General features: G+C 68.7%; 142 protein-coding genes and 1 riboswitch. Of the genes, 76 read left to right on the top strand and 66 right to left on the bottom strand.

Annotation, left to right across the window (positions count from 1 at the left end; translation table 11 throughout):
- Positions 1 to 56 precede the first annotated feature (56 nt).
- Complete coding sequence (locus MAE01_RS11155; RefSeq protein ID WP_147039629.1) at positions 57 to 2717, bottom strand: excinuclease ABC subunit UvrA; 2661 nt, start codon at positions 2715 to 2717, stop codon at positions 57 to 59.
- Positions 2718 to 3120: 403 nt separating this feature from the next.
- Between MAE01_RS11155 and MAE01_RS11150 the strand changes: the two genes are divergently transcribed.
- The gene (locus MAE01_RS11150; RefSeq protein ID WP_443093772.1) at positions 3121 to 3726 is read left to right on the top strand and encodes a TnsB C-terminal domain-containing protein; all 606 of its coding nucleotides are present in this window, start codon (positions 3121 to 3123) and stop codon (positions 3724 to 3726) included.
- A gap of 75 nt (positions 3727 to 3801) precedes the next feature.
- On the opposite strand, the gene MAE01_RS11145 is transcribed toward MAE01_RS11150, so the two are convergent.
- Positions 3802 to 5670, bottom strand: coding sequence for an FAD-dependent monooxygenase (locus tag MAE01_RS11145; protein WP_147039628.1), 1869 nt, complete (start codon positions 5668 to 5670; stop codon positions 3802 to 3804).
- Between the two features lie 64 nt (positions 5671 to 5734).
- Positions 5735 to 7108, bottom strand: coding sequence for an MFS transporter (locus MAE01_RS11140; protein WP_147039627.1), 1374 nt, complete (start codon positions 7106 to 7108; stop codon positions 5735 to 5737).
- Positions 7109 to 7246: 138 nt separating this feature from the next.
- On the opposite strand from MAE01_RS11140, the gene MAE01_RS11135 reads away from it, so the two are divergent.
- From MAE01_RS11135 to MAE01_RS11110, 6 genes are read left to right on the top strand one after another with little or no spacing between them, the layout of a single operon-like run.
- Positions 7247 to 8695 (top strand): fumarylacetoacetate hydrolase family protein, encoded by a 1449-nt coding sequence (locus MAE01_RS11135; RefSeq protein ID WP_229718062.1) that lies wholly within the window; start codon positions 7247 to 7249, stop codon positions 8693 to 8695.
- Positions 8692 to 9369, top strand: a complete 678-nt coding sequence (locus tag MAE01_RS11130) for a GntR family transcriptional regulator (RefSeq protein WP_222591673.1) — start codon at positions 8692 to 8694, stop codon at positions 9367 to 9369. The genes MAE01_RS11135 and MAE01_RS11130 overlap by 4 nt, the downstream gene beginning before the upstream one ends.
- 13 nt (positions 9370 to 9382) lie before the next feature.
- The gene (gene hpaE / locus MAE01_RS11125; RefSeq protein ID WP_147039624.1) at positions 9383 to 10879 is read left to right on the top strand and encodes a 5-carboxymethyl-2-hydroxymuconate semialdehyde dehydrogenase; all 1497 of its coding nucleotides are present in this window, start codon (positions 9383 to 9385) and stop codon (positions 10877 to 10879) included.
- A 10-nt stretch (positions 10880 to 10889) separates the two neighbouring features.
- Positions 10890 to 12056 carry a 3,4-dihydroxyphenylacetate 2,3-dioxygenase gene (gene hpaD, locus MAE01_RS11120; RefSeq protein WP_147039623.1) on the top strand — a complete coding sequence of 389 codons (1167 nt, stop codon included), beginning with the start codon at positions 10890 to 10892 and terminating at the stop codon, positions 12054 to 12056.
- Between the two features lie 2 nt (positions 12057 to 12058).
- A complete protein-coding gene (locus MAE01_RS11115; protein WP_147039640.1) occupies positions 12059 to 12841 on the top strand; it encodes a 2-keto-4-pentenoate hydratase in 783 nt (260 codons plus the stop codon).
- Positions 12826 to 13635, top strand: a complete 810-nt coding sequence (locus tag MAE01_RS11110) for an HpcH/HpaI aldolase family protein (protein ID WP_147039622.1) — start codon at positions 12826 to 12828, stop codon at positions 13633 to 13635. Before MAE01_RS11115 ends, MAE01_RS11110 begins: the two co-directional genes overlap by 16 nt.
- A 19-nt stretch (positions 13636 to 13654) precedes the next feature.
- Here MAE01_RS11110 and MAE01_RS11105 read toward each other — a convergent pair whose 3' ends face one another.
- Genes MAE01_RS11105 through MAE01_RS11080 form a run of 6 tightly spaced genes read right to left on the bottom strand, consistent with a single transcriptional unit; the run spans position 13655 to position 22094 of the window.
- Positions 13655 to 14818 carry an ROK family transcriptional regulator gene (locus tag MAE01_RS11105; protein WP_147039639.1) on the bottom strand — a complete coding sequence of 388 codons (1164 nt, stop codon included), beginning with the start codon at positions 14816 to 14818 and terminating at the stop codon, positions 13655 to 13657.
- A 40-nt stretch (positions 14819 to 14858) separates the two neighbouring features.
- A complete protein-coding gene (locus tag MAE01_RS11100; RefSeq protein ID WP_147039621.1) occupies positions 14859 to 16442 on the bottom strand; it encodes a glycoside hydrolase family 43 protein in 1584 nt (527 codons plus the stop codon).
- Entirely contained in the window at positions 16439 to 18874 is a 2436-nt protein-coding gene (locus tag MAE01_RS11095) for a beta-xylosidase/alpha-l-arabinosidase (protein ID WP_222591672.1), read from the bottom strand. Before MAE01_RS11095 ends, MAE01_RS11100 begins: the two co-directional genes overlap by 4 nt.
- Positions 18875 to 18883: 9 nt before the next feature.
- Positions 18884 to 19744, bottom strand: coding sequence for a carbohydrate ABC transporter permease (locus MAE01_RS11090; RefSeq protein WP_371861773.1), 861 nt, complete (start codon positions 19742 to 19744; stop codon positions 18884 to 18886).
- Between the two features lie 26 nt (positions 19745 to 19770).
- A complete protein-coding gene (locus MAE01_RS11085; RefSeq protein WP_147039619.1) occupies positions 19771 to 20784 on the bottom strand; it encodes a carbohydrate ABC transporter permease in 1014 nt (337 codons plus the stop codon).
- Positions 20785 to 20792: 8 nt separating this feature from the next.
- Positions 20793 to 22094 carry an ABC transporter substrate-binding protein gene (locus tag MAE01_RS11080; protein WP_147039618.1) on the bottom strand — a complete coding sequence of 434 codons (1302 nt, stop codon included), beginning with the start codon at positions 22092 to 22094 and terminating at the stop codon, positions 20793 to 20795.
- A gap of 188 nt (positions 22095 to 22282) precedes the next feature.
- On the opposite strand from MAE01_RS11080, the gene MAE01_RS11075 reads away from it, so the two are divergent.
- From MAE01_RS11075 to xylB, 3 genes are all read left to right on the top strand, one after another.
- Positions 22283 to 23281 carry a LacI family DNA-binding transcriptional regulator gene (locus MAE01_RS11075; RefSeq protein WP_147039617.1) on the top strand — a complete coding sequence of 333 codons (999 nt, stop codon included), beginning with the start codon at positions 22283 to 22285 and terminating at the stop codon, positions 23279 to 23281.
- 93 nt (positions 23282 to 23374) lie between these two features.
- The gene (xylA, locus tag MAE01_RS11070; RefSeq protein ID WP_147039616.1) at positions 23375 to 24562 is read left to right on the top strand and encodes a xylose isomerase; all 1188 of its coding nucleotides are present in this window, start codon (positions 23375 to 23377) and stop codon (positions 24560 to 24562) included.
- A gap of 153 nt (positions 24563 to 24715) precedes the next feature.
- Positions 24716 to 26008, top strand: a complete 1293-nt coding sequence (gene xylB / locus MAE01_RS11065; protein ID WP_147039615.1) for a xylulokinase — start codon at positions 24716 to 24718, stop codon at positions 26006 to 26008.
- A gap of 7 nt (positions 26009 to 26015) precedes the next feature.
- Here the strand turns inward: xylB and MAE01_RS11060 are convergent, their stop codons facing one another.
- Positions 26016 to 27269: a D-arabinono-1,4-lactone oxidase gene (locus MAE01_RS11060; protein ID WP_147039614.1), complete on the bottom strand. Its 1254-nt coding sequence runs from the start codon at positions 27267 to 27269 to the stop codon at positions 26016 to 26018.
- 15 nt (positions 27270 to 27284) lie between these two features.
- Positions 27285 to 28202, bottom strand: coding sequence for an aldose 1-epimerase family protein (locus tag MAE01_RS11055; protein WP_147039613.1), 918 nt, complete (start codon positions 28200 to 28202; stop codon positions 27285 to 27287).
- An 87-nt stretch (positions 28203 to 28289) separates the two neighbouring features.
- Between MAE01_RS11055 and MAE01_RS11050 the strand changes: the two genes are divergently transcribed.
- The gene (locus tag MAE01_RS11050; protein ID WP_147039612.1) at positions 28290 to 29009 is read left to right on the top strand and encodes a DUF6882 domain-containing protein; all 720 of its coding nucleotides are present in this window, start codon (positions 28290 to 28292) and stop codon (positions 29007 to 29009) included.
- Positions 29006 to 29563 (top strand): hypothetical protein, encoded by a 558-nt coding sequence (locus MAE01_RS11045; RefSeq protein WP_147039611.1) that lies wholly within the window; start codon positions 29006 to 29008, stop codon positions 29561 to 29563. The genes MAE01_RS11050 and MAE01_RS11045 overlap by 4 nt, the downstream gene beginning before the upstream one ends.
- 132 nt (positions 29564 to 29695) lie before the next feature.
- On the opposite strand, the gene MAE01_RS11040 is transcribed toward MAE01_RS11045, so the two are convergent.
- Together MAE01_RS11040 and glyA are read right to left on the bottom strand one after the other, a co-directional pair.
- Positions 29696 to 30586, bottom strand: a complete 891-nt coding sequence (locus MAE01_RS11040) for a bifunctional methylenetetrahydrofolate dehydrogenase/methenyltetrahydrofolate cyclohydrolase (RefSeq protein WP_147039610.1) — start codon at positions 30584 to 30586, stop codon at positions 29696 to 29698.
- 122 nt (positions 30587 to 30708) lie between these two features.
- Positions 30709 to 31983, bottom strand: a complete 1275-nt coding sequence (glyA, locus tag MAE01_RS11035) for a serine hydroxymethyltransferase (protein ID WP_147039609.1) — start codon at positions 31981 to 31983, stop codon at positions 30709 to 30711.
- 41 nt (positions 31984 to 32024) lie between these two features.
- Positions 32025 to 32108: riboswitch (ZMP/ZTP riboswitch) on the bottom strand.
- A gap of 37 nt (positions 32109 to 32145) precedes the next feature.
- Here glyA and nagA point away from each other — a divergent pair.
- The 5 genes from nagA (at position 32146) to MAE01_RS11010 (ending at position 37505) form a co-directional block, all read left to right on the top strand.
- The gene (gene nagA, locus MAE01_RS11030; RefSeq protein ID WP_147039608.1) at positions 32146 to 33294 is read left to right on the top strand and encodes an N-acetylglucosamine-6-phosphate deacetylase; all 1149 of its coding nucleotides are present in this window, start codon (positions 32146 to 32148) and stop codon (positions 33292 to 33294) included.
- A gap of 152 nt (positions 33295 to 33446) precedes the next feature.
- Entirely contained in the window at positions 33447 to 35348 is a 1902-nt protein-coding gene (locus MAE01_RS11025; protein WP_186806214.1) for a sigma-70 family RNA polymerase sigma factor, read from the top strand.
- A gap of 9 nt (positions 35349 to 35357) precedes the next feature.
- On the top strand, positions 35358 to 35729 hold the full coding sequence (locus MAE01_RS11020) for a YrdB family protein (RefSeq protein WP_147039606.1): 372 nt from the start codon (positions 35358 to 35360) through the stop codon (positions 35727 to 35729).
- Positions 35726 to 37087 carry an FAD-binding oxidoreductase gene (locus tag MAE01_RS11015; RefSeq protein WP_229718063.1) on the top strand — a complete coding sequence of 454 codons (1362 nt, stop codon included), beginning with the start codon at positions 35726 to 35728 and terminating at the stop codon, positions 37085 to 37087. Before MAE01_RS11020 ends, MAE01_RS11015 begins: the two co-directional genes overlap by 4 nt.
- Positions 37080 to 37505 carry an NUDIX hydrolase gene (locus tag MAE01_RS11010; protein WP_147039604.1) on the top strand — a complete coding sequence of 142 codons (426 nt, stop codon included), beginning with the start codon at positions 37080 to 37082 and terminating at the stop codon, positions 37503 to 37505. Before MAE01_RS11015 ends, MAE01_RS11010 begins: the two co-directional genes overlap by 8 nt.
- 38 nt (positions 37506 to 37543) lie before the next feature.
- Here MAE01_RS11010 and nagB read toward each other — a convergent pair whose 3' ends face one another.
- The 5 genes from nagB to MAE01_RS10985 are packed head-to-tail and all read right to left on the bottom strand — an operon-like array spanning position 37544 to position 44933.
- Entirely contained in the window at positions 37544 to 38323 is a 780-nt protein-coding gene (nagB, locus tag MAE01_RS11005; RefSeq protein ID WP_147039603.1) for a glucosamine-6-phosphate deaminase, read from the bottom strand.
- Entirely contained in the window at positions 38316 to 39245 is a 930-nt protein-coding gene (locus tag MAE01_RS11000) for an ROK family protein (protein ID WP_147039637.1), read from the bottom strand. The genes nagB and MAE01_RS11000 overlap by 8 nt, the downstream gene beginning before the upstream one ends.
- 38 nt (positions 39246 to 39283) lie before the next feature.
- Positions 39284 to 40471: an ROK family transcriptional regulator gene (locus tag MAE01_RS10995; protein ID WP_147039602.1), complete on the bottom strand. Its 1188-nt coding sequence runs from the start codon at positions 40469 to 40471 to the stop codon at positions 39284 to 39286.
- A gap of 5 nt (positions 40472 to 40476) precedes the next feature.
- A complete protein-coding gene (locus MAE01_RS10990; RefSeq protein ID WP_147039601.1) occupies positions 40477 to 43725 on the bottom strand; it encodes a family 20 glycosylhydrolase in 3249 nt (1082 codons plus the stop codon).
- On the bottom strand, positions 43716 to 44933 hold the full coding sequence (locus MAE01_RS10985) for an alanine racemase (protein ID WP_147039600.1): 1218 nt from the start codon (positions 44931 to 44933) through the stop codon (positions 43716 to 43718). The genes MAE01_RS10990 and MAE01_RS10985 overlap by 10 nt, the downstream gene beginning before the upstream one ends.
- Before the next feature lie 25 nt (positions 44934 to 44958).
- Here MAE01_RS10985 and MAE01_RS10980 point away from each other — a divergent pair, with 25 nt between their 5' ends.
- From MAE01_RS10980 to MAE01_RS10970, 3 genes are all read left to right on the top strand, one after another.
- The gene (locus MAE01_RS10980; protein ID WP_147039599.1) at positions 44959 to 45366 is read left to right on the top strand and encodes a RidA family protein; all 408 of its coding nucleotides are present in this window, start codon (positions 44959 to 44961) and stop codon (positions 45364 to 45366) included.
- A 134-nt stretch (positions 45367 to 45500) separates the two neighbouring features.
- Positions 45501 to 45980, top strand: a complete 480-nt coding sequence (locus MAE01_RS10975) for a hypothetical protein (RefSeq protein WP_147039598.1) — start codon at positions 45501 to 45503, stop codon at positions 45978 to 45980.
- Between the two features lie 139 nt (positions 45981 to 46119).
- Positions 46120 to 47562: a L,D-transpeptidase family protein gene (locus MAE01_RS10970; RefSeq protein WP_229718064.1), complete on the top strand. Its 1443-nt coding sequence runs from the start codon at positions 46120 to 46122 to the stop codon at positions 47560 to 47562.
- Between the two features lie 371 nt (positions 47563 to 47933).
- Here the strand turns inward: MAE01_RS10970 and MAE01_RS10965 are convergent, their stop codons facing one another.
- Complete coding sequence (locus tag MAE01_RS10965; protein ID WP_147039596.1) at positions 47934 to 50153, bottom strand: NADP-dependent isocitrate dehydrogenase; 2220 nt, start codon at positions 50151 to 50153, stop codon at positions 47934 to 47936.
- 119 nt (positions 50154 to 50272) lie between these two features.
- Here MAE01_RS10965 and MAE01_RS10960 point away from each other — a divergent pair, with 119 nt between their 5' ends.
- From MAE01_RS10960 to MAE01_RS10930, 7 genes are all read left to right on the top strand, one after another.
- Entirely contained in the window at positions 50273 to 50731 is a 459-nt protein-coding gene (locus MAE01_RS10960; protein ID WP_147039595.1) for a GNAT family N-acetyltransferase, read from the top strand.
- Positions 50732 to 50917: 186 nt separating this feature from the next.
- On the top strand, positions 50918 to 51931 hold the full coding sequence (locus MAE01_RS10955) for a LacI family DNA-binding transcriptional regulator (RefSeq protein ID WP_147039594.1): 1014 nt from the start codon (positions 50918 to 50920) through the stop codon (positions 51929 to 51931).
- A gap of 132 nt (positions 51932 to 52063) precedes the next feature.
- Entirely contained in the window at positions 52064 to 53368 is a 1305-nt protein-coding gene (locus MAE01_RS10950; protein ID WP_147039593.1) for an ABC transporter substrate-binding protein, read from the top strand.
- 56 nt (positions 53369 to 53424) lie between these two features.
- Positions 53425 to 54384, top strand: a complete 960-nt coding sequence (locus tag MAE01_RS10945) for a carbohydrate ABC transporter permease (RefSeq protein WP_147039592.1) — start codon at positions 53425 to 53427, stop codon at positions 54382 to 54384.
- Positions 54384 to 55271, top strand: a complete 888-nt coding sequence (locus MAE01_RS10940; RefSeq protein WP_147039591.1) for a carbohydrate ABC transporter permease — start codon at positions 54384 to 54386, stop codon at positions 55269 to 55271. Before MAE01_RS10945 ends, MAE01_RS10940 begins: the two co-directional genes overlap by 1 nt.
- Positions 55271 to 57523, top strand: coding sequence for an alpha-xylosidase (gene yicI, locus MAE01_RS10935; protein WP_147039590.1), 2253 nt, complete (start codon positions 55271 to 55273; stop codon positions 57521 to 57523). Before MAE01_RS10940 ends, yicI begins: the two co-directional genes overlap by 1 nt.
- On the top strand, positions 57520 to 58956 hold the full coding sequence (locus tag MAE01_RS10930) for a glycoside hydrolase family 1 protein (protein ID WP_147039589.1): 1437 nt from the start codon (positions 57520 to 57522) through the stop codon (positions 58954 to 58956). Before yicI ends, MAE01_RS10930 begins: the two co-directional genes overlap by 4 nt.
- 15 nt (positions 58957 to 58971) lie before the next feature.
- Here the strand turns inward: MAE01_RS10930 and MAE01_RS10925 are convergent, their stop codons facing one another.
- The 8 genes from MAE01_RS10925 to MAE01_RS10890 all read right to left on the bottom strand — a co-directional run bounded on the left by MAE01_RS10925 (position 58972) and on the right by MAE01_RS10890 (position 70009).
- On the bottom strand, positions 58972 to 59799 hold the full coding sequence (locus tag MAE01_RS10925; RefSeq protein ID WP_147039588.1) for a hypothetical protein: 828 nt from the start codon (positions 59797 to 59799) through the stop codon (positions 58972 to 58974).
- 232 nt (positions 59800 to 60031) lie between these two features.
- A complete protein-coding gene (locus tag MAE01_RS10920; protein WP_147039587.1) occupies positions 60032 to 61846 on the bottom strand; it encodes an ABC transporter ATP-binding protein in 1815 nt (604 codons plus the stop codon).
- A complete protein-coding gene (locus MAE01_RS10915) occupies positions 61843 to 63747 on the bottom strand; it encodes an ABC transporter ATP-binding protein (protein WP_147039586.1) in 1905 nt (634 codons plus the stop codon). Before MAE01_RS10915 ends, MAE01_RS10920 begins: the two co-directional genes overlap by 4 nt.
- 396 nt (positions 63748 to 64143) lie before the next feature.
- A complete protein-coding gene (locus tag MAE01_RS10910; RefSeq protein WP_147039585.1) occupies positions 64144 to 64635 on the bottom strand; it encodes a methylated-DNA--[protein]-cysteine S-methyltransferase in 492 nt (163 codons plus the stop codon).
- A complete protein-coding gene (locus tag MAE01_RS10905) occupies positions 64632 to 66122 on the bottom strand; it encodes a DNA-3-methyladenine glycosylase 2 family protein (protein WP_147039584.1) in 1491 nt (496 codons plus the stop codon). The genes MAE01_RS10910 and MAE01_RS10905 overlap by 4 nt, the downstream gene beginning before the upstream one ends.
- A 242-nt stretch (positions 66123 to 66364) precedes the next feature.
- Positions 66365 to 67972 (bottom strand): bifunctional phosphoribosylaminoimidazolecarboxamide formyltransferase/IMP cyclohydrolase, encoded by a 1608-nt coding sequence (gene purH / locus MAE01_RS10900; protein ID WP_147039583.1) that lies wholly within the window; start codon positions 67970 to 67972, stop codon positions 66365 to 66367.
- A gap of 48 nt (positions 67973 to 68020) precedes the next feature.
- A complete protein-coding gene (gene purN, locus MAE01_RS10895; protein WP_147039582.1) occupies positions 68021 to 68602 on the bottom strand; it encodes a phosphoribosylglycinamide formyltransferase in 582 nt (193 codons plus the stop codon).
- Between the two features lie 9 nt (positions 68603 to 68611).
- Positions 68612 to 70009: a cell division protein PerM gene (locus MAE01_RS10890; RefSeq protein WP_186806213.1), complete on the bottom strand. Its 1398-nt coding sequence runs from the start codon at positions 70007 to 70009 to the stop codon at positions 68612 to 68614.
- Between the two features lie 92 nt (positions 70010 to 70101).
- Here MAE01_RS10890 and MAE01_RS10885 point away from each other — a divergent pair, with 92 nt between their 5' ends.
- Both MAE01_RS10885 and MAE01_RS10880 read left to right on the top strand, forming a co-directional pair.
- Positions 70102 to 71598 (top strand): NCS2 family permease, encoded by a 1497-nt coding sequence (locus tag MAE01_RS10885; protein WP_147039581.1) that lies wholly within the window; start codon positions 70102 to 70104, stop codon positions 71596 to 71598.
- A gap of 131 nt (positions 71599 to 71729) precedes the next feature.
- A complete protein-coding gene (locus MAE01_RS10880; RefSeq protein ID WP_147039580.1) occupies positions 71730 to 72731 on the top strand; it encodes a glycerophosphodiester phosphodiesterase in 1002 nt (333 codons plus the stop codon).
- A gap of 46 nt (positions 72732 to 72777) precedes the next feature.
- Here the strand turns inward: MAE01_RS10880 and sucD are convergent, their stop codons facing one another.
- Complete coding sequence (sucD, locus tag MAE01_RS10875; protein ID WP_147039579.1) at positions 72778 to 73680, bottom strand: succinate--CoA ligase subunit alpha; 903 nt, start codon at positions 73678 to 73680, stop codon at positions 72778 to 72780.
- 31 nt (positions 73681 to 73711) lie between these two features.
- Positions 73712 to 74878 carry an ADP-forming succinate--CoA ligase subunit beta gene (sucC, locus tag MAE01_RS10870; protein ID WP_147039578.1) on the bottom strand — a complete coding sequence of 389 codons (1167 nt, stop codon included), beginning with the start codon at positions 74876 to 74878 and terminating at the stop codon, positions 73712 to 73714.
- Positions 74879 to 75011: 133 nt separating this feature from the next.
- On the opposite strand from sucC, the gene MAE01_RS10865 reads away from it, so the two are divergent.
- Positions 75012 to 75677: a TetR family transcriptional regulator gene (locus MAE01_RS10865; RefSeq protein ID WP_147039577.1), complete on the top strand. Its 666-nt coding sequence runs from the start codon at positions 75012 to 75014 to the stop codon at positions 75675 to 75677.
- A 101-nt stretch (positions 75678 to 75778) separates the two neighbouring features.
- Here the strand turns inward: MAE01_RS10865 and MAE01_RS10860 are convergent, their stop codons facing one another.
- Positions 75779 to 76270, bottom strand: a complete 492-nt coding sequence (locus MAE01_RS10860; protein WP_147039576.1) for an SLC41A family transporter — start codon at positions 76268 to 76270, stop codon at positions 75779 to 75781.
- Positions 76271 to 76353: 83 nt separating this feature from the next.
- Between MAE01_RS10860 and MAE01_RS10855 the strand changes: the two genes are divergently transcribed.
- A complete protein-coding gene (locus tag MAE01_RS10855) occupies positions 76354 to 77397 on the top strand; it encodes an ATP-dependent DNA ligase (RefSeq protein ID WP_147039575.1) in 1044 nt (347 codons plus the stop codon).
- Positions 77398 to 77409: 12 nt separating this feature from the next.
- On the opposite strand, the gene ligD is transcribed toward MAE01_RS10855, so the two are convergent.
- Both ligD and MAE01_RS10845 read right to left on the bottom strand, forming a co-directional pair.
- Positions 77410 to 78489, bottom strand: a complete 1080-nt coding sequence (gene ligD / locus MAE01_RS10850) for a non-homologous end-joining DNA ligase (protein ID WP_147039574.1) — start codon at positions 78487 to 78489, stop codon at positions 77410 to 77412.
- Between the two features lie 56 nt (positions 78490 to 78545).
- On the bottom strand, positions 78546 to 79703 hold the full coding sequence (locus tag MAE01_RS10845) for an SseB family protein (protein WP_186806212.1): 1158 nt from the start codon (positions 79701 to 79703) through the stop codon (positions 78546 to 78548).
- 94 nt (positions 79704 to 79797) lie between these two features.
- On the opposite strand from MAE01_RS10845, the gene glsA reads away from it, so the two are divergent.
- Positions 79798 to 81180 (top strand): glutaminase A, encoded by a 1383-nt coding sequence (glsA, locus tag MAE01_RS10840; RefSeq protein ID WP_186806211.1) that lies wholly within the window; start codon positions 79798 to 79800, stop codon positions 81178 to 81180.
- Positions 81181 to 81184: 4 nt separating this feature from the next.
- Here the strand turns inward: glsA and MAE01_RS10835 are convergent, their stop codons facing one another.
- Positions 81185 to 83641, bottom strand: a complete 2457-nt coding sequence (locus MAE01_RS10835) for an ATP-dependent helicase (RefSeq protein WP_147039571.1) — start codon at positions 83639 to 83641, stop codon at positions 81185 to 81187.
- A 62-nt stretch (positions 83642 to 83703) separates the two neighbouring features.
- On the opposite strand from MAE01_RS10835, the gene MAE01_RS10830 reads away from it, so the two are divergent.
- Together MAE01_RS10830 and MAE01_RS10825 are read left to right on the top strand one after the other, a co-directional pair.
- On the top strand, positions 83704 to 84099 hold the full coding sequence (locus MAE01_RS10830; RefSeq protein WP_147039570.1) for a pyridoxamine 5'-phosphate oxidase family protein: 396 nt from the start codon (positions 83704 to 83706) through the stop codon (positions 84097 to 84099).
- Between the two features lie 14 nt (positions 84100 to 84113).
- Complete coding sequence (locus MAE01_RS10825) at positions 84114 to 84518, top strand: YccF domain-containing protein (protein WP_147039569.1); 405 nt, start codon at positions 84114 to 84116, stop codon at positions 84516 to 84518.
- Between the two features lie 98 nt (positions 84519 to 84616).
- On the opposite strand, the gene MAE01_RS10820 is transcribed toward MAE01_RS10825, so the two are convergent.
- From MAE01_RS10820 to MAE01_RS10805, 4 genes are all read right to left on the bottom strand, one after another.
- Entirely contained in the window at positions 84617 to 88186 is a 3570-nt protein-coding gene (locus MAE01_RS10820; protein WP_186806209.1) for a lamin tail domain-containing protein, read from the bottom strand.
- A 112-nt stretch (positions 88187 to 88298) separates the two neighbouring features.
- The gene (locus MAE01_RS10815) at positions 88299 to 89321 is read right to left on the bottom strand and encodes an ABC transporter permease (RefSeq protein ID WP_147039567.1); all 1023 of its coding nucleotides are present in this window, start codon (positions 89319 to 89321) and stop codon (positions 88299 to 88301) included.
- Complete coding sequence (locus MAE01_RS10810) at positions 89318 to 90250, bottom strand: ABC transporter ATP-binding protein (protein WP_147039566.1); 933 nt, start codon at positions 90248 to 90250, stop codon at positions 89318 to 89320. Before MAE01_RS10810 ends, MAE01_RS10815 begins: the two co-directional genes overlap by 4 nt.
- 20 nt (positions 90251 to 90270) lie before the next feature.
- Entirely contained in the window at positions 90271 to 91257 is a 987-nt protein-coding gene (locus tag MAE01_RS10805; protein ID WP_147039565.1) for a glycerophosphodiester phosphodiesterase family protein, read from the bottom strand.
- A 91-nt stretch (positions 91258 to 91348) separates the two neighbouring features.
- Here MAE01_RS10805 and MAE01_RS10800 point away from each other — a divergent pair, with 91 nt between their 5' ends.
- Positions 91349 to 92263 carry a Bax inhibitor-1/YccA family protein gene (locus MAE01_RS10800; protein WP_147039564.1) on the top strand — a complete coding sequence of 305 codons (915 nt, stop codon included), beginning with the start codon at positions 91349 to 91351 and terminating at the stop codon, positions 92261 to 92263.
- Positions 92264 to 92420: 157 nt separating this feature from the next.
- Positions 92421 to 92693, top strand: coding sequence for a GlsB/YeaQ/YmgE family stress response membrane protein (locus tag MAE01_RS10795; RefSeq protein WP_147039563.1), 273 nt, complete (start codon positions 92421 to 92423; stop codon positions 92691 to 92693).
- Between the two features lies 1 nt (position 92694).
- On the opposite strand, the gene MAE01_RS10790 is transcribed toward MAE01_RS10795, so the two are convergent.
- From MAE01_RS10790 to MAE01_RS10770, 5 genes are all read right to left on the bottom strand, one after another.
- Positions 92695 to 93981 (bottom strand): RNA polymerase sigma factor, encoded by a 1287-nt coding sequence (locus tag MAE01_RS10790; protein ID WP_147039562.1) that lies wholly within the window; start codon positions 93979 to 93981, stop codon positions 92695 to 92697.
- A gap of 16 nt (positions 93982 to 93997) precedes the next feature.
- Positions 93998 to 94423 carry a YciI family protein gene (locus tag MAE01_RS10785; protein ID WP_147039561.1) on the bottom strand — a complete coding sequence of 142 codons (426 nt, stop codon included), beginning with the start codon at positions 94421 to 94423 and terminating at the stop codon, positions 93998 to 94000.
- 108 nt (positions 94424 to 94531) lie between these two features.
- Positions 94532 to 95911, bottom strand: coding sequence for a glycosyltransferase (locus MAE01_RS10780; RefSeq protein ID WP_147039560.1), 1380 nt, complete (start codon positions 95909 to 95911; stop codon positions 94532 to 94534).
- Positions 95908 to 97485, bottom strand: coding sequence for a glutamine-hydrolyzing GMP synthase (guaA, locus tag MAE01_RS10775; protein ID WP_147039559.1), 1578 nt, complete (start codon positions 97483 to 97485; stop codon positions 95908 to 95910). Before guaA ends, MAE01_RS10780 begins: the two co-directional genes overlap by 4 nt.
- Positions 97482 to 98021 (bottom strand): DUF3817 domain-containing protein, encoded by a 540-nt coding sequence (locus MAE01_RS10770; protein WP_147039558.1) that lies wholly within the window; start codon positions 98019 to 98021, stop codon positions 97482 to 97484. Before MAE01_RS10770 ends, guaA begins: the two co-directional genes overlap by 4 nt.
- A 98-nt stretch (positions 98022 to 98119) precedes the next feature.
- Between MAE01_RS10770 and MAE01_RS10765 the strand changes: the two genes are divergently transcribed.
- Positions 98120 to 98728 (top strand): VOC family protein, encoded by a 609-nt coding sequence (locus tag MAE01_RS10765; RefSeq protein WP_147039557.1) that lies wholly within the window; start codon positions 98120 to 98122, stop codon positions 98726 to 98728.
- A 58-nt stretch (positions 98729 to 98786) separates the two neighbouring features.
- Here the strand turns inward: MAE01_RS10765 and MAE01_RS10760 are convergent, their stop codons facing one another.
- From MAE01_RS10760 to guaB, 5 genes are all read right to left on the bottom strand, one after another.
- Positions 98787 to 103421, bottom strand: coding sequence for an ExeM/NucH family extracellular endonuclease (locus MAE01_RS10760; RefSeq protein ID WP_233442698.1), 4635 nt, complete (start codon positions 103419 to 103421; stop codon positions 98787 to 98789).
- Positions 103422 to 103654: 233 nt separating this feature from the next.
- Positions 103655 to 104413: an SURF1 family protein gene (locus MAE01_RS10755; RefSeq protein ID WP_147039636.1), complete on the bottom strand. Its 759-nt coding sequence runs from the start codon at positions 104411 to 104413 to the stop codon at positions 103655 to 103657.
- A 58-nt stretch (positions 104414 to 104471) separates the two neighbouring features.
- Positions 104472 to 105590, bottom strand: coding sequence for a GuaB3 family IMP dehydrogenase-related protein (locus MAE01_RS10750; protein WP_147039635.1), 1119 nt, complete (start codon positions 105588 to 105590; stop codon positions 104472 to 104474).
- 210 nt (positions 105591 to 105800) lie between these two features.
- On the bottom strand, positions 105801 to 106115 hold the full coding sequence (locus tag MAE01_RS10745; protein ID WP_147039555.1) for a DUF2277 domain-containing protein: 315 nt from the start codon (positions 106113 to 106115) through the stop codon (positions 105801 to 105803).
- A gap of 319 nt (positions 106116 to 106434) precedes the next feature.
- Positions 106435 to 107937, bottom strand: a complete 1503-nt coding sequence (guaB, locus tag MAE01_RS10740) for an IMP dehydrogenase (RefSeq protein WP_147039554.1) — start codon at positions 107935 to 107937, stop codon at positions 106435 to 106437.
- A gap of 283 nt (positions 107938 to 108220) precedes the next feature.
- Here guaB and MAE01_RS10735 point away from each other — a divergent pair, with 283 nt between their 5' ends.
- The 5 genes from MAE01_RS10735 to MAE01_RS10715 are packed head-to-tail and all read left to right on the top strand — an operon-like array spanning position 108221 to position 113234.
- On the top strand, positions 108221 to 109477 hold the full coding sequence (locus tag MAE01_RS10735; RefSeq protein WP_147039634.1) for a branched-chain amino acid ABC transporter permease: 1257 nt from the start codon (positions 108221 to 108223) through the stop codon (positions 109475 to 109477).
- 2 nt (positions 109478 to 109479) lie between these two features.
- The gene (locus MAE01_RS10730; protein WP_147039553.1) at positions 109480 to 110457 is read left to right on the top strand and encodes a branched-chain amino acid ABC transporter permease; all 978 of its coding nucleotides are present in this window, start codon (positions 109480 to 109482) and stop codon (positions 110455 to 110457) included.
- Positions 110447 to 111418: an ABC transporter ATP-binding protein gene (locus tag MAE01_RS10725; protein WP_147039552.1), complete on the top strand. Its 972-nt coding sequence runs from the start codon at positions 110447 to 110449 to the stop codon at positions 111416 to 111418. The genes MAE01_RS10730 and MAE01_RS10725 overlap by 11 nt, the downstream gene beginning before the upstream one ends.
- Positions 111418 to 112194, top strand: a complete 777-nt coding sequence (locus MAE01_RS10720; RefSeq protein WP_147039551.1) for an ABC transporter ATP-binding protein — start codon at positions 111418 to 111420, stop codon at positions 112192 to 112194. The genes MAE01_RS10725 and MAE01_RS10720 overlap by 1 nt, the downstream gene beginning before the upstream one ends.
- 50 nt (positions 112195 to 112244) lie before the next feature.
- The gene (locus tag MAE01_RS10715) at positions 112245 to 113234 is read left to right on the top strand and encodes an NAD-dependent epimerase/dehydratase family protein (protein WP_147039550.1); all 990 of its coding nucleotides are present in this window, start codon (positions 112245 to 112247) and stop codon (positions 113232 to 113234) included.
- 51 nt (positions 113235 to 113285) lie between these two features.
- Here the strand turns inward: MAE01_RS10715 and MAE01_RS10710 are convergent, their stop codons facing one another.
- Positions 113286 to 114551: an ABC transporter substrate-binding protein gene (locus tag MAE01_RS10710; protein WP_147039549.1), complete on the bottom strand. Its 1266-nt coding sequence runs from the start codon at positions 114549 to 114551 to the stop codon at positions 113286 to 113288.
- 140 nt (positions 114552 to 114691) lie between these two features.
- A complete protein-coding gene (gene rarD / locus MAE01_RS10705) occupies positions 114692 to 115624 on the bottom strand; it encodes an EamA family transporter RarD (protein ID WP_147039548.1) in 933 nt (310 codons plus the stop codon).
- 105 nt (positions 115625 to 115729) lie between these two features.
- On the opposite strand from rarD, the gene MAE01_RS10700 reads away from it, so the two are divergent.
- From MAE01_RS10700 to MAE01_RS10690, 3 genes are all read left to right on the top strand, one after another.
- Positions 115730 to 117685 (top strand): Hsp70 family protein, encoded by a 1956-nt coding sequence (locus tag MAE01_RS10700; RefSeq protein WP_186806208.1) that lies wholly within the window; start codon positions 115730 to 115732, stop codon positions 117683 to 117685.
- Between the two features lie 21 nt (positions 117686 to 117706).
- On the top strand, positions 117707 to 120307 hold the full coding sequence (locus MAE01_RS10695; protein WP_147039546.1) for a helix-turn-helix domain-containing protein: 2601 nt from the start codon (positions 117707 to 117709) through the stop codon (positions 120305 to 120307).
- A gap of 131 nt (positions 120308 to 120438) precedes the next feature.
- Positions 120439 to 121155: an IniB N-terminal domain-containing protein gene (locus tag MAE01_RS10690; RefSeq protein WP_147039545.1), complete on the top strand. Its 717-nt coding sequence runs from the start codon at positions 120439 to 120441 to the stop codon at positions 121153 to 121155.
- A gap of 421 nt (positions 121156 to 121576) precedes the next feature.
- On the opposite strand, the gene MAE01_RS10685 is transcribed toward MAE01_RS10690, so the two are convergent.
- The 5 genes from MAE01_RS10685 to groES form a co-directional block, all read right to left on the bottom strand.
- Complete coding sequence (locus MAE01_RS10685) at positions 121577 to 123223, bottom strand: dynamin family protein (protein WP_147039544.1); 1647 nt, start codon at positions 123221 to 123223, stop codon at positions 121577 to 121579.
- Positions 123220 to 125112, bottom strand: coding sequence for a dynamin family protein (locus tag MAE01_RS10680; RefSeq protein WP_147039633.1), 1893 nt, complete (start codon positions 125110 to 125112; stop codon positions 123220 to 123222). Before MAE01_RS10680 ends, MAE01_RS10685 begins: the two co-directional genes overlap by 4 nt.
- Positions 125113 to 125189: 77 nt before the next feature.
- The gene (locus MAE01_RS10675) at positions 125190 to 125432 is read right to left on the bottom strand and encodes a hypothetical protein (RefSeq protein ID WP_147039543.1); all 243 of its coding nucleotides are present in this window, start codon (positions 125430 to 125432) and stop codon (positions 125190 to 125192) included.
- A gap of 88 nt (positions 125433 to 125520) precedes the next feature.
- Entirely contained in the window at positions 125521 to 126669 is a 1149-nt protein-coding gene (locus MAE01_RS16100) for a hypothetical protein (protein ID WP_147039542.1), read from the bottom strand.
- Positions 126670 to 126891: 222 nt separating this feature from the next.
- Positions 126892 to 127188, bottom strand: a complete 297-nt coding sequence (gene groES / locus MAE01_RS10665; protein ID WP_067242196.1) for a co-chaperone GroES — start codon at positions 127186 to 127188, stop codon at positions 126892 to 126894.
- A gap of 158 nt (positions 127189 to 127346) precedes the next feature.
- Between groES and MAE01_RS10660 the strand changes: the two genes are divergently transcribed.
- On the top strand, positions 127347 to 128534 hold the full coding sequence (locus MAE01_RS10660; protein ID WP_147039541.1) for a class I SAM-dependent methyltransferase: 1188 nt from the start codon (positions 127347 to 127349) through the stop codon (positions 128532 to 128534).
- A gap of 2 nt (positions 128535 to 128536) precedes the next feature.
- On the opposite strand, the gene MAE01_RS10655 is transcribed toward MAE01_RS10660, so the two are convergent.
- The 7 genes from MAE01_RS10655 to MAE01_RS10625 are packed head-to-tail and all read right to left on the bottom strand — an operon-like array spanning position 128537 to position 135193.
- Positions 128537 to 129763, bottom strand: a complete 1227-nt coding sequence (locus MAE01_RS10655) for a hypothetical protein (protein ID WP_147039540.1) — start codon at positions 129761 to 129763, stop codon at positions 128537 to 128539.
- A gap of 2 nt (positions 129764 to 129765) precedes the next feature.
- Positions 129766 to 130266, bottom strand: a complete 501-nt coding sequence (locus tag MAE01_RS10650; RefSeq protein ID WP_229718065.1) for a hypothetical protein — start codon at positions 130264 to 130266, stop codon at positions 129766 to 129768.
- The gene (gene tsaD, locus MAE01_RS10645) at positions 130263 to 131339 is read right to left on the bottom strand and encodes a tRNA (adenosine(37)-N6)-threonylcarbamoyltransferase complex transferase subunit TsaD (RefSeq protein WP_147039539.1); all 1077 of its coding nucleotides are present in this window, start codon (positions 131337 to 131339) and stop codon (positions 130263 to 130265) included. Before tsaD ends, MAE01_RS10650 begins: the two co-directional genes overlap by 4 nt.
- Positions 131336 to 131782, bottom strand: a complete 447-nt coding sequence (gene rimI, locus MAE01_RS10640; RefSeq protein ID WP_147039538.1) for a ribosomal protein S18-alanine N-acetyltransferase — start codon at positions 131780 to 131782, stop codon at positions 131336 to 131338. The genes tsaD and rimI overlap by 4 nt, the downstream gene beginning before the upstream one ends.
- On the bottom strand, positions 131782 to 132402 hold the full coding sequence (tsaB, locus tag MAE01_RS10635) for a tRNA (adenosine(37)-N6)-threonylcarbamoyltransferase complex dimerization subunit type 1 TsaB (RefSeq protein WP_147039537.1): 621 nt from the start codon (positions 132400 to 132402) through the stop codon (positions 131782 to 131784). The genes rimI and tsaB overlap by 1 nt, the downstream gene beginning before the upstream one ends.
- On the bottom strand, positions 132399 to 133550 hold the full coding sequence (locus MAE01_RS10630; RefSeq protein WP_147039536.1) for a hypothetical protein: 1152 nt from the start codon (positions 133548 to 133550) through the stop codon (positions 132399 to 132401). Before MAE01_RS10630 ends, tsaB begins: the two co-directional genes overlap by 4 nt.
- Positions 133547 to 135193: a sensor histidine kinase gene (locus tag MAE01_RS10625; protein WP_147039535.1), complete on the bottom strand. Its 1647-nt coding sequence runs from the start codon at positions 135191 to 135193 to the stop codon at positions 133547 to 133549. Before MAE01_RS10625 ends, MAE01_RS10630 begins: the two co-directional genes overlap by 4 nt.
- Positions 135194 to 135364: 171 nt before the next feature.
- Between MAE01_RS10625 and MAE01_RS10620 the strand changes: the two genes are divergently transcribed.
- Both MAE01_RS10620 and MAE01_RS15995 read left to right on the top strand, forming a co-directional pair.
- Positions 135365 to 137677, top strand: a complete 2313-nt coding sequence (locus tag MAE01_RS10620; RefSeq protein WP_147039534.1) for a glycosyltransferase family 2 protein — start codon at positions 135365 to 135367, stop codon at positions 137675 to 137677.
- A complete protein-coding gene (locus MAE01_RS15995) occupies positions 137674 to 139257 on the top strand; it encodes a carbohydrate-binding protein (RefSeq protein ID WP_186806207.1) in 1584 nt (527 codons plus the stop codon). The genes MAE01_RS10620 and MAE01_RS15995 overlap by 4 nt, the downstream gene beginning before the upstream one ends.
- Positions 139258 to 139339: 82 nt before the next feature.
- On the opposite strand, the gene MAE01_RS10610 is transcribed toward MAE01_RS15995, so the two are convergent.
- From MAE01_RS10610 to MAE01_RS10590, 5 genes are all read right to left on the bottom strand, one after another.
- The gene (locus MAE01_RS10610; protein WP_147039533.1) at positions 139340 to 140176 is read right to left on the bottom strand and encodes a response regulator transcription factor; all 837 of its coding nucleotides are present in this window, start codon (positions 140174 to 140176) and stop codon (positions 139340 to 139342) included.
- Between the two features lie 119 nt (positions 140177 to 140295).
- Entirely contained in the window at positions 140296 to 140667 is a 372-nt protein-coding gene (gene fliW, locus MAE01_RS10605) for a flagellar assembly protein FliW (RefSeq protein ID WP_147039532.1), read from the bottom strand.
- The gene (flgL, locus tag MAE01_RS10600; protein ID WP_147039531.1) at positions 140664 to 141551 is read right to left on the bottom strand and encodes a flagellar hook-associated protein FlgL; all 888 of its coding nucleotides are present in this window, start codon (positions 141549 to 141551) and stop codon (positions 140664 to 140666) included. Before flgL ends, fliW begins: the two co-directional genes overlap by 4 nt.
- Positions 141552 to 141564: 13 nt before the next feature.
- Positions 141565 to 142974: a flagellar hook-associated protein FlgK gene (flgK, locus tag MAE01_RS10595; protein ID WP_147039530.1), complete on the bottom strand. Its 1410-nt coding sequence runs from the start codon at positions 142972 to 142974 to the stop codon at positions 141565 to 141567.
- Between the two features lie 25 nt (positions 142975 to 142999).
- On the bottom strand, positions 143000 to 143482 hold the full coding sequence (locus MAE01_RS10590) for a flagellar protein FlgN (protein ID WP_147039529.1): 483 nt from the start codon (positions 143480 to 143482) through the stop codon (positions 143000 to 143002).
- Positions 143483 to 143688: 206 nt separating this feature from the next.
- Between MAE01_RS10590 and MAE01_RS10585 the strand changes: the two genes are divergently transcribed.
- The 28 genes from MAE01_RS10585 to MAE01_RS10450 all read left to right on the top strand — a co-directional run.
- Entirely contained in the window at positions 143689 to 144501 is an 813-nt protein-coding gene (locus MAE01_RS10585; protein WP_147039528.1) for a sigma-70 family RNA polymerase sigma factor, read from the top strand.
- 53 nt (positions 144502 to 144554) lie between these two features.
- Entirely contained in the window at positions 144555 to 144743 is a 189-nt protein-coding gene (locus MAE01_RS10580; protein ID WP_147039527.1) for a hypothetical protein, read from the top strand.
- A gap of 59 nt (positions 144744 to 144802) precedes the next feature.
- Complete coding sequence (locus tag MAE01_RS10575; protein WP_307723760.1) at positions 144803 to 145759, top strand: HNH endonuclease signature motif containing protein; 957 nt, start codon at positions 144803 to 144805, stop codon at positions 145757 to 145759.
- Between the two features lie 95 nt (positions 145760 to 145854).
- Positions 145855 to 146703, top strand: a complete 849-nt coding sequence (locus MAE01_RS10570; protein ID WP_147039525.1) for a flagellin N-terminal helical domain-containing protein — start codon at positions 145855 to 145857, stop codon at positions 146701 to 146703.
- A gap of 79 nt (positions 146704 to 146782) precedes the next feature.
- Entirely contained in the window at positions 146783 to 148165 is a 1383-nt protein-coding gene (gene fliD, locus MAE01_RS10565) for a flagellar filament capping protein FliD (protein WP_147039524.1), read from the top strand.
- Between the two features lies 1 nt (position 148166).
- Positions 148167 to 148562: a flagellar export chaperone FliS gene (gene fliS, locus MAE01_RS10560; protein WP_147039523.1), complete on the top strand. Its 396-nt coding sequence runs from the start codon at positions 148167 to 148169 to the stop codon at positions 148560 to 148562.
- A complete protein-coding gene (locus MAE01_RS10555) occupies positions 148559 to 148825 on the top strand; it encodes a hypothetical protein (RefSeq protein WP_147039522.1) in 267 nt (88 codons plus the stop codon). Before fliS ends, MAE01_RS10555 begins: the two co-directional genes overlap by 4 nt.
- Before the next feature lie 111 nt (positions 148826 to 148936).
- A complete protein-coding gene (locus MAE01_RS10550; protein WP_147039630.1) occupies positions 148937 to 149278 on the top strand; it encodes a flagellar basal body rod protein FlgB in 342 nt (113 codons plus the stop codon).
- Complete coding sequence (locus MAE01_RS10545; protein WP_147039521.1) at positions 149275 to 149667, top strand: flagellar basal body rod protein FlgC; 393 nt, start codon at positions 149275 to 149277, stop codon at positions 149665 to 149667. Before MAE01_RS10550 ends, MAE01_RS10545 begins: the two co-directional genes overlap by 4 nt.
- Positions 149667 to 149972: a flagellar hook-basal body complex protein FliE gene (gene fliE / locus MAE01_RS10540; protein ID WP_147039520.1), complete on the top strand. Its 306-nt coding sequence runs from the start codon at positions 149667 to 149669 to the stop codon at positions 149970 to 149972. The genes MAE01_RS10545 and fliE overlap by 1 nt, the downstream gene beginning before the upstream one ends.
- Positions 149972 to 151606 carry a flagellar basal-body MS-ring/collar protein FliF gene (fliF, locus tag MAE01_RS10535; RefSeq protein ID WP_147039519.1) on the top strand — a complete coding sequence of 545 codons (1635 nt, stop codon included), beginning with the start codon at positions 149972 to 149974 and terminating at the stop codon, positions 151604 to 151606. The genes fliE and fliF overlap by 1 nt, the downstream gene beginning before the upstream one ends.
- Complete coding sequence (gene fliG, locus MAE01_RS10530) at positions 151603 to 152607, top strand: flagellar motor switch protein FliG (protein WP_147039518.1); 1005 nt, start codon at positions 151603 to 151605, stop codon at positions 152605 to 152607. The genes fliF and fliG overlap by 4 nt, the downstream gene beginning before the upstream one ends.
- Entirely contained in the window at positions 152597 to 153217 is a 621-nt protein-coding gene (locus tag MAE01_RS10525) for a FliH/SctL family protein (protein WP_147039517.1), read from the top strand. Before fliG ends, MAE01_RS10525 begins: the two co-directional genes overlap by 11 nt.
- Positions 153214 to 154509 carry a FliI/YscN family ATPase gene (locus MAE01_RS10520; RefSeq protein WP_147039516.1) on the top strand — a complete coding sequence of 432 codons (1296 nt, stop codon included), beginning with the start codon at positions 153214 to 153216 and terminating at the stop codon, positions 154507 to 154509. Before MAE01_RS10525 ends, MAE01_RS10520 begins: the two co-directional genes overlap by 4 nt.
- Positions 154506 to 154928, top strand: coding sequence for a flagellar FliJ family protein (locus MAE01_RS10515; RefSeq protein ID WP_147039515.1), 423 nt, complete (start codon positions 154506 to 154508; stop codon positions 154926 to 154928). The genes MAE01_RS10520 and MAE01_RS10515 overlap by 4 nt, the downstream gene beginning before the upstream one ends.
- Positions 154925 to 156322, top strand: a complete 1398-nt coding sequence (locus MAE01_RS10510) for a flagellar hook-length control protein FliK (protein WP_147039514.1) — start codon at positions 154925 to 154927, stop codon at positions 156320 to 156322. The genes MAE01_RS10515 and MAE01_RS10510 overlap by 4 nt, the downstream gene beginning before the upstream one ends.
- Positions 156323 to 156336: 14 nt before the next feature.
- Positions 156337 to 156789 (top strand): flagellar hook assembly protein FlgD, encoded by a 453-nt coding sequence (locus tag MAE01_RS10505; protein WP_147039513.1) that lies wholly within the window; start codon positions 156337 to 156339, stop codon positions 156787 to 156789.
- A gap of 21 nt (positions 156790 to 156810) precedes the next feature.
- The gene (locus MAE01_RS10500) at positions 156811 to 157977 is read left to right on the top strand and encodes a flagellar hook protein FlgE (RefSeq protein ID WP_147039512.1); all 1167 of its coding nucleotides are present in this window, start codon (positions 156811 to 156813) and stop codon (positions 157975 to 157977) included.
- A gap of 184 nt (positions 157978 to 158161) precedes the next feature.
- Entirely contained in the window at positions 158162 to 158419 is a 258-nt protein-coding gene (locus tag MAE01_RS10495) for a flagellar FlbD family protein (RefSeq protein WP_147039511.1), read from the top strand.
- On the top strand, positions 158419 to 159228 hold the full coding sequence (locus tag MAE01_RS10490) for a motility protein A (RefSeq protein WP_147039510.1): 810 nt from the start codon (positions 158419 to 158421) through the stop codon (positions 159226 to 159228). Before MAE01_RS10495 ends, MAE01_RS10490 begins: the two co-directional genes overlap by 1 nt.
- Positions 159225 to 160043 (top strand): OmpA/MotB family protein, encoded by an 819-nt coding sequence (locus MAE01_RS10485; RefSeq protein WP_147039509.1) that lies wholly within the window; start codon positions 159225 to 159227, stop codon positions 160041 to 160043. The genes MAE01_RS10490 and MAE01_RS10485 overlap by 4 nt, the downstream gene beginning before the upstream one ends.
- Before the next feature lie 51 nt (positions 160044 to 160094).
- A complete protein-coding gene (locus MAE01_RS10480; RefSeq protein ID WP_229718068.1) occupies positions 160095 to 161030 on the top strand; it encodes a flagellar motor switch protein FliM in 936 nt (311 codons plus the stop codon).
- Positions 161027 to 161686: a flagellar motor switch protein FliN gene (gene fliN, locus MAE01_RS10475; protein WP_147039507.1), complete on the top strand. Its 660-nt coding sequence runs from the start codon at positions 161027 to 161029 to the stop codon at positions 161684 to 161686. The genes MAE01_RS10480 and fliN overlap by 4 nt, the downstream gene beginning before the upstream one ends.
- 50 nt (positions 161687 to 161736) lie before the next feature.
- Positions 161737 to 162180, top strand: a complete 444-nt coding sequence (locus tag MAE01_RS10470; protein ID WP_229718069.1) for a FliO/MopB family protein — start codon at positions 161737 to 161739, stop codon at positions 162178 to 162180.
- Positions 162177 to 162878, top strand: a complete 702-nt coding sequence (gene fliP, locus MAE01_RS10465) for a flagellar type III secretion system pore protein FliP (protein WP_147039505.1) — start codon at positions 162177 to 162179, stop codon at positions 162876 to 162878. Before MAE01_RS10470 ends, fliP begins: the two co-directional genes overlap by 4 nt.
- Complete coding sequence (fliQ, locus tag MAE01_RS10460; RefSeq protein ID WP_147039504.1) at positions 162875 to 163150, top strand: flagellar biosynthesis protein FliQ; 276 nt, start codon at positions 162875 to 162877, stop codon at positions 163148 to 163150. Before fliP ends, fliQ begins: the two co-directional genes overlap by 4 nt.
- Position 163151: 1 nt before the next feature.
- Positions 163152 to 163913, top strand: coding sequence for a flagellar biosynthetic protein FliR (locus MAE01_RS10455; RefSeq protein WP_147039503.1), 762 nt, complete (start codon positions 163152 to 163154; stop codon positions 163911 to 163913).
- A partial coding sequence (locus MAE01_RS10450) for an EscU/YscU/HrcU family type III secretion system export apparatus switch protein (RefSeq protein WP_186806206.1) occupies positions 163910 to 164066 on the top strand: 157 nt, incomplete at its 3' end. The genes MAE01_RS10455 and MAE01_RS10450, both read left to right, overlap by 4 nt.

Raw genomic sequence — 164066 nt, 5'->3', positions numbered from 1 at the left:
ACGACCTCGTCGAGCGTGTCGCTGTGCGATGTTCAGATCGCACAGCGACACACTCGTCACAATGGGGTCACGTTGATGGCTGCCTGCAGTGCGGCGGCAAGGTAGCCCGCGGAAGCACCGACGCCCTTGTCCGCGACGTAGGCGGGCGTACCAGCTGCAACCACGGTCCCACCGGCGTCGCCCGCGCCGGGTCCAAGATCGATCACGTGATCGGCCATCGCGACAACGCGCATGTCCAGCTCCGCTGCGACGACCGTGTTGCCCGCATCGACCAGCGTCTGCAGATGCGCGACCAGACGATCCGTGTCGGCGCAGTGGAGCCCGGACGTCGGCTCGTCCAAGACGTACAGCGTGTCCCCACGCTGCGCACGCTGCAACTCGGTCGCCAGCTTGACGCGCTGCGCCTCACCCCCCGAGAGTTCCGTTGCCGGTTGACCCAGTCGGAGATAATCGAGTCCAACGTCCGACAAAGCGGCCAGTGATCGAGTGATCTCCTCATCGCCCACGAAGAATAGGTTCGCCTCCTCGACGCTCATCGACAACACGTCAGCGATCGTGCGCCCCCGCCACGTGATCTCGAGCGTTGACGCCTTGTATCGGGTGCCGTGGCAGTCGGGGCATGCGGTGTACACGGAAGGCAGGAAGAGGAGCTCGACCATCACCGATCCCTCGCCCTCGCAGGTCGGGCAGCGCCCGCCGGCGACGTTGAAGGAGAATCGGCCGGGTTTGTACCCGCGGGAACGAGCTTCCGAGGTATCTGCGAATCGACGACGTACGTGGTCGAACAGCCCGGTGTAGGTGGCGACGTTTGACCGCGGCGTCCGGCCGATGGGCCGCTGGTCGATGACGATCAGCCGGCGTACACCGGTGACGGGCCCGGCGACGCGCCCATCGAGACGTTCCGGGGCATCCGCGAGGAGTGACTCGTCGCTGACCGGCTCGTCATCGGCCGGGACGTCCCGGCCAAGGCGATCGCCAAGCAGCGACGGAAGCGCCTGGCTGACCAGACTCGATTTGCCGGACCCGGACACGCCCGTAACGGCGGTGAAGACACCCAATGGGATATCGACCGTGAGGTCGTGCAGGTTGTTCCGCGTCACGTTCTCCAGGCGCAGCCAACTGCGTGCCTCACGGGGTGCGCGAAGAGGGAGACCGCGGCCACCGAAGAGGTATCCGCGTGTCACGGACTCCTCAATATCGGCGAGCCCGTCGGGTGGGCCGCTGTAGAGCACTCGGCCGCCGTGTTCACCGGCGCCAGGCCCGATGTCGACCAACCAGTCCGCGTGTCGCATCACGGCCACGGAGTGTTCGACGATGAACAGGCTGTTCCCTCCCCCCTTGAGTCCGTCGAGGATCCCGAGGAGCGCCGTCACGTCCTGCGGATGCAGCCCCGCCGATGGTTCGTCGAGGACGTAGACCACCCCGAAGAGATCAGAGCTGAGTTGCGTCGCGAGCCGTAGCCGCTGTAGCTCGCCGCCCGACAGCGTCGGCGTCGTCCGGCTCAACGACAGGTAGCCCAGCCCCAGATCGACCAGTGGACGAAGTCGCTGCAGCACCCCTGATGCGAGCTGGACCGCAGCAGCACGCTTCTCTGGCGCTCGGCTCGGGGTGGGTCGCACATCGGGCGCGGCGGCAGGCGAGGAACCGCCAGCAGCGACATGCTCTTCCCATGCGGCCCGCGGAGAAGCAGCGCCGGAAAAAGCGGCTCCGTGCTCCTCCAGGCGTGCAACGACTCCCGAGAGGATCGTGGCAAGTTCCCGAAGCGGCAGTCGAGAGAATTCGGCGATGTCGAATCCTTCGAACGTGACGGACAGCGCCTCGGGCTTCAGCCGCTTGCCATCACAGACCGGGCAGATGACGGCGGTGAGAAACTGCGCGACGCGCCGCTTCATCGAGGCGCTCTTCGTGTTCGCGAACGTGTCCAGAATGTACCGGCGAGCTCCGACGAATGTGCCCGAGTAGCTCGGCTCCACACCTGCTTCGATCGCAGCTTTGGACTCAGAGAGCGTGAGCCGGGAGTGGACCGGAACGAAGGGGGTCTCATCGGTATACAGGATCCAGTCCCGGTCTTTTTCCGGCAGGTCCCGCCACGGCACATCGACGTCGTAACCGAGCGCAACCAGCACGTCGCGCAGCTGATGGCCGTGCCACGCGGTCGGCCAGGAGGCGATGGCGCGTTCGCGGATGGTGAGCGAGGGGTCCGGGACCATCTGCTGCTCGTTCACCGTGTACACGCGGCCGATGCCGTGGCATTCCGAACAGGCCCCTTCGACCGTGTTCGCGGAGAAGTCCTCCGCATACAACATCGGCTGCCCATCCGGGTAGTCCCCGGTCCTCGAGTACAGCATCCGCACCAAGCTCGACAACGTGGTGATGCTGCCCACGGTCGATCGGGCATTCCCGGCACCGCGCTGCTGCTGCAGGGCGACCGCAGGCGGCATCCCCGTGATCGAGTCGACATCGGGCACTCCCGCCTGATCGATCAGGCGGCGGGCGTACGGTGCGACCGATTCCAAATAGCGTCGCTGCGACTCGGCGTACAGCGTCCCGAACGCCAGCGAGGACTTTCCCGAGCCAGACACACCGGTGAAGACGACCGTTGCATCGCGCGGCACCGTGAGGTCAACATCCTGCAGATTGTGTTCGCGGGCGCCGAGAACGCGAACGTCGGGCTGCACGGAGAGCTTCGGCGTCACGAACGCAGAGGATTCAACCATCGTCGAATGTTAGCAACGTACGGAAAGGTCGGACGGCCTGCCGCCTGCGGCCTGCGGAAAGGGTTCCACACCAATAACGGCGCGGTGTGCGGCAGCGGTGGCTCGCAGTGCGACACCGGCATCGAAGCAGAGGGGACTGCTGCACGAGTAGGTGACATCTGATCTGGCTTGCCCGCGTGGTGGGCCTGGAAGGATGTTGCTGTGCCCAAGCCCTACCCGAGTGAATTCCGTGACGACGTCGTGCGCGTCGCTCAGAACCGCGAGCCCGGAGTCACGATCGAGCAGATCGCGAAAGACTTCGGTGTTCATCCGATGACTACAACCTGTCACCTATCCGTGCAGCAGTCCCCGGTGCCCAGCTACGCGACCGTCAGACATTGTGCAGTCTCTCGACCCAGCGCTCGTGACGCTCGCGCTCGAAGGGCTCACCGCGTATCGCGATCGACACGAGCTCGTGTACCGGCGCCGAGCCGACCGACCTAACGAGATCTGGCAGGCCGACCACACAGAACTCGACATCCTCATTACCAGTGCCGCGGGCGGCAAGTCTGATCGGCCCTGGCTCACGATCGTGATCGATGACCATTCCCGAGCGATCTGCGGATACTCCGTCTTCGCCGGTGCCCCTTCCGCTATGAAAACTGCTCTCGCGCTCCGGCAGGCGATCTGGCGCAGGACCGATCCCGCGTGGGCGATGTGTGGAATTCCCGACATTCTCCACGTCGACCATGGCTCCGGCTTCACCAGCCATTACCTCGAACGCACCGCCATCGAGCTGCGCATCCGGTTCATCCACTCCACCGTGGGCCGGCCCCAAGGCCGCGGCAAGATCGAGCGCTTCTTCCGCACCATCAACACCGAACTCCTCTCCACTCTCCCCGGACATGCGCTTCTCCTGCAGCCCCATGCGCTCCTCACGGAAAGCCATCTCCGCGTTGAAGAGAATCGTCGCGACGTCGCCGAACGCCGCGCAGGTCACCTCGTCCGACACGGACGTGGCGTCCGCTGAATTCGGCGTCGGGCTGGGCGATTCCTCGGCCACGTCGGCGCTGACCGACGCATCGCCTACTGAACCACCGCGCGATCACGCCGGAAGGAATACTCCCTGCAGGAACGCGTCGAGCTCGCCTGTGGCATCCAGGGGCAGAACCGCGGCGACGTACTGATCCGGCCGCACGACCACGACCACGCCGTCGCGCGACAGCTCGCGCTCGGCGAAGATGTCGGTGTCGCTCCACGCGTTCGGCGCCGCTGAGTAGACCTTCTCCCAGTCGGTGAGCCCGAGCGGGCCGCTCTTGGGCAGGAACAGCTCCGGCGACGACAGGATGTCGAGCTCCTCGAAGGCCTCCTGGAAGATGACCTTCGCATCGATGACGGCATCCACGTCGGCATCCGACGGCGTCACGCGATCGATCATGGGCGAGACCGCCGCCGCCCACTCGCGCAGGCGTGCACCGCCGGCATCCGCGAACGCGTACACGCGCCAGCGGCCGTCCGCCTTCGCGTGATGGCCGAGATGCACGACGTTGCCGTCGCAGACCCGCACGACCTCGGCCGACTTGAAACGCCGCCCGATCGGGAAGCCTGCCGCGAGCGCCTGGTGCTCGGAACCGCCCGTGATCGCCGACGCCGTGTACTGCGTCATGAACCCCGACGGGAACTCCGCAGTGGCGAGGTAGTAGTTCGACAGCTCCTGCGGGTCGGAGATCTCCTCGGGCTTGCGGGCCATGAGCGAAGACCATTCCCGGTCGAAGTCGATGAGCTGCTGCGCCACCGGCTGCCGCTCGGCCGAGTACGTCGCCAGCAGCGACTCGGGGCTCCGCCCGGTCAGCACGGCACCCAGCTTCCAGCCGAGGTTGAACCCGTCCTGCATCGACACGTTCATGCCCTGGCCTGCCTTGGCGCTGTGCGTATGGCAGGCGTCGCCGGTGAGGAAGACGCACGGCGTGCGCTCCGAGGCACCCGACACGTCATCGAACCCGTCGGTCACGCGGTGGCCGACCTCGTAGACGCTCGACCAGGCGATCTCCTTCACATCCAGCGTGTACGGATGCAGGATCTCGTTCGCCTTGTCGATCACCTTCTCGATCGGCGTCTGCCGCACCCGGTGGTTGTCGTCCGCCGCGACCTCGCCCAGATCGACGTAGACCCGGCTGAGGTATCCGCCCTCGCGCGGGATGTGCAGGATGTTCCCCGCCTTGGCGTTGATCGCGCACTTGGTGCGCCAGTCGGGGAAGTCGGTGTTCACCATGATGTCCATGACGCCCCACGCGTGCGCCGAGAATGCCCCGACGTGCTGGCGGCCGATCGCCTCGCGCACACCGCTGCGCGCGCCATCGCACCCGACGACGTACTTCGCGCGGATCGTGCGCTCCTCGCCCGCGCGCTCCCCCGCCGTGAAGCGCACCCGCACCTCGACGGGATACTCGCTCTCGGGGTTGGTGGTGAGCCCAAGGAACTCGACGCCGTAGTCGGGCACGATACGCCCGGGGCCGTGAGCGGCGGCCTCGGCGAAGTAGTCCAGCACCCGCGCCTGGTTCACGATGAGGTGCGGGAACTCGCTGATCTTCAGCCCGTAGTCCTCGGTGCGAGTGGTGCGGATGATGTTCTCTGGGCTCTCGGGATCAGGTCCCCAGAAGTTCATGTAGGCGATGTTGTACGCCTCGGCGGTGATCCGCTCGGCGAAACCGAAGGCCTGGAAGGTCTCGACGCTGCGCGGCTGGATGCCGTCGGCCTGGCCCAGCTCGAGACGCCCGTCGCGCCGCTCGATGATCCGCGTGGTGATGCTCGGGACCTGCGACATCTGCGCCGCCAGCAGCATGCCGGCGGGCCCGGAGCCCACGATGAGCACATCCATCTCGTCAGGCAGATCGGCCGGGCGATCGATGCCGGTGCCCGCCGCCGCGACGATGCGCGGATCCTGCGAGACGTAGCCGTGGTGATGGAACTGCATCGGAACTCCTTCTACTTCGAGGTCTCCGGGGCGGATGCCGCGGCATCCGCCCCGGAGGGGTGATTCACGCCTTGGCGAGTCCGTAGATCGGGCTCACGGACTGCTCGGCCTCGTGGTCCGGGCCGAGCGGGATGCCGCTGCGGTCGTGGAGCAGGAGCGTCGCGATCAGGCCGATCACCGTCATGCCGGCGAGGTACCAGGTGACCATCTCGGTCGAGCCCGTGGCATCCACGATCGCCGCGGCGATGGTCGGGGCGAACGCGCCGCCGGCGATGGCGCCGATCGCGTACGAGATCGAGACGCCGGAGAACCGGATGGATGCCGGGAACAGCTCGGTGTACAGCGCCGCCTGGGGGCCGTACGTGAAGCCGAGCCCGACCGTCAGGATCGCGAGCCCCAGGAACAGCAGCCCGACGTTCGCTGTGTTCACGAGCGGGAACAGCAGGAAGACGCCGGCGAGCTGCAGGATCCATCCGGCGATGTAAGTGTTCCGGCGACCGATCCGGTCCGAGATCCAGCCGGCGAAGAGCGTGGTGAGCAGCCAGGTGACAGCTGAGCCGGTCACGGCCCACAGCACCGGCCCGCGCTCGAGGCCGATCGGGCCCTCCGGGTTGGTCGCGTAGCCCTGGATGTAGCCGCCGGTGGTCATGTACCCGATCGCGTTGTTGCCCGCGAATACCAGCGCCGCGATGACGACGAGCAGAGCGTGCTTGCGGAACAGCTGCACGATCGGCATCTTCGCCTTCTCCTTGCGCGCGGCGAGCTCGGCGAACACCGGACTCTCCTCGACGTTGCGACGCACGTAGTACCCGATCAGGATCAGCACGACGCTGAGCAGGAACGGGATGCGCCAGCCCCACGCGAGGAACTGGTCACCCGGTGCGATCGCGGTCATGATCGCCATGACGCCGGATGCCAGCAGCAGGCCGAGCGGAACACCGATCTGGGGAGAGGCGCCGAAGACGCCGCGGCGCTTCTTGGGCGCGTGCTCGACGGCCATCAGCACGGCGCCGCCCCACTCGCCGCCCGCCGAGATGCCCTGCAGGATGCGCAGCAGCACCAGCATGATCGGGGCACCGATGCCGATGACCTCGGCGGTGGGCAGCACACCGATCAGCGCGGTGGCGGCGCCCATCAGGATGAGGGTCCACATCAGCACCCGCTTGCGTCCGAGCTTGTCGCCGAAGTGCCCGGCCAGGAACGCACCGAGCGGGCGGAACAGGAAGCTGATGCCGACGGTCGCGAATCCGAGGATCACGGTGTTGGTGCCGAGCGCCGAGAAGAACAGCTGGCCGAACACGAGTCCGACCGCGGTGGCGTAGATGAAGAAGTCGTACCACTCGACGGTGGTACCGACGACTGTGGCGAACACCACTCGGCGCCGGTCTGCGGCGCTGGCGATGGTGCCGGTCGGTGTGAAGCCGGGCTGATCAGTCATTGAAGCTCCTTGTGTGACGTCGTTGTCCGGGTGCCGGTCATCGCGTTCAAACGATGCTTGCGACCCGTTGTCAGGATGATATACGATTTCAAATACATCGCACAAGAGCGATGCTCTCGACGCAAGGAGGCGCCCACCGTGACGAACCAGATCGCTCGCCCCGGCAAGATCATCGCGATCCACCTCAGCTACGCATCCCGTGCCGACCAGCGCGGCCGGCGCCCCGCGCACCCCTCCTACTTCTTCAAGGTCTCAAGCTCCGTCGCGGCATCCGGTGGCACCGTGGAACGCCCCGCCGGCACCGAGCTCCTCGCGTTCGAGGGCGAGATCGCGCTCGTGATCGGCGAGCCCGCTCGCAACGTCAGCCTCGAAGACGCCTGGTCGCACGTGGCATCCGTCACCGCCGCCAACGACCTCGGCCTCTACGACCTGCGCGCGAACGACAAGGGATCGAACGTCCGCTCCAAGGGCGGCGACGGCTACACGCCCATCGGCCCCGACCTGATCGACGCCCGCACGGTCGACCCGCACGACATCCGGGTGCGCACCTGGGTCAACGGCGAGCTGCGCCAGGACGACAACTCCGCTGGTCTCATCTTCCCGCTCGCGCAGTTCGTCGCCGACCTCTCGCAGCATTTCACCCTCGAGACCGGAGACGTCATCCTCACCGGGACGCCCGCCGGATCGTCCGTGATCGTGCCTGGAGACGTCGTCGAGGTCGAGGTGGATGCCCCGAACGCATCCGGTGCGCCGACCAGCGGGCGTCTGGTCACCACCGTGACGCAGGGCGACGTGCCCTTCGACAAGGCCCTCGGCTCGCTGCCGACGGTCGATGACACGCAGCGCACCGAGGCGTGGGGCTCGGCCGAAGCAGCAGGGCTCGAGCCGGCGACCACCGGCCTCTCCCCCGATCTCCGCGCCAAGCTCGAGCAGGCGCCCACCGCCGGTCTCTCCGCCCAGCTGCGCAAGCGCGGCCACCACTCCTGCTTCATCGACGGCGTCGCCGCGAACATCCCCGGCACGACGATCGTGGGCACCGCACGCACCCTGCGCTTCATCCCCGCCCGCGAGGACCTCTTCAAGAGCCACGGCGGCGGATACAACGCGCAGAAGCGGCTCTTCGACGCTGTGGGCGACGGCGAGGTCATCGTGATCGAGGCGCGCGGGGATGCCACGACCGGCACTCTCGGCGACATCCTCGCCCTGCGCGCGAAGGCGCGGGGCGCGGCGGGAGTCGTCAGCGACGGCGGCGTGCGCGACTTCGAGGAGGTCGTGCGCATCGGTCTGCCGGTGTTCTCGCAGGGCGCTCACCCCTCGGTGCTCGGGCGCAAGCACGTGCCGTGGGAGGTCGACGTCACGATCGGCTGCGGCGGCGCCGCCGTGCAGCCCGGCGACATCATCGTCGGCGACGGCGACGGCGTGATCGTGATCCCGCCCGCGCTGGTCGAGGAGGTCGTGGACGCGGCGCTCGCCCAGGAGGAGGAGGACGCCTGGATCGCCGAGCAAGTGGAGGCGGGGCATCCCGTCGACGGCCTGTTCCCGATGAACGCGGAATGGCGCGCGAAGTACGAGGCGAGCCGCGCATGACGAAGACCCTCAGCAAGTCGCAGCAGGCGTATCTCTGGATCAAGGAGCGCATCGCCGGCCAGGCCTATACGCCCGGGTACCGGCTGGTGCTCGGCGCCATCGCCGGCGAACTCGACATGAGCGTGGTGCCCGTGCGCGAGGCGATCCGCCAGCTGGAGGCCGAAGGGCTCGTGCAGTTCGAGCACAACGTCGGTGCGCGCGTGGCGATGGTGGACGACCGCCAGTACCGCCACAGCATGGAGGCGCTCAGCATCCTGGAAGGCAGCGCCACCGCGCTGTCCGCCCGTCACCTCACCGCCGACGATCTGAAGCTCGCGCGGGCGATCAACGCGAAGATGATCGAGACGCTGGATCACTTCAACCCGTCGGCGTTCACGCAGCTCAACCAGGAGTTCCACGCGGCCCTCATCGCGCCGTGCCCCAACCCGCGGCTGCAGGAACTGGTCACCGTCGAGATGCAGCGCCTGAACCGCCTGCGCGACTCGACGTTCAGCTTCGTACCCGGCCGCGCGCACGAGTCGGTCAGGGAGCACGAGCAGATCGTCGCCCTGATCGAGAGCAGCGCCCCGATCGACGAGATCGAGCGCGTCGCACGCGAGCACCACTCGGCCACGCTCGACGCCTACCTCACCACAGCTCACCCCGACGACGCCGTCGGCACGCACGTCCACTGAGACCGGAGGAATCATGACTGACAACCGCATCCCCGCAGATCTGCCCGATCACATCCAGCACTACATCGACGGCGAGTTCGTCGACTCGGTCGACGGCGACACCTTCGACGTGCTCGACCCGGTGACGAACGAGAACTACACCACGGCCGCCGCCGGCAAGAAGGCCGACATCGACCGCGCCGTCGCCGCGGCCAAGCGTGCGTTCGACGAGGGGCCGTGGCCGAAGATGCTCCCCCGCGAGAGAAGCCGCGTGCTGCACCGCATCGCCGACCTCGTCGAGTCCCGCGACGCGCGCCTCGCAGAGCTCGAGTCGTACGACTCCGGCCTCCCGATCACTCAGGCCCTCGGCCAGGCGCGGCGCGCGGCCGAGAACTTCCGGTTCTTCGCCGATCTGATCGTCGCCCAGGCCGACGACACCTTCAAGGTGCCCGGCCGCCAGATCAACTACGTCAACCGCAAGCCCATCGGCGTCGCCGGCCTCATCACGCCGTGGAACACGCCGTTCATGCTCGAGTCGTGGAAGCTCGGCCCCGCGCTCGCGACCGGCAACACGGTCGTGCTCAAGCCCGCCGAGTTCACTCCCCTGTCGGCATCCCTGTGGGCCGGCATCTTCGAGGAGGCGGGCCTGCCGAAGGGCGTCTTCAACCTCGTGAACGGTCTCGGCGAGGATGCCGGCGACGCGCTCGTTAAGCACCCCGATGTGCCGCTGATCTCGTTCACCGGCGAGAGCCGCACCGGCCAGATCATCTTCGGCAACGCCGCCCCGTACCTCAAGGGCCTGTCGATGGAGCTCGGCGGCAAATCCCCTGCCGTCGTCTTCGCCGACGCCGACCTCGAGGCCGCGATCAACGCGACCATCTTCGGGGTGTTCTCGCTCAACGGCGAGCGCTGCACGGCCGGATCCCGCATCCTCGTCGAGCGCAGCATCTACGACGAGTTCGTCGAGAAGTACGCCGCCCAGGCGAAGCGCGTGAAGGTCGGCTACCCGCACGACCCCACCACCGAGGTCGGCGCACTCGTGCACCCCGAGCACTACGAGAAGGTGATGAGCTACGTCGAGATCGGCAAGTCCGAGGCGCGTCTCGTCGCCGGCGGCGGCCGGCCCGACGGATTCGAGACCGGCAACTACGTCGCCCCGACCGTGTTCGCCGACGTCTCCCCCGACGCCCGGATCTTCCAGGAGGAGATCTTCGGCCCCGTCGTCGCGATCACCCCTTTCGACAGCGATGAAGAGGCCCTCGCGCTCGCGAACAACACCCGCTACGGGCTCGCCGCGTACATCTGGACCAACGACCTCAAGCGCGCACACAACTTCGCGGGCGACGTCGAGGCCGGCATGGTCTGGCTGAACTCGAACAACGTGCGCGACCTGCGCACCCCGTTCGGCGGAGTGAAGGCGTCCGGACTCGGACACGAAGGCGGCTACCGCTCGATCGACTTCTACACCGACCAGCAGGCGGTGCACATCAACCTCGGCGAGGTCCACAACCCCGTATTCGGAAAGCAGTAAGGACGCTGACATGACGAACCGTGCAGACATGACGCTCACCTCCTCCGGCTACTACGTGTCGCAGGAGGCCCCGATCGAGACGGACAATCCCGTCGCGACCCCCGAGGCCTCGCCGCCGGACATCCTCCGCTGCGCGTACATGGAGCTCGTGGTCACCGACCTCGCGGCATCCCGCCAGTTCTACGTCGACATCCTCGGGCTGTACGTCACCGAGGAGGACGACGAGGCGATCTACCTGCGCTCGACCGAGGAGTTCATCCACCACAACCTCGTGCTGCGCAAGGGACCGGTCGCGGCCGTCGCCGCCTTCTCCTACCGCGTGCGCACCTCCGAAGATCTCGATCGCGCCGTCGAGTTCTACACCGAGCTCGGCTGCGATGTGCGCCGCGAGGCGAACGGCTTCGTCAAGGGCATCGGCGACTCGGTGCGCGTGGTCGACCCGCTCGGATTCCCGTACGAGTTCTTCTACCAGGCCGACCACGTCGAGCGGATGTCGTGGCGCTACGACCTGCACACCCCGGGCGAGCTCGTCCGCCTCGACCACTTCAACCAGGTCACCCCCGACGTGCCGCGCGCCGTGAAGTACATGCAGGACCTGGGCTTCCGCGTCACGGAAGACATCCAGGATGAAGAGGGCACCGTGTACGCCGCGTGGATGCGCCGCAAGCCCACCGTGCACGACACGGCGATGACGGGCGGCGACGGCCCGCGGATGCACCACGTGTGCTTCGCGACGCACGAGAAGCACAACATCCTCGCCATCTGCGACAAGCTCGGGGCGCTGCGCCGCTCGGATGCGATCGAGCGCGGCCCGGGCCGCCACGGCGTCTCGAACGCGTTCTATCTCTACCTGCGCGACCCTGATGGGCACCGCGTCGAGGTGTACACGCAGGACTACTACACCGGCGACCCCGACAACCCGGTCGTCACGTGGGACGTGCACGACAACCAGCGCCGCGACTGGTGGGGCAACCCCGTCGTGCCGTCCTGGTACACCGAGGCGTCCCTCGTGCTGGACCTCGACGGCAACCCGCAGCCGGTCGCCGCACGCACCGACGACAGCGAGATGGCAGTCACGATCGGTGCCGACGGCTTCTCATACACTCGCAGGGACGAGGGCGAGGAATCCATGCCGGAGTACAAGCAGGGTGAGTACAAGCTGGGGCACCAGCTGTGACGCTGCCCGCCGAGGTGATCGAGCGGATCGCGGACGAGCTCGCGGAGGCGGATCGCACGCACGGGGTCGTCCCGCGGATCACGGCCCGGTATCCGGATGCCACGATCGAGGACTCCTATGCCATCCAGGGCATATGGCGCGACAAGAACCTCGCGGCCGGACGCACGCTGGTGGGCCGGAAGATCGGCCTGACATCCAAAGCGATGCAGCAGGCGACCGGCATCACAGAGCCCGACTACGGGGTCATGTTCGACGACACCGTGTACCCCTCGGGCTCGGAGATCCGCTTCGACGACTTCTCGAACGTGCGCATCGAGGTGGAACTCGCATTCGTGCTCAAGGAGCCGCTGGAGGGCCCGGACTGCACGCTCGAGGACGCCCTGGCCGCGATCGACTACGCCGTCCCCGCACTCGAGGTGCTCAACTCGCACATCGAGCTGGAGGGCCGCACGATCGTCGACACGATCAGCGACAACGCCGCGTACGGCGCGATGGTGCTCGGCGACGTGCACATGCGGCCGGACGAGATCGACCTGCGCTGGGTGCCCGGAGTGCTCTCCCGCAACGGGGAGATCGAGGAGACCGGCGTCGCCGCGGGCGTTCTCGGCCATCCGGCCACCGGGGTCGCGTGGCTCGCGAACAAGTTCCATCAGCATGGCGCGCGCCTGGAGGCGGGCGAGGTCATCCTCGCCGGCTCGTTCACCCGCCCCATGTGGGTGCACAAGGGCGACGAGGTGCGCTGCGACTACCGCGAGATGGGGGTCATCACATGCCGTTTCGTATAGAGCCCGCGCCGTCGTTCCGCGACCGGCTGGCGGCGGAAGATCGCCCTCTCGTCGGCGCCTGGATCTGCTCCGGCAGCCCGGTCGCCGCCGAGATCGTCGCCGGCTCCGGCCTCGACTGGACCCTGATCGACGCCGAGCACAGCCCGATCGGCCTCGAGTCCATCCTCGCTCTGCTGCAGGCGGTCGCCCCGTACCCGATCACGCCCGTCGTGCGGGTTCCGTCGGGAGACGCGACCCTGATCAAGCAGGTTCTCGACGCCGGCGCGCAGAATCTGCTGGTGCCGATGGTGAACAGCGCCGCGGATGCCGCGGCCGCCGTCGCTGCGACCCGCTACCCGCCGCGCGGCATCCGCGGGGTCGGCAGCGCGCTCGCGCGCGCCGGACAGTTCAACCGCATCGAGGACTATCTGCAACGCGCCCACGAGATCACGTCGCTGAGCGTGCAGATCGAGACGGACGCCGCGGTGCAGAACGCGCGCGCCATCGCCGAGGTCGAGGGTGTGGATGCCGTCTTCATCGGCCCGAGCGACCTCGCAGCCTCCATGGGGCTGCTCGGCCAGCAGGAGCATCCCGATGTCGTCGCAGCCGTGGAGCACACGATCGCCGAGGTGCGTGCTGCCGGCAAGCCCGTCGGCGTGAACGCCTTCAACCCGGCCACCGCACGTCGCTACCTCGGCGCCGGAGCCTCCTTCGCGCTTGTCGCGGCCGACGTGTCGATCCTCGCGCGCGCCACCGAGAAGCTCGCGGCGGACTGGATCCCGGACGCCGACACCACGCAGCGGGCCGGCTACTGAACGTGTGAGAAGCGCGCCGCTACCCCAGCGGATCGGCGAGCAGACGTGCGAACGCCGCCTCGGCGGCGCCGATCAGCAGACGATCCTGTCCCAGCGCTGCCGAAGCGATCTGCAGGTCCTCTGCCACGACCGCGAGCGAGCGCGCCCGTACGTCGGCGTCGAACTCCTCCGGGTCCCGGTCGCGCAGGATGCTGAGGAAGCCGCCCAGCACGATCATCGACGGGTTCAGCACGTTCGCCGCGTTGCCGATCGTCGCGGCGAGCACCCGCCGCTGCCGGATGACCTCCTCATCCGCGGTCGGACCGGGGTCGCCGGCGAGGGCTGCGGCGAGCGCCGCGTCGTCGCCGCTGACGAGGGTCGCCGCGGCCATGAGCCGGGCGCGGTTGACCTCGTCCTCGAGCACACCGTCGTGCGTGCGTCGGTGCGCTTCGTTGGCGATGCCCGGTCGGGTCTGTCCCCATTCGCCGGCGTAGCCGCCGGCGCCGCGGATCAGCGTGCCGTCCAGGATCACGCCGCCGCCGATGCCGCTCGCACCGCCGTTGAGGTACACGACGTCGGCGTGCTCACGCGCGGCGCCGAACAGGTGCTCGGCCCGCGCGCCGAGGGACGCGTCATTGCCCACCGTCACCGCAAGCCCCAGCGCGTCGGCGAGAGGTGTCGCGAGGTCCTCGTCCCGCCAGCCCAGGTGGGGCGCGAGGCGCACGAGACCGTCCGATGTACGCACCAGACCGGGGACCGCGACGCCTAGGCCCACGACACGGCAGCCCGAGAGCTCATCTTCCCGCCACTGCTCCACGGTCCCGGAGACGGTGTCGACGACGTCCGCGATGCTCGGCACGCCGGAGAGCTCGATCCGGGCACGCGCCCGGAGCCCTCCGCCGAGGCCGACCGCGCCGATCTCGATCGCATCCACCTCGGGGTTCACGCCGATCGCGACCACATCGGCGCTCGCGGTGACGACGGGACTGGGACGGCCGACCCGCTTGGTCTGATCCGGCTCCTGCTCTTCGACCAGTCCGCGATCGACGAGGGCGGTGACCAGATCGGCCACGGTCGAACGGTTCAGACCCGTCTCGGCCGTGATCAAGGACCGGGACCGCGGGCCCTCATGGTGCACCAATCGCAGCACTTCGCCGAGGTTCGTGCGGCGCACTCCCTCGACCGCGGTCGCGCGTTCCCTCATCGATGCACTCATTCCTCTGACGTTGCTCTGCCGGGTGCCCTCAGGGTACCGGCACCTGTGAGTCGGACGGCTCGTAGTGGAAGCGCGAGATGCGCACGTGTCCCCGTGGCTCACTCCCATGACTGGTGGCGAAGACGCCGAGCCAGATCCCGAGGAATCCTCCGGTCGCGGAAGCATCCAGCTCGCGCGCATCGATCGTCGCCAGCACCGTTCCTTCGCCCAGGAGGTGGTACTCGTATCCGCGCGATCGCACGGCCAGGCGCACGGTGTCGGCCGGAGCGAGCGTCCGCTGCGCGATCACGTGTTCCCCGCCAGCGCGCCGGTGCACGGCGCTGAGCATCAGCCCCTCCGCGCTCCTGGTCACCCGCACCGTCGCGTGGTCGTCCTCGGACTGTCGAACGACCAGACCCGCCGTCTCCCCTACGGCGAGATCCGACACGTCGAGGATGCCCGTCGCATCGAGATCCGCGTGCTGCTGCCGCACGCCGAGGAACGCCACGGTCCCGGCATCCGCCGGCGACTCGGCACGCACGGGCAGACGCCACGCCTGCACACCCTCGTCGTCGCTCTCGACCGTCGCGATCTGCGTCGGCTGCACCCGCAGCGACGTCCACCGCGGATCGTCCGGCGGCACGGCGCCCGGACGCCGGTCGTCCGGCTGCCAGGCATCCGGCGGAGACGCGGCATCCGCCCACGGCACGTCCACCGTCTCCGGCAGGCGACCGCGACCGGGGGCGAAGACGGGCCAGCCGTCCTCCCACTCCACCGGGCACAGGAACGTCTCACGTCCGAGCGGATAGTGATGGCCGTCCGATGCCCGCATGGCCAGCATGACCGCCTGCCACGAGCCGTCCGGCGCCTGGATCAGGTCCGCGTGCCCCGCGCCGATCACTCCGGCACCGCGGCCGAGGTGACGGTGCGTGAATACCGGGTTGGCGCGGTTGCCCTCATAGGGCCCGGTCACCTGATCGGCTCTCGCCACGCTGACCGCGTGATGGAACTCCGTGCCGCCCTCCGCGGCGATCAAGTACCAGCGCCCGTCGATCGGGTACAGGTGCGGCCCCTCGGCCCACACGACGCCGTTCACGGCGCCGCGCCAGATCACATGCTCCGGGCCCACCAGTGCACGCTCGTCCGGGGAGTACTCGCGCACCCACACCTCGGTCTGATGGTGCCATGCGGGGTTCCGCGCCAGTCGGGTGCCGTGCATCCACACGCGCCCAGACTCGTCGAACGCGACCGACGGGTCGATGCCGTCCGCGTCGAGCCAGATCGGATCGCTCCACGGCCCGGCGGCATCTGTCGCCGTGATGAGGAAGTTGCCGCCGCGCGCGTCGTCGGACGGATCCACGAGCGTGCAGACGATCCAGAAGCGCTCCCCGTCGTGCCGGATGGTCGGCGCGTACAGCCCGCCCGAGGAGCGGATGCCGTCGAAGTCGAGCATGCCGGCGCGATCGATCGCGTGACCGACGGTCTCCCAGCGCACCAGGTCTCGCGAGCGCAGGACGGGAAGGCCGGGCAGGTACTCGAACGTGGAGGCCACCAGGTAGTACTCGTCCCCGACCCGGCAGATCGACGGGTCGGGGTAGCAGCCGGGGAGGATCGGATTCGCGGCCGAGATCATTCCCAGGAGACCTCGACCAGCCGGGCGTCGGCCCCCGTGACGGCATGGACTGCGCCGGTGAGCGAGAGCATCCGCGCGGCCGTGGCCGATCCCGGCACCTCGCGCCGACGGCGACGGCGGGCGTTCGCGATCACGCCTCCGGTGGCATCGTCCTGTTCCTGCGCCGGGGTCGCTGCGGCGTGCGATCCCACCCAGACCGCGACCTCCCCCGGCTCCACGACGCGGATGCCGCTGCGGTCGGTGAACGCGAGCCGGGCCGCGGGAACATCGAAGCTCACCCGTCGGGACTGGCCGGCCTCGAGCGCGACGCGCGCGTAGCCCAGCAGCTGGGCTACTGGCCGCGTCACCGAGGCGACGAGGTCGCGGGCGTACAGCTGCACGACGTCGGTGCCGGCGCGGTCGCCGGTGTTGGTGACGGTGACGGATGCCGTGAAGCGTCCGTCGGTGCTGGCGTGCGTGTCGACGGCGAGATCCGCGTATTCGAACGTCGTGTACGTCAACCCGAACCCGAACGGCCGCACCGGCGTCGGGTCGGTGGAGGTGACATCCGAGGCTCCGCCGAGGGTCGGGTGCAGGTAGCTGTACGGCGCGGCCCCTGCGGACCGCGGCAGGCTTACGGGCAGCCGGCCCGAGGGCGACGCCGTACCGGTAACGAGCGCGGCGATCGCCCGCCCGCCTTCCTCACCGGGGAAGAACGACTGCACCACGGCGGCGGGGACAGCGTCCGTGCCCGCCGCTTCGCCGGCGTCCAGCGCCCAGCCGATCGCGTAGGGCCGCCCGGTGAGCATGACCATCACGACCGGGGTGCCGGTCGCGACCAGCCGTTCGACGAGGTCCCGCTGCGCGCCTGGCAGCTCGAGCGATTCGGTGTCGTTCCCCTCGCCGACCGTGCCGCGTCCGAACAGGCCCGCCTGGTCGCCGACCACGACGATCGCGACGTCGGCGCCGGCTGCCAGTTCGGCGGCCTCCTCGAACCCGGAGCGGTCATCGTCATCGACGGCGCAGCCGCGAGCGACGACGATCTCCGCCTCGGGCAGCGCCTCGGAGAGCGCCTCTCGAACGGTGGGGATCTCGAAGCCGAGCTCGTGGTCGGGGTGGTGCGCGAGCACGTGGTTCGCGAAGGAGTAGCAGCCCTGAAGGGCTTCCGCCCTGTCGGCGTTCGGGCCGATGAGCGCCACGCGCTTCACGTCCGGGCGCAGCGGCAGCACTCCGTCGTTGGACAGCAGGACGAGCGATTCCGCAGCGAGGCGGCGGGCGACCTCGCGGTGACGCGGGCTGTCCAGGTCGATGTGCGCGGGCGGCGCGTCCTCGAAGGCATCGGGGTCGAGCAGGCCCAGCTCCTCCTTCTGCTGCAGCGCCCGGATGACGGCGCGGTCCAGGTACGCCTCGTCCAGCATCCCGGATCGGACGCGCTCGACGAGCGGTGCGAGGTACGCGTCGCCGGAGGGCAGTTCGACGTCGATGCCGGCGGTCAGCGCGAGCTGCGCCGCCTCGCCGCGGTCGGCGGCCACGGCGTGCATCGTCTGCAGGAACGCGACGGCGAAGTAGTCCGCCACCACCACACCGTCGAAGCCGAGGTCCTCACGGAGAAGTTTCGTCAGCAGCTGCGGGTCCGAGGCGACCGGCACGCCGTCGATCTCGGTGTAGCTGTTCATGACGCTCTTGACCCCGCCGTCGCGGATGGCCATCTCGAACGGCGGCAGGAACACGTCCGCGACCTCGCGCGGGCCCGCCGAGACGGGCGCGTGGTTGCGGCCGGCACGCGAGCCGGAGTACCCGAGGAAGTGCTTCAGGGTGGCGTGCACGCCGGCGGACTGCAGTCCCTGCACATAGGCGGTGCCCACCGTGCCGACCAGGTACGGATCCTCGCCGATGCACTCGTCGACGCGTCCCCAGCGCGGATCGCGGATGACATCGAGCACGGGGGCGAGCCCCTGATGGATGCCGAGATCACGCATCGACTCGCCGATCAGCGTACCCATCTCGGCGACGAGCTCCGGGTCGAACGAGGCGCCCCACGCGAGAGGCGTGGGGAAGGTGGCGGCCTTCCACGCGGCGAGTCCGGTCAGGCACTCCTCGTGGACGAGCGCGGGGATGCCGAGTCGGGTCTCCTGCTTCAGCCTGCGCTGCTCCTGCCACAGCCAGGCCGCCCGCTCGGCCGGGTCGACCGGGCGGGTGCCGTACACCCGGGTGTAGTGCCCGATGCCGTCCCGCGTGATCTCGGCGAGCGCCTCGCCGGCACCCGCGCGACCCATCTCGTTCTGCATCGGGGCGACGACCTCACCGCCCTGGTCGAGCCAGTAGCCGACGAGCTGCGCGACCTTCTCCTCCAGCGTCATGCGCGAGAGCAGTTCTGCCACGCGGGGCGTGGCGCGAGGGAATGCGGGGATGGCCGCGGGCATAGATGTCTCCGGTGAAGATGTGAAGGTCATGATTCGGTCCTAGCCCTTGACGGCGCCGGTCAGGCCGCCGACGATGCGGCGTTCGAACAGGCTGAAGAACAGCAGCGCGGGCAGCATCGACAATGAGGTGTACGCCAGCACGCGGGCCGTGTCGACAGAGTACTGCGATGCGAAGTTCTGCACGCCCAGGGGCAGGGTGAACAGGCTCTGATCGCTGAGGATGAACAGTGGCAGCATGTACCCGTTCCACGACCCGACGAAGGCCAGGATGCCGACGGTGATGACCCCTGGCAGGCTCAGCGGGATCACCATCCGCCAGAAGAAGCCGAGGCGGGACGCGCCGTCGATCGACGCGGCCTCCTCCAGGTCCTTCGGGATGGCCCGCAGGAATGGCACCAGGATGATGATCGTCGTCGGCAGCGCGAACGCGATCTGCGGCAGGATGATGCCGGCCAGGCTGTTGACCAGGCCCAGGTTGCGGATGAGCAGGTACAGCGGCGTGATCGCGACGGTGATGGGGAACATCAGACCGGCCGCGAACAGCGCGTACATGGCACCGCGCCCGCCGAAGTCGTACCTGGCGATCACGTAGCTCGCCATGACGCCCAGCAGTACGGCACCGGCTGTCGTCCCGACCGCGGAGATGGTCGAGTTCATCATCGCGGTCCAGAACTCGGAACTCGCCAGCACGTCGCCGTAGTTGGCGATCTCCCACGGCGAGGGGAAGCCGGACGGGTCCACCGTGATCTGCGCGTTGGTCCGGAATCCGCCGATGACGATGTACAGCACGGGCGTGATGCAGATCGTGATCAGCACGATCGCGATGAGGTACACGCCGGGACTGCCCCAGCGCACCTTCGGCGCCTGTCGTCTGCCGCCGGGCCGTTTCGGCTGGACCAGCAGCGACGTGCTCAGGTTCTCAGTGGTCACTTGCGCTTCTTCCTTCCGCTCTCGCCCGTCACAGCGCCCTCGGTGTCGCGTCGCAGCACGAAGCGCTGATAGGTGAGTGCGATGACCAGAGAGATGAGGAAGAGCATGACCGCCACCGCGTTGCCGAAGCCGTAGCTGCCGGCGAGGTGGCCGTTCTGATACATGTAGGTCGCCATCGTCGAGGTTCCTGCGATCGACGCGATGTACTGACCCCAGATGATGTTGACCAGGTCGAACAGCTGAAGCGATCCGATGATCGACAGGAACGCCCAGATGCGGATGGTCGGTCCTAGCAGGGGAAGCGTGATGCTCCACTGGATCTTCCAGAATCCGGCGCCGTCGATCGCGGCGGCCTCGTACAGCTCCTCGGGGATGGACTGCATGCCGGCGAGCATCAGGATGACGGCGAAGCCGATGTACTTCCACGTGATGATGACCATCAGTGTGCCCATCGCGATGGACGGGTCGGCCAGCCACGACTGCTGGAACTGCTCCAGGCCCCACTTCTCCAGCAGGGAGTTCAGTGCGCCGGCATCCTGCATGATCAGGCTCCAGCCGACGCCGACGATGACCTCGGAGATCACGTACGGCATGAAGATCAGCACGCGGATCAGCGAGCGACCGCGGATCTTCTGGTTCAGCAGCAGAGCGAACAGGATCGCGATCGGCCCCTGCATGACGAGCGAGAGCACGACGATGATGAAGTTGTGGCTGACGGCTTCTCGGAAGCTGTCGTCGCGCCACATGAGGAGGTAGTTGTCGAGTCCGACGAACTCCGTGGGCCAGCCGAAGCCGTTCCATTTGAAGAATCCGTAGTACGAGGCCAGCATCACCGGGAAGATGACGAAGCCGACGAACATCAGCAGAGCAGGACCGGAGAGGATCGCGATCTCGGCGCGCTTGCGCCAGTCGGCGCGTCGCGGGCGCCGTACCGGGGCCGACGAGTCGTCGGCCCCGGTACGAACGGTCTTCTCAGGCACGGCGTCCGCCAGCACCTGGGGTTCGGCCATTGTTCGGCTCAGCCCCTCGCCGCAGCATCGTTGACCTGCGCGACGAGCTTCTCAGGGTCGCCCTTGCCTGCCAGCATGTCGACGACGCCGACGTTCAGCGCGTTGCCGACGTTCTGTCCGAGAGCGGTGTCCAGCCACAGTGCGACGTACGGCGCGTTGCTGTACGCCTCCATCAGCGGAACCAGCGACGGGTCGGTGACGGCGCCGAGTGCGTCCTGCGAGGCCGGGATGGTCTGGAATGCCACGGCGTACTTCTCCTGCCAGTCCTTCGACGAGACGAAGTTCAGGAACTCCTCGCACGCGGCCGGCGAGTCGGCCGAGCACGAGTAGCCGTCGACGCCGCCCATCATGGCACCGGCTCCGCCCTCGCCGCCGTCGACCTCGGGGAACGGGAACCAGCCGAGGTCCGGCAGGGGCTTCTCGTCCGGGGTGAGGCTCGCGATCACGCCGACGTTCCATGCGCCCATGAGCTCCATGGCAGCCTTGTGGTTGGCCACCAGACCGGCGGACGAGTTGGCGCCCTCCTGTGCGGACGTGGTCAGGAAGCCGTCGTTGAACGGTTCGACCTGGGCGAAGTCGGCCAGGTTCTCCGCCGCGGTCAGCCAGCATTCGTCGGTGAAGTCCGGGTCGGTGGTGAGGTTCGCGATCAGGTCCTGGCCGCACGCCCGCAGAGCGAAGAAGTAGTACCAGTGCGCTGCCGGCCAGGCGTCCTTGGCCCCGAGGGCGATCGGCGCGACACCGGCGTCCTTGAGCTTGTCGACGGCCGCCTCGAGCTCATCGATCGTCTGCGGCTCTTCGGTGATGCCGGCCTGCTCGAACAGGTCCTTGCTGTAGAACAGGCCTCCGGGCAGCACGGCGCTCGGCATGCCGTAGATCTTGCCGTCGACCGTGAAGGCGTTGAACGGTGCCTCACCGAACGCGCTCTTGACGTCGTCGTCGACGAGGTCCGTGAGGTCCTTCACCGCACCCGCGCTGACGATGTCGGCGAGCTTTCCGCCGCCGCGCGCCATGAAGATGTCGGGCATGTCGCCGGAGTTGACGGCGGTCTGCAGCTTGCCGTCCATGTCCTCGTTCTGGATGGAGGTGACCTTGATCGTCACCTCGGGGTTCTCCTCGTGGAACGCCGCTGCGGCGTCGTCCCAGTACTGCTTGCCGTCGCCGGTGGTGGAGTTGTGCCACATCGTGAGCGTGACGTCGCCCCCTTCGGCGTCGCCACCGGTGTTGCCTGAATCACCGGAACATGCAACCAGCCCCACTGCCATCAGGGCTGCGACGGCTGCGGCAGCAGCTCGTGCATTGCGTGTCTTCATGCCGTGTTCTCCTCTTCATCGAGTGATGCACCGCCGCGTCGAGCGGTGCCGCGGCCGTGGGCGGAAGTCCCCGGGCCGAATTTGTTGCCAGCAGCACCAATATCGTGCGAGTGCCACTCTGACACCGCTCCCATGGTGATGTCAATCGATATCGATAACGTTTTCGACAATCTGGATATAGTGAGCCCATGAACCGCCGGACCACGATCACCGATGTCGCCCGCGCTGCCGGGGTGTCGGTCGCCACGGTGTCGAAGGCCATCAACGGCCGCTACGGCGTGTCACCTGACACGCTCTCGCACGTCATGACCGTCGTCGAGGACCTCGGGTACGAGAGTTCGCTCGTCGCCACCTCGATGCGTCGGCGCAGCACGAATGTGATCGGGGTCCTCGTCGCGGAGTTCGAACCGTTCGCGCTGCAGTTGCTGCGGGGCGTTTCTGCGGCGCTCGAGGGCACCGATTACGACGTCCTGGCCTATGCCGGGAGCGTGTCGGCGGGCGAGCACCTGGGCTGGGAGCGGCGGTCGTTGTCACGGCTGGGCGGCACGCTCATCGACGGGGCCATCCTGGTGACCCCGACCACCACCCGCGCCGAGACCTCGGTGCCCATCGTCGCGGTCGACCCCCATGTCGGGGCGGACGGTCCTGCCACGATCGGCGTCGCGAACCTCGAGGGCGCCAGAGCGGCGACCGACCATCTCATCTCCCTCGGCCACCGCCGGATCGCGCATCTGCGCGGGCGCACCGACCTCGAGTCGGCCCAGGAGCGCGAGCGCGGATATCGCGAGGCGCTCACCGCCGCCGGCATCCCGTTCGATCCTGCACTCGTCGTCGACGGCGGATACCGCGCAGCCGACTCCACCGCGGGCGCACACGCGATCCTCGATCTGCCGGACACCCCCACCGCGGTGTTCGCCGCGAACGACCTCTCTGCAATCGAGATGATGCGCATCGCCACAGAACGCGGGCTGCGCGTGCCGGCCGACCTCTCGGTCGTCGGTTTCGACGACATCCTCGACGCCGCCTCGCACGCGCCGCAGCTCACAACGGTTCGCCAGCCGCTCCCCGAGATGGGGACAGCCGCCGTGCGGATGCTGCTCGATGTCCTGAAGGGAAGCGATCCGGAACCGGTGCGGATGCCGACCACGCTGATCGTGCGCGAATCCACGGCCGCACCGCGGCAGTGACGCCGGTCGGCCGGGCGGATTGCGCACACTGCTCGCCTGTTATATGTTGTGCTTCACAACTTATGTTCGTCCACCGTCTGCAGAGGAGCAGCCATGCCCACCCCCACCCGCGATGACAAGTTCTCGTTCGGCCTCTGGACCGTCGGCTACAACGGCACCGATCCGTTCGGCGGCCCGACCCGCCCCGCACTGGACGTCGTGCACGCGGTCGAGAAGCTCGCCGAGCTCGGCGCGTACGGTCTGACCTTCCACGACGACGACCTGTTCGCGTTCGGCTCCAGCGACGCCGAGCGCCAGACGCAGATCGACCGCCTCAAGGGCGCCCTGGACGACACCGGCCTCATCGTGCCGATGGTCACCACCAACCTTTTCAGCGCCCCGGTCTTCAAGGACGGCGGCTTCACCTCGAACGACCGCGACGTGCGCCGCTACGCCCTGCGCAAGGTCTTCCGCCAGCTCGACCTCGGCGCTGAGCTGGGTGCGAAGACGTTCGTCATGTGGGGCGGCCGCGAGGGCGCCGAGTACGACTCCGCCAAGGACATCCGCGCAGCCCTCGAGCGCTACCGCGAAGCCGTCAACCTGCTCGGCGACTACGTCACCGACAAGGGCTACGACATCCGCTTCGCCATCGAGCCCAAGCCCAATGAGCCGCGCGGCGACATCCTGCTGCCCACGCTCGGCCACGCGATCGCTTTCATCGATTCGCTCGAGCGCCCCGAGCTCGTCGGCCTGAACCCCGAGGTCGGCCACGAGCAGATGGCGGGACTGAACTTCGCCGCAGGCATCGCCCAGGCGCTGTACCACGGCAAGCTCTTCCACATCGACCTCAACGGTCAGCGCGGCATCAAGTACGACCAGGACCTCGTGTTCGGCCACGGCGACCTGCACAACGCCTTCGCGCTGGTCGACCTGCTCGAGAACGGCGGCCCCGGCGGCGTGCCCGCCTACGAGGGCCCGCGTCACTTCGACTACAAGCCCAGCCGCACCGAGGACGAGACCGGCGTGTGGGACTCCGCCGCGGCGAACATGCGCACCTACCTGCTGCTCAAGGAGCGTGCAGCGGCGTTCCGCGCCGACCCCGAGGTGCAGGAGGCTCTGGCCGCCGCGAAGGTCGACGAGCTGTCCACCCCGACGCTGAACCCCGGCGAGTCGTACGACGACTTCCTCGCCGACCGCAGCGCGTTTGAGGACTTCGACGCCGACGCGTACCTCGGCGGCAAGGGCTTCGGCTTCGTCCGTCTGCAGCAGCTCGCCACCGAGCACCTGCTCGGCGCGCGCTGATCTCCCCCGGCGGCGTCCGGGAAGATGCGAGTGTCGGCGCACTGCATCCGCATCTTTCCGGACATCGTCCACCCGCGTGTCCGGGAACATGCGGGTGTCGTCTCAGCTGACCAGCACTTTCTCGGACACGCTCACACCGAAAAGGATGCCATCATGCCGCTCGTCCTCGGGGTCGACAGCTCGACCCAGTCCTGCAAGGTCGTCGTCGTCGACGCCGGGACGGGCGCCGTCGTGCGTACCGGTCGCGCGTCGCACCCCGACGGCACATCGGTCGATCCCGAGGCGTGGTGGTACGCACTGAACAGCGCGATCGCGGAGGCCGGCGGGCTCGACGATATCGCCGCCTGGTCGATCGGGGGGCAGCAGCACGGTCTGGTCGCGCTCGACGCGGACGGCCGCGTCATCCGCGACGCGCTGCTGTGGAACGACACCCGGTCGGCGGATGCCGCCGCGGAGCTCGTCGCGGAGTTCGGCGCCGAGCAGTTGGCCGCGCGCACGGGGCTCGTGCCGGTGGCATCCTTCACGATCACGAAGCTGCGCTGGCTGCGCGACAACGAGCCGGAGAACGCCGGCCGCGTCGCAGCCGTCGCCCTCCCCCACGACTGGCTGACCTGGCGCCTGCGCGGCTTCGGCCCGGAGAAACCCGTGCTCGAGGAGCTCGTCACCGACCGCTCCGACGCTTCGGGAACCGGGTACTGGAATCCGGTCAGCGGCGAGTACGACCGCGACCTCCTCAGCGCGGCGCTCGGCCACGATGCGGTGCTTCCGCGCGTGCTCGGACCGGACGAGCATGTGCTCGACGGCGACGGCCGACGGGTCGGCGGTGGGGCGGGCGACAACGCCGGAGCCGCACTCGGTCTCGGAGCGGCGCCCGGCGATGTCGTGGTCTCGATCGGCACGTCCGGCACCGTGTTCGCGGTGAGCAGCCGCGCTGTGACCGATCCGTCCGGCACCGTGGCGGGCTTCGCTGATGCGAGCGGCAACTTCCTCCCACTGGTGGCGACGCTCAACGCCGCCAGGGTGCTGGCGGTCACGGCATCCCTGCTCGATGTCTCCCTCGACGAGCTGAGCGCCCTCGCCCTGCAGGCCGAGCCCGGCGCCGGCGGCCTCACGCTCCTCCCTTACTTCGAGGGCGAGCGGACCCCGAATCTTCCGGATGCCACGGCCGAGCTGACCGGCATGACCCTGTCGTCGACGACGCGTCCGAACCTTGCGCGTGCGGCCGTCGAGGGCATGCTGCGCGGACTGGGCGCCGGTCTCGACGCGCTGCGTTCGCTCGGGATCCCACTGGAGCGGGCACTGCTGATCGGCGGCGGCGCACAGTCGGAGGCCGTGCAGCGCATCGCACCCGACGTCCTGGGCATCCCCGTCGAGGTGCCGGAACCCGCGGAGTACGTGGCGCTCGGCGCAGCTCGGCAGGCGATCAGCGCCCTGGGCGCCCGCTGAACCGGCGTTACAGTCCGAGCCGCGTCAGATAGTCGTTCGCGAACTTCCGCTCCGGATCGAACCTGGCCCGAAGCGCCGCGAAGTCGTCCCAGCGCGGGTAGCGACCGATCACCTCGTCACCGGGGAGGGTGAACACCTTCCCCCAGTGCGGCCGCGCCGAGACGGGCAGTGCGGCCTCGAGATCCGGCAGCAGCGCACGCACGGCCGCCTCGTCGCGCTTCCACGTGAAGTGCAGCCCGACGGCATCCGTCCGGTATGAGGAACTCAACCAGAGATCGTCGGCCTGCACGGTGCGGATCTCGTTCACGAGCAGCAGTGGGGCGATGCGGTCGGCCATGGATCGCACGGCCGTGATCGCCGCGACGGCGTCGGCCCGCGGAACCAGGTATTCGCTCTGGAGCTCGGCACCCGCCGACGGCGTGAAGTCCAGCCGGAAGTGCGGCAGCCGCAGGAACCACGGTCCAGGCACACCGCCCTGCTCGGTGGTGGCCTCGGCGGGCTCGGACAGGATCGGATGCCGCGGGCGGGTGGCCGCAACGGCCTGTAGACGTGCGGCGACCGCGGCCCTGGAGTCCGTTGAGCCGTCGGGCTGGGCCTGCTTGATCCAGATCTGGTCGGCCGCGTCCGTGCGCTGCCAGGTGGAGAATATGCTCACGCTGGTGCCGGCGCTCGTGACGGCATCGAGGTCGTCGAGGATGGCATCCCAGCGGGGCTGCTCGAACACGTGCTGCGCGTACTGCGCACTCGGCTGCACGTCGAGCGTCACGTCGAGCACGGCGCCGAGTGCGCCGAGCGAGACCACGGCGCCGTCGAAGTCGTCGTCGCCGCGCGTGATCTGACGGATCTCGCCGTCCGCGGCGAGGACGGTGAGCGCCCGCACGGCGCTCGCCAGCGACCCAGTGCGGTCGCCCGAGCCGTGCGTCCCGGTGGCGACGGCGCCGGCGATGGAGATGTGCGGCAGCGAGGCGAGGTTCGCGAGGGCGAGCCCTTGGTCCTCCAGCACGGGGGCGAGGTCGCCGTAGCGCAGCGCGCCGGAGACGCGCACGGCATCCCGACTCTCATTGACCTCGATGACCGGCGGGAGGCCGGCGAGGCTGATCTGCGTGCCGGTGGTGTCTGCGATGTCGTTGAAGCAGTGCCGCGTGCCGAGGATGCGCACGGCGGGGCGCGCGGCGATCAGGTCGCGGAGCTCGTCGACGGATGCCGGCTCGACGTACTCCGCCGCCCGGTACGTCAGGTTGCCGGCCCAGTTCTCACGCATCGCGTCCCTCTCCGCTCAGATCGCGCTGATCCGCCACGCGGCGGTGTGCTCGTCGCCCGGCGCCAGGATCACCAGGTCGGTCCCGGAGTTGAACGCGTCCGGCGGGCAGGTCATCGGCTCGACGGCGAGCCCTGCGCGGTGTGCGGCCGGGAGCGCCGGATTGTCGGCGGTGTGGATCTGCACCCACGGGCAGCTCTCGTCCCAGCTCATCGCGACACCGGAGCCGTCCGCTCCCGTGACGCGCACCTCGGCGCGGCCGTCTTCGCGGGCCAGTGCCGTGAAGGCGTGGTCGATGAAGACATCGCCGATCTGCCGCGGCATCCGGAAATCCCACTCCGGGTGCCGGTCGACCGCTTCGAGACCGGTGGGGATCAGCCGGTCTTCCGTGACCGTCAGGACCTCGGATGCCGGCAGCGACAGGGTCCAGTCGTCCACCCGTCCTTCACCGCCGACGAGGTACGGGTGCGGTCCGGTGCCCCAGGGTGCGGCATCCGCGCCGGTGTTGCGGGCGGTGACGGTCTGGGTGAGCCCGTCCGCGTCCAGCCGGTACTCGACCTCGACCTCGATGCGGAACGGGTAGCCGGTCTGTGGTTCGATCGTCGCGACCAGCACGACGCGGTCCTGCTCGACGACCCGGTCCGCATAAGCACTCCAGGCGAGCAGGCCGTGCAGGGCGTGGCCGCGCTCGGGCTCGGTGAGCGGAAGCTGATGGCCGACGTCCGCGAAGCGGTACCGCCCGTCCACGACTCGGTTCGGCCACGGTGCGAGCGTCGCTCCGCGGTAGGCGGGTCGGACCTCGTCCGCATCGAAGGGGACCACGAGGTCACGGTGGTCGTGGCGCAGCATCCGCAGCGTGGCGCCGACGGCGGCGACCTCCGCCTCGTAACCGTGGCCGGAGAGGGAGAACGGGCGACCGGAGCGAGGCGTCATCATCGTGATCGAGTCTATGACCGGCGCCGCGCGGATCGAGCGCGCCGCGCGTGGTGGCGGAATCATAGGGACTGCGGCCAGACTGGTCGCATGACCTTCGCAGCCCTGCAGCCCCTCGCCGACCGCGCAGCTCTCTTCGCCTCTCTCCGCCAGGATGCGCTCACCGACGCCGTCGACGCGCTCGGCGAGCACCGGTGGGATGCCGACATGGCTGCCGGAACGCTGACCTTCAGCGCGACGTCAGACCCCTCGCGCACGCTCGTCACCCGCCCGCACCTGGTCGCGACGATCGCACCGGGGCCGCGTTCCCTGCTGTGGGCATGGGCGCACCCGCAGGGCGACCCGCAGGGAATCGCCGCGCAGCTGCGGGACTATGGCGCGCAGTACGGGCTGACCGAACTCACGCAGTCGGAGCTCTCCTTCCCGGAGGATGCCGGGGACGACCTCGACGCCTGGATCGCCGACGCGGCGCACCAGATCGGCACGATCGCCGTGGAGATCACCGGACGCTCGCCGTACTTCGCCGCACCGATCGGCGGCGGAACGCGCGCCGTGTTCCTGCTCGATGCTCCGATCCCTGCCACCACCGTCGCCGAGGCGGCCGCCAAGCTGCCCCGCATCCTCTCCGGCCTGAACCTGAGCGATGCGCGCTCCTCGGTGTGGGATGCCGCGCGCCTGGCCGGCTGGAACATGCAGTGGACCGATGAGGAGTTCACGGGCGCGACCGTCAGCGACGACTCGGGCTCTGTGACGTTCCGCTTCGACGAACAGGCCCGCATCACCGGCATCGAAGGGAGCGCAGGCTCATGAAGAACTGGCTGATCCGCGCCGTCTCGCTCTACGTCTTCAACGTCGTCGTCCTGCTGCTGATCGGGCTGCTCATGCGCAGCGTGGCGGTCGGTTGGAACGCGCTGTGGGCCGCCGTCATCCTCACGCTCGCGACGCTGGCGCTGAAGCCGACGCTGCTGAAGGCCTTCCGCGGCGCCGCGGCGAAGTCGACCGGGTCCCGCACGAAGATCGGCGAGAAGGTCGTCCAGTACGTGCTGGTCTTCGTCGTCGAGCTGATCGTGTGGGTGCTCACGGTGCTGCTGAGCGGCGTGAACGTCAGCGGCTGGTTCTGGGGTTACGTGCTCCCGCCGCTGTATCTGCTGCTCGCGTGGGTCATCTACGACCAGATCGACGATCGGATCGAGGCGAAGACCGGCGAGGTCATCGGGTCGGTCTCCGCCCGGGTCGGTCGTCGGGATGCCAAGGCATCCGCCCCTTCTTCTTCCCCGTCCCCGTCGCCGGCGGCGAAGGCCGGGCGCGACGAGCTGAATGACGGGCTCACACCCGAACAGCGCCGCATGCTCGACGAGCTCTAACGTCCGAGCTTCTAGCGCGGGGCGTTGACCCTAAAGGCGGGCGTTGAACCTTGGTGCGGGCGTTGAGCGGAGACGGCGCAGCCGTCGGAGACGAAACGGGTTGAGCGAGCGCAGCGAGTCGAAACCGCTACCTCAACCCGCTGCCGCTGCAGCCCGCTCCGCTGCCTCGACCACGTTCGTCATCAGCAGCGCGACGGTCATCGGCCCGACTCCACCGGGGTTGGGCGACAGGTAGCCGGCGACCTCCGCGACGTCGGGATGCACGTCGCCGAACACCTTGCTCTTGCCGGTCTCCGGGTCGTCCTCGCGGGTCACTCCGACATCGAGCACGGCGGCACCGGGCTTGACGTCCTCCGCGCGGACGAGGTGCTTGACGCCCGCCCCGGCGACGATCACGTCGGCCATGCGGAGGTACGGCGCCATGTCGGGCGTGCCGGTGTGCACCTGCGTCACGGTCGCGTTGATGTCGCGGCGGGTCAGCAGCAGTCCCATCGGGCGTCCGATCGTCACGCCGCGGCCGACGACCACGACGTGCTTGCCCTTCAGGTCGTAGTCGTTGCGCAGCAGCAGCTCGATCACGCCGCGCGGTGTGCACGGCAGCGGCGTGTGGATCGGAGCGTTCACGTTCAGCACGAGTCGGCCGAGATTGGTCGGGTGGAGGCCGTCGGCATCCTTGGCCGGATCGATGCGCTCGAGGATGCGGTCGGTGTCGATGTGCTTCGGAAGCGGCAGCTGCACGATGTAGCCGTGGCAGTCCGGGTCGGCGTTGAGCTCGTCGATCAGCGCCTCGACCTCTTCCTGCGTGGCATCCGCCGGCAGCTCGCGCTGGATCGAGTTCATGCCGATGGCCTCGGACTGCCGGTGCTTCATCCCGACGTACAGCTGGGATGCCGGGTCCGCTCCGACGAGCACCGTGGCGATGCCGGGGGTGATGCCCTGCGCCTTAAGCGCCGCGACCCGCTCGGTGAGCTCGCTGCGGATCTCAGCGGCTGCGGTCTTGCCGTCCAGTGTCTGCGCGGTCATGTCACGCTCCAATCGTCAGCGCTGCCTCCCCGAGATTGCATTCCGCGGATGAGATGCACGGCGATTCCGGCGATCTCGGCCGCGGAATGCAGTCTCGCGGGCAGGAGGTGGGGGTCGGGGGGTTACTGCTGCAGGTCGGGGTACAGGGGGAACGACGTCGCGAGGGCATCGACCCTGGCCTTGAGCGCTGCAGCATCCGCTTCGGGCAGCAGAGCCAGGGCGATGATGTCGGCGACCTCGGTGAACTCGGCATCCCCGAACCCGCGCGTCGCGAGCGCCGCCGTGCCGATGCGCAGACCCGAGGTGACCATCGGCGGGCGAGGGTCGTTCGGGACTGCGTTGCGGTTCACGGTGATGTGGATGTCGTGCAGCAGGTCTTCGGCCTGCTTGCCGTCGATCGCGGCATCCCGCAGGTCGACGAGCACGAGGTGCACGTCGGTGCCGCCGGAGCGCACCGCGATGCCGGCATCCTTGACGTCCTGCTGGGTGAGGCGATCGGCGAGGATGCTCGCACCGCTGAGCGTGCGCTGCTGACGGTCCTTGAACTCGGGGGTCGCTGCGAGCTTGAACGCCGTGGCCTTCGCGGCGATGACGTGCATGAGCGGTCCGCCCTGCTGGCCCGGGAACACGGCGGAGTTGACCTTCTTCGCGATGTCGGCGTCGTTCGACAGGATGAAGCCCGAGCGGGGGCCGCCGATCGTCTTGTGCACCGTCGACGAGACGACGTGCGCGTGGGGCACCGGGTTGGGGTGCAGCCCCGCGGCGACGAGACCGGCGAAGTGCGCCATGTCGACCCACAGGTAGGCGCCGACCTCATCGGCGATCTCGCGGAACTTCGCGAAGTCCAGCTGACGCGGGTACGCCGACCAGCCGGCGACGATGACCTTGGGCTTGTGCTCGATGGCCAGGCGGCGCACCTCGTCCATGTCGACGAGCGAGGTCTCCGGGTCGACGCCGTACGCGACGATGTCGTACAGGCGGCCGGAGAAGTTGATCTTCATGCCGTGCGTGAGGTGGCCGCCGTGGTCGAGCGACAGGCCCAGGAGCGTGTCGCCGGGGCGGGCGATGGCGTGCATGACGGCGGCGTTCGCGGTGGCGCCGGAGTGCGGCTGGACGTTCGCGAACTCCGCGCCGAACAGCGCCTTGACCCGCTCGATCGCGAGGGACTCGGCGACGTCGACCTCTTCGCAACCGCCGTAATAGCGGCGGCCGGGGTAGCCCTCGGCGTACTTGTTGGTGAGCACCGACCCCTGCGACTGCAGCACGGAGACGGGCACGAAGTTCTCGGAGGCGATCATCTCGAGGAACGTGCGCTGACGGTTCAGCTCGCGGTCGAGGACCTCGGCGATCTCCGGATCGACCTCGGAGAGCGGGGCGTTGAAGTACGGATCGGTCATGTCGTCCTCTTTCGTTGCGGAAACTGCCATCGGGTGTGGATGTCATCGGCCCAGGCGCGCGGTCGAATTCCGTAACGGTCGCTCCCCGGTGGTGACCCACCCAGACGCCAGTCGCGACGGTTCGAGCATAGCGGACTCCCCCGCGCGAGGTAGGTTTTGTTCATGGTCTCAACCGTCATCCACTCCGCCCGTCTGATCACCGGCGGCACCGAGACGGCAGATGCGTGGGTGCGCTTCGAGAACGGATCGGTCGCAGCCGTCGGCACGGGCTCCGACTGGACCGATGCCGACACGGTCATCGACGCGACGGACGCCGCCGGCACCGGCGCCATCCTCACGCCCGGGTTCATCGACATCCACGGCCACGGCGGTGCAGGAGCATCCTTCGACGACGGCATCGACGCGATCCGGACCGCCCGCGATCTGCACCGGGCGCACGGCACGACCCGCGCGGTCGTCTCGCTGGTGACCGCACCGCTCGACGATCTCGCGCGCAGGGTCGGCGAGATCGCGGATCTCATGCAGACGGATGCCGACATTCTCGGCTCGCACCTGGAGGGTCCGTTCCTCGATCCGGGGCACCACGGCGCTCACGAGCCGTCGCTGCTGCGCGACCCGGTGGCCGCGGATGTTCAGCGGCTTCTGGATGCCGGTCGCGGCACGGTGCGCCAGGTCACGATCGCCCCGGAGCTCCCCGGCGGGATCGACGCGATCCGCCTGATCGTCGCCGCTGGTGCGGCAGCGGCCGTCGGTCACACCAACGCGGATGCCGCGAGGGCGGCCGCCGCGTTCGAGGCCGGTGCCACGATCCTCACCCACGCGTTCAATGCGATGCCCGGCATCCATCACCGCGCTCCCGGACCCGTGCTGGCGGCCGCCGCCGACCACCGCGTCGTGCTGGAGGCGATCGCCGACAACGTGCACCTGGACCCGACGGTCATCAAGCTGCTGTTCGATTCGGCCCCGGGCCGCGTGGCGCTCGTGACGGATGCAATGGCCGCGGCCGGCAGCGCGGACGGTCACTACGACCTCGGAGCGGTGCGAGTCACGGTGGCCGACGGCATCGCCCGCGCCGACGACACCGGCTCCATCGCAGGCTCGACGCTCACTCAGGATGTCGCATTGCAGCGGACCGTCCAGGCCGGAGTACCGCTCACCGACGCGGTGCGCGCGCTCACTCAGACCCCTGCGGAGGCGATCGGGGTCGGAGCGCAGGTCGGCGCGCTCGCTCCCGGCTTCCTGGCCGACGCCGTCCTGCTGGACGAACGACTGCGCGTGGTCCATGTGCAGACCGGCGCGCGGCTGTCTTGACTGGGCGCAATCGCGGAATCTTCAATGAGTCGGATGCGAGTTATCAACAGGGCTGGCCTCACTCGTGATTTCGAGGGAGAATGGCTCGGGCGCGTGACGCAGAACCGGCGCACGCGCCTCGTCATGCGGAGAAACCACTCCGCAGCATACGGATGACAGTGCGCAACCAGAACGAGACCTTCCACACCGAATCGGCCGCAGACGCCGAGCTGATCCTTCGCGCCCGCTCGGGTGCCGGCACGGCCTTCGCTGAGCTGTGGCGACGACACCACTCGTCGGGCATCGCCGCCGCGCAGTCGATCACGTCCAGCATCGACCCCGGCGAACTGGTTCAGGAATCCTTCACGCGGATCCACCAGGCCATCCTCAAGGGCAGCGGCCCGAACGGATCGTTCCGGGCCCACCTGTTCACAACCATCCGCAACACCGCCGCCGCGTGGGGCCGTCCCAGCCGCGACACTGTCACGGAGGAGCTCGAGACCGTCACCGATCCCGACAGCGCTGAGCTCTCGTCGACTGAGGCTCTTGATCCCGCGCTGACCGCGCAGGCGTTCCGCGGCCTGCCCGCACGCTGGCAGGAAGTCCTCTGGTACGCCGACATCGAGCAGATGGATGCCGCGCAGGCCGCACCGCTGCTCGGGATGCGCGCGGGAGCTGTCTCGCAGCTCGCATCCCGCGCGCGCGAGGGGTTCCGCGAAGCGTGGCTCCAGGTGCAGCTGCGCAGCACGGCATCCGATTCCGAATGCCACTGGGTCATCGGGCACATCGGTGCGCACTCGCGCGGCAACCTCAGCACTCGCGATCTGCAGCGCGCCGACCGGCATTTCGAGGACTGCGCACGCTGTCTCGTCGTCGCAGAGGCTGCGAAGGATGTCGCAGGCCGTCTGGCCGCCGTCCTGCTCCCGCTCGTGCTCGGCATCAGCGCCGCCGCCGGCTACACGGCGATGGTCCAGGCCGGCGGGATCCCCGCAGGCGCGACCGAGCCGATGCCGTCCAGCGTGGTCGCCTTCGGTGGAACCGCCGCAGGCCCTCGCGACATCACGGCCGCCATGACCGGTGCAAGCGCGACTCCCGGCGGCACGATCACCGGGATCGGTGCGCTGGTCGGGGCAGGCTCGGCCGCCCTCGTCGTCGCCGGTGTCGTCGCGGCGGCGACGATCGTTCCCGGTCTCGTCAATGCCAGCCCGGTGACGTCGCTCCCCAGCGCTGGAGACGCCGACGGCTCGTCGATCTCCTCCGAGGTGTCGCCCAACGGCGAGGTCGATTCAGAGGACAGGTTCCTTCTCGAGCTGAGCGAAGACGCGCCGGAGGATAAGAAGGTCGACACCGCGCCGAAGGCAGCCCCGAAAGCCGACGGCGTCCCGCCGACGGCCGATGCCGGCGCATCCGATGAGCGCGTGGAAGGCGGCGACAGCAGCGAGGCGACCGAACCGCCGGTCAAACCGAACCCGCCCGTGAACCCGAGTCCTACGCCCGAGCCCGGCGTTCCTGCCGGCGTGCCGACGTGGGGACCGGCCGATCGGACCTGCTCCGGTGACGAGCTGCGCCCGATCACCGAATATTCGGTGCCGCTCACTGGCGTCGCGAATGCCAAGGTCCGGATCGATATCGACGGAGTCGTGACCGACAGCACCTACACCGCAATTCTGGCGGGCGATGGCACCGGCACCGCTGTTCTGCAGCCCACCGACGAGCAGATCGCGTCCCACGCCCCAGTGACACTGAGCTATATCGTCGACGACGTACGGGGCGAGGTTGTCGCCATCGGGCTGAACGACCTCTACGACGGGCCGCCATGCCCGTTGCCCGAGACGCCTGAATCGGATGCCGGGACACCGGTACCACCGCCGTCTTCGGGTCCGGACGCGGACGACCCGGTCGTCGACGATTCGACGGTGACCGACGATGCAGCCGCCGCGAACGAAGCGACGGTCGCCGAGGACCCCGCTCCGGAGACGGTTTCCGTCACGGCCACCCCAGCGGAGACCGACGCGGCCGCCATGGCCGAGCCCGAGACCGCCACCGCGACCGTGGCCACCGCACCCGCCGAATAGACTGGGAGCATGTCCGAAGCTCCCGACGCCGTGCCCGGTGTCACCCGTCCGAACCTCACTCCTCTCGACATCATCCGGGCCATCGTCCTGATCGCGGCGCTCGCATCGCTGGCGCTCTGGGGCTTCGCGATGTGGGAGTTCCCGTGGAACCTGGTGCTCGGCATCGGAGCGCCCGTGATCGTGCTGCTGATGTGGGCGCTGTTCCTCTCGCCGCGACCGGTTCTTCGCCTGCATCCGTTCATCCGTGCCGCGGTCGAGCTGCTGATCTACGCGGGTGTGACGCTGGCGTGGTGGTCGATGGGCCAGGCATGGGCGGGCATCGCATTCGCCGTCGTCGCCGTGGCCGCCGGGCTCTTCGCCGGTCGGAGAAATCTGCAGTGACCGTCGCCGCGGTCCTGCGGGACGCGCTCGGAGACATCGTCGATGTCACCGAGGACGCGCTCGAGGCCGCGCGCGCTGACAGCTCTGGGCACCGGTCCCCCGGCCGCCCGCTGGCCGTCGTGCACGCCCGCACCGTTGCCGAGGTCCAGCAGGTGATGCGGATCGCGACCGAGACGCGCACGCCCGTCGTCGTCCGCGGCGCGGGTACAGGACTCGCGGGCGGCGCGAACGCCGGTCCCGGTGAGATCGTGCTGTCGACAACGCAGATGAACCGGGTTCTCGAGGTCCGGCAGGACGACCTGATCGCGGTCGTCGAACCCGGCATCCTGAACGCCGAGCTGAACGCCCTGCTCGCCGGCGAGGGGCTGTGGTGGCCGCCGGATCCGGCCAGCCGCGACATCTCCACCGTCGGCGGCAACATCGCCACCGGCGCAGGCGGACTGCTGTGCGCGAAGTACGGCGTCGTCCGCGACGCGGTGCTCGGCGTGGATCTCGTGCTCGCCGACGGGCGCCTCCTGCACCTCGGGCACCGCAGCGTGAAGGGCGTGACCGGCCTCGATCTCACCTCGCTCGTCATCGGGTCGGAGGGCACGCTCGGCGTCGTGGTCGGCGCGACGCTCAAGCTCCGCCGGCTCGTCGAGGGCGAGATCTGCACCTTGACGGCCCTGTTCCCCACCGTGCGCGCCGCTGCAGCCGGCTCGGCGGCGGTCACGGCATCCGGTGCGCAGCCGGCGATCATGGAGCTCATAGATGCCACGTGCCTCGCCGCGGTCCATGCCCACCTCGCCCTCCCGGCACCTGACGCCGGCACTTCCCAGCTGACGATCCAGACCGACGGCCCCGCCGCGGCGGCGGAAGCCGACCGCATCGCGGCGACGCTCGGCGCGGTCGGTGGCCGGGTGACGCTCACGCAGGATCGCGCAGAGGGCGAGCGGCTGCTCGCCATCCGCCGCGCCATGCACGGCGCGATGGCGGCCCTCGGCACGACGCTGATCGAGGACGTCTCGGTTCCGCGCAGCGCACTGCCGGCCATGTTCGACGAGATCAGCCGCATCGAGGCGGCCTACGGTCTGACGATCCCGACCGTCGCGCACGCCGGCGACGGCAACCTGCACCCGAACTTCATCTTCGAGGGGGCCGAGGTTCCCGAGCGGATCTGGGCGGCCGCGGACGAACTGTTCCGCGCCGCGATCCGGCTGGGCGGCACGCTCACCGGCGAGCACGGGATCGGGATGCTGAAGAGCCGCTGGCTCGCCGAGGAGCTCGGAGACGATCAGTGGGAGCTGCAACGGCAGATCAAGGCCGTCTTCGACCCGCTCGGCATCCTGAACCAGGGAAAGGTGTTCGCCCGTGCCTGACATCCATGTGAGTGCCGCGATCATCGACGACGGGGCAGGCCGTGTACTGGTCGTGCGCAAGCAGGGCACCACGGCGTTCATGCAGCCCGGCGGCAAGCCGGAGGCCGGCGAGAGCCCCGCGCAGACGCTCGCACGAGAGCTCGACGAGGAACTCGGGCTACGGGTCGACGAGCACGCTCTGGCACCGCTGGGCCGGTTCGTGTCAGCGGCCGCGAACGAGCCCGGTCACCGCGTGGTCGCCGACGCGTTCTCCCTCACGATCGACGCGGATGCCGTCACCGTGCAGGCCGAGCTCGCCGAGCTGCGGTGGATCACCGCCGACCAGATCGGCTCGCTCGAGCTCGCGCCGCTGAGCCTGGAGCATCTGCTCCCGATCGCCTGGCCCGGCCTTCGACAGGCTCAGGGAACAGCCGGATGACCTTCGGTCGCTGAGCCCGTCGAAGCGTTCGAGCGGGCTTAGATCCCCTGCCAGTCCGGCTTGTTGTCGAACGTGTACCGGTAGTAGTCCGCAAGCTTCAGTTGAGAGGCGGCGGCCTCGTCGACGACCACGGTGACATGCTCGTGCAGCTGCACCGCCGATCCCGGCAGGATCGCGCTGACCGGCCCCTCGACGGCCTCTGCGACGGCACGCGCCTTGCCCTCGCCGAACGCGAGCAGCACGAGGTGACGCGCACGAAGGATCGTGCCGAGTCCCTGGGTGATGCAGTGCATGGGAACGTCGTCGATCGAGTCGAAGAAGCGTGCGTTGTCCTTGCGGGTCTGCTGGGTGAGCGTCTTCACCCGCGTCCGGGAGGCGAACGACGAGCCCGGCTCGTTGAAGCCGATGTGTCCGTCCGTGCCGATACCGAGGATCTGCAGGTCGACGCCGCCGGCCGCCTCGATCGCTGCCTCGTAGTCATCACCGGCGTGCTCGATGCCGTCCTGCGCGCCGTTCGGCGTCTTGATGCGGTCCGGGTCGAGCCCGAGGGGCTCGACGACTTCGCGCGTGATGACCGACCGGTAGCTCTCGGGATGTGTGGGGTCGATGCCGACGTACTCGTCCAGCGCGAACCCTCGCACCTGTGACACGTCGGTGCCGGCGAGCCGACCGTGCAGCGCCTGGTAGACCGGCAGCGGGGTCGATCCGGTCGCAAGCCCGAGCACGGCATCCGGCTTCTGATTGATCAGGCGGACGATCTCATCTGCGACCAGTGCACCGGCAGCGCCGGCGCTTTCGACGATGACGACTTCAGCCATGTACGGCGATCTCCTGTTCGGGAACGTGCGAACCGACCAGCGCGGCGCCGAGGGCGGCCGCAGGGGAACCGGAAGGAAGCATCTCGATTCTCTCATCGAGTCTCAGCGACCGCAGGAACGGCGAGCCGGCGGCATCGGCGATGAGTGCGGTGCGGATGCCATCGCCGAGGCGTTCTCCGAGAGCGGTGAGTCCGCCCCCGATGACGACCGTCTCGACGTCGGCGCTGAGCACAAGGATCCGCACGGCTGCTGCGGCGCCCCGCGAGAGGTCGGCGCGCAGGAGCAGGGCCTCGGTGTCGCCCTGGTCCGCGGCGTCGAAGATGTCGCGTACCGGAAGCGCACCGGGGCGCCCCCACGCACGAGCGAGCGCTCCCCCGCCGCACAGAGTCTCGACACAGCCGCGCTGACCGCACGTGCACAGTCGTCCTGCGGGGTCGACGGAGATGTGCCCGACCTCGCCGGCGGTGCCGCGCGCACCGCGCCACAGCACGCCGCCGGTGACGATGCCAGCTGCGACGCCGGTGCCGAGGTTCAGGTACGCCATCGAGGTGCCGGTGTTCGCTCCGCGGATCGCGGCGGCGCCGAGTGCCGCAGCCTTGACGTCGTTCTCGACCGCGACCGGGACGCCGAGCCGCGCACCGGACAGCGCCGCGAGATCGAGCGTCTCGACGCCGAGGTTGACGGCGTGGAGCACGCGGCCCTTCGCCGCGTCGACCAGACCGGGGATGCCGACGCCGACGCTGCGCACATCGGCGAGGTCGAATCCCGCTTCGGCCTGCAGCTCACGGACGCTGTCGACCACGTTCGCGATGACCGCTTCGTCGCCATGTCCGGAGGCTCGGCGGATGCGCCCGATGATGTCGTCGCCGGCGATGGCGACAGCATCCGTCTTGGTCCCTCCGATGTCGAGGCCGACGCGGATGGGCCCGCCGGCGCTCGCGGTCGGCATGGCTGATGTCACTACGAGACTCCCAGCTGACTGGAGAGCACCATGACCGCGGCGCCGCGCAGCACGATGTCGTCCTGGCGGGTGAGGCGGATGACGACGTCGTCGAAGACGCCCTCGAGAGTGCGGGCGCGCAGTGTCTCGGTGGCGGCCTGGATGAACGGGCCGTCCAGCAGGTCGGCGGGGCCGGAGAGGACGACCTCCGACAGATCGAGGGCGGTCACGATCGGCGCGACGGCGATCGCCATGCGCGCGCCGGCATCGCGCAGGATCGCCTCACGCGACTCGGGGTGCGCCTCGACCTCGCCGCGGAGCCGTGTGACGCTCAGCCACGCCTCCAGGCAGCCGTCTCTTCCGCAGACGCACCGCGGGCCGCCGTCGGTGCCGACGACCACGTGCCCGATCTCGCCCGCGGCGAAGCGGCTGCCGACCAACGGCTGGCTGCCGGCGATGAGACCGGCTCCGACGCCGACGCCGATCTTGATGAGGATGAAGTCCGACCGTGCATCGCCGAAGGTGTACTCGGCGAGCACCGCGGCGTTCGCGTCGTTCCGCGCGAGCACCGGCAGGTCGAGGTCGAGCCCGAGCTGCGCCTCCAGCGCGAAATCGGTCCAGCCCAGGTTCGGCGAGCTGACCACGACCCCGTCAGGACGGACGACGCCAGGGGTGCCGATGCCGACGCCGAGCAACGCGGTCGTGGCGGCGCCGACCAGCTCGCGTGCGAGGCCCAGCACGGCGGCGTAGGCCGCGGCGCCGTCGGACTTGGCCGGGCGGGCGACCTCGCGCCGCTGCAGCACGTCTCCGTCAAGGCTGATCACCGCTCCGCGGAGCACCTCCGCGTCGGAGAGGTCGAGACCGATGATCTGGTGGCCGAGCCGGTCGATGTCGATGAGGATGGGAGGCTTGCCCGGGCCCACCGTCTCGCGGATGCCGAGCTCGACGACGATGCCGTCGGCGATGAACTCGGACACGAGATCCGAGATGGTCACGCGCGTCAGACCGGTCTCCCTGGACAGGTCGGCGCGGCTCATCGAGCCGGAGTGATACAGCGTCTGCAGCACGAGCGCGCGGTTGTGCCCGCGTGCGTGCTCGGGAAGGACCTTGGCGCGCGAACGCAGGTGGCGCGCGGGCCCGAAGGCATGCCGCTGCGCGCTGACATTCTCGGCAGGGGTCGGCTGCCGTGGCTCCTCCGAAACGGACATGTTTGTTAGTACACCTTACGAACGGAGGTTTCCGCAAGTCGGAGACCGGAAACGAGTTCGTCCACGATCCGCTCGCGATCGGCCGCGCTCATCGGCTTTCCGGGTATGCCCGCTCTGCGCTGCGCCGGGGTCGGGCCGCTGAGCTGACGATACTGCACACCGGCGGCCTCGAGTCGCCGCAGGTGCGTGGGCAGACGACGGAGGAACTCCTCCACGTCAGCAGGCTCGCCGCCGGCCCAGAGCCGTTCGGCGATCGCGCTCAGCCGGGGGAACATCGCGAAGTCCACTCGGTCGCGGGTGGGCAGGTGCTCGGTCCAGGTGTTCGCCTGCCCTCCGGCGACGCCGTCCGGAAGGCGCAGCGCGTATGCGCCCTCGATCGTCAGCGGCGGGCCCACAGGCACGGGCTCATCCGTCGCCTCCGACTGCCGGTAATCGAGATAGACGTTCATGTCGGGGCAGCCGATGACCGGGATGCCTCGGCGCAGCGCCTCCGCCATCGCCACCGGCCCTCGCCAGGCGAGGATGCGGACGCCGTCGGGCACGACACCCTCGAGCACCTCATCCCATGCCAGAGCCGTACGTCCGCGCGAGCGGACATGGTCGACGAAGTGTCGGGTGAACCACGGCTGCACCTCGTGCGCCGCAGCGAGCCCGAGTTCCCGCATCCGCTCGACTGCCGCAGGGCTCTGCGCCCACTCGTCGACGGGGACCTCGTCGCCGCCGATGCCGATCCACGGCGAGTCGAACACATCACACAGCGAATCGATGGCCGCGCGGCCGAAGGCGAGCGCGTCCTCCGTCGGCGCGAGGACGCGCGGATTCACCCCGAACCTCTCCCACGGCGCCGTGATCGGATCCCCGATGTCGGTGTTACCCAGCTCCGGATAGGCGGCGAGCGCGGCCTGCACGTGACCGGGGAGCTCGACCTCGGGCACGAGGGTGATGAAGCGCTCGGCGGCGTATTCGACGAGCCCGCGCAGCTCGGCGGTCGTGTAGTGGCCCTCGTGCACCCCGGCCTCGACCGTGGCGAGCGGGCCGTGACCGACCTGGGTGGCGTCGCGTCGCGCGCCGATGTCGGTGAGGCGCGGGTATCCCGGCACCTCGAACCGCCAGCCCTGATCGTCGGTGAGGTGCAGGTGCAGCACGTTCAGGTGGTGCGCCGCCAGCAGGTCGATGAGGCGGCGGATGTCGTCTGCGGGCCGGAAGTGCCGGGCGACGTCGAGCATCGCTCCCCGCCATCCGTACGCCGGCGCCCCCCGCCAGGCGCCCGCCGGGATGCGCGTCGCGATCGCGCCCTCGGGAGCGCACATCTGTCGCAGCGTCATCGCGGCGCGGAAGACGCCGACCGGTGCGGCCCCGGTGAGCTCGACGCGATCGGCGGTGACGTCGACGCGGAAGGACTCCTCAGCGCCGAGTTCTTCGTCGACGCGCAAGACGATCCGCGGCGCATCCGGATCGACGTCCCCGCCGAGCCCGAGCGCCTCGCGCAGAATCGTCGCAGTGCCCGCGAGAGCCTCCGGCGCGTCGACGGGAGCGCCGGCGCCCAGGACGAAGGGCGGAGCCTGAGCGTCGATCACCGCGTCGATGAACGGAACCGTCGCGCGGTGCGGCGGTGGCGGCATCCGCAGTGCGCGTCCCGGGGTCGCACCGGTGACGTCGCCGTCGGTGACGACCGGGATTCCGGCGACGAGCACCTCGCCGACCCCGGCGGGCGTCGCTCGCGGGTCGTCGAACGTGGCGCCTGCGGCGATGGTCTCCGGATCGAAGAGCACGAGGTCGGCGGCGGCGCCCTCGCGGATCACGCCGCGTGGTGCGTCGCCGCGGTGCAGGCCGAGCCGGCGCGCGGGGGTGCCTGAGAGGTGCTGCACCGCCTGCTCCAGGCTCAGCACGCCGAGCTCGCGCACGTAGTGGCCGAGGTAGCGCGGGAACGTGCCGGAGCCGCGCGGGTGCGGCTTCGCGCCGATCAGGATGCCGTCGCTGCCGCCGCTGTGGCGGGGGTGCCGCATGATCGCGCGGACGTTCTCCTCGTCGCCGATATGCATCAGGATGCCGGTGGCGCCGGCATCCTCGACGATGGTGTCGAGCACGACGTCGACCGCGCGGCGTCCCTCGTCGGCGGCGATCTGCGCGACGGTGCGCCCGACGAGTCCGGCCAGAGCCGGGTTCGCGGCGCCGGAGATCTCGATCCGCGACCAGTCCGCACGCTCGCCGTGGAAGCCGTCGCAGCCGATCTCCTCGAGCTCGACGCGCACCTGCTCGCGTCCGTCGGAATCGAGCGAGCGGATGGCGGCGATGAGGTCGCCTCCACCGGCCAGCCTGCTCGGCAGCAGGGCCGCGAGCGTGGTGGCGCCCGGCAGATACGGATAGGTGTCGAGGGTGACGTCGACGCCGTCCGCGATCGCCTCGTCGACGAGGGCGAGCAGATCGTCGGCGCGACCGCGGTTGGGCGCGAAGTTCATCGTGGCGTGCGTGAGGTGCACGGGGCATCCGGTGCGGCGCCCGATGTCGAGCGCCTCGCGGTAGGCGTCCAGCGCTCCCCCGCCGTAGCTGCGCGTGTGCGGCGCCCAGTAACCGCCGCGCTCGGCCACGACGCGGCAGAGCGCCTCGAGCTCCTCCGTCGAGGCGTACATCCCGGGGGTGTAGGTGAGGCCGCTCGACATGCCGAACGCACCGGCATCAAGCGCCGCGCCCAGCAGCGCGCACATGGCCTGGACCTCATCCGGGGTCGCCGGCCTGTTCTCGTGCCCGACCGTCATCATGCGGAGGTTCCCCTGCGGCACGAGCACGGCCGCGTTCGCGGCCGTCGCATCGTCGATCGCGGCGAGCAGGTCGCCCATCGTCCGCCAGGGCACGTCGGCAGGCATCCCGTTCCAGCCCGCGATCTGCGCCGGGATGACGGATGCCGCAGCGTCGTCGAGCGGCGCGTAGCCGAGCCCGTCCTGGCCGATGACCTCTGTCGTCACGCCCTGCCGGATCTTCGCCTGATGCGCCGCTCCCGTCAGCACCGCGAGGTCGCTGTGCGCGTGCATGTCGATGAATCCGGGGGCCAGGACGAAGCCCTCGGCATCGATCTCGACGGCGCCGTCCGGCAGCTCGAGGGTGCGATCGTCTCCGGCCCGGAGCACGGCGACGACCCGCTCGCCTTCGACCGCGACATCCGCCCGGTAGCGCTCGGCGCCCGTCCCGTCGACGACGATCGCACCGCGGTAGACGCGCACCCGCCCGGCAGCGGCGTGTTCGCTGCTCAGAAGCATGTCGCCACCGCACCGATCACGCGCGGGTCGTCGGCATCCGGGTCGTCGATCAGCGGGATGACGCGCCACTTGTCGAACGCCGTGCACGGGTGCGAGAGCCCGAGGCGCACGACTGTGCCGACAGGGGCCTGGGCGCCCGGTTCGAGATGCAGGAAGGCGTGCTGGTCGTTCAGCGCGGTGATCTCGCCGCGGACGGACTGCGGCACGGGAAGGTCGATGTCGAAGGGCACATCGCGACGGCCGGCATCCAGCAGTGCCAGGCCGGGTTCGGGCTGCGAGACGACCCGCGCCCAGGCGTGCATGGCGGAGCGCAGCGGCGCGGTGCCGGTCAGCGGACCGAACGGCGACATGCGTGAGTAGAAGCCGTCGTCGTGGATCTGGAAGGCGCCCGATCGCACCACGATCTCGGCCTCATCGTTGAGTGGAGCGAAGACGGCGGCGACCCGATCGGGGAACGCGCTGCCGCCGGCCGTGAGAATGGGCCGGTCGACGTCCGGATAGGACAGCCGCCGGTGCAGTTCGACGATCGTGCCGAGGTAGGCGTCGACGGCCTGCACGGATTCCGCGCTGCGGTCGGGACCGAACGGCCCCTCGTAGCCGCCGACGCCCGCCAGACGCAGTCCGGGGGTCTCGGCGATGGCCTGGGCGATCCGCTCCCCTTCGTCGACGGTTCGCGCGCCGGTCCGCCCGCCGGTGCCCCCGAGCTCGACGAGGACGTCGAGCGGATGCCGCGGCTCGATGCCCGCGCTCGCGAGCAGGGCGACGGTGTCCGTCGAGTCGGCCCAGCAGATGATCCGCAGATCGGGATCGGCGATGAGCGCCCTGCCGAGGTCGGCGGCGGCCGCGGCATCCGTCACGGCGTTCGCGATGAACACCCGGCGCACGCCGGCTTCGATGGCGACGGACGCCTGCCATGGCGTGGCGACCGTGATGCCCCAGGCGCCCGCATCCAGCAGCCGCTGCCAGAGAGCCGGCGCCATCGTGGTCTTGCCGTGCGGCGCGAGCACGACGCCCGCAGCCGCCGCCCAGTCGAACACGGTTCGTTCGTTGTGTCCGAGCGCGTCCGCGTGCACCGTCATCACCGGGGTGCTGAACTCCGAGAGCCTCAGATCGGCATCCGCGATCTCGGACAATCTCAAGCCGTGCGCTCGCGCGGGGAACGCCTTCGTCCATGCGCCGACAACCGGATCCGGAATTAGTAGAGGCATCTAACAAGGCTACTAGGCTGTCGTCATGAGCACGAAGACCCGAATCACGACAGATTCCGCACCCGCACCCGCGCACACCTTCTCGCAGGGCGTCCGCAAGGGGCCGTTCGTCCAGGTGTCCGGCCAGGGCCCCGTCGACCCGGCCAGCGGCGAGTACCTCTTCGAGGGCGATGTCGCCGCCCAGACCACCCGCACCCTGGAGAACGTCAAGGCCATCGTCGAAGCGTCCGGCGCGACCTTCGACGACGTCGTCATGCTGCGCGTCTACCTCACTCAGCGCTCGGACTTCGCGGCGATGAACGACGCGTACGGCGAGTTCGTCACCGCACACACGCCCAGCGGCGTGCTGCCGTCGCGCACCACCGTGTTCACCGGCCTCCCCCGCGAGGAGATGCTCGTCGAGATCGACGGAATCGCGATCGTCGAAGGCTGACTCGCCGGCGATGGGTCATTCTCCCCATCGTCGTTCCCCTGGTGAGTGTGTTTGACTGCTCCCCGACCGGAGAATCGCACAGCACTCGTCGTGCCAACGATGAGTGCTGTGCAACCAATGAGGGAAGAACACACATGAACCGCCGTATCGCCGCATTCGCCATCGCCAGCGTCGCCATCCTCGGACTCACCGCCTGCTCGGGCGGAGCGGCAGAGGACACCGCGAACGATTCGGCGGACTCGGCCGACTCGGCTCCGGCGGAGGAGACCACCACCGATCAGTCGGTCGAAGAGGCCTGTGGCATCGTCATCCCCCAGCTGACCGAGGCCAGCAGCGCGATGTCCGAGATCGACATGACCGCCGCAGAGGCCGACCCGCAGGCGACCGTCGACCAGTTCAACAGCTTCGTCGGAACGCTCGGCGAGACCGTCGACAGCGTCTCCAACGCAGAGGTCAAGGAAGCCACCGCTGCCGTCTACGAAGACTTCACGGCCCTCGGCGACCTGCTCACCCAGGTCGTCGTGGAGCAGGACATGTCCGCGGCGGGCGAGCTCAGCGCCATCACGGGCGATGTGACGGCATCGGCCACGGCGCTCCAGGAGCTGTGCAGCTGACGATCAGCGCTGAATCTTCAGGCCCCGGGATCGTCGGATCCCGGGGCCTTTCTTGAGTTGCGGAACCGTTGCTTCCCTGTTATCACGCGCCACGTATGATAGTGGGGAATGTCGCGTTTAAATCACGGGGGGTGAATTCGTGACCGATCTCGTTGCAGCACCGGGTGCAGACACCGCCCAGACCGCCATCATCACAGGGACTCTGCCGCCGAATGACGGTGACAGGCCGCTGGCTTGGGCGCCGTACGAACCGGCTCCGAAGAAGCGCCGGACCGGCCTCTGGGTCGGGCTCGGCGTCGGCACGTTGCTCATCGCCGCGGGTGCGGCGTCGATGGTTCTGATCGCGCCGGGCACCACGATCGCGGGCATCCCGGTCGGCGGGCTCACGCCCGGTGCGGCTGCCGATGTCGTCAGCTCCCGTCTCGCCGGCGTGGAGGTCGCGTTCACAGATGTCAACGGCGACCCGTCCGTGACCGGTGCCGACCTCGGCGCGTCCGTCGACGCCGCTGCACTGGCGAACGAGGCATTCGCCGAGCACCCGATGTGGAACCTCGGCGCGTGGATGCCCGACCCGATCGCGGCCGACATCGCGCTCGACACCGAGGTCGCGCATGACAAGCTCCGCTCGCTGCTGCCTACGACCTACGAGGATGCCGTCGACGCCGGAGTCGTCTTCGACGCCGCTTCCAAGTCGTACGTCATCACTCCCGCCGAATCCGGCACCGGCGTCGATCTCGACGCCCTGACCGCCTCGATCGCCTCGACGATCACCGACGGCGGCGACGTCGTTTCATACTCCGGCGCCCCGGCTGAAGCCCCGGCCGCCGTCAGCGACGCCGAGGCGACGACCGTCGCCGACCAGCTGAACACCATGCTCGGCACTCTCGGCTTCTATGTGGGCGAAGAGCGCACGGTGCCGGTGGCCCCGGAAGTCGCGGCGACCTGGCTCGAGGTCGTCGATGACGACGGCGAGCTGCGCATCACGGCCGACGAAGCCGCGATCCAGACGACCGTCGACAAGCTGCCAGGGCTCGTGAACCGCGAGCCCGTGAACGCCGAGGTCGTGGTGAACTCCGGCGGCGACGTGCTCAGCGAGATCACCGCCGGCGTCAACGGCCGCGCGCTGGGCGATGTCAGCCAGGCCGCGTCGGAGTTCGCGGAGCAGCTGCAGAACGGCGAGGCGGCATACGCGCTCGAGGTGACGGAGCCCGCATTCACGACGACGACGCTGCATCGGTACATCGACCTGAACCTCAGCAACCAGCGCGCGGTCCTGTACCAGAACGGCAACGTGGTGCACTCCTGGCCGGTCTCGTCCGGCCTGCCGGCCACGCCGACCCCCACTGGAAACTTCACGGTGTTCGCGCACACGCGGATCCAGGACATGGTCGGCCGTGACTACGTCACAGAGGATGTGCCGTTCAACACCTGGTTCGCACCGGACATCGCCTTCCACGGCGCCTACTGGCACAACAACTTCGGCCAGCAGATGAGCCACGGATGCGTGAACATGCCGGTGTGGCAGGCGGAGTACGTGTACAACTGGGCGCCCGTGGGCACCGAGGTCTCCGTCCACTGGTGAGCGGCCGCGGCTGACGCCGCTTCACGTATTGCCTAGCGGCAGGTGTTGCCCCGCGGCAGGTGTCGCCAATTGCCGCTCCCGGGCCCACCGAGCGGCACAAAGCGCCACCTCCCTGCCGAAGCCGACGCGCCTCCCCACGGCAGGTGTCGCCAACTGCCGCTCCCGCGCCCACCGAGCGGCACAAAGCGCCACCTCCCGGCCGAAGCCGACGAGCCTCCACACGGCAGGTGTCGCCAACTGCCGCTCCTGCGCCCACCGAGCGACACAAAGCGCCACCTCCTCGCCGAAGCCGACGCGCATCCTTCGCAACCGGCACCGGAGACGGGTGTGGGGCAGATGCCGCAGCATCCGCCCCACACGTCGTTCAGCGCTTACGCGATGGCGTCGATGATGCCGTTCAGCGTCTGCGACGGGCGCATGACCTGCGCGACCTTGGCGGCGTCCGGACGGTAGTAGCCGCCGATCTCGACGGCCGCGCCCTGGGCGCCGTTGAGCTCGGCGACGATCTCCTGCTCCTTGGCCGTGAGATCGGCCGCGATCGGCGCGAAGGCCGCAGCGAGCTCGGCGTCCTTCGACTGCGCAGCCAGCTCCTGCGCCCAGTACAGGCCCAGGTAGAAGTGGCTGCCACGGTTGTCGATCGTGCCGAGCTTGCGGCCGGGCGAACGGTCCTCCTCGAGGAAGGTGCCGGTCGCGGCATCCAGCGTCTCGGCGAGAACGCGGGCCTTCTCGTTTCCGGTGCGGTCCGCGAAGTGCTCGAGCGAGGCGGCGAGCGCGAAGAACTCGCCGAGCGAGTCCCAGCGCAGGTAGTTCTCCTCGACCAGCTGCTGCACGTGCTTCGGCGCCGAGCCACCCGCGCCGGTCTCGAACAGACCGCCGCCGGCGAGCAGCGGCACGATGCTCAGCATCTTCGCCGACGTGCCGACCTCGAGGATCGGGAACAGGTCGGTGAGGTAGTCGCGCAGCACGTTGCCGGTGACCGAGATGGTGTCCAGTCCGTGACGCATGCGTGCGAGCGTGTAGCGGGTCGCCTCCTCGGGCGCGAGGATCGAGATCTGCGCTCCCGTGGTGTCGAGCGTGGCGAGCGCCTGGTGCACCTTGGCGATCAGCTGCGCGTCGTGAGCGCGGTTCAGGTCGAGCCAGAACACCGCGGGGGCGCCGGTCGCCTGCGCACGCGAGACAGCGAGGCGCACCCAGTCCATGACCGGGATGTGCTTGGTCTGCGTTGCGCGCCAGATGTCGCCGGCGCCGACGGTGTGCTCGATGACGACGGTGCCGTCGCCGTCCACGACCTCGACGCGTCCGGCCGAGGCGATCTCGAACGTCTTGTCGTGGCTGCCGTACTCCTCGGCGGCCTGAGCCATGAGCCCGACGTTGGGGACGGTGCCGATGGTCGCCGGGTTCAGCGGACCGTTAGCGATCACGTCGTCGAGCACGGCCTGGTAGACGCCGGCGTACGACGAGTCGGGGATCACGGCGAGCGTGTCGTCCTCGCCGCCGTCGGCGCCCCACAGCTTGCCGCCGTTGCGGACCAGCGCGGGCATCGAGGCGTCCACGATGACGTCCGAGGGGACGTGCAGGTTCGTGATGCCCTTGTCGGAGTTGACGTACGACAGGCGGGGGCCGTTCTCGATCGCCTTGGCGAAGTCGGCCGCGACCTCTGCGCCACCGTCGATGTTCGAAAGCCCCGCGAGGATCGAGCCGAGCCCATCGTTCGCGCTGAGACCCGCGGCGGCGAGCTGGTCGCCGAAGCGGGCGAACACGTCGGCGAAGAACGCCTTGACGACGTGACCGAAGATGATCGGGTCGGAGACTTTCATCATGGTCGCCTTGAGGTGCACCGAATAGAGCACATCGTCGTTCTTGGCGGTCTCGAGCGTCTCCGCGAGGAAGGCGTCCAGCGCGGCTGCCGACAGGAACGTCGCGTCGACGATCTCGCGCGGCAGCACCTTGAGGTTGTCCTTGAGCACCGTGACAGTGCCGTCCTCCGCGGTGTGGCGGATGGTGAGGACGTCGTCGTGAGCTGCGATCCAGCTCTTCTCGTTGTGCTTGAAGTCGTCGTGGCCCATCGTCGCGACGCGGGTCTTCGAGCCCTCGGGGAACGGCTTGTTGGTGTGCGGGTGCTTCTTGGCGTAATTCTTGACGGCCAGCGGAGCGCGGCGATCGCTGTTGCCCTCGCGCAGCACCGGGTTCACCGCGGAGCCCTTGATGCGGTCGTAGCGCGCGCGGATGTCCTTCTCCTCGAGCGAGGAGGGCTCGTCGGGGAAGTTCGGGATGTCGTAGCCCTGGCCCTGCAGCTCGGCGATGGCGGCCTTCAGCTGCGGGATGGATGCCGAGATGTTCGGCAGCTTGATGATGTTGGCTTCGGGGAGGGTGGCCAGGCCGCCGAGTTCGGCGAGTGCGTCGGACACCTCCTGCTCGGCGCTGAGGCGCTGCGGGAACGCGGCGAGGATACGGCCGGCGAGCGAGATGTCGCGCGTCTCGATCTCGATTCCGGCCTTGCCGGCGTAGGCCTGCACGATCGGGAGGAGCGATGCGGTGGCGAGAGCCGGTGCCTCGTCCGTGTAGGTGTAGATGATGGCGTCGTCGGTCACCGGGAGATTCTCCGTTCACGAGTCAAATTTGTCTCGATACCAAGATACCTGAGCGCCCCGATCGGCGTTCGCGGATAACTTTTCGGTGCGGATGCCGCGCGAGAGGTTACCCTGGGCGTATGACGGAACTGCGCGTGGTCGAACTCTCCGCGGCGACGATCGTCGCCGTCAACAATCTGTCCCTCAAGCCGGGACAGGAGCAGTACCTTGCGCCGGTCTCCTACGGGATCGCGGCCACGGTGATCAACCCGCAGACGTCGTGGCAGCGCGTCGTGCTCGACCGCAACGAGGTCGTCGGGTTCGTCAGTGCCAACTTCGATCCGGAAGCTCCGGAGGAGCACTTCCGCTCGGTGCTGTGGCGCATCAACGTCGACGCCGACGATCAGGGCCGTGGCATCGGCCGGTTCGCCGTCGAGGCCCTCATCGAGGAGGCGCGCGAGCGCGGCATGAACCACGTCGACGTGATCTACGAGGCCGGCGACGCCGGCCCCGGCGCGTTCTTCGAGCGCGTCGGTTTCTCTCAGGTCGGTGAGACGGAGTACGGCGAGGTCATCGCCTCCATCCAGGTCATCGCCTAGTACCGGCGGCGGGGTCTCGAACCCCCTCCCCAGCGAGGCTCCGTCGCCCTGCACGTTGCTCTTCGTATTTTGTTGCGAAATCCCACAAAAGGGTTGCGTGGAGTTCCGCGTCGTGCGTATCATCGCTGTCGAAGCGCTTAGCGAAACGCTTCGACGCCCGATACGCACAAGACGATGGAGTCCCGCATGACCTCGATCCACGACGTGGCAAAAGCCGCCGGGGTCTCGATCAGCACGGTCTCCTACGCGCTCAGCGGCAACCGACCGGTCTCGGAGAACACCCGCAGCCGCATCGAGGCCGCGGTGCGCGAACTCGGCTATCAGCCCAACGCCGGCGCACGGATGCTGGCGGGCCGCCGTACGCACATCTTCGCGCTGACGGAGCCGCTGCGCCCCGACACGCACGCCCCGACGCACATGGCGTTCGTGCTCGCGACGTCGGTCGCGGCCCGCAAGCGCGGCTACGACATCCTGCTGCTCACCGACGAGCAGGCGTCGGCCGGCATGAGCCGCGTCACGGCGAGCGACCTGGTCGACGCCGTGCTCGTGCTCGATGTTGCCCCCGACGATGAGCGGGTGGCGATCGCACGGTCGATCAGGACGCCGACGATCTTCATCGGCATCCCGGACGACAGCGAAGGGCTGCACTGCGTCGACCTCGACTTCCACGGCGCCGGCTCGCTCGCCGTGGACCGGCTGGTGCATGCCGGGCACCGGAGCATCGCGCTGATCGGACAGGCCTCGCTCGCCTATCAGCGCTCGAACTTCCCGCGCCGGCTGCTGAACGGGTTCGAAGCCCGAGCGGAGGAGCGCGGTGTCGACCACTCGTTCAGCGCAAGCGGCGAGACGGTGACGGACCCGCGCGCGGTGCGCCGCGCCGTCGAGACCGCACTCGACGACGGCGCGAGCGCACTGGTCGTGCACGCAGCCGACGACGTGCACGAGATCGCCCTCGCGGTGCTGGCCGAACGCGGACTCGCTGTGGGCACCGACATCTCGGTCCTCTCCGCAGGCGCATCCTTCGACACCGCGAACCTTTCGGCAGCGGTCGACACGATCCCGCTGATCCCCCAGCTCTCCTGCGACCTCGCGGTGGACCTCGCCGTGCGGAGCCTCGAGGAGTCACTGACCCCTTCTGTGCACCTGATCCCCCCGGAGTACCGGGAAGTCGGCTCCGTCGCGCCGCCACGGCTCGGCTGAGCAGCTCCGGCATCGCGATGCTTCATGCCCTGAATCGAAACGCTTCGACTCCTGATCGAACATCTGAAACCAGAACGCCCGAAACGCAATACTGCCCCGGCATCCGCCGGGCCTGAGAAAGGAGTGCCGACGATGGCACGCATCACACGCAGGACGAAGACCTTGGCCGCACTCGCGGCCCTCACCGCCACGGGGGTCGCGATCAGCGGCTGCTCCGCCGGGGGCGGTGACGCCGGCGACGGACAGACCCTCAAGCTCTGGCACTACGAGGGCGCCGACAGCGCCATGGGCAAGGCCTGGGCCGAGGCGATCTCGATCTTCGAGGAGGAGACCGGTGCCACGGTCGAATTCGAGGAGAAGTCCTTCGAGCAGATCCAGAAGACGGCCAGCCAGGTGCTCGACACCGACGCCGCGCCGGATCTGATGGAGTTCAACAAGGGCAACGCGACGGCGGGCTTCCTGGCCTCGACCGGGCTGATCAGCGACATCTCCGGCGCCGTCGAAGAGTATGGCTGGGGCGACAAGCTCGCGCCGTCCCTGCAGACCACCGCGAAGTACTCCGAGGACGGGGTCATGGGCGGCGACATGTGGTTCGGCGTGCCGAACTACGGCGAGTTCGTCGGCGTCTACTACAACCAGGACGCCTTCGCGGAGGCTGGCCTGGAGATCCCCACCACGTACGAGGAGTTCGTAGACGTGCTCGACGCGTTCGTCGCACAGGGTGTCACGCCGCTCGCTGAGGCCGGCGCCGAGTACCCGCTCGGACAGCTCTGGTACCAGCTGGCGCTCCTCGAGGGCGACCGCGGATTCGTCGACGCCTACCAGCTCTACGACGGCGAGGTCGACTGGCAGGGTCCCGAGATCAGCTCTGCGACCGAGACGCTGGCGGAGTACGTCGATAAGGGCTACATCGCCTCGGACGTCTCTTCGGTCAAGGCCGAGGATGCCGGTGTCTCGTTCATCAACGGCACCTCGCCGATCTTCGTGTCGGGCTCCTGGTGGTTCGGCCGCTTCGTGGCCGAGGCGACCGGCTTCGACTGGACCATGACCGCGTTCCCGGGTGCCGATCTCTCGCTGGGTTCGTCCGGCAACCTCTGGGTCGTGCCGGAGAACGCCGCCAACAAAGAGCTCGCCTACGAGTTCATCGACATCACGATGCGGCCCGAGATCCAGGCGATCATCGGCAACAACGGCGGCCTGCCGATCGCGGTCGACACCGCGGACATCGACGACGAGAAGAGCGCCGGGCTGATCGACACCTTCAACGGCATCCTCGAGGCCGACGGCCTGTCGTTCTACCCGGACTGGCCCGCGCCCGGCTTCTACGACGTGATCGTCCAGGAGCTGCAGGGTCTGGTCACCGGTGTGCAGGATGCCGAGACCACCAACGCCAACCTCGGCGAGCAGTACGACGAAGGCACCGCGGAATTCCGTTGATCCGTCGCGGGGGCGGCGTCCGCTCGGGCGCCGCCCCCGCTCTCCTGGAGAAGAACATGTCACTCGCCACCCGAGGCCGCACGAAGCTGCCGCCCGAACAGCCGTCCATCCCGCAGCGCAGCGGCGGGACCGGAGCCTACTGGCTGTATCTGCTGCCCGGCTTCGTGCTCCTGCTCGTCATCGTCATCGTCCCGCTGATCTGGAACGTGTACCTCACCTTCACGAAGTGGAAGGGCGTGCGCACACCGGAGTTCATCGGTCTCGGCAACTGGCAGAAGATCCTCACCGACGGGGACTTCTGGACGTCGTTCACGAACTCGGTGTGGATGATCATCGCGATGGTGGTGGTGCCGACCATCGTCGGCCTGATCGTCGCAGCCCTCCTGTTCGACGTCGTCGGGCGCAAGTTCGGCGGCAAGGTCGGCAGCTTCCTGCGGGCCACCTACTACCTCCCCCAGATCCTTCCCATCGCCGTCGCCGGCATCGTGATCGGCTGGATCGTCCGCCCCGGCGGCGACGGTGCCCTCAACCAGATCCTCGGTTGGTTCGGCATCCCCGCCTACGACTGGTTGGGCCAGATGCCCTCCGCGCTCATCGTGCTGATGGTCGTCATGGTGTGGGTGCAGCTCGGATACCCGGTCGTGGTCTTCATGGCGGCGCTTCAGCGCGTCGACCCCGAGCTCTACGAGGCCGCCGAACTCGACGGGGCGAACTGGTTCCAGCGCTTCTCTGCTATCACCATGAGCATCATCCGTCCGGAGATCTTCGTGGTCACGCTCACGTGCACGATCGCGGCGCTGAAGGTGTTCGGCCCGGTCTACATCATCACCCGCGGAGGACCAGCTGGAGCCACTCTCGTGCCCGCTTACTACGCCTACCAGGAGTTCTTCACGAAGCGGAACGTCGGCTACGGCGCCACGATCGCCACCGTGCTCACCATCGTCGTCGTGATCGTGTCGATCATCTTCATCCGCGTCCAGAACTCCGTCGAGCGCAAGGAAAGGGCGGGTCTGTGATGCACGCCACCACCGCCATCGTCACGGGAAAGCCCGCCAAGAGCCGGCCCCGCGGCGGCATGACCAAGAAGCGCGGCGTCGACTGGCTGCTGCTGGCGCTCATCGTGGTCGGAGCGATCGCCGTGATCGCCCCGTTCTACCTCGTGCTGGTCAACTCGTTCAAGTCCCCCGTCGACTACGCGACCTCGGGCCCGCTGGCGCTGCCGGAGGTCCTCGACTTCAGCGGGATGATCCGCTTCTGGGAGCGGGTGAACTTCCCCGAGAAGGTGTGGAACTCGCTGTTCATCTCCGGAGTCGTCGCGGTTCTCGCGGTGCTCATCTCGATGCTGAACGCCTTCGCGATCGGCATCGGCCGGGTCCGCGGCCGCAGCTGGATCGTGCTGCTGTTCCTGCTCGCGAACCTGCTTCCGCAGGAGGCACTGCTGTACCCGCTGTACTACATGTTCAAATCCGTCGGGCTGTACGACAACGTGTGGTCTGTCATCATCGTCTTCACCGTCATCCAGGCCGCGTTCGGCACCTACCTGCTCTCCTCGGTGTACGGCACCTTCCCCAAGGAGGTGCTCGAAGCGGCATCCATCGACGGAGCCAACCGCTGGCAAATCCTGTGGCGCGTCGTCTTCCCGATCAGCCGCCCGACACTGTCGGTGCTGCTCATCTTCTTCTTCATCTGGACGTGGAACGAGTTCCTCATCCCGCTGACGTTCCTCGCGTCCAACGCGAACCAGACGGTCCCGGTGGCGATCAGCGTGCTGCAGGGCGACCGCCTCATGGACGTCACGACGACGAGCGCGTCGGCCCTGCTGGGCATCATCCCGACGCTCATCTTCTTCCTCATCTTCCAGCGCACTCTCACACGCGGCATCACGGCAGGAGCGATCAAGTAATGAAGTTCACCGACGGGTTCTGGCAGCTTCGTCCTGGCGTCACCGCGCTGTACGCGCAGGAGGCCTACGACATCGAGCAGACCACCGACACCCCCGACGGCACGGGCATCGTCGTCACAGCCCCGACCATGGTCATCGCCAAGCGCGGCGACGTGCTCAACCGGCCGGTGCTGACGACCACGCTCTCATCCCCCGCGGAAGGTGTGATCCGCGTCCGCATCGCACACCACGAGGGTGCGCACTGGCACGGCGGCTTCGAGCTGCCCGGTGCAGACGAGCCCGGTGCCGGCGAAGCAGGTGCGGGCACGGCATCCGTCTCGGCCGACGGCGGTGAGCTCGCCAGCGGCGCGCTCACCGCTAGGGTCGCTCCGGGCGCTCCATGGAACCTCTCCTTCGAGGTCGATGGGCGCCGGGTCACCGGCAGCGGGCACAAGGCGCAGGGCTATGTCCGACTGAGCCCCGACGCGCAGGTCGACGGCGGCATCGTCGGCAACGCCCGCGCCGAGGCATCCGCGCCGGCAGCGACCGCGTTCGTCCACGAGCAGCTCGACCTCGGTGTCGGCGAGCTCATCTACGGACTCGGCGAGCGCTTCGGCCCACTGGTCAAGAACGGCCAGACCGTGGAGATCTGGAACGCCGATGGCGGCACCTCCAGCGAGCAGGCGTACAAGAGCGTGCCGTTCCATCTGTCGAACCGCGGCTACGGCGTCCTCGTCAACGATCCGGGGCACGTCTCGTACGAGATCGGATCCGAAGCGGTCGAGCGCGTGCAGTTCTCGGTGCCAGGTGAAGCGCTGGAGTACTTCGTGATCGCGGGCCCCACGCCCAAGGACGTGCTGCGGCGGTACACCGCGCTCACCGGCCGTCCGCCGGTGGTGCCTGCCTGGTCGTACGGCCTGTGGCTGTCGACGAGCTTCACCACCGACTACGACGAGCAGACCGTGAACTCGTTCATCGACGAGATGTCGGCGCGCGAGCTGCCGGTGTCGGTGTTCCACTTCGACTGCTTCTGGATGCGCGAGTTCAACTGGTGCGACTTCGAGTGGGACGCCAGGGTATTCCCCGACCCCACCGGGATGCTCGAGCGGCTGCACGAGAAGGATCTGCGCGTCTCGGTGTGGATCAACCCCTACATCGGCCAGCGTTCGCCGCTGTTCCGAGAGGCGGGCGATGCCGGCTACCTCGTGAAGCGGGCCGACGGATCGATCTGGCAGTGGGACCTGTGGCAGGCGGGCATGGGGCTCGTCGACTTCACGAACCCGGACGCCGTGGCGTGGTACCAGTCGAAGCTTCGCGGCCTCATCGCCCAGGGCGTGGACTGCTTCAAGACCGACTTCGGCGAGCGCATCCCGACCGATGTGGTCTGGGCCGACGGCTCCGATCCTGCCCGCATGCACAATCACTACGCGCAGCTGTACAACCGCGCCGTCCACGACGTGCTCACCGAGACCCGCGGCGCCGGCGAGGCGGTGCTGTTCGCCCGGTCCGCGACCGCGGGCGGTCAGAGCATGCCCGTGCACTGGGGCGGGGACTCCACCTCAACGTTCGCCTCGATGGCGGAGACGCTGCGCGGCGGTCTCTCGCTCGCGCTCACCGGCTTCGCGTTCTGGAGCCACGACATCGGCGGGTTCGAGGGCACTCCGGATGCCGGCGTCTTCAAGCGCTGGACGGCGTTCGGCCTGCTCGGCTCGCACTCCCGATTCCACGGCTCCAGCTCGTACCGCGTGCCGTGGGCGTTCGACGACGAGGCGGTCGAGGTGACTCGCATCTTCACACACCTCAAGATGCGGTTGATGCCCTACCTGTTCAAGGCCGGACTGGATGCCACCCGGACCGGGACACCGCTCATGCGGCCCATGCAGCTCGAGTTCCCGGACGACCCGTCCGTCGCCTACCTCGACCGCCAGTACATGCTCGGCGGCGACCTCCTGGTCGCGCCGGTGTTCTCCGAGACCGGCGAGGTGGAGTTCTATCTGCCCGACGGCGAGTGGACGTCGTTGCTGACCGGGGAGCGCGTCACCGGCGGACGCTGGCTGCGCGAGACGCACGGGTACGAGTCGCTTCCGCTGTACGTGCGCCCCGGTGCGGTGCTCCCCTGGGGCGCCCGCGAAGACCGTCCTGACTACGATTACCATGACGGACTGCAGCTGCGGGTCTTCCCCGGGGGCAGCGGCCGTCGCTCGATCACGGTGACGTCGCCCGACGGCACCGTCCGCACGTACACCGCCGATCTCGAGGAGCCCACTGAATGACGACCACCACCGGCACGGCCGACTACCGCGACTCCGGGCTCGTCTTCCCGCCGTCGTTCACCTTCGGCTCGGCGACGGCGTCGTACCAGATCGAGGGGGCGGCCTCCGAGGACGGACGCACGCCGTCCATCTGGGACACCTTCAGCAAGACCCCCGGCAAGGTGTGGAACGGCGACACGGGAGACGTGGCCTGCGACCACTACCACCGTGTCGACGACGACCTCGACCTCATGAAGGAGCTGGGACTCGAGGCGTACCGGTTCTCGATCGCCTGGCCGCGCATCCAGCCAACCGCGGACGGCACCGTCAATCAGGCAGGCATCGACTTCTACTCGCGTCTGGTGGACGGCCTGCTCGAGCGCGGCATCCGCCCTGTCGCCACGCTGTACCACTGGGATCTTCCGCAGTACCTCGAGGATGCCGGCGGCTGGACGTCGCGCGCGACGACCGATGCCTTCGAGCGCTACGCCGAGATCATGGGCACCGCCCTCGGCGACCGCGTCCACACCTGGACGACGCTGAACGAGCCGTGGTGCTCCGCGTACCTCGGCTACGGTCAGGGCGGTCATGCGCCGGGTCGCACCGAGCCCGCCTCGGCGCTGTCCGCCGTGCACCACCTGAACCTCGCCCACGGCCGCGCGCTCCAGGCGCTGCGCGCCACCTCGACCGGCGACCCGGACTACTCCGTGACGCTGAACTTCCACGTCCTGCGCGGGCAGGGCGACAGGGCTCCCGAGGCGGTGCGGCGCATCGACGCCCTCGCGAACCGGGCGTTCACCGGTCCCATGCTGCGCGGCGAATACCCGGCGGATCTGCTCGCCGACACCGCAGAGGTCACCGACTGGGCGTTCGTGCAGGACGGCGATCTGCAGACCATCAACCAGCCGATCGATGTGCTGGGCGTCAACTACTACTCGACCGCGACCGTCCGGATGTGGGACGGCGTCTCGGAGAAGCAGCAGAACGACGGACACAAGGGCACGTCGGCAGGAACCGCGTGGCCGGGCAGCGACCAGCTGGTCGAGTTCGTCGAGCAGCCGGGGCCGTACACGGCGATGGGCTGGAACATCGCGCCCGAGGGACTCGAGGAGCTGCTGGTCTCGCTGTCCGAACAGTTCCCCGGTCAGCCGCTGATGGTGACCGAGAACGGCGCCGCATTCGAGGACGAGGTCGCCGCCGACGGCACAGTGCCGGACCCGCAGCGCACCGAATACCTGCGTCGTCACTTCACCGCGGCGCATCGGGCGATGGAGCGCGGCGTCGACCTGCGCGGATACTTCGTCTGGTCGCTGCTGGACAACTTCGAGTGGGGCTACGGCTACGCCAAGCGGTTCGGGATCGTCCGGGTCGACTTCGATTCCCTCGAGCGGACAGTCAAGGACTCCGGTCGCTGGTACCAGGAGCTGGTGCGCACGCGCGCAGTGCCCGCCTGACGCCCAGGTATTCGTCTACGCCTGGGGAGGTTCGTCCTTGTGCGGCTTACGGCGAGCCGACCAAGCCGCGATGGCGGATGCCGCCGCTCCCGCAGCCTTGTCGATCGCCTCGGCCGAACGGCTGAGCACGTCGTGCGCGGTCTCCTGCCAGGCTTGCGCAGCATCCGGGTCGCGGCCGGCGGCCCGTTCTTTAGCGGTGTACTCGGCGACGTCGAACGCGCGCTCGAGGTCGGCGACGGCATCCCGGTACTCGGCGTACTCGGCTGGCGTCACGCTGGAGGAGGCGGGACGCAGATCACGCGCCCGGCGGGCCGCGGCGAGAAAAGCGGACATCGCCGGATCCTTGCCGTCGCTCATGACCGGATACGCGATCAGCTTCGCGGGGTCGGTCTCGTAGTCCATCCATCGCGCCGTGACCGCGTCATGCGCGTGGCGCAGGCGGGCGAGGGGGTATCGGTCGGCCTGGGATGCCGGCGGCAGCTCTGCCTGCGCGGCGCTGACGCGGGCACGGCGTGCGCGGACGTCGGCCGCCGCCGCCTTCGCGTCGTACTCGGCCTGCTTGAGCGCGCGTCTGGTGCTCGCGACGTCGGCGTTCGTGGCGCGGGATGCCGTGCGCTCGGCGACGAGGCGGGCGTGCTCGGCGCGAGCGAGCTTGACGGCGCGGCGACGCTCTACGACCTCGCGCTGTGCGTTGCGCAGGTCGTTGCGCGCAGCATCCAGTGCCAGGCGCCTGCCGGTGGTCTTCTGCCGACGGCGCACTCCGACGGCGGTGACGGCGCCTGCACCGACCGCAGTCGGCGCGACCCACCACCACTCGGCGGCCAGTATCCAGATCGGATCCACGCTCCGATGGTATCGGTCGCCCGCCGCGCGGGACCGCTCGCCCGCCCGGCGGATGCCACGGAAGACGGGAGGGGTCGCAAACGGTCGCCAAAACGCACTCCAAGCGACCACATGCGACCCCTCCCCGCCGAGCCCCGCCACCCAGGATGCCGGAGGTGTCGCAAACGGTCGCCAAAACGCACTCCGAGCGACCACTTGCGACCCCTCCCGGCCAGGAGCGGCGACCTCCCGACTAGACGAGCGTCTCCTGCCAGGCCGCGTGCAGCTGCGCGAACTTGCCCGTGCCGCCGATGAGCGCGGCGGGGGCGTCGTCCTCGATGATCTCGCCGTGTTCCATGACCAGCACCCGGTCGGCGATCGCGACCGTCGACAGGCGGTGCGCGATGATGATCGCGGTCCGGTCGGCCAGCAGCGTCTGCAGAGCATCCTGGATGAGCCGCTCCGACGGGATGTCAAGCGACGCCGTGGCCTCGTCGAGGATCAGCACCGCGGGGTCTGCGAGGAACGCCCGCGCGAACGAGATCAGCTGACGCTGTCCCGCAGACACGCGCCCACCGCGCTTGTTCACGTCGGAGTTGTAGCCGTCCGGCAGCGCCGAGATGAACTCGTCCGCGCCGACCGCACGTGCCGCCGCGCGGATCTCGTCGAGCGTGGCATCCGGCTTTCCGAGCGCGATGTTGTCTGCGACGGTCCCGCTGAACAGGTACGCCTCCTGCGTGACCATGACGATCGCGCGGCGCAGGTCCTTCGGGTGCAGCGAGCGCAGGTCTACGCCGTCGAGCGTCACGCGTCCGAGCGTCGGGTCGTAGAACCGCGAGATGAGCTTGGCGAGCGTCGACTTTCCCGCGCCTGTCGTGCCGACCAGCGCGATCGTCTGCCCCGCCTCGATGTCGAGCGAGAAGCTCGGCAGGATCGTCTTCTCCCCCGAGTACCCGAACGTGACGTCCTCGAAGCGCACGTGTCCGCGCGACTCCCACAGGTCGACCGGCTCCTCGGGGTCGGGCACCGTCGGCTGCTCCTCCAGCACTCCCGACACCTTCTCCAGCGCCGCCGTGGCGGACTGGTAGGAGTTCAGGAACATCGCGATCTCCTGCATCGGCGCGAAGAAGTTGCGCACGTACAGCACCGCAGAAAGCAGCACGCCGACCGTGAGCGCGCCGTCGGCGACGCGCATGCCGCCCCACAGCACGACCAGTCCGAGCGTCAGGGCCGCGACAGACATCAGTCCCGGCTCGAACGTGCCGAACAGCAGCATCGACCGCCGGTTGACGTCGCGGTACTCGCCGGCGACCTTCTGGAAGGCCGCGTCGTTGCGCGGCTCCTTGCGGAACGCCTTGACCGCGCGGATGCCGGTCATCGTCTCGACGAACTGCACGATCACCTTGGCGCTGATCACGCGCGACTCGCGGAAGATGACCTGCGAGCGCCCGTAGAACCATCGCATCAGCAGGAACAGCGGGATGCCGGCGAGCAGCAGGATCACGCCGGACTGCCAGTCCCACACGATCAGGGCGATGAAGGTGAACGCGCCGAACAGCACGCCCGAGACGAGGTTGTTCAGGCCACCGTCGAGCAGCTCGCGAATCGAGTCGAGGTCGCTGGTCTGGCGCGAGATGATGCGACCCGAGGTGTACGTCTCGTGGAACTCCAGGCTCAGCCGCTGCGTGTGCAGGAAGATGCGCTTGCGCAGGTCGATCAGCACCGCCTGCGTGATGCGGGCCGCGACCACGACGTACCAGCCGATCAGGGCGGCCGCAGCGGCCCCGGCGAACAGGTAGATGAAGCCGATCACGAAGGTCGGCATCCAGTTCGCGTGGTCGAGTACCTGCGGCAGCGCCCGGTCGAGCCCGATGCTGATGAGGATGGGACCGGCGACCTGCAGAGCCGTCGAGATCACGAGCACGACGGCGGCCAGCACGATCTGCGCACGCAGCGGCGAGACGAGCGAGCCGAGCAGGCGCAGCGAACGCTGGCGGATCGCCCTGCTCTCCTCGCGGGTGTAGTTCGAGCGGTCTTCGCCCTGTGTTCCGGTCAGTGCCGCGCTCATGCCTGCACCTCCTCGTCCTCGTGTGCGGATGCTTCGACGGCGGCTTCTCCTGCCGTCTTCAGGTCTTCGTCGGTGATGATGGGGATCGCGCCGGTGCGCGCCGCCTCCTCGGCCTCCAGGCTGGAGATCACGTGCCGGTAGTGGGCGCTCGTGCGCAGCAGCTCGGAGTGCGTGCCGACGGCGGTGATCCTGCCGCGTTCGAGCAGTGCGACCCGGTCCGCGAGGGCGACGGTCGACGGGCGGTGCGCGACGATCATGGCAGTGGTGTCGGCGAGCACGTGGCGCAGCGCCTCCTCGACGAGCGCCTCGGTGTCGACGTCCAGCGCCGACAGCGGGTCGTCCAGCACGAGCACCCTGGGCTTGGCCGCGACGGCGCGCGCGAGCGCGAGCCGCTGCCGCTGGCCTCCCGAGAGACTGAGCCCCTCTTCCCCGATGACGGTCTCGACGCCCTCGGGGAGCGCGTCGACGAATCCGGCCTGGGCGACATCCAGCGCTTCGCGCAGGACGCGCTCGCCCTCTTCGCTGTGGATGTCGAGCTCCGCCCGACCCAGCAGCACGTTCTCGCGCACGGATGCCGAGAAGAGCGTGGCGTCCTCGAACGCCATCGCGACGTGCTGCCGCAGCTCCACCAGCGACAGATCGCGCACGTCGACGCCGTCGAGCGTGACGCGACCGCCGGTCACGTCGTACAGGCGCGCCGGAAGGGTCGTCAGAGTGGTCTTACCGCTGCCGGTGAGCCCGACCAGCGCCATGGTCTCGCCCGGACGCAGCACCAGGTCGATGCCGTCGAGCAGATCGCGCTCGGCGGCCCCGGCATCCTGATAGCGGAAGTGCGCGCCCTCGAACGCGAGCTCGCCGCGGGGCTCCGCGATCTGCACCGGGTTCTCCGGGTCGGTGATGGAATTCGTCTCGGAGTAGATGTCGAACACGCGGTCGGTGGCGGTCCGCGCATCCAGCATGAACGAGAACAGGAATCCGATCGACTCGATCGGCCACCGCAGCACGGTCGCCATCGCGAAGAACGCGAACAGCTCCGGCAGCTCGATGGCGCCCTGCCAGATCAGCCAGATGCCCGACATCAGGCTGAGCCCGAACGCGATCTGCGGCATGAGGTCGAGCCAGAACCAGATCGTGCCGACGGCGCGCGCCTTGCTGAGTTCGGTGGTGCGCAGCGACTCAGCCTGCGAGCTGAACCGCGTGAGCGCGTGCTTGCCGCGGCCGAACGCCTTCAGCACACGGATGCCGTGAACACTCTCCTCGACGCTGGTGGCGAGGTCGCCGGCCTGATCCTGGCTCTGGCGGGCAAGGCGGCCGTAGCGCTTCTCGAAGCGGTATCCGGTGATCCACAGCGGGATGGCGGTCACGATGAAGATGGCGCCCAGCAGCCAGTGCCAGCGGAACAGCAGCACCGAGCCGATGATGATCGTCAGGATGTTGACGACCAGCAGGATGAGACCGAACGCCAGCCAGCGCCGGATCAGGCCGATGTCCTGCATCATGCGGCTCAGCAGCTGCCCTGACTGCCAGCGGTCGTGGAACGCGACCGGCAGGGTCTGCAGACGTGCGTAGAGCTGCGTCCGCATCCGGTACTCGACCTCGGTGGAGGGCTTGAGGATGAACCAGCGCCGCAACCACACCATGATCGCCTCGCCGAGGCCGAGCGCGAGCACGATGGCGGCACCTCCGACGATGATCGCGACACTCGCCGAGCTGTCCAGACCGCGCACGATCTGCTCGAGCACGATCGGGATCATCAGGGCGATGACGGCGGCGCCGAGCGCGCTGGCGGCACCGCCGACGAACCGCCAGACGACGGGTTTGACGAACGGTGCGAGGCGCCAAAGCGCGGCGGGAGTGGACAGCGAAGCGGACGGCGTGGGGGATGACGACGAGGAAGACATGACTCTCAGACGAGTTGCGGAGCGGAAGAGGATCGAGTGACGGACGCTGCAGCCGATGCTGCGCCCGTGATGCGGTGAGGCGGCGGGACGTCAGCCGCGCGAAAGCCCAGTGGTCGAACCGCGAGTGTACGAGCCAGGAGCGGTGATCTGCGCGACGGCGATCGAAATCATGGTGTCCTCCTCAGGCTCGAAGCTCCGCGCCGGTCGACGCGACAGCCCATCAGCTTATTCCTGTGAACCGGCTGAAGGCAAGCACCATTCCCTCTTTTGTTCGCTCTCCGTCCGAATCACGCCCCGCCGGTCGGGAGGTGTCGCTTCGTGTCGCATCCCGCGCCGGCAAGCGACAGGAACAACCACCTCCCGCGCCGCGTCTTCCCGTGCGACCGCGACCACGGTCTAGGCGCGCTCGCGCGCGAGCAGCGATTCCTTGACGTCGAGGCCCCAGGCGAAGCCACCCAGCGATCCGTCGCTGCGCAGCACACGATGGCAGGGGACGAACAGCGCCGGCGCGTTGCGCGCGCAGATGGATGCCGCGGCACGAACCGCGCTCGGGCTGCCGAGGGCTGCGGCAAACTCCGTGTAGGTCAGCGGCTCCCCCGGCGTGATGTGCCGCAGCGCCTCCCACCCTGTGCGCTGCATGTCGGTGCCGTGCTGGCGCACGGCGACGCTGTCGATCGCGCCGACATCACCGGCGTAGTACGCGCGGACAGCGGATGCGGCATCCGTCTCTCCCTCGTGGATCTCCGCCGGCCGGTCTTTCACGGCCAGCCGGCCGACGATCTCTTCATGATCGGCGGTCCACCCCGAGGCGAGCACGCGCTGTTCCTCGTCGACGAGCAGCGTGAACGGTCCGTCGGCGGTGTCGATGGTCTGGATGAGAGCGGTCATGAGAGCTCCTTGCGGTTCGTTCTGGTGGTTCTCGGCGGCGCTGCGCGCCACAGATGGGCGCAGAGATAGCTGCGCCACGGTGCGGCGCGCTCGGCCCAGGCGGTGAGTTCGGCGGCGGTCGACGGGATGCCGGATGCCGCCGCTCCGGCGCGGACGGCGACGTCGCCCGGCAGCAGCACGTCGGGATCGCCGAGCACTCGCATCCGCACGTAGTCCGCGGTCCACGGCCCGATGCCGGGCATCGCCAGCAGCGCCGCCCGCTGTGCGGTGTTGTCGTCGCCGACCGTGAGAGTGAGCGATCCGTCGGCGAGGGCCGCGGCTGCTCCGGTGATCGCGCGGATCCGGGCGGCCGGGCCGCGCAGCACCTCGGCGCCGTGCTCGGCGATCGCGGTCATGGTCGGGAACAGGATGCCGCCCTCTCCGCCGTCCGGAGCCGCTGTCCGCTCCCCCAGCGCATCAGCGAGGGCGGTCAGCGCGGTGCGCGCGGCGGCGACGGTGATCTGCTGCCCGACCATGGCGCGGATGAGCATCTCGTGCGGATCGGCGGCGCCGGGTACGCGCATGCCGGGCACTCGAGCCACGAGAGGCGCCAACTCGGGGTGCGATGACAGGGCGTTGGAGATGGCGACGGGGTCGGCATCCAGGTCGAAGATCCTGCGCGCCGTCGCGACGAGCGGCGCGAGGTCGCCGAGGTGCGTCACGCGGGCGCGCAGCCTCAACCGCCCGACGGAGTCCTGTCGGACCTCGAACCAGGCCGGCCCGCCGGGCATCCGCAGATGACGGGCGAACGAGCCATCTGTCGTGATCTCCACGCCGGGAAGCGCACGTGCTGCCATCCAGGCGAAGATGCCAGCGGCATCCATCGGCTCACGGTGCGGGAGAAGCAGGTCGATCTCACCGGGCGCCGCGACGCCGCCGTGTCGCCGAGCGCGCAGCTCGGTCGGGGTCAGCCCGAACACCTCGCGGATCGTGTCACCCGCCTGGCGGATGCTCGCGAAGCCGCTCGAGAATGCGATGTCGGCGATCGGAAGGTCGGTGCCCACCAGCAGCATCCGGGCGTTGTGCGCACGATGTGCACGGGCCAGGGCCAGGGGGCCGGCGCCGAGCTCGGCGGTCAGCAGCCGGGTGAGGTGCCGGCTGGAATAACCCAGGCGCGCGGCGAGACCCGGCACTCCCTCGCGCTCCACGACGCCGTCGGCGATGAGACGCATGGCGCGCGCCGCGGCATCCCCGCGCACGTCCCATGCCGGCGAGCCGGGGGCTGCCTCGGGCAGGCAGCGCTTGCAGGCCCGGAAGCCCGCCTCGTGGGCTGCCGCGCTGGTCGGGAAGAAGCTGACGTTCTCGCGCTTCGGGGTGCGCGCGGGGCAGGACGGACGGCAGTAGATGCCGGTCGAGTGCACGGCCGTGACGAACTGTCCGTCGAAGCGGGTGTCGCGCGCGTCGATCGCGCGGTACCGCTCATCGAAACTCATCGTCGGGAAGCTCATGCCTCCACTCTGACACGTCCGAAACCCGCTGGCACGCGGAAATCGGACATGACAGTGCCGGCCGACTCCGCCGCTACTCTCGGTGCGTCCGACAAAATGCGGGTGTCACGGCATCCGACCCGCATCAACCCGGACACGCTGCCTTCTCGCGTCCGACAAAATGCGGGTGTCACGGCATCCGACCCGCATCAACCCGGACACGCGCGGCACTACCCCGCCGCGCCGGCCGACGCGCACCGCCGTCAGTGGAAGAAGTGGCGCTCGCCCGTGAAGAACATCGTGACTCCGGCCGCCTTCGCCGCAGCGATGACCTCGTCATCGCGCACCGAGCCGCCGGGCTGGATGATCGTCGAGATGCCGGCGTCGATGAGCACCTGGGGGCCGTCGGCGAACGGGAAGAAAGCATCGGATGCCGCGATCGTTCCCGCCGCACGATCCCCGGCCCGCTCCACGGCGAGTCGGCAGGAGTCCACGCGGTTCACCTGGCCCATGCCGATGCCGACGGTGGCCTTGCCCTTGGCGAGCACGATGGCGTTCGACTTCACGGCACGGCAGGCCTTCCACGCGAAGATGAGATCGCTCATCTCCTCGTCGCTCGGGCGCTCACCGGTGACGAGCTCCCAGCCGTTGGCGACGGAATCGATGTCGTCGGGGAAGCGGTCGGCATCTTGCAGGAGCAGTCCGCCAGAGACCAGGCGCACGTCCATCTCCTCCTGCTTCCAGTCGGCGGGCAGCTGCAGCAGGCGCAGGTTCTTCTTCGCCTTGAACACCTCGAGCGCGGCCGGCTCGAACGCCGGGGCGACGATGACCTCGGTGAAGATGTCCTTGAGGTTCTCGGCCATCTTCAGGGTGACCGTGCCGTTGGTGGCGATCACGCCGCCGTACGCCGAGACGGGGTCGCACTCGTGGGCGCGCAGGTGGGCGCTCGCGATGGGGTCGAGGGCGTTGGGAGCTGTGGTCGCGATGCCGCACGGGTTGGCGTGCTTGACGATGGCGACGGCCGGCAGGATCATGTCGAACGCGGCACGCAGCGCGGCATCCGCGTCGACGTAGTTGTTGTACGACATCTCCTTGCCCTGCAGCTGGACGGCCTGGGCGATGCCGTGGCCGCCGACGCGCGAGTAGATCGCACCGCGCTGGTGGGAGTTCTCGCCGTAGCGCAGCGTGGCGAGGCGCTCGGCCTTGATCGTCAGGTGCTCAGGCAGCTCGCCGCCCTCGCTGAGCGTGCCCTCGGCGAACCACGCCGCGACGGCGGTGTCGTAGGCAGAGGTGTGGGCGAACGCGCGCGCCGCGAGCTCGCGACGCTGCGTGAGGCTGGTGCCGCCGGCGGCGATCGACTCGATCAGGGCCGGGTACGACTCGGGCGAGACGACGATCGCGACGTTCGCGTGGTTCTTCGCCGAGGCGCGCACCATGGCGGGTCCGCCGATGTCGATCTGCTCGACGACGTCGTCGCCGGTCGCGCCGGAGGCGACGGTCTCGACGAACGGGTAGAGGTTGACGACCACGAGCTCGAAGGGCGAGATGCCGAGCTCTGCGAGCTGGCGCTCGTGGTCCTCCAGGCGCAGGTCGGCGAGCAGACCGCCGTGGATGCTGGGGTGCAGAGTCTTCACCCGGCCGTCGAGCATCTCGGCGACCCCGGTGACGGAGGCGACGTCGGTGACCTCGTAGCCCGCCTCGCGGATGGTGGCGGCCGTCGAACCCGTGGAGACGATCTCCACGCCGGCGTCGGCCAGCGCCGCCGCCAGCACCAGCAGGTCGGTCTTGTCGCTCACCGACACGAGTGCCCTCTTGATCTGGACGACATCGCGATCGCGGTACAGGGACGAATCGTGGCTCGGACCGGCCATGGAATATCTCCTTCTTGCGTGGACGTGCGGGTTTCGGGTCGGGATGAATCAGTGGGTCAGTGCGAGATCGCCGGTGGCGATGCGACGCACGACGTCGATGAGCAGCCGCCGCTCGACGGGCTTGATGCGTTCGTGCAGGGTCTGCTCGGTGTCGCCGGGCTGCACGGGGATGCGCTCCTGGGCGAGGATCGGGCCGGAGTCGACGCCATCGTCGACGACGATGACGCTGGCGCCCGTCTGAGCGGCGCCGGCGGTGATCGCGTCGCGGACGCCGTGCGCACCGGGGAACTCGGGCAGGTATGCGGGATGGGTGTTGATGATCCGCGGCGCGTAGCGGGCGACGAGGGATGCCGGCAGCAGCCGCATCAGGCCGCTCAGCACGATGAGGTCGGGCTGCCAGGTGTCGAGCTGGCGGCCGAGCTCCTCGCCCCAGGCTTCACGGCTCTCGAAAGAACGGAACGGCACGGTGAAGCTCGGGATGCCGAACTCCTCGGCGTGCGCGAGGCCTTCGGCGTCGCGATCGGCACCGACCACGACGATCCGCGCGGGGAAATCCGGGTGGCGTGCGGCATCGAGAAGGGCGCGGAGGTTCGAGCCGGTGCCAGAGATGAGAACGGCGACCGTGAGCACCCGGTCAGTCTACCGGGGTGCGGGAGTGCTGCCGTCCCCGAAGAATCCGTGGTCGTCGAGGGGCTGGGTGTCGTTGGAATCGTTCGGCGCAGCATCCGGTGCGGAGGGGTCTCCGGCGTCCTGCCAGGTGAACGTCGCGGCGGGATCCGCGGTGGGCGACGTTCCCATCTGGGCCACCCAGCGATCCGTGCGCTCCTCTGCAAGCTCGTCGCGATGCCGCGGCGCGAGCAGCATGATGGCGGCTCCGACCAGCACCTCGGCGCCGACGGCGAGCGCGGTCCAGCCGGCGTGCGGCCCCACGTCGGCCATGCGGCCGGGACCGATCGAACCGGATGCCAGCACCGCGGCGACGGCGACGATGCCGGCGCTGAGGAGAGCGATGCCCGCGGCGATCACCGCGCGCGGGGCGACGGGCCGGGCGGCATCCTGCCAGACCAGGCGCGAGCGGATCAGCCACCCTGCGAACGCCCCGGCGGCGACCGGCAGCAGCACCACGATCAGCATCCAGATCGAGCTGTTCTCGGGCAGCAGCCCGAACACCGGGATGCCGGGCACGACGCCCAGCTGCGTGCCGGCGGGAGACACCGCGGTGCCGGTGCCGACGGCGAAACCGGGACCGGCGATCCACGCGATCGCCCAGACCAGCAGTGTCGGCAGGTAGGCGATATGGCCGAGTGTCAGTACGGCGGCGCCGGTGGTGTCGACCCGTGCCGACTGGAAGAGCGCCACGACCTCTCCCCCGCGCACGGCGACCAGCAGCGCGACCGCCAGCCCGGCGATCCCCGCGAGCGCGACGATCACCGCGGTGGTGCCGCGGACGATCTCCGCGGGAAGAACGCTCCATTGCCCCCACGAGTCCACGCGGTCGTGGATGCGGTCGATGAGGCCCGCATCGCCCTCGCGCCATGCATAGGCGACTGCGCCGCAGAGCACCCCGGTCAGATACACGGCGACGGGCAGCAGGATCGCCAGAGCCAGCGGAGCCTGGGCGAGATCAGCACGGGCGGTGATGGCGACGGCGGTGGCGATCAGGCCGAACGCGACCGAACCGGCGATGACGCCGAGCAGCCAGGCGCCGGAGCGCGCGGCCCTGCTTCCGGATCGAGCGGCGAACAGCAGAGTGAAGGTCAGGAACGCCAGCGGGGTCAGCGAGAGCGTGAAGCTCGCGGCATCCGGTGAGATGCCGACGGCGGAGACCACGGCATCGGGCACGGCGATGTCGATGGGCACGCCGTGGCCGAACTGCCAGAGTGTGCCGGCGACCGGCCAGAGAGCACCCCAGTCGGCGCTCGCGCCGAAGGCGAGCGTCCACAGCAGTGTCAGCGGAGCGAGCAGCACGGCGAGGCCGACGGCCGCAGCGATGGCAGCGTCGACCGCGGCGAGAATCGCGACGAGGAGGCGTTGCATGACTCATCGAGACTACGACGAGAACCTGACCGCTTCGCGGTGGCGCGCGCGAGGGATGCCGGACACGATATCGTTCCCGAGGAGGTTTCCCGATGACAACTGCCCCCTCGTCCGCACCCGGCTCCGCCCCGAGCTCCGCACCCGATCAGACCGCTGAACCGAAGAACGGCCTGGACCGCTTCTTCGAGATCACCAAGCGCGGTTCGACGTTCGGCGCAGAGGTCCGCGGCGGCATCGTCACGTTCGTCACGATGGCGTACATCGTGATCCTGAATCCGATCATCCTCACGGGTGCCGCAGACATCAACGGCGACTCGCTGAGCTTCAGCGCAGTGGGTGCCTCCACGGCCCTGACCGCGGGTGTGATGACCATCCTGTTCGGCGTCATCACCCGGCTCCCGTTCGCGTTCGCGGCGGGCCTCGGGATCAACGCCTTCCTGGCCTTCTCGGTCGTCGGTCAGGTGACGTGGCCGGAGGCCATGGCGCTGGTCATGATCAACGGCGCCGTGATCGTGCTGCTGGCCGCCACCGGGCTTCGGAAGATGATCTTCGACGCGGTGCCCTTCCAGCTGAAGATCGCCATCACGGTCGGCATCGGCTTGTTCATCGCGTTCATCGGCTTCGTGAACTCCGGCTTCGTCACCGCGACCGGCGACGCCTCACCGCCCGTCGGGCTCGGGGTGGGCGGCTCCGTCGCCACCGTCCCGTCGCTGCTGTTCGTCGTGACGCTGATCGTCACCGGCATCCTGGTCGCCCGCAAGGTCAAGGGCGGACTGCTGATCGGACTCGTCTCGGGCACCGTGCTGGCCGTGATCGTCGAGGCCATCTGGCACCTGGGACCGCAGTTCGCCGATGACGGATCGTTCAACGCCGGTGGGTGGAGCCTCACGGTCCCGGCGCTGGTCGGCACGCCGGTGAGCCTGCCCGATCTGAGCCTGATCGGTGCCGTCGACTTCGGATTCGACCTCAGCAAGGTCAGCGTCGTCGCACTGGTGATGATCGTGTTCACACTGGTGTTCTCGAACTTCTTCGACGCCATGGGAACCATGACGGGTCTCGCGAAGGAGGCGAACCTCTCCGACGCGAAGGGCGACTTCCCGCGCATCAAGTCGGCACTGATCGTCGAGGGCGTCGGCGCTCTGGCCGGTGGCGCCACCTCGTCGTCGTCCAACACCGTGTTCATCGAGTCCGGCGCCGGTATCGGCGAGGGTGCCCGCACCGGGTTCGCGAACGTCATCACGGGCGTGATGTTCCTGCTCGCGATGTTCCTGACCCCGCTGACGTCGATCGTCCCGACCGAGATCGCGGCGGCCGCGCTGGTGATCGTCGGCGCGATGATGATGGCGCAGATCAAGTACATCGACCTCAGCGACTTCGGTGTGCTGCTGCCGGTGTTCCTCACCGTCACCGTGATGCCGCTGACCTACTCGATCGCGAACGGCATCGGCGCAGGTTTTGTCAGCTGGGTGCTCGTGCAGGCGCTGGCCGGCAAGGCCAAGACCATCCATCCGCTGCTATGGATCGTCGGCGCCGGCTTCGTGCTGTTCTTCGCCCGCGGACCGATCGAGGCCGCGTTCGGCGTCATCTGACGACCACACCGACGACACGAGGGGGCGGATGCTGCGGCATCCGCCCCCTCGCTCGTTTCGCCGGCACGGGGACGCGCAGAAGATAACGAAAAGATCTCGACTCCAACCTGCTGCTCTGCCAGGATCGCAGCATGAGACGTCGCGGTCGACGCCTGTGGGGCACAGCAGTCGTCAGCGTCGCCGTGTGTGCCGCCACGGCCGCCACGCTCTCGGTCCCGCCGGTCCAGGCGGCCGGGCCCGCTGCCTCGCTCCCCGTCGCGCGCGCCGTATCCTCAGAGGTCGCGTCGTCTCTCGCCGATCTCGACATGGTCATCCTGAGGCCGCTGACGGTCCTGCGCAGCCCCGGCGAGACGGGCGTCGTGATCGCGCACCGCGGCGATTCCCTCGCCGCGCCCGAGAACACGATGCCGGCGTTCATCTCGTCGATCGCCAGAGGCGCCGACTATCTGGAGCTCGACATCCGCTTGTCCGAAGACGGCGTCCCGGTGGTCATCCACGACAGCACCGTCGACCGGACGACCGACGGATCCGGCGTCGTCGCCGAGATGACCCTGGAGGAGCTGCGCGCTCTGGATGCCGGTTCGTGGCTGTCGGACGCATTCGCGAAGACTCGGATCCCCACCCTCGACGAGGTGCTCTCCATGGTGCGGGGGAAGGACGTCCGGGTCGTCATCGAGTACAAGGGCACGTGGAAGAAGTCTGCGGTCAGGGCGACAGTCGACATGATCGCAGCCGCAGGGCTCGCGGACACGACCCTCGTGCAGAGCTTCAGTGAGACGACCGTCGCGCGCATCGCAGCCGCCGCTCCCCGGCTGAGACTGGCGCTGCTGACCCACGACCTCGACGCATCGACCGTCGCCACCGCCGCGGCGATCGGCGCGGATGCCGTCAATCCGCGCAACGCGACCGCGCGGGAAGTCGCGCTGGCCCACCGCGAGCGGCTGGGGGTCTTGGTATGGACGCAGGATGCGGTGACCGACTGGGAGGCGCTGACGGCGATGGGCGTGGACGGCATCATCACGAACCGCCCCGATGCGCTGCGCACCTGGGTCGACGGGCGGGTGAGTCCGACGCAGACGCCGAGCGCTTCAGCACGACGCTCATCTGGTCCGGCCTCCCCCGGGTACAAGTGAAGGCCCCGGGGTGGAGCCCGGGGCCTTCACTTACGAGTCTACCTGCTTACAGCGACTCGACGATCGCACGCATCAGGTCAGCGGTCTCGGACGGCGTCTTGCCGACCTTGACACCGGCGGCCTCGAGGGCCTCCTTCTTCGCCTGAGCCGTGCCCGCCGAGCCCGAGACGATGGCGCCGGCGTGGCCCATGGTCTTGCCCTCGGGTGCGGTGAAGCCCGCGACGTAGCCGACGACCGGCTTCGTGACGTTGGCCTTGATGTACTCGGCCGCACGCTCCTCGGCGTCTCCGCCGATCTCGCCGATCATGACGATCGCCTTGGTCTCGGGGTCGGCCTCGAACGCGGCGAGGGCGTCGATGTGCGTGGTGCCGATGACCGGGTCGCCGCCGATGCCGATGGCCGTGGAGAAGCCGAGGTCGCGCAGCTCGTACATCATCTGGTAGGTCAGGGTGCCCGACTTCGACACGAGGCCGATCGGGCCCTTGCCGGTGATGTTGGCCGGGGTGATGCCGACCAGCGCCTCACCGGGGGTGATGATGCCGGGGCAGTTCGGGCCGATGATGCGGGTCTTGTTGCCCTTGCTCTTGGCGTAGGCCCAGGCCTCGGCCGAGTCGCCCACCGGGACACCCTCGGTGATGACGACGAGCAGCGGGATCTCGGCATCGATGGCCTCGATCATGGCGCTCTTGGTGAAGGCGCCGGGGACGAAGGCGATCGACACGTCGGCGCCGGTCTCCTTCATGGCCTCTTCCACCGAGCCGAAGACGGGCAGCTCGACGGCATTGCCGTCCTTGTCGGTGTGCGCGACGGTCGTGCCTGCCTTGCGTGCGTTGACGCCGCCGACGACCTGGGTGCCGGCCTTGAGCATGAGGGCGGTGTGCTTGGTGCCCTCGCCGCCGGTGATGCCCTGGACGATGACCTTGGAATCCTTGTTCAGGAAGATCGACATATCTCTAGTCCTTTTCTGAGGTCTCGAACGGTCAGGCGTTCGCCAGCTCGGCGGCCTTGTCGGCGCCCTCGTCCATGGTGGCGGCGAGGGTCACGAGCGGGTGGGCGTACTCGGCGAGGATCGCGCGACCCTCTTCGACGGCGTTGCCGTCCAGGCGCACGACGAGCGGCTTGGATGCCGTGTCGCCGAGGGTCTCGAGAGCACCCTTGATGCCGTTCGCGACGGCGTCGCAGGCGGTGATGCCGCCGAAGACGTTCACGAAGACGCTCTTGACCTGCGGGTCGCCGAGGATGACGTCGAGGCCGGCGGCCATGACGGATGCCGACGCTCCACCGCCGATGTCGAGGAAGTTGGCGGGCTTCACGCCGCCGTGGTTCTCACCGGCGTATGCGACGACGTCGAGGGTCGACATGACCAGGCCCGCGCCGTTGCCGATGATGCCGACCTGACCGTCGAGCTTGACGTAGTTCAGGCCCGACTCCTTGGCCTTGGCCTCGAGCGGGTCGGCAGCGCCCTTGTCCTCGAGCTCTTCGTGCTCGGGGTGGCGGATCTCGGATGCGTTCTCGTCGAGCGTGACCTTGCCGTCGAGCGCGATGATGTCGCCGTCCTCGGTGCGGACCAGCGGGTTGACCTCGACGAGGGTCGCGTCCTCGCCCTTGTAGACGTCGTAGAGCTTCACGAAGACGTCGGAGACCTTCTCGACGAGGTCCTCCGGGAACTTCGCCGCGCGGGCGATCTCGACGGCCTTCGCCTTGTCGATGCCGGTCAGCGGGTCGACCTCGATGCGGGCGAGCGCTTCGGGGCGCTCGACGGCGAGCTCTTCGATCTCCATCCCGCCCTCGACGCTGCACAGCGACAGGTAGGAGCGGTTGGCGCGGTCGAGCAGTACAGAGAAGTAGAACTCCTCGGCGATACGGGCGCCGGCGGCGACCATGACGCGCTTGACGATGTGGCCCTTGATGTCGAGACCGAAGATGGCCTTGGCGGCCTCGTACGCCTCATCGGGGTTCTTGGCGACCTTGACGCCGCCGGCCTTGCCGCGACCGCCGGTCTTGACCTGAGCCTTGACGACGACCACGCCGCCGAGCTTCTCCGCTGCCGCTTTCACCTCCTCGGGGGTGTCCGCGACGATGCCGGCGAGGACCGGCACTCCGTACTTCTCGAAAACGTCTCGTGCCTGGTACTCGTACAGATCCACTGTGCTTCCTTCACTGGGCTGCGGTCCGGAAAGTCTCTCGATGTCGAGATATCGACCAGGAACAAAGCTTACTACTCCTGTCTGAGCGCCCCAGTCGACGGCGGTCGCGTTCGCCCGGCGTTAGGCTTCTCGCATGCATGAGTCCGTGGAAACGCCGGGCGGCGTCGTCGCCGCAGCGCTCGAGCTGTTCCGGGCGCAGGGATTCGACCAGACATCGGTCGAGCAGATCGCCAAGGCCGCGGGCGTTTCGCGATCGACGTTCTTCCGCCAGTTCGGCGGCAAGGAGGACGTCGTCTTCGCCGATCACGAGGTTCTGCTGGCAGAGCTGCGCGACTTCCTGTCCGAGGCGCACCCCGACCCGTGGGATGCCGTGTGCCGCGCGTCCCAGCACGTCTTCGCTCATTTCGCGCACGACCCTGAGCTGGCGCGCCAGCGCTATCAGGTGGTGCGGCAGGTGCCGGCGCTGCGCGAGCGCGAGATCGTGACGGTGTTCCGATATGAGCGCCTCTTCGACGACTACCTGCGCCGTGCGCTCCCGGGCATCGACCCGCTGGATGCCGTCGGCTTCGCCGCCCTGGTCACCGCTGTGCACAACCACGTGCTGCGGCAGCTGCTGCGCGGTACCAAGCGGGTGGCGCCGACCGTGCTGCAGTCGGCGCTGGATGACGTGCGGCGGCGTTACGGGGTGTTGCCGGATGCCGCGGCCGATGCTGCGGATGACGTCGTGGTGGCGGTGTTCCCCCGGGCGATGCCGATCGCCGAGGTCTCGCGTCGACTGCAGACCAGGCTCGAGCAGTAAGGCGGGAAGGCGAGGCTTCGACTCGCCTTCGGCTCGCTCACCCCGTTTCGTCTGCGCGGCCTGCGGCCGCTCCGCTCAACGACCCGCAGTCACGCAGCGGCTCAGTCGCAGTTGCAGCGGCCTGCGGCGTTGCGGACCATGAAGCAGACGTCGCACACGCCGTAGTCGCGCTCGGCGACCGGCGTGGCCTTCGGCGCCCGTGGCGCGCTCACGCTGCTCGCTCTCGGCGCACGGGACGCCTTCTTCGGCGCGGCGGTGGCCGGCAGGAACTCGCTCGGGTGCACGGCGTAGAAGTACGGCGCGCGTCCCTCGCTGGGCTGGAGGCGCAGCGGCGCCGAGCCGACCACGATCAGCTCGTCCTCCGTGAAGCCGTTCGTGTAGGTCCGGCCGATGTGCAGCGGAGCACCCTCGCCGCGGCGGATCGCCTCGATGTAGCGACCCCGGTCGATCAGGGAGGTGATGCCGACGGCATCCACGATCGCGGTGATGAACGCGTGGTTCGCGGGATCGATCCGGTGCGCACGAAGCGCCTCCGCGAGAGTTCGGTACGGACGGGACGTGCCTGCGGGCGTGGGGCCCTGGATTTCGTTCATCAGTTAAAGGATCGCACGTCCGTGGTGGTGCGGAAAGCCGACCGCGCCTTCCCCCGGGCGCGCGCCCGGGCCAGGATGGGCCTATGCGCTACGAGATCCCCGCACCGATGCTCGCGAAGGCGGCCGCGGCCGTCCCGGATCCGGCGAAGACGACCGGCGGGATGCTGTTCGAGCCGAAGTGGGACGGCTTCCGCGGGCTCATCGCGTGGGACGGGGACGCCGTCGAGATCGGTTCGCGCGGCGCGAAGCCACTCACCCGCTACTTCCCCGAGCTCGTCGAGGCCCTGCCGCAGATCCTCCCCGAACCATGCCTGCTCGACGGCGAGATCGTCGTCGCCACCGGCGAGCCGGGCTCGCAGCGGCTGGACTGGGAGGCGCTCAGCCAGCGCATCCATCCCGCGGCCTCCCGTGTCGCGCTTCTCTCCGAACAGACCCCCGCCATGTTCATCGCCTTCGACCTGCTCGCGCTCGGCGAGGAGATGCTGCTCGCCGAGCCCTTCCATCAGCGCCGCGCGCGCCTCGAGGAACTGCTCGAGGGCGCACAGCATCCGCTCCACCTCACTCGCACGACGACCGACCACACGGTCGCGAAGCAGTGGCTCGAGGAGTTCGAGGGCGCCGGACTCGATGGCGTCGTCGCCAAGCCGCTCGACCAGCCGTACGCACCGGGCAAGCGCACTCTGATCAAGGTCAAGCACGCGCGCACCGCCGATGTGGTGGCGCTCGGCTACCGCATCCACAAATCCGGCTCCGGAGTCGGTTCGCTCCTCGTCGGACTGTACGACGGCGACGGGAACCTGCATCAGGTCGGCGGCGTCGCCGCGTGGAGCGACAGGAGACGACAGGAACTGGTCGACGAGCTCGCTCCCCTGGTGGAACGAGACGAATCCGGCGACGCCGTGAAAGGCGAAGGCGAACGCAGTCGCTTCACCGGCGCGAAGGACGTCTCGTTCGTCCGGTTGCGCCCCGAGCGCGTGCTCGAGGTTCGTTACGACCAGCTCGAGGGCGCTCGCTTCCGGCACACGGTGCAGTTCGAGCGCTGGCGTCCCGATCGTGAGGCGCGCTCGTGCACCTACGATCAGCTCGACACGGTCGCCGGCTACGACCTCGCCGACGTCCTGGCCTGAACCGAGCGCCGTTCAGTCGTCGATGCGGTTGCCCTCGGCATCCCAGTTCTCGGCGACCCGTTTGCTCGGCTGCACACGAGGCGGTTCACCGGGCATCTTGGGGAACTCCGGCGGGAACGACAGCTCGCCGAGCCCGTTCTCGAGATCGCGTTCCCACCAGCCCAGGAGCGTGTCGATGCGGCCGGGGTTGTCCTGGATCCGCGCCCACGGGTCGCCGACGTCCGCGAGTCGGGCGGGGATGCTGCGCACCGTGAACGTCATGGGGTCCACGTCGTCGAGCTCGTCCCACTCGACCGGCGTCGAGACGGTCGCGGCGGGAAGCGCGCGCGGGCTGTAGGCGCCGGCCATCGTCCGGTCGCGGTTGGCCTGGTTGAAGTCGATGAAGATGCGCTCGCCGCGCTCTTCCTTCCACCAGTTCATGGTGACCTGATCCGGCATCCGGCGCTCCAGCTCGCGCCCGGCGGCGATGACCGCGTGACGGACGTCGAGGAACTCGTGCGCAGGCGTGATCGGACAGAACACGTGCAGGCCGCGGTTGCCGCTCGTCTTGATGAACGGTTCGAGGTCGGCCTCCCGCAGCACCTCGCGCAGACCGTGCGCGGCGGTGACCGCATCCTTGAAATCAGTGCCCGGCTGGGGGTCGAGGTCGATGCGCAGCTCGATCGGATTGTCGGTGTCCGAGGCGAGCGATGCCCATGGGTGGAACACGATCGTGTTCATCTGCACGGCCCAGACGATGGCGCTCGGCCGGTTCAGGACGATCTGCGGATGCTGCCGTCCGCTGTTGTAGGTGACGGTCACGGCATCCACGAAGTCGGGGGTGCCCTTGGGCGGGTTCTTCGAGAAGAAGGCCTCCGACCCCGCCTTGACGCCGTTGCGGAAGCGTTCGAGCGACACCGGACGGTGCCCGTTCGCATTCAGGAAGGGCGTCGCCACGGTCTGCACGTAGTCGGCGAGCTCGGCCTTCGTGATCCCGTCGTCCCCGGACCCGGTCGCAGCCTCAGGCCAGATGACCTTGTTCGGGCTGGAGAGGTCGACGTCGCGGTCGCCCTCCGGGTCTGAGACCGTCAGTGTCACGCGTTCGGAGGCCATGCTCCGACCCTATGGGCGCAGGGCCTGCGACGGTAGGGGTGAAGCAGCGCGGGCTATTACTCGCTGACGTCGACCGCGCGGACCAGCACGGCCCCGAGCGCCGAACGCTCGACGATGATCGAGGGGCCGGCCGAGTCGACGATCACGCCGGCGAGCGCGCTGTGCGCGGAGAGCACCTTCGCCAGCTGCTCCGGCGAGAACGGCATCGGCTTGTCGCCGCGGCCGAGCGCGACGATCTCGAGCGGATGCGAGAACAGCTGCAGGAAGCGGCGACCGTCGGTCGTCTGCGCCTCGGCGATGCCGACCTGGCCCTTGCCGCTGCCGTCGTTGACAGCGACCCACATCTTGGTCGTCGCGAGCGCATCGCCGACCTTCTGCGCGGAGTCGTCTTCGCGCGGCGCGGCGAGCAGCATCTTGATCGTCATGTCGACATCGGCCTGCTCGAGAGCCTTCGACAGCACCTCGACCGGGAACACGGCACGGTGCACGCCGGATGCGTTGTCGAGGATGAGGCCGGCGAAGCTGCCCGACACGACCTGCTGGAGCACCGCCGTCACCGGCTGGGCGATCGCCGAGGTCGCCGTCGGGTCCGTCTCACGCTGCACTGATTCGCGCACCGCGTCAGCCGAACTGAACGCCAGCATGTAGCTGCGCTCTCCGTCGCGGACCACCGCGATCGACAGGGGCTTGCCCTCGGCGAGCTGCGCACGGGCATCGCCGTGGACGCGAAGGTAGAGGTGGTTCTGCATCATCTGACGCAGAACCCCGATGAGCTGCTCGTTGGTCGCGCCCTCCTCGAGCTCGGCGAGGGCGGCGCGCAGCAGCACGTTGTCCTTCATGCCTGGCACCGACTCGGTCTGCTCCGGCGGAAGTGCCGGAGCCAGCGGCAGGGAGCGCTTCTGCGGGGTCTGAGGCGGCTGCGTGTTCTGCGGAGCGGATGCCGTCGCCTGCGGCGCTGCGGCACGGGGAGCGGGGGCGGCCGCATCCGGATCGGGCAGCGCCACCTCGGGGCCCGCCGTGGCGCCGACGCCGCGGAACGCCTGGACGGAGATTGCCACCTCCGGGACATCCGCCTCGGCGGCCTGGTTCTCGGGCACGGACTCGCTCACGGGCTGCTCCGCGTCGAGCGTCTGCTCATCGGCATCCGCGCCGATCGGCGTCTGCGACTCGGAAGGAGCGTCGTCGGTCTTCTTGCGGCGGGAGAACAGAGCCATATCGCTCAGCCTAACGCGGCGTGCTCCGGCGCAGGCATCCGCGCGAGACTCACCGACGATCGGTCGCGAGCGGACGGCCCGTAGCATGGGGCCCATGGCAGCCCGGGAGAAGCTCTCTGACATCGTGACGTCGTTCCTCGACATCGTGCATGACCGGCTCGTCAGCGACAGACGCGGCGCGGTCGCCGACTACATCCCGCAGCTGGCGGATGCCGACCCCGAACTGTTCGGGATCGCCCTGTGCGGGCTCAACGGTCGTGTGTACGAGAGCGGGGACACCGGCGTCGAGTTCACGATCCAGTCCGTCTCGAAGCCGTTCGTGTATTCGCTGGCGCTCGACGACCAGGGGCTCGATGCCGTCCACGACCGGGTCGGCGCCGAGCCCAGCGGCGAGGCGTTCAACTCCGTCAAGCTCGAAGCCGGCACCGGGCGCCCGCCGAACCCCATGGTCAACGCGGGTGCGATCGTCACGACGTCGCTGGTGTCCGGCCGCTCGACCGAGGATCGTTTCGCCCGCATCCTCGCCCGCCTGAGTGCCTTCGCCGGCCGGGACCTGCGCGTCGATGACGCGGTGCTCGCCTCCGAGCAGACTTCGGGCGACCGCAACCGCGCCCTGGCCTATCTCATGCATGGCGCCGGCTCCCTCACCACCCCTGTGCTGGACACGCTCGACACGTACTTCCGGCAGTGCTCGGTACTCGTCACCGCCCGCGACATCGCCGTGATGGGCGCGACCCTCGCGAACGGCGGCGTCAATCCGGTCACCGGTCGGCGCGTGACCAGCGCGGAGACCTGTCAGCACGTGATGACGATCATGGCCACCTGCGGCATGTACGACTATGCCGGCGAATGGCTGCTGCGGGCCGGGCTTCCGGCGAAGTCGGGTGTCGCGGGCGGACTCGTCGCGAGCTCACCCGGCGAGTTCGGGCTCGGCCTGTTCAGCCCGCGCCTGGATTCGAGCGGTGCTAGCGTCCGCGGCGTCGCGGCCGCCCAGCAGCTGGCGACGCGGTTCGGACTTCACGTGCTGCACCGTCCGCTCACGCTGTCGGCATCCGAGGTGATGGCCGCGAACGACGAGCTCGCAGCGGGCCTGGGCGCGGAGCAGGATGCCGTCGCCGCCCAGCTCCTGCAGGAGAACGCCGACGACCTCGCGGTGTGGCGCCTGCGCGGCTACATCGACTTCGACGGCGCGGAACGCCTGCTGCTCGATCTGGACGCCTGGCTCGATGCACGCCCGGCCGATCGTGATTCCCCTGCCGTGATCGTGCTCGATCTGACCGAGGTCACGCAGCTGCAGTCCGTCGCAGTCTGGATGCTCGCCGCTCTCGCCACCTGGTGCCGAGCGCGCGGCATGCGGGTGATCGCCAGCGATCCGCAGGGCCGCAGTCTCGGCGTCGCCGGCCTCTCGCAGTCGGCGGGCTTCGACGATGCCGTCCGCGATGCCGCGGCGATGGCGGGAGCCGCCGCGGACGGCTGACGCCTCAGAGCTTCTCGATCGGGGCGATCTTGATGAGGAGCTTCTTGAGCCCCGCCGAGTCGAAGCGCACATGGGCGATGCGCTTCGCGCCCTCACCGGTGACGGCATCCACCCGGCCCTCGCCGAAGTCGTCGTGACGGATGCGATCGCCGGCGGCGAGTTCGAGATCGCCGTTGTCGCGTACCTTGCCGGTGACCTTGTTCGTGAACTTGTCCATCGACGTTGACAGCGGCTTGAGCGAGTCGCGCGGCGGCAGCTTCTTCACACCGAACCGGTCGCCCCCAGAACTGGAGCCGCCCCCGAAGCCGCCGCGCCGCGCGTTGAGCGCACGAGACTGCATCCCGCCGCGCGAATTCACGTCTCCTGGCGACTGCCGCCAGTCGACGAGCTCTGCGGGGATCTCCTGCAGGAAACGGCTCGGCATCGCCACCGACACCTCGCCGAACTGCGCGCGAGTCATCGCGAGCGACAGATGCAGACGCTTGCGGGCGCGGGTGATGCCGACGTAGAACAGCCGTCGCTCCTCCTGCGGTCCGCCCGGCTCCCCCGCCGAGATCCGGTGCGGGATGAGGTCTTCCTCGACACCGGTGACGAACACGGCGTCGTACTCCAGGCCCTTGGCCGTGTGCATCGTCATCATCGACACCGAACCGGACTCGTCGTCGAGGTCGTCCGCGTCGGAGACCAGCGCGACCTCGGTGAGGAAGTCGGCGATCGTGCCCTCGGGGTTGTTGCGGGCGAAGTCGCGGGCGACGGCGACGAACTCGTCGAGGTTCTCGACGCGTGCCTCGTCCTGAGGGTCACGGCTGGCGCGCAGCGCGTCGAGGTAACCGCTCTTTGCGAGCAAGAGGCTCAGGCCATCGGCCACCGAGGTCGGGGGCGGCACTTCGCCGGATGCCGGGAGCAAGATCTCCGTGGCCTCTTTCAGCACGGCATCCAGCTGTGCGATCCCGGCTTGGATCTTGGGGCCGACGCCGAGCTGCGCCGGCATCGAAAGCGCCTCGCGGAAGGAGATGCCATGGTCTTCGGCGAATCGTGCGATCGCGGTCTCGGTGACGTCACCGATGCCACGGCGCGGCTTGTTCAGGATGCGGCGCACCGACATCTCGTCGGCGGGATTAGCGACCGAGATGAGATAGGCCAGAGCATCCTTGATCTCGGCGCGCTCGTAGAACTTCGTGCCGCCCATGATCTTGTACGGCACGGCGGAACGGATGAAGATCTCTTCCAGCGCACGTGACTGCGAGTTGGTGCGGTAGAACACCGCCATCTCGGAATACGGCATGCCCGCTCGGCGCAGCATCTCGACCTCATCGGCCACGAACTGGGCCTCGTCGTGCTGCGAGTAGCCGGTGAACCCGACGATCATGTCGCCGTCGCCCCGATCGCTCCAGAGCTTCTTGTCCTTGCGGTCGAAGTTGTTGCCGATCACGGCGTTGGCTGCCGAGAGGATGTTCTGCGTCGAGCGGTAGTTCTGCTCGAGCAGCACCACCCTGGCTCCGGGGAAGTCGCGCTCGAACTCGCTGATGTTGCGGATGTCGGCGCCGCGGAACGCGTAGATCGACTGGTCCGAGTCACCGACCACGGTCAGCGAGGCGCCCTCCAGCTCCGGGGCCGTCTCGGGCTCGAAGATCATCATGCCGTTCGAGGCATACGGATCCGGCGCGTCGGCCGAGACCGGACGGGTGAGCTCGTGGATGAGCGCGTACTGGGCGTGGTTGGTGTCCTGATACTCGTCGACGAGGATGTGCCGGAACCGGCGGCGGTACGTGTCGGCGACCTTCGGGAACGCGCGGAACAGGTAGACGGTCTGGCCGATGAGGTCGTCGAAGTCGAACGCGTTCGCCTTGCGCAGTCGCCGCTGGTAGTCGGCGAAGATCTCGACGAACTTCCGCTCGGCCGGGTCGCTCATGTTGGCGTCCCGTGCGTACGACTCGGAGTCCTGCAGCTCGTTCTTGAGCTTCGAGATGCGCCCCTGAACGGAGGCCGGGGTCAGCCCGTATGCGTCGGCCTCGTGGTCTTTCACCAGGCGCTTGATGAGCGCACGGGAGTCGCCGGAGTCATAGATCGTGAACGATTTGGTGAACCCGAACTGCTCTGCCTCGCGGCGCAGGATCCGCACGCAGGCGGAGTGGAAGGTCGAGATCCACATGCCGCGGGATGCTTCGCCGACGAGCCCTGCGACGCGTTCGCGCATCTCGCCGGCGGCCTTGTTCGTGAACGTGATCGCGAGGATCTGGCTGGGCCACGCCTCACGCCCGCGCAGCAGCGATGCGATGCGGCGGGTGAGCACGCTCGTCTTGCCCGAGCCGGCTCCGGCGACGATGAGCAGCGCCGGGCCGCGGTAGGTCACGGCGGCGAGCTGCTGCGGGTTGAGGCCGGAGAGCAGGTCGTCCTGGTCGTGCGCTGCGGAAGCGCGCGGGCCGGAGGTGGAGGGAACGATGAGAGGGGCTTCGGTCATGGCCTTACGAGTCTAGGCTGGGCCGCAGACACCCGGTTGCGAACCGCATCGAGGAGGACGACATGATCAGCGATCTGAACGAGCAGGAGTGCCGAGCGCTTCTGACCAGCACGACGGTGGGCAGGATCGGCTTCGTCTTGGACGAGCGCATCGACATCTTCCCGGTGAACTACGCGGTGTCAGGGGACGACCTGCTGATACGCACGTCGTCAGACGGCGCGCTGCGCCGGTTGGCCGATGCGCGTTCGCAAGCCGCCTTCGAGATCGACTACCACGACGACCTCGCAGGAAGCGGGTGGAGCGTCCTTATGCATGGACGACTGACCACGGTGAGCGATGAAGAAGCTCCGGCACTAGTCGGCCGTGTGTCCCCCTGGGCCGGCGAGGAGCGCGAGACGCCGCTGCGTTTCACGGTCGAGACCATGACCGGCCGCCGCGTGCATCGCGACCGGCACTGACGAACGGAGCGATCATGCGCACGATCCTCAACATCATCTGGGTGATCTTCGCCGGGTGGGCGCTGTTCCTCGGCTATGTCGTCGCCGGCATCCTGCTGTGCATCCCGATTCTCACGATCCCGTGGGCGATCGCGTCGTTCCGTCTCGCCGGCTATGCCCTCTGGCCGTTCGGCCGGCAGGTGGTCGACAGGCCGAAATCCGGCGTCGGCGCGTTCCTCGGCAACATCGTCTGGGTGGTTCTGGCCGGCTGGTGGCTCGCGATCGCGCACATCGTCTCCGGCCTCGCGCTGTGCATCACGATCATCGGCATCCCGATGGCGATCGCCGACTTCAAGATGGTGCCGATCTCGCTCATGCCGCTCGGCAAGGACATCGTCTCCACCCGCCGCGGACCGTTCGACGCCGCCAAGCAGCGCTGAGGGCTCGGGTCCGCTCACGCGGTATGGGTTTCGTCGGTTCCGAAGCACAGTGACCGACGAAACCCGTACCGCACGGAGCAGGAGGCGCGGGAAGCGCGTCAGGCGCGCTGTGATCGGCGGCGCAGGGTCACTGCGAGCGCACCGGCGATCAGGAGTCCCACGGCCAGTACGAGGTTGCCGGCCGGCAAGTCGGAGCCGGTGGCCGCGAGTGCCGCCCCGCCCCTGACCTCGATGTTCGCCCAGCCGAGCAGATCGCCGTCGGCCGAGTACACCGCGAGACGGTGGGCGCCTGCCGGAGCATCCGTGGGGATCCTGACCGTGATCGCACCATCGGCGTTCAGTGTGCCTCTGGTGAGGAACACCGGGTCGGAGTACATCCAGACCTCGACGTCGACGCCGGCATACTGCGCGCCGACCGTGATGGTGACCTCGCCGCCGGGAGCGACGACTGCCTGGTCCACAGTCGCGTCGCCGCGGTTGCCGTCCACCAGCGCGGTGCCGGGGAGCGGCTCGACCGAGGTGTCCGGCTGACCGCCGCCGTTCCCGGCTCCCCCGCCGGAGTCCGGGCCCTCGCCGGAGCCCGAGCCGTCGCCCGGGCCTTCGCCGCCTGCGACCGGCAGCGTGCCGGTGCGCAGCGCGTTCGAGGTGTACCCGTCGGCGAACCACCAGACCGGGCGCTGTCCGTTCGTCGCGAGCGATGCCGGCGCCGTGGCGAAGCCCTCGTTGTTGATGTCGGGCATGCCGGCGGGGCGCGCGAAGTGCGCGATGCCGGGCCGATCGGTGCCGTTGAAGGCGACCTGCGCCGACTTGCCGCCGCAGCCGTCGTCGCACACGGCCCACAGCACACCGAGCACCGAGTCGTAGTCGAGGCTCATGACGCCGGCGAGGCCGGGGTCGATGGTCGAGACGAGGTCTGCGGAACCGTCTGCGGCGAGCGCGAAGGCGTAGACGCCGCCACCGTCCTCGACGGCGACGAAGAAGAGACCGTCACCGGCATACGCCGCACCGTCGAAAGGTGCCTGAGTGTTGTCGTCGAAGAGCGCGCCGGCAAGCATCGCATCCGACACCCACTCGACGGCCTCGATGCCGAGGTTCGCGCCCACCGCGGGGAGGAGGTCGGTGAGGTCCCACTCGGCCAGCGCGACGAGGTCGGCGCCTGCGGCATCCGGGTCCACCTGCAGGATCTTGTTCTGGTTCACGCCCTTGTCGCTGTTGTCGCGCTCGGATGCCAGGTACACGAGCCCGCCGCCGTCGACCGTGATGCCCTCGGTGTCGGGCCCCGCGGCGCCCGGGTTCGCGGCGTCCTTCTGGAACCGGACCCGCTTGCCTTCCGTCCAGCCATCGACCGGGGCGATCGAGCCGTCCGCGAAGGCCTTCAGCTTCCAGATCGTGCCTGTGCCGTTGTCCACGGCCCACAGGAACGTGCCCGCCGCCGTCTCCTGCACGTCGAGCCCTGAGCTGTCCTCGAGGAACATCGGGATGCTGTCGAGCACCCGCACATCGGCCGAACCCGGCCACGGCGAGACCGCGATCTCACCGACGCAGATGTTCGCGGCGCCAGGAGTGGGCTCCGCCGTCGCGGCGAACGCCCCGGTGGTGTCGGGGCAGCGTCCCCAGCTCGGTGCCACGTGGCTGTCACCCCACGACGTGGAGTCGACGAGCTGGTCGCCGTCGAACACGCGGACCGTGTCGTCCTTGCCGATCCCGAAACCGAGGTCGTCGATCACGAGGTGGCCGTTCGCCGGGATGCTCGTGCCCTCGGCGATCTCGTAGACATGAGCGTCATCGCCGTCCTTCACGACGATGCCCGAGACGTCGAGCGCCTCGCCGGTCGGGTTCACGAGCTCGACCCAGTCCGGCTCGCCGTCGGATTCGACCTCATTGATGCGCACCGGGTTGCCGCAGGCGTTGCGGATGCCGGGCGTGCCGACCCCGACGTCGACGTAGTCGCCGGTTCCGTCCTCGCAGCGCGCCCAGAAGCCCTCGGCGTGCGCGGCGTAGGCGTGCTCGGCGACGGTCAGGCCGTCGGCATCTCGGATCGTGACCGTGTCGCCGTTGCCGAGGCCGAAGGTGAAGTGGTCGGTGCCGTTGAACACGAAGTAGGCGCCGGGTTCGAGGATCGTGCCCTCGGCCAGCGGGGTGACGTCGGCGGCATGACCGACGGGGTCGTCGTCCATGAGCGTCCAGCCGGAGGTGTCGATCGGCGCCGTGCCGGTGTTGACGATCTCTGCCCAGTCCGGGCTGCCGTTCGAGTCGATCTCGTTGATCGCGACGGTCGGCCGGACGCACTCGTTCGCTGCCCCCGGGGTCGCGTAGGCGAGCATGAAGTCGCCGCGACCGTCGATGCAGCGTGCCAGGGTCGCAGCGATCTCGTCGCCGTCGATGGCGGCGTGCCCCTCCCAGGCTCCCGTGCGGTCGATCAGTGCCCCGTCGGCGTCGAAGAGACGGATCTCGTCGGCGCTGCCGATTCCGATCGGAGCGTCGAACCGCGCCGGTTCGCCGTCCACGACGCCGATCGTGTCCGCTGCGACGACGAGGAACTGGCCGCCGGCGATCGAGCTGCCCGCGGCGAACGCCCAGCGGTGGTCGTCGGAGTTGTCGCGGAGCTCGAAGCCCGAGATGTCGAGGGGCTCGGAGCCCGGGTTGTACAGCTCCACCCAGTCGGCGGGACCGGAGTCGACCTCGTTGAGTACGACCGATCCGGGAACGGGAGCCGTGGTGCAGTCGTTCGCAGCACCGGGCGTCGCCGCGGTCGCGTGCGCCCAGTCGCCGGTGCCATCTGGGCAGCGCGCGAAAGTCGCCGTCGGCGAGGTGTTCTCGTACGCGTACGCGTCGACCTCTGTGCCCGTGCCGTCGTACAGGACGACCTCGTCGCCCTTGCCGAGGCCGAAGGTGAAGTCGACATCGGTCACGAGTACGGCGAACGCGCCGGGAGCGAGCATCGTGCCCTCGGCGAACGGGGTGCTGAACCGATCGCGCTTGTCGTCCGAGATCGTCCAGCCCGCGATCGATGCGGGCTCCGCGCCGTTGTTGAAGATCTCGACGCGGTCGGTGTGGCCGGAGATCTCGTCGTAGGCGATCTCGTTCAGCACGACATCCGAGCCGGTGCCCGGCGTCCCCGCACCGCCACCGTCGCTCTCGCCGCCGCCACTGGGGAAGATGTTCGCGGCGCCCTTGGTCGGCTCGGCCGTCGCCGCGTACTCGATGTTCGCGCCTTCACCCGCGGCGCCCCAGCTGGGGAGCTGGTGCGTACCCGCCGGCCAGTTGGTCTGCAGCAGGGGCTGAGCGCCGTTCGCGTCGCCTGGTGCGAAAAGGCGGACGCTGTCGCCCTTGCCCAGCCCGAAGTCGAAGTCGCCCTCATCGGTGTCCTCGTTCAGGGTGTCGATGACGTAGTACCCGCCGGGTGCGACCACGGTTCCGGCAGGGATCTCGTACGGATTCTTGTCGCTGTCGTCCTGGACGATGTACCCGCTCAGGTCGACGTCGTCCGCGGAGTGGTTGTAGAACTCGATCCAGTCGCCCGGGTCTCCACCGTCGGAGACGACTTCGTTGATGCGGATGCCGAGAGGATCGGCATCGGCGAGAGCAGAGGTGGGGACGGCGAACAGCAGGGCCGCGCTCATCGCGCACACCGCTGTGGTCGCCAGGCCGCGTTGCAGGCGTGACATGTGACTCCAGATCAAGAGGAGGACGGGTTGCGTCAAGATCATCGAAGTCGGATGAAATCTCGATGCCTCCGAGGTGTCCTCCGCGTGAACGCGGTGTGACCAGCCGAACGCGTCAGGCGATACGGGTTCCCGGTGGCAGCATCCGCGCGGGCGTGCTGGTGCGCGCCCAGGCTCCCGCGAACAGGCCGCCGGCGATGATGATCTGGATGCCGAGACCGACGAACCAGCTCGGAACCGTGCTCTCCATGACCTGCTCGGGCGTGCGCTGGCCGCCGTTCCCGCTGGGATCGCACGGGTCCCAGCGCTCGTCCTCGGGCGGCAGCTGTGCACTGCGCACGCCGTACTTGACCTGACCGAACACGTCCACCGGCCAGCCCTGGGCGTCGTACACGGTGGGCGTGGCATCCGCCAGGACGACGAAGGGATTGGCGGAGAGCACCCACCAGACCCGGTCGAACCGCGGCATCTCGTAGGTGTACGTCTCCCACCGGTCGCAGTCGACGTTACCGGCGCTGTCGTACGGGCGGTTGTAACTCGTGACCTCGCTGCGCAGCGCGGCGCCGCCGAGCCCGAAGGCGATCAGCGTGCCGATCGCGAGGGCGGCGACGACGAGGTACGTGGCCGCCACCGAGAACAGCGGGCGCGCGATGAGCCCGCTCAGCCCCACTCCGATGGCCGCGACGATGATGATCTCGGCGGCGAGCACGAGCAGCGAGACGGCGAGCGTCGCCGGGTGCACTCCCCCGCCGAGCAGCGAGATGCCCAGGAAGGGAACCGCGACGACGAGGAACAGGCCACCTGTGGCGACCGCCGCGACGAGCTTTCCGAGCATGATGTCGCCGGTGGATGCCGCGGTGACCTGCACGGCGGCGAGGGTCGCCGCGTCGCGGTCGCCGTTGATCGCGTTCCCGCTCAGGGTCGGCGAGATGAGCACGACCAGCAGCAGCACGACGTTGACGACGATCGCGTACACGCCGGCGCCTGCGGTACCCGTGTAGGCGTAGACCGAGAACGACAGGGCGGTGACGCCGAGCAGGATCAGTGCGAAGACGCCGAGCAGGATGTACCAGCTGATGCTGCGCAGCCGCTGGGTCAGCTCGAGCCGTGCGATCAGGCCGATGTGCGTGAGGTTCATGCGTGCGGCTCCGCCCGTGGCAGGTTGAGGAAGGTGTGCTCCAGTGCGCTCTGCGCCGGGGCGAACTCGCTGACCTCGAGCCCGGCTTCCACGAGGCGTCGCAGCCCCGCGGCAGCCGCGTCCTCGGTCTCGAACCCGGCGATCACGGCGTTGCGGTCGATGCCGAGGGTTCCCGGTGCCGTCCCGAGGGCGCCCGAGATCCGATCGGCGTCGACGGGCAGCCGCGCGGCATCCGCCCCGCTGAGGCGGATGCGCCAGCCCCGTGCGGCGGCCTGGGCCGTCGCCGCGTCGACGACGGATCCCGCGACGAGGAACACGGCGTTGTCGATGACCTCTTCGAGCTCGGAGAGGATGTGGCTGGAGATCAGCACCGTTCGACCCTCGGCCGCGAGCCGCCGCAGCAGCACGCGCAGCTGCACGCGCGCATCGGGATCGAGTCCGGACGCCGGCTCGTCCAGCAGGAGCACCTGCGGGTCGTGCACGAGCGCGCGGGCCAGCCCGAGCTTCTGCTTCTGGCCGCGCGAGAGCACCTTGGCGGGGGCATCGGCCAGATCGTTCAGGCCCACGAGCGCGAGAAGTTCGGCGGCTCGGGCCTGGGCGGCGTCACGGTCGATGTCGTACAGGCGAGCGGTCGTGACGATCGTCTCGCGCGCGGTGAGAGACGGCCATGCGCCCAGCGCGTCCGGCATCCAGCCGAGCAGGCGTCGAGCGCTGAGCGGATCCTCGAGCGGGTCGACGTCGCCGATCCGAATCGCGCCGGTGTCGGGGGCGAGCAGCGAGGCCAGCATCAGCAGCAGCGTCGTCTTGCCCGCACCGTTCGGTCCGACAAGGCCTGTCACGCGGCCCCGCTCGGCCCGGAAGCTCGCGTTCCTGACGGCCTGAACCGTACCGAACGATCTGCTGACTCCCTCGGCGACGATTCCGCTCATGCGGTCAGTCTGGCAGGGAATCAGCTGCGGAAGAACGCCACGCCGAGATCCGGGTGATCCACGAAGACGCCGTCGATGCCGGAGCGGGCGATCACAGCCCATTCCGACTCGTAATCGCCGTATGCCTGCCGGCCGCCCTCGCCGCGGAACTCCGCCGCGAGGAACGCGTTCTCGGGTCGGGCGGTCCAGGTGAACACCTTCAGGCCTCTGGCGTGGGCGTCCTCGACGATCGTGTTGCCCCTGGCCAGCAGCATCCTCTTGTTGACGCTGATGCCGTCGACCCTGCCGACGAGCCCGTCCAGCCCGCGCGGCGTCACGGTGGCCTTGTACGTGGCGGCCTGCCGCCCGTGGGCGACGAGCTGGTCGTAGGGACGACCGGTCGCCTCGATCAGGTAGATGTACGAGGCGGCGATGCCCTCCTCGCGCAGCTGCGCAAGGATCGTCGACTCGAAAGACTCGATCATCAGCGGCAGCTGACCGTCCGCCCAGCCGGCCGCGCGCAGGTCACGGGCGATGAGGGGTGCGAGATCGAGGCCCATGCTCGCAAAGTACGTCGCGTGCTTCACTTCCAGCACCACGCCGATCTCGCGCCCGTGCTCGCTCGATCCGGCGCGCACCAGATCAAGGAGATCGACGAGACGCAGCACGGGCTGCGCATCGTCGAAGGAGGCGCTGGAGGGCCGGACTTCGGGCAGCCGTTCGCGCACGCGAAGGGTTGCGAGCTCGTCCCAGGTGAAGTCCTCGGTGAACCAGCCGGTCAGCGGCTGCCCGTCGATGCGCTTGGTGGTCTTGCGGTCGGCGAACTCCGGATGGTCCTCGACATCGGTCGTTCCGGAGATCTCGTTCTCATGCCGGATGACGAGGATGCCGTCCTTCGTCGCGACGACATCCGGCTCGACGGCGTCCACGCCCATCGCGAGCGCGAGTTCGTACGAGGACCTGCTGTGCTCGGGCCGGTAACCCGGCGCGCCCCGATGGCCGATGACGAGCGGCGACTTCCTGGGCATGGATTCAGGTTAGAACACCCCACACATAGAATTCCGCCGGTATCGTGGAGGAAAGCGACCTTCAAACCCTTCGGAGTGAGGCCCACCCACCATGAGCAATTTCGCCTTCAACAACCCGGCGTTCCAGAAGCAGGATCCGCGCAACGTCGCCACGTACCCGGGCGCGCCCGGCGCTCAGCCCGGGATGCAGGGCGCTCAGGCCGCCTCCTTCCAGCACGGCACGATGGATGCCGCCGCGAACGCGCAGCTCGAGGGCATGTACGCATCGCCCTCCGCCGGTTCCATCGAGACCGACCGCATGAGCGTCGAGGACACCGTCTGGAAGACCGCCGGCCTGTTCGGCATCCTCCTCGTCACCGCAGTCGTCGGCTGGGTGTGGTCGCTGGGCGGAGTGTCCTTCAACCCGTACGCAGGCGTCTCGATGCTGCCGATGATCATCGGTGCGCTCGGCGGTTTCGTGCTCGCGATGGTCATCACCTTCACCTCGCGCAAGAAGGTGCGTCCCGCGCTGATCTTCGCCTACGCCGCCCTTGAGGGTCTTTTCGTCGGTGGCATCTCGGCATTCTTCGAGGTCATCTACCCCGGCATCGTCGTCCAGGCGACGCTCGCGACCCTGGCCGTCGTGGGTGTGACCCTGGCCCTGTTCGCCAGCGGCAAGATCCGCGCGTCCAAGAAGATGACCAAGGTCTTCATGATCGCCATGGTCGGCTACCTCGTCTTCTCGCTGCTGAACCTCGTCCTCATGTGGACCGGCGTCAACCAGAACGCCTTCGGACTGCGCAGCGTGGAGATCATGGGCATTCCGCTCGGCCTGATCATCGGCGTTCTCGTCGTCTTCATGGCCGCGTACTCGCTGGTCATGGACTTCGACCAGATCCAGCAGGGTGTGCGCAACGGCGCTCCCCGTCAGTACGGCTGGGTCGGCGGCTTCGGCATCATGGTCACCGTCGTGTGGCTGTACGTCGAGATCCTCCGCATCATCGCGATCGCCCGCGGCAGCGACTGATCCAGAACCTCATAACGAATGGCCCTGTCTCCTCGGAGACGGGGCCATTCGCGGTTTCGGGCCCTAGCCGCATTCGGAGCCGCGCCGCAAGGGTGTAGCGCTCGATCCGTGCGCGGGAGCATAGTTGGCTCACCGCAAACAGAAAGGGATCTACATCATGAGCTTCCTCGGATTTCTTCTTCTCGGCCTGATCGCCGGTGCGATCGCGAAGCTGATCCTGCCCGGAAAGCAGGGCGGCGGCTGGTTCGTCACGCTCCTGCTGGGCGTCGTGGGCGCTATCCTCGGCGGCTGGCTGGGCGGGCTTCTCCTGAACCGCCCCCTCACCGAATTCTGGGACCTCGGCACGTGGGCCCTCGCCATCGGCGGTTCGATCATCGTTCTGCTGATCTACGGCCTCATCGTGGGCCGCGGCGACAAGGTCCAGGACTGATCTAGTCGGTCCTGGCCTTCGCCTCCAGAAGGGCGCGCTCCCTGTCGTTCCCCGCGAGTCTCGCGGCGGCCTCGAACTCGGAGCGCGCCTCTTCGTCTCTCCCCAGCTTCAGCAGCATCTCGCCGCGAGTGGCCGGCAGCAGGTGGTAACCCTTCAGCGCTCCCGACTCTGCGAGCGCGTCGATGATACGCAGAGCGGATGCCGGCCCCGTCGCCATCGCGACCGCCGCGGCACGGTTCAGCTCCACGACCGGTGACGGCGCGAGTCTGCCCAGCGCCTCGTACAGCAGGACGATCCGCTCCCAGTCGGTGTCGTCGACGGATGCCGCCACCGCATGGCACTCCGCGATGGCAGCCTGCAGCCCGTATGCACCGCGGCCACGGCCTGCCGCGTCGGCACGCTCGAGCGCGGCCCGGCCACGGGAGATGCGGCCTCGGTCCCAGCGGCTGCGGTCCTGGTCGGCAAGGAGGATCGGCTCTCCGTGGGCGTCGACCCTGGCCGGGAACCGGGCGGCGGTGAGCTCCATGAGCGCGAGCAGGCTGTGCACATCGCGCTCGCGCGGCACGAGGGCGGCCAGCACACGCGTCAGGCGGATCGCCTCGTGGCTGAGCTCGGGGCGCATCCAGTCCGCCCCGCTGCTGGCCGCATGCCCCTCGTTGAAGACCAGGTAGAGCACGCCGAGGACGGCGGCGATGCGCTCGGGGTACTCCTCGCGCCCCGGCACCTCGAACGGCACCTTCGCGGCGCCCAGCGTCTTCTTGGCACGGACGATGCGCTGCTGCACGGTGGCGGTGGGCACGACGAAGGCCCGGGCGATCTCCTCACTCGTCAGGCCGCCGACCACGCGCAGGGTCAGCGCCACGCTCGCCTCCCTGGACAGGACGGGGTGGCAGGAGATGAAGATCAGTCGGAGGACATCGTCGTCGATGGCATCCGGATCCCAGGGATCGGCATCCATGGCATCCGCCTGCTCCCGTTCGAGATCGTGCGCGAGCGTCGCGATCCGGTCGTCGTAGCGTTCCTGACGGCGCCACCCGTCGATGGCTCTGCGCTTGGCGACGGCCGTCAGCCACGCGGCGGGGTTACGCGGCACGCCCTCGGCGGGCCACTGCCGCAGCGCCTCGAGCACGGCATCCTGCGCGAGGTCTTCGGCGAGACCGAAGTCGCCGACCATCCGGGTGAGGGTCGCGACGATCTTCGCAGACTCGATGCGCCACACGGCAGCGACAGTGCGCTCCACATCGGGTGTGGAGCGCACCGTGCCGGCCGGTGAATCGGATGCGGTCATGTCACTGCGCCGTCTTCTACTGCTGCGTGCGCTGGGCCTGCTCTTCGCGCCAGCCCTCTTCCTTCTGGATCCACTCGTTGTCGGCGGGGAAGTCGTCCATCTCGGTGACGCGGCGCACCTCCAGGAACGAGCCGGGTCCGAGCGGTGCACGGCTCGCCCACTGCGCGGCCTCCTCGCGCGTGGACACCTCGATGATCCAGAAGCCGTTGAACAGCTCCTTCGTCTCGCCGTAGGGGCCGTCGGTGACCAGCGGCTGCTCGGCGCTGAAGTCGACGACGAAACCCTCCGACGCATCGGTCAGGCCCTCCCCCGCGAGCAGGACGCCGGCCTTCATCATCGACTCGTTGTACTTGCCCATCGCTTCGATGATCTGCTCGAACGGGATGTCCTGGTATGCCTCGACAGCAGCGTCGGTCGCTCGCATGATCAGCATGAACTTCATGATGCTCTCCTTCAGTTGCGGGGTCGGATTCGACCCTCTCACTGAAGACGTCGAACGGGATAGACCTCGATCGACAGATCGCCGGAAAAGTTTCTGAAGATTCTTCGATCAGCGGCCGGGGCGGGCCGCCGGGGCGGCGATCGCGTCGCGCACTGCCGCTGCCAGAGCCGACATCGACGCCGCCGGGTTCCGGCGTACGGCGGCGGTTCGAGCCTCATCCGCCAACGCATCACGGCGACGACGGTCGCCGATGACGGCGGCCATCGCGGATGCCAGAGCCTCGACGTCGCCGTCCTCCACCAGGATGCCGCCGCCGTCGACGAGCGCGTCCTTCGGCCCGTACGGCATGTCGTAGGAGATCACCGGGACGCCGTGCCCGAGCGCCTCGAGCACGACCATGCCCTGTCCCTCGTTCGTGCTGGTGAAGACGAAGGCATCCGCCTCGCGCCACGCCTCCGACAGGTCGGGCAGATGACCGTGCAGCACGACCGCGTCGTCGACGCCGAGCTCTGCGGCCAGCTTCTCGAGGTCGGTCCGCAGGGCGCCCGCGCCGTACACGTGCAGTTCGGCGTCCGGCACCTCGGCGCGCACGCGCGCCAGCGCACGGATCGCGTCGTCGACGCGCTTGCGCGGAATCAGCGAGCACATCATCGACAGGCGCCCGGGCACCGGGGCGTTCTGTCCCTCGAGAGGGACGGAGTGCGGGACGACGGCAGAGCGGATGCTGCTTCCGAAACGCCTCTCCACATCAGCCTGCTGCGACGGGGTCAGCCAGAGAACCTGATCGAAGCGGTCCGCGATGCCGAACCAGCGCTCCCAGATCGCATCCATCGGCGAATCCCAGTGGAACGGCGCCAGCACGTGGCAGGCGTGCGTGGCGTGCACCAGTGCGAGCCCCGGGTCGAGCAGCGGTGCGGTGTCGTCGACGAGGAGCTCGCCGACCTGACGCGCCTCGCAGATCACGATCGTGCCCTCGGTCTCCGCGGCGATCGCGTTGACCCAGGCGCGGTACAGGGCGCCGAAGCCTGCCAGGCGGCCCGCACGGCGCGCCTCGTCCCAGACGACCACCGGAGCCTGGGAGAGATGCCAGTTCGGGTCGCCGTGGATTACCGGCAGCTCGAGCACGGTGCGGCCTGCGGCGTCGGCGATGATCCTCCGCTCTGTGGCCTCCGGAGCGTGGGTGGCTTCCGGAGCCTCGTCGAGCGGCCGCGCAGCGGCGCGCAGCCACGCGGCATCCGCTCGGGCATCGTCGAACAGGTTGCGCAGCTCGACGTCGTCCGGAAGCAGGCCACGGCGGCGCCATTCGGCGCGATGCGCGTCATGCTCCTCGGCGGTTCCCGGATCGACGGTGAGGATGCGGACGCGCGCGCCGTTCGCGGCCATGTCACGGGCACGACGAAGCACCGAGATCGTGAAGCCGCCGTCCAGATCCGGGATGAGCCGGCTGGCGAGCACGAGGTACTCGCCGTCCGGCAACGGGGAACTCACTCCCACTCGATCGTCCCCGGGGGCTTGGAGGTCACATCGAGCACCACTCGATTGACGTCCCTCACCCCGTTGGTGATGCGGTTGGAGATCTTCGAGAGCACGTCGTACGGCAGGCGGGTCCAGTCGGCCGTCATGGCGTCCTCGCTGGAGACCGGGCGCAGCACGATCGGGTGACCGTAGGTGCGGCCGTCGCCCTGCACGCCCACCGAGCGGACGTCGGCGAGCAGCACCACGGGGCACTGCCAGATCTCGCTGTCGAGACCCGCCTTGGTCAGCTCCTCGCGGGCGATGGCGTCGGCCTCGCGCAGAATCTCGAGACGGTCAGCGGTGACCTCACCCACGATGCGGATGCCGAGGCCGGGGCCCGGAAACGGCTGCCGGCCGACGATCGCCTCGGGGAGTCCGAGTTCGCGGCCGATCGCGCGGACCTCGTCCTTGAACAGGGTGCGCAGCGGCTCGATGAGCTCGAAGTCGAGGTCGTCCGGCAGGCCGCCGACGTTGTGGTGCGACTTGATGTTCGCGGTGCCGGCCCCGCCGCCGGACTCGACGACGTCGGGGTAGAGCGTGCCCTGCACGAGGAACTTGATGGGCTCGCCCTCGGCCTTGGCCTCTGCGACGAGGTCGCGCTGCACCTGCTCGAAAGCGCGGATGAACTCGCGGCCGATGATCTTGCGCTTCTGCTCGGGGTCGCTGACGCCCTTGAGGTGCCCGAGGAAGGTGTCCGCGGCATCCACCGTGATCAGGCGGACGCCGGTCGATGCGACGTAGTCGTTCTCGACCTGCTCGCGCTCGCCCTTGCGGAGGAGTCCGTGGTCGACGAACACGGCGGTGAGCTGGTCGCCGATCGCCTTGTGCACGAGCGCCGTCGAGACGGCGGAGTCGACGCCGCCGGAGAGGGCGGAGATGACGCGGGCGGAACCGACCTGCTCGCGGATGCGGGCGACCTGCTCCTCGATGACGTTGCCGCTGTTCCAGTCCGATGCGAGGCCTGCGGCACGGTGCAGGAAGTTCTCGAGGACCTCCTGGCCGTGGTCGGAGTGCTTGACCTCGGGGTGCCACTGCACGCCGTAGAAGCACTTCTCGTCGCTGCCGAAGGCCGCCACGGGGGTGTCGGTGGTGGATGCCAGGACCTCGAAGCCCTCCGGTGCGCGGGAGACCTGGTCGCCGTGGCTCATCCAGACGTTCTGCGTGTTCGGCTGGCCGCCGAGGAGCACGCCGCCCTCATTCGCGATGACGGCGTCCGTTGCGCCGTACTCGCGCAGTCCGGTGTTGGCGACCTCGCCGCCGAGAGCGCGCGCCATGACCTGGAAGCCGTAGCAGATGCCGAGTGTCGGGACGCCGAGGTCGAAGATCCCGCCGTCGAGGGAGGGCGCGCCCTCCTCGTAGACCGAGGAGGGGCCGCCGGACAGGATGAGCGCGACCGGGTTCTTCTCGGCGATCTCCGACGCGCTGGCCGTGTGCGGCACGATCTCGCTGTAGACGCCGGCCTCGCGGACGCGGCGCGCGATGAGCTGCGCGTACTGGGCGCCGAAGTCGACGACGAGAACGGGGCGCTGTGCGGTGTCGGCGCTCATCGCGCTGCCTCCTGATTGTGTGATTCGGTCCCTGAGCCTGTCGAAGGGTCTGCAGCCATCGCGGCTTCACGTGATGCGAGGTACGCCTTGACCTCGCGGGAGACCCTGACCTCCATGATGAAGGAGAGGGCGGGGATGACGCCGCCGAGCGCGAGCAGGATGAAGCGGGCGAACGGCCAGCGCATCAGGCTCCACAGGCGGAAGATCGCGAACAGGTAGACCACGTAGAACCAGCCGTGCGCGACGAGGATCAGCAGCGAGATGTTGGTGCCGTCGCCGACAGAGGTGAGTTCGCACCCCATGCCGCCGGGGAAGAACAGCGAGTACCACTGGCATCCGTCGCCGACGATGACGTCTGCGAACCAGAGCAGCCCGCCCGAGCCGCCGGCAAAGAGCTCGACGTGGATGGGGCTGTACTTGAGGATCATCTCGGCCAGCAGCAGGAGCAGCATGACACCGGTGACGATCGAGGCGATCTGATAGAACTTCAGCGCCCCGCGGATCTTCGGGAACGAGGCGGCTTTCGGTTCGGGCATGTCCTCAAGTCTACCCGCGGGTACGGGGCCTCCTGCCGCGCTCCGATCGATCAGGAATCGAGAAGACACGCCGTATGGTCGCGCGTAGCGTCGCTGGCATGAACACGATCGACAGCATCACACTCGAGGTCACCGACCTGCCTGGCGCGGAGGCCTTCTACTCGCGCGCGTTCGATCTCGGCGACAGGCTCCGCCTGAGCCGCTCGGATGCCGCGACCTCCGGGTTCCGCGGGTACACCCTTTCGCTCATCGTCCGTCAACCCGCCGACGCGCGACTCGTCCTCGACGACGCGATCGCCGCCGGCGCGACCGTGCTCAAGCCCGCGGCGAAGTCGCTGTGGGGCTTCGGCGGCACAGTCCAGGCACCGGACGGCGCGGTGTGGAACATCGCCACATCGTCCAAGAAGGATGCCGTGCCGCCGAGCCGTACGATCGAGAACTTCGTCCTGCTCCTGGGCGCCGACGACGTCAAGGCGAGCAAGGCGTTCTACGTCGAGCGCGGCATCCGCGTCGGCAAGAGCTTCGGCAGCTACGTCGATTTCGAGATGCCGGAGGCTTCGATCGGACTCGGCCTCTACAAGCGCGCCGCGCTCGCGAAGTCGGCGGGCGTGGATGCCGCGGGCTCCGGTTCGCACCGGATCGTCATCGGCGGCGGGCTCGGCGAGGTCACGGACCCCGACGACTTCACCTGGGCGCAGACAGCCTGACGGCACGACGGAGGCCGCCGGAATCTCTCCCGACGGCCTCCGCTGCGTCATCTCCCGGTCAGAACCAGCCGCGGATGATGTCCCACAGCCAGTCGATGATCGCCTTCACGATCCCTCCGCCGTTGCCGCCGCCCTTGTTGACGGTGACCTTGTCGGTGGCCTGGTCGCCGTCGGCCTGAGCGACGATCACGTCGTACCGGCCGGCATCCGTGCTCTTTGGCACCGTGAGCGAAGCCGAGAACGTGCCGTCCTCGTCGACCACGACGGTGCCGAGATCGATCGTCTTGCCCTTCTTCGACTCGAGCGTGACCGTCAGGGTCTCGCCCGGCTCGAAGTCGGCGCCCGTGACCGTCAGCTTCTTGCCGGCGCTGACGGTGTTGCCCTCGACCTCGATGGTTCCGGCGAATTCCTCTTCACCGGCATCCGCGAAGGTGATCGGAACCTGCACGCTCGTACCGGCATCCGCGACCGCGACGGTGAGCAGTTGCTCGCCCGCCGCGCCCTCGGGGACGGTGAACGTCAGGCTCGCGCGGCCCGCTTCATCGGTGGTGTCGACGATCGTCGGGTCGACGGCGCCGCTGGCGAGCACCGTGTCTCCCAGCGAGACCGTGACCTCGCCCGGTGCCGGGTCGCCGCCGCTGAACGCGAGCGAGGAGAGGTCGATCGTGACCTCGTCGCCCGGGCTGTAGCCGTCGGCATCCGGCGCGCTCAGCGTCACACCGACCGCACGCTGTGCGAGATCGGGCGTCGCCGTGCCGTTCGCGTCGAACCAGTCGACCATCGACTGCAGGTCGATCTTGCCGGTGTCGGCCTTGTTCGTGCCCTCGGCGAAGGTGGCGAAGTTGTCTCCACCCGCGGCGAGGAACGAGTTGGCCGCGACGAGGTATGACGCCTCCGGATCGATCGGCTCACCGTTCAACGTGATCGAGGTGATCCGCTCCCCCGCCGCAGCGGCCGGGTCGTAGGTGTACTGCAGCCCCTCCGAGACGCCGAGCTTCAGGAACGGACGGCTCGCGCCCTCCGGCTGCCACTGCTCCTCGAGCACGCTCTTCAGCTGCGCTCCGGTGAGGTTCAGCGTCACCAGCGTGTTGGCGAACGGCTGCACCGTCGCCGCTTCGCGGAACGTCACGTTGCCGTCGGGGTCGGATGCTCCGGAAGAGGCGTACGTCAGGTTCGCGCGGATGCCTCCGGGGTTCATGATCGCGACATCGGCGCCGGTCGCCCACTGCTGGACGTCGGCGACGAAGTTGCCGATCGTGGACTCGCCACCGCGGTTCTCGGAACCGTTCGTCTGACGTGCCCGGTTGAAGTCGCCGGTGATCTCACCGACCGGCTCCGCACCCAGCACATCGGCCTCCGCCTTGGCGTCGTCGACGATCGCCTGCACGTCGGCGACCGGCTCGTACAGCGGCTCGCCGTCCTGAGTGAGGGGCTTGATCTCGTTGGTGATCGAGAGCAGCTCCTTCGTCTCCGGGTCGACCTGCAGGTTCATCAGACCGAAGTTCTCGCCGTACTGACCGGCCGAGACGACCGGACGGCCGTCGATGACGTGGTTGTACGCGAGGTGGGTGTGCGCCGAGACGATCGCGCTGACGCTGTCGTCGACGCCCTCGACGATCTCGCCGAGCGCCGACTCCGGCGTGATGCTGGCGACGTCGGTCGAGGTGGCGCCCTCGTGCACGAGCAGCACCAGTACGTCGGCCTCACCGTTGCCGGTGTCGCCGTCGGTGAGATCGTCGGCCACGGCGTTCACCGAGTCGACGATGCTGCGCACCTCGAGATCCGCGATGCCCTCGGGAGAGACGAGCGAGTCGAGCTCCTCCGTCACCGCGCCGATGAAGCCGACGCTGACGCCGTCCATCTCCTTCACCCATGCGGGTGCGAGCGCGGTCTCACCGGTCTCGGTGAGGAACACGTTCGAGGAGATGTACTCCCAGTCCGCGCGGTCCTGCACTCGATCGCGCAGGTCCTCCCAGCCCTGGTCGAACTCGTGGTTGCCCGCCGCGCTCACTTCGAGCCCGGCAGCGTTCAGCGCGTCGATCGTGGGGTTGTCGTCATTGATGAACGACGTGAAGGTGGATGCTCCGATCAGGTCGCCCGCCGCGGCGAACACCGTGTTCGGGTTCGCGTCGCGCACCGACTTCACCGCGCCCGCGAGCACGGCGGCCCCTGCTGCCGCACCGTCCGCCTCGATGCGACCGTGGAAGTCGTTGATCGTGACGATGTCGATATCGACCGGCGGGATCTCGCTGGAGATGCCGACGATCACCGGGTCGTGGTCGCTGGAGCGGAACGGGGTGCCGGCCTCGGCGGCACCGAACGCGTAGCCGCGGTCGCTCCACTCCGGCGAGTTGATCGTCCACACACCGGTGCCGGTAACCGACTCCGCCAGCTGCGGCGATGCGATCGCGTGATCGAGCGAGCCGAGCTCACCGTCGAAGGTGTAGGTGTACTGGCCTTCGGCGTGCGCCGGAACCAGGTCGGTCCAGCCCGCCTGGGCGAACACGTCGATCGGGTCTTCCTGACCGTAGGCGTTGAAGTCGCCGAGCAGCAGGATGTCATCGCTGCCGCTGGTCTCGGCGATCTCGTCGGTGAAGGACAGCAGCGACTGCGCCTGCGCCGTGCGATCGGCGTTGAAGTGCCCCTGGCCGTCGGCCGGCTCCGCGCCGTCGCCGGACTTCGACTTGAAGTGGTTGGCGACGACGGAGACCGTCCTACCGTCCATGTCGAACGTCTGCGCGATCGGCTCGCGGGCGTTGCCCCAGACCGACTCGTCGATCTTGGCGGAGCTGTCGCCCACCGGGGTGACGGCATCCTTCTTGTAGATGATGGCGTTCGTGATGACGTCGGTCGCGGTGCCGAGCAGTGCCTCCGGCGTCGGGACGTACTCCCACACGTCGGACCCGGCATCGTCGTTCAGGCCGTCGACGAGGTCCGCGAGCGCGACATCGGGAGTGCCGTCGCCGAAGTGGACCGAGTTCTCGATCTCCATCAGCGCGACGACCTCGGCATCCAGACCGTTGATGGCGGTGACGATCTTCGAGCGCTGCACCGCGAAGAACTCCTCGTTCTTCGCGCCGCGCGCGTCGGCGTCGTCCTCGCTCATGGTCGTGAAGTAGTTGAAGACGTTGAACGCCGCGACCTGCACGTCGCCGCCTACCTCGGGCGCCGTCGCTGGGCGCGGGTTCTCGGTCGTGAACGATGCCTTGGCTGCGGCGTCGCTGGCGTCGGTGATCGGAGTCACCGGTTGCAGACGCCAGTCGTCGAACCCGTACTGGAGCACGTATCCGGCTTCAGCGAAGTCGACGACGTCGCCGTTTCGCACAGTGACGTCCTCGGTGAAGTACGGCTGCTCACCGGGGTGCGCGTTGTTGCTGACCTGGATGTTGTATCCGTCGTCGAGCAGGATGCGGTCGGCACGGTTCTGCGCGGCGATGGCGTTGGCCTCATCGCCGGGGCGGGTCGTCTCGGTGCTCTTGACGTTGAGTTCGCCCGGGTTCAGCCACAGCGTGCCGAAGTTGTAGAGCTGGTGGCTGGATGCCACCCGGTAGGTGCCCGCCGGCGCGACGAGCATGTTCTCGTACCCCTCCCGGTCGGTGCCCACGACAGATTCGGGCAGCGGGGTCGGAGCGGGGGCCCCGACGCCGGCGGTGACGACGGAGACGTCTGCGGCTGCGGCGGGCGAGATCTGCGTCTGCCCGAAGTATTCCGAGACCGTGCCGGTGACGGAGACCAGGTCGCCGATCTCGCCCGGGACCTGCTTGCCGTTCAGGAACACGAAGACGCCGTCGGAGGCACCGGGGGTGGCGTCGTTCTCGCCGCCGGAGCCCTGGGTCTGGATGACGATGCCGTTGTAGCCGCCCGTGCGGTGGTCGGCGGTCACGATGCCTTCGACGGTGACCTTCTGGCCGGCCAGTGGGGAGATATCCGCGGTGCCCTGGACCTCGGCGATGGAGACCGTGGTCGGCTCGGGATCCGGGTCCGGATCAGGATCGGGATCCGGGTCGGTTCCACCGGTGCCCTGCGGGGTGATCGATGCCGACAGCGTGAAGTCGGCGGAGTTGTCGTCGGTGTCGGCACCGTCGGTGCGGTTCAGCGACTTGACGTCCTGGTTGTTCGCGGGTGCGGTGGCCAGTGCGCCCTCGAAGGTGTTCGAGCCGCCGTAGCCGAGCAGGTCGATGACGCCGTCGACGCCGACGACGGACCCGGTGGCGAGCGTGATCGCCGAGGTGCCTTCGACCAGCGCGAGCGTGCCGGTCGTGCCGCTCGGGTTCAGGCTGCCGGTGGCGTCGGGCGAAGGAAGCTCCGCACCCGTGGCCCCGTTCGAGCCGCCCTGCACGAGGAAGTACCCGCCGGCCGGGATGGTGCCGGAGAGCGCGACGACGTTGTTCGAGTTCCCCGTGCCCGTCGCGGAGCGGTACTGGATCGACATGCCGTCGAGCGTGATGTCAGCGTCGGTCGGGTTGTACAGCTCGACGAACTTGTTCTTGAAGGCGGCACCGGCGCTGCCGCCGGACAGGTATGCCTCGTTGATGACCACGCCCGTGCCGTCCACTGCGGCGAAGGCGGGAGTGGCGATGAGCGATCCGAAGCTCATCGCGCACGCGGTGGTCAACGCGAGAGCGCCGATGCGCCCCCGTCTGCGTGCGATGGACGATCCGGCGCGATGCGCCGCACCGTCGGGGGTGTACATCATGCGATTGTTCTCCTCGTCGGCAGATGAGACCCCGGGCACCCGCCATGGGGCGCACGAGGGAGGTCCGCGATTCCCAGGGTCCACACGCGGTCACTCGCGAGTGAGCTTATGAGCGGGCTGGGACTTTCCCCAGTGAGTTCACAGATCGCTAACCGGAAGTTCTTCCGGGGCCCGAGGCGCTACGACTTTCAGCGCATCCCGACTGCGGTCCGCTGGACGAAAGTCGGGGATCAGTCGGCGGCGGAAGCAGCGCGCTCCTCGAACTCCTCGACCTCGAGCTGCCAGCGGTCCTTCGCCAGGCGATACCAGATGTAGAACGCGAAGCCGGCGAAGACGGCCCACTCGAGCGCGTAGAAGATGTTCAGCCAGTTGACGGTGGCGAGCTCGTCCGGCGCGGGCGATGCGATGTCGACCAGGCCGTCCGGTGCCTCCACAGAGGCGAGGTAGGGCCGGTAGACCGACAGCTGCTCGACGTCGTGCCACTGGCCGAGCAGCATCGCCGGCGACATCCGGTTCATCGCGAACGGATCGTCGGACGGCGGCAGCGTCGTACCCTCATCCGAGATCACGCGCCCGGCGATCTCGGCGGAGGTGCCGGCGGCGTCCGCCTCGAGGTCGGCGGCCGCGGCATCCGCACTCTCGCGATCCGGCGCCCAGCCGAGCGCGACCGCGATCGAGGTGCGGTCGGCGACGCGGAGCTGACCGGTGACCCAGTACCCCTCGTCGCCGTCGTTGAAGCGCGACGAGACCACCAGGAAATCTCCTGGCACCCAGGTGCCCTCGGTCTCCACGCGCTGGCCGACATATGGCTCGGGAAGGTACTCCCCGGGGCCGACCACGTCGGTGAGCGGCCGGACCTCTTCGGTGACCCCCGTCGGAACGGGGTCGGTGTCGATGGCGCGCTCGAGCTGCCACTGCCCGAGGAAGGCGAACACGCCGGCCACCACGAGGCACGCGCACAGCACCGCGATCCAGCGGCCGCGCAGCATGACCTCGCGAAGGGTCGGCGGGAATTCCTGGGGCGTCGTCACGGGATGAGAACGCCCGTCAGGACTGCTGGTACGGGGCGAGCACGACCTCGACGCGCTGGAACTCCTTGAGGTCGGAGTATCCCGTGGTCGCCATGGACTTGCGCAGCGCGCCGATGAGGTTGGCGGTGCCGTCGGCGACGGGAGCGGGTCCGTACAGGATCTCCTCGAGCGTCGCGATGCCGGGCGTCTGGACGCGGCGGCCGCGCGGAAGCTGCGGGTGGTGCGCCTCCGGCCCCCAGTGGAAGCCCTGGCCCGGAGCATCCGTCGCGCGAGCGAGAGCGACGCCGAGCATGACGGCATCCGCGCCCATGGCGAGCGCCTTGACGACGTCGCCCGAGGTGCCGACTCCGCCGTCGGCGATGACGTGCACGTAGCGTCCGCCGGACTCGTCGAGGTAGTCGCGACGCGCGGCGGCGACGTCCGAGACGGCCGTGGCCATCGGGGCGTGGATGCCGAGGGTGGCGCGTGTGGTGGATGCCGCTCCCCCGCCGAATCCGACGAGGACGCCTGCGGCGCCGGTGCGCATCAGGTGAAGGGCGGTCGTGTAGGTGGCGGCGCCGCCGACGATGACGGGCACGTCGAGGTCGTAGATGAACTTCTTGAGGTTCAGGGGCTCGGCCACGCTCGAGACGTGCTCAGCAGACACCGTGGTGCCGCGGATGACGAACAGGTCGACGCCGGCAGCGGCGACCGTGTCGTACAGCTCCTGCGTGCGCTGCGGGGTGAGGGATCCGGCGACGGTCACGCCGCCTTCGCGGATCTCGGCGAGGCGCGAGGTGATGAGCTCGGGCTTGATCGGCTCGGAGTAGAGCTGCTGCATCCGGACCGTGGCCTTCTCGGCCGGCAGCGCGGCGATCTCCGCGAGGAGCGGCTCGGGGTTCTCGTAACGCGTCCACAGGCCCTCGAGGTCGAGGACGCCGAGGCCGCCGAGCTTGCCGAGCATGATCGCCGTCTTCGGGCTGACCACCGAGTCCATCGGCGCGCCGATGACCGGGGTGTCGAACGAGAACGCGTCGATCGTCCATGCGGTCGAGACGTCTTCGGGGTTGCGCGTGCGTCGCGACGGCACCACCGCGATGTCGTCGAACGTGTATGCGCGTCGCGCGCGCTTGGCTCGGCCGAGTTCGATGTCCATGCTCACGGGTCAAGCCTACCGGGCGTGCCGTTCGGCCCGGCCATCTGCCCGGGAGGTGGCCGCTGTTGCCGCTGTGAGGTGCCGCGAGCGGCAGGATGCGACACCTCCCGCTCGCGCGACCCGTTGGCCTCGCCGGGAGGTGGTGCGAATGGTCGCTGCGAGGCGGTCGGAGCGGCACGAAGCGACACCTCCCGCAGCGGGTGGGGCCGCTCAGCCCGCGGCGCGGGCGGCGCGCTTCTCCTCCTGGTAGACCCTGATCGCCTCGTAGCGCTCGGCGGAGCGGGCCTGGCGCTTCGCCGCTTCCTGCTCGCGGTTCTTCGGCGGCGCGGAGGTGACGAGGTCATCGAGAAGGCGCCGGGTCGCCTCCGCGATCTCGGCGACAGCGCGGTCGAACACCGCCTGGTTCGCCCGCGACGGGGCGTTGGACCCGGAGATCTTGCGGACGAACTGCACAGCCGCGTCCTGACACTCCTGGTCGGTCGCGGCGGGCTTCAGGTTGTTCAGCGGGACGATGTTGCGGCACATACCGGCACGCTACGCCGGGCACGCGGCATCCGGTACCCCGCCGGCCGCCGGCCCACCCCCTGGAGGTGGCCGAAGTTGTCGCATCACGGCACCGCGAGCGGCAGAAGCCGACACCTCCGGTCACGACGCACCGACGCTAACCCCGGGAGGTGGCCGAAGTTGTCGCATCACGGCACCGCGAGCGGCAGAAGGCGACACCTCCGGTCAAGAATCGAGGATGCTGCGCAGGAATGGTTTCGACTCGGGCGCCTTCGGCGGCCTCGCGGGGCCTGAGTCGGTACGTGTCAACGCCGCTCCGCGGCATTGACACGACACCGACTCACTTCTTGTAGTTGGGGGCCTCGACCACGATCTGCACGTCGTGCGGGTGCGACTCCTTGAGCCCGGCCGAGGTGATGCGCACGAACTTGCCGCGCGTCTTCAGCTCCTCGATCGTGCGGGCGCCGACGTAGAACATCGACTGACGCAGGCCGCCGACCAGCTGATACGCCACCGCCGACACCGGACCGCGGTACGGCACCTGACCCTCGATGCCTTCAGGGATCAGCTTGTCGTCGCTGGGGACGTCGGCCTGGAAGTAGCGGTCCTTCGAGTACGAGGTCTGCTTGCCACGGGTCTGCATCGCGCCGAGCGAGCCCATGCCGCGGTACTGCTTGAACTGCTTGCCCGACTGGAAGACTATCTCGCCCGGAGACTCGTCGGTTCCGGCGAGGAGCGAGCCGAGCATGACGGCATCCGCGCCGGCGACCAGCGCCTTGGCGATGTCGCCCGAGTACTGCAGACCGCCGTCGGCGATCACCGGGATGCCGGCAGGACGCGCGGCGAGCGATGCCTCGTAGACCGCAGTGACCTGCGGGACGCCCACACCGGCGACGACGCGCGTGGTGCAGATCGAACCAGGGCCGACTCCGACCTTCACGGCATCCACACCGGCGTCGATGAGCGCCTGCGCGCCCTCGCGGGTGGCGACGTTGCCTCCGATGACGTCGATGTGCGCGAACGACTCGTCGGCCTTCAGGCGCTGCACGAGATCGATGACGCCCTGCGACTGGCCGTTGGCGGTGTCGACGACGAGCACGTCAACGCCCGCGTCGCGCAGCGCCTCGGCGCGCTCCCATGCGTCGCCGAAGAAGCCGATCGCCGCGCCGACGCGCAGACGGCCGTGGTCGTCCTTGGTGGCCAGCGGGTACTTCTCGCTCTTGTCGAAGTCCTTGATGGTGATCAGGCCCGCGAGCTTGCCGTCCTCATCGATCAGCGGCAGCTTCTCGACGCGGTGCTTGGCGAACAGCGCGATGACCTCGCCGGCGGCGACGCCGACCGGAGCGGTCACGAGGCCGGTGGAGGTCATGACGTCCTTGACGAACGTCGTCCGGCGCTCGAACTCGGAGACGAAGCGCATGTCGCGGTTGGTGATGATGCCGGTCAGGTGCCCGTCCTCGTCGACGACGGGAAGGCCCGAGATGCGGTACTTCGCGCACAGCCGGTCGACCTCTTCGACGGTCGCGTCCGGCGTCGTCGTGATCGGATCGGTGATCATGCCCGACTCGCTGCGCTTGACGCGGTCGACGTGCGCGGCCTGATCGGCGATCGAGAGATTGCGGTGCAGGATGCCGATGCCGCCCTCGCGCGCCATGGCGATGGCCATGCGCGACTCGGTGACGGTGTCCATGGCGCTCGACAGCAGCGGGGTGGCGACCGAGATGCGACGCGTGATGCGTGAAGAGGTGTCCGCCTCGCTGGGGATCACATCGGTGTGCCCGGGAAGGAGAAGGACATCGTCGTAGGTGAGTCCGACGAAACCGAAGGGATCGTGCTGGTCCATGGATGATCCTCCTGCAGGCGAGAGCGGCGCGTTCACCAAGTCTAAACGGCGCGGGCGTCACGAAAATTCCTCGGTGCGGACACGTCGGGGCGACCGGGCCCGACACGGGCGCGAACCGACACTGGCACGAAACAGGAGCGACACATTACGCTCATAAGGTCGTTCATCACAGCCGATGCGACCCGAAGCCTCGGCATCCTGGGACGACAGGGGAGGTTTCGTGGAACTGACGACCAGCCACAAGCGTCGGACGGTGCCGTGGGTGATCGCTTTGCTCAGCGCGATGTTGGCAGCGATGATGCTGCTGACGGCAGCACCGGCTGCGTTCGCCGAAAGCGACGACAGCACGGATGAGCAAGAGGTCACCGACTTCTTCTTCGCAGGCGTCATCCGATACGACGACGATCCGCTGCCCGGAGTGGTGGTGTCGATCGAGGGCGGCGGCTTCGAAGCGGAGACAGAGACCGACGACACCGGTCGCTGGACGCTGTACGTGCCGGAGAAGGGCACGTTCACGCTGACCGTCGACGAATCCACCCTCCCGGACGGGGTGATCGTGGAGGGCGACTCGGCGTCGCAGGAAGTCGAGTTCGGTCTCGGCAATCGCGTCATCATCAACCTGTTCCTCGGCGAGGGGGTCCGCGAGACGACGAGCTTCGTCGATCAGCTGGTCGAGCGGCTCATCAACGGCCTCAATTTCGGCCTGCTCCTCGCACTCGCCGCCATCGGCGTCTCGCTGATCTTCGGCACCATGAACCTGACGAACTTCGCCCACGCGGAGATGGTCACGTTCGGCGCGGTGATGGCCGTCGTGTTCGGTGTGACGCTGGCCGTCCCGATGTGGCTGACGATCCCGCTCGTGGTGATCTGCGGTGGGATATTCGGCTACCTGATGGACGTCGGGTTGTGGAAGCCGCTGCGAAGACGGGGAATGGGCATCATCCCCCTGATGATCGTCAGCATCGGCTTCTCGTTCGCGCTGCGCTACGTCTTCCTCTTCTTCTTCGGCGGCGGGACCGTTCAGCTGCCGAACGCCGGCGCACCGAAGATCACCATCTGGGGTCCGATCAAGCTCAGCGTCATCGACATGATGTCGATGGGCATCAGCGTGGTCGTGATCGTCGCCGTCGCACTGTGGCTGCTGAAGACCCGCACGGGCAAGGCGACCAGGGCGATCTCCGACAACCCGACGCTCGCCGCGGCATCCGGCATCAACGTCGACAGGGTGATCAGGATCGTGTGGATCCTCGCAGCCGCACTGGCAGCGCTCGGCGGCATCCTCTGGGCGTACTTCCGTCCCGGCGTGCGCTGGGACATGGGCGTCCACATCCTGCTCCTCATCTTCGCCGCCGTCACGCTGGGAGGCCTCGGCACCGCGTTCGGCGCCCTGATCGGCGCGATCATCGTCGGCCTGCTCGTCGAGGTGTCCACTCTCTGGCTGCCCTCCGACCTGAAGTACGTCGGAGCGCTTGCCATCCTGATTCTGGTGCTGCTGTTTCGACCGCAGGGCATTCTCGGTCGAAAAGAAAGGATCGGTTGACCATGGACTGGGGAGCGATTTTCAGCAACACCGCAGCATGGATGCTGAGCCCGACCACGATCGCCTACGCGATCGCCGCGACCGGACTGGCCGTGCACTTCGGCTACGCCGGTCTGCTCAACTTCGGCATGGCCGGCTTCATGGCCATCGGCGCGTACAGCTATGCGATCTCGATCCTGTCGTTCGGCCTGCCCTGGTGGGTGGGGATCCTCGTCGGCATGGTGATGTCGACGGTGTTCGCCTTCATCCTCGGCATTCCGACGCTGCGACTGCGGGCGGACTATCTGGCCATCGCGACGATCGCCGCAGCCGAGATCGTGCGACTGCTGTTCACCTCGACGGCGTTCGAGGAGCACACCAACGCGGCAGACGGACTCGGCGGTTACCACGCCGGGTTCCGTGCCGCGAACCCGTTCCCCGAAGGGACGTACGGCTTCGGCCCGTGGACGTTCAACGCCAATCAGCTCTGGGTGCGCGTGTTCGGCCTGCTCGTTCTCGCCGTGTGCGTCTATCTCGTCTGGGCGCTCATGCGCAGCCCGTGGGGTCGCGTGCTCAAGGGCATCCGCGAAGACGAGGATGCCGTGCGATCGCTCGGCAAGAACGTCTTCTCGTACAAGATGCAGGCGCTCGTGATCGGCGGGATCATGGGCGGTCTCGGCGGGGCGGTGTTCGCACTGCCGTCCGCGGTCGTCCCTGCCAGCTATACGACGTCGCTGACCTTCTTCCTCTGGACGATCCTGCTGCTCGGCGGTGCCGCGACCGTGTTCGGCCCCGCCCTGGGCGCGCTGATCTTCTGGGTGATCATGGCCTTCCTCGAGGGCGTGCTGCCGAGCCTCGCCGCTGAGGGCATCCTGCCCATGTCGGCGATCCAGGCGGCGACTCTCCGCTTCGTGATCGTCGGAGTCGCGCTCATGCTGCTGGTGATCTTCCGGCCGCAGGGGCTCCTCGGAAACAAGAGGGAGCTGACCTTTGTCAAATAACAACGCTGCACCGAACACCGGCCGGGTCAAGACGGTCGGCCTGCACAAAGGGGATGCCGCCCCTGGGTGCGAGAAGGTCGACCCGATCCTCGTCGCGGATCACGTCACTCGCCGGTTCGGCGGCCTCACGGCCGTCGACGTCGAGCATCTGGAGATCCCGCGGAACGCGATCACTGCGCTGATCGGACCCAACGGGGCCGGCAAGACGACGCTGTTCAACCTGCTCTGCGGGTTCGACAAACCGAACACCGGGAAGTGGAGCTTCGACGGCCACCAGCTCTCCGGCGTCCCCTCGTTCAAGGTGGCTCGGATGGGACAGGTGCGCACGTTCCAGCTCACCAAGGCCCTCTCCCTGCTCACCGTCCTCGAGAACATGAAGCTCGGCGCACCGGATCAGAAGGGTGAGAGCATCCTGCCCAGTCTGATCCCGGCGATCTGGCGCAAGCAGGACACCGAGCTCGAAGCCAAGGCGATGGATCTTCTGACGCGCTTCAAGCTCGACTCCAAGGCGCAGGACTATGCCGCCAGCCTCTCGGGCGGACAGCGCAAGCTGCTCGAGATGGCGCGTGCGCTGATGCGCGACCCGAACCTCGTGATGCTGGACGAGCCGATGGCAGGCGTCAACCCGGCGCTCACCCAGTCGCTGCTGGATCACATCCTCGATCTCAAGCAGCTCGGCATGACGGTCCTGTTCGTCGAGCACGACATGAACATGGTTCGCCACATCGCGGACTGGGTCGTCGTCATGGCGGAAGGGCGTGTCGTCGCCGAGGGGCCGCCGGATGCCGTGATGCAGGATCAGGCCGTCATCGACGCCTATCTCGGCAGCCACCAGGATGTCGACCTCGGTGTCGTCACCGGCCGCTACAAGGGTGAGCTCGACGAGTCCGCAGAGGAGATGCTCGAGGAGATCCGCGAAGAGCATGAGGCGGCCGTCCAATCCGCAGAGGAGGAGAAGTGATGAGCATTCCCGCCACAGCCCCGGCCGCGGAGCCGACGCCCGACACCGCCGAGGTCGTCGTCGAGGTGAAGGGGCTCACCGCCGGCTATCTGCCTGGTGTGAACATCCTCACGGACACGAACCTCACGGCCGCAAAGGGCGAGCTGATCGGCATCATCGGGCCGAACGGCGCCGGCAAGTCGACGCTGCTGAAGGCGATCTTCGGACAGGTGCAGGTCAGAGGCGGTGACATCCTCGTCAACGGTGAGAGCATCGTCGGACTCAAGGCCAACCAGCTCGTTCAGCGCGGTGTCGGGTTCGTCCCGCAGACGAACAACGTCTTCCCCTCGCTGAGCATCGAGGAGAACCTTCAGATGGGCATCATCCAGCGTCCGAAGGCGTACAAGGAGAGGCTCGAGTTCGTCACCGGCATCTTCGCCGAGCTGGGCGCGAGGCTGAAGCAGCGCGCGGGGTCGCTTTCCGGCGGTGAACGGCAGATGGTGGCCATGTCCAGGGCGCTGATGATGGATCCATCCGTATTGCTGCTGGACGAGCCGTCGGCCGGCCTGTCCCCCGTGCGCCAGGACGACGCGTTCATTCGCGTCTCGGACATCAACAAGGCCGGTGTCACCACGATCATGGTCGAGCAGAATGCCCGTCGATGCCTGCAGATCTGCGACCGCGGGTACGTCCTCGACCAGGGCCATGACGCGTACACCGGCACAGGACGCGATCTGCTGAACGACCCGAAGGTCATCGGCCTGTATCTGGGGACGCTCGGCACCGACGCAGACTGAGCCGCACCCATCGGCCACTTCCGTGAAGGAGTCCCCGTAGGCTCGTGCCCATGACGAGCATCCTGTATCTGGGCGGAACCGGCACGATCAGCGCGGCCTGCGTGCGCCGCTCGGTGGAGCGCGGGCACGACGTGACGGTGGTCAACCGAGGCAGCGCGCGGCGCGAGCTGCCGGATGCCGTCACCGTCGTCTCAGCGGACGTCCACGATGCCGCGGCGTTGAAGGACGCGCTCGGCGGTCGCGAGTTCGACGCCGTCGCCGACTTCCTCTCGTTCTCCCCGACCGATGTCGCCACGGGCCTCAGGGTGTTCGAGGGCCGCACGGGACAGTACGTCTTCATCAGCTCGGCGTCGGCGTACCAGAAGCCGCCGGCGCGACTGCCGATCACTGAGCGCACGCCGCTGGAGAACCCGTTCTGGCAGTACTCCCGCGACAAGATCGCGTGCGAGGAACTGCTGCTCGCGGCATCCCGCGATCGCGGCCTCCCGGTCACGATCGTGCGCCCGTCGCACACCTACGACGAGCAGATGCTCCCGACGCTCGGGCGCTGGAACGACATCGCCCGCATGCGGGATGGACGCCCCGTCGTCGTGCACGGCGACGGCACGATCCTGTGGACCATCACGCATGCCGACGACTTCGCGGTCGCGTTCACGGGCCTGATCGGGCATCCCGGCGCGATCGACGAGGACTTCACCATCACCGGATCGCACGCTCCGACCTGGAACCAGATCTACACGTGGCTGGCCGAGGCGGCCGGCGCAGGTGAGCCGGAGCTGGTGCATGTCGCCTCCGACACGATCGCCGCGATCGCGCCCGACCTCGGGCCGACTCTGCTCGGCGACAAGGCGCACTCCAGCCTGTTCGACACCGCGAAGGTGCAGACACTCGTGCCCGAGTTCGCCACGACCATCACGTTCGACGAGGGCGCAAGGCGGATCCTCGCGCACTACGACGCGAACCCGGGGGCCCGGGTGGTCGATGCCGAGCTCGACGCCAGGTTCGACCGCATGATCGCGCACGCCCGCTCAGCGGGCTAGACACGGCGAAGGCCGGGCGCCTCAGCACCCGGCCTTCGTCGTGCATGCGTATCAGTTGATGCGCTCGTGCGTGTTGTCTGCGCCGTACTGGAAGACACCGATGGTCGCCTCGGTCGGGTCACCGTTCTCGTCGAACGTGATCGCGCCGGAGTAACCGTCGTAGTCGGCCATGCCGCCATCGAGGATGATCTGTGCGCAGGCCTCGAAGGAGTCGCACTTCTCGCCATCTCCGGAGCCGCCGGAGACGTCCTGAAGGGATCCGGCGATGTCTGCCGCCTCCGTGGAGTTCGCAGCCAGCGATGCCAGCGCGAGCAGCACGACGGCGTCGTACGACTCGGCTGCGTAGTTGAAGTCGACGAGCTCTTCGCCCGACTGCTCCTGCCACTGCGCGATCAGACGCTCCTGGAAGTCGTCTGCCAGCACAGGACCCGGCTGGGTTCCCTTGCTGCCCTCGATCGGCACCGACATGTCGGCACCCCACTGCTGGGTGTTGCCGTCGACGAAGTAGAACTTGCTGCCGTCGAATCCGCTGGACACGAACGCCGGAACGATCGTCGAGGTCTCCTCGAAGCCGATCACCGCAATCGCATCCGGGTTCTGCGCGAGGATCGAAGAGACCTGTGCATCGAACGAGGTGTCGTTGGCGTTGTACGCCTCGGATGCCACGATCGTGCCGCCGCCGGCTTCGAAGTTCTCGGTGAGCGATGCCTCCAGACCCGAACCGTACGCGTCGTTGAGGTAGATGATGCCGAGGTTCGCGTGTCCGTCGATGCCGATCTCGCTGGCGAGCACCTCGCCCTGGAGCAGGTCGCTGGGAGCGGTGCGCCAGTAGAGGTTGTCATCCGGCCATTCGGTGAAGTCCGGCGACGTGTTCGCAGGCGAGAAGGTGATGACCCCCGCGCTGACCGCCTGGTCGAGGAACAGCTTCGTGACACCGGAGGATGCCGCGCCGATCAGCGCCGAAACCCCGGAGTCGAGCAGACGCGGAACCGTGGTCTCGAATGCCTTGTTGTCGGGGTCACCCGAGTCGCCGTACTCGACATCGACGGTGATGCCGAGGGCTGCCTCGTTGATCTCTGCGACGGCGAGTCCGACGCCGGCCTCCTCGGGCGGGCCGAGGTAGGCGAGCTGGCCGGTCTGCGGCAGGACGGTGCCGATGCTGAGCGTGAGATCCTCACGATCAGTGGGCGTCGACGGCTCATCCGAAGATCCGGTGTCGCCACCACCGCTGCACCCTGCCAGAATCATCGCGCTTGCGCTGACCACGGCGATTCCGCCGAGGACCTTTCGCGCGCGCGTGCTTGTGAAGACGCTCATGCTGCTCCCTTGCTCATTCGTGCTTCCAAGACGACTCGGGCGCCGTCCGTGACACAAAGCTATACGTGAAGAGGTCACGAGTGTGTTGCGATGCGTTAACGGTGTGTTATTGATCGGTCTCGGACCGATAACGCTCAACGTCAGACGATGGGCGCCGGTCTGGTGCGACGTCCGCGCCGCGCGGACAGCAGCAGATCGACGATGAAGACGCCCACCGCGATCCAGACCAGGATGAACCCGATCCACCGCTCTGCTGGCATCGGCTCGTGCAGGATCAGCACCCCGGTGAGGAACTGCATGATCGGGGTCATGAACTGGATCATCCCGATCACCGTCAGGTTGATGCGGCGGGCACCCGCGGCGAACAGCAGCAGCGGCACGGCCGTCGCTACGCCGGCGAACAGCATCAGCGCCGTGTGCCAGGCGCTCACCGTGCCGAACGTGATGCCGGTGGTCTGGGCCACCACGATGAGCTGGACGACGGCGACCGGGATCAGCCAGAACGATTCGAGGGTGAGTCCGCTCACGGCATCCACCGCAGGGCCGATCTTCTTCTTGATCAGTCCGTAGATGCCGAAGGAGGCCGTCAGCGACAGCGCGATCCACGGAAACGAGCCGTACCCGACGATGATCGCGACGACCGCGCACACCGCGATGCCGATCGCCACCCACTGCAGTCGGCGGATCCGCTCGTGCAGCACGAACACCCCGAGCAGCACCGTCGTGATCGGGTTGATGAAGTACCCGAGCGCCGTCTCGACCACGTGGCCGGTGAGCGTGCCGATCAGGAACACCTGCCAGTTCACGTAGATCAGGGCTCCGGCGAGCGCGGTCCAGGCGAGCAGTCGCGGCTGCCGGATGATGGCCATGATCCGGCGCCATCCGCGCATCACGGTCAGCAGCAGCACGCAGAACACGAACGAGAACAGCACGCGCGCGGCGACGACCTCCCACGGCCCCGTCGGCACGAGCAGCAGGAAGTACAGCGGCAGGACACCCCACAGCAGATACGCGCCCCCGGCGTACGCGACGCCGAATCCCTGCTCGGAGCGCGGGGAAGCGGGGAGGGTCACAGACTCACACTAGCCCCGGCTTCGGACCCTCTTCCGCCCGGCGGGCAAACGACCTATAGTGAGCCGTGTCCGACACCAGTTCTGGGGATGGTAGGCGGAAAGGGAATGGGCGAGTACGAAGCCGTGCTCGCGCTGGACCTGGGGATCAGTCGCATAACCGCGGCGTCTGCGGGTCACGCGCAGAGCGAAGATGTCGAAACCGACTCCTACGTGCTGGGGCACAGGGGCGGTAGCACCGCAGCGCTCGCATTCGTCGCCGACGACGGCGAGATCCTGTTCGGCGACGTGGCCGAGCAGCGCGGATTCAGCCGGCCCGACAACCTCATCCGCGGGTTCACCGCCGAGATCGGCGACGAGATCCCCCTGATGGCCGGAGGCAGTGCCGTACCCGCCGCTGAGCTGACCGCACAGCTCGCCACCTGGGCCGCCGGGCTCGCCGCGCAGACGCGCGAGCAGCGCCCTGCCATCGCGATCACGCATCCGGCCGCGTGGACCTCGCATCGGATCGATGCGCTCCGTACGGCGCTGAGCGGCGCCGGGTTCGAGGACGTCCGGTTCATGACCGCGGCCGAGGCCGCCATCCGCCACCACGACGCGATGCTCCGCGATGCCGGGGCACCGCCGCTGCCGGTGAACGCCGTCGTGGCGGTCTACGACCTGGGCGGCGAGGCCTTCGAGGCCACCATCGTGCGCAAGGACTCCGAGGCGGAGTTCCGCATCCTCGGCGAGCCCGTCGCGATCGCCGACGCCGCGGGGTCGCTGTTCGATGACCTGCTGCTGGATCACGCGCTGCGGACATCCGGTGCCGACGACACGGTATCCACGGTGGACGACGCCGCCGCTCGCGTCGCGTTCGCGCGTCTTCGCCGCGCGTGCGTCGCGGCGAAGGAGTCGCTCTCGTTCGACGCGGATGCCACGATCCCCGTCACCCTGCCAGGACGCAGCGCCAGCGTGCGCATCACGCGCTCCGAGCTCGAGACGATGATCGACCCCGCGCTGGAGCGCACCCTGGATGCCGTCGAGCAAGCCCTCGACGGCGCGAAGGTGAGCCAGAATCAGCTGGAGCACGTGCTCCTCCTCGGCGGATCCTCACGCATCCCCCTCGTGGCGCAGCGGCTGTCCGAACGGGTCGACCGCCCGATCGTCAGCGCGCCCGATGCCGCGGCTGCGCTGGGAGCTGCCAGGGCTGCCCTTCTCGAGCATCAGGAATCCGCCGAGCTGGCAGCGCTGCCCGCAGCCCACGCCGAGAGCGAGCCGGCCGCGGCGGCGCAAGCCGATGACGCGCCGCCGCGCCTCCGCAAGCGGCACCTGATCCCGCTGTTCGCCACCGCATCCGTGCGCTCGGCGTCTCCGGCGATCGTCACCATTGCCGCCGTGCTCGCCGCCGTCGGCGTCTCGACCAGCACCGCGGGCGCGGCGATCCTCCGGGACGTCACCGCCGAGATCCCTCCCGCCGCGACCACCGCACCGGAGGTCGTGGACGAGGCGACCGCCGCTGACCCCTTCGCTCCGCTGTTCTCCGGGACCGGAACGCTCACTGCCCCTGACGAGATCGCCCCTCGGGCTTCCGTGCCGGCACCGGCGCCCATCATCGTGAAGGACGATGCCCCGGACCCCGGCCCGCGCAGCGCCGTCCGCGACACGCTCTCCGCGGAGAAGACGCCGCGGGCGAGTGCTCCGAAGTCTCCTCGGCAGCGCGGCCCGGTGGTGGAGAACGCGGCGGCGCCGGTCTCAGACCCGAGGCCCACCCCGAAGCCCACCCCGCGGCCGACACCGTCGCCCACCTCTCAGCCGGCGCCCGACCCCGGACCCACTGATCCGGGTCCGACCACGCCGCCGGACGATCCGACACCGACCACGCCCCCACCCGATCCGACGCCGACGACGCCGCCGGCCGACCCGACGCCGACCACGCCCCCGGCCGACCCGACACCGACCGATCCGGTACCGAGCGATCCCCCCGCCGACCCCACCCCGACAGTCCCCCCGCCGTCCGACCCGACGCCTCCGCCTCCCTCCGAAGAACCCTCGCCTCCCCCTCCTTCTGTGGAACCGATCTAGAGAGAAGACGAGCTGATCGCCATGACTGTTGTTTCGATGCGGCCGGATCACACGCTGGATACCGGTCCCGCCTTCCTCTGGGACCGGCAGCTGCGAGCCGCCATCGAGACCATCGGCGCATCGTCCGGGCCCCCTCCCCGGGCGATGCTCATCGGAAACGCCGGCTCCGGGAAGTCGGAGTCGCTGCGGCACCTGCACCGGGTGCTCCTCGATCGGGGCGAGGCCGCGATCCTCACGCAGCTCCCCGACGCCGCTGCCATCGAGCGGACCCCGTCGGACACCGTGCTCCTGATCGACGACGCGCATCTGCTCGACGAAGAGCAGTTCGCGCAACTGGCCACGCGGGCGGCCGACCCGGCGGCGGCGCTCGTCGTCGCCGCCAGGCCGTGGCCGGCATCCGAGCATCTGCGCGTCGTCGCCCGGATGCTCGAGCGCACCCTCCCAGCGATCGTGCTCGGTCATGTCAGCCGGTCAGACGTGCTGCCGTACCTCGACGCGCATGGGCGCGCGATGCCGGAGCCGTGCCTGCAGCACATCCTCGACGCCACCGGCGGCGTCACGTGGCTGGTCGCCGAGGCTCTTGCGCAGCACGATGAGCTCGACTGCGCCGCCGACGCCGCCCACGGCGAGCTCGAGCGCGCACTCCAGGAGACGATCCTGCACCGGCTCGACACCGTGAGCCCCGATCATCACGACGCCGTCGAGGCGCTGTGTGTGAGAGCGCCAAGGCGCGCGGCGACGGATGCGGCCGCAGACGATGCCGCCCTGTGCGGGTACGCCGAAGGGCTCCTCCTGCGCAGCGGTCGCCCTGTTCCGCTCGTGCTGTCGGCCGTCCGCGCAGCGATCCCGGTCCGTCGGCTCGCCGAGCTGACCGGCCCGCTCGCCGCCGCACAGCACGGTGCCGACTCGGAGGATCCCGACTTCCTCGCGCTGGCTGAGGAGATCGGCGCCGAGACGGTCGGCGCCGCGCTCGTGCGGCAGGGCGATCGGATGCTGGATGCCGAACCTGGCCGGGCCGAGGAGGCATACCGCGAGGCGCTCCTGTGCGGCGCCGATCCGTCGGCCCTCACCGCGAGGCGGACCAGGGCCGCCTGGGCGCGCGGCGATCTGGACACCGCGATCGCGATCGCCGAGGATGCCACCGCGGTCACCAGTGCCGCTGACGGCGACCTGCTGACGGACATCTCGGCCGGAGTATGGGCCGCGCGGGGAATGATGGCGCAGGCGGATGCCGTCTACCGCGCCCGTCCGCCCGACACGGTGGATTCGGCCGCTCTCGCGTCGATCGCGGCGTTCGGCACAGGAGCGACGTCGTCGACACCGGCGCGCAATGCCGGTGTCGCGCCGTCGACCCTGAGCGTGTCGATGGACCTGCTCCGCCGTGGCCTCGAGGCATCGACCGCCGGTGACTGTTCGGAGGCTGTCCTCGCCGACTTCGTCCGCGCCGCCGAGATGTACACGAGCTCGCGCGCCTCGGGCGCCGTCCCTGAACTGCCGGCCGTGATCGCGGCCGTCGTCGCTCTGAGCCTCGGCGCGACCTCGACCGCGCGCGCCGTGATCGATGACGCGATCCGGGGCGGGCACGGCGGACCGTGGGCGGCCCCGCGACTGCTGCTCTGGCGCGCCTGGGTCGCGGTGCAGTGCGCTCACCCGGGCGAGGCACGCGCCGACCTGGCGCAGGCACGCGAACTGACCGGTGACCTGTCCGCACGCGACGCCCTGCTGGCGCACGCGGTGCGCGTCGCGATCGCACGACGCTATGAGGATGCCTCCGGAGCGGATGAAGCCTGGCGCCACGCACGCGGAATCGTGCTGCGCACCGAGATCGACCTCTTCCTGCTGCACCCGCTCGCAGAGCTCATCAGCGCCGCGACCCGCGCGGGCGATGCCGCGCGCATCAGGCCGCACTTCGCACGTGCGCTCGAGATCACCGCTCAGCTCGACGACCCGCCGCTGTGGATCGCACATCTGCGCTGGGCCGGCATCCAGCAGGGCATCCTGCTCGGTAACCCAGCGCACCTCACACCTCACGCGAAGGCGCTGGTCGCGGCATCCGCCGACAGCCATGTCGCCGCCGTCATGGCGAAGGCCGGGCGGGTCTGGACCTCCGTGCTCGGCGGTTCCGTCGACCCGGCAGCGGTCGAGGCCGCGGCGGCGGGGCTCGCATCCATCGGCCTGAAATGGGATGGCGCACGCCTGGCCGGCCACGGTGCCGGGCGCACGGACGACCGCAAGGTCGCGGCTCGGCTGCTCGCCTGCGCTCGCGAGCTGCACCCTACGGACGGCACGCGCAAGACCGCGGAGACCGGAGACACCGCAGAGCAGGGCAGCGCTCGCACGACCCCAGAGGATCTGCTGAGCGATCGCGAGATCGAGGTCGCACGCCTGGTGCTGCAGGGGAAGACGTACGCAGAGATCGGCGAGGCGATCTTCATCTCGCCGCGCACGGCAGAGCACCACATCGCCCATATCCGCAACCGGCTCGGAGCGACATCGCGCTCCGAGGTGCTCACGAAGCTGCGACAGCTCATCGGCGAGGACCACGCCGTCACATCCATCCATCCCGTCCGCGCGTCCGCGACCGGTCAATCCCCCTCCCCGCAGCTGCGGGTATCGGGGTGATCCCCGATGCCCGGTCGGTCAGGCCCGAATACGATCCGAAGCAGGATCTGGGGATCTGCGGGCTCCCGCAGGGGCGGGTGCTCGGCGAAGCACGTTGAGCTTCGAACGATATCCAAAGGGGGGACATCTCCATGACGACACCGGTCGAGACGATCGCCGATGCGCTGATCGCCTTCATCTTGAGCCTGCTCCGTGATCCGGACGCGGCCGAGGGATTCGCCACAGACCCGGACTCAGCGCTCGAGGAGAACAACCTCCGCAGCGCGTGCATGGCCGATGTCGCAGCCGTGCGTCCTGTCATCGTCGACAGACCGGACGTCGTGACGCGCTCCCAGCCCGATTCGCCCCCTGCGCCGAACAATCACACCGAAGTGACGAACGAGATCATGCGGATGGTGCAGCAGTTCACCACCATTGACGCGCGCTCGACGACCGTCGACCAGTCGGTGAACCAGAACATCTGGACGGAGGGCGGCGATGTCACGCAGCTCTTCGACCAGGAGGCGATCATCGCATCCGGCGACGGTTCGGTCGCTGCGGGCGAGGACGGCATGATCGACGAGAGCGACACCGACGTGACCGTCGGCGACGTGTCGATCGGGAACGAGACGAACGAAGGCAGCTTCAACGACGCCGACATCGACGTGTCCACGCCGGCCCCGGCTGCACCGGCTCCGGCCGCGGCGCCCGAGTCCGCGCCTGCGCCTGCGGCACCGGTCGACGTCCCGGAGCCCGCCGACGTCCTCGACAGCGATATGGCCGCCGCCGATGACTCGTACGACGCCGACGCGGCGAGCGCCGCCGTCGCCGACGAGCCGCTGGCGGAAGAGCCGCTCGAGGAGGAGTGACATCAGCGCCGTGGCCCGACAGGACTCCGAGCCGGCTCGGGAAGCACCGAGCCGGCCATCGACGTCCAGCGACAACGGTGCGCCGGTGATGGTGAAGGCGACGCCGCCGTTCGAGGTGCGGCTCAGTCAGTTCTTCTGGATCATCAGCTTCGCCGTCGGGGCGTTCGCGGTGGTGTTCCTGTTCGTCGTCCGCGAGGAGCTGCTGCCGCTCATCGAGGACGTCGCCCGCGCTGTGACCGAGGGCCGCAGCGACGAGACGTACACGAGCGCCGCCGACATCCTGTTCTGGATCGTCTTCGGCACGCTCGTCGCGGTGCTGCTGGCGCAGATCACGCTGATGGTGTCGTTCAACAACCGCCGGCCGAACGTTCGGTGGTGGCAGCTGGCCACTCTGGCACTGCTGGCGCTGCTCGTGGTGCTGTCACCCGAGTGGGTGGCTCTGGGCACCCACGGCGCGCAGTTTCAGACGATGATCGCGGCGGAGGCCGGGCTCGTCATCCTGGCGCTGCTGTGCAGCATCCTGCCCCGCGCCATGCGGTGGACGTCCCGCCGTGTCGACGTCGTCCGACGCGGTGGCGCGGAGGCTCCGCCCCGGGCCGACCTCTGAGGCCTCCGAAGCGATCTGCTCGAGCGTGCGGATCACCACACGGCAGACGTCGAGCACGGCACGATCGGCGAGCGGCGATGAGCTCATCCTGCGCCAGCGCGCGACGCCCTCGCGCGCTGCGGCATGCACGGCGGCGGCGTCCGCCTGGGGCGACAGGCCGAGCCGGGTGGGCGCGTCCGTGCCTTCCGCGCCGATGATCCGCTCGGCTTCTGCCGCGTCCTCGTCGGCCAGCGGCAGCCCCTTCGATCTGGCGTCCGCGAGCAGCGAGAGCTCTCGCAGCGTGTGCGCGGCCAGGGTGAAGTGCTCGATCCCGGCGCGGATCGCTTCTGTGCCTGCCCTCGGGAAATCCCGAGTCAGGCGCTCGAGCTGGAGCACGATCCCACGGGCTTTCAGGGTCGCCGCGCGCGGCTGGAACTGTCCCGCGACGAAGTCCTGGATCTCCAGCAGACCGCTCTGCTGCACGAGTTCTTCGGAGAGCTCTGAGGAGCTGGATGCTCCGCCGCGAATGATCGCGGTCGCCATCCGTACGCCGAAGATGCCGAACCGGGCGAGCAGATCACGGCGCACGATGACGCTGAGGCCGGTCGCATCCGTCTCTCGGAGGAACCGGTCGGCCGACACGAGCAGTCGTTCGCGTTCATCGCGATCGAGAGCCGACAGCTCGCGGAACGCGATGTACTCGCTCTCGCGCAGCGTTCGCGCGCCCTCGGCCAGGAGACCGGTCACCGGGATCACGCCGAGAGTGAGCGACGCGAGCTCCGGATCGCGCTGATAGCGGTGCGCGACCCGTCGCGCCGAGAGCAGCGAATCGATGCGCCCCGATCCGACCTCGTCCGCGCGCGAGAGCACGCTGACGGCGCACACGGTCTGCGCGGCCCCCGCGGCGTTGTCGCGGAAGGCCTCGAGGAACTTCACATCCGACCCGTGCAGATGGCGCAGCAGATACACGACCGCGTCGGCCGCGGACGGCGCGTCGTCGGGAGTGAGGAAGCGGAAGGCGCGAGTCGAGGTGTCGGCGGAGAGCGAGGCGATGCCCGGCGTGTCGATCAGGATCACCGACTTCAGAGCCTGGAGCGGCCAGCCCACATCGATCCACTCGACCTCCTCTGCGGAGAGGTCGCCGAGGTCGAGTACGAGCAGACCGCGGTCCCGGCGGATCGGCATCCGTCGCGGCGCGCCGGTACGCGGGTGCAGTGTGATCGTCGGCGTCGGCGAATACCGGTACCAGGTCACGACGCGCGTGCACTCCCCGGTGTCGGTGGGCGCGATGCGTTCGCCGAGCATCGCATTCAGCAGTGTCGATTTACCGGCTTTCACCATCCCGGCCAGCGCCAGGCGCAGCGGCTCGTGCAGACGTTCCTCGAGCTGATCGATTATCTCGAGCACGCTCTCATCGTCCGCGTACACATCCCTGGTCGTGGCGAGCAGCTGCTCGGTGATGCCGACGATGGACGCCGTCATGAGCCTGACCGCCCTGACGTTCCGGACGGCAGGGCGCCGACGGGCCCCGGCGCGCGGTCAACGGCCTGGGCGGGCATGGGCTCCAGCGCCGGAATCCTGCTTCTGAGTTCTTCGAGCTGCACGATGCGCGCCTGCAGCGTGCTCACCCTGGCGTCGCGCTTGGAGGTGAACGTGGTCGCCGCCTGCTTCGCCGTCGTGAGGGCCTCGGACAGCGAGCGATGCAGCTCCTCGGCCATCGAACCGAAGTGGTCGCGCGCGGTCCGCTGCACAAGCCGCAGGCGATCCTTGAGCTGCTTGCCGACCTGGAAGGTGACCTCGTCGATGTGCCGGCGCACGATCAGCTTCGCTTCCTGCTGACGTCTGGCGAGCCGCGCGTGCATGTCCTCGCGGTAGGCGCGGCGGCCCACGAGCACGCCGGCGAGCAGCGACAGCGGGTTGATCAGTGACAGGCCGATCAGTCCGGTCACAAGCCCCACCATGAGAACGCCGCCGTAGGACCCCCGGACACCGATGTAGATCTTCTCGCCGGCACTGAGGTGCCCCGAGTCGAGACCGGAGATCTCCTCGACAGGATCGAGCACTCCCCTGGTGTCCTGCACGTCGATCGCGGGAAGGGCGGTCTCGCCCTTGCTGAAGAGGTCGGCGACCTCCTCGGACAACCACTTCGAGCGCTCATCGGTCCACACGAACGTCTCGGCCACTGCCGCGGCGACCCGCTGGTCGAGCCACTCGGTGATCTGGTCCCAGATCGGTCCTGGGTCTCCCTCGTCGATGGACTTCTCCGCCTCGCGCATCACGCGTCGTAGGCGGTCGCGCACATCGTGCTCCATGTCGGCGACGAGATCGGCGATGCCGTCCGTGAGCGTCACCTGCCACCGCGCGGAGCGCCCGCGGAACTCGTCCGCGCTGGCCTTGGCCGCCTCGAGTTCAGCGATCATGCGCGGGGTGTCCTCTGGGTTCTGCAGTGCGTGCAGCTCGGTGCGCATCGACATCGTCAGCTGGTCGATCACGGAGAGCAGGTCGTGCACGGCGCCGCGCTCATGGATCATCTCGGCCCGCCCGAGCACCTCGCGTCGCAGATGCGCGACGAGGGCAGGGAAACCGGAGTCGTCGTTCAGTGTGCGGTCCTGCAGTTCGGCGGCCAGCAGTCGCAGATCGCTCGACACGGCGAAGATCGGCACGTCACCGGCATCCAGCAGGTGCCCGCGGTCGATCCGTTCGACCTCGCGCCATTCCGGGTAGAGGTCGGTCTTGGCGAGCACCGCGGCCACGTTCGGCGAGATGCGCATGGCGTGGCGCAGGAACTGGACCTCCGGCTCGGTGTACTCCTGCGAGGCATCCGACACCATGAGCACGGCGTGCGCGGAGGACAGCGCGGCCAGTGTCGTCAGCGCGTTGGTCGACTCGAACCCACCGACGCCGGGCGAATCGACGAGCTGCAGCCCGCCCTTGAGGATCTCCCTCGGCAGCAGCACCTCAGCCGACAGGATGCCGCGCTCGTTGCCAGGGTTCCCGCGCTCCGAGACGAAATCGGCGAGATCCTCGAGAGGGATCTCGCGGCGGTCGACGCCAGGATTGCGAGGATCGGCACCGCCGCCCTTCGCCCTCTCGAGGATCCACGCCGATGGCTCCGGCGCGTAGCCCACCACCGTCGGGACGCTGGTGGCGATGTCATCGTCGACCGGACATGCCGGTGCGTTCACCAGGGCGTTGATGAGCTTGCTCTTGCCCTGCTTGAACTCTCCGACGACGATGACCCGGATTCCCGGATCGAGCAGTCGCTGATGCGTCTGCTGCAGACGCTCAGCGAGATCCGCACGTCCGGCGGATGCCGCGAGGCTGCCCACCTCGCGGACGGTTTCTGCGACCGAATCCCCAGCGGCTCGCATCTCCGGCACGTGTTCCCCCCAAGTGTTCTTCGAGCATTTGGGGTGGTGCACCACCCCTGCTCTCCCCAGTCTCGGGATCAGACGAGAAGGTCTGGTCCCAGTGCCCCTCCGTCGATGCCGGAGGCGGCTGCCGGATCATCTCCCCAGATGACTTCCGGATCCACCTCCCAATCGGCGGAGTTCACGTTCTCGATCTCCGCAGTGAAGATGTTCGCCCCTGTCGGGTCGGCATCGGCTGCGGCATCCGGCCAGAGGGTCCCGTCGAATGCGCCTGAGTCCATCGGCTCCAGTGCCGATTCGCCGTACGCGTCGTCGGACATGTCTCACGACCTTCGGATCGGATTGTCTGCAGTGTACTGCTCTGCCCGGCCGCCTTCCAGAGGCAACCGGGCAGACCAGGCGGGTACCTCAGAAGGCGACGTCGTTGAAATCGCCTGTGGGGCTGCCGACGCTGATGTCATCGACAGTCACATCGACGTCCAACGAGTCGTCGTTCGTCGAGTTGTCCTGGAACGAGTCGTCGACCGTCCAGTTGTCCGAGAAATCGGTCATCGAGTTGTCGGAGTTGTCGGTCATCGAGTTGTCCTGGAACGAGTCGTTCACCGACCAGTTGTCCGAGAAGTCGTTCATCGAGTTGTCGGAGTTGTCGGTTGCCGAGTTGTCCTGGAACGAGTCGTTGATCGAGTTGTCCGTGTTGAACGAGTCCGTGTTCCACGTGTTGCCGATCGAGACGTCGCCCACCGTGATGTCGGTGTCGATGTTGGTCCACGACGCGTCACCGCCGGCCGCGACGGAGCCGTCACCGGCTGCCGTGACGCTGCCGTTGCTGAACGCCTGACCGACGTCGCCACCACCGGTTGCGATGTTCTGGTTCACGGACTGGTCTGTCAGGTTCGTGCGCGCATCGATGGTGATGCTGCCGCCCGTTGCCCCGGCGAGACCCGCCGCACCCGTCAGGTTCAGGTCGTTGAACCCGGAGTTGTACTGACGCATGCCGACGCTGATCGAGTGGTCGTTCAGCGTGGTGGTCGTCGAGTTGTCCTGGAACGAATCGTTGATCGAGTTGTCCGAGTTGTCGGAGTTGTCCGAGTTGTCGGAGTTGTCGCTGTTGTCCTGGAACGAGTCGTTGACCTGGAACGAGTCGTTGATCGAACCGTCGCTGTTGTCGGAGTTGTCGGAGTTGTCGCTGTTGTCCGAGTTGTCCGAGTTGTCGCTGTTGTCCGAGTTGTCCGAGTTGTCGCTGTTGTCCGAATTGTCGGAGTTGTCGCTGTTGTCGGTCGAGTTGTCGGAGTTGTCGGAGTTGTCCGAGTTGTCCGAGTTGTCGTCCGCCGAGTTGTCGGAGCTGTCGGAGTTGTCCGAGTTGTCGCTGTTGTCGGAGTTGTCCGAGTTGTCGGAGTTGTCCGTCGAGGAGTTGTCGGAGTTGTCCGTCGTGGAGTTGTCGTCGGTCGAGTTGTCGTCCGCCGAGTTGTCCGAATTGTCGGTGTTGCCGTTGCCGACATCCTCGACACCCAGATTCCACTGAGCGCCGAGCAAGTTGACGTTGTCCTGCACAGCCATGATGTGTCCCCTTTATCCGTGTGAGTGCCGAGTGGCGCTTGGTAAGAGTCTGGAACCGGCCTGCCCGGGCAGCATCGGGGAGCATCCCGAGGCTTGTCGGGGAATGGTCGGGGGATCATCGGGGGTGACGCGGGGGTCAGTAGGGGAACCCCGGAAACGACGAAGGTCCGGATGCCGAAGCATCCGGACCTTCTGACGAACTGCGCGTCCGCTGAGCTGGCGTCAGCGAACGACGACGGCGAGGACGTCGCGGGCCGAGAGCACCAGGTACTCGTCGGCGCCGAACTTCACCTCGGTGCCGCCGTACTTGCTGTAGAGAACGCGGTCGCCGACGGCGACGTCGAGCGGAACGCGGTTGCCGTTGTCATCGATGCGGCCGGGGCCGACAGCCACGACCTCGCCCTCCTGGGGCTTCTCCTTGGCGGTGTCGGGGATGACCAGGCCACTTGCGGTGGTCTGCTCTGCCTCGACCTGCTGGATGACGATGCGGTCCTCGAGCGGCTTGATGGAAACCGACACGGTCTACCTCTTCTTTCTTGACGCTGACACGAAAGACTCGTTCGCACTCTCAACCCGAGAGTGCTAATCACAAGTGTAGGCGCTCGGCTGGCACTCATGCAATGCGAGTGCCAATGCGTGACTGCTGAGCCTGTCGAACCACCGCGTAGTCTGAACCGGTGGAGATGTCCGAGCTGACCGCGTTGCTCACCCCCGACGGCCTCCGGCTGCTCGATGAGGTCGGCACGATCTCGTCGACTGGCGAGGTGGCGCAGGCCGTCTCGCGGTTGCGCGGCGCAGGGCACTCCCCCGACCTCGTATCGGCCGTCGTCGGCCAGGCGCATCTGCGCGCGAAGGGCGCAGCGAAGTTCGGCGGCTTCGCCGAGCGGATGCTGTTCACCAGGGCAGGGCTCGAGCAGGCGACGCGCCTGGGGGTCGCGGCACGGCACGCCGGACGCATGCGTCGCGCGGGCATCGAACGCGTCGCGGACCTGGGCTGCGGCATCGGCGGCGACGCGCTCGCCTTCGCCGGTGCAGGGATCGCGGTGTCCGCCGTCGACGCAGATGAGGTCACCGCAGCGATCGCCGCCTATAACCTCGCCCCGTTCGGTGGAGACGCGCAGGTCCGCCAAGGCACCGCGGAGTCCTTCGACGTCGCCAAGGTCGACGCCGTGTGGCTCGACCCCGCCCGCCGGACGGCCGGGCACAGCGAGACGCGGCGGGTTGTGGCATCCGACTATTCGCCGTCACTCGACTGGGCGTTCTCGCTCGCCGAGCGGATGCCGGTCGGCATCAAGCTCGGCCCGGCGCACGACCGCGACGCGCTTCCGGCGGATGCCGAGGCGCAGTGGGTAAGCGCCGACGGCAGCGTGGTCGAACTGGTGCTGTGGTCCGGCATCCTCGCTCGCGGGGGGGTGCGCCGCTCGGCTCTGGTCATCCGGGGCGATGAGTCGCACGAGCTGACAGCGGGAGCGGACGCCGAGGATGCCGACGTGCGCAAGCTCGGAGCGTTCCTGCACGAACCGGACGGCGCGGTGATCCGCGCGCGCCTGATCGGCGATGCCGCACGGAGCCTGGACGCCGGGATGCTCGACCCGAAGATCGCCTACCTCACCGGGGACGCCGCGGTGACGAGCCCGTTCGTGCAGTCGTTCCGCGTGCGTGAGGTGACCGCCGCGAATCCGAAGGCGATCAACACGATGCTGCGCGCGAACGACATCGGGACGCTGGAGATCAAGAAGCGCGGGATGGACGTCGACCCCGCCGCATTCCGGAAGAAGCTGCACCTGCGCGGCGCGGCGAGCGCGACCCTGATCCTCACGCGGGTCGGCGACCGCCGGATGGCGATCCTCGCCGACCGGGTCTGAGGCTACTGCTCGACGTCACCGGTCTTGTCGTCGATCACGAGGTCGTCGAACATCGGCTCGTCGACGGAGAACTCGATGACGTCTCCCGTTTCGGGGTCGACGGTGACGGCGGTGGGATGCCGGACGATCGTGAGCTGCGGGCCGCGCATGTCGGTCTGCCGGACGACGTACTCGGTGTCGCCGCCGGCCGTGGAGATGATGAGTGTGATCGTCTCCTCGAAATCGTTTGCGCATGCCTCGGCGATGTCGCCACCGGTCGGGACGAGGAGGCACAGACCGCTGTTCTCCCACGTGCTCCACACCACGGTGTCACCGTCGTAACCGAGCACGCTCAGTGCGCCCGGTTCGTAGCCCGCTGCCTCGAGCTCACGCAACTGCGCGAGCTCTTCCTCGCTGTACTGCGATTCCCACGACGACGAATCGCTCTGATCCCAGACCTGAATGAACGGCACGAGCTCGCCCGCCGGCCTCGGGATGAGCCCGGCGTACAACTGACTACCCGCCTTCTCCTGTCCTTCCGGAATGAGAGTGCCGGCACTCGGCCATGCCGAATTCTCCAGATCCTCGTACGTCACACAGCCGTGCTGCGTCTGGTCGGGGCTCGTGACGATCACGCAGAGCTCTTCGCCGTCCGAGCGATCCGCCTGCCAGACGACGACGCCGTGCTGCTCGGCGACGGGCACGACAGTACCTGGATCGAAATCACCGGATGCCTCGAGCTCAGCGCGCTCCTCGCCGTGGGCTGCGGCGAGAGCGAACTGATGGCTGTCCCAGCCCCAGATGCCCCAGCCGACGCCGAGGCCGACCGCGAGCAACGCCGCGGCTGCGCCGACGACGGCGGGCCGCCGGCGGCGGGGATCGGTCCCTGAGCCTGTCGAAGGGTCCGGAGCTGGTGTGGCGGTTTCGACTCGCTCCGCTCGCTCAACCCGTTTCGTCTCGCCTTCGGCTCGCGGGGCGACCCGCGGAAAAAGCTCATCTGCGAAGGGGGCCTCCCCTCGGGGTTCCTCCTGAGAGAGGACTTCCCCGTCCGGGATCTCCTCGCGGTGCGGATCGTTGAGCGGAGGCTGCGGAGCAGCCGCAGACGAAACGGGCTGAGCGACCGAAGGGAGTCGAAGCCTCCCCTCCAGCTCCTGCAGCCTCGTGAGCTCGTCGGACGACAGCCCTCCACCGGGCCCATAGGCCTTGGCACGCAGCATCCGCAACTCTGAGGACGCGTCTTCCGCTGACATCGCTATCCGATCTGCTCGAACTGCATGGCGGCCCAGATGAGCCATCCGAGACTGAACATCGTCGCGGCGAGACCCAGGACGAGTGCCCAGATCGCGATCGAGCGGCTCTCGACGGGGCGGCGCAGTGACATGATCGCCGCGACCACAGCGATGATCGCCAGCGGGATGCCCCAGCCGACGAACCACGACGCGACCAGTGCCACGATCGCGGCCACGAGCGCCCAGGGCGCCAGGCGGCTCTTGTCATCGACGATGACATCGTCCTGCGGCGCCCACTGCACCGCCGGCATCCCGGCCGTGTCGGCTGGCCCGCTCGCGACGAGCGGCTCGGTGCTGACCGGCCCGGTCGGCATCTTCGTGTACTGCGTGCGCGGTACGCCGGGCATCCGCGCGCTGTCGGCGGGGTGCTCAACCTCGGGACGCGGACTCTCGACCGTCGGCGTCTCGCGCGTCGCCTGCTCCGAGCGCTGCCTCGGCACCGGCTGCTCGGACGGGCCGCTCATCCTGCTGCCTCCGGCTGCTGCTCGGCCACCTGGATCTCCGTCACCGGCAGCGTCGAGTCCGCGCCGAACGCGAGAGTGGAGGGCCGGCGGCCCGAGGCGATGAGGTCGGCGGCGAGCGCTGCGATCATGGCACCGTTGTCCGTGCAGAGCGAGAGCGGCGGGATGCGGACCGTGACGCCCGTTGCGGCGGCACGATCGAGCGCTGCCTCGCGCAGGCGCCTGTTGGCGATCACACCACCGCCCAGCAGCAGTCGCGGAACGCCGCGGTCCGCGCACGCGGCGAGCGCCTTGGTGACGAGCACATCGACCACGGCCTCGCGGAAGCTCGCCGCGACATCGGCCACCGGGATCGGATCGCCTTCGGTCTCGCAGCGCTCGACCCAGCGGGCGACGGCGGTCTTGAGCCCCGAGAACGAGAAGTCGTAGCGGTGCTTCGCCATATCCTGCGGTTTGGACAGCCCCCGCGGGAAGCGGATCGCCTTCGGATCGCCGCCGGCGGCCGCCCGGTCGATCTCGGGCCCGCCGGGGTATGGCAGCGAAAGCAGCCTGGCGACCTTGTCGAATGCCTCGCCGGCGGCGTCGTCGATCGTCTCGCCGAGCAGCTCGACGTCACTGGTCAGATCTTTCACATGCAGCAACGAGGTGTGCCCGCCGGAGACGAGCAGCGCGATGGTCGGGTACTCCAGCGGCTCGGAGTCGGGCGTCACGATGTCGGCGGCGATGTGACCGACGAGGTGGTTCACGGCGTAGAGCGGCTTGTCCAGCGAGACGGCGAGCCCCTTGGCTGCGCCGACCCCCACCATCAGGGCGCCGGCGAGACCCGGACCGCTGGTGACGGCGATCGCATCGAGGTCGTCGAGGGTGACGGATGCTTCGGCGAGCGCGGCCTCGATCGCCGGCTGCAGCGCCTCGAGGTGCGCGCGTGCGGCGACCTCGGGCACGACGCCCCCGTAGCGCGCGTGCTCGTCCATGCTGGAGGCGATCGTGTTCGACAGCAGCGTGCGGCCGCGGACGATCCCGATGCCGGTCTCATCGCAGCTCGTCTCGATGCCCAGCACCAGCGGTTCGGTCATCGCAGCTCCACCTTCATCACGATCGCATCCACATCGTCGGGCTGGTAGTAGCGCGGCCGGCGACCGATCTCCTCGAACCCCTCCGACAGGTACAGCGCCTCGGCCGCCGGGTTGTCGGCGCGCACCTCGAGGAAAACCTCGCGGGCACCGCGAGCGGATGCCTCGGCGAGCAGCGACCGCAGCATGGCGCGGCCCCGCCCCTCTCCCCTGCGGGCTTCGACGAGCGCGATGGTCTGGATGTCGGCATCCGGATTCCCGCGGATCGAGCGGAGTCCGGCGTAGCCGATGATCCGGCCGTCGTCCTCGTCGACGAGGTAGTGGCTGTAGTCGGTCGCCAGCTCGGCCGCCATCGCCTCGTCGCTCCACGCGTCGCTGGGGAAGGAAGCGTTCTCGATCGCCATGATCGCGTCGAGATCGGCCGGCATCGCGGTGCGGATCGTCATCAGCTCACCCGCTTCGGCGCACCGGGCACGCTGACGTCGGGCTGGCGCAGGTACAGCGGCTCCGCGCCGGCCAGATCGCGTCCGGCGTTCGCCGCGCGCAGGCCGACCCTGGCGAGGGCTGCGGCGTCCAGCGTCGACACCTCGATCGCGTGGATGCCGCGCAGGCGCTCGTCGGCATCCGCACGGGGCACGAGGACGGTGGGCTCGAGGAGATTCGGGATGCCGTCGGCATCCACACCGTCGAAGAGGCTGATCGCGACCTCTCGACGGCGGGCATCCGTGACGATCGCGAAGGGGGATTCCGGAGCATCCGTCTCGATGACGGCAAGCGCGGCGGCGAAGTGGCTCGGCACGGGGACGACCTGGGCGCCGCGACCGAGCGCGAACGCGCGAGCCGTGGCGATGCCGATCCGCAACCCGGTGAACGGACCCGGGCCCATGCCTGCGATGACATGGGTGACGGCACCCTCGCCCGCCTCGGCGAGCGCGCGGTGCAACAGCGTGCCGATCACCTCGGCGTGCCCGAGAGGGTCGGGACTGGACGCGTCAGCGCGCGCACGGCCGTCCGCATCGATCAGAGCGACGGCCGAACCCAGCGAGGTGTCGACAGCGAGAATCACCTCTCCAGGGTAGTCGGCGCCTTCTTCACACGCTCCCAGCGATCGCCGCCGTTCTCACGGCCGCGGAGGGCGGCCTCCTCGGCTGCGGCGACGAGGGCGTCATAGTCGTATCCGATGGCCTCGACCGACGCCCATCCCACGCTCGCCGACAATCGCATCCCGGCGCTCGCGCCAGTGGCGTCGATCGCCGAGATGCGACGCAGCATCGCGCGCACATGGTGCTGCACTGACTCGTCGCTGCCGTGGATGATGACGATGCTGCGGTCGTCTGCGACGCGCTCGGCATCCGCCGCAGCCGGCAGGCTCTCAACGACGTCGTCGTGGAAGCGGTCGACGATGAGGGCGAAGCCGTTGCCGGTCGTCGACTCGCGCAGATCAGCCGGCGCGTCCAGCCGCACGTCGAGGATCGACCACGCCTGCTCGCCTTGCGCGCGCGCCTTCTGCAGCCTTCGCCGTGCGCGCACTGCCCCGAGCGCGACCGCATCGATACGCGACCCGTCCGCGCGGACCAGCATCACGAGCGTGAACGCGGCGCAGACGCCGGTGACGAGGGTTCCGACGCTGTTGACCTCGCGGATCACCTGCAGCTGGCCCGCGAGGCTCAGCTCGTGGTCGAAGAGGGCGCCCACAGCGCCCACCACCGCGATGATCACGAAGGCGCACGACGCGAGAGCCAGCGGCAGCTTGATGTCGCGCCGTGGCCCCGGGCTGCGGAACAGTTCGAGTGCGATCAGCGCGGCAAAGATGCTCGCAGCGAGGAATGCGACCCGGAAGGCGGCATCGAAGTTCGGCGTTCCCGCGGTCACGGCGAGCACGGCGGGCACGATGAGCACGAACGCGACCACCGGCCACCAGACCGGGCGCTTGCCGAAGTGCAGGCGCAGCCCCAGCCAGACGATCGGCTCGAAGCAGATCATCAATCCAGACGCCGCCGCTCGCAGCGCTGGAGAATCCATCTGATGCGCCGCTACCCAGACGTAGGTCCCGAGCAGGCCGAGTCCGAAGGCGACCCCCCAGGCGATCGTGGCACGGCTCGGGCACGCGAGAGTCGCCAACCCGAAGACCAGGGCGGTCGTGAGAGTCACGACGGCGATCAGGCTCGTCGACGCGCCGATGGTGATCGCGTCCTGCACGGCGACTTCGATCATGCTGGCTCCTTCTCGTGCAGACGCTCCACCTTGAGCGGTTCTGGACGGTCGATGATCTGTCCTTCCGGTCGGCGCGGGAATCGCAGCGTGATGCTGGTGCCGACGCCGGGCTCGCTGATGATGTCGATGGTGCCGCCGTGCGAGGTGACGATGTCGCGCGCGATGCCCATGCCGAGTCCGGTACCGGGGATGTCGCCCTGCCGGGCCTCGTCCGTGCGGAAGTACGGGTCGAAAAGGTGCTCGAGCTCGTCCGGTGCAATACCCAGCCCGGTGTCGGTGATGGTGACCTCGGCGCGGCCGTCCGGACCGACGTCCAGGTTCAGGCCGATGCTGCCGCCTGCCGGGGTGTACTTGACAGCATTGCTGAGCAGGTTGTCGATCACCTGCCGCAGGCGGAAGGCGTCCCCGTAGATGAGCAACGTGTCAGCGCCGGAGACCTCGACTTCGTGACCGCGACTGGTCGCGATCGGCAGGAAGCTGGCAACCGAGGCATCGACCAACTGCCTGAGGTCCACGGGCTCTGAGAGCGCCGCCGGCGCGGGGCGGGACTCGTCGAGCGCGGTCGAGACGAGCCGCAGCATCCGTTCGCCCGCGTTGGCGACCACCGCGAGCTGCCCTACTACCTCGGCAGGAAGGTCGTCCCGATCGAGCATGAGATCGACGTGGCCGATGATCGCCGTGAGCGGGTTGCGAAGTTCATGCGAGACGATGGCCGACACCGTGCGGCGCTCCTCCGCCGCCTCGAGCGCATCCGTGACGTCGTCGATGATGACCAGAGTCGTGCGCCGTGCATCGGATCGTCCGGCGAGCGGCTGGGTGCTGACGTGCAGAGCTCGCCACCTGCCGGCCGTGTCGTAGAGCCACACGCGTTCATCCTGCATGCTCTCGCCACGTGCGGCACGAGCCAGCACGGTCTGATCCGGCGGAAGCGGCTCGCCGCGGCGATCGTCGTACTCGACAGCCGGGGACGGCAGGTTCGCGCCGAAGCGGTCCCGCCCGTAGAGCGTGCGATACGCATCGTTCATCCGCTGGATGACGCCGTCATCGCCGATGGCGACCAGCGCAGTGGCGAGCACGTCGATGATCTGCACCACGCGCTGCTGATGCGTCTCCGCCCGTGTCGCCGCACGGTTGACCTGCTCGGACTGGCGCTCGAGCAGTCGCCGTGCAGCGCGAGAGCGCTGCATCCCGATCCGCACTGTCGTGCCGAGGAAGCCGAGTGTGATCACGACCACCAGCACGCGCAGCATCATGTGCGCCGGTTCGCCGGGATGGTTCCCGAAGACGACGAGGCTCACGCTGATGACGCCGATCCCGGCGAACACCCACGCCATGGTGAAGTACGTGGCCAGCCACGTCACCGGGAACACCCAGAGGAAGCCGAGCCGGATGTCCGGCGCGGCAGCTGTGAAACCGATCGCGAGCGCGTCGAGCATCGGAAGCGCGATCGACGCTGAGGACGGCAGCCGGTCCCAGGGGATCATGATCGTCGCGAGCGTCACGACCACCACCAGCCCGAATCCGACGACGACGAGCGGCGTGGCGAACGTCGACGGGCTGAAGGCTGCGATCATCACGGCGACGGCGACGATGCCGCCGGTGAAGATCAGCTGCCATCGCCAGATCGATGGCGTGCGAAACATGTTGTTGTGAGCCCCCTCAGGCCGATGCTCAAGTCTGACGCAAGATTACTCAAAGAACTCGCCTGAAGGATTCCGGAGGCCTCTCGGGCGATTTAGCCTCATGAACGGACATCTGAGGCCGCGGCGTGGGGGATCACCGCGGCTTCAGTGCCGAACAGGGAGAGCATGAGGATGAAGACCGAAGACACGGCCGCGCCACTACGACGCCGACGCCAATGGGGCACCGAGAAGGATCGGGCGACGCTTCCCGCCGTCCACGCACGTCCGTCGACCCGCAAGCTCGTCCTGGCCCGTGTCGCGATCTGGCTCACCGTCACGATGTGGATCCTGTACGTGCTCACCGTGCTGCTGACGATGTTCTTCGCGGGCGAGTTCGACACCACCTGGCGCATGATCGAAGGCGTCTCGTACATCGTGGTCGTGACCTTCCTGATCTTCTCCGCTCTGATGTACCTGCTCGCCAGGTACGGCGCGCTCCAGCGGTTCCGCACCCACCATCGCGCCGCGCGCGGCGAGCTCGACCGGCACTTCTCGCTCGCCCACCGCCCGCTCACCGTTCTGGTCCCCTCGTACGCCGAGGAGCCCGGCGTCGTCCGCAAGACGCTGTGGTCGGCGGCCCTGCAGGAGTACCCCGAGATGAGGGTCGTGCTGCTGGTCGATGACAACCCGTTCCCGAGCGACCGGGAGACGCGCGACAAGCTGAATGCGACTCGCGCCGTCACCGCCGAGATCGCCTACGCCCTGAACGAGCCGCGCGAACGCGCAGCCGACGCGCTGGCGTTCTTCCAGACCGTCCGCGAACTGCCCGGAATCGCCCAGGACACGCTGCCCGATCTCATCGAGCAGTACTGGAGCGCGATCGCCTGGCTCCGTGATTTCGCCGCCGCGGAGACACGCGAGGACCACGTCGACGACTTCTTCGTCGAGGAGATCCTCGAGGGGCTGGCGGACGACCTGCAGTCGACCGCCGTCGCGCTGGAGATGGCTGCCGGGGAGGGCACCGCGCCGAGCACGGAGCGCGTGCACGAGCTGTACCGGCGACTCGTGTGGATCTTCTCGGCCGAGATCACCTCGTTCGAGCGCAAGCGCTACGCGTCGCTGTCTCATGAGGCGAACAAGGCGATGAACCTCAACGCGTACATCGGCCTGCTGGGCGGCCGGTTCGTCGAGCACTCAACCCCGGACGGCGTGATGCTGCGCCCCGCCCCCGGCGGCGCGCCCGCCGACCTCGAGATCCCGTACTCGGACTTCGTTCTCACGCTCGACGCCGACTCGCTGCTACTGCGCGACTACTGTCTTCGCCTGGTGCACTTCCTCGAGCAGCCCGAGAACGCGAACGTCGCGGTGACCCAGACCCCGTACTCGTCGTTCCGCAACGCGCCAACTCGCATCGAGCGGCTGGCGGGTGCGACGACGGATGTGCAGCACATCCTGCACCAGGGCATGACGAAGTACAACGCGACGTTCTGGGTCGGTGCGAACGCCGTGATCCGGATGGAGGCGCTGGACGACATCCTCGAGATCGAGAGCGTCGACGGCATCGAGGTGCGACGCTACGTCCAGGACCGCACCGTCATCGAGGACACCGAATCGAGCGTGGACCTCATGCTGTTCGGCTGGAAGCTGGTGAACTACCCCGAGCGTCTGAGCTACAGCGCGACGCCGCCGGACTGGGGATCTCTCGTGGTGCAGCGCCGCCGCTGGGCGAACGGCGGTCTGCTGATCCTGCCCAAGATGTGGCGGCAGATGCGCGACGGCCGTCGTCAGCACAAGCCCCTGACCTTCAGCGAGATCTCGCTGCGGATGAACTACATGGCCTCGATCGCCTGGGCCAGCTTCGGTCTGATCTTCCTGCTGGTCTATCCGTACGACAACCGGCTCGTGAGCCCGTTCATCCTGATCGGCGCCCTGCCGTACTTCATCGCGATGGCCAGCGACCTGCACTACAGCGGCTACAAGCGCACCGACATCTTCCGAATCTACGGCTTCAACCTGATCCTCCTGCCGGTGAACCTCGCCGGCGTGCTCAAGTCGCTGCAGCAGGGTATGACCGGACGCAAGATCCCGTTCGCCCGGACCCCGAAGGTCAAGGACCGCACCAGCTCACCGCTTCTGTACGTCATCAGCCCAGTCGTCATCATCGCGTACTCGGCGTTCGTCGCCTGGCGCAGCTATTCCGACGGCTCGTGGTGGACGCTGGCGTTCTCCGCCTTCAACGCGATCTGCGCCACCTGGGCGTTCCTCGGCAACATCGGCATCCGCAACGGCCTCGTCGACACCTGGATCGGCCTGACCGACTGGATGTACGTCGACGTCGAACGTCCTGAGCCGGAGGCCGCCGTCGAGGACGACGCCCCCGATTGGCGCGCGATGCTCCACGACGGGCACGCGGCGCCCGGCACTGCCGGCTCGACACCGGAGCGCCGGACGGTGGCGGCGAACCCGAGGCTCGATCTCCGCTCCGACCTGGAGCTGCGCTCGTGAGCCGCCGGAAGAACGATGCGGGTGAGGACGTGCAGCCCGCAGAGAGCGGCGCCGCGCCTCGCAAGCGCAGCGGCCGGCACCCGGGCAAGCGCCTCTCGCCGTGGCGAGTGCTGCTGGGCATCGCAGTGGCGACGGTCGTCGTGGCGAGCGCGGTGACGGTGCCCTGGTACCTCACGCAGCGCGATGCAGCCGTCGCCGAGACCGCCGGACCGCAGTGGTTCGGCGGGTATTTCGACGTGACGGCGGCGGATGTCTCGATGTCTCCGACCACCGGGGACGGCAATGACGACACCGTCGTGCTGGGTTTCGTCGTCGCCGCGAGCGCCCAACGGTGCGCGCCGACCTGGGGCACCTACTACACGCTCGCGGAGGCCGGACAGCAGCTCGATCTCGATCGGCGGATCGACGGCATCCGCCGCGAGGGAGCCCACGTGGCCGTCTCGTTCGGAGGCGCCCTCAACACCGAGCTCGCCGTCGCGTGCGACACGACCTCGTCACTGATGCAGGCCTACTCGCGGGTGCTCGAGCGCTACAGCGTCACGACGATCGATCTCGATCTGGAAGGTGCAGCGCTTCTTGACACGGCAGCCGCCGATCGGCGCGCCACCGCGATCTCCGCACTGCAGCGGCAGCACGAGGCGCGCGGCGGCGCGCTGGATGTCTGGGTGACGCTGCCGACGGCGACCACCGGACTGACCGATGCCGGATTGGATGCCGTGCGACGCCTGCTCGAGGGCGGCGTGACGCTGGCCGGCGTGAACGTGATGACCATGGACTACGGCACCGACCTGGGTGGCGCGACGATGGCCGAGGCCTCGATTCAGGCGCTGAACGAGGTGCACGATCAGCTGACGCAGCTGTACCGCAATCAGCGGATCGCACTGCCGGCCGCCGGCGCCTGGGCCGTGATGGGCGCGACGCCGATGATTGGGCAGAACGACGTCCGCGACGAGGTGTTCACCCTCGCCGACGCGACCGAACTGAGCGACTTCGCCCAGCAGCGCGATCTGGCGCGGATGTCGATGTGGTCGATCAACCGCGACCGCACGTGCGGTCCGAACTACCCCGATGTCTCCGCCGTGTCCGATTCGTGCAGCGGCGTCGAGCAGGGCACGCAGACGTTCGCCGGCATCCTGTCTACCGGATTCGACGAGTCACCCTCCGATGCGGCGGCCACGCCCGCGGCGACGCCGATGCCCGATGATCCTGAGACGAGCCCGTACCCGATCTGGTCCGAGGACGCTCCTTACTCTCACGGCGTGCGGGTCGTCTGGCACGGCTATGTGTACGCCGCGAAGTGGTGGGTCAGCGGCGGCCCGGAGCCGGACGATCCCACGCAGACGGCGGATGCCACCTCCTGGGTGCTCGTCGGACCGGTGCTTGCGGAGGATCGCCCCTTCGCCCTGCCGACCGTCGCCGATGGCACGTACCCGGAGTGGAACGTCGGCACTGTCTACCGGAAGGGCACTCGCGTGGTCGTCGACGGCGTCCCGTTCGAGGCCAAGTGGTGGACGCAGTCGGAGGATCCCATGGACGGCGTCACCGACCGTGACCGGTCGCCCTGGGAGGTCCTCGAGTGACCTGATGCCTGCGGCCGGGCATGAAGAAGGCGGTCGCGCGTGTTCGAGTCACGCGCGACCGCCGGTTCAGGTGAGGCTCGGCTCAGACCACGGCGGGCACCTCGGCCGGAGTGAGCCGGTACCCGACGCCGCGAACCGTCTCGATGTAGCGCGGTTCGACGCTGTTGTCGCCGATCTTGCGGCGGAGGTTCGCCATATGAGCCTCGATCGCGCGCTTGTCCGGCTCGCCGACGTAATAAGAGGTGGAGCCGAACGCCTCGCCGCGCAGGACGAGCGCGAGGTCCGCCTTGCTGCGCACTCGGCGCTTGGATTCGAGCAGGGTCGCGAGCAGGTCGAACTCGGTGGGCGTGAGCTCGACCTCGCGCTGTGCCACGAGCGCGGTGTGGGTGGCGAGGTTGAGGCTGATGTCGCGGTGCGACTCCCAGCGCTCGAGGCTTCCGGCATCGATCGTCGGGATCGTGGCGGTCGCCGTGGGGTTGCGTGCCGGAGTGCGCACGGGCCCGGTGTTGACCGTCTCGGATGGCTCCGGCGGGTCGATGCGCGGACGGCGCATGAGAGCCTCGATCCTTGCGCGCAGCTCGCGCGGGCGGAACGGCTTGATGACGTAGTCGTCTGCGCCGGAGCTGAGACCGAGTACGACGTCCGTCTCCTCGGCGAGGGCCGAGAGCATCATGATGAACGACGAACTCGACTTGCGGATGCGGCGCACGACCTCGATGCCATCGATGCCCGGAAGATTGATGTCGACGGTGGTGATGGTCGGCTCGTGCTCCATGACCGCGGCGATGCCGTCGGGCCCGGATCCGGTGAGAACGACCTGGAAGCCGGCGGAGCGGAAGACCGCGTCGAGCAGGCTTCGAACGTCCGGGTCGTCTTCGATGACCACTGCGACTTTTGGCTGTACTGCGACACCGCTCATATTGCTGTCCCCTCAGACTGAACGGAGACTGCCGAAGGATCGACAAGCCCCAATGCTCGAAAGTATAGCCATAGGTCGTAGACGTTCGGCCAGGATCTACGACTTAAGTCCACATTCGTTCAGCTGAGGGGGGCGCGCAGCGGGAAATCCTGGCCTTCGAGGATGACCTGCGAGGCGAGCCCGGTGCCGCGATTGACCACCACGGGCGCCAGAAGGTTCACGCTCACGCCGTCCGCTGCAGGGTGAGCGACGACGAGCAGCAGAGCGTCATCGGGCGATTCCAGCGACAGCTGAGCCGTCTGCTCGTCGGTGAGCGTCGGAGCGTAGTCCTGCAGCACGGTGTTCGGATCGACCAGATAAAGGCGTAGCGCGGCGTCGTCGACCGCACGCATCGTGAACAGCCCTTCCGAGCCGTCCACCGGCGTGAGCGCGAACTCCACGTGCGGCGCGAGCCCCGGGGGCGGTGCCACGAAGCTCAGGGCGACGGTCACTGGAGGAAGTCCATCAGCGACGGCTGCAGCACGCGGGCGTTCACGGCGAGCGCTGATCGGTACACGAGTTCCTGGGCCTGGAGACGCACAAGCACCTCGACCGAATCGACGTCTTCGATGGCAGCGCGGCGGGATTCGAGCGAAACCGAGTTCTGCACAGCCGCCTCCTTGGCGCGTTCGATCTGTGTCTGGCGGGCGCCGACCGCACCCTGGGCACTGAGCATAGCGGTCCGGCGATCGTCGATCTCGTTCAGCCGGGCACCGACGTTCGTCCCGTTGCGCAGGTCATCGATGATGTTGTCGACCAGGGCGAAGACCGAGCCCGCACCGGTGCCGAACACCGCCTCGCCGTCGGCATCGACGCGGACGGAAGCGGTTTCGGAGATCCGGCGCATCACCTCTCCGTCCGGAGATCCGCTGAATGCATAGGTGGGGTTGCCCGCGAATGCGGCAGTGTCAGAGGTACCAGCGAACACCGAGCGTCCCAGCAGGCGAGTGTTGGCCTGCGCGAGCAGCTCGTCGCGGATGCCTTCCAGCTCCACGGCGATCGCCTCCTTCGCCGTGGCATCCAGCGCACCGTCGTTCGCGCCCTGCACGGTGAGGTCCCGCACTCGACTGAGAAGGCCGGCGCTTCGGGTGATGGCGGAATCGGCCGTCGTCACCCACGCCAGCCCGTCGTCGATGTTGCGCGCGTACTGGTCGTTGCGGCGCTGCTCCGCGTGCAGGCCCAGCGCGGTGGCGGCAGCGGCCGGATCGTCGGACGGCGCGGCGAAGGCGCGCTGCGACGTCGCCTGCTCCTGAAGGCGCGCGAGCTCCGTGAGGTTCGACTGCAGGTGGCGCATCGCCGTCTGCGTCATGGACGATGCGGTAACGCGAGAGATCATTTCGGTCCTCCGGTCAGCGTCCGACGACGCCAGTGCGGTTGATCAGAACGTCGAGCGCCTCGTCGACGGCGGTCATGACTCTGGCCGCGGCCTGATAGGCGGTCTGGTAGGTGAGCAGACTGATGGTCTCCTCGTCGCCGTCGACAGCGGCGACGGACTGCTGCGCCGCGGCCGCCGTGATGGCGGTGGTCTCCGACACCCGTGCGCGTTGGATGTCGGCCGCGGTGCTCACGCTCAACGTCGACACCTGCGACGCCCAGATCGCGTCGGGCCCGGTGCCGAGAAGACCGATCTGGGAGATGGCGTCGGCGTTGCCGGAGTCCCATGCACCGGCGCCCGGGTTCGCGAGTGCGAGATCCGAACCGGACGTCACCACGACGCTCAGACCGAGAGCCGCGGGACCGGTGCCCGAGACGGCGAAGAAGTCTCCGCCTGGCTGGCCGGCAGCCGTGACGCCCAGTCGGTGCTGTTCGTTCACCCGATCGGCGAGGGCAGTCGCGACTTCGTTGTAGGACGCGGCGAGTTGCGCCAGCATCCCGCCCTCATCCGCGGGCGCGAGGACAGAGAGGTTCCCACCGAGCTCGCCGCCGACGATCGAGATCGGCATGTCGGGTGCCGTCGCCCAGGTGACCGTGACCCGTGCGCCGACGTCGATCGAGGTCGGTCCGCTCAGCGCGAGGTGACGGGAGTCGTCGCCTGCGACGAGGGCGTTGCCGTCGATCCGCACCGTCAGCGTGCCGTCGCTCTCGATGTTCGCCTTGGCGCCGGACAGGCGGGCCACGTTCTGCGCGAGAACGCTGCGCTGGTCGATGAGCTCGTTCGCAGAGCGGCCGGACGCGAGCGCGTCGCGGATCTCACGATTGAGATCGGCGATCTGGTCCGCCGCCGCATTGACCTGCGAGACCGTGCGCTCGGCGGCCGTGCGGGCATCGGACCACTGCGACGCGACCGCCTTGTAGCCGCCGGAGATCTGGGATGCGAGTTCGGCGGCCGTCTCGAGCACGACGGATGCCGCAGCCCCGGAGTCCGGGGTGTTCGCGAGATCCTGCCAGCCGGACCAGAACTGCGACAGGCGCGCGGCCAGGCCGTCGGTCGTGGGTTCTGCGAGCGCGGCCTCCATGGTCGTCGCAGCGACGGCGCGCGTCGACCAGAAGCCGGACGAGGCGAGCGTGTCACGCACCCTGGCGTCGAGCAGCGCATCGCCGAGTCGGGCGACGCCGGTGATCGACACGCCGTGTCCGGGCGCGGCCCCCGTGCTGAATCGGCCGGTCTGCGCGAGTGCGGCGATCGATGAGGTGGTCACCCGCTGCCGGGTGTACCCCTCCGTGGTCTGGTTGGCGATGTTCTGCCCGACCACGTCCATGCCGCGGCGCGCCGCAGCCAGCCCGCTCGCGGCCGTGGTCAATCCGCTGAAAGTCGACATCGTCTCTTCTCCGTCGTCCGGTCTGTCACATCTGGGTGTCGACGATGCGTGCGGAGTCGTCACGCGCACGCACGCCGTCAGTGGTGTATTCACCGGTGTCGAGGCCGAGCGCCGCGATCGTCTCCTGCGTGGCGCGCATGACGCCCGCGATCTGGTCGGCGTTCGTGTCGCGCATCTGAGAGATCTCGGCCGTCAGCTGCGTGAGTGCGTGCAGATGGTCGGCGAAGACGTCGCGCCAGACCCCCTCCGGCGCGTGCGCGATGAGTGCGCGGAGCGTCGCGTCATCGGCCGCGCCCCACTCCTCCGCGACGGCCGATACCTCGACCGACCGCGCCAGTGCTGTCGCACGCAGACGTTCGAGTACCTGTTCGATCTCGCGTGTAGCAAAATGGATCCAGTGCGATCGCCCGGCGGTCAGCAGCAACTGCTGTTCGTCCAGTTTGAACAGCAGCATCTCCAGCAGTTCGCGTTCCCGCCACAGCTGCATCGAGAGTTCGTTGGCTCCCATATTTCCTTCCCCCAGCAATCCCCAGCCCATGAACCGAACGATTTTTCGGTTCGTTGTACCTCTATCGGCCGCCCTGGCCCTAAGGTTACTACCGGGGGATTTGATGGATAGTTCTCCCCATGGACATATCGCTGTGATAGTGATATGGGCACCACGTTCAGCTACCGGCTGAACGTCTTGGCTCTCCAGAGAGGTGATCACCCCCCATGACGCCGCTTGTCGAGCGCAATCGCCTCGTCGAAGAGAACCTGCCGCTGGTCGGCTACCTCGCTTCGGAGACGCATGCGCGTGCCACCCATATTCCGCGTGAAGAACTCGCCGCTGTCGGGGCACTGGCCCTCGTCACTGCGGCCGACGCGTTCGACCCCACGCTCGGAGTGCCGTTCGGCGCGTACGCGCGCCGCCGCATCCTCGGCGCGTTCGCCGACGAGATGCGCGCGATGGACTGGGCCTCGCGCGGCATCCGCAAGCGCATCAAGGAGACCACCGCTGTACGCGACACCCTGACCGCGGGGCTCGGCCGGACGGCGACGGTGGCCGAGATCGCCACGGCGATGTCGGTTCCGACTGACGTCGTCTCCGAGGCACTGGCCGACGGCGCGCGCACCGTGGTGACGCTGGAGGATCCGTCAGCGCACACACTGGCATCCGACATCCCGCTCCCGGAGGAGTCCGCGATGGTGAGCGAGCGCCGCGAGGTGCTCGAGCACGCCGTGGCCGCTCTGCCCGAACGCATGCGCCTGATCGTGCAGGCCGTCTACTTCGACGAGCGTCCGGTGAAGGAGATCGCCGAAGAGCTCGGCGTCTCGCACTCGGCCGTGTCGCAACAGCGCTCCGAGGCGATGCGCCTGCTGCGCGATGCGCTGGAGAAGTACTTCGCCGACGGCCAGGAGCCCACGGCCGTCGCCCGCGTGTCGATGGCCGTGCGTGACGCATTCTTCGCGCGGATCGGCGAGACCGGCAGTACTCGGCTCACGAACGTGTTCGGCGTCGCGCCGGCCGCGTCCGCGATCGCCTAACAAAAATACGAGATCATCTGAATCGGTACGCGTCGCGTCGCGCGGCACAGATCGTGGATGCCGTCACTCTCGCGCGTCGCAATCCTGAGGTGTTCGTTCTCGAGTGCGGCCCGGACGCCGCTGATCTGGCCGAGCGCGCTGCTGTCTCCGATATCGCGTTGCGGTTGAAGCGGTCCGAAGAGGATGTCCAGGCCGAACTCGCGGTCGTACGCACGGCCATGCGACAGCTGCCGACTCTCTAGGAGCCACGCGCGCGACGGGTTCGTGTCGATGTATCTCGTGACCCGCGCCATCGGGGGCGCTGGGCCGGCTGCGCGCACCGTCGAACGCCACAGCGGACGAGCTGGAGGCCGAGCGCGAGGCGGCGGCGCGGATCGATGAGGCGACCTCTCAGTGGGCGTTCTCGTGCTCCCCGGCGAACTTCCTGCGCCGACTGCGCCGCCTGGCCGATCGTCTTGACCAGGAACCGGCCGAGAATCGTCATACCCGTGCGGTAGCCGGCCGTCGGGTGTGCGTGGAGCACGTGGATGACGGGATGAGCTGGTTCAACGCCTGCATTCCCACATCAGAGGCCCTCGCTGCCGACCGGCGGCTCACCGCAACGGCGAAGCAGATGAAGAAGGGCGACCCGGCTGAGACGCGCACGATCGCGCAGATCCGCGCAGACCTCTTCCCCGCCTGGTTGCGCGGGGTCGGCACCGACCGTGCCGCGCAGACGAAGGTCTTCGTCACGATCCCCGTCCAACTGCTGGACGGCGCCGCGAACACCCCTGGCCTTCCTGTTCCGGAGGCCGAGATCGTCGGGCACGGGCCGATCGACCCGTTGACCGCGAAGCAGCTGTTCCTCGACACCGGCGTGTTCCGCCGAGTGGTCGTAGACCCGATCCGCAGCGTGGTCATCGATATGGACCGCCGCAGCCGCTGCGCGACACCCGCACAGCGCGACTGGCTGATCCTGCAGCACGGCACCTGCGCCAGAGACGGCTGCACCCGCCTCGCCCTCGACGCCGACATCGACCACCGCACTCCCTGGGCACAGGGCGGCAAGACCAACCTCGACGACCTGCGACCCCTCTGTCCTAGACATCACGTCGACAGACACCGAACCCGTGCCGTGTACCGATCTCGCCCCGACGGGTCCGTCGAGGTCACCACACCTACGGGGTTCCACAGCTCGGCGCCACCACCCGAAGCCCACGCCGCTCGCGGTGCAACATCTCGACGGGACGACGCCGCTCTCGTTGCACCACCGTTCTGATCGTCTCCGACTAACGCGCCGAGACCTGCCGCCGATAGGTGTGATTGGAGCCCACGGATGGGCTTCGGTACATCCCAATCACGGAGGAACACACCATGGGTATGCAGATCAACACCAACGTGTCGGCGCTCAACGCCTACCGCAACCTGTCCAACACGCAGAACGACCTGTCGAAGTCCCTGGAGAAGCTGTCCAGCGGTCTTCGCATCAACCGCGCGGCGGACGACGCGGCCGGCCTCGCGATCTCCGAGGGCCTGCGTTCGCAGGTCAACGGCCTCAACGTGGCTGCTCGCAACGCTCAGGACGGCATCTCGGTCATCCAGACCGCTGAAGGCGCCCTGACCGAGGTCCACTCCATCCTGCAGCGCGTGCGCGACCTCGCGGTGCAGGCCGGTAACGACTCGAACAACACCGAGTCGCGCACCGCGATCCAGACCGAGGTCACGCAGCTCGCCGAGGAACTGACCCGCATCAGCACCTCGACGAACTTCAACGGCATCGACCTGCTCACGGGCGCCACTGCCGGTGACGGTACGGGTCAGCTGACCTTCCAGGTCGGCGCGGGCGGCGTCGCTGCCAATGACCAGATCGCCGTCGACCTGACCGGAGCAGACGTGGGCGCTGTGGCTACCGCGGTCGCTGGGCTGACGTTCGACACGGCCGCGAACGCGGCTGCTTCGATCACCGCACTCGACACTCAGATCACGAGCATCTCGAGCGCTCGTGCCGAACTCGGTGCCGCGCAGAACCGCTTCGAGTCGACGATCAACTCGCTCAACGTGTCGGCAGAGAACCTGTCGGCTGCTGAGAGCCGCATCCGCGACACCGACATGGCGGCCGAGATGGTCAAGTACACCGCTGCGAACATCCTGTCGCAGGCCGGTACGGCGATGCTCGCTCAGGCGAACCAGTCGACGCAGGGCGTTCTTCAGCTCCTGCGCTGAGTCGCTCGCTGGTTCCGGGTGGGCGGCCGACCGTCGCCCACCCGGAATCCGCACCCGCATCTGATCCGGAAAGGCACCCATGGGTATCGCACTCGACGGCCTCGTCTCGGGCCTCAACACCACCGAGCTCATCAACGCGCTCATGGACGTGCAAGCCATTCCCCGCAATCTGATGAGCGCGAAGGCCGATGACAAGAAGCTCATCATCTCGCAGCTCCAGACCCTGAACACCTCCCTGCAGGACCTCGCGGCCAAAGCGAAGACAGCAGCATCCGGCGAGAGCCTAAACACTTTCTCAGCGACCTCATCGTCCAACAACGTCACCGTCGCCCTCCGCCCCGGCGCCGCGGCCCTCACGGCCGACATCGTCGTCGACCGCCTCGCGCAGAAGCACACCGTCGTCACCGCGGCATCAGCCGAGTGGCCGGACGCTCCCCCCACTCTCACGCTCGAGAACGCCGCCGGCGAACGCCTCGAGATCACCGCGAGCTCGTCGTCAATGACGGACGTCGCGCGCGCGATCAACTCCGCGGGCTTCGGCATCTCGGCCAGCGTCGTCGCGGCCGGAACAGATGTCGACGGCAACCCCGTGCAGCGTCTGCAGCTCATCTCCGCTGAGTCCGGCGCGGACAGCGCGTTCCGTGTGTTCCGCGGCGATGAAGCCGCCGTCGCGGCCGGAACCGCCGCAGACGTCGCCACTGCTCCCGGCGCCGCCGTCGTCACGACCGGCTCCGACGCACAAGTGCGACTGTGGGCGGGTACCGCCGCCGAGCAGGTCATCACCTCGTCGAAGAACACGTTCACGGATCTGTTCGCAGGCGTCGATGTCACGGTCACCGCCGCGTCGGCCGATCCGGTCACCGTCGGCGTCGCTGTCGACGACAAGGCCCGCACGACAGCCGCCGCCGACTTCGTGAAGCAGATCGCCTCACTCCTCACCCGCATCGACAACGGCTCCAAGGCGACCGTCGGCACAGGCGACGACGCCACGACGCTCGGCGTCTTCACCGGCGACAGCACGGTGCGCGCACTGCGCCAGTCGCTCGCGCAGGCGGTCCAGCATCCGATCGACGGCGTCTCCCCCTCGAGCATCGGCATCTCGATCGACCGCTACGGCGTGCTCACGATCGACGAGACCAAGTTCGCCGCGGCACTCGCCGACGACCCGGATGCCGTCACGGCGATGTTCACGGGCGTGGCCGAGCGCGTGCAGCAGACAGCGGAGACGTACTCCGACAAGTACGACGGCCTCCTCACCGCCCGCATCACCGGACAACAGAGCGAGGTCGACTCCCTCGGCAGGCAGCTCGAGAGCTGGGACGTGCGCCTGGAACAGCGGCGGGCGACGCTCGAGCGCACCTACGCGCGACTGGAGACGATGCTGTCGCAGATGCAGTCGCAGTCCGCTTACCTCACCTCGCAGCTTTCCAGCCTGCCGAGCTACGACACTGGATCGAACTGATATGAACGCCACCGCAGCCCTCCGGGCTCAGCAGCGCTACCGTGACGACGCCGTGCTCTCGGCGACGCCCGAGCGCCTCGTGACCATGCTGTACGACCGACTGATGCTCGACATCGAGCGCGGCGAGGCCGCCCAGCGCGCCGGCGACTGGACAGAGGCCAACACTCAACTGCAGCACGCGCAGTCGATCGTCGCCGAGCTGACCTCGTCGCTGTCGAACGACTGGGGCGGAAGCCCGGGGCTCCGCGCGCTTTACGCCTTCCTCACGCAGACCCTGATCGGCGCGAACATCGGCCGCGACCCTGAGCGCACCCGCTCGTGCCACGACCTCGTCGTGCCGCTGCGCGAAGCGTGGCACGCTGCTGCCGCCTCGGTCACCCAGGCCCGCGCCTCGTGACCGACTCCGAATGGACCGCGCTACTGGACCGCTTCGAGCGCGTTCTCGACAGCGCGTCAGAGATGCTCGAACCCTGGACCGCGCCGAAGGCACCGCTCCCCACTGAACTCGCAGATCGCGCCCGCCGGCTGCTGCGGCTTCAGCAGGAGCGGATCGCGCGCACCGCGACTGAGCTCGATGACGTCAAGCAGCAGCTCGACGCACTGCGCCGTGTGCCCGCCGGACGGCCTGATGCCCCGGCCTACCTCGACGTGGACGGATGAGAGCGCTCCTAACGAACCTCGCGAACCGGCCGATAGAGCACCCAGAGCAGGGAACGCTCGACTGAAACGGCCATGGATCGGCCACACCACCCACCGACGGGAACCGGGTTCGTGTTCGATTCAGTGACCATTTCTGCGCTCTCCAGCGCCCTCGACGGTCTCGCGCTGCGCCAGCGCGCCATCGCCGACAACATCGCCAACATCAACACCCCGAACTATCACGCCAAGCGCGTGCAGTTCGAGGAGGCTCTCGCGGATGCCGTCGCATCCGGAAGCGGCAGCGTCACGGCCACCGTCGGCGAATCGCTCGAGCCGACCCGCCTGGACGGCAACAACGTCAATCTCGACACCGAGACCCTCTCCAGCGTCGACACGATGCTGCGCTACCAGTTCGCGACGCAGGCGATCAACGGATCGTTCTCGTCCATGCGCACCGCGATGAGGACATCATGACCTTCGACGCCATCGGGATCGCCGGCACCGGCCTGACCGTGCACCGCAAGTGGCTGGATGCCATCAGCGACAACATCTCCAACATCAACACCGTCTCGGCCACCGACGACGAGGCGTTCCGTCAGCGCTACGTGCTCGCGCAGACGAGCGACGCGTCGCCCGGCGTGTACGTCGCCGGCACCGCGCTCGGGAGCGCGGAGGGCCGCCTCGTGCATCAGCCCGATCATCCTCTCGCCGACGAAGACGGCTATGTCCGTCTTCCGGACATCGACCTCGGCGACCAGATGAGCCAGCTCATCCTCGCCCAGCGCGGCTACCAGGCGAGCGCCGCGATCGTCGACCGTGCCCGCAACTCATACGAAGCAGCCCTGCAGATCGGACGCAGCTGATGGCATCTGTTACCGGCATCGAGGGCATCTCCTCGGCTTTCTCCGTCCCGACCTCCCCGGTCGCGGACACGGCGTCGACCGGCGACTCGGCGTTCGCCACGAGCCTCACCGGCGCGATCGACGAACTGCGTGCGCTGCAGTCCGAGTCGGACACTCTGAAGGTGGCCGCCGTCACCGGTGACCTGAATGACATCCACGCCGCCATGATCGCCTCGTCCCGCGCTGCCGTCACGCTCGAACTCGTCGCCGCCGTCCGCAACAAGGGCGTCGACGCGTTCAACGAGATCATGAGGATGCAAGCCTGATGCCCCAGGCCGTCCAGAATGTGTTCCAGCGGATCGGGCGCGTCATCGCGGGCTTCACGCTCGCGCAGCGCACGATCGCGATCATCGGCGTCGCCGTACTCGCGCTGGGTATCTTCGCCCTGTCCAGCTGGCTCACCCGCCCGACGCTCACGCCGTTGTTCTCGGGGCTGAGCGCCTCCGACGCCAACGCCGTCGTCGAGCAACTGCGCTCGTCCTCCGTGCAGTACGAGCTCGGCGAGGGCGGCTCGACCGTGCTCGTGCCGGAGTCAGACGTCTACGAGCAGCGCATGGCCGCAGCGGCCGCTGGGCTGCCCTCGTCGAGCTCGGGCGGCTACTCGCTGCTCGACGACATGGGTGTCACGACCTCGGAGTTCCAGCAGTCCGTCACATACAAGCGCGCGATCGAGGGCGAGCTCGCCGACACGATCTCCGCGCTCGACGGCGTCACCGCGGCATCCGTGCAGCTCGCGATCCCCGAGGAGAGCGTGTTCGTCTCGGAGACCGTCGACCCGACCGCATCCGTGTTCGTCGAGACCGGCGATCGCACGACGCTGACGACCAAGCAGGTCGAATCGATCGTGCACCTCACTTCCGCGGCCGTGAGCGGCATGAAGCCCGAGAACGTCGCCGTGGTCGACCAGTCCGGGCAGACCCTGTCCGCGGTCGGCATCGGCCAGGTCGGCGGCGTCGACCAGCAGGCCGGCGACTACGAGGCCCGCGTGACCACGGCCGTGCAGCAGATGCTCGACACCGTGGTCGGCGCAGGCAACGCGACCGTCACGGTCGCCGCCGAGATCGATCGCTCGCAGAACGAGCGCCTCGACGAGACGTACACGCCCGCCGAGGGCACGCCTCCCCTGACCGAGGAGATCCGCAGCCAGACCCAGAACGGCACGACGAGTGAGGCCGGTGTACTCGGCCCCGACAACATCGCCGTACCGTCAGAGGGCGCAGACGGCACGTCCGAGTCGACCGAGGAGAGCCGCACCAACGCGATCAACAAGACCACCCAGTCCACGACCACTCCGGCAGGGACCCTCACCCGCCAGTCGGTGTCGGTCGCGATCGACCAGGGTGCGGCAGGCGACCTGAGCATCGCGAAGCTGAACGACCTCGTCGCCGCGGCAGCGGGAATCGACGAGGATCGCGGCGACACGCTCAGCGTCGAGATGGTGGCGTTCAGCCAGACCAGCGCCGAGGCCGCCCAGGCAGCACTCAAGGCTGCCAAGGACGCCGAGCAGGCTGCCCAGCAGGCTGCACTGCTGAACACCCTGGTCATCGCCCTCGCCATCGGACTGCCGCTGCTGGGCGCCGTGATCGCGCTGATCGTCCGGGCCCGCCGCAAGAACGGAGCCGCCGCGGAGTTCGACACGCTGTTCGGCGACCGGCCGGAGCCGCTGACCGCGCTCACCACGACTGCACCGACCGCGCTCCTCGACGCGCCGACCATTCCCCTGTCGATCACCGAGCCGGAGCCGCAGCTCGCGCCCTCCCCCGAGCTGCAGATCGAGAGCGAACCCGCACAGGTCACCCTGGAGCGGCGCCGGATGGAGCTCGATGCTCTCAGCCGGCAGGATCCGAAGCGCACGGCCGAGCTGCTGCGCACGCTGATCGATGAAAGGCAGCCCGCGTGAGCGCGCTGAGCGACCGTCAGACGGCGGCGGTGGTGCTGATGAATCTCGATCGCGTTCATGCGATCGAGGTCATGAAGCACCTCTCCGAGAATGAGGCCGAGGCCGTCGCCTCCGAGATCATCGGCCTGCAGAACCTGGATGCCGAGACAACCGCCCATGCGCTGAACCGGTTCCACCGGATCGCCACCGGCCACCTGCCACCGGCGCGCGGCGGCCGCGACATCGCGGCCGGCCTGCTGGAAGCTTCGTTCGGCGCCGAGCGCGCGGCCGCAGTGCTCGGACGCGTCAACTCGACGATGGCGAACTCGTCGTTCGAATTCCTCATCGCCGTCGACCCGACGCATCTCGCCACTCTGCTCGACGGCGAGCTCCCTCAGACCGTCGCCCTCGTGCTCGCGCACCTGCCTACCGAGCAGGCAGCCGCCGTGCTGGCCGCGCTTCCGGACCCTGCCCGCACGGACGTGGCGCATGCGATCGCTACGATGGGGACGGCGTCGCAGGACGCGATCGCGATCGTCGCCGACACGCTGAAGGCCCGCACCGGCGGGTTCGCATCGCGCGAGACACCCGAGACCCTGGGCGGCGTCCAGCCCCTGGTGGAGATCATCAACCGCTCGGACGCCACGGTCGAGAAGGCGCTGCTGGCAAGCATCGAGACCCTCGACAGCGCTCTGGCCGAGGACATCCGCTCGCGCATGTTCACGTTCGCCGACATCGTCAAGCTGGAGGATCGCGACGCCCAGAGCGTGCTGCGCGGCATCCCGCTGCGCTCGCTGGCACTCGCTCTCAAGGGAGCCAATCAGGCGATCGCGGACGTCATCCGTCGCAACGTCTCGGAGCGCAACCGCGAGAACCTCGACGAAGAAGCACGGGCGCTCGGACCGGTGCGCATATCGCAGGTCGAAGAGGCGCGTGCGGAGATCGTCCGCACGATTCGCGCCCTCGAAGCCGCCGGTGAGATCGCGGTGCAGCGCACCGACGAGGACGAGTATGTCTACTGACGCCTTCTCCCCCGCTGTCTACCCGCGTCTGCACGGCGAGGGGCTGACGGCGGAGCGCGAGAAGGCCGTGTTCGAGAAGGCGAAGGTCCGCGGATACGCCGAGGGGCACGCCGAGGGATTCCGCGCGGGGAACGCCGCAGCGGCCGCTGCGCAGGAGCGAGCCGAGGCGGATCGCTCCGCCCGTGAGGCACGCGACGCGCAGGCGGTGGCGAATGCCGTCGCCGCCATGCACGCGGCCGCTCGCTCGCTCGCGGATCGCGAACGCCACCTGGCCGCCGTCGCGCAGTCGCAGGTGCTCGCACGCGCCGTCGAGCTGGCCGAGCTGATCGTCGCCGGCGAGCTGACCGATGCCGACGCCTCGGCCCTGTCGGCGGTGCGGCGCGCGATGGCCGCCGTCGATCCTGCCGACGTGCGCGAGCTCCGGCTGCATTCCGACGACATCCGCACCCTGGAACGCCTGGATGCGGTGCCGTCGACGTTCGCGCTCTCCGCCGACGAGACGCTGGAGCGCGGCGATGCCGTGACGATGCTCGAGCGCGGTTTCGTCGACGCCCGCATCGGGTCGGCCCTGGAGCGCGCCAGGCTCGCCGTCACGGAGAGCGACGCATGAGCGCCTGGGATGCCGTGCGCACAGCGGTCCTGCCGGAGCGGGTCGGCGAGGTGTCGCAGATCCGCGGTCTCAGTGTGCAGGTGCGCGGGCTGGAGTGCGCGATCGGCGACGTGATCACGATCGGTGCAGATGTCGATGCAGAGGTGGTCGCCACCGGCGACGAGGGCGTGCGCTGCATGCCGCTGGGACCTGTGGCAGGACTCACCGTCGGCACCGAGGCGCGCGCCCGCGGCGGTGCGCTGCGCGTGCCGACGGGAACGGGACTCCTCGGGCGGGTGCTCGACGGCCTCGGCCGGCCGATCGACGGCAAGGGCCCGATCCCGGGACCCCAGGTGAGCCTCGACCACGAACCGCCGTCGATCATGGAGCGCGACCGCATCGCTGTCCCGCTGCCGCTCGGAGTACGCGCTCTCGACACTCTCACCAGCGTGGGCCGCGGCCAGCGCGTCGGCCTGTTCGCAGGCTCCGGCGTGGGCAAGTCGTCGCTGTTGTCGATGATCGCCCGCGGCACCGAGGCCGAGGTCACAGTGATCGCGCTGGTCGGTGAGCGCGGCCGCGAGGTGCGCGAGTTCATCGAGGACGACCTGGGGCCGGAGGGCCTCGCCCGATCCGTCGTCGTCGTGTCGACCTCGGACCAGCCGGCGATGGCCCGCATCCGTGCCGCGTTCACCGCCACGCGCATCGCGGAGGCGTTCCGCGATGAAGGCGCGCATGCGATCCTCATGATGGATTCGCTCACGCGCGTCGCGATGGCCCAGCGCGAGATCGGCCTGTCCGCGGGCGAGCCGCCCGCCACGAGGGGCTACCCGCCGTCCACGTTCTCGATGCTCGCCGGGCTCCTCGAGCGGGCGGGCACCGACCGCGCAGGTTCGGTCACCGGCATCTACACGGTGCTCGTCGACGGCGACGATCACAACGAGCCCATCGCCGACGCCGTTCGGTCGATCCTCGACGGTCACGTCGTGCTCGATCGGGCACTCGCGCTGTCGGGTCATCATCCGGCCATCGACGTGCTCGGCTCGGTCTCGCGCGTGGCGGGGAAGGTCACCTCGCCGGAGCAGCGCGCCGCGGCCGCCACGCTGCGTGCCGTGCTCGCTGCGCGCCGCCGGGCGAACGACCTCATCGACATCGGCGCCTATCAATCGGGTGCCGACACGCGCATCGACGCCGCGATCGCGAACGAGAAGGCGATCTCCGGCTTCCTCACCCAGCGGTTGGACGAGACCAGCCCGATCGAGCAGTCCTGGCGACGGCTGACCGACCTCGTCGCAGCGTTCGGAGATCTCTCATGAGCAAGCAGTTCTCACTGGCCGGGCTGCTGCGAGTGCGCGGCATCCAGGAGCGCGCGGCGGCCGAACGGCTCTCTCGCGCCGTGCTGGACGCCCGGCACACCGAGGCCCGCGACCGTCACCTGCGCGCCGCTCTCGCCGGCGAGGGGACCGAGGCGGTCGACGTGCGCTCGCTCGCCGCACTCGCGGCGGCGCGGAGCGCGAGCCGCAGCATGCTCGCCGATCTCACCGCGCTCGCCTCGACCCAGGAGCAGACCCTGGCAGAGGCACGCTCGGAGCACGAGGACGCCCGCCGCGCCGAGCGCGGCCTGGATCGGCTCGCGCAGGCGCACGCGCTGCGTGTGCGCGCGGACGAGCTGCGGTCCGAGCAGGCCGAGCTCGATGAGATCGCTTCGCGCATTCAGACGGAGGACGAGAGATGAGCCTGCTGAACCTGCTCGGCGGCACCGTCGCCAAGACGGCTTCCAGTGCCGAACCGGCGACGGCCCAGGCGCCCGGCAAGGGTGCGGTGGCGTTCGCGCATGCCGTGGATGACGCGCGCCGCGCGGCCGCGCTGGATGCTGAAACGGACGCCGCGGCATCCGAGGAGTCGGCCCCGCCCGGAGAGGCACAGGTAGATGGCACTCGGGCTGAGGCCGCGAGTGCTGTCCCGGCACCTCTGCTGCCGGCCGCTGAGCCTGTGGAAGCGACCGAAACCCCGATCACCGGACCTACTCCGGTCGCTGAGCCCGTCGAAGCGTCCGGAACCCCGCTCACCGGACCTGCTCGGGCCGCCGAGCAGGTCGATGCGACCGAAACCCCGCTCACCCTTCGACAGGCTCAGGGACCGCTAGCCGATCACGGATCGCAGACCGGCGCGGCTCCGGCCGCTGAGCTTGTCGAAGCGACCGGGACCCCGCTTGCCCTTCGACAGGCTCAGGGACCGCTAGCCGCTCAGGGAGCGCCGACACCGACCACGACTCCGGCCGCTGAGCCTGCCGAAACGTCCGGAAACCCGCTTACCCTTCGACAGGCTCAGGGACCGCTAGCCGCTGAGGGATCGATGACTCCGGCCACGACTCCGGCCGCTGAGCCCGTCGAAGCGTCCGGAACCCCGCTTGCCCTTCGACAAGCTCAGGGGCCGCTCTCAGCTCAGGGGGCGCTCTCAGCCCAGGGACCGCTAGCCGCTCAGGGAGCGCTGACGGCGACCACGACATCGGCCGCTGAGACCGCCGGAGCATCAGATATCCCGGCCGCAGCGCCAGCCGCCCCGGCGACGCCTGCCACGGCTGCGGCCGGACCCGCGCAGGCCGCCGCTCCGATGGCGCGCCCCGCGCTGCTGCCGCAGGTCTCCGGCCCCGTGCTCGCGCTCACGCAGGCGCCCGACGGGGATCACCAGCTCACGCTGACCATCTCGCCCGAGAACCTCGGCCCCGTCACGGTGCGCGCGCACATCTCCGGCGGTGCCATCCACATCGAGCTGCACGCGCCGACCGACCTCGGCCGCGACGCATTGCGCACGATCCTCGCCGACCTCCGCCGCGACCTCGCCGGTGCGGCCGCCCACGCCACCCTCGCCATCTCCTCTCAGGACGGCGGTTCCGGCCAGTCCGCGAGCCAATCGGGCGCGGGTCAGTCCGGCAGTGCATTCACCGCCGCGCAGGGCCAGAACTCGCAGGGCCAGGGTTCGCAGAACGGAGGCGCGCAGAACGGCGCGCAGTCCGACCGAGGCCTCGCCGGCGACAGGACCGGCGCCCGCGCGACACCCGACGGGGATGCCGCAACCACCCCAGCCCCGTTCACGACGCCGCACGGCGGCATCGACGTCTACGCCTGATCCGAGAGGAAACCATGACCACTGTCGACGCGATCTCCACAGTATCCACCGTCGCCACGAGCGGCCTGCAGACCGGCAGCACCACACCCGCGACCGAGCGCAAGCAGACGCTCGATTCCGAGGTGTTCCTGAAGCTGCTCGTGACGCAGCTGACCAACCAGGACCCGAGCTCCCCCATGAACACGAACGAGATGATCGCGCAGACCACTCAGCTCGCGTCCATGGAGCAGCTCACCGCACTCAGCACCACGACCAATGAGAACTTCGCTCTGAGCATGCGGCAGACCGCCGCGACGCTGATCGGCCAGGAGGCTCAGTATGTCGACGCTGACGGCGTCGAGCAGACCGGCATCGTCAGCGCCGTCTCGTTCAGCAGCGCCGTTCCCATGGTCACCATCGGCGACACGGCAGTGCCGCTCGACGCCGTCTCCGGCCTCACCCTCGTATCCCAGACCACCCGATCCTGACCCACCAAGAAAGGCACAATCATGCTTCGCTCCCTTTTCTCCGGCATCTCGGGTCTGCGCTCGCACCAGACCATGCTCGACGTCACCGGCAACAACATCGCCAACGTCAACACGACCGGCTTCAAGTCGTCGGCAGTGCAGTTCCAGGACTCCCTCTCGCAGCTGCTGCAGAACTCGATGATGCCGCAGCAGGGCGCCGGTGGTCAGAACCCCGCCCAGGTCGGCCTCGGCGTTCAGGTCGCCGGCATCAGCACGAACTTCGCCGCCGGCGCCCCGCAGCCCACCGGCGTGCCGACCGACCTCATGATCTCCGGTGACGGTTTCTTCATCGTGCAGTCCGGCGGAGAGACTCTCTACACCCGCAACGGCGGCTTCTCCTTCGACGCGAACGGCCAGCTCGTCACCGCAGACGGCGCGCTCGTGCAGGGATGGACCGCGCAGAACGGCGCGATCGTCCCGGGCCAGGGCCTGGGCAGCATCACCCTCCCGGTCGGCGCGCTGGCTCCTGCTACGGAGACCACCTCGGCCACCGTCACCGGCAACCTGCCCTCGGATGCCGCGGACGACGCCGTCCTGGTCCGTGACGTGAAGGTCTACGGCCCCGATGGCACCGAGTCGTCGCTGCGCCTCACTTTCACCCACACGGCGACCGGCTGGGATGTTTCGGACGGCAACGGCAATGACACGACGCTGGCGTTCGGCCCGGACGGTGCACAGAACCCCGTCACCCCGCTGTTCAACGTGAACGGCATCGAGGTCGACTTGTCCGCCATCACCGGATTCGCCGAGGTGAGCGACCTCAAGATCTCGGATCAGAACGGCAAGCCCGCCGGTGTCCTCAGTTCGTACGCGCTGACGAACGACGGCAGCCTCGTCGGTACGTTCAGCAACGGCGAGACCGAGGTGCTGGCGCGGATCGCCCTGGCCGGATTCGTCAACCCCGGCGGGCTCGAGAAGGCCGGCTCGTCGCAGTTCCGGGCGAGCGTCAACTCCGGTCAGGCCACGATCGGCTCCGCGGGTGCCGATGGCCTGGGCGGCATCATCAGCGGTGCGCTGGAGATGTCGAACGTCGACCTGTCGCAGGAGTTCACGAACCTCATCGTCGCGCAGCGCGGCTTCCAGGCGAATGCGCGCATCATCACCACCAGCGACGAGGTGCTCCAGGAGCTGACGAACCTGAAGCGCTGATTCCACTCAGCACACGAAAGGAGGGCTGCCCGCGAAAGCGGCGGCCCTCCTTTCGCGTCCGATGCCGACGGGATGCCGCATCGCGCTAACGCTCGGCGACCGTCGGCCGACAGTCATCCACGACGGCCCAGGATGGGCTGTCAGTCCTCACGGATCGAGGACCGAAGTTTCCAGGATGGAGCCCATGATCGTCGTCACGCGCCTGAACCAGACCCGGTTCGCGCTGAACCCTGACCTGATCGAGCGGATCCAGGCCTCCCCCGACACCACCATCATCATGGTGGATGCCGCGACCTTCGTCGTCACCGAGACGATGGACGAGGTGATCGCCAAGATCACGCAGTATCGCGCCAATGTGCTCGCGACCGCCGCGCGACTGACCGGTTCGAACGGCTCAGGTGCGGATGGCACCCTGGCCGACGGCGCAGAGGCGGTGCTCTGATGGATCCGTCGCTCATCATCGGCCTCATCATCGCGTTCGGCGCCCTGCTCGCCATGATCACCATGGAGGGCGCCTCCATCACGGCTCTGCTCCTGCCGGCGCCGATGATCCTCGTCTTCGGCGGGACGATCGCGATCGGCATCGCCACCGGAACGATCCGCGACTTCACCTATGCGATCAAGGCCCTCCCACGAGCCTTCCGCGGCGACCGCGGAAGCGCGTCCAAGATGATCGACGCGATCACCGGCTACGCGGAAAAGGCTCGCTCCGAGGGTCTCCTCGCCCTCGAGCAGTCGCTCCCCGACGAGAAGGATCCGTTCCTGCGCCAGTCGCTGCAGAGCATCGCCGACGGCGTCGACGCCGAAGAGCTGCGCACGTTGATGGAGGATGAGGTCACGTCCGTGGCGTCGCGCAATCGCGCGTCATCCAAGTTCTACATGACCCTCGGCGGCTACGCGCCGACGGTCGGCATCGTCGGCACGGTCGTCTCGCTGACTCACGTGCTCGAGAACCTCGACCAGCCCGACGAGCTGGGGCACATGATCGCCGCCGCGTTCGTCGCGACGCTGTGGGGCCTGCTGTCGGCCAACTTCATCTGGCTGCCCATCGGCGGCCGTCTCCAGCGTCTGGGCGAGCTGGAGGTCGAGCGGATGACACTGGTGATGGAGGGCATGCTGGCCGTGCAGGCCGGCTCGCCGCCGCAGTTCGTCGGAGAGCGCCTGCGCGCGCTGGTCTCCGACCGTTCGCAGACGAAATCCAACCGCAGGGGTGCGGACCGAGGGGCAGCGGATCCGGCACCGACACCATGAGCGTCCGAGCGCGACGACAGGTCCCACACAACGAGCACAGCGGGCCCGATGAGCGCTGGATGGCGTCGTATCTCGACATGATCACGGTGCTGATGTGCCTGTTCATCGTGCTGTTCGCGATGTCCACAGTCGACCAGGCGAAATTCGAGGCGCTCAGCGCTTCGCTGGCCACCGGCTTCGGACAGGATCCCACGGAGTTCGCCGACGTCGCAGAGGGCGTCGTCGTGCCGGAGGAACTCATCGACGAGGACGGCGAGCCCGCCGACCCCTACCTGAACGCCGCGCTCGAGGAGTTCGAAGAGCTCTCCGCGCTGCGCGATCGCATGAAGGACGCGCTGGCCCAGAACGGCCTCGAGGCCGACGTCACCTTCACGATCGACGACCGGGGCCTGACGATCGGACTCGTCAGCGCAGAGACGTTCTTCGAGACGAACAGCACGAACCTCAGCGCCAAGGCCGTCTCGGTGCTCGACACCCTCGGCACCGTACTGGTCGACGTCCCGAACGAGATCTCCGTGGAGGGCCACGCCGACCATCGCGTCGCCGCGGCCCCGTTCCCGACGAACTGGGAGCTGTCCTCCGGGCGCTCCACCCAGGTCCTCCGCCACCTCGTGGAGGCGTGCGGCCTCACGCCCAGCAACGTCAAGTCGGTCGGCTACGCCGACACCCGACCCATCGCGGAAGGCACCAGCGCCGATGCTCTTGCGAAGAACCGACGGGTCGACATCGTCGTCCTCTCTCAGGTCAAGGAGGAGGTGCGTGAACTCCTCCCGACAGTGCAGGCCTCCAAGGCCGGCACGAAGCCGGGACCCTGATCGACCTGTCGCCTTACGCGCGTCCGTCACCGCCCGATAGTGGAGTTCGTGGTGATCGAGGACAGCGCGCGATCCGTCGTGCAAGCGGAAACGCCGACAGGTACGTCTTCGCCGACCGCCGACATCACGGTGTACGACTTCGAGAGGTCCGCCACGCTGTCACGCGAGCACGCACGCGCGCTGGAGCTGGCCTTCGAGACGTTCTCCCGTCAGTGGTCCGCCGACCTCTCCGCCAAGATCCGCGGCCGCGCGACGGTCAGCGTCGAGTACGTGCGGATGCTGACCTACGGAGAATACGCGCAGTCGCTGCCGACCACCACGGCTCTGGTCGTGTGCGCGCTCCCCGATTCGCCTGAGCGCATGATCGTGCAGTTCCCGTCGTCCGCCGCGACCGCCTGGATCGTGCAGATGGTGGGCGGACGCCCCACCACCACCGCTGAGGAGCGCACGTTCACCCCGATCGAGCAGGCTCTGATCGGCGCCCTGATGCGGGATGCCATCGACCTGCTGACCAAGACGATGGACGGCCTCCTCCCGCAGGGGATCTCGATCACCGGCATCCAGTACAACTCGCAGTTCGCGCAGGTCGCCGCCGCCACCGAGCCCGTGATCGTCGCACAGCTCGCCATGCGCCTCGGCGGCCGCTCGGTGCCGACCAGCGTCATGCTGCCGGCATCCATCCTGAGCATGTTCCGGAACGTCGCAGCCTCCGACGAATCCGCAAGTCCGGAACTCGTCCGCCGACAGGTCGAGGAGACACCGATCGAACTCGCGCTGCGCCTGAGCCCGCGGACCATGCTCCCGCGCGAAGTGCTCGGCCTCTCGGTCGGCGACCTCGTGCCGCTGCCGCACGCCGCCGACCGCCCGCTGATGCTCCTCGCCGGAGACCAGCCGATCGCGACCGCAGCCGTCGGCACCTCCGGCGCACGCCTCGCCTGCGTCGTCACCACCACTGTTTCCGACCCCGCCTCCGAGGAGTCCGCGTGACCAGCACCACCGCTTACGAAACCGCCATCGCCGCTGCCTTCGCGGCACGGCTGCCCACCGCGGCTCCCACCACCGTCCAGCCCTCGCGCTCGTCGGGCGACACCGGCGACGCTGTCGTGGTCTCGTTCGTGGGAGAGGCCAGCGCAGAGCTCGCCGTCCAGATCCTCGACCCGCTCGCACTCGTGGACGGCCTGCCGGACGCGCCGCTCGCCGACCGGCTCGTCGACGCGCTGGAGGCCTCCACCAGTGCCCTCGGCCCCGGCGCGCTCGGAGAGGCGCGCATCGGCGATGCTTCCGCGATCTTCTCGCACCCCGCGGCGCAGCTGTTCGATCTGCAGGACGAGACCGATCGCACGATCGGACGCATCGCCGTGCGCGTCACACAGAGCCCCGCGAACGTCGTGACGTCATCGCGCCGACTGCAGCGCATCGCCGGCGTCGAGATGGAGCTCACGGTCGAGATAGGGCGCACCCGCATGGCCGTGCGCGACGTGCTCGACCTCGAGCCCGGCCGCGTGGTCGAGCTGGACCGCTCGGCCGGCGCCCCCGCCGATGTGAAGCTCAACGGACGCATCATCGCCCACGGCGAGATCGTCGTCGTCGATCAGGACTACGCGGTGCGCATCACCCGGATTCTCGAGAACGTCGAGGCCTGATTCTGGACGACCTGCTCGTTGCACTGCGCGTCGCCCTTTCGCTGGCGGCGGTGCTCGGGCTGCTCTGGTTCCTGCAGCGCAGGTTCGCCCGCAAGACGACGCGCCGCCGCGACGCCGAGGCGATCACGGTGCTCGGCCGCCAGAACCTCGGCGCGAAGGCTCAGCTCGTCGTCGTGCAGACCGCCGACGCGCGATATGTGCTCGGCGTCACAGAGCACGGCGTGAACGTCGTCGACAAGCTGGCTGCCGAGGCGCCGACGACCGACGAGACGGATACCGCGGGCGTCAGCGTGAACTCCGCGCCGCAGCATCCTCAGGACGAGGCTCCCAGCCCGAGCGCGACCGCCTTCGACAGCATCCTCGCCGGGGCGTCCACGACGCCCGTGCCGCAGCTACGTCGCCGCGTGCGGCACCGCAACGATCCCCTACGCGGCTCGATCATCTCCCCCGAAACCTGGCGACAGACCGCCGAGGCCCTCCGGCGCTCACGATGAACCTGCTGCACCCGATGAATGTCGTGCCACTGCTCACGATCGACATCAACGGCGTCGACGGCTCCCCCTCCGGCTCGATCCTCACCCTGCTCGGGATCACGCTGCTGTCGGTGGCGCCGGCACTTCTGCTGATGATGTCGTCGTTCACGAAGATCTTCGTGGTGCTCGCGATGACCCGCAACGCTCTCTCGCTCCCCAGCATCCCTCCGAATCAGGTGCTGGCGGGGCTGTCGCTGTTCCTGTCGCTGTTCATCATGTGGCCGGTGCTCACCGAGATCAACACGGTCGCGGTGCAGCCGTACATCGAGGGCTCGATTACGTTCACGCAGGCGTTCGACATCGGCCAGGCTCCGCTGCAGCAGTGGATGCTGGGATACACGCGCGAGGAGGACCTCGCGTTGATGTCGCGCATGGCGGGGCAGGACAACCCGGCCGACCCGGAGAGCGTGCCGCTGTACACGCTGATCCCGGCGTTCATGATCTCCGAGCTGCGCGCGGCGTTCATCATCGGCTTCGTCATCTTCGTGCCGTTCCTGGTGATCGACCTCGTCGTCGCCGCCGCGCTGATGTCGATGGGCATGATGATGCTTCCGCCGGTGATGATCTCGCTGCCGTTCAAGATCCTGCTGTTCATCCTGGTCGACGGGTGGGGGCTGATCATCAGATCGCTCCTGGAGAGCTACGGAGGGGTCGGATGAGCCCGGAAGCTGTACTCGACATCGGCACGCAGGGGCTCCTCATCGCGGCCAAGCTCGCGGCCCCCATTCTCATCACCGCGCTCGTCGTCGGCTTCGGCATCTCGCTGCTGCAGTCGATCACCCAGGTGCAGGAGGTGACGCTGTCGTTCGTGCCGAAGATCGTCGCCGTCGCGATCGCGCTGCTGATCGCCGGAAACTGGATGATCGCCGAGATCATCGCCTTCACGAACGACATGTTCGACCGCATCCCGATGCTGTTGAGCGGCGGATGACGTGAACATCCCGATCGACCTGGCATGGCTCGAGGCGACGATGCTCGCCGCCGTGCGCATCACCGCGTTCATCGTGATTGCGCCGCCGTTCTCCTACGGCGGCATCCCGATGCGCATCAAAGCGATGCTGGCGATCGGGCTGTCCCTGGCGATGGGCGCCGCCGTGGCGCCGGGCTACGAGAATCTCGGCACCGGGCCGTTCCTCGGGGCGCTGGTGGTGCAGGTGCTCACCGGTGCGCTGCTCGGGTTCCTCGTGATGCTCTGCTTCTCGGCGCTGCAATCGGCCGGAAACCTGATCGACGTGTTCGGCGGCTTCCAGCTCGCGCAGGCGTTCGACCCGCAGTCGATGATCAACGGTGCGCAGTTCACCCGACTGTTCCACCTCGCCGCCCTGGCGCTGCTGTTCGCATCCGGCGGGTACCAGGTCATCCTCGCCGGACTCGCTCGCAGCTTCGAGGCTGTTCCGGTGAGCGGCATCTTCGATGTGTCAGCGCCCGCCGAGCTGCTCGTGACCGGTGTCTCGCAGATGGTGCTCGCTGCAGTGCAGATCGCGGGGCCGCTGATCCTCGTGCTGTTCCTCGCCGATGTCGGCCTCGGCCTCATCACGCGCGTCGCCCCGGCCCTCAACGCCTTCGCGATGGGCTTCCCGGTGAAGATCCTGCTCACGCTGATGCTGGCGGGCACCGTGTTCATCGCCCTTCCCGGGCTGGTCGACGCGCTGACGTCCGAGGCGTTCCGCATGATGCGGGGGGTGCAGCAATGAGCAACGACAGCGGTGAGCGCAGCGAGAAGGCGACGGACAAGCACCTGCGCGAAGCGCGGCAGAAGGGCCGGATCTCGCGCAGCCAGGACCTCACGGCGTGGCTCGGGATCGGCGCCGCGGCGGTGGCGCTCCCCGCCGCGATCGTGGCGGGGT

Origin of the sequence: Microbacterium aerolatum (assembly GCF_007988825.1) — a bacterium.
Taxonomy (GTDB): Bacteria; Actinomycetota; Actinomycetes; order Actinomycetales; family Microbacteriaceae; genus Microbacterium; species Microbacterium aerolatum.
Note: the sequence above shows the minus strand (reverse complement) of the source record. Positions and strands in the feature narration are given on the sequence as shown.

Excerpts from the sequence above, each read along its gene's own strand:
- MAE01_RS11155 (WP_147039629.1), bottom strand. The coding sequence starts at position 2,717 with ATGGTTGAATCCTCTGCGTTCGTGACGCCGAAGCTCTCCGTGCAGCCC.
- MAE01_RS11145 (WP_147039628.1), bottom strand. The coding sequence starts at position 5,670 with ATGCAGTTCCATCACCACGGCTACGTCTCGCAGGATCCGCGCATCGTC.
- MAE01_RS11140 (WP_147039627.1), bottom strand. The coding sequence starts at position 7,108 with ATGACTGATCAGCCCGGCTTCACACCGACCGGCACCATCGCCAGCGCC.
- MAE01_RS11130 (WP_222591673.1), top strand. The coding sequence starts at position 8,692 with ATGACGAAGACCCTCAGCAAGTCGCAGCAGGCGTATCTCTGGATCAAG.
- hpaE (WP_147039624.1), top strand. The coding sequence starts at position 9,383 with ATGACTGACAACCGCATCCCCGCAGATCTGCCCGATCACATCCAGCAC.
- hpaD (WP_147039623.1), top strand. The coding sequence starts at position 10,890 with ATGACGAACCGTGCAGACATGACGCTCACCTCCTCCGGCTACTACGTG.
- MAE01_RS11110 (WP_147039622.1), top strand. The coding sequence starts at position 12,826 with ATGCCGTTTCGTATAGAGCCCGCGCCGTCGTTCCGCGACCGGCTGGCG.
- MAE01_RS11105 (WP_147039639.1), bottom strand. The coding sequence starts at position 14,818 with ATGAGGGAACGCGCGACCGCGGTCGAGGGAGTGCGCCGCACGAACCTC.
- MAE01_RS11100 (WP_147039621.1), bottom strand. The coding sequence starts at position 16,442 with ATGATCTCGGCCGCGAATCCGATCCTCCCCGGCTGCTACCCCGACCCG.
- MAE01_RS11095 (WP_222591672.1), bottom strand. The coding sequence starts at position 18,874 with ATGACCTTCACATCTTCACCGGAGACATCTATGCCCGCGGCCATCCCC.
- MAE01_RS11085 (WP_147039619.1), bottom strand. The coding sequence starts at position 20,784 with ATGGCCGAACCCCAGGTGCTGGCGGACGCCGTGCCTGAGAAGACCGTT.
- MAE01_RS11080 (WP_147039618.1), bottom strand. The coding sequence starts at position 22,094 with ATGAAGACACGCAATGCACGAGCTGCTGCCGCAGCCGTCGCAGCCCTG.
- MAE01_RS11075 (WP_147039617.1), top strand. The coding sequence starts at position 22,283 with ATGAACCGCCGGACCACGATCACCGATGTCGCCCGCGCTGCCGGGGTG.
- xylA (WP_147039616.1), top strand. The coding sequence starts at position 23,375 with ATGCCCACCCCCACCCGCGATGACAAGTTCTCGTTCGGCCTCTGGACC.
- xylB (WP_147039615.1), top strand. The coding sequence starts at position 24,716 with ATGCCGCTCGTCCTCGGGGTCGACAGCTCGACCCAGTCCTGCAAGGTC.
- MAE01_RS11060 (WP_147039614.1), bottom strand. The coding sequence starts at position 27,269 with ATGCGTGAGAACTGGGCCGGCAACCTGACGTACCGGGCGGCGGAGTAC.
- MAE01_RS11055 (WP_147039613.1), bottom strand. The coding sequence starts at position 28,202 with ATGATGACGCCTCGCTCCGGTCGCCCGTTCTCCCTCTCCGGCCACGGT.
- MAE01_RS11050 (WP_147039612.1), top strand. The coding sequence starts at position 28,290 with ATGACCTTCGCAGCCCTGCAGCCCCTCGCCGACCGCGCAGCTCTCTTC.
- MAE01_RS11045 (WP_147039611.1), top strand. The coding sequence starts at position 29,006 with ATGAAGAACTGGCTGATCCGCGCCGTCTCGCTCTACGTCTTCAACGTC.
- MAE01_RS11040 (WP_147039610.1), bottom strand. The coding sequence starts at position 30,586 with ATGACCGCGCAGACACTGGACGGCAAGACCGCAGCCGCTGAGATCCGC.
- glyA (WP_147039609.1), bottom strand. The coding sequence starts at position 31,983 with ATGACCGATCCGTACTTCAACGCCCCGCTCTCCGAGGTCGATCCGGAG.
- nagA (WP_147039608.1), top strand. The coding sequence starts at position 32,146 with ATGGTCTCAACCGTCATCCACTCCGCCCGTCTGATCACCGGCGGCACC.
- MAE01_RS11025 (WP_186806214.1), top strand. The coding sequence starts at position 33,447 with ATGACAGTGCGCAACCAGAACGAGACCTTCCACACCGAATCGGCCGCA.
- MAE01_RS11020 (WP_147039606.1), top strand. The coding sequence starts at position 35,358 with ATGTCCGAAGCTCCCGACGCCGTGCCCGGTGTCACCCGTCCGAACCTC.
- nagB (WP_147039603.1), bottom strand. The coding sequence starts at position 38,323 with ATGGCTGAAGTCGTCATCGTCGAAAGCGCCGGCGCTGCCGGTGCACTG.
- MAE01_RS10995 (WP_147039602.1), bottom strand. The coding sequence starts at position 40,471 with ATGTCCGTTTCGGAGGAGCCACGGCAGCCGACCCCTGCCGAGAATGTC.
- MAE01_RS10990 (WP_147039601.1), bottom strand. The coding sequence starts at position 43,725 with ATGCTTCTGAGCAGCGAACACGCCGCTGCCGGGCGGGTGCGCGTCTAC.
- MAE01_RS10985 (WP_147039600.1), bottom strand. The coding sequence starts at position 44,933 with ATGCCTCTACTAATTCCGGATCCGGTTGTCGGCGCATGGACGAAGGCG.
- MAE01_RS10980 (WP_147039599.1), top strand. The coding sequence starts at position 44,959 with ATGAGCACGAAGACCCGAATCACGACAGATTCCGCACCCGCACCCGCG.
- MAE01_RS10975 (WP_147039598.1), top strand. The coding sequence starts at position 45,501 with ATGAACCGCCGTATCGCCGCATTCGCCATCGCCAGCGTCGCCATCCTC.
- MAE01_RS10960 (WP_147039595.1), top strand. The coding sequence starts at position 50,273 with ATGACGGAACTGCGCGTGGTCGAACTCTCCGCGGCGACGATCGTCGCC.
- MAE01_RS10955 (WP_147039594.1), top strand. The coding sequence starts at position 50,918 with ATGACCTCGATCCACGACGTGGCAAAAGCCGCCGGGGTCTCGATCAGC.
- MAE01_RS10950 (WP_147039593.1), top strand. The coding sequence starts at position 52,064 with ATGGCACGCATCACACGCAGGACGAAGACCTTGGCCGCACTCGCGGCC.
- MAE01_RS10945 (WP_147039592.1), top strand. The coding sequence starts at position 53,425 with ATGTCACTCGCCACCCGAGGCCGCACGAAGCTGCCGCCCGAACAGCCG.
- MAE01_RS10940 (WP_147039591.1), top strand. The coding sequence starts at position 54,384 with ATGCACGCCACCACCGCCATCGTCACGGGAAAGCCCGCCAAGAGCCGG.
- yicI (WP_147039590.1), top strand. The coding sequence starts at position 55,271 with ATGAAGTTCACCGACGGGTTCTGGCAGCTTCGTCCTGGCGTCACCGCG.
- MAE01_RS10930 (WP_147039589.1), top strand. The coding sequence starts at position 57,520 with ATGACGACCACCACCGGCACGGCCGACTACCGCGACTCCGGGCTCGTC.
- MAE01_RS10920 (WP_147039587.1), bottom strand. The coding sequence starts at position 61,846 with ATGAGCGCGGCACTGACCGGAACACAGGGCGAAGACCGCTCGAACTAC.
- MAE01_RS10915 (WP_147039586.1), bottom strand. The coding sequence starts at position 63,747 with ATGTCTTCCTCGTCGTCATCCCCCACGCCGTCCGCTTCGCTGTCCACT.
- MAE01_RS10910 (WP_147039585.1), bottom strand. The coding sequence starts at position 64,635 with ATGACCGCTCTCATCCAGACCATCGACACCGCCGACGGACCGTTCACG.
- MAE01_RS10905 (WP_147039584.1), bottom strand. The coding sequence starts at position 66,122 with ATGAGCTTCCCGACGATGAGTTTCGATGAGCGGTACCGCGCGATCGAC.
- purH (WP_147039583.1), bottom strand. The coding sequence starts at position 67,972 with ATGGCCGGTCCGAGCCACGATTCGTCCCTGTACCGCGATCGCGATGTC.
- MAE01_RS10890 (WP_186806213.1), bottom strand. The coding sequence starts at position 70,009 with ATGCAACGCCTCCTCGTCGCGATTCTCGCCGCGGTCGACGCTGCCATC.
- MAE01_RS10885 (WP_147039581.1), top strand. The coding sequence starts at position 70,102 with ATGACAACTGCCCCCTCGTCCGCACCCGGCTCCGCCCCGAGCTCCGCA.
- MAE01_RS10880 (WP_147039580.1), top strand. The coding sequence starts at position 71,730 with ATGAGACGTCGCGGTCGACGCCTGTGGGGCACAGCAGTCGTCAGCGTC.
- sucD (WP_147039579.1), bottom strand. The coding sequence starts at position 73,680 with ATGTCGATCTTCCTGAACAAGGATTCCAAGGTCATCGTCCAGGGCATC.
- MAE01_RS10865 (WP_147039577.1), top strand. The coding sequence starts at position 75,012 with ATGCATGAGTCCGTGGAAACGCCGGGCGGCGTCGTCGCCGCAGCGCTC.
- MAE01_RS10860 (WP_147039576.1), bottom strand. The coding sequence starts at position 76,270 with ATGAACGAAATCCAGGGCCCCACGCCCGCAGGCACGTCCCGTCCGTAC.
- MAE01_RS10855 (WP_147039575.1), top strand. The coding sequence starts at position 76,354 with ATGCGCTACGAGATCCCCGCACCGATGCTCGCGAAGGCGGCCGCGGCC.
- ligD (WP_147039574.1), bottom strand. The coding sequence starts at position 78,489 with ATGGCCTCCGAACGCGTGACACTGACGGTCTCAGACCCGGAGGGCGAC.
- MAE01_RS10845 (WP_186806212.1), bottom strand. The coding sequence starts at position 79,703 with ATGGCTCTGTTCTCCCGCCGCAAGAAGACCGACGACGCTCCTTCCGAG.
- glsA (WP_186806211.1), top strand. The coding sequence starts at position 79,798 with ATGGCAGCCCGGGAGAAGCTCTCTGACATCGTGACGTCGTTCCTCGAC.
- MAE01_RS10835 (WP_147039571.1), bottom strand. The coding sequence starts at position 83,641 with ATGACCGAAGCCCCTCTCATCGTTCCCTCCACCTCCGGCCCGCGCGCT.
- MAE01_RS10830 (WP_147039570.1), top strand. The coding sequence starts at position 83,704 with ATGATCAGCGATCTGAACGAGCAGGAGTGCCGAGCGCTTCTGACCAGC.
- MAE01_RS10825 (WP_147039569.1), top strand. The coding sequence starts at position 84,114 with ATGCGCACGATCCTCAACATCATCTGGGTGATCTTCGCCGGGTGGGCG.
- MAE01_RS10820 (WP_186806209.1), bottom strand. The coding sequence starts at position 88,186 with ATGTCACGCCTGCAACGCGGCCTGGCGACCACAGCGGTGTGCGCGATG.
- MAE01_RS10815 (WP_147039567.1), bottom strand. The coding sequence starts at position 89,321 with ATGAACCTCACGCACATCGGCCTGATCGCACGGCTCGAGCTGACCCAG.
- MAE01_RS10810 (WP_147039566.1), bottom strand. The coding sequence starts at position 90,250 with ATGAGCGGAATCGTCGCCGAGGGAGTCAGCAGATCGTTCGGTACGGTT.
- MAE01_RS10805 (WP_147039565.1), bottom strand. The coding sequence starts at position 91,257 with ATGCCCAGGAAGTCGCCGCTCGTCATCGGCCATCGGGGCGCGCCGGGT.
- MAE01_RS10800 (WP_147039564.1), top strand. The coding sequence starts at position 91,349 with ATGAGCAATTTCGCCTTCAACAACCCGGCGTTCCAGAAGCAGGATCCG.
- MAE01_RS10795 (WP_147039563.1), top strand. The coding sequence starts at position 92,421 with ATGAGCTTCCTCGGATTTCTTCTTCTCGGCCTGATCGCCGGTGCGATC.
- MAE01_RS10790 (WP_147039562.1), bottom strand. The coding sequence starts at position 93,981 with ATGACCGCATCCGATTCACCGGCCGGCACGGTGCGCTCCACACCCGAT.
- MAE01_RS10785 (WP_147039561.1), bottom strand. The coding sequence starts at position 94,423 with ATGAAGTTCATGCTGATCATGCGAGCGACCGACGCTGCTGTCGAGGCA.
- guaA (WP_147039559.1), bottom strand. The coding sequence starts at position 97,485 with ATGAGCGCCGACACCGCACAGCGCCCCGTTCTCGTCGTCGACTTCGGC.
- MAE01_RS10770 (WP_147039558.1), bottom strand. The coding sequence starts at position 98,021 with ATGCCCGAACCGAAAGCCGCCTCGTTCCCGAAGATCCGCGGGGCGCTG.
- MAE01_RS10765 (WP_147039557.1), top strand. The coding sequence starts at position 98,120 with ATGAACACGATCGACAGCATCACACTCGAGGTCACCGACCTGCCTGGC.
- MAE01_RS10760 (WP_233442698.1), bottom strand. The coding sequence starts at position 103,421 with ATGTACACCCCCGACGGTGCGGCGCATCGCGCCGGATCGTCCATCGCA.
- MAE01_RS10755 (WP_147039636.1), bottom strand. The coding sequence starts at position 104,413 with ATGCTGCGCGGCCGCTGGATCGCGGTGCTGTGCGCGTGCCTCGTGGTG.
- MAE01_RS10750 (WP_147039635.1), bottom strand. The coding sequence starts at position 105,590 with ATGGACATCGAACTCGGCCGAGCCAAGCGCGCGCGACGCGCATACACG.
- MAE01_RS10745 (WP_147039555.1), bottom strand. The coding sequence starts at position 106,115 with ATGTGCCGCAACATCGTCCCGCTGAACAACCTGAAGCCCGCCGCGACC.
- guaB (WP_147039554.1), bottom strand. The coding sequence starts at position 107,937 with ATGGACCAGCACGATCCCTTCGGTTTCGTCGGACTCACCTACGACGAT.
- MAE01_RS10735 (WP_147039634.1), top strand. The coding sequence starts at position 108,221 with ATGTTGGCAGCGATGATGCTGCTGACGGCAGCACCGGCTGCGTTCGCC.
- MAE01_RS10730 (WP_147039553.1), top strand. The coding sequence starts at position 109,480 with ATGGACTGGGGAGCGATTTTCAGCAACACCGCAGCATGGATGCTGAGC.
- MAE01_RS10720 (WP_147039551.1), top strand. The coding sequence starts at position 111,418 with ATGAGCATTCCCGCCACAGCCCCGGCCGCGGAGCCGACGCCCGACACC.
- MAE01_RS10715 (WP_147039550.1), top strand. The coding sequence starts at position 112,245 with ATGACGAGCATCCTGTATCTGGGCGGAACCGGCACGATCAGCGCGGCC.
- MAE01_RS10710 (WP_147039549.1), bottom strand. The coding sequence starts at position 114,551 with ATGAGCGTCTTCACAAGCACGCGCGCGCGAAAGGTCCTCGGCGGAATC.
- MAE01_RS10700 (WP_186806208.1), top strand. The coding sequence starts at position 115,730 with ATGGGCGAGTACGAAGCCGTGCTCGCGCTGGACCTGGGGATCAGTCGC.
- MAE01_RS10695 (WP_147039546.1), top strand. The coding sequence starts at position 117,707 with ATGACTGTTGTTTCGATGCGGCCGGATCACACGCTGGATACCGGTCCC.
- MAE01_RS10690 (WP_147039545.1), top strand. The coding sequence starts at position 120,439 with ATGACGACACCGGTCGAGACGATCGCCGATGCGCTGATCGCCTTCATC.
- MAE01_RS10685 (WP_147039544.1), bottom strand. The coding sequence starts at position 123,223 with ATGACGGCGTCCATCGTCGGCATCACCGAGCAGCTGCTCGCCACGACC.
- MAE01_RS10680 (WP_147039633.1), bottom strand. The coding sequence starts at position 125,112 with ATGCGAGCCGCTGGGGATTCGGTCGCAGAAACCGTCCGCGAGGTGGGC.
- MAE01_RS10675 (WP_147039543.1), bottom strand. The coding sequence starts at position 125,432 with ATGTCCGACGACGCGTACGGCGAATCGGCACTGGAGCCGATGGACTCA.
- MAE01_RS16100 (WP_147039542.1), bottom strand. The coding sequence starts at position 126,669 with ATGGCTGTGCAGGACAACGTCAACTTGCTCGGCGCTCAGTGGAATCTG.
- MAE01_RS10655 (WP_147039540.1), bottom strand. The coding sequence starts at position 129,763 with ATGTCAGCGGAAGACGCGTCCTCAGAGTTGCGGATGCTGCGTGCCAAG.
- MAE01_RS10650 (WP_229718065.1), bottom strand. The coding sequence starts at position 130,266 with ATGAGCGGCCCGTCCGAGCAGCCGGTGCCGAGGCAGCGCTCGGAGCAG.
- tsaD (WP_147039539.1), bottom strand. The coding sequence starts at position 131,339 with ATGACCGAACCGCTGGTGCTGGGCATCGAGACGAGCTGCGATGAGACC.
- rimI (WP_147039538.1), bottom strand. The coding sequence starts at position 131,782 with ATGACGATCCGCACCGCGATGCCGGCCGATCTCGACGCGATCATGGCG.
- MAE01_RS10630 (WP_147039536.1), bottom strand. The coding sequence starts at position 133,550 with ATGATCGAAGTCGCCGTGCAGGACGCGATCACCATCGGCGCGTCGACG.
- MAE01_RS10625 (WP_147039535.1), bottom strand. The coding sequence starts at position 135,193 with ATGTTTCGCACGCCATCGATCTGGCGATGGCAGCTGATCTTCACCGGC.
- MAE01_RS10620 (WP_147039534.1), top strand. The coding sequence starts at position 135,365 with ATGAAGACCGAAGACACGGCCGCGCCACTACGACGCCGACGCCAATGG.
- MAE01_RS10610 (WP_147039533.1), bottom strand. The coding sequence starts at position 140,176 with ATGAGCGGTGTCGCAGTACAGCCAAAAGTCGCAGTGGTCATCGAAGAC.
- flgL (WP_147039531.1), bottom strand. The coding sequence starts at position 141,551 with ATGATCTCTCGCGTTACCGCATCGTCCATGACGCAGACGGCGATGCGC.
- flgK (WP_147039530.1), bottom strand. The coding sequence starts at position 142,974 with ATGTCGACTTTCAGCGGATTGACCACGGCCGCGAGCGGGCTGGCTGCG.
- MAE01_RS10590 (WP_147039529.1), bottom strand. The coding sequence starts at position 143,482 with ATGGGAGCCAACGAACTCTCGATGCAGCTGTGGCGGGAACGCGAACTG.
- MAE01_RS10585 (WP_147039528.1), top strand. The coding sequence starts at position 143,689 with ATGACGCCGCTTGTCGAGCGCAATCGCCTCGTCGAAGAGAACCTGCCG.
- MAE01_RS10570 (WP_147039525.1), top strand. The coding sequence starts at position 145,855 with ATGGGTATGCAGATCAACACCAACGTGTCGGCGCTCAACGCCTACCGC.
- fliD (WP_147039524.1), top strand. The coding sequence starts at position 146,783 with ATGGGTATCGCACTCGACGGCCTCGTCTCGGGCCTCAACACCACCGAG.
- fliS (WP_147039523.1), top strand. The coding sequence starts at position 148,167 with ATGAACGCCACCGCAGCCCTCCGGGCTCAGCAGCGCTACCGTGACGAC.
- MAE01_RS10545 (WP_147039521.1), top strand. The coding sequence starts at position 149,275 with ATGACCTTCGACGCCATCGGGATCGCCGGCACCGGCCTGACCGTGCAC.
- fliE (WP_147039520.1), top strand. The coding sequence starts at position 149,667 with ATGGCATCTGTTACCGGCATCGAGGGCATCTCCTCGGCTTTCTCCGTC.
- fliF (WP_147039519.1), top strand. The coding sequence starts at position 149,972 with ATGCCCCAGGCCGTCCAGAATGTGTTCCAGCGGATCGGGCGCGTCATC.
- MAE01_RS10525 (WP_147039517.1), top strand. The coding sequence starts at position 152,597 with ATGTCTACTGACGCCTTCTCCCCCGCTGTCTACCCGCGTCTGCACGGC.
- MAE01_RS10520 (WP_147039516.1), top strand. The coding sequence starts at position 153,214 with ATGAGCGCCTGGGATGCCGTGCGCACAGCGGTCCTGCCGGAGCGGGTC.
- MAE01_RS10515 (WP_147039515.1), top strand. The coding sequence starts at position 154,506 with ATGAGCAAGCAGTTCTCACTGGCCGGGCTGCTGCGAGTGCGCGGCATC.
- MAE01_RS10510 (WP_147039514.1), top strand. The coding sequence starts at position 154,925 with ATGAGCCTGCTGAACCTGCTCGGCGGCACCGTCGCCAAGACGGCTTCC.
- MAE01_RS10505 (WP_147039513.1), top strand. The coding sequence starts at position 156,337 with ATGACCACTGTCGACGCGATCTCCACAGTATCCACCGTCGCCACGAGC.
- MAE01_RS10500 (WP_147039512.1), top strand. The coding sequence starts at position 156,811 with ATGCTTCGCTCCCTTTTCTCCGGCATCTCGGGTCTGCGCTCGCACCAG.
- MAE01_RS10495 (WP_147039511.1), top strand. The coding sequence starts at position 158,162 with ATGATCGTCGTCACGCGCCTGAACCAGACCCGGTTCGCGCTGAACCCT.
- MAE01_RS10490 (WP_147039510.1), top strand. The coding sequence starts at position 158,419 with ATGGATCCGTCGCTCATCATCGGCCTCATCATCGCGTTCGGCGCCCTG.
- MAE01_RS10485 (WP_147039509.1), top strand. The coding sequence starts at position 159,225 with ATGAGCGTCCGAGCGCGACGACAGGTCCCACACAACGAGCACAGCGGG.
- fliP (WP_147039505.1), top strand. The coding sequence starts at position 162,177 with ATGAACCTGCTGCACCCGATGAATGTCGTGCCACTGCTCACGATCGAC.
- fliQ (WP_147039504.1), top strand. The coding sequence starts at position 162,875 with ATGAGCCCGGAAGCTGTACTCGACATCGGCACGCAGGGGCTCCTCATC.